Source organism: Streptomyces sp. NPDC001781 (assembly GCF_053596035.1).
Genome location: NZ_JBSFFI010000006.1, coordinates 55705 through 265339 on the forward strand (window position 1 = coordinate 55705; position 209635 = coordinate 265339).

The following is a 209635-nucleotide window of genomic DNA, read 5'->3' on the forward strand; positions in this document are numbered from 1 at the left end:
GCCGTAGGAGGACACGGCCATCCAGTCCATGGTGACGGGGGTGGACAGCGCCCGCGCCAGGTCCGCCATGACCATGACGGCGCCCTTGAGGACTCCGACGATCAGCAGGTCCTTGCCCGCGTACTCCGCGTCGATCTTCGCGGCCAGCTCGGCCAGCTTCGCGTCGATCTCTTCCTTGGTGATGAGCACCCGCTGGAGGTCGGCACCCATGTCTTTCGCGTCCACCCGCATCACTTTCGGTCGTCCCGCACTTATGGCCGCGCCGGCGGCCACCGGCAGGCCCGGCCCCGTCGGAGTCGGGCTCCGGGGGTCGGGATTTCAGCCTTGCCGAATCACCAGTCTGCCACCCTGCCGCTGGGCGACGACCTTGCCCGGCAGATTGATGGCTCCCTGGCCCCGCCAGCCGGTGATCAGCCGGTCCAGCTCCTCGATGTGCCGGGCGAAGAGCGAACCGGCCGGAGCGCCCGCCTCGATGGCGGCCCGGCGCAGCACCCGGCGGCGCACCGCGGGGGGCAGCGCGTAGAGCTTGGCGCACTCCAGCACGCCGTCGGCGTCGCGTACGGAGGACTCGGCCTGGCCGGCCCAGGCGTCCAGGGCGTCGGCGTCGTCGCGGGAGAGCTGGGCGGTACGGGCGAGCGCCTCCACGACGCCCTTGCCGAGCGCCTTCTCCAGCGCGGGCAGGCCCTCGTGGCGCAGCCGGGAGCGGGTGTAGGCCGGGTCGGTGTTGTGCGGGTCGTCCCAGACGGGCAGCGACTGGACCAGACACGCCTTGCGGGCGGTCTGCCGGTCGAGCTGGAGGAACGGGCGCCGGTAACGGCCGTCGGCCCCCGAGACCGCGGCCATGCCGGACAGGGAGCGGATGCCGGAGCCGCGGGCGAGGCCGAGCAGGACGGTCTCGGCCTGGTCGTCGCGGGTGTGGCCGAGCAGGACGGCGGCGGCGCCGTGGCGTTCGGCGGCATCGTCCAGGGCGGCGTACCGGGCGTCTCTCGCCGCCGCCTCGGGGCCGCCCTCGCGGCCCACGGTGACGGCGACGGACTCCACGGGAGCGAGGCCGAGTCCGCGCAGCCTGAGGGCGACCTCCTCGGCGCGCAGGGCGGAGCCGGGCTGGAGGCCGTGGTCGACGGTGACGCCGCCGGCGCGCAGGCCGAGGCGGGGGGCCTCGAAGGCGAGGGCGGAGGCGAGCGCCATGGAGTCGGCGCCTCCGGAGCAGGCGACGAGGACGAGCGGCGCGGTGGCGGGGGCGGGACCCCGGTGGCGCTGCGCGGTGCCCGGCCCGCCGGTTCGGTGGGCGACGGCCACGGCGCCGTGGCCGCCGTGCGCGGTGCCGCCGTGCTCGGCGGCCTGGCCGGTGGCGATGTCGTGGAGGACGCGGCGGACCGCCAGGCGTATCGCCGCGACCGCGGGATGGGGACCCATGTCCGGTTCCCTTCATGAAGTTTCGGGGACGAGCCCGAAGTCCGGTCACTCAGAGTGCGTCGATGGTGACAGAAACGGGCGGTTCCCCGAGCATTGCACGCCTACGCATGGCTGACGGTCCCTCGGACGGGTGATTGGAGGGGCATTTACCCGCCGTCCAACCGCCCTCAGGGTTCGGTCGTGCGGTGCACTCGCGCGACCCAGGCGGCCGGGTCGGAGATCTCGGCCTTGGTGGGCAGCGTGTTGGGCGAGGTCCACACCCGGTTGAAGCCGTCCATGCCGACCTCGTCGACGACCGCGCGGACGAAGCGCTCGCCGTCGCGGTACTGGCGCAGCTTGGCGTCGAGCCCGAGGAGTTTGCGCAGCGCGAGGTCGAGGCGGGAGGCGCCCTTGGCCCGGCGCTGCTGGAACTTCTCGCGGATCTCGGCGACGCTCGGCACGACCTCGGGGCCGACGCCGTCCATGACGAAGTCGGCGTGCCCCTCCAGCAGGGACATGACGGCGGTGAGGCGGCCGAGGATCTCCCGCTGGGCGGGGCTCTGCACGAGCTCCACCAGCGAGCGTCCGCCGTCCTCCCGCTCGCCCTCGGGGCGGCCACCGGCGAGCGACTGGGCGGCGTCCCGGACGCGTTCGAGGAAGGTCATCGGGTCGACGTCGGTCTCCGCGAGGAACGCCTGGATCTCGCCCTCCAGGTGGTCGCGGAGCCAGGGCACGGCGGTGAACTGGGTGCGGTGGGTCTCCTCGTGCAGGCACACCCAGAGCCGGAAGTCGTGCGGGTCCACGTCGAGTTCGCGCTCCACGTGGACGATGTTCGGCGCGACGAGCAGCAGCCGGCCGCCTCCGCCGGGCGCGGTGCCGGCGGGCAGGTCGGGGGCCGCGGGGGCGAAGGTCTCGTACTGGCCGAGGACGCGGGAGGACAGGAACGACAGCAGCATGCCGAGTTCGACACCGGTCACCTTGCCGCCGACGGCACCGAGGACGGCGTTGCCCGCGCCCGGACCGCGCCGTTCCTGCATCTTGTCGAGCAGGGGCCTCAGCAGCTCACGGAAGCCGGCGACGTTGGCCCGTACCCAGCCGGGGCGGTCGACGACCAGGACGGGGGTGTCGTGGACGTCCCCGGTCCCCATGCGGGTGAAGGCCCGTACGTGTTCCTCGGAGACCTTGGCGTGCCGGCGCAGCTCGGCCACCACCGCCCTGGCCTCGTCCCTGCTGATCTCCGGCCCCGGCCGCACGAGCCGCGTCGCGGTCGCCACCGCGAGATTCCAGTCGACCATCCCCTGAGAAGCGGTGCCACCGAAGCTCGTCATGCGTCAACGGTACGTGAGCCCCCGCCCTCCGGGCAGTGCGTCGGGCGGGGCGGGCGCTCCGGTTCGCGGCGGCTACCCGCAGCCGCAGCCGGCCAGGGTCGTCGCCGCGTGGTCCAGGGCGGACTGGGCGGACTGGGGGTCGGTGGTGCCCGAGGCGAGGAAGGCGAAGGCGAGGAGGCGGCCGTCCTTGGTGACGACCGTGCCGGCGAGAGAGTTGACACCGGTCAGGGTGCCGGTCTTGGCGCGGATGAGGCCGGCCGCGCCGCCGTCGGCGTAGCGCTGGGCGAGGGTTCCGGTGAACCCGCCGACGGGCAGGCCGGTGAGTACGGGGCGCAGGCCGGGCCGGGCGGGGTCGGCGGCGGTGGCGAGCAGCGAGGTCAGGAGGTCGGCGGTGAGCCGGTCGTCGCGGTCGAGCCCGCTGCCGTCGCGGAAGGAGGCGCCGCGCATCGGCAGTCCGAGCTTGGTCAGGCGGGCGGCGACGGCCTTGGCGCCGCCCGCGAAGCTGCCGGGCTGCCCGGAGGCGAGGGCGGTCTGCCGGAGCAGCGCCTCGGCGATGTCGTTGTCGCTGTTGGTCAGCATCCGCTCGACCACGTCGGACAGCGGCGGCGAGGAGACGGAGGCGAGGGTGGTCGCGCGGGAGGTGGCCTTGGAGGGGCCGGGCGGGGTCGTCTTGACGCCCGCCTGTTCGAGGAACCCCGCGAAGGTGCGGGCGGCCTCGGCGGCGGGGTCGGCCACGCGGCTCACCGGCCCGCTGCCGGAGTCGTCGGTGCGGCCCTCGTCGGCGGTGAGGGCGGTGACCTCGGCGAGGTTGTCGTTGACGCCGATGGGGTGCCGGGAGGGGCCGGAGTACAGGGTCGTGTCGTAGGACAGCGTGACCTTCTCGACGCCCCGCTTCCTCAGCGCGGTCGCGGTGCTCGCGGCGAGGGTGCGCAGGCTCGCCCAGCCGCCGCTCGACTTGTGCGCGGTGAGGGTCGGGTCGCCGCCGCCGACGAGGACCAGTTCGCCGGTGTCGGGGTCGAGCGCGGTGCGGGTGGTGAGCCGGTGGTCGGGGCCGAGCGCGGACAGCGCGGCCACCGCGGTGGCGATCTTGGTGGTGGAGGCGGGTGTGAACGCCTGGCCGGAGTGGGTGCCGTACAGACGGCTGCCGGTGGCGACGTCCACGACGGCCGCGGCACGGCCCTCGCCGAGGGCGGGGCCGGCCAGCAGGGGGGCCAGGGCGCCCGCGATGCCGCTCGGCGGGACCTTGCCGGACCTGGCGGGCTCCGCGGCGCCGCCGAGCGCGCGCAGTACGGGCGGGGCGCTGGGCGCGGTCTCGGGACCGCCTCCCGCGATGCCGCCGCCGTCGTGATCTGCGCCACGTACGAGCGTGAGGGCGACCGCGCGGTCCCGCTCGGCCGTACGCTGACCCGCGCCGTCGAAGGGGCCGGCCACGGCCGCTGCGCCGGCGGCCAGTGCCAGTCCGGCGGCGGCCGCCGAGGCGGTGAAGTACCAGGTCCGTGAGGGTCTGGGACCCAGCTGGCCGGCTCCGGGACGCAGGGCGGACGTCAACCGCGCGAGAGGCGGTTTCACGGCGGACGCCGTGTGCGCCAGACTCGGCCGTAGGGCGTCCGCGAGCCGCTTCACACGCGGTCCCACGGACCGCAAAGGTCCCAGCTCCGGCACGACCACCAGCCCCTTTCGCGATCACACTCCTGCGTGAGGGACACTTAACCACCAGAACTATGTGCTGATCATGGAGGAGCCACCGGTGGAGTTCGACGTCACGATCGAGATCCCGAAGGGTTCGCGGAACAAGTACGAGGTGGACCACGAGACCGGTCGGATCCGCCTGGACCGTCGCCTCTTCACCTCGACCGCCTACCCGACCGACTACGGATTCGTCGAGAACACGCTCGGCGAGGACGGCGACCCGCTGGACGCGCTCGTCATCCTGGACGAGCCCACGTTCCCGGGCTGCCTGATCCGCTGCCGCGCGATCGGCATGTTCCGCATGACCGACGAGGCGGGCGGCGACGACAAGCTGCTGTGCGTCCCGTCGACGGACCCGCGCGTGGAGCACCTGCGCGACATCCACCACGTGTCGGAGTTCGACCGCCTGGAGATCCAGCACTTCTTCGAGGTCTACAAGGACCTGGAGCCGGGCAAGTCGGTCGAGGGCGCCAACTGGGTGGGCCGCCAGGAGGCCGAGGCGGAGATCGAGCGCTCCTTCAAGCGCCTTGAGGAGCAGGGCGGTCACTGACCTACCCCTCCTGTCCGAGCGGGCCGTGTCACCCCGGTGGGGGTGGTGCGGCCCGCTCGCGCTTTCACGCGCATACTGAGGCGTAATCGGAAGGTGCCATTCAGGGAGCGGTGCGAGGTGTCGGAGGCGGAGGACCGCAAGCCCCGGTCGGACGAGGCGCGGGCCACGTTCGACCCGGAGATCACGTCCGAGTTCGCCATCCCGGAGGGACTCGCGGTCGCCAGGGGAAGCGGCGAGTCGGAGACGACGTCCGAGTTCGCCGTGCCCAAGGGGCTGGAGACGGCGCAGGCGGAGGCCGAGCCGGAGGGCTCGGCGTTCGACATGCCGCGTACGTACAGCGTCAAGGACGCGCCGGCCGCGTTCACCCCCGCGACGGGCGTCCCGATGATCACGCTGATCACGGACGCGCCCTGGCAGGACCGGATGCGCACGATGCTGCGCATGCCGGTGGCCGAGCGCCCGGCGCTGGAGCCGGTGGCGCGCTCCGAGGACGAGGGCCCGGCGGTCCCGCGCGTGCTCGACCTGACCCTGCGTATCGGCGAGTTGCTGCTCGCGGGCGGTGAGGGCGCCGAGGACGTGGAGGCCGCGATGTTCGCGGTGTGCCGGTCCTACGGACTGGACCGCTGCGAGCCGACGGTGACCTTCACGCTGCTGTCGATCACCTATCAGCCCTCCCTGGTGGAGGACCCGGTGACGGCGTCCCGGACGGTCCGCAGGCGCGGCACCGACTACACCCGGCTGGCGGCCGTCTTCCGGCTGGTGGACGACCTCACGGACGCCGAGGCGCACCCGTCCCTGGAGGAGGCGTACGGCCGCCTGGCGGAGATGCGGCGCAACCGGCACCCCTATCCCGGCTGGGCGCTGACGATGGCCAGTGGCGGGCTGGCGGGCGCGGCCTCGGTGCTGGTCGGCGGTGACGCGATCGTGTTCGTCGCGGCCGCGCTGGGGGCGATGCTCGGCGACCGGCTGGCCTGGCTGCTGGCCGGGCGCGGGCTGCCGGAGTTCTACCAGTTCACGGCGGCCGCGATGCCGCCCGCCGCGATCGGCGTGGCGTTCGCTCTGGCCGACGTGGACGTGAAGGCGTCCGCGGTGGTCACCGGTGGGCTCTTCGCGCTGCTGCCGGGGCGGGCGCTGGTGGCAGGCGTGCAGGACGGACTGACGGGCTTCTACATCACCGCGTCGGCGCGGCTGCTGGAGGTCATGTACTTCTTCGTCGCCATCGTGATCGGCGTGCTGACGGTGCTCTACTTCGGCGTGCAGGTGGGCGGCGAGCTGAACCCGGACGCGGCACTGAACATCCAGTCCCGGCCGGTGCTGCAGATCCTGGCGTCCATGGTGCTGTCGCTGACCTTCGCCGTGCTGCTCCAGCAGGAGCGCTCCACGGTGCTGTGGGTGACGCTCAACGGCGGTGTCGCCTGGTCGGTGTACGGCGCGCTGCAGTACACCGCGGACATCTCGCCGGTGGCGTCCACGGCGGTGGCGGCCGGTCTGGTGGGCCTGTTCGGGCAGTTGCTGGCGCGCTATCGCTTCGCGTCCGCGCTGCCGTTCACCACGGCCGCGATCGGCCCGCTGCTGCCCGGTTCGGCCACGTACTTCGGTCTGCTGGCCATCGCGCAGAGCGAGGTGGACAAGGGGCTGGTGTCGCTGGCCAAGGCCGTGTCACTGGCCATGGCCATCGCCATCGGGGTGAACCTGGGTGCGGAGATCTCCCGGCTCACCCTCCGGATCGGCTCCGCCGGCAAACGCCGGGCGGCCAAGCGGACCAGGGGCTTCTAGGGCCCCGCCCCTACTGGGGGCGGTGGCCGCCCTGGCCCTGTCCCTGGTCGTAACCGTAGGGGTAGGGCTGCTGGGACTGCTGCGGCTGCCGGGGGCGTCCGTAGTCGTCGTACTGCTGCTGGGGCTGCTGGCCGTAGTACGGGTCCTGCTGCCGGCCGTAGCCGCCGTGGCCCTGGCCGGGGTGGCCCTGGCCGGGGTGGCCCTGACCGCCGTGGTCCTGGCCGGGGTAGCCCTGACCGCCCTGGTCCTGGCCGGGGTGACCCTGCTGCCAGTGCTGCGGGGGATGGGGCTGCCGCTGGGGGGCCGCCTGCTGCTCGTACGGGTTCCCGTAGGGGTCCTGGTAGGGCTGGCCGGGCTCGATGCGGCGGAGCTGGGTCGTGGAAGCGTCCATGACCGGCGCCTGCGGCTGCTCGGGCCCGGGCTGCTCGGGGGCCTGCGGCTCCGCACGCTTGTTCTTGCCGCGGGCGCGCAGGAACTCGACGGCGATCGGGATCACCGAGATCAGGACGATGAGGATGAGCATCGCCTCGATGTTGTCCTTGACGATGCCGATGTTGCCGAGCCAGGAGCCGAGGAGCGTCACGCCGGCGCCCCACAGCACACCGCCGATGACGTTGAAGGTCAGGAACGAGCGGTACCGCATCCCGCTGACGCCCGCGATGATCGGCGTGAAGGTCCGGACGATGGGCACGAAGCGGGCCAGGATCAGCGACTTCGGGCCGTACTTCTCGAAGAACTCGTGCGCCTTGGTGACGTTCTCCTGCTTGAACAGGCGTGAGTCGGGCCGGTTGAACAGGGACGGTCCGACCTTCTTCCCGAACATGTAGCCCGCCTGGTCGCCCAGGACCGCCGCGGCGCAGATCAGCGCGATGGCTCCCCACAGCGGGAAGTCGAGCTCCCCGGAGGTGATCAGCAGACCCGCCGTGAACAGCAGCGAGTCGCCCGGCAGGAAGAAGCCGATGAGCAGGCCGGACTCGGCGAAGACGATGAGCAGCAGACCCCAGATGCTGTAGGTGTCCAGCAGGTAGTTGGGATCGAGCCAGCTCGGGCCGAGGGCGAGTGTCATCACGGGTCCGGGCTCCTGAGGGGGGAAGAAGGCGGCTACGGCGGCTGCGACGTCCATGTGTGGCCGCCCAAAGCTATCAACGCTTCGTGACGGGCCCAGGTTCCACCGGCCGTCCCAGGATGCACTGTGCGGCGACCGCGGCAAAGCTGTGCGCCATGGGACTCGAAGACTACGGCGGCGGCCAGGGGCCCGAGCCGGACGTGCTGGTGGTGACGGCGAACGACGTGCCCGGACGCCGGGTGGAGCGGGTGCTCGGCGAGGTCTTCGGCCTCACCGTGCGCTCGCGGCACCTGGGCAGCCAGATCGGCGCCGGGCTGAAGTCCATGATCGGCGGCGAGCTGAAGGGGCTGACCAAGACCCTGGTGCAGACCCGCAACCAGGCCATGGAGCGCCTGGTGGAGCAGGCACGCGCCCGGGGCGCCAACGCCGTGGTCGCCTTCCGCTTCGACGTCACCGAGGCCGCCGACCTGGGCACCGAGGTGTGCGCCTACGGCACGGCGGTGGTCCTGGCCCGCGAGTGAACCAGGACCAGACACAGAACCCGATGAAGCACTACCAGGCCCCGTGCCGCTCGGCGTTGGCGGCGATGGCCGCGTTCAGGTGGGCGGCGACACCGGCGCCGAGGGCTTCGTAGTAGGCGGTGAAGCGGGCGTCGCCGACGTACATCTCACCCAGACAGCGATGCGCCGGGTACGGGCATTCGTAGAACCAGCGGCCGATGTGGCGGCGGTGCTCCTCGGCGAGGTCCATCGCGGCCGGGGCGGCGGGCGGCACACCGTCGGCCACCAGGGCGGCGTAACGGGCGTTGAGGTCGTCGGACTCGGCCCGCATCCGCTGCCAGTCGGCCAGGGCGCGGCGGGCGGTGCGGCGGCGGGACTCGGCGTACGCCTCGGTGCCGCTCCAGCGGCGCTCGGTCTCCTCGGCGTACCTCTCGGGGTCGTGGTCCCCGAAGACCTCGAAGCGTTCCTCGGGGGTGAGGTCGATGCCCGTCGTGCGTGCCTCCATGGCGTGTTCCACGGCCGCCGCCATCCGGCTCAGCCTCTCGATCCGGGCGGTCAGCAGCTCGTGCTGCCTGCGCAGATGGGCGCGGGGGGTCCGCGCCCGGATCGTCGAGCAGGGCGGCGACCTCGTCGAGCGGGAAGCCGAGCTCGCGGTAGAACAGGATCCGCTGGAGCCGGTCGAGGTCGGCGTCGGCGTAGCGCCGGTGTCCGGCGTGCGTGCGCTCGCCGGGCACGAGCAGCCCGATCTCGTCGTAGTGGTGCAGGGTGCGCACCGTGATCCCGGCGAACCCCGCGACCTGCCCCACGGAGAAGCTCAACGTTCCTCGCTCCTAGTCCCGGCGGCGCGGGGTGCGCCGCCGGGGTCCACGGTGCGTCCTCACACCGGGTGAGGTGCAAGGGGGATTCCCGTTCGGGATGTTGTGATGCTTTCGTCCGCTTATGGTGATCGCGTGGCCCAGGACACCGCGCGGCAGCCGCCGACCGCTCCCACGGCCCCGGCGCGTGCGCTGCTGCCGCTGATCCTGCCCTCCGTGGCGGTGGGGATCGTGACCAGCCTCGTCTTCGTCGGGGTGAGCACGGCCGCCGAGAAGCTCCAGCACGTGCTGTGGGGACCGCTGCCGGACGCGCTCGGGGTGGGCCGGTACTCGGTGCTCTGGATGTTCGTCATGCTCTTCGCCACCGGTGTCGCGGTCGGCCTGGTGGTGTGGAAGGTCCCCGGACACGCCGGTCCCGACCCGGCCACCCTCGGCCTGGACGCCCCGGTGCTGGCGCCGAGGGTGCTGCCCGGACTGGTGCTCGCGGTGGGGCTGATGCTGGCGGGCGGCCCGAGCCTCGGCCCGGAGAACCCGATCATCGCGGTCAACGTCGGGCTCGCCGTGTGGTTCGGGCAGAAACTGGTGCCCCGGGCGCCGGGCGCGCTGTGGCCGATGCTGGCGGAGGCGGGCACCATCGGGGCGCTGTTCGGCACGCCCGTCGCGGCCGCGCTGGTGATCTCCGAGGCGCTGGCCGGGCGCCCGCTGCGGGGGCGGCTCTGGGACAACCTGTTCGCCCCGCTGACCGCCGCCGCCTGCGGCGCCGTCACCACCACCCTGATCTCCCGCCCCTCCTTCGACCTGGGCCTCGCGCCCTTCGGCCAACCCCGCTGGAACGACGTGGTGGCCGCCCTGGTGATCACACCGGCGGCCGCGCTGCTCGGCATGTGCGCGGTCTACGCCTTCCCCCGCGTCCACGCCGTCTTCGGCCGGCTGCGGCACCCGATGCTGATGCTCCCGGCGGGCGGGCTCGTGCTGGGCGCGCTGGCGGCGCTGGGCGGGCATCTGACGCTGTTCAAGGGGCTCGCCGAGGTCGGGGAGCTGGCGCGGAACCCCGATGGCTGGTCGTCCGGACAGTTCGCGCTGATGGCGGTGGTGAAGCTGGCCGCGCTGGTGGTGGCCGCCTCCTGCGGGTTCCGGGGCGGTCGGATCTTCCCGTCCGTGTTCATCGGGGCCGCGCTGGGCCTGTGCGCGCACGCACTGGTCCCTGCCGTGCAGCCCGCGGTCGCGGTGGCCACGGGTGTGCTGGGCGTGCTGCTGGCGATCACGCGGCAGGGCTGGGTCAGCCTCTTCACGGCCGCCGTCCTGGTCGCCTCCCCCTCGGTGCTCACCCTGCTGTGCATCGGTTCGCTGCCCGCCTGGCTGCTGGTGACCGGGCGGGCGCAGATGCAGTTGCACCCGGACGGGACCCCGATCCGCTGAACCTTCCCTGATTCCCTCTGATGGAGGCATGGCCCATGGCGCTGCACCGAGGTTCCAAGAAGCACGGGCACCGGCACCTGTCCGTCAACCCGTTCTACGGGGACGCCGACCCCGTGGGCGGGATGACCGAGGCACCGCCCACCCACCGGCTGCCGGAGAAGCCGCTGACCCCGGCGACCGCCTACCAGGTGGTGCACGACGAACTCATGCTGGACGGCAACGCCCGGCTGAACCTGGCCACCTTCGTCACCACCTGGATGGAGCCGCAGGCCGGGGTGCTGATGGCGGAGTGCCTGGACAAGAACATGATCGACAAGGACGAGTACCCGCGCACCGCGGAGCTGGAGCGGCGTTGCGTGGCGATCCTCGCCGACCTGTGGAACGCCCCCGACCCCTCGGGCGTGGTCGGCTGCTCCACCACCGGCTCCAGCGAGGCGTGCATGCTGGCCGGACTGGCGCTCAAGCGCCGCTGGTCCAAGCGGAACGCCGACCGGTACCCGGGGGCCCGGCCGAACCTGGTGATGGGCGTCAACGTCCAGGTCTGCTGGGACAAGTTCTGCAACTTCTGGGAGGTCGAGCCCCGGCTCGTCCCCATGGAGGGCGACCGCTTCCACCTCGACCCGCGCGCGGCGGCCGAGCTGTGCGACGAGAACACCATCGGGGTCGTCGGCATCCTCGGCTCCACCTTCGACGGCTCCTACGAGCCCATCGCCGAACTCTGCGCCGAGCTGGACGCCCTCAAGGAGCGCACGGGACTCGACGTCCCCGTGCACGTGGACGGGGCCTCGGGCGCGATGGTCGCCCCCTTCCTGGACGAAGACCTCGTCTGGGACTTCCGGCTCCCCCGCGTGGCCTCGATCAACACCTCCGGCCACAAGTACGGGCTCGTCTACCCCGGCGTCGGCTGGGCGCTGTGGCGGGACTCCGACGCACTCCCCGAGGAGCTGGTGTTCCGGGTGAACTACCTCGGCGGCGACATGCCCACCTTCGCGCTGAACTTCTCCCGCCCCGGCGCCCAGGTCGCGGCCCAGTACTACACGTTCCTGCGCCTGGGCCGCGAGGGTTACCGCGCGGTGCAGCGCTCCACCCGCGACGTGGCGACCTATCTCGCGGACGGGATCGAGGCGCTCGGCGACTTCCGCCTGCTGACGCGCGGCGACCAGCTCCCGGTCTTCGCCTTCACCACCGCCGGCCACGTCACCGCGTACGACGTGTTCGACCTCTCCCGGCGGCTGCGCGAGTACGGCTGGCTGGTGCCCGCGTACACCTTCCCACCGGACCGGGAGGACCTGTCCGTGCTGCGGGTGGTGTGCCGCAACGGGTTCTCCCGCGACCTGGCCGATCTCTTCCTCGCCGACCTCACCAACGCGCTGGACGGCCTGCGACGCCAGCAGGGGCCCACGGGTGACAGGGAGACCGCCACCGGGTTCCACCACTGACACCCCCTAGGGCGCGGACCGCTGCTGCTCCTCCAGCGCGACCAGCTCGAACGCCGTCTTCCCGTCCAGGGACTCCCGGATGATGTCGGCGTGGCCCGCGTGCCGGGCCGTCTCGCGGATCAGGTGGAGACAGAGCCAGCGCAGCGAGACCGCGCCGTCCGGCGGGAACCAGGGGTCCGGGGGCAGCGGGAAGGTGTCGTCCAGGCTGGGGGCGGAGCGGATCAGCTTCTCCGTCTCCGCGGCCACCTCCGCCCAGTACGCGAGCTGTCCCGCGACCGTCTCGCCGTCGGTGAGCTGAAAGCACTCGTGCCAGTTCGACTGGTCCCGCTCCACCGCCGGCGGCTCCTGCCGGGCGCGGGCCTGCCATGCCTGCTCGACCTCGACGACGTGCTTCAGCAGCCCGCCCAGAGTCAGTTCGCTCGCGCTGGGCCGGATGCGCGCCTGCTCCTCCGTCAGGCCCAGCAGGGCCCGGCGGATGCCGCTCCGCTGCTCCTCCACGAACGCCAGCAGTGCCCCGCGCTCGTCGCCCGGCGCCTCGGCTCCCACATGAGTGACCATGACCGTCCGCCTCTTCCTCGGCTCCCGCCGGGGCGCTTCACCCCGGCACCGACGAAGCTACGGGCCGTCGAGGTCGGATCCTGTCCTAGATGGCACGTGACGCGGAAGTTTCTCCCGGCGGCTCAGAACGGGAAGCCGCTGCGCCCGTGCTGCACCGAGATCCACTTGGTGGTGGTGAACGCCTCCAACGTCGTCTCGCCGTTCAGCCGGCCGAGGCCCGAGTGCTTCTCCCCGCCGAAGGGCACGATCGGCTCGTCGTGCACGGTGCCGTCGTTCACATGGAACATCCCGGTGTCGATCCGCCGCGCGAAGGCCACCCCACGCTCGACGTCCGCTGTGTGCACGGCGCCGCTGAGACCGTAGGGGGTGTCGTTGACGATCCGGACCGCGTCCTCCTCGTCGCCGAACGGCACGAGGAAGACGACCGGCCCGAAGACCTCCTGCCGCAGCAGCTCCGACCCCTCGGGCACGTCGGTGAGCACACTGGGCGCGACCAGATTGCCCTCGACCGAACCGCGCACCAGCGCCGTGGCCCCCTCCGCGAGCGCCTGCTCGATCACGCCCGACAGGGCGTTCGCCTGGGTGGAGTTGATGACGGGACCGATGACCGTGGACGGGTCGCGCGGGTCCCCCACCGGGAGCGAGCGCACCTTGGCGACGAACTTCGCGGTGAACTCCTCCGCCACCGAACGGTCCACCAGCACCCGGTTGGCGGCCATGCAGACCTGCCCCTGGTGCACGAACCGGCTGAAGACGGCGGCGTCCACCGCGTAGTCGAGGTCGGCGTCGTCCAGCACCACCAGGGCGCTGTTCCCGCCGAGTTCGAGCACAGCCCGTTTGAAGTTGGCGGCGCACACGGTGGCCACGTGGCGGCCCGTGGCTTCCGAGCCGGTGAAGGAGATGACCCGCGGCACCGGGTGCTCGATGAAGGCGTCCCCGATCTCCGCGATGTCGGTGACCACCACGTTGAGCAGCCCGCCGGGCAGGCCGGCGTCCTCGAAGAGCCTGCCGATCAGGGTGCCGCCCACGACCGGGGTGCTCTGGTGCGGCTTGAGGACCACGCCGTTGCCGAGCGCGAGCGCCGGGGCGACCGACTTCAGCGACAACAGGAAGGGGAAGTTGAACGGGCTGATCACCCCCACCACCCCGACCGGTACCCGGTAGAGCCGGTTCTCCTTGCCCTCCAGCGGAGAGGGCAGGATGCGGCCCTCGGGGGCCAGCGCCAGGCGCACCGACTCGCGCAGGAACTCCTTGGCGAGGTGCAGCTCGAAAGCCGCCTTCACCCGGGTGCCGCCCAGCTCCGCGACGATCAGCCCGGCGATCTCCTCCTCGCGCTCCTCCAGCAGTGCCAGGGCCCGCTCGAAGACCGCGCGACGCGCGTAGGGGCTGGTGCGCGCCCACTCCTTCTGGACCCGCTCGGCGGCCCGGTACGCCTGGTCCACCTCGTCGACCGAGGCCACGGTGATCGAGGCCAGCTTCTCGTCGTCGTACGGGTTGAAGTCGATGACGTCCCAGGAGCCGGTGCCCGGCCGCCACTCGCCGTCGATGTACTGCTGGGCGAGGTCGCTGAAAATGGCCGCCATGTGATCCCTCGATCGTGAGCGTACGGCTGAGTCGCGCCAGGTGCTGATCACGGGCCATGGTACCGGCGCGCCACGGAGAGCGAGGAGCGTACTTCTCCTCAACTCCCCTGTGGATCAGAGCTGTTCGACAAGCCTCGCGATGAGTTCACGGCTCTCCTCGGGGCCGGGGCTGTCCTGCTGGAGTTCCTTGAGGGCGTGCTCGTACTGGGCGACGTCCTCGCGCTTGTCCAGGTAGAGCGCGCTGGTGAGCTGCTCCAGGTAGACCACGTCGGAGAGGTCCGACTCGGGGAAGCTGAGCAAGGTGAAGGCACCGCTCTCCCCGGAGTGTCCGCCGAAGGCGAAGGGCATGACCTGAAGGCGCACGTTGGGCCGCTCGGAGACCTCGATCAGGTGCCGGAACTGGCCGCGCATGACGTCACGGTCGCCGTAGGGGCGGTGCAGGGCGGCCTCGTCGAGCACGATGTGGAACTCGGGCGCGTGGTCGCCGAGCAGATGCTTCTGCCGCTCCAGGCGCAGCGCCACCCGCCGCTCGACGTCCGCCGCGCTCGCGCCCCGCATGCCGCGCCGGACCACGGCGCGGGCGTAGTCCTCGGTCTGGAGCAGGCCGTGCACGAACTGCACCTCGTAGACCCGGATGAGGTGCGCGGCGCCCTCCAGCCCCACATAGGTGGGGAACCAGGTCGGCAGCACGTCGGAGTAACTGTGCCACCAGCCAGCCACGTTGGCCTCCCGCGCGAGGGAGAGCAGCGCCTCGCGCTCGGCCCCGTCGTCGATGCCGTAGAGCGTCAACAGGTCTTCGACGTCCCTGGTCTTGAAGCTCACCCGGCCCAGTTCCATCCGGCTGATCTTCGATTCGGAGGCGCGGATCGAGTAACCCGCAGCCTCGCGTGTGATCCCCCGCGCTTCCCGCAGCCGCCTGAGTTGCGAGCCGAGCAGCATCCGCCGCACCACCGATCCGGGCTCTCCCGCGCTCACGTACGTCGCCTCCCCAACCATCCGCAAGGGCCTGAGTCTGCCACTAAAACACTTCAAGCAGTACTCGCACGGTTACGGAAACGGAAAGAGCTGAACCGTTTCCGCCCGCCAGAGGTCACGACCTCTGGCGCCGATGTACGCCCCGATGGCGGAAAAAATGGCCAAGAAGCGGCACGCGCAGGGCGATTTCGGCCTCGTGCACGTGCATCTGCCCTTGCATCTGCTGTGCGCATCCGAAACCATGGGTGCCGCGCCACCGCTGCCTCGCAACGACCGCGAATCCCGGGAGTGCCTCGCATGGGGACGAATGGATCGACCATGCTCAAGCCGTTACGGCAGGGCCTTCCTCCGCTGGACCCCTCGGCCGTGTCCGACGCCGCCTCCTGTGCGCTGCCGGCCCGCTACGAGGCCGTCCGCGAGGCACGGAACTTCACCCGCTCCACTCTCGGCCCGTGGGACGTCGGCGACCGCTTCGACGACATCGCCCTGGTCGTCTCCGAACTCGTCACCAACGCGCTGCGCCATGCCCTGCCCACCGAACTCCCGGCCTGTGCAAGGCAGTCGGCGCCGGTGCGGCTGCATCTGCTGCACTGGGCGGGGCGACTGGTGTGCGCGGTGCGCGATCCGAGCGGCGAGAGCCCGGTACCCCGCGAGACCGAGGACGACTTCTCCGCCGAGTCCGGGCGCGGGCTGCTGCTGGTGGAGTCCTTCGCGGACGGCTGGGGCTGGCACCCGACCACGGGCGAGGGTGGCGGCAAGCTGGTGTGGGCGCTGTTCCGGCTCGGGAAGGACGACCTCGGTGAGGACGGCCTCGGTCAGGGCGACCCGGCCGGAGACTGAGGGTGGCCGGTTCCCCTGCCGGCGGGGGGCCGTTGACATCGTTGCCGGACCGGCTGCCGCCCGGGGCCGACGGTGGTGGGGTCAGCCGGCGATGAGGTGGTCGAACTCGCCGTCCTTGATGCCGAGCAGCATCGCCTCGATCTCCGCCCGGGTGTAGACCAGCGCGGGCCCGTCCGGGAAGCGCGAGTTGCGCACCGCGACCTCGCCGCCGGGCAGCCGCGCGAACTCCACGCAGGAGCCCTGGGAGTTGCTGTGCCGGCTCTTCTGCCAGGCCACGCCGTCCAGCTCCGCGGCAGCCATGCCGTTGTACACGTCGTACCCCCCGTACACGCCGTCAACGTAGCGGTCCACAGGTCGCTCCCCGCTGTGCACTGTCTGATGTGGCCATGGTCGATCGACCCGGATCATAACGCTGTTCATGTGCAGATGAATGGGCAGATGCACGTGCACGGCAGGTGCCGCCGCGGTTACAGCTTTGACGTCCGCTTGACCCCGGCCCCGGGGCCGGTGGTGTCGACGCGCATGCCCGAAACCGGCTCCGGGCATGCCTGAGCGGGCGCCGCGCCCGCGCTTCCGCGCCAGGCCGTCCGGATCGGAACGTCCCGCGTTCGAGGCAGACGCGCGCCGGGCGCCCACTGTTGCCCGGTGTCCCGGATCCGGCCGGGTAACGGCTGGTAACTTGCTGCGGACCTCCGGCTTCGGGGGGCCTCGCGCGCGGCCGGCGGGGCGACCGGCTACTGGTTGGGAGCTTTTGGTGACGACGGCGAAGGTACGGGCCGCTGCGGCGGCGGGACTGGTGGGCGCGCTCGCGCTGACCGTGACGGCGTGCGGCGGGGACAGCTCCCCGGACGACTCCCCCACCACTGCCAGCGCGGCCCCGGCGCCCTCCGGCCCGGACGGCTCCGGCGGCGCGGCTGCCTCGGACAAGCTCCAGGGAAGCTGGATCACCACCGGCGGCGGCAAGATCGTCGCCCTGGTCGTCACCGGCAAGCAGGCCGGCCTCTTCGTCACCGGCGGCACGGTGTGCAGCGGTACGGCGGGCGAGCAGGCGGGCCACGGCGTGATCCGGCTGACCTGCCAGGGCGGCGACGACAGCCGGGCCGAGGGGACGGTCGACTCCGTCGACGGCAAGGCCCTGAAGGTGACCTGGAAGGGCGGTGCCGGGTCGGAGTCGTACACCAGGGCGGAGGGCGGCAAGCTCCCCACCGGGCTGCCGACGAGTCTCCAGCCGTCGTAGGCGTTCCCCGTCCTGGTGAATCGGCGGGGGCGCGTGCCCGGTCTCCGCGCCGAGGCGCCATGATGCGGGGGAGACGTCACGACCTCGATGGGACCAGTACATGCGCCGCGTCATTCCGCTCACCCTCACCGCGCTCGCCGCAGCCCTCGCTCTGACCGCCTGCGACGCCGACGGCAGTGGCGGCGCGGACGGCGCCAAGAGCAAGGCAGGATCGGGCTGCGCGACCGGCGCGGTGGCCCTGGAGGTCGGCTCCGCGAGCGTCGCGCCCGCCGCCGGGGACACCGGCGAGGTGCCGGTCAGCATCACCAACCAGAGCGCCCCCTGCACCCTGGACCACTTCCCCGGTGTCACCCTGCGCCAGGGCGACCGCTCGGTGAAGCTGCCGGTCACCGAGGGCGCACAGGCGCAGACCCTGAAGCTGGCCAAGGGCGCGTCGGCGACCTTCACCGTGTCCTACACCCGGGGCGCGGACGGCGACGCCAAGGCGCTCGACGCGAGCACCATGGAGGTCACCCTGCCCGGCGGCGGCGACGCGAAGAGCTTCCCCTGGAAGTTCGGCCCGGTCGCGGCCAAGGGCACGGACTCGGTGAACGCGTCGGTGAGCGCCTTCCAGCAGGTCGGCGACTAGGGTCTGGCGCGGCTCGGCGGCACGGGGTCCGGCAGCCCGTGACGGGCCGGCGTGCCGCCTCGGCGGGCACCGGCGCCATCGCGCTCCGCTGACGGCGGCGGGTCGTCGCGCGGGCGGCGGACCGCTCGTGCCCCGTACCGCCTCGGTCACACCGGCTCACGGCAGCCTCGGGCGGGCCCTCACCTGGGCCTCGTCCGCCGCCTTGGCGCCCTCGTTCCAGCCGGCCTCGTCGTTGATGCCGCGCAGACGGGTGGTGGTCGTGCGGGGGAACATGTCCTCCAGGCGCTCGGTGACGGCCGTCTCCCGGGTGACGAGTACCGGGAGCAGATCCTGGGTGACCTGGCTTTCGGCCGCGGCTGTGAGGCGGTCGCCGACGCGGTGGGCGTAGGCGGCGAGGAACGACTGGCGGAAGCTCTTGGTCCGCTTGCGGCCCCCGGCCCGCTGGGCGGCCTCCGCCCCGGCCATCGCGTGCGTGGCTTGCACCAGCAGCGAGGTGTACAGCAGCTCGACCGCCTCCAGGTCGGCCTCGAAGCCGACGACGGTGGAGAAGGCGTACGGCTCGTTCCACACCGCGCGGCAGTGGTTGGCCCGGGCGACCGCGTCCAGCAGTACGGCCTTGGCCTGCTCGTACGGCGGCTCGACGCCTATCCGGCAGGCGCCGGGCGCGTCCGGCGCCGGGGCGGAGGCGGCGAGTAGGGCCTCGTCGACGCTGTGCCTGGCCATCAGCTCCTGCGCCTTGGCGGTGAGGGCCTCGGCCTCCTCCGGATACCCGGTGCCCTCCGCCTTGGCGAGCAGCGCGCGGATGCGGCCGAGCGTGCGGGACGTGCCGGGCCCGGCGGGCCGGCGGGGTTCCTCCAGCGGCTCCAGCGTGGGCAGGCGCAGCAGCAGCCGGTACAGCTCCAGGACGGTGGTGGCGTGTGAGAAGCGGTCGGCGGGGCGGGGACCGGCCTGGTCGGCGAGAGCGTCGAGCTGGGCCTTCCAACGGGGGCCGCGCGGGCGGTCCTTGAGCGCCTGGGCACGGATCAGTGCTGCGGCGAGGCCGAGGTGGGCGTCCTCCAGCTCCCGCCGCACCAACCGCGCCAGATCTGCGGGCTGCCACCCGCGCTGCCAGGCGGACGCCATGAACTCCTCGCCGCGCCGGGTGAGTTCGGCGTCGGCACCGGTGTCGGCGGCGAGCAGGGACGCGCCGGTGTCGAGTCCGGAGTCGGTGTCGTCGTAGAGGGCGGCCGTGAAGGCGCGTTCGACGGTGCTGGCGGTGCTGGTCACGTTCTCGATCGTGCCACGGCCGGCCCGTAGCCCGCCGAGACCGTCCACAGGCTGTGGAAAACCGGGCGGGCCCGAGGGGCGGGCGCCTGTCAACCGAAGGTTGACACCTTCCCACTGTCAACCTAGGGTTGTCACATGGCGACCAATCCGAAAGTCACGGCATCCGTACGCCTCGACGACCTCATCGAGGCCATCAGGACCGCCCACGCCGAACCCCTCGAACAGCTCCAGGACGCGGTGATCGCCGCCGACCACCTGGGCGACGTGGCGGACCACCTGATCGGGCATTTCGTGGACCAGGCCCGCCGTTCGGGCGCGTCCTGGACCGACATCGGCAGAAGCATGGGCGTGACCCGGCAGGCGGCGCAGAAGCGGTTCGTCTCCAAGGAGTCCGCCGACCTCGACCCCGCCCAGGGCTTCGGCCGCTACACCCCCCGCGCCCGCAACGTCGTCATGGCGGCGCACAACGCCGCCGTGACCGCCCGCAACGCCGAGGGCCGCCCGGAGCACCTGGTCCTCGGACTGCTGACCGAACCGGAGGGTCTCGCGGTGAAGGCCATGGAGGCCCAGGGCGTGACGGCCGACGCCGTACGCCGGGCCGCGACCGCCGCGCTCCCCCCGGCCACCGGCACGACCCCCGACCTGGTCCCCTACGGCCCCGAGGCGAAGAAGGCCCTGGAACTCACCTTCCGAGAGGCGCTCCGGCTCGGCCACAACCACATCGGCACCGAGCACATCCTGCTGGCCCTGCTGGAGCAGGAGAACGGCACCGGCGTCCTGGCCGGCCTCGGTGTCACCAAGGAGGGCACCGAGGAGTACGTGAACCGGGTGCTGGCCCTGCTCCTTGAGCAGGAGCAGGCGGCGACCCACCCGGACGACGAGCAGGAGAGCTGACCGCGCGGCGAAAGCGCAGCTCAGGACCATTGTCAGACCCCCCTGCCACACTCGGACGCATGACCGACCGGTGGGCGCTCGCACCGGCCGAGGACGGTGGCGTGGACGTCGCCCCCCTCGGCCGGGACGGGCTGCCCGCGGGTCCGGTCCGGCGCGAGAGCGATCTCGCCCAGGCGGTGCGGAGCCGCCCGGAGACCGGACGCTGGGTGTGGAGGTCGACCGCCGAGGTCTACCCGCGACTGCTCGCCACGGGGGTGCGAGTGGAGCGGTGCTACGACGTCGAGGACGCCGAGACCCTGCTCCTGGGCCACGAAGGACGGCACGGCGAACCACGCTCGGCCGCCGCCGCCCTGGCCCGTCTCCGGGGCGGCCCCGTACCGCCCGACCCGCCGCAGCGCGCCGCCGAACCGGGGGCGCAGTCCTCACTGTTCGAGCCGACCGGCAACCGGATGCCGCTGACCGACCTCCTGGAGGTCTACGCCGAGCAGCAGCGAAGACACGGACGGACCGCCCACCCCGACCGGATGCGCCTGCTGACCGGCGCGGAGTCGGCGGGGATGCTGGTGGCCGCCGAGATGAACCGCGCGGGCCTGCCCTGGCGCGCGGACGTGCACCGGGCCCTGCTCACCGAACTGCTGGGCGAGCGGTACGCGGGCGGCGGCGAACCGCGCCGGCTGGCCGAGCTGGCCGACGAGGTGTCCGCCGCCTTCGGCCACCGGGTCCGCCCCGACCTCCCGGCCGATGTGGTCAGGGCCTTCGCCCGGGCCGGTATCAAGGTCGGCTCCACCCGCCGCTGGGAGCTGCGCTCCGTGGACCACCCGGCCGTGGCCCCGCTGCTGGAGTACAAGCGGCTGTACCGCATCTGGGTCGCGCACGGCTGGTCCTGGCTGCGGGACTGGGTGCGCGAGGGCCGGTTCCGCCCGGAGTTCCACGCGGGCGGCACGGTCACCGGACGCTGGGTCACCAACGGCGGGGGCGCGCTCCAGATCCCCAAGGTGATCCGCCGCGCGGTGGTGGCCGACCCCGGCTGGCGCCTCGTGGTCGCCGACGCCGCCCAGATGGAGCCGCGGGTGCTGGCGGCGATCTCCCGCGACCCCGGCCTGATGGAGGTCGCGGCCCGCGAGGGCGACCTCTACCAGGCGGTGTCCGAACGCACCTTCTCCGGCGACCGCGACCAGGCCAAGCTGGCCGTCCTCGGCGCGGTCTACGGCCAGACCGCGGGCGACGGCCTGAAGAACCTGGCCGCGCTGCGCCGCCGCTACCCCAAGGCGGTGGCGTACGTGGACGACGCGGCCCGCGCGGGCGAGGAGGGGCGTCTGGTCCGCACCTGGCTGGGCCGCACTTGTCCGCCGGCGGCGGGGACGGGTGCGGACGCGGGAGAGGAGGCGGGCATCCCGCTGGGCGAGGAGCGCGCGGAAACGGCCACCGACCGGGGGCGGGGCCGGTTCGCCCGCAACTTCGTGGTGCAGGGCAGCGCGGCCGACTGGGCCCTGCTGCTCCTCGCGGCCCTGCGGCGCGCGTGCGCGGACCTCGCCGCCGAGCTGGTCTTCTTCCAGCACGACGAGGTGATCGTGCACTGCCCCGCCGAGGAGGCCGAGCAGGTCGCCGCGGCCATCCGCGAGGCCTCCGCCCTCGCGGCCCGTCTCACCTTCGGCGACACCCCGGTCCGCTTCCCCTTCAGCACCGCCGTGGTGGAGTGCTACGCCGACGCCAAGTGAGCACGCGCCACCTGTGCGACCATGGCCGGCAGAGCTCGAACGAGGCTCCTGGACGAGTGCGCCGTACCCAGCCCACGACAAGACGGCGCGTGGGAGTTCGACATGGGATGGATCGCGCTCGTGATCTCCGGAATGCTGGAAGCGGTCTGGGCGACGGCCCTCGGAAAGTCCCAGGGCCTCTCCCGCCTCCTGCCCTCCGTCGTCTTCGTCCTGGGGCTGCTGCTGAGCATGTCCGGTCTGGCCTTCGCCCTCCGCACGGTCCCGGTCAGCACCGGCTACGCCGTCTGGGTCGGCATCGGAGCGGCCCTCACGGCGGCCTACGCGATGGCGTTCGGCGGTGAGCCGGCCAGCACGGTCAAGATCCTGCTGCTGCTGGGGATCATCGCGTGCGTGGCGGGACTGAAGCTGACGCACTGAGCGGTTCCGCGGGCGGGCGGGGGCGTGGCTTCGGTGGTCAATCCGCGTGGCAGAAAGCGTCCTTCGTGGGCATCCTGCCCTCGACGAGGTAGCGGGTGGTGGTGTTCAACGCGCAGGAGTTCCGGCCCAGGACGTAGACGCCGTGCCCGCTGTCGTCGACGCTGACCAGCCGGGCGCGGTCGCCGAACTTCTCGCGCAGCATTCTCCCGCCCAGGTGCGGGGTGGAGGCGTCCCTGCGGTTCTGCAGAAGCAGTACGTTGCGCGGGCCCTCGGTGTCGACCTCCACGGGCGGTTCGGCGGGGGTGTACGGCCAGAAGGCGCAGGGGGTGATGTTGGCTGTGGCGGCGCCGTACAGCGGGTAGCGCTCACGGTCCTCGGCGACGCCGCGCCGGTAGGTGCTGACATCCTTGGGCCACTCGACGTCGTTGCAGGTGACGGCGAGGAACACGGTCAGGGCGTTGTCGGTCGGCGATACCGGCCCGGCTGTCCCTTCCTGCGGCGGGGGCTGCAGACCACGGACCGCGGCCTCGTCGCCTTCGAGCAGCGTCTGCCAGGTCTGCGCCAGCTTGGGGTACTGCGTCTGCTTGAACAGGTGGCCGAATGTCAGGAGCCGGAACAGGTTGCCGTCGATCCCCGCGACGGGAGCCTTGTCGAGTCGGCCTGCGATGGCGAGGTAGGACGCCCGGACCTGACTGGGTGTGCGGCCCAGGCCGTAGCTGTCGTGCCGAGTGGCGGCCCAGTTCGCGAAGTCCGGCAGGGTCTGCTCCATGCCGAGCGCGTAGCGGCGCATGCCGTCGCGGTCGAGGTGGGTGTCTCCGATGTTGCTGTCGAGCACTATTCGGTCGGAGCGCTCGGGGAACATCGAGGCGTAGGCGGCACCGAGTGCGGTGCCGTAGGAGTAGCCGAGGTAGCTGGTCTTCTCCTCGGCGAGCGCGGCCCGGATCCGGTCCAGGTCGCGGGCGGTGTTCGCGGTGGTGAGGTGACGCAGCCGGCCGCCGTCGTCGTTCTCCGCGCACTGCTTGGCTGTCTGCTCGGCGACCTTGGCCTGCGCGGTGACCGCGGCGTCGTCGGCCGCATAGGGCGGGATGTTGGAGTAGTAGGGGCTGTCCGTGGTGAAGCCGCAGCCGACCGGTGTGGAATGACCGATCCCGCGGGTGTCCATGCCGATCAGGTCGTAGCGGTCGGTGACGCTGCTGGGCAGGCCCTGGGCCACCAGCAGCGCGGAAAGCGCCAGCCCGGATCCGCCGGGACCGCCCGGGTTGAGCATGAGGACGCCGCGCCTCTTGTCCGGGTCGGAGGCAGCCAGCCGGGAGACGGTGAGGTCGATCTGTTCGCCCTCCGGGTGGGCGTAGTCCAGCGGCACGGGCACGGTGGTGCACTGCAGCACGGTCGGGGCGGCTTCCGCCACGACGTCGTCGGGGCACTGGCCCCACGTCACCCGAGGCGTTCTCGCCTCCTCGGCGCCGGCAGGCACAGTGGTCATTGACGCGCCCAGGCCGATGACCGCCAGAAGGGCCAGACTTCGGCCGACGCTGTTCTGTCGTTTCATGTCCAGTCTCCGCATACCGGTGTGTGGGGCGTGGTCGCGACCAGCCCACTCCCTGCCCCTGGGGCACGGTCAACCGGTGGCGGGGCGGAACCGAGCGGAGTTGACCCTGCCCCAGGGGCACGGTTTTCAATGGCGGTCGGGCACGATCTGGGAGAGGGGGCTCCTGGTGGCGTGGAGTACCCGTCAGCTGGCGGAACTCGCGGGGACGACGGCCAAGGCCGTCCGGCACTACCACGAGATCGGCCTGCTCGACGAGCCGGAACGGGCGTCCAACGGCTACAAGCGGTATGGCGTCGGCCATCTGGTGCGCCTGCTGCGCATCCGCAGACTGACCGACCTCGGCGTGGCCCTCGCGGATGTCCCCAAGGTCGAGAGCGGTGACGAGACGGCGCGGCGGATCCTCCGGGACCTGGACACCGAACTCGCGGCGGACATCGAACGCCGGCAGCGGATGCGGCGCGAACTGGCTGCCGTCATGGACAACCGAACCGCGCTCGACATGCCCCCTGACCTCAGAACGCTCGCCGACGACCTGCCCGAAGCCCAGCGATCCCTGCTGATGGCCTACTCCAGCATCCTCACACCCGAAGCGATGGCGGCCCTCCAGGAACAGCTTTCGGGCCCCCGCGACGACCTCGAAGCGGAGTTCGCGGCGCTCGACGAGGACGCTCCCGACGACGTACGGCAGCGGATGGCCGAGCGAATGGCACCCGAAGTACGCCGGCAGCAACGGGCCCACCCTGCTCTGGCCGACCTCGGACTGGCCTCGTACCGGGGAAGGGCTGTCGCGGAGTCGGTCGCTGTGCAGGCACTGGTCGAGTTCCACAACCGCGCCCACCTCGACGTGCTGCGGCGCGTCCACACCATCCTCGTCGAGAACGATGCCTCGGGAAGCGAGATCGACGGCCGGCAGTGAGGACGGCCCGGGCAGGCGCACGCCGCTTCCACGTCGTCCGCGCGGCGGCGTACCGCCTCACAGAAACGAGGCGCTGGGGCACTTGGACCCGACGAGCCCCGGTTCACTGGTGTCCGGGCTGTCGTGGTCGTACCAAGGACTCTGCCGCTCACCCGTCACATCATCAGCGCGCGCCGAGTCCCACCCGCCAGGTCACGAAGCGGCGTTCCGGGGGCGGTCACCGTGGGATATCCGCATCGGACAGGAGCCCGTCGAGCCGCTTCATGACATCCACCTGGGCCGGATTGTAGAGATCGCTGATGGCTTTGCCGATGGTGCGGGCGGTGTGCTGCCGGCCGCGCGGGGCGTCGGAAGCAAGGTCGCTGAGCCCGGGATGGCGGGCACGTAGACCCAGGACGTAAGGCACGAGACGCTCGGCGAGACTCTGGCGGGTCAGCTCGTCGGCATCGGCGGGAAGCTCGTTGAGTTCGCGTGCCACGGGCTGCGGCTCCTGATGGAGCAGGTCGGCATAGGCGTCCATCCCAGTGGGCCCGAGGACCGTGCCGAGGACGGTGACGAAGGAGCGGTCCGGGTCAGGAAGCTCGGCGGTCTTGTCCACAGAGGCGAAGCGGAGGGGAAGATCGCTCGCAGCGCGTCCGCGCAGGAGGGCGCCCACCTCCGCACGGGCGTGCTGCAGGCGTTCGATGGTGGCGTCCAGTTCAGCGTCGAGAGCCCGCAGGTCACGCGGATCGGGGCCCGGATCCGGGTCGTCGTCCATGTCCGCGATCTGGGAGAGGGAGAAGCCCAGAGCGGTGAGGCGCTTGATCCGAAGGAGCCGGACGAGGTGGCTGACGCCGTACTGCTTGTATCCGTTGGAGCGGCGCTCCGGCTCCTCGATCAGACCGATGTCGTGGTAGTGCCGTACGGCCCTGAGGCTGACGCCGGCCAGCTCCGCCATCTCCCGGGTGCTCCAGGCCATGATCGTGATCTCCCCCACCGTCCGGTGCTGCCGACGCGGTCACGTCGTGAGCCCCATTGAAAACCATGACGCAACGGCAGGCTTGGACAGGTCAGAGCGTACGAGGGCGCCGTTCGGGCGGCCTGCAACTCCCGCAGGGTGCGCGACGACAACTCCGGCTCCTCGTCACGTTGTCGGAGCATCCCCGTACCTCCAGCATCCGGACACTCCTTCGCCTTGCGGTACACCGCGTCCGGACATCACGCGCTTGATCCACCGAGATTTGCGGGGCAGTCCTCACGCAACCCTTTTCAGGGCGCCACCCGTGCCCGATTCCGCGCCGGCCCGGTGAACTGATTCACCGAAAAGGCATGCAGAGAAAAAGTCCACCGTTCTCAGTCGAGGCGGTCTCGGCGACGCAATCCGCGGTTCCTGACGGCGCAGGGCGAACAAGGCAGAAGGAGAACCCGCGCCTTGCCCTCGCCGCCACCCCGCTCACAGCACACCAAAGCCTGGCCGGTTCAGGGGGAGATCGCGCCGTCATCGGCGACTCCGGTCGCACCGGCGGTCTCTCCCACTGGCGCCACCTCACGTCCTGTCAGGACGACCTCAGGCGCCGGGCGGACGCTGGTTGGGCCGCTGTCCCGACGGCGGTCTCGGCGCACACCGCGCAGCAAGTCCCGAAATGTCCATTCTCCAGGGCGCGCAGAACTATGCCGTTACGTCACCAGTTTCACGGCTCCGACCCGAGGTAGGAGACCAACTGGAACGCAAAGCAGCAACGAGGGTGCAGCGGTTACTCCCTGACGGACGGGCGAACTACCAATTCGTTCCTTCTGATCCTCGGCAGGGATGAGAGGAACAGAGGGTGCGACCGATAGCGCTTTCCGCTGCGCTCATTTCACTCTCTTATCGGTGATGGAAATTCTTGCTCACTTCGGCCAACACACTGGGGAGTTACCGTGCCCACGACTCTCGCTCAGAAGCTGTACATGCTCTGCTACACCGTCAAGAAGGAGAAGTTCCAGCTCGACAACATTCAGGGACGCGGCCAGCTTCTGCGGGCAGGTGCGATGACCGAGTTGGCCCGCGAGGGTCTGCTGGACGCGACCGGGGGGAAGGTTCGGCGGCTCCCCGGAAGTCCGCCGAAGGATCCGTTCACAGCCTCGGTCTGGTACGACCTGCCCGAGGACAGGCCCAAGGGCTGGCTCAAGTTCCTGCACAACAAGGCGCACACAGCCGAGACCCCGGTCCGCGACCAGCTGCTCGCCTCCGGGGATGTCGCCATCGAACGGGAGAAGAAGCTGGGGGTCGTGTCCACCAAGAGGGTCACCGTGGTGCACCCGGACCTGGTGCACGCCCTGCAGGACCGGGTGCGCTCGACAGTGCTCGACGGCGCGCCCGCCGATGGCCTGACGGACGAGCTGGCGATGGCAGTCCTGGCGGTCGAGCTGGAGCTCACCTCGGTGTGGAGCAAGGAAGACCGCCGCACCCACAAATCCGCTCTGAAGGCGCAAGCGGCGCGTTTCGACGCGTTCGTCCCCGGGCTGCGCAAGGCGCTGCGTGACTCCTATCTCGCGAGCCGGGCCGCGGGAGGCGGCTGGAGCGCCTGAACCGCACTGACGACCGCGATGAGAAATCCCCGAGAGACGCTGCAACCGCAGCACGTGACAAGGAGTGATCGATGACCCGGCTCGAAGGCGAGCACGCCCCCTCCTCGGCTCACGAACGGGGCGGAACCAGCGCGCCGTCCCCCGCCCCGGGTCCGCCCCTGCTCGAGTCCATGGGCGGCACGGCGGGGTTCGTCTACTCGACCGTCCCGGTCGTGGTGTTCGTGATCGCACTCGCCTTGCTGTCGACGAGGGCAGCCGTGATCGCGGCGGTGGCAACCGGTGCGGTGCTCACCGTGGCCCGACTGGTGCGCGGGGAACGTCTTCTCGCCGCCTCGGGCAGCCTGACCAGCGTTCTGGTCGCGGCGGGCATCGTCGCGCTCACCGGTTCCGCCAAGGACTTCTTCCTGCTGGGCATCTGGGTGTCCTTCGCAGGCTTCCTCGCCACCTTCGGTTCGGTCCTCTTTCGTCGCCCCCTGACCGGCGTTGCGTGGAACCTCCTGCACGGGGGCGCGCACGCCTGGCGCGCGGACCGTCAGGTTCTGCGGGCACACGACATAGCCACGCTCGCAGCGGCGGGCGTCCTCGGGGCCCGGTTCGTGGTGAAGCAGTGGCTCTACGTGCACGACGCCACCGGCTGGCTCGCCTTCGCGAAGATCGCCATGGGGACCCCCCTCACCGTGGTGGCCGCGCTGGTCGTCGCATGGGCCTTCCGCACCACGTCCAAGCGCCTCGCGGACAGCCGGCCGGTCCCGGCCATCGCTCGGCAGGAGGCCGAACTCCCGCCTCGCCAGGATGCGTCCAGGTAGCGAGCAGTCACATCACCTCAGCGAGGAAAAGGCCTCATGTCGATCAGCCACACGCAAACGGAGACGGGGACAGTGAGGGAACTCGGAGCCTTCGAGCGGACCATCGATCTCTATATGCGCCGGAACCCTGTCCAGTTCTCCCTGGTCGCCGAGATCGACCGCAAGGTCGGTGAGCAGACGCTGGCGCGGGCACTGCGGAAGGTGCAGGCACGGCACCCGCTGCTCCGCGTCTCGGTCGACCGCCGGGCTTCCCAGGCCCGATACCGGTGGGCGGATGGCCCGATCAGGATCGAAACAGCCGCCGAGGGAACGCCCTGGCAGGCGGTTGCCGCCGGTGAGCAGACGCGCCCCATCGCGCATGAGCCCGGCCCTCTGATGCGGACCGTACTGATTCCCGCGGAGACCGGCAGCGTCATCGTGCTGACTTTCGCCCACCAGATCACCGACGGCACCGGCGGCATGCTCGTGGTGACGGACCTCGTCGCCGCCCTCGACGGCGACGACGAGGACGGCCGGCCGACCCCGGGGCGGGATGTGCCGCCCTCCCAGGAGGCCCTCCTGCAGGCTCTCGACACGGCGACGCCTCCCGCAGGGCCGCCCCCGGATGAGCTGATGAGCACGCCCGGCGAACTGACCCGGTTCTCGGGACGGACACCGCACCTGTCCGCTCTGGCCCTGCAACGCGGTCTGACCACACGGCTCGTGACCCGCTGCCGCGCGGAGGGCGTGTCCGTGCACGCCGCGCTGTGTGCTGCCGCCGGCACCGTCTTCCACCGTGCGGGCCGCGCCCGGGTGAGGGTGCTGAGCCCGGTCGACCTGCGGCGTGCCGCAGGTCTGCCCGACGCCGTGGCCAATCGGTTCGCGGGAGCGCGGACAGTCAGCGAGGCGTCCCAGGCCGGAGATTTCTGGAAACTGGCCCAGCACCATCACCAGGCTCTGGAACACCAGCGGACACCTGGGGTGCTCAAGGCCGGTTCGCAGGCGCTGGCCCAGCAGCCACCGACCACCCCCGAGGAGGCCGAGGCGATGATGACCGTGGCCACCGCCGCCGACATCCAGATCACCAATCTCGGGGTGGTCGAGGCGCCGGCACACGGCCGCGTCCGTCTCACCGCTCTGTGGGGACCGGCGCAGACCACCCAATTGCGCGGTGAGCACGTCCTCGGTGTCGCCACTGCCGGGGGGCGCCTGCGCATGACGGAGCTGACCCACGAACCCGTGGCCGTTCTGCTGCCCGACATGGCCACCGTCCTCGCCCAGCAGTGCACCGAGACCGACGCGGCTCTCTCCTGATGCGTTCAGGACACCGAGCACCGTTCCCGACACAGCGCTGCGGCCGCCCGGCAGTTCGGGGAGCCCTCACCGAACCGGCAGAGCGCCACCGAACCGGCCCCGCCACCGCATCCGTACCGCGCCCTCGACAGCCGCGCCCGATGAGCGACACACAGGAGTGACCATGCAGCCCCCTATTGACGCCGATTCCCACGAAGCAGCCGGCCCCGCCCTCATGGCCGAGCTGCGGTCCCGTATTCCTGCGGACCGTGTGCTCACCAGCGGACCGCAGTACACACGAGCCGTCGCGTTGTTCAACGCAGCGGTCGAAGTCCGCCCTTCGGTCGTCGTGCGGTGCGCGAGCACCGCTGACGTGCAGGCGGGAGTACGCGCTTCTCGTCACCACGGAGTGCCGCTCTCCGTGCGTGGCGGGGGTCACGACTTCTGGGGCCGGGCGTTCCGTCCCGGAGGGCTGGTCCTCGATCTGACCGACATGAGGGACGTGCAGGTCGACCCCGACCGGCGTTGCGCGACGGTGGGTGGCGGGGCTCTCTCGTCCGACGTCGTCTCGGCCGCCGAGCGGGCCGACCTGACCGCCGTCACCGGAACGGCCGGCTCCGTCGGCATGGTCGGCCTCACGCTCGGCGGCGGGTACGGTCCCCTCCTGGGGCAGTTCGGGCTCGCAGCCGACAACCTGCTCGGCGCCGAAGTCGTCCTCGCCGACGGTTCACGGGTGAACACCGACGCCGAGCATCACCCGGACCTCTTCTGGGCCCTGCGCGGCGGCGGCGGCAACTTCGGCGTCGTGACCTCCGCACGGATACGTCTCCACCCCGTGCCGACAGTGGTCTCGGGAACCATCCTGTACCCCATCGACCAGAGCGCCGGCGTCCTGGCCGACCTCGGTGCGATCCTTCAGGACAGTTCCGACGAGCTGACGGTAGACGTGGGGTTCCTTCCAGGCCAGGACGGCAAGCCGGTGGTGTACGTCGCGCCGACCTGGTCGGGGGATCCGGAGGTGGGGAACGCCGAGAACGGGCCGGTACACACACTGGCCAGACTCGGTACACCCGTGCTCGCCGAGGTCGGACCGGTCGCCCGTTCCGCGACGCTGGCAGCGACGGACGCCATGTTCCCACCCGGACGCATGGGCGCGATCCGCACACGGACCGTCCAGAGCGTCACGGGCTCCGTCGCGACCGTCCTGGACCGAGCCGCCCGGGAGTTCACCTCGCCGTTCTCCGCGATCGTGTGGCACCAGTTCCACGGTGCAGCCACCCGCCCGCCTCTCGGCTCCACGGCTTTCGGCCGACGCGAACCACACCTCATGGTCGAGCTGATCTCCATGTGGGAGAACGGCGAGAACAAGGAACACGCGGGCAGCGGCGACGGCAGGTCCTCGCACCTGCGCTGGCTGGAAGAGACTCACGCAGCCCTCGAACCGTTCTCCCTGCCGGGTGGCTACGTGAACTTCCTGGGGCCGGAGACTCCCGACCAGGTGGCGAACTCCTACGGGCCGAACACCGAACGCCTGCTCGCCGTGAAGTCCGCGGTCGACCCGGACTCCGTCTTCTCCGCCACACCGCTCCCCGCATCCACCGCAGACGCCGGAGCCCCGCGCGTGTGAGGCGAAGGAGAGATCGCCGCCCTGGTCGACGGCAGCGACTCCTCATCCCCGCCTCCTGCTGATCAACGCCGGAGCCCGCCGGAGCCCCACCCCGGGCCCCGGCACGCACACAGCGGCCGCACGCCCTTCCAGGGCTGCGCGCCGCGCAGGACCGGAGCACGACAGGGGCCGCGAGCGGAAGTTGCGGCGCAAGGGACGCCTCGCTCGACCGAGCGGGTAAGCCGTGTCCTGAGCTGGGACAGCTCGCGGCCCTGCGACCTGCGCATCAGTGGCGCAGACGGGCGGTGCCCGATTCGCACAGGATTCCGAGTTCATCCCACATGAGAAACCCCAGGTCGGAAACTCGACCTGGGGTTCAGCGGAGCCGCTTTCGGGATTCGAACCCGAGACCCACGCATTACGAGGGCCTGCAAGATCGTGACGGGTGAGGATCGGTGATCATGCTCGGTCCGGGATTGCCTGGTCAGAGACTTGTTGGCCTCGCCAACGTGACGCGCAATCCAACGGGTGCTACTCCGTCCGCTCACGCAGAGTGGTTCGGACCCAGATAGCGTCTGCCCGGACTACGCCCTACTCAAGGATGTCCAGCGGAGCCAGTCCGTCCACGATCTTCATCGTTTCCAGGCCGACCGTCACGATCCGCTTGAGAAGGTCGATGATGTAGCGCGGGCCGTCGGACCGGTAGTCGGGATCGTTGGTGAGGCGCTGAGCTTGGGCAGGCCCGCCGGCCCCGTCGAGACCAGTCCCGCCTCACCCCGCTCGGCCCACTCGCGCCGCCAGCGCTGCACCGAGCGCACATGCACCCGGAGCACCTTCGCCCCCTCAGCGTTGTCGCTGCCCGCCGCGAACATCTCGCCCGCATCCAGACGGACCTGCTCGCGAAACGCCCTCCGCTCGGCAGTCAGCCCGCCACCCTGCGCATACCTCATGACCGTGATGTACCGCGACGATCACGACCTGTCAGCACCCCACGACATCACGCATGACAAGTCACCAGTGGACATCGCCGACCGGTTGCGTCAGCAAGCAGATGAAGAAGAATGGTCCTTTTTTCTAACCCTTCGAGATGCGAAGCCAGTTGAGCGCGTCCGAACTGTCAGATGAGATTGCGAAGGCCCGGCCTCTCATGGTGAGGCGTCACCGCGTCGGTAGCAGTCCGTCGACGGGGGCGGTGCTCAACTGCTCGACGCCGCGAAGAAATCGCGTGTTCTCGACAGGGCGACATCGGCGGCACGGAACCGCAGCGACGATCCGTCGGAGGAGGCGGACAGCTGGACCGTGCCGTCGGGCGCTCTTTCGACGTGGACGTCCTTCTGTGCCGGGGCGCCCCAGCCCCGCACGCGCACATCCCGTACGTCATGGAAGCGGAGAAAGAACTCGAAGCCCTCGGTGCCGTGCACGCGGGAGAATCCGAGGGTGGCGGATCGGCCTCGTTCGTCGAAGTGGACGTAGAAGAGGTCGCTGTTGCTCAGGACGTCGTGCGTGCACAGTTCCGGGAGTTCCGGGCTGCTTTCAGCAGCACCCTCAGAGGCTTTCATAGAAGGTCTTCTCACTCGGGTCGGGAACTGTGGTGCGGAGCCTGGCGTCGAGTCTGCTGAGGAATTGGTGAGGCCCACTGTCAGCGGATTCCGGACCGGCCCGGAATCCGCTGATGTGGCCGACGAGCACATCGGTACTGCCGGTGAAGCGGAGGAATTCGGGCTCACCGTCGCGCGACACCGCGACGCGCATCCGGTGCCTGCTCCCGCTGAGCACCGCCAGTTCGAAAGCCACGAGCGGTCCGGGCTCCCAGGCGTCCATTTCCAGATCCTCCACGGCGAGGAACTGCAGCTGCCCCTGCACCGTGTCGATGCCCGCGGATGCCCATCCCTCCGGCAGCGTCAAGGGCGGAGCGGGCAGGTCCAGCCGAAGCGTCACGGTGGGGCCGTGCCAGTCGAGGTGGACGGACCGGAGTCTGACGGAGCTCAGGTCCAGGGGAGCCGGGCCGTAGAGCGAGGCGAGAACCTCGCTGTTTCGGGGGGAGAGCTCAGCGGTCATAGTAATAGTGTTCCTCACACCCGGGGACCTGACCATTCCGGGTGTTGTCGAATGGGCGCACATGGACATGTGCGGGCTGATATCCGGGCTCTCCCGGCTTCTGATGGCCGAACCAGTGGTCCTGGTAGACGATCAGGTCATCCCCATTGGGGTGTTCGTACACTTCCTCACGGTAGTAGATCGGCTGGTGGTTCTCGTCCAGCAACTGCTTTCCGCCCTGCCATTCCGGACTGGTGGCGCGGACATGCGTTCTGACTTCGAGAGGAGGAGTTCCCTCGGGAATTCCGGCGTCTCGAAGAGCATCCCGTTTCGCGCCCTCCAGGTCCCGGCCGACCGGTTTGTCCCGAAGATAGTCGTCCGGGGCCAGGCCCAGCGGGTCGCATGACGTGGTCGGGGTGGCGACATACGTCGCGGCGTTGGGCGCGGGAGCAAGGCCGAGCGGGTCCGTGCTGAGATAGCGGGCCGTCTCCGGGTCGTAGTGCCGGAAGTAGTTGTAGTGAAGTCCGGTCTCGGGGTCGAAGTACTGGCCGGGGAAGCGCAGCGGCGTGTAGGCGGTCGCGCCGGTGTTCCAGCTCGTCGTGCCCCAGAGTGTCGTTCGCGTGCGCCAGGCGATCTCACCTTGTTCGTCGATGAGTTCGCGCGGGGTGCCGACGAGGTCGGTGACCATGGCGAAGAAGCGGGAGTCGATCTCCGTCTGGGGGGCGTCGGCCGCGGTGACGCGTTCGGTCTGGGTGATGGGGTGCAGGCCGCGGTGGTCCCAGGTGAGGGTGATCGGGTTCGGTACGTCCGTCGAGGCGTGTGTCTGCTCGCACAGAGTCCGACCGTCCCAGGTGAACGTGGTGCGTTCGCCGACCGAGGTGCCGTCCGGGGCCATGCGGAGTTTGGCCGTACGGCGGCCGAGGGCGTCGTAGGTGTAGCGCCACAGGGTGCCGTCGGGGGTGGTGACCTGGGCGAGGCGGTCTTCCGCGTCCCAGGCGTAGCGCCAGGTGTCGGGCTTGTGGGAGAGGCGGGTCTTCTGGCGGAGGGTGACGCGGCCGAGGGCGTCGTGTTCGTAGCGGACGTGGCCTGCGCGGGTGATGCGAGTGCCGGTGTAGACGCGGTCGCCGGTGGCTTCGTGGCCGGGGTGGGTGGCCGGCCACGAGGCTGCTGTCTGGTTGCCTGCCGCGTCGTAGGCGTACGACTCGGACCAGTTCGTGGCGTGGACGGCGGTGACGCGGCCTGCCGGGTCGAGAGTGAAGGTGCGGGGGCCGTCGAGGTGCTCGTCGAGGGCGGTGAGGTTGCCGTCGGCTCGGTAGCTGTAGGCCCGGCGTTGGAGGATCTCGCCGTCCGTGGTCGCTGTCTGGGTGGCCAGGCGGCCCATCGGATCGTAGGTGTTGGTGAGGGCGAGGAAGTCGCCTACCCCCCGCGTGAGTTCGCGGCCCGCGTCGTCGTAGGCGATGTCGACGGGGCGGCCGGAGACGACCAGGTCCGTGCGGCGGCCCGCGGCGTCGTACGACCAGGTGGTGCGCGCGCCGGTGGGGGTGGTGCGGCCGGTGCGGCGGCCCAGTTCGTCGTGGTCGTACCTGAGGGTGCGGCCGTCGACCGTCTCCGTACGGACGCGGCCGTACTGGTCGCGGAGGACGGTCAGGCGGGTGCCGTCGGGGCCGACCGCTTCCGCGAGCTGGTCCGAAAGGTCGTACGCGAAGGTGCTCACGCGGCCTGCCGCGTCCTTGCGGAGGGTGCGGCCCAGCGCGTCGCGCTCGTACGTCGTCGTCTCGTCGAGTGCGTTCGTCCGGGAGACGAGATGGCCCGCGGGGTCGAAGACGTACGCGAGGGTGCGGCCGTCGAAGTCGGTCTCGGACCTGAGGTGTCCGGCCGGGTCGTAGGCGTAGTCCCAGGTGAGGCCCTGCGGGTTGGTGACGCGAGTGAGGCGGAGTTCGGCGTCGTGGGTGAACTCGTGCCGGACGCCGTCGGGGGTGGTGCGGGCGGCGAGGAGGTCGAAGTGGGTGTACTCGAAGCGGGTGGTGCCGCCGGCGGGGTCGGTGTGCGTGGTGCAGTTGCCTTCGCCGTCGTAGGTCCAGGTCTCGCTGGTGCCGTCGGGTGCGGTGCGGCGGGCGAGTCGGCCCTCGACGGTCCATTCGAGGCGGGTGGTGAGGCCGGTGGGGTCGGTCATGGCGACCGGGCGGCCGAACGCGTCGCGTGCGTAGCGGGTGACGGCGCCGAGCGGGTCGGTGATCTCGACCGGGAGACCCGCGCGGTCGCATCGGACCGTGGTCACCTGGCCGAGCGGATCGGTGACCGAGGTGAGGCGGCCCGCCGCGTCGTGGGTGAAGTGCGTCGTGTGGCCGGTGGGGGTGGTGCTGCCGAGGCGGTTGCCGCGGTCGTCGTAGGTGTGGCGCGTGGTGTTGCCGTCCGTGCCGCGGATACGGGTGAGGCGGTCGAAGTCGCCGTACTCCGCCGTCACTTCGCGGCCGTCGGCGCGGGTCACGGAGACGACGTTGCCCGTGTCGTCGTACCCGCACGCGGTGGTGTGCCCCAGCGGATCGGTACGTGTCAGCACCCGTCCGAACCGGTCCCGAGTGAACCGGGTGACATGCCCCAGCGGGTCCGTCTCGGCAATCACCTGGTTCGCGGCGTCGATCAGATAGCCGCGGGTATGGCCCTCGCCCGTCGTCGCCGTCGTGACGCGGTGGCCGGTCGCCGGGTCCCGTTCGCCGTACGTGAGGCGGAGCGTCATGTGGCCCGCTTCGCCGCCCTCGGCGAAGCAGCGGTCTTGGTCGTCGTACGCGTAGGTGTACGAGCGGTCGTTGGTGTCGGTCCAGGAGGTGACGCGACCGCGGTCGTCGTACGTGAACGTCAGCGGCAGGCCCGAGGAGTTGACGACCCGGGTCAGGTCGCCGTTCTCGGAATAGGCGTAGCGCTTGATCTCCTGGTCGGTGCCGTCGGGGGCGGCTCCGGCCAGGGACAGGGTGGTGACGCGGTCGGCCTCGACGGTGAGGGTGAGGCGGTGGCCACCGGAGGAGGTGACGGCGAGGGGGGTGCCTTCCGGGGTGTGCTCGAAGGTGATCCAGTTGCCGTTGCGGTCGTCGATCTGCGCCAGGAGGGACCGGTCGGCGCCCTGGTCGGTGAAGTGCCAGGTGCGGCCCGTGTGCGGGTCTGTGACCGTGTAGCCCTCGTCGACGCGGTCCAGCGGCCAGCGGCGGCTGCCGACGGTCGGGAGGGTCGGGACGCCGGGCGCGGGGTGCGGGTAAGTGAGGAGCAGGCCGTCCTCGGTGACGAAGATGACGCCCTCGGCGTCGATCTCCAGGCGCTGGTCGAGGGTCGAGGTCCAGGAAGGGCCGAACCAGTGGCCGAGCCGCGAGCCCGATTCCAGGCGGCGGGTGAAGACCAGCGGGAGCGTGCCGGGCAGCGTGACGTCGGTCTGCGGCAGGTACATCGTGCCGGTGACCAGGTCGACCGGGTCGCTGGGGTCGTTCTCGACCTTCTCGCGCGGGTGCTCCGGGTGCGGCTCCTTCGTGGCCGCCTTGCGCGCGACGTTCTCGCCCTCGCGGATCGCCGCCCGCTCGGTGCTCCGCACCCCCAGCCGGACCCCGCTGCGGGCGAGACCGGCGCCCTTCGTCCCGATCAGCTCGGGGATGAGGCGGCCGACGAACTCGGAGGGGTCCTTCTTGAAGCCGTCGACGGCAGCGGTGACAACGCGTTCCGGGTGGGCGGCGGTGGAGACGAGGCCGGAGAGCGTCATGGAGACGTTCTGCGCGTAGGCGGCGGGGTGAGTGAGGTTGTAGGGGTCGGTGGGGTTGAGGCCGCGGGCGAAGTTCACCAGGCCCGCGGTGCCCTTGAGCGCACCGCCGACCACGTGGGTGAGTTCGGTGTCGTACGCCTGGTAGCCGTCGACGATGTCGTTGCCGAGGCGGTCGAGCGGCGGGGGTTCGGCCGGGGCGTGGGCGAGGGCCGCCTTCACCTTGCCCTGGGCGTCGGCGGCGGCGGTGTTGCGCTGCTTGCGGGCCTCGACGAGCGTGTCGTACGCCTTCTTGATGTCGGCCTTGCCGGGGTCGTGGAACGGCTCGGGCCGGGGGCCGGGGTCCTCGTCAGCCTTGATCTTCGCGTTGTAGGCGTCGACCTTCTTGTTGTACGCGTCGGCCGCATCGGCCGAGGACTTCTTGCCCTTCTTGTAGAGCTCGACGGCCTCCTTGGCCTTGCCCTGCGCCCAGGTGACCGTGTCGGCGTAGGCGTCGAGGGCGCCGCTCGCCTTCTCGCAGGCGTCGGCGGCGTGGGCCCACTTCGTGGGGTGCACGCCGAACTTCTCGCGGAACGCGTCGCCGCCCTCGCCGACCCAGCCGGAGGAGTCGACCTTGCGCATGCCGGAGCTGACGTGGTCGAACGCGGTGTGGAAGTCCTTGAGGTGCTTCGCGGCCTCGCGGATCTTGTCCGGGCTGCCGTGGACGAGCTCGTCGGCTTCCTCGGTCTGGTCGAGCTGCTGCTCACCGGGGGTGGCGCCGAGGTCGGAGGCGACGTCGTCTCCCCAGTCCTCGACGGCGTCGGCGGCGCCGTGCGCGCCGACGTGATCGAGGCCGTCACCGATCTTGTCCGTGGTCCAGTCGACGCCCTCGCCGACGAGTTTCTTCCCGGCGTCGACGCCGTCCTCGAGCTTGCCCAGACCGGCGTTGGCCTTGTCCTTGAGGTCGTCCAGAAGTCCCACGGCTACTCGCCCCCGCCGTACGACGCCGACGGCACCGGGCCGCTCATCACCGCGTGGTCGTCGAGGCGTGACCTCGGTATGTTCCGCGACTGGTCCGCCGCACCCCCGTGCTCAGTCATGCGAGACATCATGGCCGCACTGCTCCGTGAACTGCAACGCGCCTACGCCACAACCCCGTTCACGAGAACCAGACCCGGGCACGCCGTCACCGACAGGTCACCCGAAACAACAAACCCCAGGTCACGGTTTAGGTGACCTGGGATTTGGTTGAGCCGCTTTCGGGATTCGAACCCGAGACCTACGCATTACGAGTGCGTTGCTCTGGCCATCTGAGCTAAAGCGGCGTGTTGGACGCACCGGGGTGCGATCGGCAACGTCGGTAAGTCTACACAGGTTCGAGGGGTGGTTCGTACCGGGCCCCGGCTCACGGGGCCCGGTACGGCCGGGGTCAGGTGCAGCGTTTGCCGGGGGCCGGCGCGGTGCCGTGGAGGAGGTAGGCGTTGATCGCGGTGTCGACGCAGGTGCTGCCGCGGCCGTAGGCGGTGTGGCCGTCGCCCTCGTAGGTCAGGAGGCGGGCCGAGGAGAGCTGGCGGGACAGGGACTGGGCCCAGCGGTAGGGGGTCGCCGGGTCGCGGGTGGTACCGACGACCACGAGGGGCGCCGCCCCCCTCGCCTCGATGCGGTGCGGTTCGCCCGTGGCCCTGACCGGCCAGTACGTGCAGTTCAGCGAGGACCAGGCGAGGTTCGGGCCGAACACCGGGGAGGCCTTCTCGAACTGCGGCAGCGCCCGCTCCACCTGCTCCGGGCTCTCGAAGGCCGGGGGCAGGTCGAGGCAGTTCACGGCAGCGTTGGCCATCATCAGGTTGCTGTAGTGGCCGCGGGCGTCACGCTCGTAGTAGCTGTCCGACAGGGCCAGCAGGCCCGCGCCGTCGTTCTCCTCCATCGCGGAGTGCAGCGCCTCGCGGAGCTGTTCCCAGGTGCTCTGGTCGTACATCGCAGCGACCACGCCGATGGTCGCCAGCGACTCGGTCAGGCGGCGGCCGTCCGCGTCGCCGGCCGGGATCGGGTGGGCGTCGAGCGCCCGGAAGAACTTCTTCAGCCGGTCGCCGACCTGCGCGGGGGTGGCGTCCTTGCTGTTCACCGGGCAGTCGGCATGCTTGACGCAGTCCGCCGAGAACGCCTGGAACGCCGTCTCGAAGCCCGCCGTCTGGTCCAGGTTGGTCTGCCGGGCGTCGAGAGAGGGGTCCATCGCGCCGTCCAGCACCAGCCGGCCGGTGCGGTGCGGGAACAGCCCGGCGTAGGTCGCGCCGAGGAACGTGCCGTAGGACGCGCCCACGTAGTTCAGCTTCCGGTCGCCGAGCAGTTCACGCAGGACGTCCATGTCGCGGGCCGCCTCGACGGTGGAGACGTGCCGCAGCAGCCTGGCGGAGTGCTCCCCGCAGGCCTCGGCGAACTTCCGGTCGGCGGCGGCCAGGGCGTCCGTCTCCCTGGCGTCGTCCGGCGTCGTGTCCGTCTGGGTGAAGGCGTCCATCTGGCGGCCGTCGAGGCACTTCACGGGCTCGCTGCGCCCCACCCCGCGCGGGTCGACGGCGACCATGTCGTAGCGGGCGCGGACCTCCGCCGGGTAGCCGATGCCCGCGAAACTCTGCAGGTAGCCGAGCGCGGAGCCGCCCGGACCGCCCGGGTTCACCAGCAGGGAGCCGAGCGGCCTGCCCTTGCCGGTGGCCTTCTTGCGGGCGACGGCCAGCTTGATGTCGCCGGAAGCAGGCCTGTCGTAGTCGAGCGGCACCTTCATCGTGGCGCACTCGAAACCGGGGGCGCCGCACTCCCGCCAGTCCAGCTTCTGCGCGTAGTACGGCGACAGCGCCGACGGGGTCGACATCGGCAGCGCGGCCAGCGCCGCCCCCACCGTGCCGTCCGCCCCCGTACCGCCCGCGCCGCAGCCGGACACGAACAGCGCGGACGCCGCGAGCAGGGCCGCCGCCACCCGGGCCGTGGCACGGGAGGCGGCCGGCGGCCGGGACGGACGGCGCGCCAGGAGCGGCCGGGCGGGCGGGGGCGACGGGAAGGGCCTGGTGTCCATCAGGCGAGCGTAACGCTGCGCGACGCTCCGCGTGCTCTGCGTGCAGGTTGTGGCGTCACCCCGCGCGCAGGGCCATCGTCATCGCCTCCACCGCCAGCAGCGGGGCCACGTTGCGGTCCAGCGCGTCGCGGCAGGCGGCGATGGCCTCGATACGGCGCAGGGTGGACTCCGGGGAGGCCGCCCCGGCGATGCGCTGGAGGGCGTCCTCCGCGTCCTCGTTGGCGATGGCCACCCGGGAGCCGAGCTGGAGCGCGAGGACGTCGCGGTAGAAGCCGGTGAGGTCCCCCAGGGCGACGTCGAGGCTGTCCCGCTGGGTGCGGGTGCGGCGCCGCTTCTGCATGTCCTCCAGGTCCTTCATCACACCGGCCGTGCCGCGCGGCAGCCGTCCGCCCTGCGCGGCACCGAGCGCGGCCTTCAGCTCGTCGGCCTCCTTGCCGTCCATCTCCTCGGCCAGCTGCTTGGCGTCCTCGGCGGCGGCGTCGACCAGTTCCTGAGCGGCCTTGAGGCAGCCGCCGACCTCCTCGATGCGCAGCGGCAGCTTCAGGACCGAGGCACGGCGACGACGGGCCTCCGGGTCGGTGGCCAGACGCCGGGCGCGGTCGACGTGCCCCTGGGTGGCGCGGGCGGCGGCCGCGGCGACGTCGGGCTCGACGCCGTCGCGGCGCACCAGCATGTCGGCGACGGCCGCGACCGGCGGGGTGCGCAGGTTCAGGTGGCGGCAGCGGGAGCGGATGGTCGGCAGCACGTCCTCGATGGAGGGCGCGCACAGCAGCCACACCGTGCGCGGGGCGGGCTCCTCGACGGCCTTGAGGACGGCGTTGGCCGACTTCTCGTTCAGCCGCTCGGCGTCCTCGACCAGGATGATCTGCCAGCGGCCGTTCGCCGGGCTGGTGTACGACTTGCGGACCGTGTCCCGCATGTCCTTGACCAGGATCTCCGCGCCGACGGCCGCGACCGGGGACACGTCCGCGTGGGTGCCGAGCAGCGCGGTGTGGCAGCCGTCGCAGAAGCCGCAGCCGGGGGTGCCGCCGAGGGCGCGGTCGGGGCTCACGCACTGGAGGGCGGCCGCGAAGGCGCGCGCCGCCTGGTTGCGGCCCGCGCCGGGCGGACCGGTGAACAGCCAGGCGTGGGTCATCTTCGACGCCTCGGGCGGCGGCTGGTCGGCCGTGGCGGCCGCGACGAGCGCGTCGGCGTCCCGCGCGGCCGCCTCCAGCGCCGCGCTCACCTTCTCCTGCCCGACGAGGTCGTCCCAGACGCTCATGGCTCACGCCGCCCTTTCCGTCACTTCATGTTCCGCCGTCCATTGTGCGGGGGGCCACCGACAGTGCCGTCCGCACGGCGAAGGGCGGCACCCTCCGCGGCGCCGAAGCGCCCGGTGGACACCGCCCCTGGTCCGTCCGGTCAGCCGCGCCGGCCCCGGCCGCGCCGGCCGCCGTCGTCGTGCCGGTCACGCTCGTCGTGCTCGTCGTATGACCCGAGGAGCTCGTCCGCGAGCGACGGCAGATCGTCCAGCGGGGTCTCCTCGGCCCAGTCGGGGCGCGGGCGCCGGGGCGTGCCGTCGGCACCGAGCTGCGGGATCTCGCGAGTGCGGTCCTCGTCCTCACGGACGGGAGGCAGGACGGCCGTCTCCTCCGCGGGACGCACCGGCGGCAGCACGGCGGTCTCGTCGGCATCCCGGTCGGAGAACTTCGGCAGCAGCGCCGTCTCTTCCGCCGCGCCCTGCGGGGCGGACGGCTGCGGCAGCTCGGCCGTCACCTCGGACTCGGAGCCGCCGTCGCGCACCCGGCGCAGCACGGCCGTGTCGTCGCCCGCGCGGGAGGCAGGGGTCTCCGGCACGGCCCGCTCACGCTCGGACGGCTTGCGGGCCGCGGTGTCGGCCGCCGCGGCGGCCTCGGCCGCACGCCTGCGGGCCTCCTCGGCACGCAGCAGTGCGTCCTCGGCCTTGCGCTGCTTCTCCAGACGCAGGGCCTCGGCCTCGGCGCGCTGCCGGGCCTCTTCCTCGGCCTCCTTGCGACGCCGCTCCTCCTCGGCCCTGCGGCGGGCCTCCTCCTCGGCGCGGGCCTTCTCCTCGGCGAGGAGCCGCTGGCGCTCCTCCTCGGCACGGCGGTGAGCCTCCTCGGCACGCTGCCGGGCCTCCTCCTCCTGCCGCTCGGCCTCGCGGCGCTGCGCCTCCTCCAGCTCGCGGCGCTTGCGCTCCTCCTCCTCGGCACGCAGCCGGGCGAGCTGCTCGGCGCGCTCGCGGGCGACCCGCTCCTCCTCGGCCTTGCGGGCGGCCTCGGCCTCGGCCTTGCGGCGGGCCTCCTCCTCGGCCTTCTTCCGTGCCTCCTCCTGAGCCTTGATCTCGGCCTCGGAGAGCGGCAGCACGGTGTCGAGCCGGTGCCGGATCACGCTGGTGACGCCCTCGGGCTCCTGGCCCGCGTCCACCACCAGGTAGCGGCCGGGGTCGGCGGCGGCGAGGGTGAGGAAACCGGCCCGCACGCGCGCGTGGAACTCGGCCGGCTCCGACTCCAGCCGGTCGGGCGCCTCGGTGAAGCGCTCCCGCGCGACCTCCGGCGGCACGTCCAGCAGGACGGTCAGGTGGGGGACGAGACCGCCGGTGGCCCAGCGGTTGATCCGGGCGATCTCGGTCGGCGACAGATCCCGGCCCGCTCCCTGGTAGGCCACGGAGGAGTCGATGTACCGGTCCGAGATGACGACCGCGCCGCGCTCCAGGGCGGGGCGTACGACGGTGTCGACGTGCTCGGCGCGGTCGGCGGCGTACAGCAGCGCCTCCGCGCGGTGCGACAGGCCGGCCTCGGACACGTCCAGCAGGATCGAGCGGAGCCGCTTGCCCACCGGGGTGGCGCCGGGCTCGCGGGTGAGGACGACCTCGTGGCCCTTGGCGCGGATCCACTCGGCCAGGGCGTCGGCCTGGGTGGACTTGCCCGCGCCGTCGCCGCCCTCCAGGGAGATGAAGAAACCGTTCCCCGCGGGGGCGGTGACCGGGTCGTCGCCGCCGAGCAGGGCGTCCTTGATGTCCTGGCGCAGCGGGATGCCGGAGCGGTCGTCGACCTTGGCGAGGACGAGCACGGCCACCGGGAGCAGCAGCGCGCCGACCAGCATCAGGGTGAAGGAGGCGCCGCCGTGCGCGAAGACGAAGCGGCCGTTCTCCAGCCGGTGGCGGCCGATGATACCGGCGACGACCGGGGCGATCAGGGCGCCGAGCGCCATGAAGACCCGGACGACGGCGTGCAGGTGCTCGGTGATCCGCGCGCGGCGGGAGTCCTCGGTCTCCTGGTCGAGCAGGGCGTGCCCGGTGTTGGCGGCGATGCCCGCGCCGACGCCGGCCAGGGTGAGGATCAGCAGGACGGAGGTGACGTCCGGGACGAGTCCGGCGGCCAGCAGGGCGATACCGGTGAGCGCGATGGCCAGGGCGAGCAGCCGGCGCCGGGACAGCGAGGGCAGCAGCGCGGGGGCGGTACGGATGCCGACGCCGACACCACCGGTCAGGCCCAGCACCAGCAGGCCGTAGAGCACCGGGCCGCCGCCCAGGTCGGCGGCGTGCAGCACGCACACCGCGACGGCGGCGGAGATGGCCCCGGCCACGGCGGCGCAGGCGACGACCAGCAGCAGTACGGCACCCGTGCGGCCCTTGTCGACGCCGGAGCCGGAACGCGGGCGGCGCAGACCCTCCAGTGGGGAGCGCGGGCGCGGGGTGCGCGTGCCGGGCAGCTTCAGGGCGCTCAGCACCGACACCGAGGCGGCGAACAGGCCGGCCGCGACATAGGCGGCGAGGGCCGCGTGGTGCTGGTCGAACCAGGCGATGCCGGTGGCCAGCAGGTTGTTGAAGAGGGAGGCGGTGACCAGGGCGGCGGCGGCGAGCGGCAGCGCCACGAAGCCGGTGCGCAGCGACAGGCGGCGCAGCGCGTCCAGGTGGTCCGGCAGCGGCCGTACCGACGCGCCCTCGGGGGGCGGGGCGGGCAGCAGCGCGGGGGCCGCGCTCTCCCGGCACACCGTCCACAGCCGCTCGGCGACGCCGGTGACGAAGGCGGTGGCCAGCAGGACGGTCAGGGCGTTGCCCGGTGTCCAGTCGATCCACAGGGGCGCCACGATCAGCAGCGCGGCCCGCACCCCGTCGGCGCCGACCATGGTCCAGCGCCGGTCGAGCGGGCCTTCCGGGGCGGTGAGCGTGGTCAGCGGGCCGAGCAGGACGGCGCCGAAGAGCACGGTGGCCAGGAGGCGGGCCCCGAAGACCGTCGCCACCGCGAACGCCGCGCCCCGGTAGCCCCCGCCGAAGGAGCCCTGGGTGACGGCCGCCTGGAGGACGAGCACCACCAGCACGAGCAGCGCGAGGGCGTCACCGACGCCGCTCACGAGCTGCGCGCTCCAGAGGCGGCGCAGGTCGGGTCGGCGCAGCAGTGAACGGACGGCGCGCTCGCGGGAATCCGCGACGAGTGCGTCGTCCGGTGCTGGATTGGGGGCCGTTGGCTGCTCGGCTCGCGTCATGCGTTCAGCCTATCCGCAGCCACCCACCCCCATGCCCCCTCGTCCCCGCCCCTTCCCCGACCCCTCACTCCTTGATTCCTCGAGGGGCGCACGCCGGAGCGCGGAACACCCCGGTACCGATGCCGGTACCGGGGTGTTCGCACATGCGGAAGCGAGGGGGGATCAGTCCTCCGGGCCGGCGCCCGTCGCCTTGGCCGCCGCGGTCTTCGTGGCGGTCGTCTTCTTCGCCGTGGTCTTCTTGGCTGCCGCCGTCGTCTTCTTGGCCGCCGTCTTCTTGGCGGCGGTCTTCTTGGCGGCGGTCTTCTTCGCCGGCGCCGTCTTCTTGGCCGTGGCCTTCTTCGCCGTCTTCTTGGCGGGCCCCTTCGCCCGCTTCTCGGCGAGCAGCTCGAAGCCGCGCTCGGGGGTGATCTCCTCCACACTGTCGCCGGAGCGCAGCGTGGCGTTGGTCTCCCCGTCGGTCACGTACGGACCGAAGCGGCCGTCCTTGACCACGACCGGCTTGCCGGAGACCGGGTCCTCGCCCAGTTCCTTCAGCGGCGGCTTGGCGGCCGCCCGGCCACGCTGCTTGGGCTGGGCGTAGATCGCCAGCGCCTCCTCCAGCGTGATCGTGAAGAGCTGCTCCTCCGCCGTGAGCGAGCGCGAGTCCGTGCCCTTCTTCAGGTACGGGCCGTAGCGTCCGTTCTGCGCGGTGATCTCCACGCCCTCGGCGTCGGTGCCGACCACGCGGGGCAGCGACATCAGCTTCAGGGCGTCCTCGAGCGTGACCGTGTCGAGCGCCATGGACTTGAAGAGGGAGGCCGTGCGCGGCTTGACCGCGTTCTTGCCGGTCTTCGGGGTGCCCTCGGGGAGCACCTCGGTGACGTAGGGGCCGTAGCGGCCGTCCTTGGCGACGATCTGGTGGCCGCTGACCGGGTCGGTGCCCAGCTCGAAGTCGCCGCTGGGCTTGGCCAGCAGTTCCTCGGCCAGCTCGACGGTGAGCTCGTCCGGCGCCAGGTCCTCGGGGACGTCGGCGCGCTGGTGCTGCTCGGTGTCCTTCTCGCCCCGCTCGATGTACGGGCCGTAGCGGCCGACGCGCAGCACGATGCCGTCGCCGACCGGGAAGGAGGAGACCTCGCGGGCGTCGATCGCGCCCAGATCGGTGACCAGTTCCTTCAGGCCGCCGAGGTGGTCGCCGTCGCCGTTGCCCGCGTCCGCCGCGGCACCGGTGTCCAGTCCCTCGCCGAAGTAGAAGCGCTTGAGCCACGGCACGGACTGGGCCTCGCCGCGCGCGATGCGGTCGAGGTCGTCCTCCATGCGTGCGGTGAAGTCGTAGTCGACGAGCCGGCCGAAGTGCTTCTCCAGCAGGTTGACCACGGCGAAGGACAGGAAGGACGGCACCAGGGCCGTGCCCTTCTTGAAGACGTAGCCGCGGTCCAGGATCGTGCCGATGATCGACGCGTAGGTCGACGGACGGCCGATCTCGCGCTCCTCCAGCTCCTTGACCAGCGATGCCTCGGTGTAGCGGGCCGGGGCCTTGGTGGCGTGGCCGTCGACCGTGATCTCGTCGGCGGCCAGCGGGTCGCCCTCGGAGACCTGGGGCAGCCGGCGCTCGCGGTCGTCCAGCTCGGCGTTCGGGTCGTCGGCGCCCTCGACGTACGCCTTCAGGAAGCCGTGGAAGGTGATCGTCTTGCCGGAGGCGCTGAACTCGACGTCCCGGCCGTCGGCGGCGGTGCCGCCGATCTTGACGGTCACGCTGTTGCCGGTCGCGTCCTTCATCTGGGAGGCGACGGTGCGCTTCCAGATCAGCTCGTACAGCTTGAACTGGTCGCCGGTCAGGCCGGTCTCGGCGGGGGTGCGGAAGCGGTCGCCGGAGGGGCGGATCGCCTCGTGCGCCTCCTGCGCGTTCTTGACCTTGCCCGCGTAGGAGCGCGGCTGCGGCGGGAGGTAGTCGGCGCCGTACAACTGCGTGACCTGGGCGCGGGCGGCACCGATGGCCGTCTCGCTCAGGGTCGTGGAGTCGGTGCGCATGTACGTGATGTAGCCGTTCTCGTACAGCTTCTGGGCGACCTGCATGGTCGCCTTCGCGCCGAAGCCCAGCTTGCGGCTGGCCTCCTGCTGGAGGGTCGTCGTACGGAACGGGGCGTACGGCGAACGGCGGTACGGCTTGGACTCCACCGAGCGCACGGAGAACCGGGTGGTCTCCAGGGCGGCGGCGAGGGCGCGGGCGCCCGGCTCGTCGAGGTGGAGGGTGTTGGCGCTCTTGAGCCGGCCCAGCGAGTCGAAGTCGCGGCCCTGGGCGATGCGCCGGCCGTCGACGCTCTGGAGGCGGGCGACCAGCGAGGACGGGTCCGAGGCGTCACCCGCGCGGCCGGTGGCGAAGGTACCGGTCAGGTCCCAGTACCCGGCGGAGCGGAAGGCGATGCGCTCGCGCTCGCGCTCGACGATCAGCCGGGTGGCGACGGACTGGACGCGGCCCGCCGACAGCTTCGGCATGACCTTCTTCCACAGGACCGGCGAGACCTCGTAGCCGTAGAGGCGGTCGAGGATGCGGCGGGTCTCCTGGGCGTCGACCAGTTTCTTGTTCAGCTCGCGGGGGTTGGCGACGGCCTCGCGGATCGCGTCCTTGGTGATCTCGTGGAAGACCATCCGCTTCACGGGGATCTTCGGCTTGAGGACCTCCTGGAGGTGCCAGGCGATGGCCTCGCCCTCGCGGTCCTCATCGGTGGCGAGGAAGAGCTCGTCGGAGTCCTTCATCAGGTCCCGGAGCTTCTTCACCTGCGCCTTCTTGTCCGCGTTGATGACATAGATCGGCGCGAAGTCGTGTTCCACGTCCACACCGAGGCGGCGGACCTCACCGGTGTACTTCTCCGGCACCTCGGCGGCGCCGCTGGGAAGGTCCCGGATGTGCCCGACGCTCGCCTCGACTACGTATCCGGGGCCGAGGTAGCCCTTGATCGTCTTCGCCTTGGCAGGCGACTCGACGATGACGAGTCGGCGGCCGCCCTGTGCGGTCTCGCTGGTCGGGGACAACTTCGCTCTTCTCTCCGGTCGGCGCTGGGGTCCTCCCCCGGGCGCTCGTCCCTGGGGTCGCGGCGTGCGGTGGCTGGTGTGACGCTGCGGAGTGTGACGGTACATCCCGCCCCCGTGTCAAACGGGAAAAGCCCACAACGGCCACTCGAACGGTAACCCGACTACCGCCATTCCTGCCGCCCGGAGTACCCGCCGAGCGCCCTCCCCACGCGCGGAGCCCCCTGCTCCGGCCGCCGCCGCGCCGAGCGGGCCGACCGGGTCAGGGACGCGTCAGGCAGTACGCGGCCAGCCCCAGCGAGACGAGCGCGACGGCACCCGCGCACACCGCCGATGCGACCCGGTTCACACCGACGGCGACCGGTTCGGCGCGCCGCACCCGCGCCCCGGTCCACACCATCAAAGCCCCTCCGAACAGCGCGAACACCGCTCCCGCGAACACCGCCGGCACGCTCTCCATGATCAGTCCGCCCCTCCCGCGCGCCCGGCGCGGTCCGCAACTCTCCAGCGCGGGGAGGCTGCCACGCCCGGTGGACGGCGGGGCGACTCCGGGATGAACGGGAGGGGCCGCCTCCCTCGTCCACCGAGCGGCACACATCACTTTCCGGCCCTTTTGCCGTTCCGCTCCGTGGCCCCGGCATACGACGATGATCCAACCGCCCGTCCACCGACCCGGCTACGGCGGGTACGACAACCGGATCAGCCGACGTGTCCCGCCGGCGCGGCTCGGCCGACCGGTTCCAGGAAGCCCTGCTCCACCAGCAGCCGGATCTGCGCGGGCGTCCGGTCGCGCAGCACCACGGGGTCCTCGCCGACGAGCTGGGCGATGGCGTCCAGGATGACGCCCGCGCTCAGCGAGCCGTCGCAGACGCCCGCGAATCCCGCGCCGATGGTGTCCACCTTCGTGGCCCGGCGCATGCCCCGGTGCTGACGGAGCACCACATGCTCGGGGTCCTCTGCGCCGGGCAGGCCGACCTGCTCCTGCACGACCTCGGCGGCGAGCTTGAAGTGCCCTTCCAGCAGGGCCGCGTCGTCGTGGGCGCGCAGATGGTCGACGCGCTCGAAGTGGTCCCGGATGGTGTCGCCGAGCGGCTGCTCGACCGGGTGCGGCCACTCCTCCACGGTGACGGAGGGCTCGGCCGCGCCGGTGCGGCGCAGGGTGATCCAGCCGAAGCCGACGGCCCTCACCTTGCGCGCCTCGAACTCGTCCAGCCACGCGTCGTAGCGCGACTGGTACTCCGCGCGGTCCTCGCGGTGGTCGCCGGCGTCCCTGAGCCACAGCTCGGCGTACTGCGTGACGTCCTGGACCTCGCGCTGCACGATCCACGCGTCGCAGCCGCGCGGCACCCAGGAGCGCACCCGGTCCTGCCAGTCCTCCCCCTCCACGTGCTGCCAGTTGGCGAGGAACTGCGCGAACCCGCCCTCGTTCAGCCTCTCCCCCGCCTGCTGGACGAGCGAGCGGCACAGATCGTCCCCGCCCATGCCGCCGTCGCGGTAGGTGAGCCGGGCACCGGGCGAGATGACGAAGGGCGGGTTGGAGACGATCAGGTCGAACGTCTCGTCGTCCTTGACCGGTTCGAACAGCGAGCCCTCGCGCAGGGACGCGGCGGGCGCGCCGGAGAGGGCCAGGGTGAGCGCGGTGATGTGCAGAGCGCGCGGGTTGAGATCGGTGGCGGTGACCCGGGTCGCGTGCTGGGCGGCGTGCAGCGCCTGGATGCCGGAGCCGGTGCCGAGGTCGAGCGCGGCGGCCACGGGGGTGCGCACGGTGATGCCGGCCAGGGTGGTGGAGGCACCGCCGACGCCGAGGACCACGTCCTCCTCACGGCTGCCGATGCCGCCCGCCCCGCCGACCGCGCAGCCGAGGTCGGACACGATGAACCAGTCCTCGCCGTCGGGTCCGCCGTACGGCCGTACGTCGACGGTGGCGGCCAGCTCGTCGCCGCCGACGGGCGCGAGCCATCCGGCGGCCACCGCGTCCTCGACCGGCAGTACGTCCGTCAGGCGGGCGCGGGGCACCGGCTGCTGGAGCAGGAACAGCCGCACCAGGGCCTCCAGCGGCGTGTCGCCGCGGGTCGCGCGCAGGGCGGGCACGGTCTCGCTGCGGGCGAGCGCCGCGTAGGCGGGGGCGCCGAGCAGGTCGAGCAGGCCGTCCGCGGTGAAGGAGGCGGACAGCAGGGCGTCGCGCAGGCGGGCGGCCGCCTCGGGCCGGTCGGCGGCGGGCAGGGGGGCGGAGCCGGAGTCAGTCACGCCCCCATTGTGGCCCGCCGCACCGTCCCCGGTCCGCCGCGCCGGTCGCGCGCGGGCGCCTTCAGCTCTTGGCGGCGGGCGGCGCCGAGGCGGAGACCTTGCAGCTCGGCTGCTCGGCGATGGCCTCCTTGACGTCCCCCTGCTCCAGGCGCTTCAGCGCCTCGGTGCCGCTGCTGCTCTGGCGGCCGATCTCCTTGGTCTGGTCGGCGACCTCGTGCAGGCCCTTGGCGAACTTGCCCTGGTCCTTGGTGTCCAGGCCGTCGACCTTCTTCTTCAGGTCGCCGTAGGAGCCGGCCAGGCTGTTGAGGTTCGTCACGGCGTCCCGCTGCCGCTTGGCCCCGCCATCGACCCCGGGGGGAGCACCGGCGCCGTCGATGGCGGTGGCGATGGCCTTGTAGCCGTCGGACATGTCCTGGAACGCCTGGGCGTACGTCTCCTTGGCCGTCTTCGGCGGGAGGTCGCTGTCGCCGGCGATCTTGGCGATCCCGGCGTTGGCCGCCTTGATCTTGGCGTACTGCGCGGGCACCGCGTCGCACACCTCCTTCGCCCAGACACCCAGCTTGGGGTCGGGGCCACCGTCGTCGCTGCCGCACCCCGTCAGCGCCGTTATCAGTACCGCGCCGCCGGACAGGGCGGCCGCGAGCTTCTTGTTCACCGGATCGGTCCCTTCCATGGCTATCGGCCACCGGAATCTACACGGCGGAACAGGACCATCCACACGATCGGTGCCCTATTAGAAGACTTTTGCGGTGCTTCGCACCATGCGAGAGAAGGCTCACGGCCGAGGGAGCGCGCCGGGCCTCCCCCGCACACACGAGCGGGCGGCGACGCGTCGCCCGCGTCGTCCGCCCGCCCGCCGGAAGGCCTCGTCTACGGAACCACCGCCGGTGGTGTGGAGTTGGGGACCTCGCCCTCGTCCTCGTCCTCGTCCTCGTCCCCCACCGCGATCCCGCGCCGCTTGGACACGTACACCGCGACGACGATCACCAGCAGGGCGAACACCGCGGCCAGGGCGCGGACGAGGATGCTGCTGCTTCCTCCGTAGGAGAACTTGATCACGGCGGGGGCGATGAGCAGCGCGACCAGGTTCATCACCTTCAGCAGCGGGTTGATCGCCGGGCCGGCGGTGTCCTTGAAGGGGTCGCCGACGGTGTCGCCGATCACCGTGGCCGCGTGGGCGTCGCTGCCCTTGCCGCCGTGGTGGCCGTCCTCCACCAGCTTCTTGGCGTTGTCCCAGGCGCCGCCGGAGTTGGCGAGGAACACCGCCATCAGCGTGCCCGCCCCGATCGCACCGGCGAGGAAGGCACCGAGGGCGCCGACGCCGAGGGTGAACCCGATGAAGATCGGCGCCAGCACGGCGAGCAGACCGGGCGTGGCCAGCTCGCGCAGGGCGTCGCGGGTGCAGATGTCGACGACCCTGCCGTACTCGGGCTTCTCCGTGTAGTCCATGATTCCCGGCCGTTCGCGGAACTGCCGCCGCACCTCGAACACCACCGAACCGGCGGACCGCGACACGGCGTTGATGGCGAGCCCGGAGAAGAGGAAGACGACCGCCGCGCCCGCGATCAGACCGACCAGGTTGTTGGGCTGGGAGATGTCCATCGACAGGGTGAGCGGCGACCCCGGCCCGCTGAGCCGCTCCCCCACGTCCCGCACTCCGGTGGTGATCGCGTCCCGGTACGAGCCGAAGAGGGCCGCGGCCGCGAGGACGGCGGTGGCGATGGCGATGCCCTTGGTGATGGCCTTGGTGGTGTTGCCGACCGCGTCCAGGTCGGTGAGCACCTGGGCGCCGGCGCCCTCTACGTCGGCGGACATCTCGGCGATGCCCTGCGCGTTGTCGCACACCGGGCCGAAGGTGTCCATGGCGACGATCACCCCGACCGTGGTCAGCAGCCCGGTCCCGGCGAGCGCGACCGCGAACAGCGCCAGCATGATCGAGGTGCCGCCGAGCAGGAAGGCGCCGTACACGCTGAGGCCGATCAGCAGCGCGGTGTAGACGGCGGACTCAAGGCCCAGCGAGATGCCGGAGAGGACGACGGTCGCGGGGCCGGTGAGCGAGGTGCGGCCGACGTCGCGGACCGGGCGGCGGGTGGTCTCGGTGAAGTAGCCGGTGAGCTGCTGGATGACGGCGGCGAGCAGGATGCCGATGGCCACGGCGACCAGCGCCAGCACCCGGGGGTCGCCGTCCTTGCCGCTGACCGCCGCGTCGGTCACCCCGGCCAGCTCGGAGTAGCGGCCCGGCAGGTAGACGTAGACGGCGACCGCGACCAGCGCGAGGGAGATCACGGCGGAGACGAAGAAGCCGCGGTTGATGGCGCTCATCCCGCTGCGGTCGGCGCGGCGCGGGGCGACCGCGAAGATGCCGATCATCGCGGTGACGACACCGATGGCCGGGACCATCAGCGGGAAGGCGAGCCCTGCGTCGCCGAAGGCGGTCTTGCCGAGGATCAGCGCGGCCACCAGGGTCACGGCGTACGACTCGAAGAGGTCGGCCGCCATGCCCGCGCAGTCCCCGACGTTGTCGCCGACGTTGTCCGCGATGGTCGCCGCGTTGCGCGGGTCGTCCTCCGGGATGCCCTGCTCGACCTTGCCCACCAGGTCGGCCCCGACGTCGGCCGCCTTGGTGAAGATGCCGCCGCCGACTCGCATGAACATGGCGATCAGGGCGGCGCCGAGGCCGAATCCCTCCAGCACCTTGGGCGCGTCGGCCGCGTAGACCAGCACCACGCAGGAGGCACCGAACAGGCCGAGGCCCACGGTGAACATGCCGACGACACCGCCGGTGCGAAATGCGATCTTCATCGCCTTGTGCGAGACGACGGTGAGATCCCTTTCCGCCTCGCCCTCTCCCGGAGTGGCCTCCCGGGCGGCCGCGGCGACGCGCACATTGCTGCGCACGGCGAGCCACATGCCGATATAGCCGGTGGCCGCCGAGAAAGCCGCGCCGATCAGGAAGAACACCGAACGTCCGGCCCGCTGAGTCCAGTCGTCGGCGGGAAGCAGCAGAAGCAGGAAGAACACCACTACGGCGAAAATGCCGAGGGTGCGCAACTGCCGCGCCAGATATGCCTTCGCACCTTCCTGGACCGCCTCCGCGATCTCCCGCATGCGTGCGGTTCCCTCGCCCGCCGACAGCACCTGGCGCACCAGGACGCCCGCGACGACCAGCGCCGCGAGGGCCACCGCCGCGATCACGGCGACCAGGGCGCGGTTGCCGTCCGTCAGGACGGCGGCCGCGAGGGACGCGGAGTGGGATGCGGAGTGACCCGCCTGACCAGGGATGAGTAGCCCCGCCATTCGTCCTCCTTGACGCTTGGACCGAGCTCAAGCTGTGGACGGACTTGTAGCTGCCCGATGGTGATCCCGATCGGCACGGTAAACAGAATTGCCCGCCTCTAACCCTTTAGCAAACGATCGGGTGGACGACCAGAGCACGAAACCCGGACGGAGTAACGCCCCTGAAGCATGTGATGTCGCAGCTTCATGGGCGCCATCTGCGGGAGTTTCCGTTCGTGAATTCCTTCACGTATCAGGGGCGGCCGGCGGCCCGGCCGAAAGTGGCCGGAACGACGCGAGGGGCCCTGCGGTGCAGGGCCCCTCGGAAGTCGTCCGGCGCGCGTGACGCGCGGTTTCAGATCAGTACGGTCGGCGGTGGGGTGGCCGGCCAGGACATGCGGATCAGTCCGCCGTTCTCGCCGGTGGTGACCTGGACGTCGTCCACGAGGCCGCTGATGACCGCGAGGCCCATCTCGTCCTCCTCGGCCTCCACGTCCGCGTCGGCGGCCGCGCCGCCCGCGACCCGCTCGGCGGGCACGGCGTGCGGGGCCTCGTCGCCGACCTCGATGGAGAAGAGCTTCTCCTCCTCGATCAGCGCCACCTTGACCGGCGCGGTGATGCCGACGCTCTGGTGGAGTCCGACCGCGCGGGAGCACGCCTCACCGACCGCGAGGCGGACCTCGTCGAGTACGGCCTCGTCCACTCCGGCCCTGCGCGCCACCGCGGCCGCCACCAGGCGGGCGGTCCGGACGTGCTCGGGCAGCGCGCTGAAGCGGAGTTCGACGGTGGCCATGCATCCCCCTCGCGTACTACGGGTGTGCGGTGCGGGACCGGGGCCGCCGAAAGCCCGCACCCCCACGATGGAACCTCCGCGCCTCGGACCGCTACGGGACCGGGCCGGAGTGGACCGGCGTCCGGACCGCCGAGACGGCCCGGACCCGGCTTACGACCCTGATCAGTCGGTGGCCGCCACCGCTTCCTCGACCGAGGTGTGGATCGGGAACACCTTGGTGAGGCCGGTGATACGGAAAATCTTCAGAATGCGCTCCTGGTTGCAGACCAGACGGAGCGAGCCCTCGTGGGCACGCACCCGCTTCAGGCCGCCGACCAGCACGCCGAGCCCGGTGGAGTCGAGGAAGTCCACGCCCTCCATGTCGACGACAAGATGGAAATTGCCGTCGTTCACCAGCTCGACCAACTGCTCGCGCAGCTTGGGCGCGGTGTACACATCGATTTCGCCACCGACCTCGACGACCGTACGATCGCCGACGGTACGGGTCGACAGGGACAGGTCCACGAATCCTCCAGCACCTTGCTATCGAGCGGTCGCCCCTCGGGACATCCCGGCTTGCGGCCCTTGGAACACCAGCCGCCATGGCATTCAATCACTTACCGGCAGGTGTGCACGACGCCTTGGCTCCATTGTCCGTCGAGCCGGTGACACACTCGGTGCCGATGGCCAAGAATCACCGACCCGATCGCCCCCAGCCGGACCCGGCGTCCCGCCCGTCCCCGGAGACGGTTCTGCACCGGCTCGCATCCGGTCCGAGCAGGTCCGCGCGCATCACTCATACGGAGCACCTGCCCCCGCGTGCGGGCCGCCATGCCCTCTGGCCGGACCGGATTCGCCCCGAGGTGATCGCGGCCGTCCGGGAGCGCGGGATCGAGCGCCCCTGGGCCCACCAGGCGCTCGCCGCCGAGCACGCCCTGGACGGCGACTCCGTGGTCGTCGCCACCGGCACCGCCTCCGGCAAGTCGCTGGCCTATCTGATGCCGGTGCTGTCCGCCCTGCTGGACGGCTCCGAGGCCCCGAACGGCCGGGGCGCCACCGCCCTGTACCTCTCCCCCACCAAGGCCCTGGCCGCCGACCAGTGCCGCGCGGTCCGGGAACTCGCCGCCCCCCTGGGCACCGCGGTGCGCCCCGCCGTCTACGACGGCGACACCCCGTTCGAGGAACGCGAGTGGGTGCGCCAGTACGCCAATTACGTCCTGACCAACCCGGACATGCTGCACCGGGGCATCCTGCCCTCCCATCCCCGCTGGTCCTCCTTCCTGAAGTCGCTCAAGTACGTCGTCATCGACGAGTGCCACACCTACCGGGGCGTCTTCGGCTCGCACGTCGCCCAGGTGCTGCGCCGGCTGCGCAGACTGTGCGCCCGCTACGGCGCCTCGCCCGTCTTCCTGCTGGCCTCCGCCACGGCCGCCGAGCCCTCGGTCGCCGCCCGCCGGCTGACCGGGCTGCCGGTGGTCGAGGTGGCCGACGACGCCTCCCCGCGCGGGGAACTCGTCTTCGCCCTCTGGGAGCCCCCGCTCACCGAGCTGCACGGCGAGAAGGGCGCCCCGGTGCGCCGCACCGCCACCGCCGAGACCGCCGACCTGCTGACCGATCTCACGGTGCAGGGCGTGCGCTCGGTCGCCTTCGTCCGCTCCCGGCGCGGGGCCGAGCTGATCTCGGTCATCGCGCAGGAACGGCTCGCCGAGGTCGACCGCTCGCTGGTCCGGCGTGTCGCCGCCTATCGCGGCGGCTACCTGCCCGAGGAACGCCGCGCCCTGGAACGCGCCCTGCACTCCGGCGAACTCCTCGGCCTCGCCGCCACTACCGCCCTGGAGCTGGGCGTGGACGTCTCCGGCCTGGACGCGGTGGTCATCGCCGGCTATCCGGGAACCCGCGCCTCCCTGTGGCAGCAGGCGGGCCGCGCCGGGCGCTCCGGGCAGGGCGCGCTGGCGGTCCTGGTGGCCCGGGACGATCCGCTGGACACCTATCTCGTCCACCACCCGGAGGCCCTGTTCGACCGCCCGGTGGAGTCCACCGTCCTCGACCCGGACAACCCCTACGTCCTCGCCCCGCACCTGTGCGCGGCGGCCGCCGAGATCCCGCTGACCGAGGCCGACCTCGATCTCTTCGGCCCCGTGAGCGCCGATGTGCTGGGCCAGCTGGAGGCCGCGAAACTGCTGCGCCGCCGCACCCGTGCCTGGCACTGGACGCGCCGGGAACGCGCCGCCGACCTGACCGACATCCGGGGCACCGGTGGCCCTCCGGTGCAGATCGTGGAGGAGGGCACCGGGCGCCTGCTCGGCACGGTCGATGCTGAGGCCGCGCACTCCGCCGTCCACGTGGGCGCGGTCCACCTCCACCAGGGCCGCACCTACCTGGTGCGCTCGCTCGACCTGAAGGACTCCGTGGCGCTGGTCGAGCAGGCCGACCCGCCCTACTCGACCGCCGCCCGCGACACCACGTCCGTCGCCGTCCTGGAGACGGAGACCGAGATCCCCTGGGGCTCCGGCCGCCTGTGCCTCGGCTCGGTCGAGGTCACCAACCAAGTGGTCTCCTTCCTGCGCAGACGCCTGATCACCGGTGAGGTGATGGGCGAGACGAAACTCGATCTCCCTCCCCGCACGCTCCGCACCCGCGCGGTGTGGTGGACGGTCACCGAGGACCAGCTCGACGAGGCCCGGATCAACCCGGAGATCCTCGGCGGCGCCCTGCACGCCGCCGAGCACGCCTCGATCGGCATGCTGCCCCTCTTCGCCACCTGCGACCGCTGGGACATCGGCGGGGTCTCGGTACCGCTGCACCCCGACACGCTGCTCCCCACGGTCTTCGTCTACGACGGCCAACCCGGCGGGGCGGGCTTCGCCGAGCGCGCCTTCCACACCGCCCGCGCCTGGCTGACGGCGACCCGCGAGGCCATCGCCTCCTGCGAGTGCGAGGCCGGCTGCCCGTCCTGCATCCAGTCCCCCAAGTGCGGCAACGGCAACGAACCGCTGCACAAGCGGGGGGCGGTACGGCTTCTGACGACGCTGGTGCGGGGGGCACCGCAGGAGGCGGAACCCGGCGGCACCGGGGTGGGCGGCGCGCGCTAAGGGCGGTCACTTTGCGGGGCCGGGCCCGGGGGCCCGGTGCCGGACGGGTCAGGGGGTCCCGCCCGGGCCCGTACCTCCGCCGCGAACGGTCCGTGGCCCGACCCCGCGCTCACGTCCGAGGTCTCACCGACGATCGCGCACCGCACCAGCCGCGCGCCCTGGGCCGACGCCACCCGGCGCCCCGCGTCGCACGCCGCGTCGGCTCCCTCGGCCCAGTGGTCCGCCGCCGCGAGCGCCGCCAGATCGGCCGCGCCGGCCGCCCGGTGCCGTACGGCGACCGCGTGCCCCAGGCCGAGCACGGCACCGAACACCGCGCACAGCAGGGCGATCACCCCGAGGCTCCAGACGGTGGCGGAACCCCGGTCGCCCTTCCGATGTCTCACGGCCCCTCCTCCCCGGCCCCCACCGCCTCCTCGGCGGCGGCCACGGCCTCCTCCCGTACCTCGAACGGCAGCCCCGTCAGCACCGGCGGTCTCGCCGCCACCGTCACGCGGACCTGTTCGCCCTCGCGGGTGACGCCGACCGTCGCCCCGCGGGGTGCCGCCTCTGTGGTGAGCCGGACCACCGCGTCGGGCGGGTCCTGGCGGGCGGCGGCGCGCGCCCCGGTGCGGGCGGCGTCCACGCACTGGATCTGGGTGGCCACGGCGAGCAGCCCCCAGACCAGCGCCATGGCGAACGCCACCAGCACCGACAGCACCACGGCCGCCTCCGCCGTCACGAACCCCCGGTCCGCGCCCCGTTCACATGCGCGCACTGAGCGCTCGCTTCACGATGCCCTGGAGTTCCGCCTTGACCTGGCCACTGGTGACGACCTCGTAGAGCAGCAAGGCGAATCCGACCGCCGCGATGATTCCCATGGCGTACTCCGAGGTCACCATTCCGGCGTCCTTGCGGCACCGTTCCCGCAGCAGCGCCCACGCCCTGCCGGTCTTTTCCCGCATCTCACGTTCCTTCCACCGAAGCTTCGTCGTCGTTGTCGTCGTTGTCGTGCGTGTCCTTGCGGTCGGTCAGGGTCCACCTCCTCCCGTCGCCCCGCCCGCGAGGCCGATCACCACGGGCAGGACGCCGGCCGCGATGAAGGCGGGCAGGAAGCAGAGCCCGACCGGCGCCGAGATCATCACGGCCGCCCTGCGCGCCCGGACCGTGGCCGCCCGTATCGACTCCGCCCGCGCGTCCGAGGCGAGCCGGGCCACGGGTCCGGCCGCGGGCAGCCCGGACCGGTCGGCCCGCTCCAGCAGGCGGGCCAGCGCCACGGCGCCGGGCAGGACCGTCAGCCGGGACCAGGCGTCCGCCGGTTCACCACCGAGCCGGGCCTCCGCCGCACCCCGCGCCAGCGCGTCGCCGACCGGCCCTCCGAGCGCCTCCCCGACCGCCTGGGCGGCGACCACGGGACCCGCTCCGGCCTCGATGCAGGCGGCCAGCAGCTCTGCGGCCAGGGGGAGTTGGCGTGCGGCGGCGACCGTGTCGAGAAGCTCCGCCGCCGGCCGCGCCGCCTCACGGTGTTCCAGCCACCGCCACAGCGCCACAGCGGCCCCGAGTCCCATCAGTGCGCCGAAGAATCCCCCGACCACCGCCCAGGCCCCACACCCGGCCCCGGCCACCGGCAGCCACTTACGGGCCGCGTCGGCGACAGCGAGGCGGTGAGCGGTCTCGGGCGGCTCCACGGCCAGCAGTCCCGCCACCCTCCGCCGTGCCAGGCGCCGTTGCCGCACCAGCTCCAGCCGCCGGGCCGCCCCGACGAGGGCGACGGCCATCCCCACGGCCGCCCCCAGGCTGTGGACGAACTCCTCCTTCATGCCGCCTCAGCTCCTCGCACGATCCGGGCCGCCCACCAGAGTCCTGCGCCCTCGAACACCGCTCCCGCCGCCAGACAGCCGAGGCCGGCGCCGGTGTGCAGCAGCACCCGGAGCGGGTCGGCGCCCATGGCCGCGCCCAGCAGCAGCCCGAACAGGGGCAGTACCGCCAGCAGCAGGGCCGTGGCGCGAGCACCGGACAACTGGGCTCGCAGATCGGCGCGTTGATCCCGTTCCGCCCGCAGCGCACCGTCCAGCCGGTCGAGGCCGGCCGCCAGCCCCGCGCCCTGGTCCACCGCCACCCGCCAGCAGGCGGCCAGCCCCAGCAGCCCCTCTGCGCCCGGCTGCCGGGCCGCCGCGGCGAGCGCACCAGGCACGTCGCCCCCGAATCGCGCCGCCGCGATCGCGGCGGCCTGCGCCTCGCCGAGGCCCCCGGAATCCCGCTCGGCCCGCAGGAGAGCCTCGCCGGGCTGCTGACCGGCACGGACCTCCCCGGCGAGCACCCCGCACAGGGCGATCACCGCGTCCGCCCGGCGTTCCCGCACCAGCCGGGCCCGCCTGGCCTTCCCCAACCGGCGCAGCACCGGCACCCCGGCGGCCCCGGCGACCACCGGAATGACCGAGGCCCCCGGAAGCGCCAGCGCCAGTCCCGCCACGAGCGACCACCACTCGGCGCCCACCCGGTCGTGCAGCCGCCGCAGCTCACCGAGACCCCGCTCCCACGGCGTCGGCCCGGGTCCCAGCCCTCCACCGCCCGCGAACAGCAGCCTCGCGCGCCGCACCCCCTGATGCCGCACGTTCAGCGCCCAGGCCACGCATCCGCCGCAGGCCAGCCCCGCGCCCAGCACCGCGTCTCCCAGCCCCACGTCAGCCATCGCCCTCGCCCCCGTCGGACAGCAGCCCCCGCAGCCGCCCCCAGCCCCGCTCCGGCACGAAGGCCCGCTCGCCCCACCGCAGCGCCGGTACCGTCCGGACCAGGCCCGAGGTGTCGCGCTCCAGGACATGGATCTCCGCGATCCGGCGCCGCCCGGCCCGGTCCCGTACCAGGTGGATCACCACCGAGAGCGCCGCCGCCAGCTGGCTGTGCAGCGCGGCCCGGTCGAGGCCGGCGGCCGTGCCCAGCGCCTCCAGGCGAGCCGGGACGTCGGCGGCCGCGTTGGCGTGCACGGTGCCGCAACCGCCCTCGTGGCCGGTGTTGAGGGCGGCCAGCAGATGCACCACCTCGGGGCCGCGCACCTCCCCCACGACCAGCCGGTCGGGCCGCATCCGCAGTGCCTGCCGGACCAGGTCCTCCAGGGTCACCAGCCCGGCGCCCTCCTGGTTCGCGGGCCGCGTCTCCAGCCGGACCACATGCGGGTGGTCGGGCCGCAGCTCGGCCGAGTCCTCGGCCAGCACGATCCGTTCACCGGGACCGACGAGCCCGAGCAACGCGCTCAGCAACGTCGTCTTGCCGGTACCGGTTCCGCCGCTGACGAGAAACGACAGCCGCGCTCCCACCAGCGCCCGCAGAAGCCCCTCCCCGCCCGGCGGCAGCGTGCCCGCGCGGGCCAGCTCGCCGAGGGTGAAGGCGCGGGGCCGGACCACACGCAGGGACAGGCAGGTGCAGCCGACCGCCACCGGGGGCAGCACCGCGTGCAACCGGGTGCCGTCGGGGAGGCGCGCGTCGGCCCAGGGCCGGGCGTCGTCCAGGCGGCGTCCGGCGACGGCGGCCAGCCGTTGCGCGAGCCGTCGGACCGCCGGGGCGTCCGGGAAGGTGACCGGGGTCAGTTCCAGGCCGCCGCCCCGGTCGACCCACACCCGGTCCGGCGCGGTGACCAGCACGTCGGTGACGTTCGGATCGGCCAGCAGCGGCTCCAGCGGGCCGGAGCCGACGAGTTCGGAGCGCAGATGCTCGGCCGCGCCCAGGACCTCGGCGTCGCCCAGCACCCGGCCCTGTTGGCGCAGCGCCTGCGCCACGCGCGCGGGGGTGGGGTCGGCACCGCTCTCGGCGAGGCTGCGCCGGACGCCGTCGAGGAGGGCCGCGCCATCGGCCCGGTCGAGTCCGGGGAGCGTCATCGGGGGCCTCCAGCCTCGGCCAGCGCCTGCTCCCAGAAGGCGGTGCAGAACCGGGACAGCGGGCCGCGTCCGCCCGCGCCGGGCGGTCTGGCGGTGCCTCGGGGCCGCAGCAGCGCGGGCTCGACGGGCACGGTGCCGATCAGCGGCAGGCCGAGCAGCCGGGCCACCTCGTCCCCGTCCAGACCCGGTCCGTACGGCCCCCTGACCGCGACCCGCACGTCCCTCACGACCATGCTCATGACGGAGGCGACCCGGCCGGCCGCGGCCAGCGCGCGCAGCTCCGCCGGGACGACGAGCACCGCCACGTCGAGCTGGGCCAGGGCTTCGGCCGCGCCGTCGTCCAGGCGGCGCGGGAGGTCGACCACCACCGTGCCGCCGCGCCGACGGGCGGCGGCGAGCACCGCGCGGACAGCCTGGGGCGGCACGGCCACGCAGTCGCCCCGGTCCCAGCTCAGCACGCGCAGCGCGTGCAGTTCGGGCAGCGATTCCTCCAGAGCGCCGCCGCCGACCCGGCCGCGCGAGGCGGCGAAGGCGGGCCAGCGCAGCCCCTTCGCGGTCTCGCCGCCGAGGAGCACGTCGAGCCCGCCGCCGAGCGGGTCGGCGTCCACGAGCAGAGTGCGCAGGCCCTGGTGGGCGGAGGTGACGGCGAGGGCGCAGGCCAGGGTGGAGGCCCCGGCGCCGCCCCGGCCGCCGATGACACCGACGGTGAGGGCGGGGCGGCCGACGCCCTCCGCCACGTCGGCGATGCGGTCAATGAGCCACTGCTCGCCGTCGGGCAGCACCAGCACATGGTCGGCGCCGATCCCGACCGCGCGTTTCCACACGTCCGGGTCGTCGTGGTCGCGGCCGACCAGGACCACTCCGCGCCGACGTGCGGCTCCGCGCACCCGGCGGGCGGCATCGTCCCCGACCAGCACGAGTGGCGCACCGTCCCATCCCCCGCCATGGTCCGGGACGCGGTGGTGGACTTCGGGTGTGGCGCCTGCCGCCGCGCACAGGCGCAGCAGATCGTCGAGGAGCGCCGCGTCCTCGGTGACGATGAGCGGTCGCCCCGGTCGTCCGGTGGTGGCCGAAGGCGGATCGTGCGCGACGGTTCCGGTCATGATGTTCCCCCTTCACTGCGACTTCCGCGCGGCTCTCTCGGCCGCGCGATTCCTGACATGTGGAGAACCGGTAAAGGTCTCCATATGAACGGCCGACGGAAACCGGCCAACCGCACTCCGCATTGCGATCCGGCCATGAACGGGCCCGGATCAGGAGCGCCGGGAATCACGATGGGGCGAACCGCGAAATCGTGTGGATCTTGGTCAAAAACTGTGTACGCCGGAGCGCCTGTGAATAATTTCGTCACTCATACCGGTGACGTCGGCACGCACCGTGTACGAGTTTCCGAGCGCAGTCCGGTGATTACTTTGAGTAATCAACTGCGGGCATGTCGAAAGGGCGGCCGCAGCCGCCCGAGGCCGGTCTCGTGCCGGCGGAAGAGGGGATGAAAACGCGTCCGGACATGCGACGACCCCCGCCGGGGGGGAGAGCGGGGGTCGTCCCCACGGCCGACTCGGGGGGGGAGGAGTCGGGCCGGGGTTAGCACGGTCGCGAACGATCCGTGACTTCCATGGTGTACCCGAGAGGCTTCTCAGGCAAACCCACGCGCCCCACCTTACGCCGAATGGTGGGCGCCTATGCTCGGGGACGTGGAAAACCACTCCTTGCCGCGCGCAGCCGCCTTCTTCGACCTGGACAAGACGGTCATTGCGAAGTCCAGCACGCTCACCTTCAGCAAGTCGTTCTACCAAGGCGGACTGATCAACCGCAGAGCGGCCTTGCGCACCGCATACGCCCAGTTCGTCTTCCTGGCCGGCGGTTTGGACCATGACCAGATGGAGCGCATGCGGGAGTACCTCTCCGCGCTCTGCCGGGGCTGGAACGTGCGCCAGGTCAAGGAGATCGTGGCCGAGACCCTGCACGACCTGATCGACCCGATCATCTACGACGAGGCCGCCTCCCTGATCGAGGAGCACCACACGGCCGGCCGGGACGTCGTGATCGTGTCCACGTCGGGCGCGGAGGTCGTGGAGCCGATCGGCGAACTCCTCGGCGCCGACCGGGTGGTGGCGACCCGCCTGGTGGTCGGCGAGGACGGCTGCTTCACCGGCGAGGTGGAGTACTACGCGTACGGTCCGACCAAGGCCGAGGCGGTCCGGGAGCTGGCCGCGTCCGAGGGGTACGACCTCGACCGCAGTTTCGCCTACAGCGACTCGGCGACCGACCTGCCGATGCTCCAGGCCGTCGGTCACCCGCATGCCGTCAACCCCGATCGCACGCTGCGCCGGGAGGCCGTCTCCCGCGGCTGGCCGGTACTGGAGTTCCGCAAGCCGGTGCGGCTCAAGCAGCGCCTGCCCTCGCTCCACGCGCCCCGCCCGGTGGTCGTCGCGGCGGCGGCACTGGGCGCGGCGGCCGCGACGGCGGGCCTGGTCTGGTACGCCAGCAGGCGCCGGAGCACGACCGTCTGACCGAAGGCCTCCCACTGCCCGTTTCGCCCGCTTCTGAACCGGAAAGTAAAGAAGTCCGGGCAGGGGTTTCGCTCCACGCGAGGTTGCAGTACAAAGGACTCACGGCCTGCGGGACCTGAGGACATCCGAGAGGATTCCCTGTCACTACGCATCTGGGCCCCACGGACCTCGCATGAACACCGGGCACCCACGCGACGTCGGACCGTCGATTACGGGCCTGCTGCACCAGGGCCGGGCAAAGACCCCGACCTGATGAGCAACATATCGAGGACGCTTGGTAACCCGGTGAACATGCCAGCGGCGGTACGAGGACCCTCGTACCGCCGCATCCATGTGTGAGGGGTCAGGCCGCTCCGCGCTGGAGGGCCTCACAGACCGCCGTCGACTCGCGTGCGCCCAGCTCGACCGCGCGCCCGCAGTGGGCGATCCAGGCCGCCATGCCGCCGGGGGTGCCGGAGACGTATCCGTCCAGCGCCGCGAGGTAGGAGGCGCGGCCCAGTTCGGCGTGGCCGACCTCGGCCGGGCACACCGACTTCGGGTCCAGGCCGCTGCCGATCAGGACGATGCGCTCGGCCGTGCGTGCCACCAGCCCGTTGTGGGAGGTGAAGGGACGCAGCGCGAGGATCTCGCCGTGCACCACGGCGGCCGTCACCAGCGCCGGCGCGGAGGACCCGGCGATGATCAGCTCCGCGAGGCCGTCCAGGCGTCCGGACACCTCCGGGGCGTCCGGCAGCGGCAGCTCGATGAGCGGCTCGTCGGCGAGTTCGCCCGCCTGGCGCGGCCGGCCCACCCCGTCGGTTTCGCTCGCGGCGGCCACCATGTGCAGCCGGGCCAGCACCCGCAGCGGAGACTGCCGCCAGATGGACAGCAGTTGCCCGGCCTCGGCGGTGAGCCGCAGGGCCGCGCCCATGACGCGCGCCTCGTCGCCGGTGCTGAAGTCGGTGCGGCGCCGCACCTCCTCCAGGGCCCAGTCCGCGCCGGACAGCGCCGCCGAGCCGCGGGCGCCGCGCAGCGCGGCCTCGGAGGTGATGGCGTTGCTGCGACGGCGCATGATCCGGTGCCCGTACACCCGGTCCACGGCCTTGCGCACGGACTCCACGGAGTCGGCCACGCCGGGCAGCGAGCCCAGGGCCGCGAGCGGATCTGCGGTCGCTCCTGTCGTACTCATGGGGTCGACCCTACGCGCCCGCGCCTCCGGGCGACCGGCGCCCCTTGTTCGGCCTTCACACCGCTCGAAGGAGTGATGTTCGCAGGCTTCCCAGCACATACAGCTACACCCTGACTACCCTTCGTGAACATGAAAATTGCTTTCGTCGGGAAGGGCGGCAGCGGCAAGACCACGCTCTCCTCCCTCTTCATCCGCCATCTCGCCGCCGCCGGAGCCCCGGTGGTCGCCATCGACGCGGACATCAACCAGCACCTCGGCCCCGCGCTCGGCCTCGACGAGGACCAGGCGGCGGCGCTGCCCGCCATGGGCGACCGGCTGCCGCTGATCAAGGACCATCTGCGCGGCACCAACCCGCGTATCACCTCGACCGAGACGATGATCAAGACCACTCCGCCCGGCACGGGTTCGCGGCTGGTCCGCTTGGGCGAGCCCGACGCGATCTACGACGCCTGCGCGTGCCCGGTGGAACTCGACGGCAGGGCCGTCCGCCTGATGGTCACCGGCCCCTTCAACGAAGCCGACCTGGGAGTCGCCTGCTACCACTCCAAGACCGGAGCGGTGGAGCTGTTCCTGAACCATCTCGTCGACGGCCCGGGCGAGTACGTGGTGGTGGACATGACCGCCGGCTCGGACTCCTTCGCCTCCGGCATGTTCACCCGGTTCGACATGACGTTCCTCGTCGCCGAACCGACCCGGAAGGGGGTCTCCGTCTACCGCCAGTACAAGGAGTACGCCCGCGACTTCGGCGTCACGCTGAAGGTCGTCGGCAACAAGGTCCAGGGCCCGGACGACGTCGACTTCCTGCGCGAGGAGGTCGGGGAGGACCTGCTGGTGACGGTCGGGCACTCGGACTGGGTGCGCGCCATGGAGAAGGGGCGTCCGCCGCGCTTCGGCCTGCTGGAGGACGGCAACGCCCGTGCGCTGCAGACGCTCCGGGCCGCCGCCGACGCGACGTACGGGTCGCGGGACTGGGAGCGGTACACCCGGCAGATGGTCCACTTCCATCTGCGCAACGCCCAGTCGTGGGGCAACGAGCGCACCGGGGCCGACCTGGCGGCGCAGATCGACCCCGGCTTCGTGCTCGGCGAGAGCGTGGCGGCTCCCGCCTGACACCCGCCGCTTCCCCGCCGCCCGACGCCTACTGCCTGGCGGCCGGCGCTCCGGGGACACCCTTCGGCGCCGGGGCCGGGCGGCCGGAGAGCAGGGACGCCCAGCCCCGCTTCGGCGCCTCGCCCACCTCCAGGGTGCGCAGCCTGGCCAGGGTCTGCGGGTCCTGGGCGTCCAGCCAGTCGGCCAGCTCGTGGAACGAGACGCAGCGGACGTCTGGCTTGTTGCACACGTTCTTGACGACGTCCTCGATGGCACGCATGTAGGTGCCGCCGTTCCAGGACTCGAAGTGGTTGCCGATGATCAGGGGCGCGCGGTTGCCGTCGTAGGCGCGGGCGAAGCCCTTGAGGAGGCCGTCGCGCATCTCGTCGCCCCACAGGGCGAACCTGTCGGGGTCGCCCTGGGTCCGGGTGCCGGACTGGTTGACCATGAAGTTGTAGTCCATGGTGAGCTGCTCGAAGGTGTGGCCGGGGAAGGGCACGAGCTGCATGGAGAGGTCCCACAGCCCTTCCCGCTTCTTCGGCCAGACCTGGTTGTTCACGCCGCTGGAGTCGTAGCGGAAGCCCATCTGGCTCGCCGCCTTGACGAAGTTCTTCTGCCCCTCCAGGCAGGGGGTGCGGGCGCCGATGAGCTCCTTGTCGTAGTCGAAGGGCAGCGGCGAGGACTTCTTCAGGCCCGAATTGGTCTTCCAGGTCTTCACGAACTCCTTGGCCTGGTTGATCTCGCTCTTCCACTCGGCCACGGACCACTGGCCGCCCCCGCCGTCGGGACCGCAGAAGTGGCCGTTGAAGTGGGTGCCGATCTCGTTGCCCTCCAGCCAGGCGAGGCGCGCCTGCTTGGCGGTGTCGGCGATGCCCTGCTCGTCGTTGAAGCCGATGTCGGAGCGGCCCGGCGAGTGCTGCGGCGGCTTGTAGAGGTCCCGCTTCTCCTCCGGCAGCATGTAGACACCGCTGAGGAAGAACGTCATGTTGGCGTGGTTGTCCTTGGCGACCTTCCGGAAGTGGGAGAACAGCTTCTGGCTGTCCTCACCCGCCCCGTCCCAGGAGAACACCACGAACTGCGGGGGCTTCTGACCGGGCTTCAGCTTCTCGGGCCTCGGCAGGTGCGGCTGCGCGCCGGTGTAAGCGGTGGAGCCGTCACCGATCAACCGGACGACGCTCTGGGGAGCCGGGGCGCCCTTCTGTGGGCCGGACGCGCCTTCCCGTGTTCCGCCGGGGTCGGCGGCGCAGCCCGCGAGGGACGCGGCACCGGCAGCGGCGACCACGGCACAGACGGCGATCCTCTGGGTGGCGGCCATGTTCCGCCCACCTTCTTCCTTCTCTCGGGCGAACGCTCAGACGAACGCCGATGAGGGCGTTTTCTGGTGATGCGCCGGATTCCTCTCAGCGGCGCCGCCAAAGTCGCATGAGACGGAGAAGGAATTAGTACGACAAGCCAAAGAAATGCTCACTTCACTCGGCAGAGTGCACATATGCGCCATTTGCTGCGGAAAGATATGCCGAGCCTTTACTTTGGATTACGGTTCGTTTACCGAGCGTTGAACCATCCCGCCGTGACCCATGGCCGCGACCGAAACCCCTGCCCCAGAGCGGGATCCCACAGACCGCGACCGCGCTGCCCCGGAGGAGACGGGAACATGTCAGCCTGCGCACCACTCCGTACCGAACACTCCCCGCCCGCCACCCCACCGCCCCGGCGCCGCCGCTTCCGCGTCGAGAGCGCCGACGTCTCCGCGTCCATCGCGGTGTTCCTCATCGCCCTGCCGCTCTCGCTGGGCATCGCCCTGGCCACCGGCGCCCCGCTCCAGGCGGGCCTGGTCGCCGCCGCGGTCGGCGGGATCGTGGCCGGCCGGATCGGCGGCTGCCCGTTGCAGGTCAGCGGGCCCGCCGCCGGTCTGACCGTGGTCACCGCCGACCTCATCCACCAGTACGGCTGGCGGGCCACCTGCGGCATCACCGTCCTCGCCGGACTCGCTCAGCTCGGCCTCGGCTGCCTCAAAGTGGCGCGCGGCGCGCTCGCCGTCAGCCCGGCGGTCGTGCACGGCATGCTCGCGGGCATCGGCATCACCATCGCCGTGGCCCAGGTGCACATCGTGCTCGGCGGCCGCCCGGACAGCTCCGTCCTCACCAACCTGCGCGCGCTCCCGGCACAGTTGGCCCGTCTCGACCCGGCCGCCCTGGTGATCAGCGCCCTGACACTGACCCTGCTGCTGGCCTGGCCCCGCATCCCCGGCCCCGTCGGCAGCCGGCTGCGCAAGGTGCCGGCCGCGCTCGTGGCCGTCGCCGGAGCCACCGGGACGGCGGCGCTGACCGGGCTCACCCTGCCCCGCGTCGACCTGCCGTCCTGGCGCAGCCACGCCCTGGCCGGACTGCCCCAGGGTCCCACGCTCGGCATCGTCGCCGCCGTGCTCACCACCACCCTGGTGTGCAGCGTGCAGTCGCTGCTCGGCGCGGTGGCCGTGGACAAGCTGGCCGCCGGACGCACCGGCCCCGCACGCGTGGGGCGCTCCGACCTCGACCGCGAACTGCTCGGCCAGGGTGCGGCCAACATCGTCTCCGGCGCGCTCGGCGGACTGCCGGTCGCGGGGGTGGCGGTACGCAGCACGGCGAACGTCAACTCCGGCGCCGTCAGCCGGAACTCCACCATGCTGCACGGCGGCCTCGTGGTGATCGCCGCCCTGCTGCTGGTCCCCCTGCTGGAGCAGATCCCGCTCGCCTCGCTCGCCTCCCTGGTGATGGCCGTCGGCATCCAGATGGTGTCCTTGAACCACATCCGCACGGTGACCCGCCACCGCGAGGTACCGGTGTACGCCGCGACCACCGTCGGCGTGGTCTGCCTCGGCGTCCTGCAGGGCGTGCTCCTCGGCATCGCCGTGGCCGTCGCCCTCGCCCTGCACCGCCTCACCCACACCCGCGTCACCCACGAGGAGAAGGAGGGAGTGCACCACGTCCGCGTGAGCGGACAGTTGACGTTCCTCGCCGTGCCCCGGCTCAGCAGAGCCCTGCACCGCGTCCCGCACGGCACCCGAGCCGTCGTCGAGCTGGACGGCTCGTTCATGGACCACGCGGCGCACGAGTCGTTCCAGGACTGGCGGAGTTCCCACATCGCGCGGGGCGGCAGCGCCGAACTGAAGGACCGCCGCACCGGGGTGAGCGCGGGCGACCCGTCCTCCACCGTCTGCCGGTGCCGGCCCTGGACCCCGTGGCGCAACCACCGGTGCGACATGCCCGCGGCAGCCGCACGGCACGCCGCCGGCACCCCGGGCGGCCCCCGTCCCGAAACCCACGAACTGGCCCGCGGTATCAGCTCGTTCCAGCGGAACACCGCACCCCTGGTCCGGGAGGAACTGGCCCGGCTGGCGAAGGAAGGACAGCGGCCCTCACAGCTCTTCCTCACCTGCGCCGACTCCCGGCTCGTCACCTCGATGATCACCGCGAGCGGTCCCGGCGACCTGTTCGTGGTGCGCAACGTCGGCAATCTGGTGCCGCCGCCCGGCCAGGAGCACGGGGACGACTCGGTGGCCGCAGCCATCGAGTACGCGGTGGACGTGCTCGGGGTCAGGTCGATCACGGTGTGCGGGCACTCCGGGTGCGGGGCGATGCAGGCCCTGCTCGCCGCCGAGCCCGGCACCGCCCCGACTCCGCTGCGCCGGTGGCTGCGGTACGGGGAGCCGAGCGTGGCCCGGTTGTCCGAGGGGAACCCGGAGCGGCCCCGGCTAGCCCCGCGCCCGGTGTCCGACCCGGTGGAGGAGCTGTCACTGGCCAACGTGGTGCAGCAGTTGACCCATCTGCGGGCGCACGAGTCGGTCGCGCGCGCCCTCGCGGCCGGTGCGCTGGAACTGCACGGCATGTACTTCCACGTCGGAGAGGCGCGGGCGTACCTGCTCGGCGGCGAGGGGGACGAGGCGGGAGGCGCTGTGTTCCACGACGTCAGAGAGGACGTCAGGGAGGACGTCAGGGAGAACGTGCGGGAGATGCCGGAGGTGGGCAGCCTGGTCTGAGCGGCCACCCGCACACGGACCGCAGAAAGGTCTAAACCAATTCTGCGGTCCACCCTTGTCATCAGCCCCGACGTCTGATGAGGTGTGGCCTGGGACACAACGGACACCCTGGGAAAGGGAGATGTCGTGAGCAACGAGAGCCTGGCCAACCTCTTGAAGGAGGAGCGACGCTTCGCGCCGCCGGCCGACCTGGCCGCGAACGCCAACGTCACGGCCGAGGCGTACGAACAGGCCGCGGCGGACCGGCTCGGCTTCTGGGCCGAGCAGGCCCGCAGGCTGAGCTGGGCCAAGGAGCCGACGAAGACGCTGGACTGGTCGAACCCGCCGTTCGCCAAGTGGTTCGAGGACGGCGAGCTGAACGTCGCCTACAACTGCGTGGACCGGCACGTGGAGGCCGGGAACGGCGACCGGGTCGCCATCCACTTCGAGGGCGAGCCGGGCGACAGCCGCTCCCTCACCTACGCCGAGCTGAAGGACGAGGTCTCCAAGGCGGCCAACGCGCTGCTGGAGCTGGGTGTCCGCAAGGGCGACCGGGTCGCCATCTACATGCCGATGATCCCCGAGACCGCCATCGCCATGCTGGCCGCGGCCCGCATCGGAGCCGCGCACTCGGTGGTCTTCGGCGGCTTCTCGGCCGACGCGCTGGCCACCCGGATCAAGGACGCGGACGCCAGGGTCGTCATCACGGCCGACGGCGGCTACCGCCGGGGCCAGCCGTCCGCGCTCAAGCCCGCCGTGGACGACGCGGTCGCCAAGGCGGACGGCACCGTCGAGCATGTGCTGGTGGTACGCCGGACCGGGCAGGACGTGGCGTTCGACGCCGAGCGGGACGTGTGGTGGGACGAGCTGGTCGGGCGCCAGTCCGCCGAGCACACCCCGGAGGCGTTCGGTGCCGAGCACCCGCTGTTCATCCTCTACACCTCCGGCACCACGGGTAAGCCCAAGGGCATCCTGCACACCTCGGGCGGCTACCTCACGCAGGCCGCCTACACCCACTGGGCCGTGTTCGACCTCAAGCCGGAGACGGACGTCTACTGGTGCACGGCCGACGTCGGCTGGGTCACCGGCCACTCGTACATCGTGTACGGCCCGCTGGCCAACGGCGCGACCCAGGTGATGTACGAGGGCACGCCGGACACCCCGCACCAGGGCCGCTTCTGGGAGATCGTCGAGAAGTACCGGGTCTCGATCCTCTACACCGCGCCCACCGCGATCCGGACGTTCATGAAGTGGGGCGACGACATCCCCGCGCAGTTCGACCTGACCTCGCTCCGGGTGCTGGGTTCGGTGGGCGAGCCCATCAACCCCGAGGCGTGGGTCTGGTACCGCAAGAACATCGGCGCCGACCGCACGCCGGTGGTGGACACCTGGTGGCAGACCGAGACCGGCGCGATGATGATCTCGCCGCTGCCGGGCGTCACCGAGACCAAGCCCGGCTCCGCGCAGCGCCCGCTGCCCGGCATCAGCGCCACCGTCGTCGACGACGAGGCGAACGAGGTGCCCGACGGCGGCGGCGGCTACCTGGTCCTCACCGAGCCCTGGCCGTCGATGCTCCGCACCATCTGGGGTGACGACCAGCGCTTCCTGGACACCTACTGGTCGCGCTTCGAGGGCAGGTACTTCGCGGGCGACGGTGCCAAGAAGGACGACGACGGGGACATCTGGCTCCTCGGCCGGGTGGACGACGTGATGCTGGTGTCGGGCCACAACATCTCCACCACCGAGGTGGAGTCGGCGCTGGTGTCGCACCCGGCGGTCGCCGAGGCGGCGGTCGTGGGCGCCGCCGACGAGACGACCGGGCAGGCCATCGTCGCCTTCGTCATCCTGCGCGGCTCGGCCGCCGAGGACGAGAAGCTGGTCGCCGAGCTGCGCGACCACGTCGGCGCCACCCTCGGTCCGATCGCCAAGCCCAAGCGCGTCCTGCCGGTCGCGGAGCTGCCCAAGACCCGCTCCGGCAAGATCATGCGCCGGCTGCTGCGGGACGTGGCGGAGAACCGCCAGCTCGGAGACGTCACCACCCTGACCGACTCCACGGTCATGACGCTCATCCAGTCCAAGCTGCCGTCCTCGGCCGGCGAGGACTGAGCCGAGGCGCTCAGCGGGTGTCCCGGCCGGCGCGCCGGGGCACCCGCTCTTAGGTAAAGTAAACAAAGTACGGCGACAGGCCGTACCTCGAGGTGCGCCGGGAAGTCTGGTCGGCAAGCGTTCTGTCATGCCCACCAGTCGGAGGTTTCCATCGTGGCCGCGCCCCGCACCGCCAACGCCGCCCGCAAGGCCCTCGCGCGCCTGTCGCTGCCGGAGCGGACCGCTGTGGCGAACGCGCTGCGCACCGAGACCGTGGGCGGTGTCCTCCTCCTCGCCGCCGCCATAGCCGCGCTGATCTGGGCCAACGTCCCCGCGTGGCGCCACGCGTACGAGGTCGTCGGCGACTTCCACCTCGGCCCCGCCGCCCTCGGCCTGGATCTCTCCGTCGCCCACTGGGCGGCCGACGGCCTGCTCGCGGTGTTCTTCTTCGTCGCCGGCGTCGAGCTGAAGCGCGAGCTGGTCGCCGGTGACCTGCGCGACCCCAAGGCGGCGGTGCTGCCCGTGGTGGCCGCGCTGTGCGGGATGGCCGTACCCGCGCTGGTGTACACCCTCACCAACCTCGCCGGCGGCGGCTCCCTGGCCGGCTGGGCGGTACCCACGGCCACCGACATCGCCTTCGCGCTCGCCGTCCTCGCGGTCATCGGCACCTCGCTGCCCAGCGCGCTGCGCGCCTTCCTGCTGACCCTCGCCGTGGTCGACGACCTGTTCGCCATCCTGATCATCGCGGTCTTCTTCACCGGCCGGATCGACTTCGCCGCGCTCGGCGGGGCCGTCGCCGCCCTCGTGCTGTTCTGGCTGCTGCTGCGCAAGGGAGTGCGCGGCTGGTACGTCTATCTGCCGCTGGCCCTGGTCATCTGGGGCCTGATGTACAACAGCGGCGTCCACGCGACCATCGCCGGAGTGGCGATGGGCCTGATGCTCCGCTGCGTCACCCGCGAGGGTGAGGAGCAGTCGCCGGGTGAACGGCTGGAGCATCTGGTACGGCCCCTGTCGGCCGGACTCGCGGTGCCGCTGTTCGCTCTGTTCAGCGCGGGTGTACCGGTGTCCGGCGGGGCGCTGGCCCAGGTGTTCACGCGCCCGGAGACGCTCGGGGTGGTGCTCGGCCTGGTCGTCGGCAAGGCGGCCGGTGTCTTCGGCGGGACCTGGCTGACGGTGCGCTTCACCCGTGCCTCGCTGAGCGAGGGGCTGGCCTGGGCCGACGTCTTCGCGGTCGCCACGCTCGCCGGGATCGGCTTCACCGTCTCCCTGCTCATCGGCGAGCTGGCCTTCACCGGTGACCTCGCGCTCACCGAGGAGGTGAAGGCGTCCGTACTCGTCGGATCGCTGATCGCGGCCGTCTGTGCGACGGTGCTGCTGAAGGTGCGCAACGCCAGGTACCGGCGGCTGTGCGAGGACGAGGAGCGCGACGAGGACCAGGACGGCATCCCGGACGTCTACGAGCAGGACGACCCGGCGTACCACCTGCGCATGGCGGAGATCCATGAGGGGAAGGCCGCCGAGCACCGGCGGATCGCGGCCGGGCTGTCCGCCGCCGCGCGCCACGCGCGTGCCGAAGTGCCGGGCGGGGCAGGCGAGGAGAACGGTCGTCCGGCATGATCTGACGAGACGGTACAAAACAAGACGGCAGCACAAGCAGAGGGAGAGAACGCGATGAGCGCACCCGACGGCAGGCCGGTCGGCGCCGAACACAGCATCGGCCAGCTGGTCGCCTCGGCGACGACCGAGATGTCGGCGCTGGTGCACGACGAGATCGCGCTGGCCAAGGCGCAGCTCAAGCGGGACGTGAAGCGCGGCGCGGCGAGCGGCGGGGCCTTCTCCGGCGCGGGCGCGGTGCTGGTGTTCTCCCTGCCGATGCTCAACTTCGCGCTCGCGTACGGCATCCGGACCTGGACTCACTGGAACCTCGCGGTGTGCTTCCTGCTGTCCTTCGCCGCCAATGTTCTGGTGGCCGGTGTGCTCGCCCTGATCGGTGTGGTGTTCGCCAAGAAGGCGAAGAAGAGCAAGGGTCCGCAGAAGGTCGCCGCGTCCGTGAAGGAGTCGGCGGGCGTCCTGCAGAACGCCAGGCCGCACCCGCGTGAGCTGCCGGTGGCGGACCAGGCGCACAAGGCTGTGGCACGCTCGTCCTCATGACGGAACCCGCCGCCGCACCGGCCGTACGCCTCGACCTGCCCTCCGGGGAGCGGGTGACGCACCGGGACGTCGCCGCCAACGGCGCGCGCTTCCACATCGCGGAGCTGGGCGACGGCCCCCTGGTGCTGCTGCTGCACGGCTTCCCGCAGTTCTGGTGGACCTGGCGGCACCAGTTGTCCGCGCTGGCGGGCGCGGGTTACCGGGCCGTGGCCATGGACCTGCGGGGCGTGGGCGGCAGCGACCGCACCCCGCGCGGGTACGACCCGGCCAACCTCGCGCTGGACGTCACCGGGGTGATCCGCTCGCTCGGCGAGCCGGACGCCGCGCTGGTCGGCCACGACCTGGGCGGCTACCTGGCGTGGACGGCGGCGGCGATGCGGCCCAAGCTGGTGCGGCGGCTCGCGGTGGCCTCGATGCCCCACCCGAGGCGCTGGCGCGCGGCGATGCTGCGGGACGCACGGCAGACGGCGGCCAGCTCCTACATCTGGGGGTTCCAGCGGCCGTGGATTCCCGAGCGGCGGCTCACCGCCGACGACGGCGCGCTGGTGGGCGAGCTGATCCGGGACTGGTCCGGGCCACGCCTGCCGGAGGACGCGGACGTGGCGGCGTACCAGCGGGCGATGTGCATCCCGTCGACGGCGCACTGCTCGATCGAGCCGTACCGCTGGCTGGTGCGGTCGCTGGCCCGGCCCGACGGCATCCAGTTCAACCGGCGGATGAAGCGGCCGGTCCGGGTGCCCACGCTGCATCTGCACGGCTCGCTGGACCCGGTCACCCGTACGCGCAGCGCGGCCGGGTCGGGGGAGTACGTGGAGGCGCCTTACCGCTGGCGGCTGTTCGACGGACTGGGGCACTTCCCGCACGAGGAGGACCCGGGGGCGTTCTCCACCGAGCTGATCAACTGGCTGAAGGACCCCGAACCCGACCGGTGACCGTTCGACCGCGCCGAGTGTCCGATTTCCCGACCGTTTCCGACTGTTTGGTCACCGAACTGCCACATGCCTGACGCATAGGCCGATCGGGGGGCTCGGAAGCGGTTACTGACCTTGGGGCGGGGGCACACGTCGGGGTATGGGCTGGACGCACGACTACGGTGACGCACCCCGCGAACGACGCTCGGTCTCCGGGACGGATTCGCCGCAACCAGGAACGCCGCAACTCGCGGAGGCGGACCCGAGGGTGGGGATTCCGCGTATCCTGCGCCGCCGGGCCCGCTGGGTCTCGGTGCGCCTGCGTCATACCGCGCGCACCTGAACCCGGGTCACCTCGACCGGGCACGGGCGCCTCACAGGGCGCAGTCGTCGGTTCCCACCTCGCTGTCGGCCGTGCGCCCCCGGGTGATGTCCGGGCGGATCTCGTCGGCGGTGAGGGCGTACCCCGTCTCTGCGTCGTCGCGCGACTTGGCGAACACCACGCCGTAGACCTTGCCCTGAGGGGTCAGCAGGGGGCCGCCCGAGTTGCCCTCGCGGACGGTGGTGAAGAGTGAGTACACGTCACGGCTGACCGTGCCCCGGCGGTAGATGTCCGAGCCGTTCGCCGTGATGCGCCCGCGCACCCGCGCCGCGCGCACGTCGTAGGCGCCGTTCTCCGGGAAGCCGGCCACGATGGCGCCGTCCCCGCTGCCGGCTTCCTTCGAGGCGAACCGCAGCACGGGCGCCTGAAGGTCGGGCACGTCCAGGACGGCGATGTCGCGCCGCCAGTCGTAGAGGACCACGCTCGCGTCGTACGTGCGGCCCTCGCCGCCGATCTGGACGGTGGGTTCGTCGACGCCGCCGACGACATGGGCGTTGGTCATCACGCGCCGGTCGCCGAAGACGAAGCCGGTGCCCTCCAGCACCTTGCCGCAACCGCGGGCGGTGCCGGTGACCTTGACGATGGAGCGCTGGGCGCGGACCGCCACGGCGCTGCTCGCCAGGGCCGGGTCCGGGGGCTGGACCTCGCGGATCTGCTCGTCCGAGAAGGGGCTGAAGACCTGCGGGAAGCCGTTCTGCGCGAGGACGGAGCCGAAGTCCCTGAACCAGGTGTCGGACTGCACGGGGAGCACCTGGTCCATCCCGACCAGCACCTTGGAGCCGCGGACCTCCCGGCCGAGCGTCGGCAGCGTGGTCTGGGCGAGGGCCGAGCCGATCAGCCAGGCGACCAGCAGCATGGCGCCCACGTTGACCAGGGCGCCGCCGGTGGCGTCCAGGGCGCGGGCCGGGGACCAGGTGATGTGGCGGCGCAGCTTGTTGCCCAGGTGGGTGGTGAGGGCCTGCCCGACGGAGGCGATCACGATGACGACGGCGACCGCGACGACGGCGGCCACCGTGCCGACCTCGGCGTCGCCGGTCACCGCGTCCCAGACCGGGGGCAGCGCCCAGACGGCGAGCAGGCCGCCGCCGAGGAAGCCGACCACCGAGAGGATGCCGACGACGAAGCCCTGGCGGTAGCCCACGACCGCGAACCAGACGGCGGCCAGCAGCAACAGGATGTCCAGCACGTTCAACGCTTCAGGCCCCGCCCGTCGACTTTCCCCCGGTGACGATCACGCACGACACCCTGTCACGACCGGCGGTCGAGCGGGACCTGCCGGGTCCGGTCCCAGGGCAGTTCCCAGCCCGCGTAGTGCAGCAGCCGGTCGATGATCCCGGCGGTGAACCCCCACACGAGCGCCGATTCGACCAGGAATGCCGGGCCCCGGAACCCGCTGGGGTGCAGGGCGGTGGCGCGGTTGGCCGGGTCCGTGAGATCCGCCACGGGGACGGTGAAGACGCGGGCGGTCTCGGCCGGGTCGACCACCGCGACCGGGCTGGGCTCCCGCCACCAGCCGAGGACGGGGGTGACGACGAACTCGCTGACCGGGATGTAGAGGGCCGGCAGCACACCGAAGAGCTGGACGCCGGCCGGATCGAGCCCGGTCTCCTCCTCGGCCTCGCGCAGGGCCGCCCGCAGCGGGCCGTCGGTCTCGGGATCGCCGTCCACGGGGTCGAGGGCGCCGCCGGGGAAGGAAGGCTGGCCCGCGTGGGAGCGCAGCGAGCCGGAACGCTCCATCAGCAGCAGCTCGGGGCCGCGCTCGCCCTCGCCGAACAGGATCAGCACCGCCGACTGGCGCCCGCCGCCGTCCTCGGGCGGCAGGAAGCGGCTGAGCTGGAGCGGCTGGACCGTCTCGGCGGCCCGCGCCACCGGCTCCAGCCAGCCCGGCAGCCCTTCCCTGCGCACCGCCACCGGGCTCTCCTGCGTGTCACGCGTGTACGTCATGCCACCCCCTGCCGCCATGTCCAACGCCCGACTGCCCCGTGATCGTTCCCGTGTCATGCGGCCCCCAGCGGCGGGGCCGGGATGCCGCCGGCGTCCAGGTAGGACCGGGGCGGGTCGAGCCGCTGGCCGGGGAAGCCGCCCTTCTCGTACTTGAGGAGTCCCCGGGCCTTGTCCGGGTCGGTCTCGCCCTCGCCGTAGGACGGGCAGAGCGGGGCGATCGGGCAGGCGCCGCAGGCGGGCTTGCGGGCGTGGCAGATGCGGCGGCCGTGCCAGATGACGTGGTGGGAGAGGTCGGTCCAGTCCTTCTTGGGGAACAGCGCCCCGACCGCGGCCTCGATCTTCTCGGGCTCGGTCTCCTCGGTCCACTTCCAGCGCCGCACCAGCCGCTGGAAGTGGGTGTCCACGGTGATGCCGGGCCGGCCGAAGGCGTTGCCGAGGACCACGAAGGCGGTCTTGCGGCCGACTCCGGGCAGCCTGACCAGGTCCTCCAGCTTGCCGGGGACCTCACCGCCGAAGTCCTCCACGAGCGCCTTGGACAGCCCTATGACCGAGCGCGTCTTGGCCCGGAAGAAGCCGCAGGGCCGCAGGATCTCCTCCACCTCGGCGGGGTCGGCCGCCGCGAGGTCCTCCGGGGCCGGGTACTCGGTGAACAGCGCCGGGGTCGTCTGGTTGACGCGCAGGTCGGTGGTCTGGGCCGACAGGACCGTGGCGACCAGGAGCTGGAACGGGTTCTTGAAGTCCAGCTCAGGGTGGGCGTACGGGTAGACCTCGGCGAGTTCGCGGTTGATCCGGCGGGCGCGGCGGACCAGCGCGGTGTGCGATTCGCCGGCTGTCCCGGCGGCCGTCCTCGCGGGGTCCTTTTTAATGGATTTCACCTTTTTGCCACTTCCGTAGGAATCCTGTTCGCCCACGGCGGAATCGCGTCGTGCAACCACCCGCGCAGCCCCCTCGGCCTGTGCTCTCACCGGCGATTTGGACACCCGGCCAGCCTAGAGCCCGGTACCGACATCCGCGCCGGACCCGGAAGATCGGCCCCCGATTGGACCCCTGCCGCTTACCCCGGGACACCTGTGCGGCATCCTTGTGACAGATCACACTGTTTGGACCGTCCGGGAAAACGGGGAACACGGTCCCCTGGCACGCTGGGGAGGAACATCCCCTGAGCAGCTCGACAAGGAGAGAACTCGTGGACGACGTTCTGCGGCGCAACCCGCTCTTCGCGGCTCTTGACGACGAGCAGTCCGCGGAGCTGCGCGCCTCCATGAGCGAGGTGACCCTCGCCCGTGGTGACTCCCTCTTCCACGAGGGTGACCCCGGCGACCGGCTCTACGTCGTCACCGAGGGCAAGGTCAAGCTGCACCGCACCTCCCCCGACGGGCGGGAGAACATGCTGGCCGTCGTCGGCCCCAGCGAGCTGATCGGTGAGCTGTCGCTGTTCGACCCGGGCCCGCGCACGGCCACCGCGACCGCGCTGACCGAGGTCAAGCTGCTCGGCCTCGGCCACGGCGACCTGCAGCCCTGGCTCAACGTCCGCCCGGAGGTCGCCGGCGCCCTGCTGCGTGCCGTCGCCCGCCGGCTGCGCAAGACCAACGACGCCATGTCCGACCTGGTCTTCTCCGACGTGCCCGGCCGTGTCGCCCGCGCCCTGCTGGACCTCTCGCGCCGCTTCGGCGTGCAGTCCGAGGAAGGCATCCACGTGGTGCACGACCTCACCCAGGAGGAGCTGGCCCAGTTGGTCGGTGCCTCCCGCGAGACGGTCAACAAGGCCCTGGCCGACTTCGCCCAGCGCGGCTGGCTCCGGCTGGAGGCCCGCGCGGTGATCCTGCTGGACGTGGAGCGCCTCGCGAAGCGGTCGCGCTGACGCCTGCCCGTGAATCGCCTGCACCGCCGCCTCCGGCGGTGCACAGTGTCCGCATGTCCGGACCGCCCGCCCCCCACGGCCTCGACGCCGAGGGGTTCATCGCCCGTGAGGGCTCCCTCGCGCGCGTGCAGGACGCGTTCCGCCCCGTGGTGGCCGCCGCGCGGGACGGGCTGGCGCAGACCTTCGGCGACCGGCTGCACAGCGGCTACCTCTACGGCTCCGTCCCGCGCGGCACCGCGCGCGTGGGGCGCAGCGACCTGGACCTCCTGGTCGCGCTGCGCGGCGAGCCCACCGAGGCCGACCGCACCGCCCTGACGGCCCTCGGTGCGGCCCTGGACCGGGAGTTCCCCGAGATCGACGGCGTGGGCCCGCTGCTGTACGGCGCGGCCCGGCTGCTGAGCGAGGGCGAGCGGTACGACATGGGGTGGTTCCTGGCCTGCCTGTGCACCCCGCTGCTCGGGGACGACCTCGCCGGGTTCCTGCCCCGTTACCGGCCCACTCCCCGGCTCGCCCGCGAGACCAACGGCGACCTCGCCGGCCGGCTCCCGCACTGGCGCGAGCGGATCGCGGAGGCCGCCGACACCGAGGAGGCCCGGCGTCCGCTGGTCCGGTTCATGTCACGGCACCTGGTGCGCACCGGTTTCACCCTGGTCATGCCCCGCTGGAACGGTTGGACGAGTGACCTGGCCGTGATGGCCGAGGTCTTCGGTGCCTACCACCCGCGCCGGGCCGCCCAGATGCGCGTGGCCGCCCGCTACGGCCGCGAGCCCGTCGGCGACGCCGCGATCCTGCGCGGCTACGTGGACGACCTGGGCCCGTGGCTGGTCGGGGAGTACGCGCGCGTGCACGGCACCGAGGGCGCGTCCTAGATGAGCCCGTGCTCACCCAGGTAGTCCAACTGCGCCCGTACCGACAGTTCGGCCGCAGGCCACAGGGAGCGGTCGACGTCGGCGTAGACGTGTGCGACGACCGCCTCGGCGGTGCGGTGGCCGTTCTCGACGGCCGTCTCGACCTGGGCCAGGCGGTGGGCGCGGTGGGCGAGGTAGAAGTCGACGGCGCCCTGGGCGTCCTCCAGGACGGGCCCGTGGCCCGGCAGGACGGTGTGCACGCCGTCGTCCACGGTCAGCGAGCGCAGCCGGCGCAGCGAGGCCAGGTACTCCCCGAGGCGTCCGTCGGGATGGGCGACCAGGGTCGTGCCGCGCCCGAGGACGGTGTCGCCGGTGAGCACGGCCCGGTCGGCCGGGAGATGGAAGCTCAGGGAGTCCGCGGTGTGGCCTGGCGTGGGGACGACCCGCAGTTCGAGCCCGCCGACCGTGACCACGTCCCCGGCGCCCAGCCCCTCGTCCCCGAGCCGCAGCGCGGGATCGAGGGCGCGCACGCGGGTGCCGGTGATCTCCGCGAACCGGGACGCGCCCTCCGCGTGGTCGGCGTGCCCGTGGGTGAGCAGGGTGAGCGCTATCCGCCGGCCGGCCCTCTCCGCGGTGTCGACGACCTGGCGCAGGTGGCCGTCGTCCAGCGGGCCCGGGTCGATCACCACGGCGAGGTCGGAACCGGGCTCCGCGACGATCCAGGTGTTGGTGCCGTCCAGCGTCATGGGCGAGGCGTTGGGCGCGAGCACGTTGACGGCGCGCTCGGTGGCCGGCCCCGAACCGACCGCGCCGCGGGGCTGGCCGGGCAGGGCGGCCGCGTCGGTCATGCCGCTCCTCCACTCGGGCCCGGAGCGGCGGGGACGTGCTTGGTGAACTCGTCGTGCCCCGGCCAGCTCAGCTCCACCCGGCCGTCCAGCAGCCGGGCCCGCGCGAGCACCGGAGTGAGATCGCGTTCCGGTGCGGCGGCGAGGGCCTCGGCCGCGGTGCCGTAGGGCAGGAGCTGGCGCAGGGTGGCGATGGTGGGCGGCATCATCAGCAGCTCGCCCCTGTCGTACCCGGCGGCGGCCTCGGCGGGCCGGGTCCACACCGTGCGGTCGGCCTCGGTGGACAGGTCGCGGGTGCGCTGCCCCCCGGGGAGGGCGGCGACGAAGAACCAGGTGTCGTAGCGCCGGGACTCGAACTCCGGGGTGATCCACCGGGTCCACGCGCCCAGCAGGTCGGAGCGCAGTACGAGGCCCCGGCGGTCCAGGAACTCCGCGAAGGACAGCTCGTGCGCGACCAGGGCGAGCCGGTCCGCCTCCCAGTCGTCGCCGCTGGTGTCGCCGACGACCGTGCCGGGGCCGGTCCCGGCGAGCAGGACCCCGGCCTCCTCGTACGTCTCGCGCACGGCCGCGCAGACGATCGCCTGGGCGCCCGCCTCGTCCACACCGAGCCGGTCGGCCCACCACGCGCGCGCGGGGCCCGCCCAGCGCACGTGGTGGTCGTCGTCGCGCGGGTCGACACCGCCGCCCGGATACGCGTACGCGCCTCCGGCGAAGGCCATGGAGGCGCGTCTGCGCAGCATGTGGACGGCCGGACCGGCCGGGGTGTCCTTGAGCAGCAGCACGGTCGCCGCCCGCCGGGGGGCGACGGGAGTGAGCGTGCCGTCCGCGAGAGCGCGGATGCGGTCGGGCCACTCCGGGGGGTACCACTGACCGTTCGCCATGGGCGGAGGCTATCCCGAACAGGGCAGATGTTCGAGAGGTACCGGAACGGAGTCCGGGCGGGCTACGGCAGCAGCTCGACCAGGATCTCGACCTCGACCGGAGCGTCCAGCGGGAGCACCGCGACGCCCACGGCACTGCGGGCGTGCACGCCCTTGTCGCCGAGGACCTCGCCCAGCAGTTCGCTGGCGCCGTTGAGGACACCGGGCTGGCCGGTGAAGTCGGCGGCGGAGGCGACGAAGCCGGTGACCTTCACCACGCGGGCGATCAGGTCCAGGTCGCCGGTGACGGACTTGACGGCGGCCAGCGCGTTCAGCGCGCAGGTCCGGGCCAGGACCTTGGCCTCCTCGGCGGTGACCTCGGCGCCGACCTTGCCGGTGACCGGGAGCCGGCCGTCCACCATCGGGAGCTGGCCCGCGGTGTGGACGTACTGCCCGGAGCGCACGGCGGGCTGGTAGGCGGCCAGCGGGGGCACGACCTCCGGCAGCGTCAGGCCGAGGTCGGCGAGCCGGGCCTCGACCGCGCTCACGCCTGCTTCTCGCGCTTCAGGTAGGCGACGAGCTGCTCGGCGTTGGGGCCGGGCACCACCTGGACGAGCTCCCAGCCGTCCTCGCCCCAGGTGTCCAGGATCTGCTTCGTGGCGTGGACGAGCAGCGGCACAGTTGAGTATTCCCACTTGGTCATAGGCCGACTGTAGTCGCTGTTATCCACAGCCTCCCGCGTGAGTGCCGCCCGGACTGGTTAGGCTCGAAGACGTGAGCAGGCTCCAGGTCGTCAGCGGCAAGGGCGGGACCGGAAAGACGACGGTCGCCGCCGCTCTAGCGCTGGCCCTCGCCGGCGAGGGGAAGCGGACGCTTCTCGTCGAGGTCGAGGGCCGGCAAGGCATCGCGCAGCTCTTCGGGACCGAGGCGCTGCCCTACGAGGAGCGGAGGATCGCCACCGCTCCCGGCGGAGGCGAGGTGTACGCGCTCGCCATCGACGCCGAACAGGCACTTCTGGACTACCTCCAGATGTTCTACAAACTCGGCGGCGCCGGGCGCGCGCTGAGAAAGATCGGCGCCATAGACTTCGCCACCACCGTCGCGCCCGGTCTGCGGGACGTCCTGCTGACCGGCAAGGCGTGCGAGGCGGTGCGCCGCAAGGACAAGAAGGGCGATTTCCTCTACGACCACGTCGTGATGGACGCTCCGCCCACCGGCCGCATCACCCGCTTCCTCAACGTGAACGACGAGATGGCCGGTCTCGCCAAGATCGGCCCGATACACACTCAGGCGCAGGCCGTGATGCGGGTGCTGAAGTCCGCCGAGACGGCCGTGCACCTCGTCACGCTGCTCGAGGAGATGCCGGTCCAGGAGACCGCCGACGGGATCGCCGAACTGCGCGCGGCGGGGCTGCCGGTGGGCCGCGTCATCGTGAACATGGTCCGCCCCGAGGTGCTGGACGCGGCCGACCTGGACCTGGTCCGTACCGTCCCGCGCACCGCCGTCGCCGACGCGCTGTCCTCGGCGGGCCTCGGCGGAGCGCGGCGTGGCGGGCACGCCCAGCGGCTGGTCGACCCGCTGCTGGCACAGGCCGCCGAGTACGCCGAGCGGCACACCCTGGAGCAGGAGCAGCGCGCGGTCCTCGGCGAGCTGGATCTGCCGGTGGACGAGCTGCCTCTGCTCGCCGAGGACATGGACCTGGCGGGCCTGTACGAGCTGGCCATCGAGTTGCGGAAGCAGGGGTTGTCATGAGCCAGGAGCCGCAGACCGCCGCCGACCCGGACGCACGCTCCGGCCGGTCCCCGGCGCCGACCCTGCACGTGGACGCGCTGCTGGACGACCCGGAGACCCGGATCGTGGTGTGCTGCGGCTCCGGCGGCGTCGGCAAGACGACCACGGCCGCCGCGCTGGCCCTGAGAGCCGCCGAGCGCGGCCGCAAGGTGGTCGTCCTCACCATCGACCCCGCCAAGCGGCTGGCGCAGTCGATGGGCATCGACTCCCTGGACAACGTGCCCCGCCGGGTCAAGGGCACCGAGGACCGCCGGGAGGGGTCCCCCGTCGAGGGCGCCGAGCCCGGCGAGCTGCACGCCATGATGCTCGACATGAAGCGCACCTTCGACGAGGTCGTGGAGGCGCACGCGGACCCCGAGCGGGCGGCCCAGATCCTGGCGAACCCCTTCTACCAGACGGTCTCCGGCGGCTTCGCGGGCACGCAGGAGTACATGGCGATGGAGAAGCTCGGCCAGCTCCGTGCCGAGGACGAGTGGGACCTGATCGTCGTCGACACCCCTCCCTCCCGGAACGCGCTGGACTTCCTGGACGCGCCCAAGCGGCTCGGTTCCTTCCTGGACGGCAGGCTGATCCGGCTGCTGACCGCGCCGGCCAAGCTGGGCGGCCGCGCGGGGATGGCGTTCCTGAACGTCGGGATGTCGATGATGACCGGCACCCTGGGCAAGATCCTGGGCGGTCAGCTCCTCAAGGACGCGCAGACCTTCATCTCCGCCATGGACACCACCTTCGGCGGCTTCCGGACCCGCGCGGACGCCACCTTCAAGCTGTTGCAGGCGCCGGGGACGGCGTTCCTGGTGGTGGCGGCGCCCGAGCGGGACGCCCTGCGCGAGGCGGCGTACTTCGTGGAGCGGCTGGCGGCCGAGGAGATGCCGCTGGTCGGCCTCGTGCTCAACCGGGTCCACGGCAGCGCCGCCACCCGGCTGTCTGCCGAGCGGGCGCTCGCCGCCGCGGAAAATCTTGTGGAGCCCGGCATTGTGGATCAGACGGACGGGAATGCTGACGCTCGTAACTCCCCAGAAACAGAAGGAAGTTCAGATTCCACCCCATCGGACTCCGCCCCGGACCCGGACCGGCCCGTGGACGAACTGACCGCGGGTCTGCTGCGGCTGCACGCCGAACGCATGCGGCTGCTCGCGCGCGAGCAGCGCACGCGGGACCGTTTCATCAGTCACCACCCCGAGGTGGCCATCGTGGAAGTACCCGCGCTCCCCGGTGACGTCCACGACCTCACGGGCCTGCGCGACATCGGCGACCGCCTCGCGGCGGGGCACACGGAACTGTCCTAGCGGCGGCCCCGGGCGCCGTACAGGCACGCTCCGGTGCGGCGCGTCCGTGCGGCCCCGTCGATGCCGCCGGCCTATGCCCGACGCAAGCCGTCAGCTCACGGCCGCGTAGTTCTCGTAGACCTCGTCGTCGTCGAGAGGCACGATTCCCGTGCCGCGCTCGTACTCCGAGCGGGCGGTCTCCAGCAGCCGCCGCCAGGAGCTCACGGTGGGCCGGCGGCGCAGCAGCGCCCGGCGCTCGCGCTCCGTCATGCCTCCCCACACGCCGAACTCGACGCGGTTGTCCAGCGCGTCGGCCAGGCACTCCGTGCGCACCGGGCATCCGGTGCACACCGCCTTGGCCCTGTTCTGCGCTGCTCCCTGCACGAACAGTTCATCCGGATCAGTAGTGCGGCAGGCGGCCTGCGCACTCCAGTCGGTAACCCAGCCCATACCGGCGCCGTCCTCTCCCGAATCGAGGCTCCCCCACGGCGGCAGCGGCATATTCACCGCGGCCAGTTGAGGACGTTACGGAAGGCGCGCACAGCGCAACACCCCCTTCGGGCCCAATCTTGAATGGCCCGAACGGACTATGGGTAAGCGGCAGATCACCCGGAGGAGTGAGCGGGCGACATGCGTGATCATCCCGGCAAAGCGGGATGGTTGTGATGCGGCACATGGGGCGCCGCGTGACACACGAGGCGGTTTCGGGCACGCCCACATCGGGAAGCCGGGGCTCACCGGAGCGATTCGGGGTCGCCGGACGTATTGCTACCCGGCCGCGCCGCTGTGACAGTTGAACGCAGCTTAGGCCAACGCCTGTGCGCGTGTCCGGCGAATGACAACGTTGGGCCCCGCGTCGCCGCCCCGTCACGCCGCCATGCCGTCGCACCACCCGACCGGACGTCACGATCCTGCACCCGAACCGCCCGGGGGCCCGTCGCTCCCCCGGAACGCTTATCACCACGGATTAGGCTGCCTCCATGCCAAAGAAGCGCTCGGGCGGTGGTCTGTCGGCCACGCAGCAGGCCGCCAAGTTCCTCGGTGTCAGTGTGCTCGCCGGGGCGGTGATGGCGGGGATCGCGCTGCCGGCCGCCGGGGCGCTGGGCCTTGCCGCGAAGGGCTCGGTGCAGGGCTTCGACGAGATCCCGGCCAACCTCAAGAGCCCCCAGCTCAGCCAGCGGACGACCATACTGGACAGCCGGGGCCACCAGATGGCCAGCGTCTACTCCCGTGACCGCACGGTGGTGGAGCTGAAGGACATCTCGCCGTACATGCAGAAGTCCATCGTCGCCATCGAGGACTCGCGCTTCTACCAGCACGGCGCGATCGACCTCAAGGGTGTGCTGCGCGCGCTGAACAAGAACGCGCAGAGCGGGGGCGTCGCCCAGGGCGCGTCCACCCTCACCCAGCAGCTGGTGAAGAACTACTTCATCGAGGAGGCCGGCGACGACCCCACCAAGGTCGCCCAGGCCACCCAGCAGACCCTCGGCCGCAAGGTCCGCGAGCTGAAGTACGCGATCCAGATCGAGGAGAAGCTCGGCAAGAAGAAGATCCTGGAGAACTACCTCAACATCACCTTCTTCGGCGAGCAGGCCTACGGCGTCGAGGCCGCGGCCCAGCGCTACTTCTCCAAGCACGCCAAGGACCTCAACCTCCAGGAGTCCGCACTGCTGGCGGGCATCGTGCAGTCCCCGAGCCGCTACGACCCGGTCAACGACGAGGCCGAGGCCACCAAGCGGCGCAACACCGTGCTCCAGCGCATGGCCGATCTGGGCGACATCTCCCAGGCCGAGGCCGACCGGGCCGGCCAGGCACCGCTGGACCTGCACGTGAGCCGTCCCAAGAACGGCTGCATCACCGCGACCCGCGACTCCGCCTTCTTCTGCAAGTACGTCGAGAACGTCTTCCTGACCGACCCGGTCTTCGGCAAGTCCCGCGAGGAGCGCGCCAAGCTCTGGAACAAGGGCGGCCTGACGATCCGTACGACGCTGGACCCGCAGGCGCAGAAGTCGGTGCAGGACTCGCTCAAGGACCACGTCTACAAGTCCGACTCGGTCGCCGCGGCCGCCACCCTGGTGCAGCCGGGGACCGGCAAGGTGCTGGCGATGGGCCAGTCGAAGCCGTTCGGCTACGGCAAGGACGAGACGGAGTACAACTTCTCGGTCGACCGGGACCTGGGCGGCTCCAACTTCGGTTTCCCGACGGGCTCGACGTTCAAGCCGTTCGTGGCCGCGGCCGCGATCGAGGGCGGCAAGCCGCCGACCCAGGCGTACTCGGCGCCGTACAAGATGGCGTACCCGAGCCCGGTGCAGCGGTGCGGCTCTACGCCGTACCGCAACACCGAGAAAGAGATGGCGGAGAACGAGAACGAGTCCGAGAAGGGCCCGTACCGCATGAAGGAGGCGATGGCCAAGTCGGTCAACACCTACTTCGTGCAGCTCATCTCCGACATCGGGCTGTGCCCGGTGGCCAAGATGGCCGACAGGCTGCACGTGGTGCAGGGCGACGGCTCGAAGCTGCCGCAGACGCCGGCCATCGCGCTCGGCGCCATCGGCCTGTCCCCGCTGACCATGGCCAACGCGTATGCCACCTTCGCCTCGCGCGGCATGTACTGCACCCCGGTCGCCATCGAGTCGATCACCGAGAAGGCCGGTGACGAGGAGAAGTCGATCCCCGTGCCGAAGTCCACCTGCACGCGGGCGATGAGCGAGAAGACGGCGGACACGGTCAACACCCTGCTCCGGGACGTGATCGACTCCGGTACCGGCCAGGAGGCGGGTCTGAACGACCGGGACAGCGCGGGCAAGACGGGTACGACGGACGAGCGGAAGAACGCCTGGTTCGTCGGCTACACCCCGAACATGTCCGGCGCGGTCTGGGTCGGCAGTGCCCGGCAGAACGTGAAGATGATCGGCATCACCATCGGCGGGACGTACCACGCCCTGGTCTTCGGTGGTGGCGTGCCGGGTCCGATCTGGCGGGACGCGATGTCCGGCGCCCTGTCGGGCAAGGACGCGCCCGACTTCCATACGATCGACATCCCCGACGACCGGGACAAGGGCGACGGCGGGGGCAACGGCAGGAGTGACGGCAGCGGCGGTCGTCCGGGAACGACCGGCGGGGGCCTGATCGGCGGCCTCTTCGGCGGACTGACCGGCGGGAACGGCGGCAACAACGGCAGCCGTCCGGGCGCCGGGCAGCCGAAGCCGACCAAGCCGGGGCTCGTGCAGGGGAACGCTAACGGCGGACGCCGGAACTGAGGCTCGTCACGACAGTGGGGCCGCACCTCGTGCAAGGTGCGGCCCCACTGTCATGTCCCGCTTAGCCCTGGAGCTGCTGCTTCACGATCGCGGCGACGCGGCCTCCGTCGGCCTGGCCGGCCACCTCGGGGTTCACGATCTTCATGACGGCACCCATGGCCCGCGGCCCCTCGGCGCCGCCCGCCTTCGCCTCCTCGACGGCCCGGGCCACGATCGTGGTCAGCTCCTCGTCGGAGAGCTGCTTGGGCAGGTAGGTGGCGAGCAGCTCGCCCTCCGCCTTCTCCCGCTCGGCCTGCTCGGGGCGACCGCCCTGGGCGAAGGCGTCGGCGGCCTCACGGCGCTTCTTCGCCTCCTTGGTGATCACCTTGAGGACCTCGTCGTCGGACAGCTCGCGCTTCTCCTTGCCCGCGACCTCCTCCTTGGTGATCGCGGCGAGGGTCAGCCGGAGCGTCGCGGAGCGCAGCTCGTCGCGCTCGCGGATCGCGGCGTTGAGGTCGTCGTGGAGCTTCGACTTGAGCGTGGTGGTCATGGACCGATTGTCGCAGGTGCGGATGGCCGAACGCCCCTTGATTACGGGGACGCCAGCTCTTGGCACCGCGGCGGGGTCTGACACGATGGGCGTATGCGCGCGCGATACGGAGTACCCCTGGGAATCATGGCGGCCGGGGCCGCCGGAGTGGCGTACGCGGCGGGCTTCGAGGTCCGCTCCTTCCGCCTCCGACGAGTGACCGTGCCGGTCCTCCCGCCGGGTATGCGCCCGCTGCGGATGCTCCAGGTCTCCGACATCCACATGGTGGGCGGGCAGCGCAAGAAGCAGCGCTGGCTCCAGTCGCTGGCCGGGCTGCGCCCCGACTTCGTGATCAACACCGGTGACAACCTCTCCGACCCCGAGGGTGTCCCCGAGACGCTGGACGCGCTGGGCCCGCTGATGGAGTTCCCGGGCGCCTACGTCTTCGGCTCCAACGACTACTACGGCCCCAAACTCCGCAACCCGGCACGGTACTTGCTGGAGAAGGCGAGCGGAAGGCACGGCCTGAACGGCAACGCCCCCGCGGTCGGTGTGGTCCACAACCCCTGGGAGGACCTCAGGGACGGCTTCGACACCGCGGGCTGGCTGGACCTGACCAACCAGCGGGGCGTGCTGAAGGTCGAGGGCGTCTCCATCGAGCTGACCGGCCTGGACGACCCGCACATCAAGCGCGACCGCTACGCCCGCGTGGCCGGCGGCCCCTCCGAGGGCCACGACTTCTCGATGGGCGTCGTGCACGCGCCGTACCTGCGCACCCTGGACGCCTTCACGGCGGACGGCTACCCGCTGGTCCTCGCCGGGCACACCCACGGCGGCCAGCTCTGCATCCCCTTCTACGGCGCGCTGGTCACCAACTGCGACCTGGACACCGACCGGGTGAAGGGGCTGTCCACCCACACGGCGGAGGGCAACACCTCCTACCTGCACGTCTCGGCCGGCTGCGGCACGAACCGCTACACCCCGATCCGCTTCGCCTGCCCCCCGGAGGCGACGCTGCTGACGCTGGTGGAGCGGACGTGACCCTGGCCGAGCGGGAGTAACCCGACCGGAGTGCCCCGAATGGTTGCTTTTCGCCGTCCTGCCTAGCGTGAGGGCATGACCGCACCGATACCGCCCGTGCCCCGGGAGATCCCGGATCTGCCCGCGATCCCCTGGGAGAGCACGCCCGCACTGCAGCCGTCGTTCGTGCCGGTGACGGCGGTCGTGGCGCCGGTCCGACGCCCCCTGGTCGCCGCGTACCGCCTCCTGACCGCCCTGCTGGCGGCGGCGGGGGTGGCTCTGGAGATCCACCTGGCCGGCCCGTCCCGCGCGCTGAGCTACTTCCAGGTGCAGAGCACGGTGCTGCTGGCGGCGGTCATGCTGGTGTCGGCCTCCCGCTCCTGGCGTCCGCGCCGCGCACTGCCCGCCGCGCTGACGGGGGCGGTGCTGCTGTACGTGGTGATCGGCGCGGTGGTGTACCACGCGCTGCTGGCCCACACGACGCCACCGTTCACCATGACGGGCGCGACGGCGCCGCCGGCACGGTGGCACGCGCAGTGGGCGGCACTCCAGGTTCTGCACACGCTGGTGCCGCTGGCGGCGGTGCTGGACTGGCTGCTGCTGACCCCCGCGTCACGGATGCAGCTGCGGCAGGCGGCGGGCTGGCTGCTGTTCCCGCTGGCGTACCTGGTCCTCCTGCTGGTCCGGGCCCGCTCCCTCTACCCGTTCCTGGACGTCCCGGCCCACGGCTACCGCCACACCCTGGCCAACGCGCTCCTCCTGGGCCTCGCGATATACGCCGCCGCGGTGGTCCTCATCGCCCTGGACCACGCCCGCCCCTCCCCGGTCCGCCGCCGCGTCTGAACTGGATTTCGCCTCCGGCCCCCGGTGGGCTAAAGTAAACGACGTCGCCGCGACAGCAGCGACATCGGGGTGTAGCGCAGCTTGGCAGCGCGCTTCGTTCGGGACGAAGAGGTCGTGGGTTCAAATCCCGCCACCCCGACAGCCAAAACAGCAGGTAGACCACCTAGGAACATTTCTAGGTGGTCTTCTTGTTTTTGCCTGCGTGTCTATCTGAGTGACTACCGCTTTTCTGCGTGCCTACGAGTACCGTTCCTGCGTGCCGAAGATGCCGTCCATGACCACGGCACCGGTCTGGATCACGGGCCGGATCTGCTTCCGGTAGACCTCCTCGGTCACGGCGGTCCCCGAGTGCCCGACGAGCCGCGAGATCTCCTCCAGCGGCACGCCCCGGTCGGAGAGCAGCGAGACAAAGCTGTGCCGCAGCTCCCGCGGCGTCCACTCGTCGGCGTTGATCCCGTCGATGCCCTTGAGCGCCTGGCGGAAGGCACGGCGGACGTTGGCGGCATCGAGCGGCTTGCCGACGGCAGACGAGAAGACGAGCCCGTTTTCCTCCCACTCCTCATCAGCGGCGAGCCGGTCCCACCCCTGATCCTCGAACTGCTGCCAGAGGGCATCCACGCAGCGCGCCGGCAGAGCGAGCGTGCGCCGGGACTTCCGGGTCTTGGTGTCCCCACTCCTCCGCACCGACCGCCAGACCGCGATGTGCGGAGGCTGCGGCGGGTCGAGGTCCGGCCGGCCCTTCAGGAAGACGTGGTCCCAGGTGAGAGCCCGCAGCTCTTCCGTACGGGCACCGGTCAGGAGCGCGACGACGATGTACGCGTACATCGAGGTTCCCTCGGCGCCCTTGAGTACGGCGTCCGCTTGGGCGAAGGTGAGCGCCTTGGACGGGCGTCCGCCCTGCCCCTGAGGCACCGAGCACAACTCGACGACATTGCGCTTCACCTTGTCCCGCGCCATGGCCCGCTTGACCGCGCGGTTGAGGCAGGAGTGAATCCCCTGAAGCGTACGGGTGCTGAGCGTCTCGGCCTTGGTGGCCAGCCAGCGATCCACGTCCTCCGCACTCAGATCGCGCAGCTTGCGTGCGCCGAGAGACGGGATGACGTGATTCCGGCTTAGGAGCGTGACGGTCTCGACGGTACTGGGGTCGAGGCCCGCCAATCCGAACTCCAGCCAGTCAGCCACGGCGTCCTTCACCGTGTAGTTGGTGGGCGCGATGGCAAGACCGTCTTCGTGGTCCCGCAGCACCTCCTTGAGCTTGTTCTTCGCCTCCGTCTTGGTCCTGCCACTCCCCCGCTTCACGATCCGCTTGCCGCTCGGGTCGAAGCCGAGGTTCGCCGTGGCGATCCACCGCTGTCTCTTCTCGTCCCAGTGCAGGCCGCCGTCACCGCGGCTCCGACGCTTGGTCATCAGGCCGCACGCTCCAACTGTCCGGCGATGAACTCGCCCACGGCGGAGGCCGGGATGCGCCGGCACCGGCCGATGGCGACAGAGGGCAGGCGGCGGGTACGGATCAGGTCGTAGACCGTCGACCGTCCGACCTTCAGGCGAGCCATGACATCGGCCACGGTCAACAGCTCGTCGTCACGCATGCGTTGGTTCTCCTTCTGTTCCGGGGGCGGGTTCGAGGGTTTCGGTGAGCCAGGCTTCGGCGTCGGTGAGGCCGGTTCCGGCGTAGACCCAGTGGGCGAGGACGAGGGTCGTGTCCGGCTCGGTAGGGGCGTCGGCGGCAGCTTGTGCGCGGCGCCATTCGGCGCGGGCGTCGCGGAGGGCGCCGAGGGTGGTGGAGTAGCGGCGGGACTTGGTGGAGAAGTGGCCGCGGAAGCCGAGCATGTGGGCCCAGGCCCTCAGGCGGAGGTCTCCCAGGTCCTTGCGGCCGCCGAGGGCCCAGGCGGTGCGGATCAGTCGGCGGGCGTGGTCGGTGATGTCGAGCTGGGCGAGTTCGGCGGCGAACTTCAGGGGCCGGTCGAGAGCTCCTGTCGCGGTCTCGGCGCCCTTGGTGGCGTACTTGGCGATGTAGGCGGCGACGGCCCGCTCGGTCAGCTCCTGGCCGCCGTCGAAGTCGGCGGAGCGGATGGTGCGCACGTCGAGCTGACGGCCGAAGGTGAAGACGTGAGCCCGGCCGTCGACGACGGGCCCGTCCACGCGAACGGCGGTGGCGGCGGCATGGATGGCGTCGGTCAGCAGCTCGGCGGTGGCCCAGGCGGGAGGCGGGGTGTCGCCGCCCTCCGGGCCGTCGATGCGGATGACGGCGTGGAAGTGGACGGCGCCGCGCTTCTGGTACTCGGCGACCTTGGCGAAGGACACCCGGGCGTGCTCGCGGAAGGCCCGTTGCGTGAGGCCGGCGCGCTTGGCGACCTCGCGGCGCAGGTAGGTCGAGAAGCGGCGCCACAGCATTCCGGCGTGCGCGTTCCAGAGGACGGCCGCGTCGTAGTCGTAGGTGTCGGGGTCGAGGGCCGTGCCGAGGGCGGGGTCGTCCTGGTCGTGGCGGGTGCCACAGCGACAGGGGCGGACTGAACCGGCCGGGCCGGTGGGGCGGTTGTGGACCGGGCCGAAGCCGGGGGCGGTGAAGGTGGCGAAGGCGCGGGGGTGTGTGGCGACGCGTTCGGGGACGCCCTTACCGCCGCGCAGACCGGAGGTGATCAGGTGGAAGGTGTCCCGGCGGTAGACCTCGGCGCAGGCCGCGCAGCGGGTGGTGCGGCGGTTGTTGCAGCGGACGAGGAGGTGTCCGGCCGGGAGAGCGGCGGAGTCGAGGTGGTGGAGGACGCTGCCGATCTCGCCGGTGCGGGTGTTCACGTCGTACTCGGTGCGGTGGCCGTTGAGGCGGATCGGGTGGGTGCAGCCGCCGAGGCCCGAGAGCTGGCGCAGGAGGGCGGGCATGGTGCCGAGGGCGGCCAGGTCTCGGAGTTCGGTCAGCGGGGGCGGGGTGGCGCGGGTGATGATGGGCTTGCTCCTTCTGGCTTGGGCTGGGAGGGGTGAGGGCCCCCGGGGCGGCGGATGCTTGGCGGTATCGAGGCCGGCCCGGGGGTCTGGTGTGTCAGCGGCGGTGCTGGTCGCGGAGCATTGAGCGCAGGACTACGGCGGCGACGGCCACGGATACGGCCGTGATGGCGACGGCGGCCAGGAGCGCGGTCAGTACGACGCCGCCGACGAGGACGGCCGCGACGGCTCCGGTGCTGACGGAGATCTGCGGGACCGGGCGCCGCGTAGGCGTCGGTTCGGCCGTGGTGTGGGTGTGCGCGGGCGGCGGGGTCGGGGTCTCGGGGTACTTGGGCAGGAACACGGCGAAGCTCTCCTTACCTACTCGTCTAGTCATGTGAGCCGTTGACGACGCCGACACCGGAGCGCGTGCCGGACTCGATGGCCGGGGCCATGAACGTGTGCGAGAGCCAGAAACCGAAGAGGGCGATCAGGACGACGATCCACGTGCGGACGCCGAGGAACTTGACCGCTCCCCAGGCGAAGAAGCCGAGGACGACGACGAGCGGGAGGCTGACGGTCACGGGAGGAGGGTCCTTTCAGCGGACGGGGCAGCGGTGGGTGCGGGCGGCCAGTTCGGCGGCGGCGCGGCTGTCGTAGTCGGCGGAGAAGCCGCAGCGCGGGGCCGTGCAGGCGGCGGTGTGCTTTTCCCGGCCGCGTCCGTCGTAGGAGGTGCCGACCTGGACGGGGCCGATGCGGGAAATGGAGCGGAAGCGGCGGTTGGCACACATGGAGGGCTCCTTTCAGAGCTGTGCGGCGATGGCGTCGGCCAGGGGCAGAGGCACGCCGAGGCGGGCGCGCAGGGTCGGGGTGTCGATGGCCGTTCCGGTGCGGTTGTGGTGCTCGGTGGCGACCTTGCGTGCGTGCTCGACCAGGGCCGCCGGGACGGGGACCGCGGGCGGAGCGGGCTTCGGCTCGATTGTCGGCGCGGCCGGGAGGGCCTCGGCCGGATCGGGCGCGTCCTCCTGGTCCTCGATGGGCTGCGGTTGCTCCGGTTCGTCAGTCGTCTCGGGGTGGTCGTCCGTCGGCGGCGGGGTCGAGTGGGCGAGGAGGGTGCCGCCGAGGAAGGCGACGGCTGGCCAGCCCGCGACGAGGATGCGGAGCCAGGCCGGTACCTGGTCGATGTCGAGCAGTCCGGCGGTGGCGACGTTCGCGCCGAGGGAGGCGGTCAGCGCGATCACGAACCAGCACCACCCAGACGCCTTGGCGTCGCCGGAGCGCAGTCGGCGCCAGGCGGCTACGAGCAGCAGGTCGACGGAGACGGGATACGCCCACGCCTTCCATCCGTCCTGACCGGCGGCCGAGGCGATGTCGTGCAGGTGGGCGAAGGACAGCGCGGCGGCGATGACCGCCTGAACGAGCACCGCGTCGACGCGGGCTAGGTGGGCGCGCATGCTGCGGCTCCTTCCGGCTTCGGGCATAGGAGGGGTAGGGACGTGGCGCGAGCGCGAGGCAGTCACGCCGACCGGAGATGAAGAGGGAAGCGCCGGGTCAGTCGGTCACAGGTCGCGGCTTCACGACCGGGGACGGGATCTCGACCGGCGGCGCAGGCACGTCGGGCCGGAAGGGCTTGAGCGCGGGAAGGTCGGGGACCATGTGGGCCCAGGCGCGGCAGGTCTCGGCGGCGTCACCCAGGGAGAGATACGGCGTGCGGATGCGGGACCAGCCGCCAGAGGTGTCACCGGCCACGGCGAGGCCAGGCCGTTCGGCAGCAATGGCGCAGGCGGCGAAGACGGCTTCCGGGGCGATGTCGCCGAGTGCCATCTTGGCGGAGGCTTCGTCGTTGACGCGGTGGCAGACGCGGCCGGTCAACTGGGCCCGCAGCATGGTCGCGCCCTTGCCCAGCTCTGCGCCGAAGCGCTGCCCGCACACCTCCAGGTAGATGCCGGCGGCCCGACCGAGCTGGGCGAGACGGATGAGCTGGGTGACCATCTCGTCCCGCCGCTCCTCGTCCTTCTTCGTGGCGACGAGGAAGAGTTCCGCCACCTCGTCGACGAACAGCACTACGGGTACAGGGCGTTCACTCTGGGGCAGGCCCCCGATGTCGGAGGTGATCTCCTCGTCCGGAGTGCCGGGGGCGATGCCCTGCCGGGCCTTGATCAGGTCGTACCGTTCCTCCATTTCCCTGATGAGCGCGGGCAGCAGTTCGGCGGCCTGCTCCGGGTTCGTGGCGAGGGCCGAGAGCCGCGCGGCGAAGGGCGCGAGTTCGACGCCCCGCTTGCAGTCGATACCGACCAGGGCGACCGGCTGCCGGGCGAGTCCGGCGACGAGGTGACGCAGGTACATGGATTTACCGGACAGGGTGGCGCCGAGGGTGAGTTGGTGCGGCACGGTGCGGTAGTCGCGCAGGAAGGGTGTGGCGTCCTCGCGCAGCGCGACCGGGACCCGGAGGAGTTCGGCCCGGGTCTTGCGCGGCATGCGCACCCGGCTGAGCACGTCGAAGCCGACGAGTCGCAGGTCGACCACGCCCGGCTTCACCGTGGTGACGTAGACGGCGTGAACTCCCCAGGCGTGCCGTAGCCGTTCGGCGGAGGCGGCCACGTCGGCCGGCTCCTGGCCGGGGGCGAGACGCAGACGGAGCCGCAGTCCGGTCGTGGTCGGTCGGATGATCCCGCGACGCGGCGGTACCGGCCGGACCTCGCGGCGGCTGGTGGCCTTGACCGCCAGGACCCGGAGCCGGGACGGGGCCACGGTGAGGCCGCAGGCTTCCATGACGGAGCCGTACGAGCCGAGCAGCCGGGCGGTCGAGAGAGGTAAGCCGACCGCGGACCAGTACACGCCGGGGTGTCGCGCTCGGGTGTAGGTGGCCCCACCGCCGAGTGCTGCGACGGGGCCACCCACCTCCAGGAGCGTTGCCAGGTCGGTCATCAGGCCGTGGCCCCCACGGCGGCCGGGAAGGCGGCCGGAGTGACAGCGGCGGCCCGGTAGGCGATGCCGTGCCTCTGCTGCCCGTTGAAGACGCTCTCCCACGGCCGGGCGGCCAGACCGGGCAGCGAGACCGGCGCACCGAGCGCGAGCCCCTCGGACACCCCGCTCTCCGGAACGGTCACCTTGATCAGGGACGACTCTCCCTCCTCGATGTACACGACGCCGATCGTCATCAGCGCCTCGCCGCTGACGGCGTCCTTCGCGATCTCGCCCGTCTGCCGGTCGCGGACCTTGGGCTCGGGTGCCTCGGTCAGCAGGATCGTCGCGGCCGAGGTCTCCACACGGATGGTGCGCAAGGCTTCTCCCCATCTACTCGTCTATACAAGAAACGATCTGAGTCCCCGTCATCGCCGGGAACGAGATCACCTTGCCACACAACTTGCCCACTCGTCTATACGAGTATGCATGTCGGTGTGTACGAGTTCCTCCGAGTGAAAACGCCAGCACCCCGCTGGCATCACCACTTGAGACGGGCCCGGTCTTCATGGATCCGAATCACGAAGTCCGTCGCAAGCTCACCGCCGTCATCCGGGGCAAGGACGAGGGCTTCTTGACGGATGCGCTCATCAGCGGTCAGAGCAGCTTGCAGGTCGTGAGCCAACCAGGCGTCACGCGAGGCGTCGAAGAGAGGTCGAATGGTGGCCCATCCAGGGCCAGGCTCGAAACGACAGTCTGTCCAGAACATATCGACCTCACCAGGCCATACCGTTCCCAAGATGTGGTCCCCCTGCATGAGCCGCCAACTCTTCGCCGACACGGATCCCCCTTGATGAGCCATGCGTTTACGTCGCCGGAAGCTGGTAGGAGAGTACGTACGCGTCCGCCGCCATCACCGTGTCACAGACCTCCACGGCCCGCCCCTCAGTGTCGAAGGCGGTGCGGACGAGGTGGATGACCGGCACACCTGCGGCCAGGCGCAGCGTCTTGACCTCGGCGGGCGAAGGCATCCGGGCGCGAATCTCCTCCTCGAAGTGGTCGAGGTGGTGACCCAGCTCTTCGAGCCGGGCGTAGATGCCGCCGGGCCCGGGGTTGGGTTCGGCGATCTGCGTACCGCGGGCGATGTCGAGCGGCAGGTAGGACGTGGCGAACTCCACCGGGCGCCCGTCGAGCAGGTACCGGCGCCGCCGGGCGAGCACGCGGCGCACGGAGCCGAGGCGCGTGGAGATGTCCTGGCTCGCCTTCTCCTCCTTGACCTCCAGGCTGTCGACCTGCGGATGACTGCCGGCTGCGTCGGCCTCCACGATGAACGCGGACTTGCCCTGCTCGCGGTGGCGGCGGGCGAAGCGGTCGGAGGCGAGCCGGCGCACGGGTGGCCGGGGCCTGACGAAGACGCCCTTGCCGTGCTCGGCGTGCACCAGGCCCTCGCCCGTGAGGATCGAGAAGGAGTTCCGGACCGTCATCCGGGACACGCCGTAGTGCTCGACCAGTTCGGCCTCGGAGGGCAGCTTCTCCCCTTCCTTGAAGCGCCCACGATCGATGGCCTCGCGCAGCTGGTCGGCGATCTGCCGGAAGACCGCACGATCACTCGTGGGGTCCAGCGCGCCGAGAACGCTCGGTAGAGAGGTCACGGATACTCCTTTAGGTATCTAGACGAGTGGGCGAGTGTTGTTGCTACGGTGGAGAGCCTAGCCAGCCGAGAGGGCCGAGGAACGTGAGCACAGAACGCCCGCACTCCGTCAGCGTCGCCGGGGTCATCGTCGACGACAACGGCCGAGCCCTCTTGATCAAGCGCCGCGACAACGGCCATTGGGAACCGCCGGGCGGAGTCCTCGAACCCGAGGAGACCATCCCCGACGGCCTTCAGCGTGAGGTCCTCGAAGAGACCGGCATCAAGATCGCCCTTCCGGCGACCCTCACCGGCGTCTACAAGAACATGACGGGCCTGATCGTCTCGCTGGTCTTCCGCTGCGAAGCGCTCGACGGCACCCCCACCACGGGGGACGAGACCCGAGCCCTTCGCTGGGCCACCCGTGATGAGGTCACCGAACTCACCGACGAGGCGTACGCGATCCGCGTCCTGGACGCACTCGACGCGACGACCCCGCCGGCCATCCGCGCCCACGACGGCGTGAAACTCGTCTAGTCCGAACCCGCTGCACATGGCGGCCTACCTGCATGAAGGAACTTGTATGCACGAGTATACGAGTAGTGCTCGGGTCTGGGGGCTGAGTTGCCCAGGATTCCCGGAAGAGGTGAGCCGGGCCCGCCGATGGACCCGCGACATCCTGCGAGGCTCCCCCTTAGCCGAGGACGCCGAACTGATCGTGAGCGAGCTGAGCGCGAACGCGATCCTGCACACGGCGAGCGGTCAGGCATACGGCAGCTTCCACCTGGCCGTCGCGGTCTCCGCTCAGGTGGTGGCGGTCTCGGTCACGGATGACGGCGGTACGGGGACGGCCCCGAAGATCGAGCACCAGGACCAGGACGCCGAGCACGGCCGGGGCCTGGGCATGGTCAGCGTCATCGCTCACCGGGTCGTCGTGCACGACAGCGACCACGGCCACACGGTCACCGCGGAGTTGTACGCGGACGCCCGGCTGGGAGGCCACCCGTGCTGATGAAGCCACCACAGCGGGGCTACTGGTGCGAGTGCTGGACCGAGAACCTGGCCGAGGAGTGGCCGCCGGCATTGCTGGCATCGTTCGACGCCTACTCCTCAGCGCAGGCGGACCGGTGGGTTGCAGTCGTGCTCCGCACGATCTCACCAGCACTGGACGCGGATGCCTCCGACGTGGCGTGGGAGTGGCTGTACGAGGGGCGCATCGAGACCCGGCGAGCTCTGCTGCGATCCGAGCCCTGCACCGTGTCAGTCACCAACGCCAGCACGCGGATCACCTGGACGATCCGCCCGGTGCTCTTCCTGCCACTCATGCACCGTCAAGGCGCAGAACTCCCCGCCTGTGCACGGACCTTCAAGCACCGTCGGACAGACTGAGTTACAACTTTCTCTACTGGTTCAAGGCGGCTCGCTCCGCTCACCGCGCGCGGCCCGGCCCCCGGCCGGGCCTGCGCTCCTGTCTCCGCCCCGCTCCAGCCCAGCCGGCGCCCGTGCCGCGCGCCCAGCAATTAGCCGCCTGATGCCAGAGAAGGGTAAGTCGTGGCTGGGGCGGTCGGCTCCGCGGCTTTACGCAGCCACTTTGGGGCGAGCCTCGAAGATCATGGCCCCAACGTCGTGCTTTACCGGGCAGGTCCACAGACTGCCCGACGCGCCGGAAGCTTACGGGGCCATGATCACTCGCCCCAAAGCAGCTCCAGCCCAAAGCCGCTCCGCCGCCCGCGAAGGGCACGTGACCCACCCTTCGGTACGGCAGACTAGTGCACGCCCTAAGCAAGTCTTGAGAGCGAGGCAGCGTGGCACGTATGAGCGAGGAAGAGGGCAACATCTTCGAGGAGAGTCCCGCAGAGCTCGAAGTGAATTCTTCCGACATCGAGCCTGATAGTGACCTGCGTGAGCGTTGGGAGCGCCACCAAAGGGACCTTATCAGTCATGCGATGGACTTCACTGTTTGGTCTGTTGTCTCTCTCGTCAGAGAAGGGAATCTGGACCTCTTCCCAGAATTCGAGCGCCGCGACAGGTGGGATATCAACAGGAAGTCACGACTAATTGAATCCTTCCTGTTGAACATTCCCATCCCTGCGGTTTTTCTCAACGAAGAAGACTATGGCCAGTATTCCGTCATTGACGGAAAACAAAGAATAACAGCCCTGGTGGAATTCATCGAAGGGCACTACGCCCTCAAGGGGCTTGGCGTATTGCAAGAGGCGGAAGGAAAGACATATCAAGACCTAGACCCAGCCATCCAACGATCTCTGATCTCCACGGGGACAATCCGTGCGGTAATCCTCAGGCGCCTTTCGGACCCCGATATGAAGTACCAGGTATTTGCCCGACTGAACACGGGTGGTGTGCCACTGAACGCTCAAGAGTTGAGAAACGCCGTGCACCCCGGACCATTCAATCGTCTAACTGTCGAACTTTCAGAAGATCTCGCATTTCAAGCAGCAATTGATAGTGGTCCTTTCAGTGCGATCTACCGGGAAATGAGAGACGTCGAGCTCGTATTGCGCTACTTCACTTTGGTCGACGACCCCTTGGCTTACCGCAGGTCGATGGCTCATGCCCTGACAGACACCCTAGCTCGGAAAAATCACTCGACGCCGCAGGAGATTGAGCGGTGCAAAAACGACTTCATGTCGTCTTTCAACAAGTGCAGAGCAGCTTTTGGAGATCTTCTATTCCGTAGATGGCAGCCGGAGAGGAACGCCCCATCAAAGCGAATCTCAGTCGCCGTCTACGAAGCACAAATGATAGCCGTGCGAGATTGGGAGATCAGTAAGCTCACACGAAACTCGTGGTTCATTCAGGAGAGAACGAAAGAGCTTTTCACGCTACCTGAATTCCAAGAATCGCTACGCTTCGGAAATCAATTGCCACATAGCCTGGTCCGGCGAGTCGAGTTTTTCAAGGAACTCCTCAACCGTGCGGCGAGGTAGCAATGGCGCTGAACAAGTTCCGGGCACAATTGGTCGACGTCGAAGGCATGCTGGACCTTGTTGAGTCAATTACACTGGGCGACCCTTCTCTGTCATACCTGCGTCACCGGCTCGACCCCAGTCCCTTACTCGCCGGCGCTGTTGTTCTGTTGTGCGCAAGGTTCGAAGAGTTTCTTAAAGAAATCATAGCCTACGCACTCGAACGTCACAGCCTCTGCGATCCTCCGATGACACTCTGGGATCTCCCGGAGAACGTTCAAGTGCACCTGATTTCAAAGAGCCTAAATGCCGCTCTCCAGGGAATTCGGCACGGCGAACCTAGAACACCATCCCAACGTATCGCTGAGGGTGTGGAAGCAGCGAAACATGTTGTAGGCGGGAACATCAAGGCGGAACATGCCATCGAAACTGGGGGCAACCCAGGTCCTAAAACAGTCGCAGAGCTAATGAAGCTTGTCGGCGTAGATAACGCCTGGAAGCGCATCACCGAACACTTCGATGCTTCCTGTACAGCGCCCACCCTTCCAACGTTAAACAGCATTGCAGTAGGTAAGCTAGAAGACCGCCTAGGACAGATCATGCGTCTACGAAACATTGTCGCCCATAGCGGCGCTAATATCCCATCTTCTCCCGCAGAGATTCGTTTCAACGTGGCCTTCCTTAGCCAGCTATCTACCTCGATTTACGAAGTCCTGAAAGACCACGTTCAGCAGTACGCCAGGTCTCTTGGCAGGCAGCCGGCGGCTTGGCAGCCTTAGATCCCCTAGACACCAGGCAGATTTACCGAAGAAGGGTGCACTCAAACTGCCTCGTTATTTCAATACGCCCCTCTGAACAGAGCAGCCCAAGCTCGCCAGGATAGGCTTCCACCGTGACACCGCAGACACCACAGACTCCATCCGACACTGAGATCCCTGCTGACTCCATCAAGCACGGCGAGGTGTACACCCAGCGTTGGGTCGTAGATATGATCCTTGACCTGATCGGCTACACCGCGGACCGGGACCTCGCCAGCTTGACAATCACGGACCCTGCGTGTGGGGGTGGGGCCTTCCTTGTCGCGATCGCCGAGCGGCTGAGCCAGTCCTGCCGCAAGTATGATCGTGAGCTCCCTTTCACGTCTGTCCAAGCTTTCGATCTTCTTGAGCGAAACGTGGCGAGTAGTCGACGAAGCATCGAAGCGACACTCGTTGATGAGGGTTGGGGGCAACAGGTAGCGCAAGATCTTGCCTCTCAGTGGGTAAAGCAGGGGGACTACCTGCTGCAAGATCAACACACCCAGACGGACCTCGTCGTGGGCAACCCACCCTATATTCGCATCGAGGACGTTCCCGCGTCACGAATGGATTTGTATCGGCGCCGGAATAGGACCATGACCGGTAGGTCAGACATCTACGTAGGCTTCTACGAGCAGGGGCTGAAAGCACTTAAGCCCGGTGGAAAACTAGGGTTCATTTGTGCTGATCGATGGATGAGGAACCAGTACGGGCGCAACCTGCGAGAGCTGATCTCTGAGAATTATGCAGTCGACTGCCTCATCGTCATGCATGACGTCGATGCTTTCGAAGACAAAGTGGCAGCCTATCCAGCAATCACGGTCATCCGCAGTGGACCCCAGCAAGCTGCAACTGTTGTCGACACCACCAAGGAACTGAGTCAGCGTCATTCCGACGAGCTTGTTTCATGGGTTGAGTCTTCAAAAACCGCGAATAGCGCACATAGCGCTTTCCGTGCCGCACGTCTTCCACACTGGTTTCAAGGCACGGAGTCTTGGCCGATGGGCAGCCCTGAACGACTCGCTCTCCTCGAAGATCTCAGCGACCGATACCCGACGCTCGAAGAAACTGGCGTAAAGGTGGGAATCGGAGTCGCAACGGGGGCAGACTCTGTTTTCGTAACTACAGACCACGATCTAGTAGAACGTGACCGGCTACTTCCGCTATCCATGGTCAGAGACGCCAAGACAGGTAATTTTATTTGGACGGGGCATTACCTAGTCAACCCGTGGACTGAAAATGGAGATCTCGTAGCCTTTGAAGGCTATCCGCGTCTGCGCTCATTCTTCGAAAAGAATCGACCAGCTCTAGAGCGTCGTCATGTAGCTAGGAAGACCCCTAACCGCTGGTATCGCACCATCGACAAGGTCGACGCGAGCTTGACTAGCCGACCTAAGCTGCTCTTTCCCGATATGAAACTCAATATCCATCCAACACTTGAGGATGGCGGGCACTATCCGCACCATAATTTGTATTACATGGTCTCGGATCGTTGGGATCTAGAAGTTCTCGGTGGCATTCTCCTATCGCGCCTGGCTCAAACTTTTGTTGAAGCCTACGCAGTGAGGATGCGCGGGGGGACGCTCAGGTTTCAAGCACAGTACCTGAGGCGGATCCGCGTGCCTAATCCAGATGTGTTGACCTCCGACCTCACACAGGCTTTGGCTGAAGCATTCAGGCGCCGCGACGTAGAGGGAGCCACTCAAGCAGCTCTAAGCGCCTACGGGATCGATAATCTTCCGGCCTATTAGAAGGTCACTCCTCGGGGTCCTGCTCGGGTACGGGAATCTCCCTGGCCTCTCTCCTCTCTCGGACTGCGACATGCATTTCGATAGGAGTCCTCGACAGAACAGCAGCTACCATATCCTCGAAAAATCTGTTGATTGACACGTCTTCGGGAACAAGCTCGGGACGCACCTTAATACCTTCTGCAGTACGCGGGGTCCAATCAGCAATGATGAGGGCCGTCGCATCATAGACGTCCAACTCGGCTTTCAGCTTTCTCATCATGTCAATCGCACGCTCATACGAACCAGGCGCTTGTGAGTGGATCGATGAGTTCAGCAGAAATACAAAGCCAATTGCGGCCAGGGGGTGTCGCCCGCGCAAGTTCTTTGCGTCACCGTAGGACTCTTCAAAGCGATTGAACATGTTGTTGCCGAACGAAGATTCCATGGTCTTTGTGGAAACCATGATCTCAGGCCCTCGGGCCCATTGCGCCACAACAACATCAACCTGCTTCACGTATGCTCTGCCAAGCACCTTTGCACTGGTCGGCGCCGTCCTCTTGTCCTTGAGTAGACGCTTGTGCAGGTCGGCGCGCATCGCTTTCGGGAGCCTATTGATGAATGTCGAAACTTCGTGTGGCAGGACTCTTGGCGCCTCTTGACGGGGCCATACCTCATCCGCATGAAATCCTGCTCGCCTCAATTCGTGAGCTATCCAGGAATCCAGAGCCTTGGCCAGCCAGCCGCTTTGTGAGGTCGCCCCTTGACCGATCGGGATACCAATCAAGTCTTCCAACAGCCCCATATCGGCGTAGTATTCGCCCCCCTTCCACGGAGAGGTGTCACCTGCGCCGGCCAGGAGAGGTTCGAACTCGACAAAGCTGTCTTCAGACATTGACTACCAATTCAGATATTTGACCTAAATGTACGCGGCGGGTGTGCGGCGCACTTGCAGCACGCTAGAGGATCTTGAGCCGTCTCGTCGCCGGAACCGTGGACTATATGCGGACCGAGGAAGCGCCGATCTTCCTCTGAACCCCACCGACCTGCGGAGATGGTAGACAAACAGTCGGCCTCCGGAGCCATGTGTGATCAAACCACTCCGCCAGGTAAGTCGGTTCGGCATACTCAGGCGCCTGGACGGCGAGCGCAGGGGGTGGGAGATGTACGGCCGGAGCGATGAGGCATGGGATCAGTTGGCCAGTGCTGGCTTAAGGTTCCTCGTTGAGCGGGCACAGCTCCGCAAGGTCACGACCTACACGGAGATGAACTCTGTGCTGGTGCGGCGGACCGGGCTTCCAGGCTTCGACTTCGAGCAGGCGGACGAACGCGCAGCGATGGGTCATCTGCTCGGGCTGATAGTTGAACGGGACTACCCGGAGAGCAGGCTCATGATCTCCGCCCTGGTCCACTACCTCGGCGCGAACGACGCCGGACCTGGTTTCTATACCCTCGCGCAGCAGCTCGGCCTACTCCCCAAGAGTTCCTCCGCAATGGCCAAACTGGAGTTCTGGATTGGGCAGGTCAACTCACTCCACGACGTTCATACCCGCTCGTAGCTACCGGGAAAAGCGGTCTGTCATGGCGCTTGTGCTGGTCCACGGCTGACGGCGTGGCTCAGGCCGGCGGGGGCACAGCGAGGCACACGCGTGCCTGCCTGGGCGGCTGACCCACCGTAGTGGCTAACTTTCGTCGGCTGAGGTTCAGTCAGGACGGGTCGAGGGTGCTGGCCGCCAGCTGAGCGCGCCGAAGCTGGGCCGTCTCTGGGCCGTCCGAGGTCGCTCAACAGCAGCCAATGACGACCAACGACGACCACCAGGCGCACGAGCCCACCGCCCCTGAGCAGCAAAAACGCAGGTCACCAAGATCCCCGACAAGACCCAGGGCAAGAAGAAGTAGTGCACCGAGCGGTAAGCGCCTGGCGTTACGATCAGGCGGTAGGACGGCGGCGAGCGCGGAGCCAGTGGACGCCCTTTGCGACGTAGACGGTGGTCATCAGCGCGAAGCCGGCGAAGGTGAGCCAGAACCAGGATTCCGCCACTGCGAGACTAAGCAGCACGCCGCCCAAGAGCAGTAGCGAGCCGATGACGTCCATCAGGTCAAGGCGCGCCTTGGAACGCACCGCCGAATCGGATCCGCGCAGTCGGCGGATGACGGGAGCCAGGCCGAGGGCCTGCAGGACGGTCAGACCAAGAGCGATCCAGACGAACCCGCCGCGTATGTCCACGGCGCGCACTGTATCGCGCCCCCCGGAACCCTTGAGTGTCTAACTGCGTGACAACGCCGACGAACAGCGGCGGACGAGCGCGGACTCCAGCGGACCATCAGCGCCGGTAGGAAGCGTGCGAGCCCAAGGCAGACCCCCTACCCAAGTTGCTTCGGGACGAAGAGGTCGTGGGTTCAAATCCCGCCACCCCGACAGCCGTAACAGCAGATCAGGCCGGTACTGGATTCAGTACCGGCCTGATCTGTCTCTGGTTGCGTGTCCTTGCGTGCGCCGAGAGGCGGAACGACGTGATTGCGGCTCAGGAGCGCGACGGACTCGACGGTACGGGGGTCGAGGCCCGCCGATCCGAACGCCAGCCAGTCGGCCACGGCGTCCTTGACCGTCTCCTGGATCCGGGAGGCCGACGCGCACCTGGTCGACGGCGGCGACGCGACCTGTCTGTGCCGCTGGATGCGGGAGTCCGGGCTGGCCGATCTGCTGCCTTCACTGCACATTTGCTGGCTCATGCGTTGCCACTCTGCGACTATCCAGGCATGCTCATGATCAACGATGACCTTGGACGTCTTTCCTACGACATGACAGGTGAAGGCTCGCCCGTCGTGCTCGTACACGCCGGTGTCGCCGATCACCACATGTGGGACGCGGTCGTGCCCGCCCTCGCGGAACGGCACACCGTGATCCGCTATGACCTGCGCGGTTTCGGTGAGTCCGCGCCGCCCAGCGGCCCGTTCCGCGAGACCGACGACCTGCTCCGCCTCCTGGACCACCTCGGCCACCAACGTGTCCGGCTCGTGGGCGCGTCCTGGGGTGGCCGCGTGGCCCTGGACTTCACGCTCACCCACCCGGACCGGGTGCACTCCTTGGTGATGCTCGCCGCACCCTGGCCGCGCTACCACTGGTCTGCGGACATGATCGCGTACGACGAGGCCGAGACTGCGGCCCTGGAAGCGGGCGACCTGGACGCCGCCGTCCAGATCAACCTGGACATGTGGCTGCGCGGCCCCCTTCGCGACTGGGGCGACGTGGCCGACGGACTGGCCGACCGGCTCCGTGGCGCGGTGCGGACATCGCTGGTGAACCAGGACATCGTCGGACAATACTCCCAGGGTCCCGCGAGCGGCGACCTGGCCGACATCTCCGTCCCCACGCTGGTGGGCGTCGGCAAGCTGGACGTGGCCGACTTCCAGGACATCGCCCGCCGCTACGCCGCCGAGATCCCCGGCTCCGAACTGGTCGAGTTCGCTGCCGCCGCGCATCTCATCGCCCTGGACACGCCCACCGAACTCAACGCTGCACTTGGCCCGTTCCTCGCCCGTTAGGGCGTGTACCGAGTCTTGATCGATCTGCGGGACCGGCCCTTGCAGGAGGGCTTGCCCACGTAGATCATCTTGGATGGCGCGCAGGCAACGCATCCACGCGCAATGGGAGTTCATCGGTCTTTTTCTTGCCGTCCTTCTGCTTGCCGCCCGCCCGGAGCCTCCCGAGCTCCCGGAGCGTTCGCCTGATGTCGGCACAGGGCACGTGTGTGCAGACCTCCGCGGTCACCGCGGTCTCGCGGTGGCGGAGGACCTGCATCCCGATCCGAAGGGTGGACGTCGAGGGCGGCGAGGAGCGAGGCACACGTGTGGCGGGTGTCGTGGACGCGGATCCGCCTGACGCCGGCACGCTCGCAGCGGCGGTCGGACGCGCGGGTGAGGTTCCGCGGCTCCACCGGGATGCCGTTGCGGGTGGGGAGGACGAGGCCCGATTCCGTCCGGAGATCCGCGGCCCGTTCCCTCGCCGCCTGCTGCTCCTTCTTACGGAGCCGAAGCGCCGCCAGGCAGATGTCCGGCTGTGGAAGCACCGCCTCGGACGCCTGGTGTCCTGGCCGTTTCGGTGGGGAGCAGGCGCCGGCGAACTCCCTGCAGCTCGTGGCGGACGTGCAGCTCCCCCGCATCGAGGTCCACGTCCGACCACTTCGGTCCCGTCACGGGCGCCGAGGACCTCGCCGTGATCCCGGCTTTCTATGGCCCACGCGGCTCATGGGGCCATGGTCGCCCGCGGCAGCTCCCGCCCGGAACGGCTCCGCCGGTGTTCGGCTGGCCGCTCGCCGGTTGAGCTCCCCGTGTGAACCGAGGCATTCGTTCGGACGCAGCTGCGGCACGTCCCTTCGTGCTCGCCCCTCCTCACGGCTTCAGTGATCCCGTCTGTTCGGATGATCCGTGGCCGATGCCCGGCCGGCCGGGCTGCTTCCCAGCGATCGGCCCCTTCAGGAGGTTCAGTGAAGTCGTCAAGGTGGTTGGCTGGCATCGTCTCGACGGTCGGCCTGTCCGGTTCCCTCGTCATGGGCGCCTCAGTCTCGTCGTCCGCGACCGCGGCTGACCACGACGGCAGGACGGCGGCCTTTCGGCAGGCCCGGCCGGACACGTCGGCACCTGCGGCAGCCGCACCGGTCCGGCCTGCTGCGCAGCCCGGCGACGGGCCGATCTGGCCGGGTGAGCCACGCGCGTGCAAGGGCCTGGTGCCCTACCCCATCCCCCCGGCCTTCCGCCCGTACTACTTCTGCGGCGACTGGCGGCTCGGCCCCAGGCGGTTGCCGACCCGCGGGCCGGTGGGAGCCATCCTCAAGGGCTACGACCGGCTCGGCGGACTCACCGCCGTGGAGTTCCTGGACCGCTGGTGGAATCCGAACGCCGACTCGGGCCAGGGCGACTGGCGCTATCCGCCGGACGACGGCTTCGCGCACAACGCCCAGGGCGGTGTCATCGCGGCGCCGCTGGTGCTGCACGCGAACCAGAAACTGATGCTCGACCGCTTCGGCGCCGAGGCGGGCCGGTTCCTCGCCCCGGCAGGCACGAAGTACGGGCTGAGGGCGCTCCCGCCGTCCAGCCTCAACACCATCGACCCTCGCTACCCCTACGACTACCACCTGTACCGGCTCGCCAAGGACGTCACCGTGTGCGCGGGCCCGCAGGCCCCGGCGTTCGAGCAACCGGGCACGGGCACCCAGTACGTGACCTCGAGCTCGTTCTGCCCGAGCATCCCCCGCACCAACGTGGCCGACCTGGTGAACAACGGCACCCTGGTACGGCTGAAGACCACGCATCCGTCCCGGTCGTGACCGTGCGGCCCGTGGTGGGAGACTGGCTCCATGGACCGGTTCGAGCTGTGCCGCGCCCTTCGGTCGGCCGGCGTCCCGGAGGCGTACTACGAGATCCAGGACTGTCCCCACGGGCCTTGCACGACTGATCGGTACTTCCTCGAGGAGCGCGGCGGCCTGTGGGCCGTGGGTGTCCATGAGCGCGGCACGCGCGAGGTGTGGGAACGGTTCACGGACGAGGACCAGGCGTGCCGCTGGCTCCACGACCGCCTGACCGACGAGGGACCTCCGCCCGTACCGCCCACTCCCGAGGAGATGGACCGGCTCCTGCACGGCGGTGAAGGCATCCAACGGCGGGCCCGCGAGGCCCTGGACCAGGCCCTGGCCGAGGCCCGCGGCCGGACCACGGAAGAGCCCCGCCCCGACGGGGGTCGTGCGCAACCCCCGCCGGCGGGATGACCCCTCGCCCGGCCTCTCCCCGGTGACGAAGACCTCGGGGGAGGCCGGGCGAGGGTGTTCACGGGTGCCGAGCGGCCGCCGGGGCGTCACATGACCGGCTCAAGGCTTCGGATCCAGTCGAGTCGGTCCTGCGCGGCACCGGCCGCGGCTTCTCGGGTTCCCGGCCTTCTCGGTGCAGGCCCGTCGCCTGTTCCGTTCGGGCCCGCAGGCCGCTCGGATCGCCCGCCCGCCGTCAGGTGACGCCGCTGGCTCACGGGCGTGCAGGCGAGTTCACGCGGCCAGGGCGCGCTTGGTTCGGACCGAGAGCTGATCGAGGATCTCGGTGTCGCCGGCCGCCAGCCGATCGAGTGCCAAGGACGCGAGATCCGTCGGCTCGTTGAGATCCTCCTCCGGGAGCGGGAAGTCGTGCTCCGCCGCGAAGGCCAGCAGCGTCGACGTGGCGATCAGTCCCGGGACGAGTGCGCTCACCAAGGTGCCCTGGCCGGCCAGCTCGGCGCGGATTCCGTTGGTCAGACCCCACTCGGCGGACTTGGCGGCCGCGTACGCGGTGTTGCCCGGCACCGTCTCCCAGGCTGCCGCCGAAAGGACGTTGAGGATCGCTCCGCCGCCGTTGCGTCCCAGGACCGGGGCGAAGGCCCGGACCATCAGGAGGGTGCCGTAGTAGTTGGTGTCCATCACCCCGCGGATCGCCGACATGTCGCCGGTGACGAGGTTGCCTCCGTCGGTCGACGCCGCGTTGTTGATGAGCAGCGTGACATCGCCGGCCCGGTCGGCGGCGGCTGCGACCGAGCGCGCGTCGGTGATGTCCAGAGCGAGCGGCTCGACCCCGTCCAGGTCCACGAGCTCGGGGCGTCGTGCGGCGGCGTGGACCGTGGCACCACGCCGTACCAGTTCCCCGGCGAAGGCTCGCCCCAGCCCTCTGTTCGCGCCGGTCACGATGGCGGTCGTCGTGCTCAGATCCATTCCTGCTCCTCGCTGCTCGTGCGTTCGGGACGCACACCGCTTCCGGGTCGCGTCGGCGGTGCCGGGAACGGGGTGGGCCGGGGAACCTCATGCTCATGAGCGCGCCCCCCTGCCTCCGGCTCCCATCTCAGCGGTCCGGGCGGGCGAGGAGCGCGTGACACCTTGTGTGGTTGTCAAGCGCTATGTAGGTTCCTGATGAATACCAACCTCACACTGGCCGGGAAGGGCGTCAATAACGCACTTTGCCCGTACCAAGTACCGGGAGGGATACCGATGACCTCGAACGCACCGCGGATAGCACCGCGCTTCGTCTCCACCTGCCCGACCCGCCCGATCCTCGATCAGGTAGCCGACAAGTGGTCGATGATGGCGCTGACCGTGCTGGAGGAACCGACGCGCTTCAACGAGCTCCGCCGTCAGCTCGAGGGGGTGACCCAGCGGGTCCTCACGCAGACGCTCCGCAGGCTGGAACGCAACGGGCTCGTCTCTCGTCGCGTCCTGGAGACCTCCCCCGTCGGCGTGGAGTACTCACTGACCCCCCTCGGCCACTCGTTCCGCGAACCGTTCACACGCCTCTACGAGTGGACCCTCGACCACAGTGACGAGATCGAGCGGGCCCAGCAGGACTTCGACCGCCGAGGAAACGGCTGAGCGGCGCCGGCGACGGCTCCGCGATCGGGGCGGACCCACCCGTCAACCAAGTGATCTCCCTGCACGAGGCGCTGCGCGGGCTCCAGGGATTCGACGACCTGCTCCGGTACGCCGCGGTCACCGCCGCTTGGAGTTCCGTGGCCGTGAGATGGGTGGGCTCGGCCAGGTCGGCGGCCACTTCGTAGTCCTCCAGGAGCAGGAAGACGTGGCAGGCTTGGGCGAAGGCGGGGGCTGGGAGCGCGCCATGACTGAACTCTCGGAGAAGGTCGAGGTGGTGGGCTGTGGCGGTGTCCGGGGGAACGTCCGCGGGGTGGGACCAGGCGTGGTGAGGGGCGTATGCGGCCGCCACCGCGCGGAGGTCCGGGTGGCGGGCCGCTTGCCTGCGGGCGTGGCGGGTGAAGCGGGCCCGGGCCGCGTCTGTGCCCTCCGGGAAGACTGCTGTCATGAAGGGCTTGGTGCCGGACAGCAGGACATGGCCGGGCGCCAGGGAGAGCAGCGCCCGCCTGGCGATCGGGGGTCCAGAGGAGGCTGGAAGGCCGGACGGAAGCCTCGGCGGGGAGTTCGCGGGCGACGACATCGGTTCCCACGCCGAGAGACGCATACCGGAGGCAGGCGGCTCCAGTCTCGTGGCACCCCGCCGTCACCCAGCGCGCCAGTGTCGCATCAAAGTCGCTCACCAACGGCGAGGGCGTCACTGATGTGCCCGTCAGCCAGGCAGGGGACAAGTTTCCGTCGGGAGCGAGTAGTACCGCGAACTCTGTACTTCCGCCATCACAGCCACTTCAAGTAACCCTGTGATCACAGAACAGGCTCGTTCAGTAACCCTCTGGCGTCAGACCTGTTCAGCTCCAATAGAGCTTCTTCTTCGTATATGTTGATGTCATCGATGTAGGCCGCTACCCCATCCCGGACAGCGCTGAAGGTGACATTCGCCGTGGCGGTGTCATCCGCCAGGCCACCTTCAGAAATGGAGATGTAGGCATGCACGGGTGTTTTGATCTGCTCGGGTAGATTCCGAAGCGCGAGGCAGGCATAGGCGAGCGAGCGCCGCAGGAGAAGTTCCTCCCTTTCTGCACCCGACACGCTCAAGTCGTAGTCCATCATTCCGCGCCCGTTCGCCTGGGCCTCAAAATACGATGTATCGTCCACACTGCTGGAGACAGACGGACCACTCGGCACATTTAGAGCAGTTAGAAGAACAGCGCCTCTATCGTCGACAATCCACCCCGCCTCAGCAATCTCCCTGAATGCAATGGGTGCCTCATCCGCCTGAACGGGCGGAATACCTCCGGTCACAAGAGACCTCATCACGGCATTCATCTTCACAGTCAGCTCTCTCCCAAAACATTGGCTGAGTCCACACCGAGCGGGGCGTACCGAAGGTGAGTAGCGCCGGTCGCGCGGCACCGACCACCACCGATCCGCCACAACCGCATCAGGCGCTCGCCAACGGCAGCGAGATCACTGGCTTTCCGCTCAGCCAGGCAGACGACAGGTTTCCGTCCGGGGTGAGCAGTACAACCAGCCCTGCATTTGCCGGTCCATCAGGGGATCCCCTCTATTCAGAGCCATCCCCGCATGGAGCGCCATATTCAGAGGTAAGCAAGGTCGGCACCCTCAGCGAAGAACTCAATAAGATCTCGCTCGCTTGACTCGGCTTCCTTCGCCGAGAAAAAATGATCACCGGCTGCCATTTCTCTTGCAACCCCGGTCGTAAGATTCTGCAGGGCAGAAAATCACGTTCCCTGAAACCGCATTCCGGTTCGAGTCACCAGGGAACAGGATATCCCCAAGGCCAAATCGCCTCCTGCGGTGAAATTGCAACCCAGTCAGGCGAATTCATGCGCAACCACCCAGTATTCATAATCCTCGACCGAAACGGCGCAAAGACGGCGCCCATCGAGCGAAATCGCTACAAATTCCGGGGAACCCGTCACACTTGCGATACGCGAAGGAAGATCAACTCCCACCCGATCTCTCACTTTGACCCAGCCGACTTTAGACCCTCCCGGCCCGGGGGGCATGATAAGGAACTCTCCATCCTCGCCATCAAACAGGAAACGGGAAGACTGGGAATGCCAATGGCGACTCAATTCACTCATCGCCCCTGGCGACGAAAAAGGAATCGAAACTACTGGCTCCGCGTCGACTCCACTTACCGCATAAATGGCGGAATTTATTGGCCGAGAATCAATAGAATCGCCCTGCATGACCTGGAGGCCGCACCTCTGCAGCACCGCCACCCAGTCCTGACTGATTTTATTCGCCATAATTCAAACTCCGGGACACGAGGAACGGAAGCCTCTCGCTCTAATTTCCCTCATAGAACAGATGGTGATCACCACCAGGCTTATTGATCTTAGCATAGCGTTCTATATTTTCCGGATATCCGACACTTCCACCTTCATGGATAGTCCGCGTATTGTCCCAGCCGAAATTAACCCCCTCCCTCGTCGGGTCCAGCTTGGGCATTCCAGCATGAAAATGCGGGCCGGCAGGGTCATGAGTATGCTCGACGACCACCCTCGAACCTTGGGAGGTTTCGAATTGGCGGAAATTACCCCAGTGTGCCGAATTGTCCGAATACACATGCCCTGGGGCGTATTTCAAGTGAAGCTGGTCGGATACGGTCCACTCTGCGTCAGGCTTCATCCCATGGGGAATTTCGGCAAGATCAAAAGCCGCCTTCTCTGCCTCAGCTCGTGTAGCGAAGGGGTTACTCCGCTCGCCCTTCGGACAAGGACTCAAGCCATAGGGATCGGACCACGCCAGAGGGTTTTGGACATATGTCGCCGGGTTAGGCGCCGGCGACAATCCCAGCGGATCCTGTGAGAGATACCGCGCCGTCTCCGGGTCGTAATGCCGGAAGTAGTTGTAATGCAACCCCGTCTCGGGGTCGAAGTACTGCCCCGGGAAGCGCAGCGGTGTGTACGCCGTGCTGTCCGCCGCCCATGCCGTCGTGCCCCACAGGGTGCTTCGGGTGCGCCAGGCCGTTTCCCCGGCCTCGTCGACCAGTTCCGTCGGGGTGCCGATCAGGTCGGTGACGATGGCGTAGAAGCGGGAGTCGATCTCGGAGTCGGGACTGGTGATGCGTTCCGTCTGGGTGACCGGGCGGAGGCCCTGGTGGTCCCAGGTGAGGGTCACCGGGTGGGGCAACTCGGCGGAGGACGTGGTCTGTTCGCAGAGGGTCGTGCCGTCCCAGGTGAACACCACCCGCTCCGCCACCGTCTCGCCCGCCATGCGGAGCTTGGCCGTGCGGCGGCCCAGGGGGTCGTAGGTGTAGCGCCAACGGGTGCCGTCCGGGGTGGTGACGGCGGTGAGGCGGTCCTCGGTGTCCCACTCGTAGCGCCAGGTGTCGGGGCGTCGGGAGAGGCGGGTCTTCTGGCGGAGGACCGTGCGGCCGAGGGCGTCGTGCTCGTAGCGCAGGCCGCCCGCCCGGGTGATGCGGGTGCCGGTGTAGGCGCGCGGGCCGGTCGCCTCGGCGCCCGGGTGGGTCGCGGGCCAGCTCGCCTCGGTCTGGTTGCCCGCCTCGTCGTACGCGTACCGCTCCGTCCAGCCGGCCGCGTGGACCGCTGTGACCCTGCCCGTGGCATCCAGGTCGAAGGTGCGGGAGGACTGGTCGTCGTCGATGCGGGTGACGTTGCCGTCCGCGCGGTACTCATAGGCGCGATGGCGGAGGAGGCCGCCGCGTGCCGTGCGTACCGACTGGGCCTTCAGGCGGCCCAGCACGTCGAAGGTGTGCTCCAGGGAGAGTGACTCGCCTATGTGGCGGCCGACTTCGCGGCCCGCCGCGTCGTAGGTGAAGTCGATGCCGCGGCCGGAGGCGACCATGCCGGTGCGGCGGCCTGCCGGGTCGTAGGACCAGGTGGTCGTGGCGCCGGTGGGGGTGGTGCGGCCGGTGCGGCGGCCGAGGGCGTCGTGCGTGTAGGTGAGCGTGCGGCCGTCGACCGTCTCCGAGACGGTGCGACCGTAGCGGTCGCGCAGGATGCGAAGGGTGGAGCCGTCCGGGCCGACCGCCTCGGCCAGTTGGTCGGTGAGGTCGAACGCGTAGGTGGTGACCGCGCCCGCCGCGTCCTTGCGGACGGTGCGGCCCAGTTCGTCCCGCTCGAAGGCGATGGTCTCGCCGAGCGCGTTGGTGCGGGCGGTGAGGCGGCTCGCGGGGTCGTAGGCGTATGTGAGGGTGCGGTCGTCGAAGTCCGTCTCCGCCGCGAGACGTCCCGCCGGGTCGTACGTGTAACTCCAGCTCAGGCCCTGCGGGTTGGTGACCTCCGTCAGCCGCAGTTCGGTGTCGTACGTGAACGCGTGCCGAACGCCGTCCGGGCCGGTGCGGGCGGCCAGGAGGTCAAAGTGGGTGTACTCGAAGCGGGACACCTGGCCGAGGGCGTCGGTGTGTGTGGTGCGGTTGCCCTCGCCGTCGTACGTCCACGACTCGGTCGTGCCGTCCGGTGCCGTACGGCGGGCCAGGTGGCCTTCCACCGTCCACTGCAGGCGGGTCACCGCGCCGGTGGGGTCGGTGATCGTGACCGGGCGGCCGAAGGCGTCGCGCTCGTAGGACGTGGTCGCGCCCAGCGGGTCGGTGACCCGCAGCGGGAGGCCGGCGCGGTCGGTGGCGATGGTGGTGGCGTGCCCGAGCGGGTCGGTGACGGAGATCAGGTGGCCGGCGTCGTCGTACGCGAGGTGCGTGGTCTGCCCGGCCGCGTCCGTGGTCGAGGTGAGGTTGCCACGGTCGTCGTAGGTCTGGCGGACCGTGGTGCCGTCGGGGCGGGTCACCTTCACCGGGAGTCCGAGCGCGTCGTACTCGGCGCGGGCCTCGCGGCCGTCGGGGCGGATCACCTTCACCGGGTGGCCGTCGGCGTCGCGGTGGAACTCCGTGCTGTGGCCCAGGGGGTCGGTCACCGACAGGAGGCGGTTGCGGCGGTCGCGCTGGTAGCGGGTGGTTGCGCCGAGCGGATCGGTCTCGGCGACGACCTGGCAGTGGCGGTTGACGCGATAGTGACTGGTGTGGCCGAGGGAGTCGGTGATGGCGGTGACCAAGTCGCCGGTGGCCGGGTCGGGGTCGCCGTAGACGAAGGTGGAGCGCAGGTGGCCCGCCGCGCCGGACTGGTGGACGCAGCGATCCCGGTCGTCGTAGCCGTACGTGAAGTGACTGTCGTTGGTGTCGGTCCAGGAGGTGATGCGGGCCGACTCGTCGTAGGCGAAGCGGGTGGGGCGGCCGGAGGAGTTGGTGACCTCTGTGAGGTGGCCGCCGCTGTGGCCGTAACGGATCAGATCCTGGTCGGCGCCCGTGAGGCGGAGGGCGGTGACGCGGCCCTCCGCCGTGGATATCCCCAGGTGGTAGCCGCCGCTGTGGACAAGCGCGCTGGGCGCGCCGTCGGCGTCGTACTCGAAGGTGATCCAGTTGCCGTTGCGGTCGTCGAGCTGCTCCAGGACCGCGAGGGTGTCGGAGCGGTCGGTGAAGTGACGGGTGTACCCCGACTCCGGGTCGGTGAGGGTGTAGCCGCCCTCCACCCGGTCCAGCGGCCATCGCGGGCCGTGCGAGGGCAGGGTCGGCACACCGGGCGCCGGGTGCGGGTAGGCCAGGACGAGGCCGTCCTCACCGACGAACACCACGCCCTCGGTGTCCGTCTCCAGCCGCTGGTCCAGCGTGGAGGACCAGGACGGCCCGAACCAGCCGCCGAGCCGGTACGACGACTCGAACTGCCGCTTTACCAGCAGCGGAAGCACGCCCGGCAGGGCCACGTCGGTCTGCGGCAGCACCATGCGGCCGGTGGCGACGTCGACGGGGTCCTTCTCGCAGATCTTCTCGCCCGGACGCCGGGCCACGTCGTCCGCGTCCTTCTCGACCACGTTCCGTGCGGTGCGGCGGACGCTCTGGCTCGCGGCCTCCTCCGCGCCCTCCTTCACGGCGAGCCGGAGCCCGCCGCGTGCCAGCCCCGCGCCCTTCGTGCCCACCAGCTCCGGTATCAGGCGTCCCACGAACTCCGACGGGTCCTTCTTGAAGCCGTCGACGGCGGCCTGGACCGTGCGTTCGGGGTGGGTGCCCGCGGAGACCAGGCCGGAGAGCGTCATGTTGACGTTCTGGAGGTACGCCGCCGGGTGGGTCAGGTTGTACGGGTCGGTCGGGTTGAGGCCGCGGGCGAAGTTGACCAGGCCGGCCGTGCCCTTGAGGGCGCCGCCGACGACGTGGGTCAGCTCGGTGTTCGCGGCCTGGTAGCCGTCGGTGAAGTCGTGGCCGAGGCGTTCCAGGGGCGGGGGTTCGGCGGGGGCGTGGGCGAGGGCGGCCTTGATCTTGCCCTGGGCTTCGGCGGCGGCGGTGTTGCGCTGCTTGCGGGCCTCGTTCAGCTTGTTAGCGGCCGCGTCGCGGTCGGCCTTGCCCGCCTGCATGTCCTGCTTCGGCACCGGTCCGGGGTCCTCGCCCGCGTCGGCCTTGGACTTGTAGGCGGCTGCCTTCCGCTCGAAGTCGTCGTAGGCGTCGTCGAAGGCCTTCGTGCCCTTCTTGTACAGCTCGACGGCCTCCGCCGCCTGCTTCTGCGCCCAGGTGACCGTGTCTGCGTACCGGTCCAGCGCGGCCGCCGCCGCACCGCAAGCCTCGGCCGCGTGGGCCCACTTGGTGGGGTGGACGCCGAACCTCTCGCGGAAGGCGTCACCGCCCTCGCCCTTCCAGCCCGCCGAGTCGATCTTCTTCAGGCCCGAGCCGACCTTGTCGAACGCCCCGTGGAAGTCCTTCAGGTGCTTCGCGCTCTCGCGGATCTTCTCCGGCTTGCCGTGGACGAGTTCGTCGGCCTGCTCGGTCTGGCCGAGCTGCTGCTCGCCCGGCATCGCGCCCAGGTCGGAGGCGATCTCGTCGCCCCAGTCCTCCACACCGTCGGCCCAGTCGTGCAGGCCGACGCGGTCCAACCCGCCGCCGAGCATGTCCGTGCCCTCGTCGACGAGTTCACCGACCTTCTTCTTGCCCTTGTCGTACAGGTCCTCGGCGCCGCCCAGCAGCGAGTTGGTGATGTCCCCCAGCCCCATCAGCCCTCACCGCCCTGCTGCTCGGCGGCCTTCGCGCGGGCCTCCGGGGACGGGCCGAAGGTGTCGTCGAGGAACTGGTCGTACTCCTTGTCGGACACGCCCAGCGCGCCGTGCATGTTCTCCGGGGTGACGGGGACCGTGCCGATCAGGGGCGCGGTCATCGCGTCCCGGCCGGCGTCCTTCCAGCCCTGCTTGCTGTTCTCCCACGCCTGCTCGAAGGACTCCTGCGAATAGTCGACCGTGCGACCGGACTTGGCGATGTCTCCCCAGCCCATCCTCTCCACGTCCTCCTCGGAGGCGTACGGGTTGCCCACCGCCGAGTTCGCGACGATCTTCACGCTGCCCTTGAGGTACTGCTCGGTCTCGTAGTACGTGCCCGCCGACAGGTTGGTCTTCTGCGCGAACGCGTTGCCCTCCGCAACCAGGGCCCGCACGCCCCACTCCCAGCGCTCGCAGAACGTCTTCAGCTCACCGGTGAGACCCTCGTGCCCCAACTCCAGCCCCGACAGGGCGATTCCGGAGAAGCCCCGGCCCGCGCCCGCCTGGCCGGCCATGCCCAGCTCGCCCAGTTCACCGAGCGCCTCCGTCAGGCCCTTGGCTATCTCCTCCAGGCCCTGCGCTTGGAGATCCATCCCGCCCTCGCCGCTCATACCGCACCCCCGTGCCGCGCCTCGTCGTCCAGATCCACCGCCGCGCCGTCCGGCACGATCCCCGCCACCGGCGGGAACACCATCCCGGCCGACCCGTCCGCACAGTCCAGCGCCACCCCGCAGGGAACGCCCGCCGCGGGCACCGCCACGTCCAGCAGACGTGCACCCAGGACGCGTTGATACGTCCACTCGCGCGCCGAATCCCCGCGCGCGGTGGCGTACCGGGCGAGCGCCTGCTCGTCGGAGAAGGCCAGGATGAAACGGACGCCGTTGAAGTCCGCGGTCAGCATCGCCTGTTCCCCGCCCGGGTCACCACCCAGCGGCACGAGAACGGGAGTACGCCGGAACTCCCCGAGCAGCCCCGCGAACTCCCGTCTGCGGGCTTCCACTTCCGCCGCCTGCGCGGGCGCGCCGCCCGCACCCGCCATCCGGTCCCCGTTCTCAGACATGCCGACATCATCATGACCACGGCGAGAGCGGACAAGTTCCTACCCGTCACACCCTTGTCACGGGGGCGGCTCCCGCGACAGGGCACGGAGCACGTGCGGAAGCCGGTGGCGATCCTCCCTCGGCGCCCGAGGTGCCGGGGGGTACGTCCGCAAGCGCCGTCCCCGGCGGTCTCCCGGCCGGATCGGCGGTCGGCCCCGGGCGCGCGGACGTCCGGTTGGCGGCACTGATCCGCGCGGCCTAGCGTGGAAGTGAGCGCCGCGCGTGAGCGAGGCAGGGGACCGCCGTGGCGCGAGCAGACGACGCTTCGCGGACCGGCCGTGGGCCCGGCGCCCGGCCGGGTGCTTCGCGATGTTCCTCACGGCCCCGAGAAGTCGATGTGCCGGCCGGAGACAGCGATGCGCGCCGGTGGAACGGAGGCCAGGCATGTCGCAGGCATCCTGGAGCGAGTACACCCCGGGGCGGTCGTTCCCCGGGGTGATCGGGCGGACGGCCGACGAGTCGACGCCCGCGTGGCCGCAGCCGGTACGGGCGGCGCCCGGTGCGCCGAACGTGCTGGTGATCGTGCTGGACGACACCGGGTACGGGCAGCTGGGCTGCTACGGGAGCCCGATCGGGACGCCCGCCATGGACGCGTTGGCGGCGGGCGGGCTGCTGTACAGCAACATGCACACCACCGCCCTCTGCTCGCCGTCGCGCTCCTGCGTGGTGACCGGCCGCAACCACCACGCCAACGGGATGGCGTCGGTCACCGAGCTGGCCACCGGGTATCCCGGCTACAACGGGCAGATCCCGTTCGAGAACGGCATGCTCTCCGAGATGCTGCTCCAGCACGGCTACAACACCTACATGGTCGGCAAGTGGCACCTGATGCCCTCGGAGCAGGAGTCGGCCGCGGGGCCGTACGACCGGTGGCCGCTGGGGCGGGGCTTCGAGCGGTTCTACGGCTTCCTGGGGGGCGACACCAGCCAGTGGTATCCGGATCTGGTGTACGACAACCACCAGGTCGAGCAGCCGGCGACGCCGGAGGAGGGCTACCACCTGACCGCGGACCTGGCCGACCGGGCGATGTCGTTCATCGCGGACGCCAAGCAGGTCGCCCCGGACAAGCCCTTCCACCTGTACTTCTGCCCGGGCGCGACGCACGCCCCGCACCACGTCCCCAAGGAGTGGGCGGACCGCTACCGGGGAAGGTTCGACGACGGCTGGGAGGCGTACCGCGAGCGCACCTTCGACCGGCAGAAGCAGCTCGGCATCGTGCCCGCGGGCTGCGAGTTGTCCCCGCACGACCCGGACGTGCCGGCCTGGGAGTCCCTGTCGCCGGACGCCCGCCGCCTCGCGGCGCGGATGATGGAGGTCTTCGCCGGGTTCCTGTCCCACACCGACCACCACATCGGCCGGCTGATGTCCTTCCTGGAGGAGATCGGCGAGTTCGACAACACGCTGGTCATGGTGGTCTCCGACAACGGCGCCAGCGCCGAGGGCGGGGCGACCGGGACGACCAACGAGATGCAGTTCTTCAACAACGCGCCCGAGTCCCTGGAGGAGAGCCTGGCGCGGATCGAGGAGATCGGCGGCCCCGAGACCTTCAACCACTACCCGTGGGGCTGGACCTCAGCCGGCAACACGCCGTTCCGGCGGTGGAAGCGGGAGACCTACCGGGGCGGTGTCAGCGACCCGTTCCTGGTGCACTGGCCGGCCGGCATCCGGGCCCGCGGCGAGATCCGCGACCAGTTCGCGCACATCATCGACATGGTGCCGACCGTCCTCGACGTGCTGGGGGTCGAGCCGCCCGCCACCATCCGGGGCGTCACCCAGTCCCCGCTGCACGGAGTCAGCTTCGCGCACACCTTCGACGACGCCACCGCGCCGACCCGGCACCGCACCCAGTACTACGAGATGTTCGGACACCGGGCCCTCGATCACGACGGCTGGCGTGCGGTCTGCCCCTGGCCCGGCCCCTCCTTCGTGGAGGCCGGCAAGCCGTTCGGCACCCCGATCACCATGACGGACCTGGACGACCTGGACGCCGGTCACTGGGAGCTGTACCGCGTCGCCGAGGACGTCGCCGAGACCCGTGACGTCGCCGCGGAACACCGCAGCAAGCTGATCGAGATGATCGCGCTGTGGTACGTCGAGGCCGGCAAGTACAACGTGCTGCCGATCGACGGCAGCGCCTTCGAGCGCCTCATGCTCGAGCGGCCGCAGATCACCGAGGCCCGGCCCAGTTACGTCTTCCACCCCGGCACGCAGGTCCTGCCGGCCGCCGTGGCCCCCCGGGTCCTCAACCGCACGCACAGCATCACCGCCGACGCGGAGGTCCCGCCCGGCGGCGCCGAGGGGGTGCTGCTCTGCCAGGGCACCAACGCCGGAGGCTGGTCCTTCTACGTCAAGGACGACCGTCTGCACTACGCCCACAACTACGTCCAGCGCACCGTGTTCCACGCGGCGTCGGACGAGACCGTCCCCGAGGGCCGTCACACGCTGCGCTTCGAGTTCGAGCCGACCGGCAGCCCGGACATCGCGGCGGGCAAGGGGTCCCCCGGCCGGGGACAGCTGTACGTAGACGACCGGCTGGTCGGCCAGCTCGACATGCCGGTCACGACCCCGGTCGCCTTCAACCCCGGAGGCGTGTGCTGCGGCGCGAACCCCGGATCGGCCGTCACCGCCGACTACCGGGCGCCGTTCCCGTTCACCGGCACCCTGCACAGCGTGACCGTCGACCTGTCCGGCGATCTGATCGTCGACGCCCCGAGCGAGATGCGCATGCACATGGCCCGGCAGTGAGGGGACGTCCGGCCAGGCCCGCCCCCGTCGCCGTGTCCGCCGCGCCCCTGTGCTCCGCCCGACCCGGCACCCCCCTCTCGTCGGGTCTCGTCGGGGCTCGTTGGGCCGACCGGGCCGGGCCGGGCGGGTCCTGCCCGGGGTTTCCGCGGAGCCGGCCGGGGGCGACGTAGGGTCGGGCTTCGTGTCTCCGCGTGACGGGACGGCGTGCCGGGGACCCGTCACGCCGTCCGTGGCGCGGCCGCCCCGGCGACGACGGATGTCCGGCGTGAGGAGTGCGGATGAACGGCTGGGCCGTCGTGGCCGCCGGGTGTGTGGTCGTCGGCTACGGGATGCTCTCGCGGCGCCTGTCGAGCACGGTGCTCTCGGGACCGCTGGTCTTCATGCTCGTGGGTGTGGCGATCGGCCCGCTGGGCCTGGATGTGCTGGACCGTGCGAAGGACCCCGAGATCACGCGGACGCTGCTGGAGAGTGCGCTGGTGCTCCTGCTGTTCGCGGACGCGGCGGGAATCCGGCTTCGGGACCTGCGCCGGGAGGAGTTCCTGCCGTTGCGGCTGCTCGCCGTCGGACTGCCCGCCACGATGGCTCTGGGATGGCTGGCGGCCTGGCCCCTGCTGCCCGGCCTCGGGGTGTGGGAGCTGGCCCTGGTCGCCGTCATCCTCGCGCCGACGGACGCCGCGCTCGGGCAGCAGGCCTTCTCCAACAAGCGGGTGCCGCCGCTGATCCGCGGCGGCCTGTCCGTGGAGTCGGGTCTGAACGACGGTCTGGCGCTTCCGTTCTTCGTGCTGGCACTGGCGGCGGCCGAGGAGGGCCACGGTCATCCGGGTGTGGCCGAGACGTTCCTGCGGGCACTGCTGCTGAGCGGCGCGGTCGGCGTCGCGGCCGGCTGGGCCGGGGCGAGTCTGCTGCGCTGGTCGCTGTCCCGGGGCTGGAGCACCTCCGGCTGGCGGCAGTTGCTGGTCCTCGCCGTTCCGGCCGTCGCCTACGCGCTGTGCCTGATGGGCGACGGAAGCGGCTTCATCGGTGCCTGGGCCGCCGGTCTGGCCTTCGGCGTCCACCTGCGGCGGACACCCGCCGGTCCGAACCTGCGGCCCGAGGACTCGGATCCCGTGCACAGCACGGAGTTCACCGAACGGCTCGGCCTTCTGCTCGCCTCACTGAGCTTCCTCGTCTTCGGCGCGGTCATCCTCGGACCGACGCTCCAGCACCTGACGTGGCGGATGGTCGTCTACGCGCTGCTCAGCCTCACCGTCCTGCGGATGCTGCCGGTCGCCCTCGCGCTGATCGGCACCGGGCTGCGCGCCACCTCGGTGGCCTACATCGGCTGGTTCGGTCCGCGCGGCCTCGCCTCCCTCGTGTTCGGCCTGCTCGCGTTCGAGGAACACCTGCCAGGGGAAACCCTGCTGAGCGGGGTCGTCACGGTGACCGTCGGACTGAGCGTCATCCTCCACGGAGCCTCGGCCCCCTTCCTCGGGAACCGCTACGGCGCCTGGTTCACCAGAACACTGCGCAGGGAGACGAACCTGCGGGAGAACGCGCTCGCCCCCGACGACGCACCACGCTGACGGGCCCGGTCGCCGGCCTGGGCGCGGCCGTACGTGAGGTCCGTCGCGAGGCGGGGCCCCGCCCACCGTCATGCCCAGATCGCCTCCGCGAGCGCCGTCCCCACGAAGGCCGCGCCCAGGCCGGCGACCACGCTCGCCACCACGTTGGCGGCCGCCAGGAAGCGGGCGCCGTCCTCCGTGAGGCGGAGGGTCTCGTAGGAGAAGGTGGAGTACGTGGTGAGGGCGCCGCAGAGGCCGGTGCCCAGGAGGAGTTGGACGTGGGAGGAGGCGGCGCCCGCCGCGACCGCGCCGGTCAGCAGACCGAGGATGAGGCAGCCGAGGACGTTGACGGTGAGGGTGCCCCAGGGGAAGACGGCGTCGTGGCGTTTCTGGACGGCGCGGTCGGTGAGGTAGCGCAGCGGGGCTCCGGCCATGCCGCCGACGATCACGAGGAGCCAGTTCACGCCTTCTTCTCCTTGCCGTGGTGACGCCGGGAGTGCCGGCCAGAGTGGCTGCCGGCGTACCGGATGACCTGGCAGTCGTCCAGGATCACCAGCCCCGACTCCACCAGTTCGTCCAGCTGCGGCAGGAACGCCCGAACGCGCTCCGGGGTGTCGACGACCACGATGGCCACCGGCAGCTCCTCGTTCAGGGAGAGCAGCCGGGCGGTGTGGATCAGGGAGGACGCGCCGAAGCCCTCGATGCCCCGGAACACGCTGGCTCCCGCGAGGCCGGCGGCGTGCGCGCGGTGCACGATCTCGCTGTAGAGCGGCTTGTGGCGGTACGTGTCGTGCTCGCCGATGAAGATCGTCACCCGGAGGGCGTCGCCGGTCAGCCGTGTCGTGGTCATCGCTGCCTCCAGGCCAGGACGCGGCGCGTGAGCGCGACCGCGAGTCCCACCGAGCCGAGGGCCGCGAGCAGGGTCGCGGCCAGATAGGCGAGGGCGGTGCGCGCCTCACCGGAGTTCACCAGCCGCTCGGTCTCGACGGCGTACGTGGAGAACGTGGTGAACCCCCCCAGCACGCCCGTACCGAAGAACGGCCGGACCAGCCGGTGCGCGGTCCACACCTCGCTGATCAGCACCATGAAGACGCCGATGACCGCGCACCCGGTCACGTTGACCAGCAGGGTCGTCCACGGGAAGCCGGGGTTCTGCATCGGCCACAGCAGCGACGCCGCGTACCGGGCCGTCGCGCCGATCGCGCCGCCGGCCGCGACCACCGCCACGACCGGGCCCTGACCACGCCACGCCTCCTGGGCGGGAGAGCGCCGGTCGACGTCGGGGTCGACGGGTTCGTTCGTCATGGGTCGTGGTGCTGTCATGGGCGTACGTCTCCTACTCGCCGGGGCCCGCGCACGCGGGCGCACTCCGTCGCAAGTAGGGACTGTCGGCGGCGTCGGTGCCGCGGTTCGGGTACGGCGAGCCCCACCGCCGCGCCGCGCGGGCGAGGCGCGGCCGGACACCAGGGTATCGCGGGGGCGGGGCGGGGTGCAGCGCGGCGATCCGGGCTACGACGGGGTCAGCGGGAGGTCGTCCGTGTACGCGTTGACCGGCTGGGCGACGGGGTGGGTCTCCTCCGCGTCCAGCGCGGCCTCGGCGGTCCTCGTGCCGAGCCGGCCCGCGGGGTGCCAGGTGCCGGTGACCGCGAGCCAGGTGTCGGCGGGCGGGGCGTCGGGGCCGTGGACGCGGACCTTGACGGTCTGGGAGTCGGCGGCGCAGCAGGTGAAGATGATCCGGGTCAGGTACCAGCCGCCGCCCGCCCCGGCCGGGGTGACGAAACCGGTGAGCCGGACCTGCCGGCCCTCGATCGCCCGCGTGGGGTCCTGCTGGACGCGCTGGGTGAAGCCGGTGAGGGTCAGGGGGAGCGGGGAGGTCGCGGGGAGAGCGGGGAAGCGTTCCTTCGGTGTGGCGACCGGTTTCCCGTTGGAGTGCGCCGCCGTGTACGCGCCGAGGGCGGGCGGGGCGTAGAGGAGGAGGCTCAGGGCGGGGAGAGCGAGGAGCCAGGCGACCTTGGGGGCGGTGGAGTGGTCGTGGCCGTGAGCGTGTCCATGGTGGGGATCGTGAGGATGCTCGCTCCGGCGCAGGTCGAGTACGGCGTTCACCCCGGCGAGGATCAACAGGACGGCGCCGGAGGCGATCAGGACGGGGCGCAGGCCCTCCTTGACATAGCGCAGGTAGAGGTCGGTGAAGGCAGCCGTGTGCAGCAGGCCCGCGCCGATGAGGGCGAGCAGAGCGGTCTGGGCGAGGCGTCTCACAGCAGCGCGCCTCCGATCAGGGCGCTGGCGGCGACGGCGACGACCGTGGTCGCGGCGGAGAACCGTACGGCGAAGGCGCGGCCGAAGGTGCCCGCCTGAAGGGCGATCAGCTTCAGGTCCACCATGGGGCCCACCACCATGAAAGCCAGCCGGGCCATGGGGGAGAAGCCTGTGAGGGAGGCCGCCACGAAGGCGTCCGCCTCCGAGCAGACAGCGAGCAGGACGGCGAGTCCGGCGAGGAAGAGCACGGAGAGCCAGGGCGAGCCGGCGAAGGTGTCGAGCACACCGCGCGGCACGGCCACGTTGAAGGTGGCCGCGGCCGTCGCGCCGAGCACCAGGAAGCCCCCCGCGTGCAGGAAGTCGTGCTGGAAGCCCTGGCGGAACTCGCCCCAGCGGCTGTGCCCGTGCCGGTGGCCGGTGTGCCGTACGGCCGGGCGCAGCCATTTCTCCTTGCCGAAGCCGAGCCACAGCCAGCCCATCACGGCGGCGGTGGCCAGTGAGGCGACCAGCCGGGCGACGACCATGGCGGGGTCGCCGGGGAAGGCGACGGCCGTGGCGGTGAGCACGATCGGGTTGATCGCGGGCGCGGACAGCAGGAAGGCGAAGGCGGCGGCCGGGGTGACACCTCGCCGGATCAGGCTGTTGGCGACGGGGACGGACGCGCACTCGCACCCCGGCAGCACCGCGCCCGCGACTCCCGCGACCGGCACGGCGAGCGCGGCCCGCCGGGGCAGTACACGGGTGAACAGGTCGGCCGGGACGAACGCGTTGATAGCGCCGGACAGCACGGTGCCGAGAATCAGGAACGGCAGCGCCTGCACGGTGATCGCCAGGCAGACCGTGCGCCACGCCTGGACGGCGGGCCGGTCGAGCACCCCGGCGCGGGCGAGCAGCAGCACCGTGATCCCCACGGCCGCGGCGGCGGTGAGGACGAGCAGGGGGCGGACGGGGCTGGGGCGGGCCGGGGGAGCGGTGGGGGTGACGGCCGTCGCCGCCCTGTCGACCACTCCCACCAGCTCATCCGTTTTTCCCATTTTCACTCCGGATGTCGGTTTTAGGCCGACGATAGGCGAGGGGCGTGCGCGGGGCGGGGCGCACACGCCGTCTCGCCTCCGGATGCCTGAGGAGGTCGCCGCCCGGTTCGGCCAGAGGCGGTTCCGGGCCGGTTCCGGGCCGGCTCAGGCGAACTGGCCGGCCTGGTAGTCGCCGGCGGGCATGCGGATCATGACGTTCATGCGGTTGTAGGCGTTGATGAGGCCGATCAGGAAGACCAGGGCCGCGAGCTGGTCCTCGTCGTAGTGCTTGGCCGCGTCCGCCCACGCCTCGTCGGTGACGGCGCCCGGGGTGTCGGCGAGGCGGGTGCCCTGCTCGGCCAGTTCGAGGGCGGCGCGCTCGGCGTCGGTGAAGACGGTGGCCTCCCGCCAGGCGGCGACCAGGTTCAGCCGGAGCTGGGTCTCGCCCGCGTGCGCGGCCTCCTTGGTGTGCATGTCGAGGCAGAAGCCGCAGCCGTTGATCTGGCTGGCGCGGATCTTCACCAGCTCCTGGGTGGCCGCGGGGAGGGTGGAGTCCGAAACCACCTTTCCGGCCGCGTTGATGTGCTTGACGACCTTGGCGGCGGCGGGGACGGCGAAGGGGTTGAGGCGGGCGTTCATGGTGCGCTCCTGGGGGCCGGTTCCGATGGATTCACGGTTACGACGGGCGGGGCGGCGGGGGTGTGACATGTGGGGGTGTGACGTGGGGCACTGAGGGGCGCGGGGCGGGGAACACGGGGGTGCGGCCACATGGCGGGCGGGCGCACCCGGTCCGCATCCAGACGGACCGGCCCCATGGCCTGCACCCACACGGCTTCCGGCCACACAGGTTCCAGCCACCTCGAATCCGCTGGGAATGTGTGCAGGAGAGCCACATGGGGCGCACACACTCTGCTGATGCTCCCGTTACGGTGGCGGGCGCTCACCCGCGCCCGTCGACCCAGGAAGACCGCGAATGGACTACTGCTCCGCCTGCCGTCGGCATCTGAACGGCGCCCTGGTATGCCCCGGCTGCGGCGTCTGCGCCTCGCCGGACCTGGCCCCGATGCCGGTCCGCAGGAGCCCGTACGCCGTCCGGCACTCCGGTGACGAGGACGCATCCGTTTCCCACCACGGCAGGCCGGTGCCCCCGCCGGCCGTTCCGCACCGCCCGGTCCGTGTGGCCTCGGGCGGTGGCCGGGCGGCCCGGCGCCGTGCGCAGTCCCGTTGGAAGAAGACGCGCCGCCGGGCCGCTCTGGTGACCGCGATGGCCCTGGTCGGCGGCGGGCTCACCCTCGCCGCGGCCCTGAACCACCAGCCCACCGACCGCACCCGCCCCACCGCGGCCCAGGGCGAGCGGCCGATGGGCGGTACGGGCCCCGAGGCCACAGCCGGCCTCCCGGTACCGGCGACGACGCCGACCGGTCGCCCCACTGCTGTCCCGAGCACTCCGCACCGCACGAACGCCAAGGCCGAGCCACCGGCAGCCCCCCGCTCCAGCACCACCCCCACCCCGGGCGAGGCCACCCCGAAGGCCACCGAGCCCTCCCCCTCGACGCATCCCCACTCCCGCTCCCTGCTCCCCCTCCCTCACGACCCGGCCCCGGTCTCCACCACCCCCGCCGCTCCCCTCGTCCCGCCGTCCCTGTCCCCCGCCCCGACGACGGACACCGCGACGGCCACCCCCTCCGAGCGTCCGGTGAGCACCGCGCCCACCGGGACCGAGACCCCGTCGGCCCCGGAGTCCCAGAGCTCCACCCCGCAGTCCCCCACCCCCACCGCATCCCCGTCGGCCTCCCCCTCCCGACTCTGCCTCCTGGTCATCTGCCTGGGCTGACCGCGCGGCGTGGCGGGAAGGCCCGGGGCGGCGCCGGAGCTCAACGGGTGGGCGCGCCCGGCCGGGCAACAACCGTCTCCGCGGCAGCGACCCGTCCCGGAACCGGTCCACTTCTTCCGAAGACGTACCCGGACAGGACCAGCCCGCCCGGGCACGGTCACGCCCCGGGCCGAGTCAGGCCCGGCGCTCCTCACTTGTTCCACGTCTCGTCGTAGGGGTCGGCCGGGGCGGCCACCGGGCGGGCGGACGTCACCCGGAGACAGGGGATCACCCCGTTGTTCACCGGGTCCCGCGTCACCCGTGGCGCGTACACCCCCGTCACCTCCAGCCACGCGTCCGGGCGGAGGACCGGCGGGAGCCGGCCGGTGAGGCCGATCTTGACCGGCTGCGCGTCGGCGGCGCAGCAGTTGAGGGCCATGCGGACGAGGTAGGGGGTGCCGTGGGCGTCGAGGGCGAGGAAGCCGGTGACGCGGACGGTGCGACCACGCAGGGAGTGGGTGTAGGCGGCGCGGGAGGCGTAGTCGACGACGCTCAGCCGGACGGGGTCCGAGGCGGGCAACGGGTCCATCCCGTAGGGGGGTTGGAGTGCCGTACCCGTGCGGACCGCGCTGTAGGAGCCGAGGGCGGGCGGGGCGACGAGGATGAGGGCGAGGACGGGCAGCACCAGGAGCCAGGCGACACGGGGCTCGGGATGGACCCCATGGCTTCCGGCCCGCTTCCGCTCGTACCAGACCGCCGCCAGCGCTGCCGCGACCAGGACCGCTCCCGCCGCCAGCACCCATGGGCGCAGGCCCGACTTGACGTAGCGGAGATACAGATCCGTCGTCCCCGCGCGCAGCAGCGTCCCGCCGAGGAGGAACATGACCGCGGCCTGCGCCTGGCGGTTCACAGCAGCACCGCCCCGGTGACCAGCGCGCCCGTGACGGCCAGCGCGAAGGTGGCCGGGGCGAAGCGGAGCGCGAAGCCGCGGCCGAAGGTGCCGGTCTGCATGGCGAACAGCTTGAGGTCGATCATCGGGCCCACCACCAGGAACACCAGCTTGGCCGTCGGGGAGAAGTCGGTCAGCGAGGCGGCGACGAACGCGTCCGCCTCCGAGCAGATGGACAGCACCACGGCGAGCACGGCGAGGGCGAGCACCGCGAGGAACGGGTCGCCCGCGGCCGTACGCAGCCACTCAGCCGGGGCGACCGCCTTCAGGGTGGCCGCCGCCATCGCGCCGACCACCAGGAAACCGCCCGCGTGCATGGTGTCGTGGCGTACGGAGTTCCAGAAGGTCTCCGCCTTCGTCTCGCCCTCGTGCGCGCCGTGCGCGGGCGGGCGCAGCCAGTCGGCGCGGCCGAGCCGCTGCCACAGCCAGCCCATCGCGCAGGCGGTCAGCAGGCTCGCGGCGAACCGGGCGAGGACCATCTCCGGGTCGTTCGGGAAGGCGACGGCCGTGGCGGTGAGCACGATCGGGTTGATGGCGGGCGCGGACAGCAGGAACGCCAGTGCGGCCGCCGGGGTCACACCCCGCCGTACCAGCGCGCCCGCCACCGGCACCGACGCGCACTCGCACCCCGGCAGCACCGCGCCGGCCAGCCCCGCGACCGGTACGGCGAGCGCGGGCCTGTCCGGCAGGGCGCGGGCGAAGAAGGCGGGCGGGACGAAGACGGCGATGCCGGCCGACAGCAGTACCCCGAGGACCAGGAAGGGCAGGGCCTGCACGGTGACGGCGACGAACACCGTGGTCCAGCTCTGCATCACCGGGGTGCCGAGCGCGCCCCGGATCGGCGCCTGGGCGAGGACGGCGAGCAGCAGCACCAGGGTGAGGACGAGGGGCGAGCTGAGCCGGGTACCGGCACCGCGGGAGGGTTCGCCGGGTGGCTCGGTACCCGGCGGGGCGTCTTCGGTGATGGCCACGGGCGGGGGACCTCCGGCTGGGTGCGGCTGCTGTGCGGTACGCGGCCGCGGGTGGTGCCGTTCAGGTGATCGCTGGAACCCGCCGCGTTCTTGGGGCAGTCTTTTCCCTCGTGGCGAACAGCGTTCCGTATCAAGGCGGTTCAGGAGGCGCGCCGGCGCCGATGGTGGTGTGCGGGGACGACGGTCTCGCGCACCGGCTGTCCGCCGAGCTGCGCGGGGTCTACGGCGAGCAGGTCGTGCTCGTGGTGCCGCCGAACGCCCGTACCGCGCGGCGTCCGGTGGTCGGCCGGCCCCGGTCGGCTTCGGCGGCGCTCTTCGACCGGGTGGTGTCCGTGGCCGTCGGCCGGGGTGGCCCGGTGCCGGGTGGTGACTCCGGCGCCGTGGCCCAGCACCGGGACGCGGAAAGGGTGCTGGAGGCCGAGTTCCTCACGGAGCAGGTGCTCGCCGAGGCGGGGGTGGAGCGGGCGGCCGCGCTGGCGCTGGTGTACGAGGACGACGAGACCAACATCCGGGCCGCGCTGACCGCCCGGCGGCTGAACCCCCGCCTGCGGCTCGTACTGCGGCTCTACAACCGCCGGCTGGGCCAGCACATCGAGGAACTCCTCGACCAGGCAGCCGTGTTGGTAGGCGAGTCCGAGGAGTCGGTACGGGACGCGGCCACTTCCGTGCTCTCCGACGCCGACACCGCCGCCCCCGCGCTCGCGGCGACCGCGGTCGCCGGTACCGGCAAGGTGATCCAGGCGGAGGGGCTGCTGCTGCGCGCGGTGGAGCGGGTCGCGTCCCCGGCCGCGAGCCCCGCGCCGGGCGGCCTGTGCACGCTCGCCCTGCTGTCCTCCGACCGGGACGACGAGGGGCCGGTGCTGCTGCCCGACGACGAGGAGGTACACCGGGCCGGCGGCCGGTCGCGGGTGGTGCTGGAGCGGTTCTCGGCGTCGGAGGGCGCGGCGGCGGGGAACGGCATCGGCGTGGGCGGCGTCCCGCCCCTCTCATCCTTGTTCTCCAAGCAGTTGAGGTGGTCGCTGGCGGTGCTGGCGGGCTGTGTGATCGCGCTCGCGGTGGCCCTGTCGATCGTGACCGACATCCATCCGGTGAAGGCCCTCTACCTGACGCTGCTGGACCTGTTCGCCATCGACGATCCCGCGCTGGGCGAGTCACTGGGCAGGAAGATCCTCCAACTCCTTTCCGGACTGGTCGGGTTGCTGCTGCTACCGGTTCTCCTGGCCGCCGTGCTGGAGGGGTTGGGCACCTTCCGTACACAGTCCGCGCTGCGCAAGCCGCCGCGTGGACTCGGCGGGCACGTGGTCCTGCTGGGACTGGGGAAGATCGGCACGCGGGTGCTGATCCGGCTGCGCGAGCTGCACGTGCCCGTGGTGTGCGTGGAGGGCAACCCGGAGGCGCGCGGCCTCGCGGTGGCCCGGCGGCTGCGGGTGCCGGTGGTGATCGGGGACGTCACGCAGGAGGGCGTGCTGGAGGCGGCCAAGATCCACCGGGCGCACGCCCTTCTCGCGGTGACCAGCGCGGACACCACCAATCTGGAGGCCGTGCTGTACGCGCGCGGGGTCCGTCCCGACCTCCGCGCGGTGCTGCGGCTGTACGACGACGACTTCGCCACCGCCGTGTACCGCACCCTGCGCGTCGCCCACCCGCTGGCCACCACCCGCAGCCGCAGCGTCTCCCACCTGTCGGCCCCCGCCTTCGCCGGAGCCATGCTGGGCCGCCGCGTCCTGGGCGCGGTCCCGGTGGAACGCCGGGTGCTCGTCTTCGCCTCGGTGGACGTGGCGAACCGCCCCCGCCTGGAGGGCCGCACCCTGGCGTCCGCCTTCGAACCGGGCGTCTGGCGCGCCCTCGCCGTCGAGGGCGCGCCAGACACGCCACCCGACCGCCTCCTCACGAAGGACGACCGGGTGGTGATCGCGGCGACGCGCCGGGGGCTGGCGGAGTTCGGCTGAGCCTTCCTGCCGCTCCGGGCCCCCTACTTCTCCGAGCCCCCCAGGTGCCGCCGGGCGAAGTCCATCTCCAGCCGGACCTGCTTGATCCGTTCGTCCACCACCAGGGAGCCGTGGCCGGCGTCGTAGCGGTAGACCTCGTGGGGGGCGCCCCGGTCGCGGAGGCGGTCGACGTAGTTGTCGATCTGGCGGATGGGGCAGCGGGGGTCGTTGACGCCCGCGGAGATGTAGACGGGGGCCTTGACCTGGTCCACGTAGGTCAGCGGGGAGGACGCGGCGAAGCGGTCCGGGACCTCCTCCGGGGTACCGCCCAGGAGGGTGCGGTCCATGGCCTTCAGCGCCTCCATCTCGTCGTGGTAGGCGGTGACGTAGTCCGCGACCGGCACCACGGCGATGCCCACCGTCCACGCCTCCGGCTGGGTGCCGATGCCGAGGAGGGTGAGGTAGCCGCCCCAGGAACCGCCGGTGAGGACGAGGCGCTCGGGGTCGGCGAGGCCGGAGGAGACGGCCCACTCGCGCACGGCGGCCACGTCCTCCAGTTCGATCAGCCCGACCCGGTGCTTGAGCGCGTCGGTCCAGGCGCGCCCGTACCCGGTGGAGCCGCGGTAGTTGACGCGGACGACCGCGTACCCCTGGTCCACCCAGGCCGCCGGGCCCGCGGCGAAGGAGTCGCTGTCGTGCCAGGTGGGACCGCCGTGCAGGTCGAACACGGTCGGGAGGGGGCCGGTGGCCCCGGCGGGCTTCTGGACGAGGGCGTGGATCCGGCCGCCGGGGCCGTCCACCCACACGTCCTGCACCGCGACCGACGGCGGGCTCTTCAGACCGGGCGGGTCGAGCACGACGTCACCGCTGGTGGAGCGGACCACCGGCGGCTCGGCGGCCGAGGACCACAGGTACTCCACGCTGCCGTCGGGCCGGGCGGTCGCCCCGGAGACGGTGCCGGGCGGGGTGGGGATGCGGTCCAGCTCGCGGGTGGCGAGGTCGTAGCGGAACAGCTCGCTGCGGGCCTCGAAGCCGTGCGCGATCAGCAGGGCGGTGCCGTCCGGGTACCACTCGGCGGCCACGTCGCCGGGCAGGTCCAGCGGGAGGTCCGTCTCCGCGCCGCTCGCCACGTCCCACACCAGCGGCTCCCAGCGGCCCCGGCGCTGGTGGCCGATGAGGAGGCGGGTGTCCCCGTCGACCGGGGCGAAGCCCAGCACCTCCAGGCCCAGCTCCTCGGTGCCGCCCCGGGTGTCGTCCAGGTCGGCGACGGCCGTGCCGTCGGGGCGCAGCACGCGCAGGGCGCTGTGCATGGCGTCACCGTGCTCGGTGTGCTCGACCGCGATCAGGGTGCCGTCGTGGGAGAGGTCGCCGACGCCCGCGGACTCGCGGTGGCGGTAGATCTCCACCGGCGTTTCACCGGCGCGGGCGAGGTGGATCGTCGTACCGTCCTCGTCGGTCGACCGGCCGACCACGGCCGTGCGCCCGTCCCGGCCGAGGGCGAGCCCGGCGGGGTAGGAGGGCGCGAGGCCCGGTACGGCCGTCTCGTCGGGGCCGCCCCCGAAGGGCTGGCGGCGCCAGACCCCGAACTCGTCCCCGTATGACGGCAAGTCTGGAACGGAGGAACCCATGCCGTCGTCGAACCACCAGATCCACTCACCGTCGGGCGAGACAGTCCCGTCCGTTGTTCCGTCAGGCCGGTCCGTGACCTGTCGCTGGTGGCCGGTCTTCCGGTCCCAGGCGTACAGCTCGTAGGTCCCGGTCGCGTTCGACACGAATAGCGAACGGTCGGGGGCGTCTTCCGCCCAGTCGGGCAGGGAGACACGCGGTGCACGGAACCGCTTCTCCCAGTCGGGCATGGCCTCTGCTTCTGCATCGCTCATGCCCCTATGTAACCCGATCGGCGCTAGGTCGTTTTACGGATCACCGGATGGTTCTACGACACCATTCACCTTCACTCCGGCTTTAGCACAGAACGAGGCAAGACCAAGGTAATGCAAACAAAAGTTCGAGTATTGGGCTGCGGCCGACAGTCGGTGACCCGCATGGAAGACGAAAACTCCCTCTCCATCAGCGCCCAGAGGCGCGACCTCCAATACTGGGCCGACACCCCCGGACACGGACGCCTCATAGTCGGGTGGGCACTCGACACCAACACATCCGGCACGACGAATCCCTTTCAGCGGGAACAGCTCCGGCCCTGGCTGACTGACCGCTTGGAGGAGTGGGATGTACTGGCGTTCCCCCGCATCGACCGCATCTCTCGCAAGGTGCGGTACTTCTCCGAACTGCTCGACTGGGTGGAGGAGAACAACAAGCACATCGTCACCGTCGACGGCAGCCTGAACACCCAGGCGGCCGGTGGAAGCGCGGTCGCGAAGGTGCTGTCCGTCCTCGCCGAGGAGGAGCACCAAAAGATCCGCAAGAACGTCGCGAGCGGCATGCGCACCCTGCGGGAACTGGGCCGCTTCACGGGGGGCCCACAGCCCTTCGGGTACCTCTCTATCGACTCGGAGGACGAGCACCGGATTCTGACGCCTGATCCCGTGTACGCGGAACTGCTCCGGGAGATCGCCAAGCGTGTCCGTGACGGCGACTCCACGTACACGATCGCCGAGGACTTCAACCGGCGCGGCATCATGACGTGGTCCGACCATCTCCGCTCGCTCGCGGGCAAGCCGGTGAAGGGCATCCTGTGGAAGCCCGCCACCATCGCGCGCGTCATCCAGAACCCCGTCTGCGTCGGCTACCAGACGTACAACGGGGAGATCTGGGAGACCGAGGAAGGGGAGCCGAGCGTCATCGCGGACGAGCCGATCCTGAAGCTCGGCCAGTGGGAGGCCGCCAACAAGGCGCTCGCCGCGCGCACCCGCCTGAAGAAGGTCCGGCGTCGTGACACCGCCTGCCTGCTCACGGGCATTGCCATCTGCGGCAGTTGCGGTAGTCGCATGGTCTGCCACCACACGACGAAGACCCTGAAGAACGGCGAAACCAAGACGTACCGCGACTACCGGTGCACCTCTCGAAATCGTTCTGTCGCCTGTTCCGCCGTGGCCACGGTCGGTGAGTCCGAACTCGAAGCCGTCTTCACCGAAGCGCTCATCGGCGCCATCGGCTACGCCCCGGAAATGGTCAAGTTGGTGGACCCAGGTGAAGACCACACGGCAGAGCTGGAACAGAAGCGCCAGCGGCTGAACAAGCTGGAGAGCGACTACGCGGAAGGGAAGTACGACACCGAGGCCAAGGAGCAGTCGTACTGGCGCACGCTGGAAAACCTCACGAAGAAGATCGCCGAACTCGAAGCGCACCCCATGCGCCCTCGCACCGTCGCCTTCCAGCCCACGGGCCGGACATGGGCCGACAAGTGGAAGGCGATGGGAACCCAGGACCGGCGCGAGTTCCTGAGCGAGCGGAACGTCAGGGTCATCGTGTGGAGGGACCCGATGCCAGCGGTGAAGCGCGGGGCCGTCGTCCACTTCGGCAACCTGAAGGAGTTCGCCATTGCCGGTGGAGTCGACGGGGCCGAACTCTCCGACTGGGGAGAGACGGGCTGGAATGTCCCGGCCCACTGGATGGACCCGATTGCCCTGATGGACGCGGAGCAGCGAGCGACCATCGCCGAGACCTACGGCACGGCCGAACTCCCCGCGACACTGCGGAAGGTGAGAGCCAAGACCGTGGAGACCTTCCCCGAGGCGGCATCGGTCTTCGTCTCCACGTTGCGCGCAGCGTGACCGCAGACGCTCACTGAACGCCCTTGCAGCCCCCGGCCTGGGACTTCCTTGGGTCGGGGGCTGTTCACGTCCCAGGGTGCCCACCGTGGTCTATGGTCTACCCTTCCCCCGAAGCGGACGGACCGGGCTTGTACGATGCGTGTTAGGTCGCCGCCGTCCCTCCGATTGCATGAGACCGAGTTCAAGGCCGGAAGCCCTGGGCGCCCACCTGTGAAGAGACCGCCAGCCCTGGCCGGTCCACCCCCGCGAAGAGAAGGAGACACATGTCCCGCCGCCCGGCGGGGGTCACGGGCGCACGCTGCGCCGCACAGGGAAGGAGCCACCAAGCGTGGCCATCAGTTTCGGCGCAGGCAGCACAGGGGGAGCTGTCTCTCAGCGCGAGTTACGACGCATGGCACGGGACCCCCGACACGTCCTTCACTACCGTGTTCACTTCGCTGCCATCGGTTGGGCCGACCGCTACGGACATGCGGGCTTCCAAGAAGTCCCACTAGAGGTGCATCTGCGTCGCCGGGAAGTAGCAGTCCCCCGTGCGATTGGCGTGCTCCAGCTTGCGGGCGATCAACTCGTCACGAACCGCCCCACTAATAGCCCCCCGTCCTTGTCATCGAACCACCAGATCCACTCACCGTCCGGCGAGAGCACGCCGTCCGTCGTGCCGTTCGGCCGGTCCGTCGCCTGCCGCTGCGCACCTGGTCCCACGCGTACAGCTCGTACGTACCGGTCGCGTTCGACACGAACAGCGAGCGGTCGGGCGCGTCCTCGGCCCAGTCCGGCAGCGAGACCCTCGGCGCACGGAATCGCTTCTCCCAGTCGGACATCTCCACAGCTTCGTCAGCTTTGTCCATGCCCCCTAGGATCACCCGTCCGACGCCCTACGGGGCACCCCTGAGCTGGGCAATGAGGTCCTGGTAAGTCGCGAAGGCGGGTTTGGGCGTGTAGTCGTCGCGGAGAAGCCCAAAGTGGTAGAAAAGGCCGGACCCGTGACTGTCGGCGTCGCGCAAGGAGAAGAACGCGTAGGCGTCAACGCGGAGTTCGTCCGCCAGGGCGGCGACCGTGCGCACGACGGTGTCCAGCGTGGCGGCTTGGCGGTCCTCGGGGCGGCCGGGGCCGGTGGGCCAGCCGTTCTCGCAGACGCGCAGCGGGACGCCGAAGGGGATGCCGACCTGGGGTAGATGGGTGTCGCGGAATGAGCGCAGTACGGCGGTGACCGCACCGGCCAGCTTCTCGGCGGGCAACGGACGGAACACGTCGGGGAAGAAGTCGACCCCGACGTAGTCGAGGCTCGCCCGGAACTCGTCGTCGGCCAGAGCCGCCAGGTCGGACCAGAAGGTGTCGGCCGGGTCGAAGGACGGCACGGCGTTGAAGCCGACCGCGACCGGATGCCCCAGCGCGCGGGCCTCCCGCTTGGCGGCGCCGACACCCTGCACGAGCGCGTCCAGGACGCCGGGCACGCTGCCGTCCAGGGTCGGCAGCCGCACATTGGGTTCCTCGCAGATCTGGACCGACGCCAGCCGGGGCCCGTACGCCCGGACCGCCTCGCGCACGAACTCCGTCCAGCCGTCGAGGGCCCCGGTCGGTTCCCGGAACTGCAGGACGAGGTCGAGCCGGCGCCCCCGCCCGAGATACCGCTCCGGGTCGGCCGGGGTTGGCGGCGGCGGGGGCACGGTGGCGGCGAAGGACCGGTAGGCGCGCACCGTGAGCGTCGGCGCGTCGCCCTGGAGCGCGTCCAGCGCGGCGGTCACGCGGTCGGGATCGTCCGGTGAGACCGGCTGGACAATCCCCTCGTCGTCCCCCAGCAGCCCGCCCGGATAGATGCCGAAGATCAGTCCCATGGCCCCTCCCACATCTTTGGCGTGGCCCTATTTTTGATGTGACCACAATTTTGGGGTGACGCTACCATGTGCCTGTGGGGCTACGAGAGACAAAGAAGCGGCAGACCCGTACGGCCATCGCCGACGCGGCGTTGGAACTGTTCCTGGAGCACGGCTTCGACCGGGTCACCGTCGCGGAGGTGGCCCGGCACGCGGGCGTCTCCACCAACACCGTGTTCAACTACTTCCCGGCCAAGGAGGACCTCTTCTTCGACCGCGAGGCCGAGGTGGAACAGCGCCTGGCCACCGTAGTGCGCGACCGCGCCGCCACAGTCTGCCCGGTCGAGACCGTCCGCGACGACCTGCTGGACGCCCTGGCCCGCGACGAGCCCACCCTCGGACTGCGCCCCGGCGCCGACCGCTTCTGGCAGGTCGTGCTGGACAGCCCCGCCTTGCGCGCCCGCGAACGGGAGATCGGTGAGCACGCCGAGACCGCCCTCGCCGCAGCCCTCGCCGACCACCCGCCCCTCACGCCGTTCGGACCCCCGCTGCCGGGCCTCCTCGCGGGCGCGCTGGCCGGTACCTATCGGGCGGTGCTGCGCGAGATCCGGGGCGGGGTGTTGGCCGGCGAGGCCCCCGCCCGCGTCCGGGACGCCGTCACCCCCGAGGCCGTCCGCGCCTTCCAGGCCCTCTGCCGGGGTCTGCACCCCGTACCGCCGGGCCCACCGTGAAGGTGACAAACGGGGCGCCGTACCTTAGGAGCGTGTACCGGTTTCTGCTGACACCCCGCTGGTGGGGCATCAACGTCTTCGTGCTGCTCGCCATCCCGTTCTGCGTGTTCATGGGGTCGTGGCAGCTCAGCCGGTTCGAAGGGCGGGTGCAGGACCATCGCACCGCCACGGAACAGGCGGCGGACTCCCGCCACGAGCAGGCGGTACCGCTCGCGCGGATGCTTCCCGTGGACAAGGCGACCTCGGGACGGCGGGTCGTGGTCAGCGGCGAGTACGGCAGGCAGCTGCTGTCGCCCGGCCGTGAGCTGGACGGCAGGACCGGCTTCTACGTCGTGACCCTGCTGCGCACCCCGGACGGCGAGTCCCTGCCGGTGGTCCGGGGCTGGCTGCCCGGCAGGGCCGATCCGGCGAAGGCTCCGAAGCCCCCGGCCGGGAAGGTCACCGTCACCGGCGCGCTCCAGGCCCCCGAGTCGCCGGGCAGCAACGGCGTCCCCGCGACCGGCGGACTGCCCGGCGGGCAGACCAACGCCATCGCCCCGGCCTCCCTGGTCAACCTGGTGCCGGACAAGCTGTACGCGGCCTGGGTCACCCTCGACCGGGGCGACGCCGGGATGAAGGCGGTGCCCGCGACCGCGCCCGTCGGCACCGGGCTAGACCTGAAGGCGTTCCAGAACCTCGGCTACACCGGCGAGTGGTTCGTCTTCGCGGGCTTCGTGGTCTTCATGTGGTTCCGCCTGCTGCGCCGGGAGGCAGAGGCCGCCCGCGACGCCGAACTGGGCCTGGTGACGGACGGCGCCGACGCCCCCGAGGACGCCGGCACCCGCACCACGGTCTAGTGCTGTGACCGGAAGGGTTTGCCGGACGCCGCGAGCCGGTGAACCTTTCCGGTCACAGCACTAGCTAGCTCTCGGACTGCATCCCCGTGTAGTACACCGTTCCCGCGCACGCGTTCGGTACCGACGCCGTCGCCGCCGTGCCGGACGCCGCGCTGTACGTCACCTGCACGCTGCCGTCGGCCGGGCCGTCGACGGCGAGGAGCTGCGGGGCCGCGCCGACCGTGCCGCCGCTGCTGTCCGCGTTCCCGGTCGCGCCCGGGTCGCCGCTGGTCGTCGGGTCGGGCGAGGGTCCGCCGGTGGCCGAGCCGCCGCCGGTGGTGCTGTCGCCGCCGCCCGGGACCGGGCAGGTCTCGGAGGGCACGAACGCGAACTTCTCCGTGTACGCCCCGCCCGGCCGCAGCGCCAGCGAGGACACCGCCAGCGACGGGTCGGGCAGCCCGCTCGCCGCGTCGCCGGACACATGGGCGGCCACGCTCAGCTTGGCCGGGTCGGCCGCGCCGACCGCCACGGCGCCGACCTGGCCCGCGCCGGTGACCGTGCAGGCGGTGCCGGAGACGTTGGCGACGCGGAAGCTGCCGTAGACCACGCCGGCGGAGTCGGGCCCGCTCGCGCTGCCCGTGACGCCCAACTGGGCCGGGGTGCAGCTCGGGGTGCCGGAGGCGAGGCTCGCCGAGGGGTCCGCGGCGCCGGGCGCGCCGGACTCGCCGCCACCCTTCTTTCCGGGCTCGTCCTTCCGCCCGCCGGCCTTGCCGGTACCGGGCGTGCCGCCCGTGCCGCCGTGGGGGCCGCCGGAGGCGTCGTCGGAGGCGCGGCCTTCGCCCTCGGTACCCCGCGTCGACTCGGACCGGCCTGCCATGGCGGTGTCGGGGCCGTCGCCGCCGGTGTCGGAGACGTGCACCAGAGCCGGGATCGCGGTGCCGAGCAGCAAGGCCGCCGCGGCCATGCCGACCGCCGCGTGCCGCTTGCGGGCCCGCCGCGCGGGAACGGCCCGCCGCAGATGCTCCAGCGAGCCGGTACGGGGCTGCACGTCCTCCACGGCGGAGTGCAGCAGCCGCCGCAGCGCCTGCTCGTCCGCCCCGAGCCCGTCGTCCAGGCCGTCGGCCTCGATGCCCCGGCCGGCCCGCCGGGAGCCCTCCGGCCCCAGCAGCCGTTCCAGGCCGTCGAGGCCGTCGAGCTTCCGTGTCTCCGCGTCGGCGGAGACGTCCGGACGGGCGGACTCCTCTCCGCGGCTGCCGTCGTTCACAGTTTCGTTCCCAGCGTGCGTCGGCTTGTCGTGTCGGTCGGCCCCCGTGGCCGGATCGTCGGCCGGATCGTCGTGCTCGCTCATGTCTTCGCTCCCATGGACACCCGCAGCGCGGCGATGCCCCGTGAGCCGTAAGCCTTCACCGAGCCCAGCGAGATGCCGAGCGTCTCGGCGACCTGAGCTTCCGTCATGTCCGCGAAGTAGCGCAGCACCAGCACCTCGCGCTGACGGCGCTGAAGGCCCTTCATGGCCTTGATGAGCGAGTCCCGTTCGAGCTGGTCATAGGCGCCCTCCTCCGCGCTCGCCATGTCCGGCATCGGCTTGGAGAGCAGCTTCAGGCCGAGGATGCGGCGGCGCAGCGCGGACCGGGACAGGTTGACGACCGTCTGGCGCAGGTACGCAAGGGTCTTCTCCTTGTCCCGGACGCGCTTGCGGGCCGAGTGGACGCGGATGAACGCCTCCTGCACGACGTCCTCGCAGGAGGCGGTGTCGTCCAGGAGCAGGGCCGCGAGACCGAGCAGGGAGCGGTAGTGCGCCCGGTAGGTCTCGGTGAGGTGGTCGACGGTCGTGCCGGCGGCCGCGTCACCCGCGGTGTCGTCGGCGCCGTCGCGCTGGCCGGGTATACGGGTGGGGCGCGCGGCGGGCATCGGCGCGATCACCGGCATGCCGCCGGGCACACGCGGCCGGAGTGCCGCACGGGGCGGCCGGAGCGCCGCCGCGCCGCGGGCTGCTGGGGAAGCGCCCGGCTCGAAGAGAGCCGTCGCGAGTTCGAGTACCTCTGCCACGCCAGTTGGACACGCGTACCCCGGACAGGGTTGTACGTGCCGGGCGTCACATTCACGACGACCGACAGTTCCTCAAGTGCCGCCATGCGCCCCGCTCTTCCCCTACGCCTAGTTGAAAGGGCGTCACCACGCCCCACCGCGACGCCCCGCGCCCGGAATCCACGTCCCGCCGCACCAGGGTGAGGGCAAAGACGCTCCCCGTGCTCGCGCGGTTGCGGAGGACCGGGAGGGAAATCCTCTGTCGTGACGAGTGCCGGGTACAAGTGGTTGGGACCATGGCTCCGGCCACATTCCCCAGGAGAATCCCATGAACGTCACAGGTTTCTCACATCATTTCAGCGGCCACCAGCTCGGCGATCTGGGCGGTGTTGAGGGCGGCGCCCTTGCGCAGGTTGTCGCCGCAGACGAAGAGTTCGAGCGCGGCCGGGTCGTCCAGCGCCCGGCGCACGCGGCCCACCCAGGTGGGATCGGTGCCCACCACGTCGGCCGGGGTGGGGTACTCCCCGGCGGCAGGGTTGTCGCAGAGGACCACACCGGGGGCGGTGGCGAGGATCTCGCGGGCACCGTCCACGGTGACCTCGTCCTGGAAGCGGGCGTGGACGGTCAGGGAGTGGGTGGTGAGGACCGGGACCCGTACGCAGGTGACGGCGACCGGCAGGGCGGGCAGGCCGAGGATCCTGCGGGTCGCGTCGCGGACCCTCATCTCCTCCGAGGACCAGCCGTCCTCGCGCAGCGACCCGGCCCAGGGCACCACGTTGAGCGCGACGGGCTCCGGGAACGGCCCGGTCAGCTCACCCACCGCACGCCGCACGTCCCCGGGCGCGGTGCCCAGGTCGGTGCCCGCGACCAGGGACAACTGGGCGCGCAGCGTCTCGATCCCGGCCCGCCCGGCCCCGCTGACCGCCTGGTACGAGGAGAGCACCAGCTCACGCAGCCCGAACTCGGCGTGCAGCGCGCCCAGAGCGACGATCATCGACAGGGTCGTGCAGTCGGGACTGGCGACGATCCCGCGCGGCCGCATCCGCGCCATGTGCGGGTTGACCTCCGGGACGACGAGCGGCACCTCCGGGTCCATCCGGAAGGCACCGGAGTTGTCGACCACGACCGCGCCGCGCGCGGCGGCCGGCGGCGCCCACCGGGCGGCGACCTCGTCGGGCACGTCGAACATGGCGACGTCGACACCGTCGAGGGCGTCCTCGGTGAGGGCGGCGACCTCGACCTCCTCCCCGCGCACGGCCAGCTTGCGGCCGGCCGAGCGCGGGGAGGCGAACAGCCTGATCTCGCCCCAGACGTCCGCCCGCTGGGACAGGATCTGGAGCATCACCGCTCCCACGGCTCCGGTCGCCCCCACGACCGCCAGTGTCGGGCGACCGGTGCGTGACATCAGCGGCCCGTGCCCCCGTAGACGACGGCCTCGTCGGTGTCGGAGTCGAGCCCGAAGGCGGTGTGCACGGCGCGGACGGCCTCGGGGACCTCGTCGGCGCGGGTGACGACCGAGATGCGGATCTCGGAGGTTGAGATCAGCTCGATGTTCACGCCCGCGTCGCTGAGCGCCTCGAAGAAGGCGGCCGTGACGCCCGGGTTGGTCTTCATGCCGGCGCCGACCAGGGAGATCTTGCCGATCTGGTCGTCGTAGCGCAGGGACTCGAAGCCGATGCCGGAGCGGTTGCGCTCCAGCGCGTCGATGGCCTTGCGGCCCTCGGTCTTCGGCAGGGTGAAGGAGATGTCGGTCAGGCCCGTGGAGGCGGCCGACACGTTTTGCACGACCATGTCGATGTTGATCTCGGCGTCAGCGATGGTCCGGAAGATGGCCGCGGCCTCGCCCGGCTTGTCCGGCACGCCGACGACGGTGATCTTGGCCTCGGAGGTGTCGTGCGCGACACCGGAGATGATGGCCTGCTCCACCTGCTGTTCCCCTTGCTCGATCGGCTCGCTGCTGACCCACGTGCCGCGCAGCCCGCTGAAGGAGGAGCGCACGTGGATCGGGATGTTGTATCGGCGGGCGTACTCCACGCAGCGGTGGAGCAGCACCTTGGAGCCGGACGCGGCCAGCTCCAGCATGTCCTCGAAGGAGATCCAGTCGATCTTCCGGGCCTTCTTCACCACGCGCGGGTCGGCGGTGAACACGCCGTCCACGTCGGTGTAGATCTCGCAGACCTCGGCGTCGAGCGCTGCGGCGAGCGCGACGGCGGTGGTGTCGGAGCCGCCGCGGCCCAGCGTGGTGATGTCCTTCTTGTCCTGGCTCACACCCTGGAAACCGGCGACGATGGCGATGTTGCCCTCGTCCAGCGCGGTGCGGATGCGGCCCGGCGTGACGTCGATGATGCGGGCTTTGTTGTGGACCGAGTCGGTGATGACACCTGCCTGGCTGCCCGTGAACGACTGGGCCTCGTGGCCCAGCTTTTTGATCGCCATCGCCAGCAGAGCCATGGAGATACGCTCTCCGGCGGTCAGCAGCATGTCGAACTCACGCCCGGCAGGCATCGGAGAAACCTGCTCGGCGAGATCGATCAGCTCGTCCGTCGTGTCGCCCATCGCGGAGACCACGACAACCACCTGGTTGCCGTTCTTCTTGGCTTCCACGATCCGCTTGGCGACGCGCTTGATGCCCTCGGCATCGGCTACGGAGGAGCCTCCGTACTTCTGCACGACAAGGCCCACGTGCGCTCCTCGCTCGGTTCGTTTGTGTCGGCTCAGTCTATCGAGTGTCCGAAATCCACCATCGCGCTCCCGCATGGTGAGACGTCGTCCGCCCGGTCCCGAACCTGCCCAGCGGTACGCGGACCACGCGGAAAGTGCCCCGCGTCACAGCGCCTGCCGCGTGGTCAGCGCACCTGCCGGATACCGAGGGGGGTGCCGATCTCCTCGGCCATGACGCGCCCGGCCTCGCGCTCCAGCGCCTCGTCGCCCAGGTCCTGGTCGGTGTCGAGGCCGTCCAGCTCCTCCAGCGGCTGGTTCAGGCGGACGTGGATGAGGACGGACTGCAGGGCGCGCAGCACGGCCGAGGCCGTGGGGCCCCAGTTGGAGAAGTAGGAGAACTGCCACCACCACAGCGCCTCGGCGGTGCGGCCGGCCCGGTAGTGGACCATGCCGTGGCTCAGGTCGGTGATGACGTCCGCGAGGTCGTCGGAGATCCGGGCGGCGACCGGCGCGGTACGGGGCGCGTACGGGTCGAACACCTCGGAGTAGACGTCGACCGGGTCCAGCAGGCGGGCCAGGTTCTCGCGCAGGCCGTCCGCGTCCGGCTCGGGGCCGGGGTCGGGCTCGTAGCGCTCGTCCGGGAGGAAGTCCTCGTGGGCGCCGAGGCGTCCGCCGGCCAGCAGGAGCTGGGAGACCTCCAGCAGCAGGAAGGGCACGGTGGAACCGGGCTCGTCGCCCTTGGCGACCTCGGTGACGGCGACCAGGAAGCTCTCGATCTGGTCGGCGATCTGGACCGCGAAGTCGTCCGGGTTCTGCGACGTGGCGTGCAGCGTGGCGTCAGACATCTAGGAGTCGTCTCCCCTCGAAGGCGCGGCCGAGGGTGACCTCGTCCGCGTATTCCAGGTCTCCGCCGACCGGGAGGCCGCTGGCCAGGCGGGTGACCTTCAGACCCATGGGCTTGATCATGCGGGCGAGGTACGTCGCCGTGGCCTCGCCTTCGAGATTGGGATCGGTGGCGAGGATCAGCTCGGTGACGGTGCCGTCGGCGAGGCGGGCCAGCAGTTCCCTGATCCGCAGGTCGTCCGGGCCGACGCCCTCGATGGGGCTGATCGCGCCGCCCAGGACGTGGTACTTGCCCCGGAACTCACGGGTGCGCTCGATGGCCACGACGTCCTTGGGCTCCTCGACCACGCAGATGACCGAGGGGTCGCGGCGAGGGTCGCGGCAGATGTTGCACAGTTCTTCCTGCGCCACGTTCCCGCAGGTCGCGCAGAAGCGGACCTTGGCCTTGACCTCCAGCAGGGCGTGCGCGAGCCGTTTGACGTCCGTCGGCTCGGCCTGGAGGACGTGGAAGGCGATCCGCTGCGCGCTCTTCGGACCGACGCCGGGGAGCCGTCCCAGCTCGTCGATGAGGTCCTGGACCACGCCTTCGTACAACGGACTGCCTTTCCTTCAAGACCTTGCGGTACGTACCGTAGTTGCCCGGGCGTCAGAAGGGCAGACCGGGGATGCCGCCGCCGCCGAGTCCCTCGGCCAGCGGGCCGAGCTTCTGCTGCTGGAGGGCCTGCGCGTTCTCGTTCGCCGCCTGCACGGCCGCGACGACGAGGTCCGCGAGGGTCTCGGTGTCCTCCGGGTCGACGGCCTTGGGGTCGATCTTCAGCGCGCGCAGGTCGCCGGAGCCGGTCACGGTCGCCTTGACCAGACCGCCGCCCGCCTGGCCCTCGACCTCCGTGTTCGCCAGTTCCTCCTGGGCCCGCGCCAGATCCTGCTGCATCTTCTGGGCCTGCTGGAGCAACTGCTGCATGTTCGGCTGGCCGCCACCGGGAATCACGGGGGTGTCTCCTGTCTGTCTTCGCCGCTTCTCTGCTGGGCACGAGCCTACGTGGTCCGGGCGGCCCTCGCGCTGCCACTCTTTCGGGTGAGATCGCCTCCGGCCCTCTACCTGATCAACCCCCTCTTCCGGGCGTACCACCCCGCGAACACGGCACCCCGCCACCCGTTGGGCGGTAGGAAGGACATCCCGCGCCGCCACCGGGTGTGACGGCCGCACGATCGGTGTTCACGTTCAGTAGGGAGTCCGGGGTGGGCCAGCCGGAACAGCAACCCGACGAGGTGCCCCCGGCCGGCCGGCGACCCGGTCCGGGCCCGCACGGCTCCGGGCCCGCCGGCCCCGCGGGGGGCGGATCTCCGGTCGGCGGGGCGGGAGCGGACCGGGTGTGGCGGGGTGAGCGGAGTGGTGGCGGTGGGGACGGGGATGCGGACGGCGGACGGCCCCGGGATCAGGACGTGAGCGCGGGCCGGCCGGGAGACCGGGGGACGGACCCGGCGGGACCGCTGCCCGGGGATCTGGTGGGGCGGGAGCTGCCGCTCGGGGACTGGGGGGAACCGGCGGAGCGGCTGGGGGAGCTGTTCCGCTGGGTCGAGGCGGGGGCGCTGCGCACGGCGGACTGGTACCTCGCGGACCGGGTGTGGCGGCGGCGGGCCGCGCGGGGGCTGCGGGGCGGCGCGGCCGCGGGCGTGGTGGCCGGGGCGGCGTTGCCGTTGCTGGACGCGACCGGGGCGGTGGCGGGGTGCGGGCCGTGGGGATACCTGGCGTTGCTGCTGGGGGCGGCGTGCGCCGGGGCGGACCGGTGTTTCGGGCTGACCTCGGGGTGGATGCGGGACCTGGCCACCGCGCAGGCGGTCCAACGGCGTCTGCAGGCGCTGCAGTTCGACTGGGCGTCGGAGAGTGCCCGTGAGGTGCTGGGTCCTGCGGACGGCACGGCGGGGGAGGCGGCGGAACGTTGCCTCGGGATTCTGCGCCGTTTCTCGGAGGACGTGACGGAGCTGGTCCGCACGGAGACGTCGGACTGGATGCGGGAGTTCCGGGGCGGGCGCCCGCCGCTCTCCTCTCCGCCCCCTCCGTCCCGGGCCGCCGACCCGCCGCCGGCCTCCCGCTACCTCACCCCGCCCCCGGGCACCCGCCCCAACATGCCCCGCCAGCGTCCGCCGGACCCCCGCTGACGGCTCCGCCGGGTCCGGGCGGGCGAGCGGACTCGCCGTCGGCGGCCGCGGGCCGCCCCGTCGGAGCGATGCCCGCGAGGGAGGCCCCGGCGGGTGAGCGCGTGGCGTGCTCGTCCACCGCCGGGCGGTCGAGGGCGCTCGTGGGCGGACACCGGGACGGGCGCACGGTTCCACGGCGGTCCCGGCTGCCGGGAGGCGCGGACGGAGCTCGCCGTCATTCGGTGACGCTTCCGCCCGCACTGACCCGGTCGTAGGTCACGGCTTGCACGCCGGACGGTCCCGTCCGCCTCAGGCGGCCGTCCGGGAAGAGGGTGAGGGTGGTGGGGGCACCCGGGGCGCAGGAGGAGAGAGGGGCACCGGAGGTCACCGTGGTGGCGGTGAGTCGTACCGGGCCCCCGGTGTCCGGCTTCCGGGCCAGGGACGCGGCGAAGACGCAGTGGTGGTCGGCCCCGTCCGCGACCAGGGTGAGGACGCGCTCGCCGACCCGCCCCTGGGTCACGCTGAGCCGGTGCGTGCCGGCCCCGTCGACACGGGCTTCCCATCCGCCGAGGTAGCGCTCCGGGACGTCCCCCTCGGCCGGGCCGGACACCGCGGTCGCCGTGTCCGACACCCCGCCGCCCCGTAACAACGTGAACAGGGTCCCCCCGGCTCCCAGGGCGACGATCAGCGCGACCAGGACGAGCAGCCACGTGGACCGCAGGTCCCGCGTTCTCCCGTCCACCTCCGGATGCCCGTACGCAGCGACCGCCCACCCCCTGCCGTCCCCCACGGCCGCGTGCTCCCGCCCCCCGCCGGCTCCCCCGGACAGAGACCCGCGCCCGCCGGCCCCCTGGCCGTCCGGACTCGCGCCGAAGACCCAGTCCTCGTCCTCCCCCGGCCCCAACTCCCGCATCCCGCAACCGCCTTCCCCCGAAGCGCGCCAACGGCCCGAGGATAGTGCGGGCATACGGGACAGCGCAGGGCCCGGTCCGGGGCCCGGCGAACACGCCCCCACTCACGACAACCTGTCGCACATCCCGCCCCCGCCCACAACAGTCCGCCGATGTCGCGCCGGGGCCCCCACCCCCTACCCTCACCCGCATGACGCCTCAGCCGAACCCGGAGCAGACCCCCACCCCCGACCCCGAGACCGGTGCCGCCGTGAAGGCCGCCGACCGGGCGCACGTGTTCCACTCCTGGTCCGCGCAGGACCTGATCGACCCCCCGGCCGTCGCGGGCGCGCAGGGCTCGTACTTCTGGGACTACGACGGCAAGCGGTACCTGGACTTCACCAGCGGCCTGGTGTTCACGAACATCGGCTACCAGCACCCGGAGGTCGTCGCCGCGATCCAGGAGCAGGCGGCGAGGATGACGACGTTCGCCCCGGCCTTCGCCGTGGAGGCACGCTCGGAGGCGGCCCGCCTGATCGCGGAACGCACCCCGGGCGACCTGGACAAGATCTTCTTCACCAACGCCGGCGCGGACGCGGTCGAGCACGCGACCCGGATGGCCCGCCTGCACACCGGCCGCCCCAAGGTGCTCTCGGCGTACCGGTCGTACCACGGCGGCACCCAGCAGGCGGTGAACCTCACGGGCGATCCCCGCCGCTGGCCCTCGGACAACGGCAGCGCGGGCGTGGTGCGCTTCTGGGCGCCGTTCCTGTACCGGTCCCGGTTCTACGCGGAGACGGAGGAGCAGGAGTGCGCCCGCGCGCTGGAGCACCTGGAGACGACGATCCGCTTCGAGGGGCCCGGCACGATCGCGGCGGTGATCCTGGAGACGATTCCGGGTACGGCCGGGATCATGGTCCCGCCCCCGGGTTACCTCGCCGGGGTCCGCGAGATCTGCGACCGCCACGGCATCGTCTTCATCCTGGACGAGGTGATGGCCGGGTTCGGGCGGACCGGTGAGTGGTTCGCGGCGGACCTCTCGGGGGTCGTCCCGGACCTGATGACCTTCGCCAAGGGCGTGAACTCGGGGTACGTGCCCCTGGGCGGCGTCGCCATCTCCGGTGCCATCGCGGAGACCTTCGCCAGGCGTCCGTACCCCGGCGGTCTCACCTACTCCGGGCATCCCCTGGCCTGCGGGGCCGCGGTCGCCACGATCAACGTCATGGCCCGCGAGGGCGTCGTGGAGAACGCAAAGCGGCTCGGCGGGACGGTCCTCGGTCCCGCCCTCGCCGCCCTCGCCGAGCGCCACCCCAGCGTGGGCGAGGTCCGCGGTACGGGCATGTTCTGGGCCCTGGAGCTCGTCAGGGACCGCGCGACCCGCGAACCCCTGGTCCCCTACAACGCGTCCGGTGAGGCCAACGCCCCCATGGCCGCCTTCGCCGCCACCGCCAAGAAGAACGGCCTCTGGCCCTTCGTCAACATGAACCGCACCCACGTGGTCCCGCCCTGCAACATCACGGAACCGGAACTGAAGGAAGGCCTGGCCGCCCTGGACGCCGCCCTGACCACGGCGGACGAGTACACGACGTCTGCCTGACCAGGCCGGAACCCGTTCCCCCGGCCCCCTGCCGGCGGAACGGGTGGCGGGCCTGCGGGGCCGGTGGTGCCGAAGGCGCGCACCACCACCCCGTCCGGCAGGGGGCGGAAGCGGCCCTCACACCGTCCCGCACACATAAAGGGCACCGGGGCTGATGCCCGGCAGGGGTGAACGCGTAAGGTGACGTGCTCGTAAGGGGTTGTGGGAATAGGCACGTGCATACGAGAGCGGCCCCATTCGTGTGAGGAGACTCCGGGACGATGCCCGGCCACGGCGCTGTGACGCGCAGTACCTTGCGGCAGCAGATCGCCGACGCCCTGCGTGACGAGGTGCTGGCCGGGCGACTGGTGCCGGGGCGGGCGTTCACCGTGAAGGAGATCGCGGACCTGTACGGGGTCTCCGCGACACCGGTGCGAGAGGCCCTGGTGGACCTCTCGGCGCAGGCCCTGCTGGAGGCCGACCACCACCGGGGCTTCCGCGTCCCCGAGTACTCCCTCGCCGACTACCGGGGCATGATCGAGGCCCGTTCCCTGGTCACCGAGGGCATGTTCCGCGTCCTCGGCCAGGGCCACCCCGCTTTCGCGGACGCGGGGAACCCCCGCACGGCGGCCGCGCTCGCGACGGTACGGCGGCGCGGCGAGGAGGCCCAGCGGGCGAACGCGGCCGGCGACCTCACCGTCCTCATCGGCTATGACCTCCGCTTCTGGCGCGAGCTGAGCGTGCTCTTCGGCAACCTCTACCTCGCCGAGTTCCTGCACCACCTGCGCGTCCGCTCCTGGGTCTGCGCGGTCCAGCACCTCCGCCGCCTCCCCGAGGTCCGCGGCCGCCTGTGGGCCGGCCACACGGACCTGGTCGACGCCCTGACGGCCCGCGACCACGACGCCGCCCGGGCCCTGGTCGCCGCGGCCAACGCCCACGCCCTGGAGATGGTCGAGGAACTCACCGGGGGATAAGGGCTGTCCGGCGGATCACTGACGGAGTTGGAGCCGGATCGCTGCGGCAGTGACAGTGCCGTGGAAGACGTAGGCCCGCTTGTCGTAACGAGCAGCGGTCGCACGAGGAGTCCTGCACCGTCTGGACGACGCCGGCCTGCTCGACCTGTCCCGGGTCGTGCTCGATTCCGCGTACGTGAGGGCTGAAAAAGGGGGCGAACTCGCAGGTCCGAGCCCTGTGGACCGGGGCAAGCCGGGTTCCGGGATGCACGTCCTTCGGACGCGAACGGACTGCCCCTCCTCGTCGGCCTCTCCGCGGCGAACGCCCACGGCAGCCTCGTTGCGCACAGGATAGATGAGTATCGGGGGCCGTCCCCCGTCGCGTGTTGGGTCCACGGCCACGACCGGCCCACGTGTGACGAGTGACGGAACGACGACCACCAGGCGTGCGGGCAGGCCGATCCGGAACCGGCTCTCGACCCGGATGATGCCATCGGCCCATCGAATTTCGGGGTGGAGCGAGTTGAAGAGCCTGGCCGCCCCATGCCGGGCGAGCACGTGGGCACATCGGTCGATCTCCGCGTCAAGGGTGGCCTTGGCGGCATCCCAGTGCGGGGCGAAGGCCAGATCCCAATAGCGCCGCAGCTCGTCCGCCGCCTGGCGGGCCATATGCGCACCACCCCGGTCCATGGCCCGCCACACACCCGCCGGCAGCTCGCAGCCGGCGAGGCCGTTCCCGGGCCGCCCGTCGTGTAAGGCCTCCAACTCGCCCAGGACGCGACGGGGTGGGGAGCGCCGGACATGTAGCAATTGCTCCTCCACCGTGGGCGAGGGCCCTGAGGGGTGCGGCCTGAGGAAGTCGGGCACGTATCCACCCTCGTCCCGCGCCAGTTCCGACAGCAGAGGCAGTCGCGCCCGACGCATTATGCGCCGGGCGTGGGTGACCCACGGGTCGGTATCAGGAGACGGTCGCGCACCGCAGGGCAGCAGCGTCAGGACCACCTCGTGCAGCGGCGAGACGGCGAAGCGGGACCGGGCGAGCCCGGCGGCGTCCACGGTGAGCTCGATCACGCCGTTTCGACCTTCCTGCTGTCCGGTTCTGCTGGCTCCGTGACCGCACATTCGATTCTGATCGAATCATGGCACGAACGGTCGCGGTAGAAGGCCTGATTACCGCAGTCTGATGGCCCGCGGTGGTGGTTCCTCGACGCTGCGGGGGAGCTGCGAAGCGAGGGATCGCGGGAGGGTCGCAGCACCCGTGTCTCTTAATGCCGAAGCACGTGCCGCGAGGAGCAGTCGGGCCGCATTGATCATCACCGATTGCGGCGCAAGAGAAACGAGACGACGACTTTGTGCAGAAGAATCGCAATTACCCTGGCGGCCGCGACGCTGATCACCGGCACCCTTGCCGCCCCGGCAGCATTTGCCGGGCCCGCCGTCGCTCAGGCATACACCTGCCGCTACACCGAATCGTCGAGCGGCAAGTGGTATGCCGGCCATTACAGCGGCGAAACAGTCATTCCGAGTTCCACCGGAGTGTCTAGTTCGGGCATCGAGGCCCAGTGCCTGCTCAAGAAGTCAGGGTGGTTCGACCCCGGCACGATCGACGGTGTCTTCGGGACCAAGTCCAAGGCCGCAGCGAGGGAATTCCAGGAGTACATCAATGACTGGGCCAACCGGCCCGTGCTGGTGGTCGACGGCACGGTCGGCCCCGCGACATGGTACTACCTGCGCTGTTGCGCACCTGGAATGTGATGCACAACCCCGTGGCCCCCGAGCAGCAGTCGCGGTGCCACGCCGGGAACTCGCTCATCGAACGGTTGCCCCGATGAATGACCCTCGGGTGGTCGTACATGACAGGAAAGCCTCCCGGCAGCTCGCTGGTGTCCCATCGACAGCGACTTGCGAGGCCGTCCTCTCAGACATCACAAGGCCGAGGCGCACATCACCAGCGGCATTCGAACGATGGTGATCACCATGTGACCGTACACGAGAGAAACGAGACGACCTTGCACAGAAAAATCACGATCGCCTTGACGGCCGCGACGCTGATCACTGGCGCCGTTGCCCCTGCAGTATTTGCAGGCCCTGCCGCCGCTCAGGCGTACACCTGTCGCTACTCGGAGTCGGGAGTGTATACGTATGCCGGCCATTACAGCGGCATGACGGTCGTTCCGAGCTCCACCGGAGTGTCGAGTTCGGGCATCGAGGCTCAGTGCCTGCTCAAGAAAGCAGGGTTCGATCCCGGCACGATCGACGGTGTCTTCGGGACAAAGTCCAAAGCCGCTGCCAGGGAATTCCAGGCCCATCTGAACGACAGGGTGGGCTACCACGTACTTGACGTGGATGGCATCGTCGGCAGCGAAACATGGCCTGAACTTCGGTACTACGTAGGCGCCCACTGGTAGATCCAGCTCGGCCGCTCCACGTACCACGAATCAAACAATCCCCTGCGTGTTTCAGGGGAGTAGCGCCGCAAGGCATCGTGCAGCGGCGTCACTCGTGCAATTCGCTTGACAGGAATGAACACCGGACCACGACACGAGAGAAGCGAGACGGCCTTGCATAGAAGCATCGCGACTGCCTTGACAGCCGCAACGCTCATCGCCAGCACCGTAGCCGCGCCTGCGGCCTTCGCCGGAACCAGTACCACTCAGGCATACGTCTGTCACTACTCCGTCTCGGGAGGCAAGGCGTATGCCGGCTACTACAGCGGCAATACGGTCATCCCGAGTTCCACCGGAGTGTCGAGTTCGGGCATCGAGGCTCAGTGCCTGCTCAAGAGGGCAAAATTCGACCCCGGCACGATCGACGGTGTCTTCGGGACCAACTCCAAAGCCGCTGCCAAGCGATTCCAGACCCTGATGAACAACGCGTTCGGCTACAACATCGCCATCGACGGCACCGTCGGCCAGGAGACATGGCCTGCGCTGCGGTGGTACGCCGAGTACAACGCCTGAACAGCCGTCATCGCCCACGGCTCAGAACTCGCTGACCAAGAAGTCCGTCCCGGCGCCGACGGCGCCGGGACGGCGGCGTACACCAAGTCGGAGGACACGGCCATAGTCCGTGACGGCGCCACGGTTCCACAGGCCCACAAGCAGGACGGTCGCTGTGAGCCGAAGTCCCTGCCGCCCGGAGCAGTCCACCAACGGCCATGCTGCCGGACCACGACATGAAGGAGACGAGACGACATGCGCAGAAGCGTCGCGGCGGCTTTGACAGTCGCCACACTGATGACCGGCATCATTGCCGCGCCTGCCGCCATCGCCGGCACCACCACCGCTCAGGCATACGGCTGCAGCTATTACGCCGCGGAGCCCTACGGGTATGCCGGCTACTACGAGGGCATGACGGTCGTTCCGAGTTCCACCGGAGTGTCGAGCTCGGGCATCGAGGCTCAGTGCCTGCTCAAGAGGGCAGGATTCGACCCCGGCACGATCGACGGTGTCTTCGGGACCAACTCCAAAGCCGCTGCCAAGCGATTCCAAACCATGATGAACGGCTCGTATGGTTACACCCTCGCGACCGACGGCATCGTCGGCAGCAAAACTTGGCCTGCGCTGCGGACCTACGTGTGTTACCGGACGTGATCATTCGCTCCCTCGTGCCCCGTCGCGTACGTGCGGCATTCGGGAGCTCGAGCGCGCCCATCCTGAAGCTCCCATCGTCAACGGCAGCCGCCGCACGATCCCCGCCCCGATACCCCGCGTTCCCCCGGTGACCAGCGCCCGCTTTCCCTTGATTTCCGGTGTTCCCGTCCTGTTTTCCGCGGCGACCATTTCAGCGCTCCCCTCTTGACAGATTAACGGCGGACTTCTCTTCGAGTCGCATCACCGTAGGCCCGGAAAAGAAGGAAGCAAAGACCGAATAGCAGCAGGGGCCATAGGGCTTTCCTATGGCCCGCGGTACGGACTACGCTTCCTGGTCCACCCGCGTGCGAGGAGAGGCCCCGCGCCGGACGATGCGAGGAGTCCTTCTTGGCCTGTGACCTGTGGCTGGTGCCGCTCGTGGACGTGCTGTGCCACACGCCGGACAACCCGTTCGCCGAGGAACTCGCGCTCTACAACAGCGCGTTGGCCGCCGCCGGGCTCCCCCCGGTCCCGGTCTACCAGTACATGCCGGGCCTCCACGGCGAGGTCGCTCCCGTCGCGGGATTCGACTACGACGCACTGCACTTCCTGCGCCGCGCCCATCTCCTGAAGCTCTGCGGCCTTCCCGTCACCCCCGTGGGGGAACTGGGCGGTGACTACGAGCAGTTGCTCGAGATGTTCGAGTCGACCGCCCAGCAGTCGCACCTGGTCTGGCACTACGACCACGCCGGCGCGTACGTCCCGCTCGACTTCGCCCAGCCGCTGTCCAACGACGAGCTCCTCGCCGTTGGCGGCCCCCTGGGCTCCTCGCACGCTCTTCTGCGGGAGCTGGAGCAGGTGGCCCCGGCCATCGGCATCGACCCGGCGAACCCGCCCGCCACCCCGGCGGCTCCCTCGGCCCCCACCGAACTGGAGGAGCCCGCCGTCCCCGCGCCCTACGACCCGAGCCCCTTCGCCCGCGAACGGCACGTCTGGCTGGGCCTGCACGCCGCCGCGACCCGTTCACTCGCCCAGGGCTCGATGATCGTCTTCAGTTGAGGTCCGGTGCTCCCCGGCCGCCATCCAGCAGCGCGGCTCGCAGCAGCAGCGTGTGCACGAACCGGTCCGGCGTGGTCGGGGGAAACCGCCAGCCCAGCGGCCAGGTCTGCCCGTCCAGCGCCGGAACCGGGATGTAACTCACCCGGTACGGGCCGCTGGTGAGCCGCGTGACCTCGGCCGGCCAGGCGTGATGCGCGGTACTCCCCGGCGCGACCAGGAAGTAGACGCACCTGCGCCCGCTCCCCGACTCCACCACCGGCCCCGGATCGCCCCCGGTCATCCGCGCCATCCGGTCCGCGATGTCGCGCCCGCGGTCGCCGTCCAGCCGTACCGCGTCGAACTGCACTCCGGCGCGGCGCAGTTGGATGCCCAGGGCGGGAACCCACTGGATGCCCGCGTGACTTTGCGTATTCATGCGATCAGTTTCGGCAGGCGAGGCTACGGTTTCTATGACTCTCCGTCGACCCGTCGGAACGGTCGGGAGTCGGGGGCAATCGTTGAAGACCGGTTGAGTTCGGTTGAGTCCAGAGGTGATCGCAATGGCGCGGGCGGCGAACAAGGCGGCGGCGAGCGGGACGGCACGCATGGTCGCCGCCTTCGCGAAAGCACGGCGTGAACAGATGGGCCTCACCCAGGATGAGTTGGGCGCCCTCATCGGCTACACCGCCTCCGCGATCAGCGCCATGGAGACGTGCGCACAGCCCGCCAGCGACAAGATGCTGACGGAACTGGAGCGGGTGCTCGGGGACGGCATGGGCATCTTCGAGATGGCCCGCAGGTTCGTCCTGCTGGACAAGTACCCGCCGCAGTTCCAGGACTTCGCCCTGATGGAGGCGGAGGCGGTCTCCCTGTCCTCCTACGAGAGCTACGTGATCGCTGGGCTGTTCCAGACGGAGAACTACGCGCGGGCGCTGATCGGAGGCGGTTCTCCCGCGCTTCCGAAGGCCGAGGTGGACGAGCTGGTCGATGCCCGTCTAGCCCGTAGGAGCCTCTTCGACCGCACAGATCCAACACCCATGATCGAGCTGGTCCTTGACGAGTCCGCGCTCCTTCGAACGATCGGCAGCAGGGACATCATGAGCGAGCAGTTGTACGCTCTCGCCGAGGATGCCGAGCGGGACAACGTCAGCCTTCAAGTGATGCGGCTGCAGCGAGGGGAGAAGGGCAGTCACGCAGGCGCACGAGGTGACATGGTGTTGGTCACTACCAGAGAACACCATCACGTGGTCTACCTGGAGATTCAGGACGAGAGCACGCTGGTGAGCGATCCCGCCAAGGTAGCGCGTCTCACGCACCGGTATGCGAAGATCCGATCACAGGCCCTGAGCCCGGACGACTCTGTGAGCCTCCTCCGGAAGTTGGCGGGAGAACTGCGAACATGACCAGCACCCTGCGGTGGTTCAAGTCGAGCTACAGCAACGACAGCGGCGGCAACTGCGTCGAAACCGCCTACACCTGGCACCAGCCCACGCGTCCCACCACCATCCACGTCCGCGACTCCAAGCAGACCGACGGCCCCCTCCTCGCCGTGACGCCCACCGCGTGGACCGCGTTCCTCACGGACGCGCGACGAGGCTGATCTCCGGCGGCCAGAGCACGCCCGAGCCCATCAGCAGGGACGGGCCGAGGTGGAGCGGGCAGACCGGCAGAGGCGACCGGTCGTGCCGCCGCACCTCGAACACCGCGGGGTCCCCGCACTCGGACACCTCGCCATAGGGACCCCCGCACATCTCCCGGTCGCTGCTCATGACCGCATTCCATCGCGCCGGACAGCGGAACGCCCGCCGAGCGCGCCCATAGGGCGGACCGGCGGGCGTACCCACGTGCAGACCGTGCGGCCTAGAGGAACGAGTTGATCTCGATCGTCTCGTCGCGGCCGGGGCCGACACCGATCGCGGAGATCGGCGCGCCGGACATCTCCTCCAGCGCCTTCACGTAGTTCTGGGCGTTCTTCGGCAGGTCGGAGAAGGACTTCGCCTTGGTGATGTCCTCGGACCAGCCCGGCAGCGTCTCGTAGATCGGCTTCGCGTGGTGGAAGTCGGTCTGCGAGTAGGGGAGTTCCTCGACCCGCTTGCCGTCGATCTCGTACGCGACGCAGACCGGGATCTCCTCCCAGCCGGTGAGCACGTCGAGCTTGGTGAGGAAGAAGTCGGTGAGGCCGTTGACGCGGGTGGCGTAACGGGCGATCACCGCGTCGAACCAGCCGCAGCGGCGGTCGCGGCCGGTGGTGACACCGCGCTCGCCGCCGATGCGGCGCAGCGCCTCGCCGTCCTCGTCGAACAGCTCGGTCGGGAACGGACCGGCACCGACACGGGTGGTGTACGCCTTGAGGATGCCGATGACGCGGCTGATCTTCGTCGGACCCACGCCCGCGCCGGTGCAGGCGCCGCCGGCGGTCGGGTTGGAGGAGGTGACGAAGGGGTACGTGCCGTGGTCGATGTCGAGCAGGGTGCCCTGACCGCCCTCGAACAGCACGACCTTGTCGTCCTCCAGGGCCTGGTTGAGCACCAGGACGGTGTCGGCGACGTACGGCTCGAGCTGCTCCGCGTAGCCCAGCAGTTCCTCGACCACCTGGTCGGCGGCGATGGCGCGGCGGTTGTAGAGCTTGGTGAGCATCTGGTTCTTGACGTCGAGCGCCGCCTCGACCTTCTGGGTGAGGATCGACTCGTCGTAGAGGTCCTGGACCCGGATGCCGACGCGGTTGATCTTGTCGGCGTAGGTCGGGCCGATGCCCCGGCCGGTGGTGCCGATCTTGCGCTTGCCGAGGAAGCGCTCGGCCACCTTGTCCATGCTGACGTGGTAAGGCGTGATGATGTGCGCGTTACCGCTGATCAGGAGCTTCGACGTGTCGACGCCGCGCTCGTTCAGACCGCTCAGCTCGGAGAGCAGTACCGACGGGTCGACGACGACACCGTTGCCGATGACCGGCGTACAGCTGGGAGAGAGGATTCCGGAAGGGAGGAGGTGGAGCGCGTACTTCTGGTCGCCCACGACGACCGTGTGGCCGGCGTTGTTGCCGCCCTGGTAGCGCACTACATAGTCCACCGAGCCACCGAGCAGGTCGGTGGCCTTCCCCTTGCCTTCGTCACCCCACTGAGCACCGAGCAGCACAAGTGCGGGCACGCGCGTACACCCCTTCCGGGCGGGGCATGTCCATGGTCGGGGTGTGGGCGTATGGTTCATCGCCGCATACCACCGCGACCGCCTTTGGCCGCACGACCGTCGGACCGGATGCCCCGGAATAGACGAAGCCCCTGGCGCAATAGCGCAAGGGGCTCTTGCACAAAGATGCTACCCGAGGAAGCGAGGCAGGACCGAGGTGGCGACTTCCGCGACGTCCGATCAGCTCCTTGTGATCATCGATCCGATGGCCCGGCACACGGACGGAGAGTCCGTACGGATAGCGAAAGACGTGCTCAGCGCGGGTGCGGCGGCGAAGGTGTGCCTGCCGGACGGCCCGGAGGAATTCGCCCGCGCGCTGGGGCGGCGCGGGTCGCGGCGGCCGGTGGTCGTCGGAGACGATCGAGCACTTGTTCGAGCCGTGGGGCTGCTGCACCGGCATCGCGAGCTGGCCGGATGCGCGCTGTCCGTGGTGCCGGTCGGATCGGCGGGGCTGGCGCGGTCGCTGGGGGTGCCCGGGGGTCCGGTCGCCTCGGCGCGAGCGGTGCTGGAGGGGGTGTCGCGGCAACTCGACCTCCTGGTCGACGACAGCGACGGCGTGGTGCTCGGCTCGCTGGGCATACCGCCCGCCTCCGTCCCCGCCGAGCCGGTCGGCGTGGGCGCCCGCCCCTGGCTCCGCACCCTGGTCCGCACACTCGCCGCCCGGCCGGCGCGGCTCCGGGTCGAGATCGACGGGGTGACGGTGATCGACCTGGACCGGCCGGTGGAGTCGGTGTCGGTGACACCCGGCGCGCGGGGCGTCGCGGAGGTCGAGATCCGTCCGGTCTCCCCGGGCGCCGAGTCCTCCCCCCTACGCTCCTGCGGCCGTACGGTCACCGTGACGGGCGAGGACTTCCACTACCGGGCCGACGCGGACACCTCCGGCCCGGTGCGCAGGCGTACCTGGCGGGTGGCTGAGCGCGCCTGGGGGCTGGTGGTGCCGGGGCCGTGAGTCAGGCACCGCCGGCGCGACGGGGGCTCCCGCCTGCCGGGAGGACCCGGGTCAGCCCCGGTCGGGCGCCTGCGCGCGGTGGCGTCGCCAGCGCTCCATGATTCCGGCCAGGTCCTCCTCGATGAACTCGAAGAACTCGAGGGTGTCGGCGAGGCGGCGGCCGGCCGGGGTCTCGGGGCCGAGGCTGGTGACGCCTTCGCGGAGGGCGTCCTCCCAGCGCTTGATGACGGCTTCGCGGCTGGTGAGGGCCTCGTACCACTGGTCGCTGTGCACGCGGTAGCGCTCGCGCCGGGAACCGGGTTCACGCTCGCGGGAGACCAGGTGGACCTGGGAGAGGTACCGCACCGCGCCGGAGACGGCCGCCGGACTGATCCGCAGCAGCCCGCCCAGCTCCGCCGAGGTCAGCGTCCCCGTGTCGGAGGACAGCAGTGCCGCGAACACCCGCGCGGGCATGCGCGGCACCCCCGCCTCCACGAGCTGCGCCGCGAACCGCTCCACGAACCGCGACACCGACTCCGGATCGCGCCGGTCCCCACTCTCCCCGCTCGACTGCGTCATGAACTCACCCTAACGCGACTTCACACGCTTCCTTAACTTCACAAACTTCTGAAGGAAGCGTACGTTCAGAACCATGACCAAGGCACTCACGGTCTCGGGGCTGCACAAGTCCTTCGGCCGTACCCCCGCCCTCACCGGCCTCGACCTGGAGGTCGAGGCCGGTGAGGTGCACGGCTTCCTCGGCCCGAACGGCGCCGGCAAGTCCACCGCCATCCGCGTCCTCCTCGGCCTGCTGCGGGCCGACTCCGGCTCCGCGCGGGTCCTCGGCCGCGACCCGTGGACCGACGCGGTCGAGGTCCACCGGCGCATCGCGTACGTCCCCGGGGACGTGACGCTGTGGCGCGGCCTCTCCGGCGGCGAGGTCATCGACCTCTACGGCCGGCTGCGCGGCGGGCTGGACGCGCGGCGCCGTGCCGAACTCCTCGCCCGCTTCGAACTGGACCCCACGAAGAAGGGCCACACCTACTCCAAGGGCAACCGGCAGAAGGTCGCCCTGGTCGCCGCCTTCGCCTCGGACGTGGACCTGCTGATCCTGGACGAACCGACCTCGGGGCTCGACCCGTTGATGGAAGAGGTGTTCCAGTCGTGCGTCCGCGAGGAGCGCGACCGGGGCCGGACCGTCCTGCTCTCCTCGCACATCCTCAGCGAGGTGGAGTCGCTGTGCGACCGGGTCAGCATCGTGCGGAAGGGGCGCACGGTGGAGAGCGGGTCGCTCGCCGAGCTGCGGCATCTGACGCGGACGAGTGTGAGCGCGGAGGTCACTTCGGCGGTGGTCGGGCTGGAGTCGCTGCCCGGTGTGCACGACGTCGACGTGCGGGGGTCGCGGGTACGCCTCCAGGTGGACACCGCCGAACTGAACGGTGTGCTGCGTGCATTGACGGACGCGGGCGTGCGCTCGCTGACCTCCGCTCCGCCGACCCTGGAGGAGCTGTTCCTGCGGCACTACGAGGCCGCGGACGAGGGTGCCGTGGAGGTGGGCGCCCGATGAGCGCGCTGGTCGGCACCGGGGTGCTGTTCCGCTTCGCCCTGCGCCGGGACCGGGTGCTGATCCCGGTGTGGATCGGGGTGAACGCCCTGATGGTGCTCTCCATGCCGGGCACCCTCAAGGGCCTGTACGCCACGGACGCCGAACGCACCGCCCTGCGCGAACAGATGGCGGGCAACGCCTCCCTGCGGGCCCTGACAGGGCCCGTGCTGGACGATTCCCTGGGGGCACTCACCGCCTGGCGGATCGGGGTCTACGCGGGGCTGCTGGCCGCCGTGATGAGCCTCCTGATCGTCATCCGGCACACGCGGGACGAGGAGGAGAGCGGACGCCTGGAGATCGTCGCCTCCGGCGCGGTGGGGCGGCGGGCTCCCCTGAGTTCCGCGCTGCTGGCGTCCTTGGCGGCGAACGGGGTGCTGGCGGTCGTGCTGGTGGCGGGGCTCGCCTCGCTGGGCCGGGCGGGCGCGCTTGCCCTGGGGCTGGCCGTCGGCCTGGTCGGGCTGGTCTTCGCCTCGGCGGCGGCGGTCGCGGCTCAGCTCACACAGAGCGCGCGACTGGCGCGTGGGCTGGCGTCCGCGCTGCTGGGGACGGCCTTCGTGCTCCGGGCGGCCGGTGACTCGGGTTCGTCCTGGCTCACGTGGGCCTCGCCGCTGGGGTGGCTGGAGAAGGTGCGGGCCTTCGCGGGAGAACGGTGGTGGGTGCTGGGGCTGCTGGCCCTCGCGTGCATGTCCCAAGGTGTGCTGGCGTACGCCCTGGCCGGCCGCCGGGACCTCGGCATGAGCTTCCTCCCCACCCGTCCGGGCCCCGCCGCGGGCCGCCTGGGCAGCGCGGGCGCCCTGGCCTGGCGACTCCAGCGGAGCGCGCTGCTGGGCTGGAGCGTCGGCTTCTTCCTGGCAGGGGTGATCTACGGCAGCCTGACGGAGGGCGCGGCGGACCTGGTCTCGGGGAACGCGGGCGCGAGGGCGGTCCTGGAGCGGATGGGGGGCCGCGCGGGGGTCACGGACACGTTCCTCTCCGCGATGATCGGCATGCTGGGCCTGGTGGCCGCGCTGTACGTGGTGCAGGCGGTGCTCCGCCTCTCCGCGGAGGAGTCCTCGGGCCGGGCCGAACCCCTGCTGGCCTGCGCGGTGAGCCGCCTCCGCTGGGCGGGGGGCCACTTGGTCATCGCGTTCGGCGGTGTCGTCGTCCTGCTGCTGCTGGCGGGGCTGGGCCTCTGGGCGGGGTACGGGGAGCGACCGGGGGCGGTGGTGGGCGCCTGCCTCCTCCAGGTGCCTGCGGCGTGGACGCTGGGGGCGGTGGCGGTGCTGCTCCACGGGTTCGCCCCCAGGGCGGCGGTGGCGGGATGGGCGGTCGCGGGGGCGGTCCTGCTGATCGGCTGGGCCGGGCCCGCGCTGGACGCTCCGGGCTGGCTCCTGGCGGTGTCCCCGTACGACCACCTCCCGAAGCTTCCGGGGGCGCGGATGCAGTGGGGCCCGGTCGCGGCACTGCTGGGGCTGGCGGCGCTGCTGACGGGCGCCGGCCTCGCGGGCCTGCGCCGCCGGGACCTGGCGGTCTGAGGCCACGTACCGGCAACGCTCCGACAGGGTGGGGCTTCCCTCATGCGGGGCGGCCGCGCAGGTCGGCGGGGACGTGGCCGGACTCACCGGTTCCCGTCATTCCGGGTGGCGGGATCAGGCCGTTGCTCCTCGGCGGCGGCCGGGGGCTGCTACTTGTGAGGGGACGGCAGAACTCGGGGGGACGTATGAAGACGAAGCTGTTCGTGGCCGGGACGGCTCTGGCGGGGCTCGCGCTCGGCGGGTGCGCCGTGCAGGACGAGTCGGCGACGGCCCGGTACGGGATCGACGCGGAGGTGACCGCGCTGAGCGTGACGACCAAGGGCGGGAACATCGACGTCGTACCTGGCGACGGTACCGGCGCCCATGTCACGGAGAAGATCAGGTACGCCGGCGACAAGCCCCGTACCGAGCACTCCGTCAGCGACGGACGCCTCACTCTGACCGCCCCTCGCTGTGACGACTGCGGCGTGGACTACACCGTCTCCGTGCCCCGCGGCACGACCCTGAGCCTGGACACCGACGGCGGGAACATCACCGTCCGCGAGGTCGACGGCGCCATGAGGGCGCGGACGGGCGGCGGAAACGTACGGGTGACGGACACCGCCCCCAGGACCCTCTCCGCCCGGACCGACGGCGGAAACATCGAGGCGTCCCTGAAGAAGCCCCCGTCCGCCCTGACCGCGCAGACGGGCGGCGGCGACGTCACGGTCACCCTCCCCCGCACCCCCTACGCCGTGGACGCCACGACCGGCGGGGGCCGCAACACCGTCTCGGTCCCCACCGACCCGTCCTCCCCGCACCACGTGACCATCCGCACGGGCGGCGGGAACATCGACGTCAGCCAGGCGACCGGCTCGTAGGAGTGAGGCTCGCGGCGGCGGGCCGGTGAGGCGAATTCCCTTGCGGTGCCGCCGCCGGGTCGCCGAGACTGTGCGGATGCTGATCCGCCGGGAAGAGCCCGCCGACGAGCACGCGGTTCGCGCGGTCACCGCCGCCGCGTTCGCCGAGCCGGAGACACCGGACCCCGTGGAGGCCGGCCTCCTCGACCGGCTGCGGACCTGCGGGGCCTGGCTGCCGGAGCTGTCGATGGTCGCGATCGGTGACCAGGGGGAGATCACCGGGCACGTCGTCTGCACGCGCGGGCACGTCGGCACCCACCCGGTCCTCGCGCTCGGCCCGCTCAGCGTGCACCCGGAGCACCAACGCCGGGGCGTCGGCCTGGCCCTCGTCCACTCCGTGCTGGGCGCCGCGGACGCGGCCGGCGAGCCCCTCGTCGCCCTGCTCGGCAGCCCCGCGTACTACAGCCGCTTCGGCTTCCGGGCGGGCACGGACCACGGCATCACCCCACCCGACCCCGCCTGGGGCGACCACTTCCAGGTCCGCACCCTGACCGCGTACGAACCGGCCCTGCGGGGCGCCTTCGCCTACCCCGAGCCGTTCAACGAGCTCTGACCGCCCGGAACTCGGCACCCGCGCCTCAGCCGACCGTCACCCTCAGCTCCTCCAGCCCCCGCATCACGAACCCCGGCTTGCGAGGCGGCTCCGCCGCCAGGGTCAGGGTCGGGGCCAGGGCGAGCAGAGCCCTCATGGAGGCCCCCAGCTCCAGCCGGGCCAGCGGGGCGCCGATGCAGTAGTGGATGCCCGCGCTGAAGGAGATGTGGGGGTTTTCCTCACGGGTCAGGTCCAGGGTGGCCGGGTCGCCGAAGACCGCCTCGTCGTGGTTGGCCGAGCCGAAGAGGAGAGCCAGTTCCGCACCGCGCGGGATCGTCGTACCGGCGAGCTCGATGTCGTCCAGCACCCAGCGCTCGAAGAGCTGGAGCGGGGTGTCGTAGCGCAGCAGCTCCTCCACCGCCGCGGGGATCAGGCTCACATCCGCGCGGAGAGCGGCCAGTTGGTCCGGGTGCTCGAACAGGGCCAGCCACCCGTTCGTCGTGGCGTTCACCGTGGCCTCGTGGCCGGCGTTCAGCAGCAGCACCGCCGTCGAGATCATCTCCTGCTCGGTGAGCCGGTCGTCCTCGTCGTGGGCCGCGATCAGGGCCGAGATCAGGTCGTCCCCGGGGTCCGCGCGGCGGGCCGCGATGAGACCCCTCAGGTACTCCGAGAACTCCACCGACGCCCGTACCGCCCGCGCGGCCACCTCCGGGGACGGGTTCAGCTCGTACATCCCGCAGATGTCCGCCGACCAGGGCCGCAAGGGTGCCCGGTCCTCCTGCGGGATGCCCAGGAGCTCCGCGATCACCGCGACGGGGAGGGGTTCCGCCACGTCCGCGAGGAGGTCGCCGCCACCCGCCGCGACCAGGCCGGCCACGAGGGAGTCCGCCAGCCGGTGCACGTACCCCCGCAGCCGTTCCACCGTGCGCGGGGTGAACGCCTTGGAGACCAGACGCCGGATACGGGTGTGGTCCGGCGGCTCCAGGTCGAGCATGCCGTGATCGTTGAGCGTGTGGAACGGCTCGTGCTCCGGCGGCGGTGCCGTACGGCCGAACTCCTCGTGCGTGAAGCGGTGCTGGTACGTCCGCCCCAGCCGCCGGTCCCGCAGCAGCGCCGACACGTCGGCGTGGTGCGGCACCAGCCACTGGTCCGTCGGCTCGTACCGGATCACCCGCCCGCGCGCCCGCAGCTCGGCGTAGGCCGGGTAGGGGTCGGCGAGGAACTCCGGCGAGAAGGGGTCGAAGGTGGTGCCCATGGGGGGACGCTAGTCCGTGCGGACCCCACCGGGGTAGACGACAGGTGTCATCCCCAGGGCGTGCCCCCGGGCACTGCCCCCAGGGGTCCCCGCGTTCCTGGACTCGTCCCATGTTCAAATCCCGCAAACCCGGACAGGACGACGCCCGGGAAGGCACCGTCAGCGACAAGTCACGCGGCATGCTCGACGGCTCGGACATGTACCACTTCGTCGAACTCCGCCTGGAGAACGGCGAGTCCACGAAGGTGCGGGTCGGGCGGCAGCTCTGGAAGTCGCTTGCCCTCGGCGACCGCCTGGTCAAGCGCCCCGGCCAGGACCCGGCCAAGGCGTTTCCCTAGAAGGCAAGTTGGGCGATCTCCTCCGCCACCACCGCGGCCGCGTCCGCCGCCGGGTCGATCAGGGGGAAGTGCCCCACGTCCTCCAGCAGGGTGACCCCCACGACCTCTCCGGCCCGGGCCGCCGCGTCCGCGAAGGACTCCGCCACCTCGAAGGGGACGACGTCGTCGGCACGACCCTGCACCAGCGTCGTGGCGATACCGGTCGGAAGGAGCAGCGCCGGGTCCGCCGAGGGGGCACGCTCCGCGAACAGGTTCTGCCCGCCCAGGAGCTGCCCCGCTGCCCCCGCGCAGACGTCCAGCTTCTCCGCCATCCCCAGATCCGCGATCGGCGCCAGCGCGACGACCCCGCGCAACGGCGCCGGCCGGCCGGTACGCCAGGGCGAGCCGGCCGGCAGGACGTGCCGCGCGGCCGCCCACAGCGCGAGGTGGCCGCCCGCCGAGTGCCCGGTGAGCACCACCCGCCGGACGTCCGCGCTCGGCAGCGCCTCGCGGGCCAGCCCCGGAAGCGCGTCCAGCGCGGCGGCGACGTCGTCGAAGGTCTCCGGCCAGCGGCCCGCGGGAGGCACGGACGCGGCCTGGCCGCCCGTGTTCTGCGCCGGGATGTCCGGCCCGCCGCGCCGGTACTCCACGTTCGCCACGGCGAACCCGCGCCGTGCCAGGAAGTCCGCGAACGGCGTGACGTGCCGCCGGTCGTACCGCGCCCGCCAGGCCCCGCCGTGCAGGACCACGACCAGCGGAGCGGACGCCACCTCCGTGCGCGGGGCATAGAAGTCGATCAGCTGGTCGGGGTGGTCCCCGTAGGGCGCGCTCGCGTCGGGCTCGACGTGCGGGTGGGAGAACGCCGACTCCTCCTCGGCGGCACGGGCTGCGCTTGCGTCCTCCGGCATGCTCCAACCTTCCAGCTGTGTAAGGGGTTTGGCGGACCAGGCCACAGTGGGGATTCGGCCGTTGGCCGGGACGGTATCAGGCCCGTGACGTGCGTGGACACGGGGATGTCACCGAGGGTGAGCCAAAAGGGGGCTGTGCGGGGTTCGTCCCTCCGCACAGCCCCCGGGCACCCGCGCGTACGGCTACGCCAGCACCTCGCCGAGCACCCGCGCCGCGCGCTCCGCGTCCGCGAAACCGACGTACAGCGGAGTGAAGCCGAAGCGCAGCACGTCCGGGTGGCGGAAGTCGCCCACCACGCCCCGGTCGATCAGCCGCTTCATCACGTCACCGGCGTCCGCGCAGCGCAGCGCGACCTGGCTGCCCCGCTCCTCGTGCCGCAGCGGCGTCACGCACTCCACCCGGCCGGGCTCCGTGTACGCGGCCACGCAGTCCAGGAAGAAGTCGGTCAGCGTCAGCGACTTCGCCCGAACCGCGTCCACCGAGACCCCGTCCCACACCTCCAGCGCCGCTTCGAGCGCCAGCATGGAGAGGATGTCCGGCGTGCCGACCCGCCCGCGCCGTGCACCCGGCACCGGGGTGTACTCGGGGTTCATCCCGAAGGGTTCGGCGTGCGAGTTCCAGCCCGGCAAGGGCGAGTCGAAACGGTCCTGGAGATCGCTGCGGACGTACAGGTAGGCGGGCGAACCGGGGCCGCCGTTCAGGTACTTGTAGGTGCAGCCGACCGCCAGGTCCACCCCGTGCGCGTCCAGCCCGACCGGCAGCGCGCCCGCGCTGTGGCACAGGTCCCAGACGACCGGTGCGCCGGCCTCGTGGACGGCCGCCGTCAGCGCGGGCAGATCGTAGAGGCGGCCGGTGCGGTAGTCGACGTGGTTCAGCAGGACGGCGGCCGTGCGCGGGCCGAGGGCGCCGGGGATCTCGGCGGGGGTGAGAGCGCGGAGGGTGCGGCCCGTCATCCGCGCCGCCGAGGCGGCGATGTAGCCGTCCGTGGGGAAGGTCGTCGCGTCGACCAGGATCTCGTCACGGCCCTCCCCCGCCATCCGGACGGCGGCCACAAGCGCCTTGTAGATGTTGACACTTGTCGAGTCGCCCACCACGACCTGCCCCGGACCGGCACCGATCAGCGGAGCGATCCGGTCGCCGATCCGCTCCGGAGCGGTCCACCAGCCCGACTCGTCCCAGGAGCGGATGCGCAACTCGCCCCACTGGCGGGCCAGTACGTCGCGCATCCGGTCGGGCACGTGGGCGGGGAGCACCCCGAGCGAGTTGCCGTCCAGGTACACGCCCTCGTCGAGGACGAACCGGTCGCGCAGTCCGGCCAGCGCGTCGGCCGCGTCCAGCTCCTTTGCGCGCAGGGCCAGTTCCGTACGGTCAGACATGGGACCTCGCCGTCCACAGCTCGGGGAACACGTTCTTCCGGGCCCGCTTCTCCAGCCACGCCACTCCTGCGGAGCCGCCGGTGCCGGCCTTGGACCCCATCGCGCGGCGGGTCGCCACCAGGTGGTCGTTGCGCCAGCGCCACACCAGTTCGGCGACGTTCGTCAGTGCTTCCCCGAGGCGGGCGAGGTCGGTGTCGGGATCACCCGAGTACACCGCCGTCCAGGCGGCCTCGACCGCCTCGACGGGCTCGTACCGCCGGGACACGTCCCGGTCCAGCACCTCGGCGGGGACGGCGTGGCCGCGGCGCGCGAGCAGGCGTACCGCCTCGTCGTACAGGCTCGGCTCGTACAGCGCCTTCTCCAGCTCGGCGTGTGTGCGGGGGGTGCCGCGGTGCGGGACGAGCATCGACGCGGACTTGTCGCCGAGCAGGAACTCCATGCGGCGGTACATCGCCGACTGGAACCCCGAGCCTTCTCCCAGCGCGGCCCGGTACGAGTTGAACTGGGCCGGGGTGAGCTGGGCCAGCGGGCGCCAGGACGCGTTCAGCGCGTCCAGCTCGCGCACCGAACGCTTCAGCGCGGCGATCGCGGTGGGCACGTCGTCCGAGCGGAGCGCCTTCGCGGCGGTCTCCCACTCATGCGTGATCACCGTGAACCACAGCTCCATGACCTGGGTGGTGACCAGGAAGACCATCTCTCCGGGGTCGTCGGAGAGGGTGTGCTGGAGATGGGTGAGCACGTCGGCCCGGACATAGTCCTCGTACGGCGTCGTACCGGCGAAGTCGAGATGCGGGGTCTCGGGCTCAGCGGCCTCTTCGGCGGCCTGGGAAGGGGGGTGAGCCTGGTGGGACATCGCTGTCTCCTGTGTGAACTCCGGGTAGCGGTCCGCCCCTGCCGATTCCGGCACGGGGGCCCCGGTCCCCACCGCGAATCCTCCGCAATCCCATGGGATACGGCAAGGCAGGGGCGGTATGGGGCGCGTCTCCCCGGGCTCGGCCCGGGCCTGTCCGCCGGATCGGGGTGCGGGGAGGCAGCGGTGCCGGTCGATCCCGGTGAGCGGGGGTCCGGTGCGTCCGGGTGCGAGGCGGGGGAGGGGGTCGGCGCGGAGCGCCGGCGAGTGACGGCAACAGCGCGGACGGGCGTGCCGGGCCCCGCGTCCGCGCCGTGATCCGCCGGACAGGCGCTGGTGGCACACTTCAGGCATGACTACGCACAAGAACCTGCTCGGCGGCCCGGGCCCGACGCACCTGCCCGAGAACGAAGCGGCGTACCGCCTGCTGGACGAGGACTCCCTGCCCCCGGCCGAGGTCGTGGCGAAGTACCCCACGTTCTCCCTGGCCTGGGCGATGCTCGCGGACGACGCCTTCGAGGCCGGCCGCGTGGTCGAGTCCTACGCCTACGCCCGCACCGGATACCACCGGGGCCTGGACGCGCTGCGCCGCGCCGGCTGGAAGGGCCACGGCCCGATCCCCTGGTCCCACCGTCCCAACCGCGGTTTCCTCCGCTGCCTCGCCGCCCTCGCCCGCGCCGCCGACGCGATCGACGAGAAGGAGGAGGCCGACCGCTGCTGGCAGTTCCTCACGGACAGCAGCGAGGAGGCGTACGCGGAGCTGCGCCGGTAGGTTCCGCCGGAGTACTCGCCTCACCCCCCGGAAGCCGGCTCCGTCTCCCCGGTCTCCAGCGGCGGAGTCGTGAGGCTGCAGTGGGTCCTGCATTCCGGGTGGGGGCACTGCGGGGTGGGGCGGTGGCGGATCAGGGTGGCGGAGAGGACGGAGGCCAGGACCAGGACCCCCGCGCAGATCGGCATCGCCTTGTCGAAGGACGAGTCGAAGGCCGCCGGGAGCCGGTACGCCTCCGGGCCCATGCCCGTCAGGAGGGGCAGGGCGGCCACCGCCATCAGGCCCGCCGCCCGCGCCGCCGCGTTGTTGATGCCGCTCGCCAGGCCCGCTCGCGCCGTGTCGACCGAAGCCAGGACCGTGGCGGTGAGGGGAGCCACCAGGGTGACCATGCCGACGCCCATGACGAGGAGCGCGGGGAGGACGTCCGTCGGGTAGTTCGCGTCCGGTCCCACCCGCAGCATCAGGAGCATCGCCGCCGCGCACAGGAGGGGGCCGACCGTCAGGGGGAGGCGGGGTCCCGTCCGGTCGGCGAGGGCGCCCGAGCGGGCGGAGAAGAGCAGCATCAGGATCGTCGGCGGAAGCAGGGCCGTGCCCGCCGCGAGGGGGGAGTAGCCCGCCACCACCTGGAGCTGCAGCGCCGTCAGGAAGAAGAAGCCGCCGAACGCCGCGTACACGCACAGCGTGACCAGGTTGACCGCCGTGAACTGGCGCGAGGCGAAGATGTCCGGCGGGAGCATCGGGTTCGTCCGGTGGCGCTCCACCTGGACGAAAGCCACCGCCGCCGCCACGCCCGCCACCGCCGTCACCCACACCGCGGCGGACGCGGAGCGGGCCTCGATCAGGGCGTACGTCAGCAGCGCCAGCGCCACCGCCCCCAGCACCGCCCCGAGCACGTCGAACCGCCCGCGCGCCGGACCCGCGTCCGACTCGGGCACGTGCCGCAGCGCCACCGGTACGCAGACCAGGGCGAGCGGCACGTTCAGCAGGAAGACCCACCGCCAGCCCGGCCCCTCCACCAGCCAGCCGCCCAGGAACGGACCGATCGCCGCCCCGACCCCGCCGAACCCGGACCACAGCCCCACCGCCCGGCTGCGGTCCTCGGGATGGAAGGACGCCTGGATCAGCGCCAGCGACCCCGGAGTGAGGAGCGCCCCGCCCACGCCCTGGAGCGCACGGGCGATGATCAGCACGTTCGGGTCGGGAGCCAGCCCGCACATCAGTGAGGCCGCCGCGAACCAGATCACCCCGATGACGAAGACCCGGCGCCGCCCGTACCGGTCCCCCAGCGAACCGCCCAGCAGGATCAGCCCCGCCAGCGTCACCATGTACGCGTTGACCGTCCACTGGAGCGCCGCGAGGCTCGCGTCGAGGTCGCGGCCGATGCGGGGCAGCGCGACGTTGACGACGGTCGAGTCCAGCAGGGCCATGCTGGAACCGAGCACGGTGGTCAGCAGGATCCACCGGCCCTTGGGGGACGCCAGCCGGACGTCGGGCATGCCCCCAGGTATACCCCGGATACCCGTAGGGGGCCCGGCCCCTGCGCGAGACAGGATGCCGGGCCCATGCGGGAGACCACGGAGGGTCACTTCATCCTGTTGCCCGCCGACCGCAGGTTGTTCGCGGCGGTCACGACACGTCCCGCCATGCCGGCCTCGGCCAGCTTGCCCCACGTGCGCGGGTCGTACTGCTTCTTGTCGCCGACCTCGCCGTCGACCTTCAGCACCCCGTCGTAGTGACGGAACATGTGGTCGGCGACCGGACGGGTGAAGGCGTACTGGGTGTCCGTGTCGATGTTCATCTTCACGACGCCGTTCTCCAGCGCGGTGCGGATCTCCTCCTCGGAGGAACCGGAACCGCCGTGGAAGACGAAGTCGAACGGCGACTGCTTGCCGAACTTCGCGGCGACCCCGTCGTTCAGCTCCTTCAGCAGCTCCGGGCGGAGCACCACGTTGCCCGGCTTGTACACGCCGTGCACGTTGCCGAAGGACGCGGCCAGCAGGTAGCGGCCCTTCTCGCCCAGGCCGAGCGCCTCGACGGTACGGATCGCGTCGTCGACCGTGGTGTAGAGGGAGTCGTTGATCTCGTGCGAGACGCCGTCCTCCTCACCGCCGGTCGGGGTGATCTCGACCTCCAGCACGATCTTCGCGCGACGGGCCTGCTCCAGCAGTTCCTGGGCGATCTCCAGGTTGTCCGCGAGGGTCTCGGCGGAGCCGTCCCACATGTGGGACTGGAACAGCGGGTTGCGGCCGGCCTTCACCCGCTCCTCGGACAGCGCGAGCAGCGGACGCACGTAGCCGTCCAGCTTGTCCTTGGGGCAGTGGTCGGTGTGCAGCGCGATGTTGACCGGGTACTTCTCGGCGAGGATGTGCGCGTACTCCGCGAGCGCCACCGCGCCGGTCACCATGTCCTTGCTGTACTGGCCGCCGAGGAACTCCGCGCCGCCGGTCGAGATCTGGACGATGCCGTCGCTCTCCGCCTCCGCGAAGCCGCGCAGCGCCGCGTTCAGGGTCTGGCTGGAGGTGACGTTGATGGCCGGGTAGGCGAACTTGCCTGCCTTCGCCCGGTCGAGCATCTCGTTGTAGACCTCGGGAGTTGCGATGGGCATCTGTCCGCTCCTCGTGTTGCGGGTTGGCGTTCTGCGGTGTACGGCCCTGACCTGGACCCTGGGGCACGACGTCGGCGTCGGCCCCATCTTTCCAGACCTGCCCTGCCGGGCGGTTCGACGGCCGGGGAGAAGTCCAGCGCCAGGCGGACCGTCAGTCCAGACCCAGTTCATCCTTCGAGAAGGCGAACCGGTAGGGAACACCCGCCCCGGCCTCGATCTTCTCCGCGGCGCCGGTCGCCCGGTCCACGATCGTGGCGACGCCGACGACCTCCGCGCCGGCCTCACGTACCGCCTCCACCGCCGTCAGCGGGGAGCCGCCGGTGGTGGAGGTGTCCTCTACGACCAGCACCCGGCGGCCCGCGATGTCCGGACCCTCGACCCGGCGCTGGAGGCCGTGCGCCTTGGCGGCCTTGCGGACCACGAACGCGTCGAGCCGCCCGCCGCGGGCGGCGGCCGCGTGCAGCATGGCGGCGGCCACCGGGTCGGCGCCCATGGTGAGACCGCCCACCGCGTCGAAGTCCAGGTCGGCGGTGAGGTCCAGCAGCACCTGGCCGACCAGCGGGGCGGCCTCGCCGTCCAGGGTGATGCGGCGCAGGTCGACGTAGTAGTCGGCCTCCAGACCCGAGGAGAGGGTCACCTTGCCGTGCACCACGGCCTTGTCCTTGATCTGCTGGAGCAGTTCGCCACGGGTGCCTGACGGCATTGCTTCGTTCACGTCCGTCGTCATACCGCCCAGCTTAGAGGCGGCGCCAGGTCCAGGTGGTGGTCGCCTCCAGCGGCTCCAGCGGGGTGACCAGGCGCTGGGCGGTGTTCAGGCCGTTGGGCGGGCCGGTCTGCGGCTCCACGCACACGGCGGCTTCCTGCTCGTCGTAGACGACCGCCCACGGTTCGCGACTGGCCACCGCGAGTTCGAGCTGTCCCGGCCAGGTCAGGCGCACGTCGACGCCGTCGGGCATCCCGAAGCAGTCGTCCCACGGACCGGGCCGGGGCTCGATGCGGTTACCGGTGGGCAGGTGGTCCTCGCCGCGCTCCTCCTGCCACGCCGGGTGGAAGTCGATCGTCACGTCCTCGCCGCCCAGGTTCCGGTTGAACCAGGGGTGCCAGCCGATCTGCGCCGGGAACGAGTCCTCGTACGTCTCCACGGACATGCTCAGCGTCAGGCTGTCCTCGGCGAGGCTCACGATCTGCGTGACCCTGCCCGAGTGCGGCCAGGGGTCGGTCAGTTCGAACGTCAGCACCGCCTCGTCCGCCGACGTGCGCGCGGTGCGCCAGGCGCCGTCGCGGGCGGTGCCGTGGATGGCGTGCGGAGGGGAGTTCAGCGGCATCTGCCGTACGACTCCGCCGTCCAGGAACTGTCCGCCCCTGATCCGCCCGCACCAGGGGACCATCGGGAAACACCCGAACCGCTCCCCCTGCCGCAGCAGCTCGGTGCCACCGACCAGCAGTCCCCCGATCCGCCCGCCGTTACCGGGCAGCACCCTTGCCTCCGCGTCACCCGCGGTCAACGTGATCTCTCCGTTACTCACGGGTCCGACCCTACTGCTCCCTCGGGGGCGCGGTGGTGCTCAGTGGCGCCTGCGCAGCGCCCGTGCGACCACGATCGCCGAGGCGACCGCCACCGCCGCCGCCGGGGCGGCCCAGCGGAGAGCCGGATTGGCACCGGCCGCCTGGGGGGCGGGTACCGGGGCGTAGCGGCCACGGGGTGGGGCGTGGTCGACCTCCTCCGCGCTGCGGCCGATCATCGTCCGGCGCGCGTGGGCGGCCTCGGCGGGGGGTTCGGCACGGACCTCCAGACCGTCGGGGACGGTGTCGGGGACGACCGCGTCCGTCCCGGGATCGAAGGCGGAGGGGGGCGGAGGGCCGGGCTTGCCGTCACCGGGCCCGGCGTCGGCCCGCCTCTCCGGCGCGGGCTCGTCGTCGCCGGCCGCCGCCTCCCGCTCCGGTCCGGCCGGCTCGTCCTCGGCACGCCGGCCGGGCCCGGTGCCCTCGGTGGCGTCCGCCAGAGTCTGCAGCGTGCGCGTCAGCAGCCGGTTCGCCGCAGTCGTCACCGCGTCCTCGGGAAGTTCCGCCAAGCGGCCGTCCGCCTTGGCCGTGCCGCCCACGGCGACCGTCGTGCCGCCCTCGGTGGGCAGCAGGGCCAGGGTGAGGGACAGCGTCACCGTGCCCGCGCCGCGCGACTCCGTGCCGTCCCCGCGTACCGCGTACGTGCCGTCCGCCCGTGCGCTCACCGCCAGCGTGCCCCGGTACGTGACCGACTGCCCGCCGACCCGCAGCCTCAGGCGGCCGGCGACGGGAGCCGCCCCGGCGTCCTGCTGAAGTCCCGGCACCGCGCGGGCCACCCTCACGGCGTCCGCGAGGGCCTCCCTGAGCCGGTCGGCCGGAACCGGAACGAAGACCTGGAGCTCCATGTTGGCCGAGCCTACCCAGTAGTCCCCGGAATGCACCTGCCCTCAGTACCGCGGATGCACCAGCGTCGACGGGGCCAGACCCGGCACCCGGGTCAGGCGGGCCGCAGCCACGTCCGCCCTCAGCCCCGCGTCCGTCAGGGTGTGCGGGCGCGGGTCCAGGTGGGGGCGGGGGGCCTTCCGGCCCGGGGCGGACAGGAGGAAACCCCAGTCGTGGGGGGTGCGGGAGGGGCCTGCCGAGCGGTCGGGGCCGGTGGCGAAGCCGGTGTCGTGGCCGAGGACCCGGTAGGGGGTGGTGGCGAAGCCCGCCGCGCGCAGGGTCGCCTCGACCGTCCAGAAGGCGCGGGGCCGCGCGGACACCGGGCCGGCGTGCACCGCCAGGCGGCCGTCCGGGGCGAGGACCCGGCGGGTGAGTCCGTAGAACTCCTGGGAGTACAGCTTGGTGCTCGCCGTGATGCCGGGGTCGGGGAGGTCCGCGAGGACCACGTCGTACGCCCCGGCCGGCGCCCGCCGCAGCCAGCTCAGCGCGTCCGCCGCAGTGACGTGCACGCGCGGGTCGTCGTACACGTGCGCGTTGAGCGCGGAGAGGCCGGGGTCGTGGTGGGCCAGGTCCACCAGTCCGGCGTCCGGTTCCACCACGTCCACCCGAGAGACCCCCCGTTGCCGCAGCACCTCCCGCGCGGCCAGCCCGTCCCCGCCGCCGAGGATCAGCACCCGCCGGTGCGGCCCGGACAGCGCGGGGTGGACCAGCGCCTCGCGGTACCGCCGCTCGTCCCGGCCGCCGATCCGCAGCCGCCCGTCGAGGAAGAGGTCGAGCGGCCTGCCGTCCGTGCCCCCGGCGAGGACCACCTCCTGCGCGTCGGTCTGCGCGGCGACCCGCACGTCGGGCCCGTACACCGCGCGCCGGGCGGCCAGCTCGAAGTCGCCGGCGAGCGCGGCGGCGGAGGCGAGCACACCGAGCACCGCCAGCCCGGCGACGAGCAGCGTCCAGCGGGCGCGCCGGGTGAGATCACGGCGGAACAGGCCGAGCACCAGCGCGCTCCCCGCGACCACGTTCACCGACCCGGTGAGCAGCGCACCGGTCAGCTGGCCCAGGAACGGCAGGAGGAGGAAGGGAAACGCCAGCCCTCCCACCAGCGCGCCCACGTAGTCGGCAGCGAACAGGTCGGCCACCGCCCCGCCCGCGTCCTGCCGCCGGATGCGCTGGATCAGCTCCATCAGCAGCGGCACCTCGGCGCCTACCAACAGCCCGATGGCGAGGGAGAATCCGACCAGCAGACAGCGCGGCCCGTCCGCCCAGATCCCGCCCCAGCCGCCGGTCCACGCGAACACCGCGTACAGCGCCATGGCGCTGCACCCGCCCACCAGCGCGAGCGCGGTCTCGATCGCACCGAACCCCACCGCCGCGTGCCAGCGCAGCCGCTTCGCGCCGAGCGAGCCGATGCCCATGGCGAACACCATCACCGACAGCACCACGGACGCCTGGGTGACCGAATCACCGATCAGGTACGAGGCGAAGGCGACGAGTTCGAGTTCGTACACCAGCCCGCAGGCGGCGCAGACGAAGACGCACGCGAGCACCAGGAACCGCCCGGTACCGGGCTCCACGGGCAGCCACCCGGGCTCGGCCCAGGGCGGGGCACCCGAGGACAGCGGGGCACCCCGGGACACGGGGGCGTGCGGATCGATCACGCTGCGACGTTACGTCACCGCGGCGGCACGCCTCGTCACCCACACGTGTGGAAACTCCCCGTCAACCTGGCCCTGTTGGTTTATCAGGCGCACTGCCCCGCCGGGACTCTCACCTCGACGCGGGTGCGGGTCGCCACCAACTGCCCGTCCTGCGGGTACGCGTGCCAGGTACGCCACCGCACCTGGCCCTCGTGCCGCTGGGCGAGCATCGCGGTGAAGGCGTGCGGGCTGCCGGGGAACACCCCGACGAGTCCGTGCGGATGCTCGGAGACCAGGGCGAGCAACTCCTGTGCCCGGCCCGCGAAGGAGCCCGGCGTGAGCATCTCCACGCGCGCCGCGAACTCGTACTCCCAGCCGCCGAGGCGCTTGGCGACGCCCAGCGGGAGCGGAGTGGAGGAGCCGGGGATGCACGCGACCGTCTCCGAGCAACTGCCCCGGTCCTCCTCCAGGAGCACCTGGTGGGAGGCGCCGAGCAGCCTCAACTGTATTTTCGCCCCCCTCAGTTCGAGGTCGAGGGTGGCCAGGGCGGGCAGCGGCTCACGGCCCAGGGCCCAGGCGAGGTCGGCGGCTCGGGTGTCGGTGTAGGACGTGTTCAGGGTCGTGAGCATGGATCGGCTCCGCTAACACACGAGGGGAGGGACGGCACACCTCGGTGGCACCGGGCGATTCGGACAGGTCGGCCCGGCTGGAGAAGCGTGTCCCTGGAACGTCCGAGGGCTCGAGGTGGTGTTTTAGAGGGAATCACGAACACTGGCCCTGCCACAGCGTTTTTACCCAAGTTCGTAGGGTTTCCATCCCTCAGAGGGCTCCACAGCTCAACTGTTCAACTACGGCGTACGCCCAGCGCGGAGCGGAGGGGCTCCGCCGGATCGCCCGCCCGGGTGGCCGTCCCCTGGGCGTTTCCGCCACACGAGGGCGGCCGAATACCGCCGCCCGCGGCCGCCCGGACGCTTCGATGTGCGCGGTCCGAGGGCTCAGTTGCCGCCTCCGCAGCCTCCGCCACCGCAGGAGGAGCCGCCACCGCAGGAGGACCCGCCGCCGCAGGACGAGTGGCCGCCGCCGCAGGAGGAATGCCCGGAGTGCCCGCCGCTGTCACCGCCGTGGTGACCGCCGTGGTGACCCCCGTGATGCCCACCGCCGGAGGAGGACCCGGAGTCCCCGCCCCAGACCCACCAGCTGGACCCGCCGTCGTACGTCCCCGACCCCGAGGACGAGGACCCCGCCGACCGGTTCCCGCCGCGCCGCGACGACCGCGCCTTCCCGGCGGAGACCCCGCACGTCCGCCGCCGCCGCGACCGCGCCGCGGCCACGACGACCAGGACCGCCACGATGAGGATGATGCCGAAGACCATGGCGTCCCCCCTCCTTCCGTTCCCCCGAAGCGACCCCCCGTGGGCCCCTCGTCCACCCCCGCGCACCGCGGGGTGACCGGGAAATGCCCGCCCGGGCAGAACCCCAAAGCCGAGTTGAGGAACTTCAGAGGGTTCTCCCACGCCAACGTCCCTTGACCTGCGAAAACAGGCAGATCAGGGGCCGCCGCTGTCTTCTGGGCCGTTCAGGGGCCGTGATCTTCCCGCGGGGCACTCCACAGGCGTCGACGCGGCCTTCCCCCCGGCACGCCTGCGCCGTCGACGCCTCACCGGACGACGTTGCGTACAACGCGCTCAAGGCCGGCTGTGAGCGGGCGGCCGAGGAGGGCTTCCCGGGGCGCACCCCGATCGTCAATCCCTGGTGCTCGACGAGGGCGGCTACCCGCGACCGAAGTACCTCCAGGGGGTCTCCGGGCCGTCCGGCGGAGCCGCGGATCACCGGCTTGCGGTTTCAGAACTCTGGCTTTTCGGGAGTGACGTGCGCGGAGCGGGGTCGAACACCTGAGTGCGGCTGGACGCGGGTCACGGCAGGATGAGCGGATGGAGCAACCACTTGACGTGCCCGAACTCGCTGCCGGTGCGGGTTTCACGCTGCGGCCGTGGCGCATGTCGGACCTCGGCCTGGTCCGTGAGGCGTCGGAGGACGATCACATCCCGTTGATCACGACGGTGCCGGCTCCGTTCTCCGAGGCGGAAGGCGTCGCGTTCGTCGAGCGGCAGTGGGGGCGGGCAACCACCAGGTCTGGCTATCCGTTCGTCATCGTCGGCCCGGACGGCGAGCCGGTCGGCAACGTGGGGCTGTGGCTCAAGGACCTGGGGCAGGGCCGCGCGTCGCTTGGTTACTGGGTCGTCAAGTCGGCGCGAGGCCAGGGTGCCGCCGGGACCGCGCTCGAGGCAGTTGTCCGCTGGGCCCGGCGGGAATTGCGCATCCCCCGGTTGGAGCTCTACGTGGAGCCGTGGAACAGCGCCTCTCAGCGAACCGCGGAGCGCGTCGGTTTCCAACGCGAGGGCCTGATGAGGAGCTGGCAGCAGGTCGGGGCCGAGCGTCGGGACATGTTCATGTACTCGCTGCTGACCGACGGGTGGTGACGCGGACGGCCTTCAGGCCGCGCTGGTCAGGGCTGTGTGCGGCGGCTGCCCCCGCGGCTGACACCAACAAGCACGAACAGCGGCGGTCGGCACCGGACCTCAGTGGGCGGTCGACCGAGGCGCAAGCTCGGTCGACCGACGTCGACGGGCCCCCGTGAATCGACCTGATCGACCTGATGAGGACGAGGCTCGAACCCGTCTCAGGCGGGGTGCCCCCTCAAGATTGTTCACGTGGTCGGTCCCTGACTTCCCCGCTTCCGCGACACCGTGCCCGATGTCCGCCTCCGATGAGGAGGCGCCGGCCGGAGGAGCAAGGCATCCTCGCCAAGGACCGCCACGGTCCGAACGATAACGACTGCCGGAGTCGGGCCACGGCTCAGGTACGGCCGGTGCTGGGCCCTCTGTGGGCCGTCCGAGGGCGGCCGACGACAACCGGTGATGACAGTCGATGACCGCCCTCGCCCTGCTCGGAGACGGTGCCTCGGGTACCGGCGCCGGCACCGACCAGCGAAGCACGGTTGAGGAACTCCGGAGCGTGGGCGGAGGATGGCCGGCATGACCTCCACCGCGCGTCCGTACCTCAACCGCCGGCTCGCCGAGTTCGGGACGACCATCTTCGCCGAGATGTCAGCGCTGGCCACGGCCACCGGCGCGATCAACCTCGGGCAGGGCTTCCCCGACACAGACGGCCCCGAGGAGATCAGGGAGGCGGCGGTGCGGGCGCTGCGGGACGGGCGGGGGAACCAGTACCCGCCGGGTCCGGGCGTGCCGGAGCTGCGGCACGCGATCGCCGCGCACCAGCGGCGCCGGTACGGTCTCGCATTCGACCCCGACACCGAGGTGCTGGTCACGGCGGGCGCAACCGAGGCCATCGCGGCGGCCCTGCTCGCCCTGATGGAGCCGGGCGACGAGGTGGTGGCGCTGGAGCCGTACTACGACTCGTACGCGGCGAGCATCGCCATGGCGGGCGGGCACCGTGTGCCGGTGACGCTGCGCCCGGCCGGGGACCGCTTCCGGCTGGATCTGGACGAGCTGCGCGCGGCCGTCACCGACCGCACCCGGCTGCTGCTGATCAACACCCCGCACAATCCGACCGGCACGGTCCTCACCCGCGAGGAGCTGGCCGCGATCGCCGGGCTGGCGGTGGAGCGGGACCTGCTGGTGGTGACGGACGAGGTGTACGAGCACCTGGTCTTCGACGACGCCGAGCACCTCCCGCTCGCGGGGTTCCCCGGCATGCGCGACCGCACGGTGACGATCGGCTCGGCGGGCAAGACGTTCTCGTTCACGGGCTGGAAGGTCGGCTGGGTTACCGGCGCCCCCGGTCTCGTCACCGCCGTCCGCTCGGCCAAGCAGTTCCTGACGTATGTCGCCTCCGGGCCCTTCCAATACGCCGTGGCCGAGGCCCTGCGCCTGCCCGACTCGTACTTCGCGGACTTCCGCGCGGACATGCTGGCCAAACGGGACCTGCTCGCGGGCGGCCTGGAGCGGGCGGGCTTCAAGGTCTTCCGCCCGGCCGGCACGTACTTCATCACCACCGACATCCGGCCCCTCGGTGAGAGCGACGGTTTCACCTTCTGCCGTGCGCTGCCGGAGCGTTGCGGGGTGGTCGCGATCCCCAACGCGGTCTTCTACGACAACCGTGAGCAGGGCGCGCCCTTTGTCCGCTTCGCGTTCTGCAAGCGGACAGGCGTGCTGGAGGAGGCGGCTTCCCGACTCAAGACGCCGGCCGCCTAACAGCCACAGACGTACCAACATATGTACCGGCCACGCGGCCTGGTTGCTCCGAGCCGCCGCGCACCCGCACTCGACTGCCGCCTGTTCGAGGTGGGACACCGGTGTTCGGCAGCCGTATCACGCGGCCCGCCTGTCGGCGGACAGGCTTCCATCAGCGAACCGGCCCCGAAGGATACGAACCCGGGCTGGACTCTGCGAAGAAGGTGATGTGCGGGCAGTGGCCCTCCTCGCCCAGCCGGGCGCCGGCCGCGCTGCCGCTCGGGATCGTCGAAAGGCCAGGCCATCCCGGCCTGCTGACCCGGCCAGGAACGACCACGTCCGGCGACGGCGGTGCCGACGGCACGGGCCTGGCGAGCGGGGAGTCCCTCGTCAGCGGGCGTCCGCCTCGGGCTCCGGGCGCGGGAGCTCATCGAGGTCAAGGGTGAACGTGCGGCCGTCGGCCAGGGGGATGGGGAGCTTGCCCGTGCCGTACCTGTGGGTGTGTGCGGCGATGTAGCCGGTGGCAGTCGGCTGGGTGTGGAGGACGACTTCCTGGGCGTAGGGGTCCACGACCAGGTAGATCGGGATTCCGTAGCGGCCGTACTTCGCGGTGCAGTCGTCGTAGTCCTTGCGTGCGGAAGAGGTCGAGACGACCTCGGAGATCAGCAGGACGTCCTCGAAGCTGTAGCGCTTGCCTTCCTTGCGTGCGTCCTCGCGCAGGATCGCGAGGTCGGGGGCGGAGTTCTCGTCGGCGGGGAAGTCGATGTAGACGTCGGAGGTGACCTTCGCGTGACGGCCGAGGGCGAGAGCGGAGTCGATCTGCATCGACCTGATGGTGCTGGAGTGCTCTTCGCTCCGCGGGGTCATGATCACCTTTCCGTCGGCCCCGAACAGGACCGTGTACCCCTTGGGGAACTCGGTGTGCACGATCGCGTCGACGCTCATGGACGGCTCCTTCCCGTGTGTGGTCAGGATACGACGGACAGTGCCGCGTCACCGAGCCCGTCGGTACGGCCGGCAGACCGGTACGGACAGGGTTGTGCGGCCCGCTCGCCGCCGGTGCCGGAGATCCGCAGCGGGGCCCGTCGCACGACATGGGAATAGGTAGGCCGACGAGGTGTCGGCTGGGTGACGGCGGCTCCCGCCCTGGTCGGCGCGGTCCGCTCGGCGAAGCAGTACCTCACCTACGTCTCCGCGGGTCCCTTCCAGTACGCCGTCGCCGAGGCCCTCGCGCTCCCCGACTCCTACTTCGACGGCTTCCGCCGCGACATGCTCGCCCGCCGCGACGTCCTCGCCGCGGGCCTCGCGGAGGCGGGCTTCGGCGTCTTCCGTCCCGCGGGCACGTACTTCATCACCACCGGCATCCGCCCCCTCGGCGAGACCGACGGCTTCGCCTTCTGCCGCGCCCTCCCCGAACGGGCCGGCGTCGTCGCCGTCCCGAACGCCGTCTTCTACGACGACCGCGCCGAGGGTGCCCCCTTCGTACGGTTCGCGTTCTGAAAGAAGCCGGAGATCCTCCAGGAGGCCACCGGACCGGCTGCGCCGCAGGGCGTGACGGCGAAACGGCCGGGGGCCGGGGCGCTTCTCGCTGCCCCGGCCCCCGGCCGTCCGCGGTTCGGGGTGGACTACTCCACGTCCCCGCCCGAGTCCTCCGCGTCGTCGATCTCCTGCTCCAGGCCGAGCTGCTCGGCGAGCCACTTGTCGAACTCGATGGCCGCGCGGACCCAGCTCACGACGGAGGAGACGAAGTGGTTGAGGTCGACGCCCGTGCCGATCAGCATCTGGGCCTCGCCGATGAGGCGGACCGTGCCGTCGTCGTGGGTGTGGGTGTAGACCTTCGGCCACAGGGTGCGCCGGTTCCAGTCGTCGACGGACTCCAGCAGCCGCGTCTTCTCCTCGATCAGGTGCGGACGGTCGTAGAAGGTCCGCACGGAGAAGACGGCCTGCTCGTCCTCGCCGCGGAACATGAAGTACGTCCGGAACTGCTCCCAGGGCGCCGCGAGGTCACCCTCCTCGTCCACGACGTACTTCAGCTCCATCTGGTCCAGGAGCTGCTTCACGAGGTCCTGGTCCGGGAGGACGGGACCCGCCGGTCCCTGCGGCTGCTGCTCGGGCTGGCCCCCGAAGTTCGGAATCGAGGACGGGTCGATGCTCACCGTGGTTCTCCTTCGTACGGAATCCCGCCATCCTCTCCCAGAGGGGGAGGTCCGTGGCAAGCCCCGGCGCGGCCTGTCAGCCACGGGCGGACACGCGGCCCGCGCGCAGGTGTCACGCGTCGCCCGGACGAGTGACACCCGGGCGCGGGGGACATCCGCGCGGGGGCTGGTCTACAGGGACTTCCCCGTCGCCGGACCCACCTTCAGCCCGTCCTCGGCGCGGTCCACGCGGACCGTGTCACCGTCCTTGATCTCGCCGGAGAGGATCTCCCTGGCGAGGCGGTCGCCGATGGCCGTCTGGACCAGGCGGCGCAGCGGGCGGGCGCCGTACGCCGGGTCGTTGCCCTCCTCCGCGAGCCAGGCCAGCGCCTCGGGCGTGACGTCGAGGCTGAGGCGCCGCTCCGCCAGCCGCCGCCCGAGCCGGTCGATCTGGAGGCGGGCGATCCGGGCCAGCTCCGCCTCGCTGAGCGCGGAGAACACCACCAGGTCGTCCAGCCGGTTCAGGAACTCCGGCTTGAAAGAGGCCCGCACGGTGTCCAGCACCCGCTGCCGCTTCTCCGCCTCGTCCAGCGCCGGGTCGACCAGGTACTGGCTGCCCAGGTTGGAGGTGAGCACCAGGATGGTGTTGCGGAAGTCGACCGTGCGGCCCTGGCCGTCCGTCAGGCGGCCGTCGTCCAGGACCTGGAGCAGGATGTCGAAGACCTCGGGGTGCGCCTTCTCCACCTCGTCCAGCAGCACCACGCTGTACGGGCGCCGCCGCACGGCCTCGGTGAGCTGGCCGCCCTCCTCGTACCCGACGTAGCCGGGAGGCGCGCCGACCAGGCGGGCGACGCTGTGCTTCTCGCCGTACTCCGACATGTCGATGCGGATCATCGCCCGCTCGTCGTCGAAGAGGAAGTCCGCCAGCGCCTTGGCCAGTTCGGTCTTGCCGACACCGGTCGGGCCGAGGAAGAGGAAGGAGCCGGTGGGCCGGTCCGGGTCGGCGACCCCGGCGCGCGAGCGGCGCACCGCGTCGGAGACCGCCTGCACGGCCTCGCCCTGGCCGATGAGCCGCTTGCCCAGCTCGTCCTCCATGCGCAGCAGCTTCTGCGTCTCGCCCTCCAGCAGACGGCCGGCCGGGATACCGGTCCAGGCGGCGACGACGTCCGCGATGTCGTCGGAGCCGACCTCCTCCTTGACCATGGTGTCCTTCGCGGCCTCCTCCTCGGCCTCGGAGGCGGCCTCCAGCTCCTTCTCCAGCTCCGGGATCTGGCCGTACAGCAGCTTGGAGGCGGTGTCGAAGTCGCCGTCGCGCTGGGCGCGCTCGGCCTGGCCGCGCAGGTCGTCCAGGCGCTCCTTCAGCTCACCGACGCGGTTGAGGGACTGCTTCTCCTTCTCCCAGCGGGCGGTGAGCCCGCGCAGCTCCTCCTCCTTGTCGGCGAGGTCGCGGCGCAGCCGCTCCAGACGCTCGCGGGAGGCGGGGTCGGTCTCCTTGCCGATGGCCAGCTCCTCCATGCGGAGCCGGTCGACGCCGCGCTGGAGTTCGTCGATCTCCACCGGGGAGGAGTCGATCTCCATGCGCAGCCGGGACGCGGCCTCGTCCACGAGGTCGATCGCCTTGTCGGGCAGGAAGCGGGAGGTGATGTACCGGTCGGACAGGGTCGCGGCCGCCACCAGCGCGCTGTCCGCGATCTGCACCTTGTGGTGCGCCTCGTACCGCCCCTTGAGACCTCGCAGGATGGCGATGGTGTCCTCGACGCTCGGCTCGGCCACCAGCACCTGCTGGAAGCGCCGCTCCAGTGCCGGGTCCTTCTCGATCCGCTCGCGGTACTCGTCCAGCGTGGTCGCGCCGACCATGCGCAGTTCGCCGCGGGCCAGCATCGGCTTGAGCATGTTGCCCGCGTCCATCGCGGAGTCGCCCCCGGCGCCCGTGCCGACGACCGTGTGCAGCTCGTCGATGAAGGTGATGACCTGCCCGTCGGAGTCCTTGATCTCCGAGAGCACCGCCTTGAGCCGCTCCTCGAACTCACCGCGGTACTTGGCGCCCGCGACCATCGCGCCGAGGTCCAGCGAGACCAGCCGCTTGTCCTTCAGGGACTCCGGCACGTCGCCCTTGACGATGCGCTGGGCCAGCCCCTCGACCACGGCGGTCTTGCCGACGCCCGGTTCACCGATGAGGACGGGGTTGTTCTTGGTGCGGCGGCTCAGCACCTGCACGACCCGGCGGATCTCCTGGTCCCGGCCGATGACCGGGTCGAGGCGGCCCTCACGGGCGGCGGCGGTGAAGTCGGTGCCGAACTTCTCCAGGGCCTTGTACTGACCCTCGGGGTCGGCAGTGGTCACGCGGCGTCCTCCTCTGGCCTTCTGAAAGGCCTCCTGCAGCTTCCTGGCGGTGGCCCCCTGCTCGCGGAGCACCTCCCCGGCGGCGCCGCCCCTGGCGGCGAGACCGGTCAGCAGGTGTTCGGTGGAGAGGTAGTCGTCCCCGAGGTCCCCGGCGCGCTCGTCGGCGTCCGCGAGGACGGCGAGCATCTCCCGGCTGGGCTGCGGGGGCGCGACGGTGGAGCCGGTCACGCTGGGCAGCGCGGCGAGCGCTCGCTCGGCCCCGGCGCGCACGGCGGCCGGGTCGGCGCCGACGGCGGCGAGCAGGTCGGTGATGTTCTCGTTGTCCTGGCCCGCGAGCAGGGCGAGCAGCAGGTGAGCGGGCGTCAGGTCGGGGTGCCCCTCCGTCACGGCCCGCTGGCTCGCGGCGTTGATCGCGTCCCGGCTCCGGTTGGTCAGCTCTGCGTCCACGTGCGTGTTCTCCCCTTCCGCCACTGCCCCACTGATGACTTAACCAGTGTACACAAACTTGAGTCAGGTGCACTCAATTAAGCCTCCGGGCTTCAGGTTGGCTAGGTTTCAGCCATGGCCTCATATTCCGTGGACCTGGACGCACCGGACGAGCCGTACGTCGCCTTCTGGCGGGAGCGGCATCTGAGCACCCTCACCACCCTGCGCCCGGACGGCAGCCCGCACGTGGTGCCGGTGTGCGTGACCTGGGACCCCGTGGCGGGCATCGCCCGCGTCATCACGAGCGGCACCAGCACCAAGGCGGCGCTGGTACGCGCGGCCGGGGACGAGGGCGCACGGGTGGCGGTGTGCCAGGTGGACGGCCGGCGCTGGGCCACCCTGGAGGGGCGGGCGCGGGTGCGCGAGGACCGCGAGGCGGTCGCGGAGGCGGAGCGGCGCTTCACCGAGCGGTACGGCCGGCAGCCGCGGGAGAACCCGCTGCGGGTCGCCCTGGAGATCCGGGTGGAACGCGCGCTCGGGCGCGGCTGAGAAATTCCGGCCACCCGGCCGGAGCGGCGAAACCCCGAAATATGCGCAGAAACTGCAGCGGCGTCACCGTGTTCAGGTCACGGTGACGCCGCTGCGGGGGGAAGTACCTGAGGCGATCTTTTACGACGGGGGAATCGCGTCAGGCACTGCGGGGGGTGGCAGTTGTGGTCCTGAGGTGGGTGACCTCGGGCTCCGCGAGACGGTGGTCCCGCTGGTCGAGATTGACGAAGATCATGCCGTATCGGACGGCACACCGCACCGGCTGCGGCGCGCCGCGTGGCTTGCGCAGGCAGCGGTACGCCCGTACGTCCTCGTCCTCGTCCCGGGTGACCACCACCGGCTCGCCGAACACCGTCACCATCAGGGAGTCGCCGCTGTGGGGGATGGCGGTGACCAGATCGATGAAGTGCCAGCCGGAGCGGTAGGCGGTGGCCATCTCACGACGGAATGAGCGGTCGTCCGGAGGGGTGGTCATGGTGATCAGTCCCACCGCGTGTCGAGCGGGGCGACGTCCCACCTCGTGTCCGCGGGTACGATGTCCCACCTGGTGTCCGCCGGCGTGGTGTCCCACCGGGTGTCCTGAACGCCCACCGCTTTCACGGCCCCCCCGTCACCCGGCGAGTGCGCGCTCGTCGCGCCGGAGAGGCCCGCCAGTGTTCCGACGGCCGCAACGGCGGAGAGAGCGGCAGCAAGCGCCGAGCGAAGCATTCTGTTACGCATGGTCGGCTTCGTCCTCACTTGAATGTCCCCTCTTCCCCCGTCGAGTTAGACGATGGCTCATTCAGGCACATCATCGCCACACGATCGGTGCATCATGTTCCTGCATGTTCAGGACCCTGGGGGGTGGAGATTTGGCAACAAACGGGACAGAGGCGACACATCCCCACGCGGTGACAGAGATGTGCGCGGAAGGAAGCCGCCTCTACGCGAGCGCGCTGCGCACCGGCCGCATCCCGCGCGCGGACGCCGAGGCGGCTCCGTGTCTGATGGAGTTCGCCCTGCTCCACCCCGACCCCGACGATCCCGGCTGGCTGCGGCCGGTGGCGCCGGCCGTCGCGCTGGCCCAGCGGCTGACCCCGATCGAGCGGGAGATCGCCGAGCGGCGGCGCCGGTCCATCGTGCTGTCCGAGATCTTCGAGCCCTTCATGACGCTGAGCGCCCGCGAGGACGCGCCGACGCACGCCATCACCGTCCTGGAGGGCCTGGACCGCATCAACGCGGCCCTGGACCTGGCCACCGACCAGTGCTGCACCGAGGTGCTCACGGTCCAGCCCGGCGGTCGCCGCAGCCCCGAGAACCGCCTCCTGGAGGCGCTGGAGCGCGACCGCCCGCTCATCGAGCGCGGGGTCCGCATCCGCACGCTCTACCAGCACACCGCCCGCTACAGCGCCGACCGTCTCGCCTACGTGGACCGCTTCACCGACGGCAAGGCGGAGTACCGCACCATCGACGAACTCGTCGAGCGCCTGATCATCTGCGACGAGACGGTGGCCTTCATCCCGGTCCGCGAGGACCGCCAGGTCGCCCTGGAGCTGCGCCACCCCGGTCTGGTGCGCTACCTGGTCAAGGTCTTCGAGTTCATGTGGAGCCGCGCGGTCCCGCTGAGCGCGGGCACTCCCTACGAGACCGCCCCGGACGGCATCACCGACGTCCAGCACGCCATCGCCAAGCTGCTGGTGGAAGGGCACGTCGACGAGGCCATCGCACGGCGCCTCGGGATGAACGTGCGCACCTGCCGCGCCCACATCGCCAAGCTGGCCACCGCGCTGGGCAGCGGCAGCCGGGCCCAGCTCGGCTACCTGATCGCCCGCTCCGGGATGCTCAACGAGGAGGACGCCTCCTAGGGGCTGTGCGCCCCGGCGGGCGCCGGCGCGGGTCCGTGCGTGGGGCCGTCCAGTCCGACCTGGGCGATACGGACGCCGAGTTGGGTGCGGCTGGTCGCTCCCAGGGTCTCCGAGAGCCGGGCGATGTGCGCACGGCAGGTGCGCACGCTGATGCCGAGCCGCTCGGCGATCACCGCGTCCTGGTGACCCTCGGCGAGCAGCGCGGCGATGGCGCGTTCGCGGTGCGAGATGCCCTCGATACCGGTGTCGGGCAGCGGGGCGGTGAGCGGGATCGCCAGCCGCCACAGCCGCTCGAAGACGGTCACCAGGTACTCCACCAGCGCCGGGTGGCGCAGTTCCAGCGCCATGGTGCGGTCGGTGTTGGCGGGGATGAAGGCGACCGTGCGGTCGAAGAGGATGAGCCGGTCGATGACCTCGTCCAGCGTGCGGGCCTCCACCGTGTCGCCCATCAGCTCAAGGTAGTTGAGCAACCCCTGGCCGTGCCGGGCGACATGGGTGTAGAGGTCGCGCATCCTGACGCCGCGGCCGCGCAGTTCGAGGGCCCGGTGCAGTCCCTCGGTCAGCTCGGCCTCGCGGCGGATGCCGCCGGGCTGCACGGTGAGCACCTCGGTCGCGCACCGCTCGGTCGCCTCGTCCATCGCGGCCTGGATACGGGTGAGACCGTCCAGCACCCGGATCGAGGAGCCTTCACCCGGCGTGCCGAGGGCGGGCAGTTGACGGCCGAGCCCGGCGTACCAGTCGAACGCGGCGACCGCCGAGCCCATCCGGCGCCGGCTCTCGTTGACCTCGTCGTAGACCCCGCGCAGCAGCCGGGTCATCACCTCCTGTGGGGAGGTGGGCACCAGCCAGTCCATGTCGTCGGGGTCGGGGTGCAGCAGGGCCAGCTCCAGCAGGCAGGGCACCGGCTCCGCGTCCGCGCGGGGCACCCGGCCCCGGCGCACGGCGCGGGAGTACACACGGTCTCCCTGCCCGCACAGCCGGTCGGCACCGTGGGGATGCTCCTCCATCGCGTGCCCGGCCATCGCCCATTCCACCCCCGGTCGCCGCCACTTCGCAGCGCAACTATGCGCGGCGCCGCCCGCCTCCGCAACACGGCTCCTCCTGCCCCGGAAACCGCGGAACACCGGTATGCCCGGATGGCCGGGGGCGGCACGGCACACGAAGAGGGAGGCGGCCCCGCCGTCAGCGGGGCCGCCTCCCTCACCTGCCTCCGGGTCGCTCCCCGGACGCGAGTCCGCGCGTCAGCGCAGGCCCACGGCGGCGCAGGCCGACTTGTAGGGGGCGGTGCAGATCTGGTCAACGGTGTAGATGCCGTCCTCGACGACCGTTTCCTTGATCTTGCTCTTGGTCAGCGCGGCCACCTGGACCAGCCTGGCCGGGATCTGCTTGTCGGTGGGGCTGCTGACGCGGTCCTGGGTGAGGGCGTCGAACTGGATGTCCTTGCCCTGCACCTTGGCGACGGCCATCTGGGCGGCGGCCTCGGCCTCGTCCGGGTAGGACTTGTACACGCTCATGTACTGCTGGTCCGCCAGGATGCGCTGCACGGCGTCCAGTTCGGCGTCCTGGCCGGTGATCGGGGGCAGGGTGGTGACGCCCGCGTTCTTCAGCGCCTTGATGATGCCGCCGGCCATGCCGTCGTTGGCGGAGTAGACGGCGGCGATGTTGTCCTTGCCGATCCGGCCTATCGCCTCGGTCATGTTCGCCTCGGCGTTCTCCGGCTTCCAGTCCTTGGTGTCGAAGCTGTCCGCGATCGTCACCTTGCCGTTCAGCTCGGAGAGCGCGCCCTCCTTGAACTGCTTGGCGTTGGGGTCGGTGGGCGAGCCGTTCATCATCACGATCTTGTCGGAGAGACCCGCGCTCGAACCCAGCCGCTCCAGCAGGGAACGGCCCTGCACCTCGCCGACCAGCTCGTTGTCGAAGGAGATGTAGGCCTGGATCGGGCCCTCGGCCAGCCGGTCGTAGGCGATGACCGGGATGCCGGCGTCCTTGGCCTTCTTCACGGTCGGCGCGATCCCGTGCGCGTCCACGGCGTCCAGCAGGATGACGTCGACCCTCTGGTCGATCATCCGCTGCATCTGCTCGGCCTGCCGGCCCGCGTTCGCGTCGGCGTTGGCGTACTGGACCGTGCCCTTCCTGTGCGTCAGTTCGGCCACCTTGCTCCTGATGATGGGGTAGTCGAACTTGTCGTAGCGGCTGTTCGCCTTCTCCGGCAGCAGCAGGCCGACGGTGACCTGGTCGCCCTTGGTCGGGCTCGCGCTCGCGTCGTCTCCCGCCGCGTTGAGGACGCCGCATCCGGCGAGCGGGAGGACCATCGTGGTGACGGCCACGGACATGGCGATACGGCGCATTCGAGGGCTCACTTCAGGTGCGTTCCGACGGGCGTGCTGCGTACGACCCGGGTGTCTGAAAAGACAACTTGGAGGCGCCCCGTGGCGTCAAGCAAAACAACTTAACGAGATGGCAACACCACGCTGCGTTCGAACGGTGAAGACCTGGCGGAACCTTGCACAACCCGCTGCAAACACCCTTCACAGGCTCCCCGCACGCAGCACGTTTCACGTTCACATGGGCGAATGAAGTCAGCCACGCTGTGAACGCCGTCGGGAACGGCCGCCGCGGAAGCACGAGGGGCCGGGAGGCGTCGTCCCTCCCGGCCCCCTTCGAGGGTGCTCGCCGGACTCGTGGAGCCGGTCCGGGTCAGTCCGCGGACGTCTGCCGCTTGGGCCGCCACACCACCAGCGCGCTGGTCTGCTGGACCTCCTGGTACGGGACCAGGTCACGCCGGTAGGAGGCGTGCACCGCGGCCTCGCGCTGACGCATCGCCGCCGCCGCGCCGTCCAGTGCCGACTCCAGCTCCGCGACGCGGGACTGGAGAGCCGCGACGTGGTTCTCCAGTTCGATGATGCGCTTGATGCCGGCCAGGTTGATGCCCTCGTCCTGCGACAACTGCTGCACCTGACGGAGCAGTTCGATGTCACGGGCCGAATAGCGCCGCCCCCGCCCCGCCGTGCGGTCCGGGGAGACCAGACCGAGGCGGTCGTACTGACGGAGAGTCTGCGGATGGAGTCCGGAGAGCTGCGCGGCGACCGAGATGACGTAGACCGGGGTCTCCTCGGTCAGCTCGTACGGGTTGCGCCGGCGACCTGGTGTGTCCATCGGGCTCATTCTCCCTTCGCGGCCTCGAACAGCTCCGCCCGCGGGTCCTCCTCCGCGGTCGCCTCGCGATACGCCTCCAGCGCGTCACGAGCCTTCCCCGAGAGGTCCTTCGGGACACTCACCTCCACGGTGATCAGCAGATCGCCGTGGCTGCCGTCCTTGCGCGCCGCGCCCTTGCCCCGCGCCCGCATGGTGCGGCCGTTGGGCGTGCCGGGCGGCAGCTTCAGGGTGACCGGGGACCCGCCGAGGGTGGGAACCCGCACCTCGCCGCCGAGGGCCGCCTCGGTGAAGGTGACCGGCACGGTGACGGTGAGGTTGTCGCCCTTGCGGCCGAACACCCTGTGCTCGCCCACGTGGACGGTGACGTACAGATCGCCGGCCGGACCGCCGCGCTCGCCGGGCGCGCCCTTGCCGCGCAGCCGGATGCGCTGCCCGTCGGTGACACCCGCCGGGATGCGGACCTGCATGGTGCGCGAGGACTTGGCCCGGCCGCTGCCGCTGCACTCGGTGCAGGGGTGCTCGGCGATCAGGCCGCGGCCCTTGCAGTCGGGGCACGGGTCGGTGAGCGAGAAGCCGCCGCCCGAGCCGCGCGCGACCTGCCCGGTGCCGACGCAGGTCGGGCACACGCGCGGCGTGCCGTTCTTGTCGCCGGTGCCCGAACACGCCTTGCAGGGCGCCTGGGAGGTCATCCTGAGCGGTACGGTCGCGCCCTCGATCGCCTCGGTGAAGCTGAGCGTCACCTCGGTGTCGACGTCCTGCCCCCGGCGCGGCTGGGTACGGGTGGTACCCGCGCCGCCCCGGTTGAACAGACCGCCGAAGACGTCGCCCAGGCCGCCGCCGCCACCGAAGCCGCCGCTCTGGCCGCCGCCCGCGCCGCCGGCGCCTCCGAAGAGGTCACCGAGGTCGAAGTTGAACTGACCGCCGCCCGCGCCCGGCCCCGGCCTGAATCCGCCGTTGCCGAACAGGGCCCGCGCGTCGTCGTACTCCTTGCGCTTCTTGGGGTCGCCGAGGACGTCGTTCGCCTCGGAGATCTCCTTGAAGCGCTCCTCGGCGCGGGTGTTGCCCTTGTTGGCGTCCGGGTGGAACTCGCGGGCGAGCTTCCGGTACGCCTTCTTGATCTCGGCCTCGGTGGCGTCCTTGGGGACGCCGAGGACCTTGTAGAAGTCCTTCTCGATGAAGTCCTTGGTACTCATCCCCGACGTCCCTCCTTCCGGACCTGCATGTCTGCCGTGACTACGTCAGCCCTCCTCCGGGCCACCGTTCTCCTTGTCGTCGGCCGCGCTCTCCTCGGCCTCCTCCGCCTTGACGGTCTGCGCGCCGGGCTGCGGCTCGGCGACGGCCACCCGCGCGGGGCGGATGGTGCGCTCACCGATGCGGTAACCGGGCTGGAGGATGGCCACGCACGTCGTCTCGGTGACGTCGGGCGCGTAGGAGTGCATCAGGGCCTCGTGGATCGTCGGGTCGAAGGGCTCGCCCTCCTTGCCGAACTGCATGAGGCCCATCTTGGCCGCCACGGTCTCCAGCGACTCGGCGACCGACTTGAAGCCGCCGAGCAGTTCGCCGTGCTCCCGCGCGCGGCCGATGTCGTCCAGCACGGGCAGCAGCTCGGTCAGGAGGTTCGCGATGGCGACCTCCTTGACCGCGACGCGGTCGCGATCGACGCGGCGGCGGTAGTTCTGGTACTCGGCCTGCAGCCGCTGGAGGTCGGCCGTGCGCTCACCGAGCGCCGTCCGCACCTGGTCCAGCTGCGCCACCAGACCGGCGTCCGCACTTGCGTCCCCCGCCGGGGCCGCCTCCTTCTCGGAGGCGGCCTTCGGCTCGGCGTCGTCGGGGTTCGCGCCGGAGGGGACGTCGGGCTTCTCCTCGAAGCCCGGGGTCTCCTCCGTCACGCGGCACCGTCCTTGCGCTCGTCGTCGACGATCTCGGCGTCCACGACGTCGTCGTCCTTGGCCTCACCGGCGTCGGCGGACGGACCGCCGGCGGCCTGGGCGCCCTGGGCGTCGGCGTACATGGCCTGGCCGAGCTTCTGCGAGACGGCCGCGACCTTCTCGGTGGCCGTGCGGATCTCGGCGCTGTCCTCGCCCTTGAGCTTCTCCTTCAGCTCGGCGACAGCCTCCTCGACCTCGGTCTTGATCTCGCCCGGGACCTTGTCCTCGTTGTCCTTGAGGAACTTCTCGGTCTGGTAGACGAGCTGCTCGCCCTGGTTGCGGGACTCGGCGGCCTCGCGGCGGGCGTGGTCCTCCTCCGCGTACTTCTCGGCCTCCTGGCGCATGCGGTCGACCTCGTCCTTCGGCAGCGAGGAGCCGCCGGTGACGGTCATCTTCTGCTCCTTGCCCGTGCCCAGGTCCTTCGCGGTCACGTGCATGATGCCGTTGGCGTCGATGTCGAAGGCGACCTCGATCTGCGGGACACCGCGCGGGGCCGGCGGCAGACCGGTCAGCTCGAACATGCCGAGCTTCTTGTTGTACGCCGCGATCTCGCGCTCGCCCTGGTAGACCTGGATCTGCACGGAGGGCTGGTTGTCCTCGGCGGTGGTGAAGATCTCGGACCGCTTGGTCGGGATCGTCGTGTTCCGCTCGATCAGCTTGGTCATGATGCCGCCCTTGGTCTCGATACCGAGGGACAGCGGGGTGACGTCGAGGAGCAGGACGTCCTTGACCTCGCCCTTGAGGACACCGGCCTGGAGGGCGGCGCCGATGGCGACGACCTCGTCCGGGTTGACGCCCTTGTTGGCCTCGTTGCCGCCGGTCAGTTCCTTGACCAGCTCGGCGACGGCCGGCATGCGGGTCGAGCCACCGACGAGGACCACGTGGTCGATCTCGCCGAGCTGGATGCCCGCGTCCTTGATGACGTTGTGGAACGGCGTCTTGCAGCGCTCCAGGAGGTCGGCGGTGAGCTGCTGGAACTGGGCGCGGGTGAGCTTCTCGTCCAGGTGCAGCGGGCCCTCGGCGGACGCCGTGATGTAGGGCAGGTTGATCGAGGTCTCCGTGGAGGAGGACAGCTCGATCTTGGCCTTCTCGGCGGCCTCGCGGAGGCGCTGGAGGGCCATCTTGTCCTTGGCGAGGTCCACGCCGTGGCCGGCCTTGAACTGCTGGACCAGGTAGTCGACGACACGCTGGTCCCAGTCGTCACCACCGAGGTGGTTGTCGCCGTTGGTGGCCTTCACCTCGACGACGCCGTCACCGATCTCCAGCAGCGACACGTCGAAGGTGCCGCCACCGAGGTCGAAGACCAGGATGGTCTGGTCGTCCTTGTCGAGGCCGTACGCGAGGGCGGCGGCGGTCGGCTCGTTGACGATGCGCAGGACGTTCAGACCCGCGATCTCACCGGCTTCCTTGGTCGCCTGGCGCTCGGAGTCGTTGAAGTACGCCGGGACGGTGATGACCGCGTCGGTCACCTTCTCGCCCAGGTAGGACTCGGCGTCGCGCTTCAGCTTCTGCAGGATGAACGCGGAGATCTGCTGCGGGTTGAAGTCCTTCCCGTCGAGCTGGATCTTCCAGTCGGTGCCCATGTGGCGCTTCACCGAGCGGATGGTCCGGTCCACGTTCGTGACCGCCTGGCGCTTGGCGACCTCGCCGACGAGCACCTCACCGTTCTTCGCGAAGGCGACGACGGACGGCGTGGTCCGGGCACCCTCGGCGTTGGTGATGACGGTGGGCTCGCCGCCCTCCAGAACGCTGACGACGGAGTTAGTCGTGCCCAGGTCGATGCCGACCGCACGTGCCATGGTTGATTCCTCCAGAGGACTTGAGTGTGACTGGCTCAAGTGTGCCACTCCGATCGCGTCGGGTCAACAGACATGAGCCGGGGGGACTCAACTCTTATATGGCGCTTATATGCAAGGCGGCTCCGGCCCGGTGCGGCGCGGGTTCCTCCGTCCCGGCGAAGGCAACCCTCAGCGACCCATCTCACCCCGCGCCGTGCTGCGTCACACAGGAGGATGGGGGTAGTCTCAGACGGACTGCATAAGTTACCGCTTAGTAATTTCGAGGCCGCCTCAGGAGCCCCTCATGCAACTCGCCGCGATCATCGTGTCGCTGGTCCTGACCGTGGTCGGCGTCGCGCTGCTCGCCCGGGCCATCGGACAGTTCGTCCGGTACTTCAAGCTGGGCCAGCCCGTCCCCGCCGGTACCCGGACCGACAACCCGTACCAGCGCAGCGTGACCCTGGTGCGGGAGTTCCTCGGCCACACCCGGATGAACAGGTGGGGCATCGTCGGCGTGGCCCACTGGTTCGTGGCCGTGGGCTTCCTGACGCTGCCGCCGACCCTGGCCCAGGCGTTCGGCCAGCTCTTCAAGGCCGACTGGACACTGCCCTTCATCGGCGACTTCCTGCCCTTCGAGCTGTACATCGAGTTCATCGGCGTGATGACCGTGCTCGGCATCGCCGTGCTCATGGTCATCCGGCTGCTGAGCCTGCCCAGCCGCCCGGGCCGCAAGTCCCGCTTCGCCGGCTCCAAGGCCGGCCAGGCGTACTTCGTCGAGTACGTCATCCTCACCATCGGCCTGGCGATCTACACCCTGCGCGGCCTCGAAGGCGCCCTGCACCACGTGGACCACTACGAGGCGGCCTACTTCGCCTCGTACCCGCTGGTCCTCGCCTTCAAGGCGCTGAGCGTCACCACGCTGCAGAACCTGGTCTACCTGGTCGCCATGATCAAGATCGGGACCTCGTTCATCTGGATGATCGTGGTCTCGCTCAACACCAACATGGGTGTGGCCTGGCACCGCTTCCTGGCGTTCCCGAACATCTGGTTCAAGCGGGACGCGGACGGCGGTGTGGCCCTCGGCGCGCTCCAGCCGATGACCTCCGGCGGCAAGCCGATCGACTTCACCGACCCCGGTGACGACGACGTCTTCGGCGTCTCCCAGGTCGAGCAGTTCTCCTGGAAGGGCCTGCTGGACTTCTCCACCTGCACCGAGTGCGGCCGCTGCCAGTCGCAGTGCCCCGCGTGGAACACCGGCAAGCCGCTCTCCCCGAAGCTGCTGATCATGTCGCTGCGGGACCACGCCCACGCCAAGGCGCCCTACCTGCTCGCGGGTGGCGGCAAGACCATGGAGGGCGACGAGAAGGCGTCCGAGGAGCAGCTCAAGGACGTTCCGGCCGCCGCCCTCGCCGAGGCCGAGCGCCCGCTCATCGGCACCGCCGAGGAGAACGGCGTCATCGACCCGGACGTCCTGTGGTCCTGCACCACCTGCGGCGCCTGTGTCGAGCAGTGCCCGGTGGACATCGAGCACGTCGACCACATCGTCGACATGCGCCGCTACCAGGTGATGATCGAGTCCGCGTTCCCGTCCGAGGCGGGCACGATGCTCAAGAACCTGGAGAAGAAGGGCAACCCCTGGGGCCTGGCCAAGAAGCAGCGCCTGGAGTGGACCAAGGAGGTCGACTTCGAGGTCCCGGTCGTCGGCAGGGACATCGAGGACCTCACCGAGGTCGAGTACCTCTACTGGGTCGGCTGCGCCGGCGCCCTGGAGGACCGCGCCAAGAAGACGACCAAGGCGTTCGCCGAGCTGCTGCACATCGCGGGCGTCAAGTTCGCCATCATGGGCGGCGACGAGAAGTGCACCGGTGACTCCGCCCGCCGCCTCGGCAACGAGCCCCTGTTCCAGGAGCTCGGCATGGAGAACGTCATGTCCCTCAACGCCGCCTTCGGCGAGGAGATGGACGACGACGGCAAGGTGGTCCCCGAGTCGGCCAAGCCCAGGTCGGCCAAGAAGATCGTCGCCACCTGCCCGCACTGCCTCAACACGCTCGGCAACGAGTACCCGCAGCTGGGCGGTGACTACGAGGTCATCCACCACACCCAGCTGCTCCAGCACCTGGTGGACGAGGGCAAGCTGATCCCCGTCACCCCGGTCGAGGGCATCATCACCTACCACGACCCCTGCTACCTGGGCCGGCACAACAAGATCTACACGCCTCCGCGCGAGATCATCGGCAAGGTCCCGGGCCTGCGGAACGAGGAGATGCACCGCCACAAGGAGCGCGGCTTCTGCTGCGGCGCCGGTGGCGCCCGGATGTGGATGGAGGAGCGGATCGGCAAGCGCATCAACAACGAGCGCGTCGACGAGGCCCTCTCCCTCAACCCGGACATCGTCTCCACCGCCTGCCCGTTCTGCCTGGTCATGCTGACCGACTCGGTCAACGGCAAGAAGAACGACGGGAAGGCCAAGGAGTCCGTCCAGGTCGTCGACGTCGCCCAGCTCCTGCTGGACTCCGTCAGGACCCCGGCGGACCCCGCGGACGACGACGAGCCCGCCACCGAGCCGGAGCCCGAGCCGGCGAAGTAGCGCACCGCTCACGCTCACGACGGCGCCCCCCGGTCCACAAGACCGGGGGGCGCCGTCGTACCCGCAGGGGTCGCGTCGGGGGCTACTTCGGGGACGCCTGCTGGACGACGTCGAAGGACCACAGGGTGGAACCGGCCGCGGCGGGCCGCTGCTTCTCGCCCTCGCCGCCGCCCGCGCCCTGGTGGGCGGCCTTCATGGGGCCCTCCATCCACGCCTGGAAGGCCGCCTCGTCGCGCCAGCGGGTGTAGACGAGGTACTGGTCGGTGCCCTCCACCGGACGCAGCAGCTCGAACCACTCGAACCCGTCCGAGCCCTCCACCGTGTGCGCCCGCGAGGCGAACCGCTTCTCGAGCACCTCCCGCTGCTCGTCCGGAACGGTCAGCACGTTGATCTTCACTACGCTCATGCCCCCATCCTGCCCCCACCGGCCGGACACCGCCCGCCCCGCAAGTCTTCCCGGAGGCCGCACAGCCGTTCCGCACCGGTGCCGGCCTGGTGATCGCCGACCGCCTCGCGGCGGCGGCGCCGACGGGGGCGGCGCCTTCGGCGGCACGCCGGGCCACCACGGCGACTTCAACGGCGACGGTGCGGCCGAGCGTTTCGTTGTCCGACGTCGACCGCGACGGCAGGGCCGACCTGGTGACCGGGGCGGCCGGGGAGGACGGCCACGGGGCCGTCACGACCCTGCGGGGCTCGGCTTCCGGCCTCACCACCGGCTCCGCCCGCTTCATCGCCGCACGCGACGTCGCCCTCACCGGCATGGGCCACTTCGCCTGGGCGATCGCCCGGTGACTGACCGGTCACCATGGCAGCCCACGCCCATGGCCGGCTCTGAACGGCTGATCGCCCCTGATCCGTCCCTGGCCCAGCCCTGACGGTCCCTTAGGGGATGTCACAGGATGGCCGCAATGCCGGTCCCGACCCCCCGGGCCCGGCACGCGGGCGGCCAGGAGCAGGTACGTTCGACGGGTGGCTGGATTCAGGATGGGACGCGGGGACCGGGACAACCGCACCGCGCAAGGACAGCAGGCGCCCGCACCCCAGGGCCCGTCGTACGGCGGCCGGGCACCGCACCAGGGGCAGCGGCAGCCCACCTACGGCTACCCGAACGGGCACCCGCAAGGGAACCAGTACGGGTACCCGGGGCCGGCGAACGAGGGCCCGGAGTACTTCGGCGACCCCGGTCACGCGGGCCACGGCGGGCACGACCCGTACGCGGCGAACCAGCCGGGCCACACCCAGGCGTTCTCCGTGGACGAGGCGTCCGCCTACACACAGGGCCAGACCTACCACGCGGGCTCGGCGCAGCCTCCCGGCCCGTCCGGACCGCCGCTGCACTGGAAGGAACTGCTGAAGGGGGTCGTGCTCAACCCGAACCCGACCTTCCTGCGCATGCGGGACTACACGATGTGGGGCCCGGCCCTGATCGTGACGTTCCTCTACGGCCTGCTCGCGGTGTTCGGCTTCGACGGCGCCCGCGCCGACGTGATCGGCGCGACCTTCACCAACGCGGTGCCGATCGTGCTGGTCTCGGCCGTGACGATGGTGCTGAGCGCGTTCGTCCTGGGCGTGGTCACCCACACCCTGGCCCGCCAGCTCGGCGGTGACGGCGCCTGGCAGCCGACGGTCGGCCTGTCGATGCTGATCATGTCGCTGACGGACGCCCCGCGCCTGGTCGTCGCCATGTTCTTCGGCGGCGACGCGAGCTTCGTCCAGGTCATCGGCTGGATCACCTGGCTCGGCGCGGGCACCCTGCTCACCCTGATGGTCTCCCGCTCCCACGACCTGCCCTGGCCGAAGGCGCTGGGCGCCTCCGCGATCCAGTTGATCGCGCTGCTGTCGATCGTGAAGCTCGGGACGTTCTGAGTCTCCGAAGCCAGAAGGGCCCCCGGGAGCTTGCCGCTCCGGGGGCCCTTCTCCGTACGGGGGTGCAGCTCAGGCGTCCAGGACCTGCCCGGCACGGCGCACCACCGGTGGCAGGACGCTCCACGGGAAGTTGATCCAGTCCTCGGTGCGCTTCCAGACGTACTCGCACTTCACGAGGGAGTGGGACTTCTCGTAGATGACGGCGGAGCGCACCTCGGCGACGGTGTCGAGGCAGAAGTCGCGCACCAGCTTGAGCGTCTTGCCGGTGTCGGCGACGTCGTCGGTGATGAGCACCTTCTTGTCGGAGAAGTCGATGCGGTCCGGGACGGGCGCCAGCATCACGGGCATGTCGAGCGTGGTGCCGACGCCGGTGTAGAACTCCACGTTGACCAGGTGGATGTTCTTGCAGTCCAGGGCGTAGGCCAGGCCGCCGGCCACGAAGACGCCGCCCCGCGCGATGCTCAGCACGACGTCGGGCTCGTAGCCGTCGTCCGCGATGGTCTGCGCCAGCTCGCGGACGGCCGTGCCGAAGCGCTCGTAGGTCAGGTTCTCCCGCGCGTCACTCATATCGTCATCGCCCTCATACCTGGGTCCGGTGGAAGTTCAGGAAGGACCGCGAGGCGGTCGGGCCGCGCTGGCCCTGGTAGCGGGAGCCGTAGCGCTCGCTGCCGTAGGGGTGCTCGGCGGGGGAGGAGAGCCGGAACATGCAGAGCTGGCCGATCTTCATACCGGGCCAGAGCTTGATCGGCAGGGTGGCGAGGTTGGACAGCTCCAGGGTGACGTGGCCGCTGAAGCCGGGGTCGATGAAGCCGGCGGTGGAGTGGGTGACCAGGCCCAGGCGGCCGAGGGAGCTCTTGCCCTCCAGGCGGGAGGCCAGGTCGTCGGGGAGCGTGATGACCTCGTACGTGCTCGCCAGCACGAACTCACCGGGGTGCAGGATGAACGGCTCGTCGCCCTCGGGTTCGACCAGCCGGGTGAGGTCCGGCTGCTCCACGGAGGGGTCGATGTGGGGGTACCGGTGGTTCTCGAACACCCGGAAGTAACGGTCCAGCCGTACGTCGATGCTCGAGGGCTGAACCATGGAATCTTCGAAGGGATCGATCCGGACCCGCCCGGCGTCGATCTCGGCCCGGATGTCCTTGTCTGAGAGAAGCACGCCCCGAGGATACGCAAGGGGCGCGGACCGCCGACAATCGTGACGAGTCCGCGCCCCTCGTGGTGCGTGCGCCTGCCGCTGCCTACCGCTTCTGCAGCGTGACCGGCACCGCGCTGCGCAGCCGCGCGCAGCGGGGACACCGGACGAGCCTGCCGGGGCCCAGCCGCTCGGCCTGCTGCATCGGGAACGTAGCGGCGCTGAAGACGTGCCCGTCCGCGCAGCGGACGACGGTGCGTTCCATCAAGTCCCTCAAGTCCCTTCCCCAGGAGCCGCGTCGGGCTCGCTCCCCCGACGCCGAACGCCACATTACGGGACCAACCGGAACCCGCTCCAGACGGCACTCCGGTACCCCGAGGCACCCACCGTACGCCCCGCTCCGGCCCGCCCATGAGGTAGAGTGAGCGAGCGTTCGGACACCGACTGCACTCCAGTCGATATGTCCGTATTGCGCGGGTGTAGTTTAATGGTAGAACATCAGCTTCCCAAGCTGAGAGCGCGAGTTCGATTCTCGTCACCCGCTCCACGCGAAGCCCCCGGGTCGGTGACCCGGGGGCTTCTTGTTCGTCGTGACCGACGTCCCCGCGGCGGGCCGTAGGTGCCGGAGCAGCCCACGAGCGGTGACTCGCCGGGTCGCGACGGGCACACCGTGCCGGGTCGGACCAGGCCCGTGGTCGCATCCCGGAAGGCGGCCGGCTCCTGCCGCGGCACCCGGCGCGAGGCGGGCTCGTCGGGGAGTCCGCCGACATCGATGGTGGTCACGGCTGCATGCTTCCACTGCAACCTTCCGCCCTCCCCGTAGGTCTTCACGCCGTACATCTGTTCAGCGCAGCGTGAAAGGCCCCCGTGCGTCAGAAGAAGCTCGTCACCGCCGTGACCGGTGGTGCAATGTCGGCCGTTGTCGTGGGCGGTTTGCTGGCGGCCGCGCCGGAGGCGGTGGCCGCCGGTGTCACCTGTCCGGACCATGTCTATACACGGGCGTTCTACAAGAACACCTCGTTCTCGGGCTCGCCGGTGAAGACCGACTGTGACAGCGCCGTCGACCAGAGCTGGTCCGGCCGGCCCCTGGCCGGGATGCCGTCCGACAACTTCGGTGTGCGCTGGTCGGTGAAGCGGGACTTCGGTTCCGGCGGCCCGTTCACGTTCAGCGTCTCCGCCACGGACGGCGTCCGCGTCTACCTGGACGGCGTGCGGAAGATCGACCTCTGGTCGGGTACGGGAGACAGCGCGCGCTCCAGGAGCGTCAACCTGACCGTCCCGGCCGGCAAGCACACCCTCCGCGTCGACAGCGTGAACTGGAGCGGCGCCGCGAAGGTCAAGTACAGCTACACGCCGCGCACTTCGGCCCAGTACGACAGGACGAAGCCGCTCGCACCCACCGGCGTCAAGACCGCCTACGACACCACCACCCGCAGGACGACCGTCTCCTGGTCCGCCAACAAGGAGATGGACCTGGCGGGTTACTCCCTCTACCGGCGGCCCGAGGGATCGAGCACCTGGACGCGGGTGACCACGACCACCGCCCGCAGCCACACCGACCCCCTGGTGAACCCCGACGACCGTACGCCGTACTTCTACGAGGTCCGGGCCAAGGACAAGGCGGGCAACACCTCGTCGGGCAGCACGGACACCGTCGTCCGGCCGCTGCCGGTCGTGCCGTCCCTCACGGGCACGTACGACAAGGCGACCGGCAAGGTCACCCTGAAGTGGCCGCAGAACACGGAACCGCAGTTCGACCACTACACGGTCCTGAGCAACGACCTGGTGGACGGCTACTACGTCTGGGTGCCGCTCGGCACCACCACGCGCAGCACCTGGACCACCGGTCCCGTCACCCCCGACGGCGAGTGGCGCCACTACCGCGTCCTGGTCACCAACCACGGCGGCACCACCACGTACGGCTCGCAGGGGCTCGACGCGAGTGCCACCAACGAGCTGTGGCTGGGGATTCCCGACGGCATCGCCCCCTACAGCGCCCCCGACCTGACCCTGAGCACTTGCGCGGGCGGCATCCGGGCGACCGCCTCGGACACCACGCCGGCCCCGATCCGCGACTTCACCGGCTTCGAGATCGAGCGCCGGGAGGCGACGGCGGGCACCTGGTCGCCCGTCCTGCATCAGGGCTACGACCCGCGTTCCGGCACCGCCACGGCCACCGTCTGCGACCCGCTGCCGGCCGGCGGGCGCACCTACGAGTACCGGGCCCGTTCCTACGACGCGGCCGGGAACTACTCGCCGTACAGCGACGTCCGGGCCGTGACCGTGCCGGCGGCCCAGCGGTCGGAGTGAGCTCGCGGCACCCGCGTCATCGAGAGGGCCCCGGTCATCGGCCGGGGCCCTTCTCGTTGTCCGGGGCGAGGGTCACGCGTCCCGGTACCAGTGCGTCCCGCCCACCAGGAACTCGTACACCGGCCGCCCCCGGCTCCCGCTCGTCCTGAACGCCTCGCCGTGGTCGTCGACGCGGACCGTGCCCTGGCGGCCGGCGCTGTTCCACTGGAGGTCCACGTACCAGTGGACGTCGTGGGTGTCGGCGTGGGCGGTGATGTAGAGGACCTCGGGGTCGGTGCGGCTGACCTTGTAGGGGAAGCCGCGCTGGCCTGCCCTGGGGGCCAGTACGGGGTGCGGGGCGTCGAGGTTCGTGTCGAACGACCTCGTCTCGACGCCTCCGCCGCAGCCCGAGGAGCCGAGGTAGGCGTTCCAGGCGGGCGGCGGGCCGGAGTCGGCCACGCCCACGTGCATGGACTCGATCACGACGGCCTCGTCGCCGGTGCCCTGGACGGTCAGCGCCACCCGCTGCCGGTCGGCCGCGACGGCCCGGTGCGCCTTCACCCAGCCCGGCACGTCCTGCCCCATCACCGGCGGGGCGACCTCGGCGGGAGGCCGGTCGACGAGGTACTTGCCCTCGCACTGGGGGTCGTCCCAGCCGTAGGTGCGGGTGCTCACGGTGAGAGGGGCGGCGGTGGCCCGGCCCGAAGCGGCGTCACGTGCCGAGGGGCCGTCCTCGCGGTCGAGCGTCAGCGCGGTGGCCACCGTCAGGACCAGGGCGACGGCCGCCGCGATCAGGGGCCAGTGCCTGCGGCGGGGGCGTCGGGACGGCTCCTCCGCGGGTGCGGGGGCAGGTCCGGGCGCGGGAGCCGGCGGGGCGCTCTCCTCCGGCGCCGGAGCGGCCGTCCGCCGCCCCCGCTCCCGCGCCGCGTCCGCCAGTACCCACCTCCGGTGCAGCTCCACCAGTTCCTCCGGAGTCGCCCCGCACAGCCTGGCCGTGCGGGAGAGGACCGCATAGTCGGCCGGTACGCCGTCGCCCCGGCAGTACCGGTGCAGGGTCGACGTGCTCATGTGCGCGCGCTTCGCCAGGGCCTCGTAACTCAGCCCCGACCGCTGCTTCAACTCCCGTAACAGCGCCGCGAACTCGCCGATCTCCTCAGCCGCCCCCACCAGTCCCCCATTCCGTCCGGCATCCCATGCCGGACGCGTTTCACCAGGTCAGAGCCGGTGCAGGCATCCCAGCGTTCCGGAAATCCCGATGGAATGGCGGGCCGGAGACGGAGTGGCACAGGCTGGGGCCATCCAAGCACGGCACCCACCGGTCACCGTGCCGGCCCAGCTTCCCCCCGCGCCTCGGGCGTTGGACCGGCGGAAGCGCAACTCACCCACAGACAGGGCAACTCACTCATGCGTATCGCCACCCGCACCGCCACCGCCTCCTCCCTGGTGGCCCTCACCGCACTCACCCTCGTCGGCGTCCAGGCCGGCGCGGCCACCGCCGCCACCACGGCGACCTGCACCACCGCGAACACCCGGCTGACCGTCACCGAGGTGTCCCGCCCCATCAACCACCTGCTGCTCAAGGCCACCAACACCGGCACCAAGGCGTGCGACGCCTACCACGCCCCCTTCCTGCGCGCCGGGGCCGGCGCCCAGGCCCCCTTGGCCTGGGTCGAGGACAGCAAGCCGCAGGCCGTGATCACGCTCAATCCGGGCGAGTCCGCGTACGCCGGCATCGCGACGTACTCCCCTGACGGCGAGGGCGGCGCCACCGAGAAGACCCTCGGCGTGCTCTTCACCGGCCGGACCGCGGGCGGCACCGGCAAGGAGAGGACGCTGAAGCTGCCGAACGGCGGGACCTTCTTCAACAGCGCGGCCGCCGTGACGTACTGGCAGGACAATGCGGCCGACGCCCTTACCTGGTAGAGGCGTTGTCCGGAAACTCCCCCGGAATCGTCCGTGATCGGTAACACACGCATCCCCCCGCTCCCGCCCTCCGTCCTGACAAGTGGTCGCGACGCGGCCGGGGTCGGACGGGCGAGAGCGGGGGCGGGCATGGCGCGGCACATCGGGACGCGGGGCTGGTACGGCAAGGTGGTCGGGGCGGCGCTCGGGGTGACCCTGCTCGCGGTCGGGGCGTCCCTGTGGACCGCGCAGGCCGACACCGCGGGCGGGCCCGCGCCGAAACCCGCGACGAGCAGCGTCGAACCCGTCGGCGTGACCATCGCGCACTCCTCCGACCGCGGCGCGCGCGGCGTCAACATCACCATCGACGACGGCCCCGACCCCACCTGGACCCCGCAGGTGCTGGCCGTGCTCGAGGAGTACGGTGTGAAGGCCACGTTCTGCATGGTCGGCACCCAGGCCCAGGCGCACCCCGACCTGGTGAAGCGGGTCGTCGCCGCCGGGCACCGGCTGTGCGACCACACGGTGTCGCACGACACCGCCATGGACAAGAAGCCCGTGTCCTACCAGTCGCGGCAGATCCTCGACGCCGAGCGCATGATCACCGAGGCGTCCGGGGGTGTGCGGCCCATGTACTACCGCGCCCCCGGCGGCGCCTTCACTCCCGCCAGCCGCAGGCTCGCCGCCTCGCGGGGGATGCGTCCGCTGGGCTGGAACGTCGACACCAAGGACTTCGAGCAGCCGGGCACGGACGCCATCGTGTCCACGGTCGAGCGCGAACTCCCCAACGGCCCGACGCTGTTGTTCCACGACGCGGGCGGCGACCGCTCGCAGACGGTCGAGGCACTGCGGCGGGTGCTGCCCGAACTCAGGCAGCGGGGTTATTCGTTCGGGTTCCCGGTGCGCTGAGGACCGTTCGACCCCTCTTCCCCTCTCCCTCCCCCACACACCTCGAAAGGTGTCTCCTGTGATGAACCGCCACCTGCGCAGGGCCGTTGCCGCCTCCGTCGCGATCACGGCCGGGCTGCTGATGACGGCGTGCCAGAGCGGATCGGACTCCGCCGCCGACGCCGGCACGAGCACCACGGCCACCGCACCGACCGCCCCGAGCGCTCCGGCCTCCCGGAACACCGGCGGGTCGGAGCGGCCAGCCGCACAGCAGGGGGCCGGCCGGGGCTCCGGCGCGGGTTCCTCCACCGGTGCGGGGTCCGGCTCCACTCCCGCCGCGCCCTCCCGCGACACCGCCGTCGAGGGTGTCGACAAGGGCGAGGGCGTCAGCGGCACCTGGTTCGGCAACGTCTCCTACCTGGCACCCGGCAAGTACACGGTCAGCGGCCAGAGGGACAGCGAGCAGGAGTTCCTCCTCGCCGAGGACACCGAGATCATCGGCTACGACGACATCTGCGGCGAACCGGGCGCGGCCGGCGGCACCAAGTGCACCGAGGCCCAGCTCGAGACGGCCGCGAAGAAGGGTGTCTCGGCCGAGGTCGTGATCAGGAACGGCATCGCCACGAGCATCCGCGACGACCACTGAGCCCGGCCGCGTGGACGCCTCACGCCGGTTCGAGCTGCGGCTCCGCGCGGGGCGTCGGCGGGGCGGGGCTCGGTTCCCAGCGGACGGTGGTGCGTATGTAGCCGTAGATCAGCGCGGCCGTGACCAGGAGGACGAAGGGGCCGACCGTCCAGGGGTGGTGGGCCATCTGGACGGGCAGGAAGCGGACCGCGAGCAGGAGGGCGGTGAAGAACACCGCCCCGCCGGCGACCTGCTGTACAGCCGCTCGGTCCCAGCCGTGGTCGAGGGCGCGCAGGCCCGTCTCGATGGTGAGCGTGAACACCACACCGGCGACGAGGTCGATTCCGTAGTGGTAGCCGAACCCCAGGGTCGCGGTGAGGGTGGCCAGCAGCCAGAACGTGCCCGCCAGGCGCATCCACCGCGGGGCCCTGCGGGTGTGGATGAAGATCGCTGTGGCCCAGGCGGTGTGCAGGCTGGGCATGCAGTTGCGGGGCGTGATCGCGTCGTAGACCACCGAGTGCGGGGACACGACCGGGGGCGGGGTGTGCGGCCAGAGTTCGGCGACCGCCCAGTGCGCGCTGCCCGTGCCGAAGGCCCCGGTGCCGTAGGCGAAGACGGGTCCGACCACGGGGTAGATCATGTAGACGGCCGGTCCGAGCAGACCGATCACCAGGAACGTGCGCACCAGGTGGTGGGCCGGGAAGCGGCGCTCGGCCGCCACGTTGCGGAGCTGGTACAGCGCCACGACGACCGCGGCCACCGCGAGCTGGCCGTAGACCGCGTGGAGGATGTGGTAACCGACCGGGCCGGTCGCCGCGACGACGCGGCCCACCACCCACGACGGGTTGCCCAGCGCGTGGTCGGCGACCGCCACGTACGGGTCGAGCACCCGGGGACGGGTCTTGGCGGTGATCAGCAGCCAGGTGTCGCCGGTCTTGCGGCCCGCCACCAGCAGCAGGCCCAGGCCGACGCCCTTCAGCAGCAGGGTGCGCTCCGGGCCGGTACGGCGGGTGAGGGCTACGACCCCGCAGCCGAGGACCACCCACAGCGCGCCGTTGCCGAACGCGCGGCCCTCGATCCCGCCGACCCCGCCGATGCCGAACACCCACCGCGTCAGCGCGAGGACGGCGTCGATACCGAGCGCCACTCCCACCGCCACGAAGCGCTGCCGCCAGGTGAGCACCACCATCGTCAGCGCCAGACCGGCGTACAGCAGGGCCCCCGACTTGGGGCGGTACACCAGCTCCGCGACCTGGGTGGTGAGCGGCCCCGGCAGACCGTGTCGACGCGCGGTCAGTTCCAGCACGACGAGGAACGCGAGCGCGGTCACACCCGCCGCGGCCCTGAGTCTCCACCGCGACCGGCCCTCGGCGATGGGCGCGGTCGTGCCGGATATTCGCGAAAGCCCCCGTGACAGCATGTGCCTCGTTCTCTGTTCGTTATGCCGGATTCTGACTGATATAGGTCCGTTTGGTCGCGGAAGCGGCGGAGCCGTACCCAACTCGTCGACACCGGAGCGGAGTCGATGTGACGGGCGCAACAACACCACACCACCCGGAAGCCAATCAAAGGTGACACGGAAAAGCGCCCCCTGGGGACACAAATCGATCACCAATCGGGCGCGGGATGTCTTTTCGGACACCCGGCGGATACGCGAACAGGCCCGGACGGGGTTCGTCCGGGCCTGTTCCACGTGGTGCGGGTGCCCTGGGGCCCTGGGTCAGACGGCGACGTTCCCGCCCTCGTTGCGACGGCGGCGGACGACGAAGACCGCGCCGAGGCCGAGCGCGACGGCCGCGCCGCCGGCCAGGGCTATCGCCGGGAGGGCCGAGCTGGAGCCGGTCTCGGCGAGGTGGCCCTGGGGGACGACCTGGGTGTCGCCGGCGGGCTTGGTGCTGGGCAGCGGCTTGCTGCCGCCCTGCGGCTTGGGGGTGGAGTCGTCGACCGGGCCGGGGGTGGTACCGGCGGCCAGGATGTCGAACTCGTAGAAGTCGTCGTCCGAGGCGTAGACGCAGTTGCCCTCGTCGTCGACGTACGAACCGATGCTGATCGCGAAGCCGGCGCCGGCGGGGGCCTTCTTGTCGACCGACAGCCGCAGGTCGATGGAGAACGACTCCTTGGCCTTCACGTCGGTGTAGCCGAGGTAGCCGGCGGACTCGTCGTCGAGGTCGACGGAGATGTCGTTCCACTTGCCCGAGGTCGGGTCCTGGTACTGGAGGGTGAGGTACTGGGTGGCGTCGGAGAGGTCGTCCTCACCCATCGCCGCGGCGAAGACACCGAGGTCGACCCGCTTGTAGGCGTGCGCGCCCGAGTTCTTCACGTTGAGCTTGAAGCCGTGGAACCCGCTGCCCGCGACGATCTTCGACGGGAGCCCGGAGAGGCTGGTGGTGAGCTCCTTGTCGAGCTTCGGGTCGGTGCCGTCGCAGTCCTGCGGACCGGTGGGCGCCGACGCCGACGCGGAGGCGGAGGCGGAGGCGGAGGCGGAGGCGCTCGGCGTGGTGGAGACGGAAGCCGAGGGCGAGGTCGTCTCCCCGGTGGGCGCGGCCGAGGTGGAGTTCTCGGCGGGCGGGGTGGAGGTGTTCTCCTCGGCCGGCGCGGAGGTGCCGGTGGCCGGGGTGGAGGTGACGCCGCCCTCGGGCTCGGTCTCGCCCGTCGTGACCGACTCGGAGGCCGAGGGAGAGGGGTTCTCCTCCGCCTGCGCCACCGAGGCCGTCATGAGCACGACCGGAGAGAGAACGGCCGTCGCAGCAGCGAGAGCCAGGGAACGACGCAGCTTCATCAAGAACCTCTGGGCAGCAGGGATCAACGTTTTCGCATGGCTGACTCACAGCCGGGAAAAAGGGTTGCCCGGAAATTCTCGAAATCCCCACGTGAACTCCCCTGGTTCCGCGCGCAGATGAGACATAGCCGATCATTCGAGGATGAGGCGGGCGGGGCTCAGGAGTTCCTGCGCCATGGCGGGCCTCGGCCTGACCGTCCTCCCCCACGCGTACGCGTCCCGCGCCCTGGAGGAGGGCCCCCTCACGCTGGTCGAGGGACCACCCCCCCGGACGCCCCGATCTGGCCCAGCACCGACGCCGCCGGCCCACCCGGGCGGTACGGGCGGTGGAGGCGGTGCTGCGGTACTTCGAGAAGGCGCGACTGCTCCCACACCGCGGACGGGAGCCGGACTCACCGAGCCGTCCCACGTGACCGGCCCCGGCCTCGCGAGCTCGGCATGGTCCGAATGAGAGGCCCTGAGAGCTGGCCCGTGATCCCCGGTGGTTCGACGCCCGCCGGGGATCACGGGACAGCCCTTAGGGTGACGGGACGTCACGGTCGGGACTCGGTCGCCGAAGGGGAGTGCGCTCCGTATGCCTACGCTCAGCGTCCTGACGCCTGTCCATGACGGCGGGCACGCCTATCTGCGGGAGCTGTACGACTCGTTGCGCGCTCAGCGGCTGCCGGCGGGGTGGGGGCTGCAGTGGGTGGTGCAGGAGGACGGGGAGACGGGGCGGCCGGCGGGGGTGCTGCCGGAGGAGACGTGGATATCCACCGGGACCGGGCGGCGGGGTGGGGCTGCTCGCGCGCGCACGCTCGGGCTGGCTCGGGTCACCGGTGCGCTGCTGCGGTGCGTCGATGCCGATGATCTGCTGCCTGATGCCGGCACACTGGCCCGCGACATCGAGGTGCTGGCCGTCCGGCCCGGCTACGGGTGGACCGTCGCCCCATGTCTCGACCTGCATCCCGACGGGCGGCTCGAACCCGGCCCCCGCGATCCCGAGCCCGGTCCGCTGCCCGCTCGGGCTCTGTTGGACGGCGCCGCGCGGGGGGCGATGCCGGTGGTCGGGACCACCCAGACCGTTCACACCGAGCTGGTCCGGCTCCTGGGCGGCTGGCCCGCGCTGCCCGCCTTCGAGGACGGGGCGCTGCTGCTGAGCTGCGAGGCGGTCAGCCCCGGCTGGATGCAGTCCGAGCCCGGGACCCTCTACCGCAAGCATCCCGCCCAGCACACCGCGTCCGAAGCCTTCCGCGACCGCGCCGAGGCCCGGCTCCGGGTCCGGATCGCCGTCCAGCGGGCGGAGGCACTGCACGCGGCGGGGTGGCGCTGGCGGCCTGCGGCCCTCAAGGGCTGACCCGATCGCCCTCGTGTTTCACGTGAAACCACCCGATCGCCCCTCATCCGCGGGTGGGCGTGCTGTTCGGCACCGGCGTGTCCGTCCGCGGTGCCGGCACCGCGGCCCGCGGGGTCCGGGGGGACTCGATGTCGGCGAGCAGGCGGTGCAGACCGGCGCGTACGGACGTGAGGCCGGAGCAGTCCGGCGTGCCCGGCGGCCAGACACAGGTGGCCAGCGTGGCGAGGGTGCGGTGGGCTCGGCGCCAGGCACGGGCGGTGTGGCCCCGGTGGTGGTCGGTGTAGGCGCGGGCGTAGCGGGCGAGGGCCGTGGCCCAGGCGTCGTCCCGTACGCCGGGGGAGGCCAGTGCCCGGCGCGCGCTGCGGCCCGCCGCACCAGGCGAGGTGCTGGCCTGCGCCACGGCCAGCGCCGCCAGACTCACGGCGGGGGCCGGGCCGCCGGGGGCGAACAGCGGAACGGTGTCGGCCGCCTGCCGGAAGCACTCCGCGGCGCTGCGGGCGTCCCCCCGCTCCCACGCCAGTACGCCCTGGACATGCGCGACCCGGCCGATCAGCGCGTCGTCGCCGGCGAGAACCGCCACCGGCCAGACCTGACCGAGCAGGGCGCGGGCGGTGGCCGGATCGCCGGTGACATGCAGCCAGGCGGCGAGCCAGCGGGCGCGGGCGGTGAGGTGGTCCTCGGCGGTCGCGCGGGGCAGCAGGCGGGCCAGAAGGGCGCGGCCCTGCTCGCCGTGGTCGTGCACCGTCCACCAGAACCACAGGTCGGCCACCGTGGCCAGCGCCGCCGTCACCTGCGCATCCGGGGCGCCGGGGCGGGACGCGTACTCCACCAGCGCCATCAGGTCGGCCGCGTTGTCCCGGACGAGCTCGGCCGCCTGCCGCTGGTCGCCCGCGTACCACAGATGCTCGGCGACCTCCGCGAGGCGGCGGTGGTGCAGTA

The 209635-nt window shown here is 71.0% G+C and carries 192 protein-coding genes, 3 tRNA genes, 7 pseudogenes and 1 riboswitch (1 of these 203 cut by a window edge); of the genes and pseudogenes, 84 read left to right on the forward strand and 118 right to left on the reverse strand.

Going from position 1 to position 209635, the window contains the following annotated elements; all coding sequences use genetic code 11:
• The 4 genes from hpt to dacB all read right to left on the reverse strand — a co-directional run.
• Positions 1-231: the start of a hypoxanthine phosphoribosyltransferase gene (gene hpt, locus ACWCV3_RS07530; RefSeq protein ID WP_031182761.1), read on the reverse strand. 330 nt of this gene lie to the left of the window's left edge; the window shows 231 of its 561 coding nt (coding positions 1-231); it begins with the start codon at positions 229-231; the stop codon falls past the left edge of the window.
• Between the two features lie 87 nt (positions 232-318).
• The gene (gene tilS, locus ACWCV3_RS07535) at positions 319-1416 is read right to left on the reverse strand and encodes a tRNA lysidine(34) synthetase TilS (protein WP_451219840.1); all 1098 of its coding nucleotides are present in this window, start codon (positions 1414-1416) and stop codon (positions 319-321) included.
• Positions 1417-1583: 167 nt separating this feature from the next.
• Entirely contained in the window at positions 1584-2690 is a 1107-nt protein-coding gene (locus ACWCV3_RS07540) for a zinc-dependent metalloprotease (RefSeq protein ID WP_451220334.1), read from the reverse strand.
• 105 nt (positions 2691-2795) lie between these two features.
• Positions 2796-4391: a D-alanyl-D-alanine carboxypeptidase/D-alanyl-D-alanine endopeptidase gene (gene dacB, locus ACWCV3_RS07545; RefSeq protein WP_451219843.1), complete on the reverse strand. Its 1596-nt coding sequence runs from the start codon at positions 4389-4391 to the stop codon at positions 2796-2798.
• Between the two features lie 79 nt (positions 4392-4470).
• Here dacB and ACWCV3_RS07550 point away from each other — a divergent pair, with 79 nt between their 5' ends.
• Together ACWCV3_RS07550 and ACWCV3_RS07555 are read left to right on the forward strand one after the other, a co-directional pair.
• Positions 4471-4962 (forward strand): inorganic diphosphatase, encoded by a 492-nt coding sequence (locus ACWCV3_RS07550; protein WP_451219846.1) that lies wholly within the window; start codon positions 4471-4473, stop codon positions 4960-4962.
• A gap of 117 nt (positions 4963-5079) precedes the next feature.
• Positions 5080-6738, forward strand: coding sequence for a threonine/serine ThrE exporter family protein (locus ACWCV3_RS07555; RefSeq protein ID WP_451219849.1), 1659 nt, complete (start codon positions 5080-5082; stop codon positions 6736-6738).
• A gap of 10 nt (positions 6739-6748) precedes the next feature.
• On the opposite strand, the gene ACWCV3_RS07560 is transcribed toward ACWCV3_RS07555, so the two are convergent.
• The gene (locus tag ACWCV3_RS07560; RefSeq protein WP_451219852.1) at positions 6749-7807 is read right to left on the reverse strand and encodes a VTT domain-containing protein; all 1059 of its coding nucleotides are present in this window, start codon (positions 7805-7807) and stop codon (positions 6749-6751) included.
• Positions 7808-7959: 152 nt separating this feature from the next.
• Between ACWCV3_RS07560 and ACWCV3_RS07565 the strand changes: the two genes are divergently transcribed.
• A complete protein-coding gene (locus tag ACWCV3_RS07565) occupies positions 7960-8325 on the forward strand; it encodes a YbjQ family protein (RefSeq protein WP_130338306.1) in 366 nt (121 codons plus the stop codon).
• Positions 8326-8356: 31 nt separating this feature from the next.
• Here ACWCV3_RS07565 and ACWCV3_RS07570 read toward each other — a convergent pair.
• A pseudogene (locus tag ACWCV3_RS07570) lies at positions 8357-9122 on the reverse strand (MerR family transcriptional regulator).
• Positions 9123-9254: 132 nt separating this feature from the next.
• Here ACWCV3_RS07570 and ACWCV3_RS07575 point away from each other — a divergent pair.
• Both ACWCV3_RS07575 and ACWCV3_RS07580 read left to right on the forward strand, forming a co-directional pair.
• Positions 9255-10538, forward strand: coding sequence for an ion channel protein (locus tag ACWCV3_RS07575; protein WP_451219856.1), 1284 nt, complete (start codon positions 9255-9257; stop codon positions 10536-10538).
• A 35-nt stretch (positions 10539-10573) separates the two neighbouring features.
• Complete coding sequence (locus ACWCV3_RS07580) at positions 10574-11977, forward strand: glutamate decarboxylase (protein WP_451219859.1); 1404 nt, start codon at positions 10574-10576, stop codon at positions 11975-11977.
• A gap of 6 nt (positions 11978-11983) precedes the next feature.
• Here ACWCV3_RS07580 and ACWCV3_RS07585 read toward each other — a convergent pair whose 3' ends face one another.
• The 3 genes from ACWCV3_RS07585 to ACWCV3_RS07595 form a co-directional block, all read right to left on the reverse strand.
• Entirely contained in the window at positions 11984-12535 is a 552-nt protein-coding gene (locus ACWCV3_RS07585; protein ID WP_451219862.1) for a DinB family protein, read from the reverse strand.
• A 122-nt stretch (positions 12536-12657) separates the two neighbouring features.
• On the reverse strand, positions 12658-14118 hold the full coding sequence (locus ACWCV3_RS07590; protein WP_451219865.1) for an aldehyde dehydrogenase family protein: 1461 nt from the start codon (positions 14116-14118) through the stop codon (positions 12658-12660).
• 114 nt (positions 14119-14232) lie between these two features.
• On the reverse strand, positions 14233-15057 hold the full coding sequence (locus tag ACWCV3_RS07595; RefSeq protein ID WP_451220337.1) for a helix-turn-helix domain-containing protein: 825 nt from the start codon (positions 15055-15057) through the stop codon (positions 14233-14235).
• 333 nt (positions 15058-15390) lie between these two features.
• Between ACWCV3_RS07595 and ACWCV3_RS07600 the strand changes: the two genes are divergently transcribed.
• Positions 15391-15933 carry an ATP-binding protein gene (locus ACWCV3_RS07600; protein WP_451219868.1) on the forward strand — a complete coding sequence of 181 codons (543 nt, stop codon included), beginning with the start codon at positions 15391-15393 and terminating at the stop codon, positions 15931-15933.
• A gap of 81 nt (positions 15934-16014) precedes the next feature.
• On the opposite strand, the gene ACWCV3_RS07605 is transcribed toward ACWCV3_RS07600, so the two are convergent.
• Positions 16015-16233 (reverse strand): DUF397 domain-containing protein, encoded by a 219-nt coding sequence (locus ACWCV3_RS07605; RefSeq protein WP_451220340.1) that lies wholly within the window; start codon positions 16231-16233, stop codon positions 16015-16017.
• A gap of 454 nt (positions 16234-16687) precedes the next feature.
• Here ACWCV3_RS07605 and ACWCV3_RS07610 point away from each other — a divergent pair, with 454 nt between their 5' ends.
• Together ACWCV3_RS07610 and ACWCV3_RS07615 are read left to right on the forward strand one after the other, a co-directional pair.
• Complete coding sequence (locus tag ACWCV3_RS07610) at positions 16688-17170, forward strand: hypothetical protein (RefSeq protein ID WP_451219871.1); 483 nt, start codon at positions 16688-16690, stop codon at positions 17168-17170.
• Between the two features lie 100 nt (positions 17171-17270).
• Positions 17271-17798, forward strand: a complete 528-nt coding sequence (locus ACWCV3_RS07615; protein ID WP_451219874.1) for a DUF4232 domain-containing protein — start codon at positions 17271-17273, stop codon at positions 17796-17798.
• Positions 17799-17954: 156 nt separating this feature from the next.
• Here ACWCV3_RS07615 and ACWCV3_RS07620 read toward each other — a convergent pair whose 3' ends face one another.
• Positions 17955-19064, reverse strand: a complete 1110-nt coding sequence (locus tag ACWCV3_RS07620; protein WP_451219877.1) for a DUF2786 domain-containing protein — start codon at positions 19062-19064, stop codon at positions 17955-17957.
• Positions 19065-19199: 135 nt separating this feature from the next.
• Here ACWCV3_RS07620 and ACWCV3_RS07625 point away from each other — a divergent pair, with 135 nt between their 5' ends.
• From ACWCV3_RS07625 to ACWCV3_RS07635, 3 genes are all read left to right on the forward strand, one after another.
• Positions 19200-19958, forward strand: a complete 759-nt coding sequence (locus ACWCV3_RS07625) for a Clp protease N-terminal domain-containing protein (protein WP_451219880.1) — start codon at positions 19200-19202, stop codon at positions 19956-19958.
• A 59-nt stretch (positions 19959-20017) separates the two neighbouring features.
• Positions 20018-21676, forward strand: a complete 1659-nt coding sequence (locus ACWCV3_RS07630) for a bifunctional 3'-5' exonuclease/DNA polymerase (protein ID WP_451219883.1) — start codon at positions 20018-20020, stop codon at positions 21674-21676.
• Between the two features lie 28 nt (positions 21677-21704).
• Positions 21705-21768: riboswitch (guanidine-III (ykkC-III) riboswitch) on the forward strand.
• 10 nt (positions 21769-21778) lie between these two features.
• Complete coding sequence (locus tag ACWCV3_RS07635) at positions 21779-22093, forward strand: DMT family transporter (RefSeq protein ID WP_451219885.1); 315 nt, start codon at positions 21779-21781, stop codon at positions 22091-22093.
• A gap of 37 nt (positions 22094-22130) precedes the next feature.
• Here ACWCV3_RS07635 and ACWCV3_RS07640 read toward each other — a convergent pair whose 3' ends face one another.
• Positions 22131-23642 carry an alpha/beta hydrolase gene (locus tag ACWCV3_RS07640; protein WP_451219888.1) on the reverse strand — a complete coding sequence of 504 codons (1512 nt, stop codon included), beginning with the start codon at positions 23640-23642 and terminating at the stop codon, positions 22131-22133.
• Positions 23643-23808: 166 nt separating this feature from the next.
• On the opposite strand from ACWCV3_RS07640, the gene ACWCV3_RS07645 reads away from it, so the two are divergent.
• Positions 23809-24558: a helix-turn-helix domain-containing protein gene (locus tag ACWCV3_RS07645; protein ID WP_451219891.1), complete on the forward strand. Its 750-nt coding sequence runs from the start codon at positions 23809-23811 to the stop codon at positions 24556-24558.
• Between the two features lie 217 nt (positions 24559-24775).
• On the opposite strand, the gene ACWCV3_RS07650 is transcribed toward ACWCV3_RS07645, so the two are convergent.
• On the reverse strand, positions 24776-25516 hold the full coding sequence (locus ACWCV3_RS07650; RefSeq protein WP_451219894.1) for a MerR family transcriptional regulator: 741 nt from the start codon (positions 25514-25516) through the stop codon (positions 24776-24778).
• A gap of 941 nt (positions 25517-26457) precedes the next feature.
• Between ACWCV3_RS07650 and ACWCV3_RS07655 the strand changes: the two genes are divergently transcribed.
• The 4 genes from ACWCV3_RS07655 to ACWCV3_RS07670 all read left to right on the forward strand — a co-directional run bounded on the left by ACWCV3_RS07655 (position 26458) and on the right by ACWCV3_RS07670 (position 30813).
• A complete protein-coding gene (locus ACWCV3_RS07655) occupies positions 26458-27108 on the forward strand; it encodes a GOLPH3/VPS74 family protein (protein ID WP_451219897.1) in 651 nt (216 codons plus the stop codon).
• A gap of 71 nt (positions 27109-27179) precedes the next feature.
• Entirely contained in the window at positions 27180-27914 is a 735-nt protein-coding gene (locus tag ACWCV3_RS07660) for a DUF3159 domain-containing protein (protein WP_451219900.1), read from the forward strand.
• Between the two features lie 72 nt (positions 27915-27986).
• The gene (locus ACWCV3_RS07665; protein ID WP_451219903.1) at positions 27987-29207 is read left to right on the forward strand and encodes a phthiocerol/phthiodiolone dimycocerosyl transferase family protein; all 1221 of its coding nucleotides are present in this window, start codon (positions 27987-27989) and stop codon (positions 29205-29207) included.
• 163 nt (positions 29208-29370) lie between these two features.
• On the forward strand, positions 29371-30813 hold the full coding sequence (locus tag ACWCV3_RS07670; protein ID WP_451219905.1) for an FAD-binding oxidoreductase: 1443 nt from the start codon (positions 29371-29373) through the stop codon (positions 30811-30813).
• Between the two features lie 704 nt (positions 30814-31517).
• Here the strand turns inward: ACWCV3_RS07670 and ACWCV3_RS07675 are convergent.
• From ACWCV3_RS07675 to bldG, 15 genes and pseudogenes are all read right to left on the reverse strand, one after another.
• Positions 31518-31742: pseudogene (locus ACWCV3_RS07675) on the reverse strand (helix-turn-helix domain-containing protein); the annotation flags it as partial.
• 246 nt (positions 31743-31988) lie between these two features.
• Entirely contained in the window at positions 31989-32351 is a 363-nt protein-coding gene (locus ACWCV3_RS07680) for an Imm50 family immunity protein (protein WP_451219908.1), read from the reverse strand.
• Positions 32338-32850 (reverse strand): Imm50 family immunity protein, encoded by a 513-nt coding sequence (locus tag ACWCV3_RS07685; protein WP_451219911.1) that lies wholly within the window; start codon positions 32848-32850, stop codon positions 32338-32340. Before ACWCV3_RS07685 ends, ACWCV3_RS07680 begins: the two co-directional genes overlap by 14 nt.
• Positions 32840-37528, reverse strand: coding sequence for a putative T7SS-secreted protein (locus tag ACWCV3_RS07690; RefSeq protein WP_451219914.1), 4689 nt, complete (start codon positions 37526-37528; stop codon positions 32840-32842). Before ACWCV3_RS07690 ends, ACWCV3_RS07685 begins: the two co-directional genes overlap by 11 nt.
• Positions 37529-37798: 270 nt before the next feature.
• A tRNA-Thr gene (locus tag ACWCV3_RS07695) sits at positions 37799-37872 on the reverse strand.
• Between the two features lie 104 nt (positions 37873-37976).
• Complete coding sequence (locus tag ACWCV3_RS07700) at positions 37977-39611, reverse strand: alpha/beta hydrolase (RefSeq protein WP_451219917.1); 1635 nt, start codon at positions 39609-39611, stop codon at positions 37977-37979.
• A 55-nt stretch (positions 39612-39666) separates the two neighbouring features.
• Positions 39667-40872, reverse strand: coding sequence for a DNA polymerase III subunit delta' (locus ACWCV3_RS07705; RefSeq protein WP_451219919.1), 1206 nt, complete (start codon positions 40870-40872; stop codon positions 39667-39669).
• A 140-nt stretch (positions 40873-41012) separates the two neighbouring features.
• Complete coding sequence (gene tmk / locus ACWCV3_RS07710) at positions 41013-44096, reverse strand: dTMP kinase (protein WP_451219922.1); 3084 nt, start codon at positions 44094-44096, stop codon at positions 41013-41015.
• Positions 44097-44258: 162 nt separating this feature from the next.
• A complete protein-coding gene (topA, locus tag ACWCV3_RS07715) occupies positions 44259-47105 on the reverse strand; it encodes a type I DNA topoisomerase (protein ID WP_451219925.1) in 2847 nt (948 codons plus the stop codon).
• Between the two features lie 259 nt (positions 47106-47364).
• A complete protein-coding gene (locus ACWCV3_RS07720) occupies positions 47365-47562 on the reverse strand; it encodes a hypothetical protein (protein WP_451219928.1) in 198 nt (65 codons plus the stop codon).
• Between the two features lie 239 nt (positions 47563-47801).
• Positions 47802-49349: a DUF7059 domain-containing protein gene (locus ACWCV3_RS07725; protein ID WP_451219931.1), complete on the reverse strand. Its 1548-nt coding sequence runs from the start codon at positions 49347-49349 to the stop codon at positions 47802-47804.
• Positions 49350-49410: 61 nt separating this feature from the next.
• Positions 49411-50022, reverse strand: coding sequence for a small secreted protein (locus ACWCV3_RS07730; RefSeq protein WP_451219934.1), 612 nt, complete (start codon positions 50020-50022; stop codon positions 49411-49413).
• A gap of 197 nt (positions 50023-50219) precedes the next feature.
• Entirely contained in the window at positions 50220-52646 is a 2427-nt protein-coding gene (locus ACWCV3_RS07735) for a sodium-translocating pyrophosphatase (protein WP_451219937.1), read from the reverse strand.
• A 334-nt stretch (positions 52647-52980) separates the two neighbouring features.
• The gene (locus tag ACWCV3_RS07740) at positions 52981-53418 is read right to left on the reverse strand and encodes an ATP-binding protein (protein WP_451219940.1); all 438 of its coding nucleotides are present in this window, start codon (positions 53416-53418) and stop codon (positions 52981-52983) included.
• Positions 53419-53580: 162 nt separating this feature from the next.
• A complete protein-coding gene (gene bldG, locus ACWCV3_RS07745) occupies positions 53581-53922 on the reverse strand; it encodes an anti-sigma factor antagonist BldG (RefSeq protein WP_010986038.1) in 342 nt (113 codons plus the stop codon).
• A gap of 77 nt (positions 53923-53999) precedes the next feature.
• On the opposite strand from bldG, the gene ACWCV3_RS07750 reads away from it, so the two are divergent.
• Positions 54000-56489 (forward strand): DEAD/DEAH box helicase, encoded by a 2490-nt coding sequence (locus ACWCV3_RS07750; RefSeq protein WP_451219943.1) that lies wholly within the window; start codon positions 54000-54002, stop codon positions 56487-56489.
• On the opposite strand, the gene ACWCV3_RS07755 is transcribed toward ACWCV3_RS07750, so the two are convergent.
• The 7 genes from ACWCV3_RS07755 to ssd form a co-directional block, all read right to left on the reverse strand.
• Positions 56486-56872: an Rv3654c family TadE-like protein gene (locus tag ACWCV3_RS07755; RefSeq protein WP_451219946.1), complete on the reverse strand. Its 387-nt coding sequence runs from the start codon at positions 56870-56872 to the stop codon at positions 56486-56488. The two genes, ACWCV3_RS07750 and ACWCV3_RS07755, sit on opposite strands and share 4 nt — an antisense overlap.
• A complete protein-coding gene (locus ACWCV3_RS07760; RefSeq protein WP_451219949.1) occupies positions 56869-57243 on the reverse strand; it encodes a TadE family type IV pilus minor pilin in 375 nt (124 codons plus the stop codon). Before ACWCV3_RS07760 ends, ACWCV3_RS07755 begins: the two co-directional genes overlap by 4 nt.
• Positions 57230-57430, reverse strand: a complete 201-nt coding sequence (locus tag ACWCV3_RS07765) for a DUF4244 domain-containing protein (RefSeq protein ID WP_451219952.1) — start codon at positions 57428-57430, stop codon at positions 57230-57232. The genes ACWCV3_RS07760 and ACWCV3_RS07765 overlap by 14 nt, the downstream gene beginning before the upstream one ends.
• A gap of 66 nt (positions 57431-57496) precedes the next feature.
• Positions 57497-58285 (reverse strand): type II secretion system F family protein, encoded by a 789-nt coding sequence (locus ACWCV3_RS07770; protein ID WP_451219955.1) that lies wholly within the window; start codon positions 58283-58285, stop codon positions 57497-57499.
• Complete coding sequence (locus ACWCV3_RS07775) at positions 58282-59157, reverse strand: type II secretion system F family protein (RefSeq protein WP_451219958.1); 876 nt, start codon at positions 59155-59157, stop codon at positions 58282-58284. The genes ACWCV3_RS07770 and ACWCV3_RS07775 overlap by 4 nt, the downstream gene beginning before the upstream one ends.
• The gene (locus tag ACWCV3_RS07780) at positions 59150-60337 is read right to left on the reverse strand and encodes a TadA family conjugal transfer-associated ATPase (protein WP_451219961.1); all 1188 of its coding nucleotides are present in this window, start codon (positions 60335-60337) and stop codon (positions 59150-59152) included. Before ACWCV3_RS07780 ends, ACWCV3_RS07775 begins: the two co-directional genes overlap by 8 nt.
• On the reverse strand, positions 60334-61440 hold the full coding sequence (ssd, locus tag ACWCV3_RS07785; protein WP_451219964.1) for a septum site-determining protein Ssd: 1107 nt from the start codon (positions 61438-61440) through the stop codon (positions 60334-60336). The genes ACWCV3_RS07780 and ssd overlap by 4 nt, the downstream gene beginning before the upstream one ends.
• 579 nt (positions 61441-62019) lie before the next feature.
• Here ssd and ACWCV3_RS07790 point away from each other — a divergent pair.
• The gene (locus ACWCV3_RS07790) at positions 62020-62850 is read left to right on the forward strand and encodes an HAD family hydrolase (protein ID WP_451219967.1); all 831 of its coding nucleotides are present in this window, start codon (positions 62020-62022) and stop codon (positions 62848-62850) included.
• Positions 62851-63193: 343 nt separating this feature from the next.
• Here the strand turns inward: ACWCV3_RS07790 and ACWCV3_RS07795 are convergent, their stop codons facing one another.
• On the reverse strand, positions 63194-64018 hold the full coding sequence (locus ACWCV3_RS07795) for an oxidoreductase (protein WP_451219970.1): 825 nt from the start codon (positions 64016-64018) through the stop codon (positions 63194-63196).
• Between the two features lie 129 nt (positions 64019-64147).
• Between ACWCV3_RS07795 and ACWCV3_RS07800 the strand changes: the two genes are divergently transcribed.
• Positions 64148-65128 (forward strand): ATP-binding protein, encoded by a 981-nt coding sequence (locus ACWCV3_RS07800; RefSeq protein WP_451219973.1) that lies wholly within the window; start codon positions 64148-64150, stop codon positions 65126-65128.
• Positions 65129-65156: 28 nt separating this feature from the next.
• Here ACWCV3_RS07800 and ACWCV3_RS07805 read toward each other — a convergent pair whose 3' ends face one another.
• On the reverse strand, positions 65157-66422 hold the full coding sequence (locus ACWCV3_RS07805; protein WP_451219976.1) for a hypothetical protein: 1266 nt from the start codon (positions 66420-66422) through the stop codon (positions 65157-65159).
• Positions 66423-66761: 339 nt separating this feature from the next.
• Between ACWCV3_RS07805 and ACWCV3_RS07810 the strand changes: the two genes are divergently transcribed.
• The 6 genes from ACWCV3_RS07810 (at position 66762) to ACWCV3_RS07835 (ending at position 74594) form a co-directional block, all read left to right on the forward strand.
• Positions 66762-69125: a SulP family inorganic anion transporter gene (locus ACWCV3_RS07810; protein ID WP_451219979.1), complete on the forward strand. Its 2364-nt coding sequence runs from the start codon at positions 66762-66764 to the stop codon at positions 69123-69125.
• A 126-nt stretch (positions 69126-69251) separates the two neighbouring features.
• The gene (gene acs, locus ACWCV3_RS07815) at positions 69252-71210 is read left to right on the forward strand and encodes an acetate--CoA ligase (RefSeq protein ID WP_451219982.1); all 1959 of its coding nucleotides are present in this window, start codon (positions 69252-69254) and stop codon (positions 71208-71210) included.
• Between the two features lie 153 nt (positions 71211-71363).
• A complete protein-coding gene (nhaA, locus tag ACWCV3_RS07820; RefSeq protein ID WP_451219985.1) occupies positions 71364-72806 on the forward strand; it encodes a Na+/H+ antiporter NhaA in 1443 nt (480 codons plus the stop codon).
• Positions 72807-72860: 54 nt separating this feature from the next.
• Positions 72861-73340 (forward strand): phage holin family protein, encoded by a 480-nt coding sequence (locus tag ACWCV3_RS07825; protein WP_451219987.1) that lies wholly within the window; start codon positions 72861-72863, stop codon positions 73338-73340.
• The gene (locus ACWCV3_RS07830) at positions 73337-74272 is read left to right on the forward strand and encodes an alpha/beta fold hydrolase (RefSeq protein ID WP_451219990.1); all 936 of its coding nucleotides are present in this window, start codon (positions 73337-73339) and stop codon (positions 74270-74272) included. Before ACWCV3_RS07825 ends, ACWCV3_RS07830 begins: the two co-directional genes overlap by 4 nt.
• Positions 74273-74411: 139 nt before the next feature.
• Entirely contained in the window at positions 74412-74594 is a 183-nt protein-coding gene (locus ACWCV3_RS07835) for a hypothetical protein (RefSeq protein WP_451219993.1), read from the forward strand.
• Positions 74595-74625: 31 nt separating this feature from the next.
• Here ACWCV3_RS07835 and ACWCV3_RS07840 read toward each other — a convergent pair whose 3' ends face one another.
• Genes ACWCV3_RS07840 through nth form a run of 3 tightly spaced genes read right to left on the reverse strand, consistent with a single transcriptional unit; the run spans position 74626 to position 77452 of the window.
• Positions 74626-75825, reverse strand: coding sequence for a MarP family serine protease (locus tag ACWCV3_RS07840; protein ID WP_451219996.1), 1200 nt, complete (start codon positions 75823-75825; stop codon positions 74626-74628).
• 56 nt (positions 75826-75881) lie between these two features.
• Positions 75882-76577: an NUDIX hydrolase gene (locus ACWCV3_RS07845; RefSeq protein ID WP_451219999.1), complete on the reverse strand. Its 696-nt coding sequence runs from the start codon at positions 76575-76577 to the stop codon at positions 75882-75884.
• Between the two features lie 53 nt (positions 76578-76630).
• Positions 76631-77452 (reverse strand): endonuclease III, encoded by an 822-nt coding sequence (gene nth, locus ACWCV3_RS07850; protein ID WP_451220002.1) that lies wholly within the window; start codon positions 77450-77452, stop codon positions 76631-76633.
• Between the two features lie 311 nt (positions 77453-77763).
• On the opposite strand from nth, the gene ACWCV3_RS07855 reads away from it, so the two are divergent.
• The gene (locus ACWCV3_RS07855) at positions 77764-78438 is read left to right on the forward strand and encodes a Crp/Fnr family transcriptional regulator (protein WP_030811441.1); all 675 of its coding nucleotides are present in this window, start codon (positions 77764-77766) and stop codon (positions 78436-78438) included.
• 53 nt (positions 78439-78491) lie between these two features.
• Entirely contained in the window at positions 78492-79307 is an 816-nt protein-coding gene (locus tag ACWCV3_RS07860; RefSeq protein WP_451220006.1) for a nucleotidyltransferase, read from the forward strand.
• Here ACWCV3_RS07860 and ACWCV3_RS07865 read toward each other — a convergent pair.
• The 4 genes from ACWCV3_RS07865 to ACWCV3_RS07880 all read right to left on the reverse strand — a co-directional run bounded on the left by ACWCV3_RS07865 (position 79304) and on the right by ACWCV3_RS07880 (position 81694).
• Positions 79304-80134 carry an MBL fold metallo-hydrolase gene (locus ACWCV3_RS07865; protein WP_451220009.1) on the reverse strand — a complete coding sequence of 277 codons (831 nt, stop codon included), beginning with the start codon at positions 80132-80134 and terminating at the stop codon, positions 79304-79306. The two genes, ACWCV3_RS07860 and ACWCV3_RS07865, sit on opposite strands and share 4 nt — an antisense overlap.
• A complete protein-coding gene (locus ACWCV3_RS07870) occupies positions 80131-81012 on the reverse strand; it encodes an NUDIX hydrolase (RefSeq protein WP_451220012.1) in 882 nt (293 codons plus the stop codon). The genes ACWCV3_RS07865 and ACWCV3_RS07870 overlap by 4 nt, the downstream gene beginning before the upstream one ends.
• Positions 81013-81074: 62 nt before the next feature.
• Positions 81075-81539, reverse strand: coding sequence for a RidA family protein (locus tag ACWCV3_RS07875; RefSeq protein ID WP_451220014.1), 465 nt, complete (start codon positions 81537-81539; stop codon positions 81075-81077).
• Positions 81536-81694, reverse strand: coding sequence for a DUF4177 domain-containing protein (locus ACWCV3_RS07880; protein ID WP_161191989.1), 159 nt, complete (start codon positions 81692-81694; stop codon positions 81536-81538). Before ACWCV3_RS07880 ends, ACWCV3_RS07875 begins: the two co-directional genes overlap by 4 nt.
• 71 nt (positions 81695-81765) lie before the next feature.
• On the opposite strand from ACWCV3_RS07880, the gene ACWCV3_RS07885 reads away from it, so the two are divergent.
• Together ACWCV3_RS07885 and ACWCV3_RS07890 are read left to right on the forward strand one after the other, a co-directional pair.
• Positions 81766-82743 carry an ArsA family ATPase gene (locus ACWCV3_RS07885; RefSeq protein ID WP_451220018.1) on the forward strand — a complete coding sequence of 326 codons (978 nt, stop codon included), beginning with the start codon at positions 81766-81768 and terminating at the stop codon, positions 82741-82743.
• Entirely contained in the window at positions 82740-84068 is a 1329-nt protein-coding gene (locus ACWCV3_RS07890; RefSeq protein ID WP_451220021.1) for an ArsA family ATPase, read from the forward strand. The genes ACWCV3_RS07885 and ACWCV3_RS07890 overlap by 4 nt, the downstream gene beginning before the upstream one ends.
• Positions 84069-84158: 90 nt before the next feature.
• On the opposite strand, the gene wblA is transcribed toward ACWCV3_RS07890, so the two are convergent.
• The gene (gene wblA / locus ACWCV3_RS07895) at positions 84159-84497 is read right to left on the reverse strand and encodes a transcriptional regulator WblA (RefSeq protein WP_030811461.1); all 339 of its coding nucleotides are present in this window, start codon (positions 84495-84497) and stop codon (positions 84159-84161) included.
• Between the two features lie 530 nt (positions 84498-85027).
• Here wblA and ACWCV3_RS07900 point away from each other — a divergent pair.
• Positions 85028-87307, forward strand: a complete 2280-nt coding sequence (locus ACWCV3_RS07900; protein WP_451220025.1) for a transglycosylase domain-containing protein — start codon at positions 85028-85030, stop codon at positions 87305-87307.
• 61 nt (positions 87308-87368) lie between these two features.
• On the opposite strand, the gene ACWCV3_RS07905 is transcribed toward ACWCV3_RS07900, so the two are convergent.
• Entirely contained in the window at positions 87369-87836 is a 468-nt protein-coding gene (locus ACWCV3_RS07905; protein WP_451220028.1) for a GatB/YqeY domain-containing protein, read from the reverse strand.
• 93 nt (positions 87837-87929) lie between these two features.
• Here ACWCV3_RS07905 and ACWCV3_RS07910 point away from each other — a divergent pair, with 93 nt between their 5' ends.
• The 3 genes from ACWCV3_RS07910 (at position 87930) to ACWCV3_RS07920 (ending at position 89817) form a co-directional block, all read left to right on the forward strand.
• Positions 87930-88856 (forward strand): metallophosphoesterase, encoded by a 927-nt coding sequence (locus ACWCV3_RS07910; RefSeq protein WP_451220031.1) that lies wholly within the window; start codon positions 87930-87932, stop codon positions 88854-88856.
• A gap of 75 nt (positions 88857-88931) precedes the next feature.
• Complete coding sequence (locus tag ACWCV3_RS07915; RefSeq protein WP_451220034.1) at positions 88932-89678, forward strand: Pr6Pr family membrane protein; 747 nt, start codon at positions 88932-88934, stop codon at positions 89676-89678.
• Between the two features lie 65 nt (positions 89679-89743).
• Positions 89744-89817 (forward strand) — tRNA-Pro (locus ACWCV3_RS07920).
• Positions 89818-89915: 98 nt separating this feature from the next.
• Here the strand turns inward: ACWCV3_RS07920 and ACWCV3_RS07925 are convergent.
• The 11 genes from ACWCV3_RS07925 to ACWCV3_RS07975 all read right to left on the reverse strand — a co-directional run bounded on the left by ACWCV3_RS07925 (position 89916) and on the right by ACWCV3_RS07975 (position 97150).
• Entirely contained in the window at positions 89916-91085 is a 1170-nt protein-coding gene (locus ACWCV3_RS07925; protein WP_451220037.1) for a site-specific integrase, read from the reverse strand.
• Positions 91085-91267 carry a helix-turn-helix domain-containing protein gene (locus ACWCV3_RS07930; protein WP_067241065.1) on the reverse strand — a complete coding sequence of 61 codons (183 nt, stop codon included), beginning with the start codon at positions 91265-91267 and terminating at the stop codon, positions 91085-91087. The genes ACWCV3_RS07925 and ACWCV3_RS07930 overlap by 1 nt, the downstream gene beginning before the upstream one ends.
• Complete coding sequence (locus tag ACWCV3_RS07935; RefSeq protein ID WP_451220040.1) at positions 91260-92555, reverse strand: replication initiator; 1296 nt, start codon at positions 92553-92555, stop codon at positions 91260-91262. Before ACWCV3_RS07935 ends, ACWCV3_RS07930 begins: the two co-directional genes overlap by 8 nt.
• A 157-nt stretch (positions 92556-92712) precedes the next feature.
• Positions 92713-92958, reverse strand: coding sequence for a SpdD protein (locus ACWCV3_RS07940; RefSeq protein ID WP_451220343.1), 246 nt, complete (start codon positions 92956-92958; stop codon positions 92713-92715).
• Between the two features lie 25 nt (positions 92959-92983).
• The gene (locus ACWCV3_RS07945) at positions 92984-93178 is read right to left on the reverse strand and encodes a hypothetical protein (protein ID WP_256032819.1); all 195 of its coding nucleotides are present in this window, start codon (positions 93176-93178) and stop codon (positions 92984-92986) included.
• A 15-nt stretch (positions 93179-93193) separates the two neighbouring features.
• The gene (locus ACWCV3_RS07950) at positions 93194-93385 is read right to left on the reverse strand and encodes a mobile element transfer protein (protein WP_451220043.1); all 192 of its coding nucleotides are present in this window, start codon (positions 93383-93385) and stop codon (positions 93194-93196) included.
• A 12-nt stretch (positions 93386-93397) separates the two neighbouring features.
• Entirely contained in the window at positions 93398-94048 is a 651-nt protein-coding gene (locus ACWCV3_RS07955; RefSeq protein ID WP_451220046.1) for a DUF2637 domain-containing protein, read from the reverse strand.
• A 97-nt stretch (positions 94049-94145) separates the two neighbouring features.
• Positions 94146-95522: an FtsK/SpoIIIE domain-containing protein gene (locus ACWCV3_RS07960; protein ID WP_451220048.1), complete on the reverse strand. Its 1377-nt coding sequence runs from the start codon at positions 95520-95522 to the stop codon at positions 94146-94148.
• Positions 95522-95878, reverse strand: coding sequence for an SCO3933 family regulatory protein (locus tag ACWCV3_RS07965; RefSeq protein ID WP_131567470.1), 357 nt, complete (start codon positions 95876-95878; stop codon positions 95522-95524). The genes ACWCV3_RS07960 and ACWCV3_RS07965 overlap by 1 nt, the downstream gene beginning before the upstream one ends.
• A gap of 161 nt (positions 95879-96039) precedes the next feature.
• Positions 96040-96339 (reverse strand): hypothetical protein, encoded by a 300-nt coding sequence (locus ACWCV3_RS07970; protein WP_451220051.1) that lies wholly within the window; start codon positions 96337-96339, stop codon positions 96040-96042.
• A gap of 25 nt (positions 96340-96364) precedes the next feature.
• Positions 96365-97150, reverse strand: coding sequence for a GntR family transcriptional regulator (locus ACWCV3_RS07975; RefSeq protein WP_400887731.1), 786 nt, complete (start codon positions 97148-97150; stop codon positions 96365-96367).
• Positions 97151-97233: 83 nt separating this feature from the next.
• Between ACWCV3_RS07975 and ACWCV3_RS07980 the strand changes: the two genes are divergently transcribed.
• From ACWCV3_RS07980 to ACWCV3_RS08005, 6 genes are all read left to right on the forward strand, one after another.
• Positions 97234-97665, forward strand: coding sequence for an NUDIX hydrolase (locus tag ACWCV3_RS07980; RefSeq protein WP_451220054.1), 432 nt, complete (start codon positions 97234-97236; stop codon positions 97663-97665).
• Positions 97666-97711: 46 nt separating this feature from the next.
• Positions 97712-98140: an ATP-binding protein gene (locus tag ACWCV3_RS07985; RefSeq protein ID WP_451220057.1), complete on the forward strand. Its 429-nt coding sequence runs from the start codon at positions 97712-97714 to the stop codon at positions 98138-98140.
• Positions 98140-98517 (forward strand): hypothetical protein, encoded by a 378-nt coding sequence (locus ACWCV3_RS07990; RefSeq protein ID WP_451220346.1) that lies wholly within the window; start codon positions 98140-98142, stop codon positions 98515-98517. Before ACWCV3_RS07985 ends, ACWCV3_RS07990 begins: the two co-directional genes overlap by 1 nt.
• A 425-nt stretch (positions 98518-98942) precedes the next feature.
• The gene (locus ACWCV3_RS07995) at positions 98943-100076 is read left to right on the forward strand and encodes a DUF262 domain-containing protein (RefSeq protein ID WP_451220060.1); all 1134 of its coding nucleotides are present in this window, start codon (positions 98943-98945) and stop codon (positions 100074-100076) included.
• A 2-nt stretch (positions 100077-100078) separates the two neighbouring features.
• A complete protein-coding gene (locus tag ACWCV3_RS08000) occupies positions 100079-100834 on the forward strand; it encodes a HEPN domain-containing protein (protein ID WP_451220062.1) in 756 nt (251 codons plus the stop codon).
• Between the two features lie 113 nt (positions 100835-100947).
• Positions 100948-102603, forward strand: coding sequence for an HsdM family class I SAM-dependent methyltransferase (locus ACWCV3_RS08005; protein WP_451220065.1), 1656 nt, complete (start codon positions 100948-100950; stop codon positions 102601-102603).
• A 4-nt stretch (positions 102604-102607) separates the two neighbouring features.
• On the opposite strand, the gene ACWCV3_RS08010 is transcribed toward ACWCV3_RS08005, so the two are convergent.
• A complete protein-coding gene (locus tag ACWCV3_RS08010; protein WP_451220068.1) occupies positions 102608-103474 on the reverse strand; it encodes a hypothetical protein in 867 nt (288 codons plus the stop codon).
• Between the two features lie 193 nt (positions 103475-103667).
• Between ACWCV3_RS08010 and ACWCV3_RS08015 the strand changes: the two genes are divergently transcribed.
• Positions 103668-104138 carry a hypothetical protein gene (locus ACWCV3_RS08015; protein ID WP_451220070.1) on the forward strand — a complete coding sequence of 157 codons (471 nt, stop codon included), beginning with the start codon at positions 103668-103670 and terminating at the stop codon, positions 104136-104138.
• Between the two features lie 371 nt (positions 104139-104509).
• On the opposite strand, the gene ACWCV3_RS08020 is transcribed toward ACWCV3_RS08015, so the two are convergent.
• Together ACWCV3_RS08020 and ACWCV3_RS08025 are read right to left on the reverse strand one after the other, a co-directional pair.
• Positions 104510-104806 carry a hypothetical protein gene (locus tag ACWCV3_RS08020; protein WP_451220073.1) on the reverse strand — a complete coding sequence of 99 codons (297 nt, stop codon included), beginning with the start codon at positions 104804-104806 and terminating at the stop codon, positions 104510-104512.
• A gap of 260 nt (positions 104807-105066) precedes the next feature.
• Positions 105067-105198 (reverse strand): annotated as a pseudogene (locus ACWCV3_RS08025) (site-specific integrase); the annotation flags it as partial.
• A gap of 207 nt (positions 105199-105405) precedes the next feature.
• Between ACWCV3_RS08025 and ACWCV3_RS08030 the strand changes: the two are divergent.
• The 3 genes from ACWCV3_RS08030 (at position 105406) to ACWCV3_RS08040 (ending at position 108344) form a co-directional block, all read left to right on the forward strand.
• On the forward strand, positions 105406-106125 hold the full coding sequence (locus tag ACWCV3_RS08030; RefSeq protein WP_451220076.1) for an alpha/beta fold hydrolase: 720 nt from the start codon (positions 105406-105408) through the stop codon (positions 106123-106125).
• A 1181-nt stretch (positions 106126-107306) separates the two neighbouring features.
• Positions 107307-107906 carry a TNT domain-containing protein gene (locus ACWCV3_RS08035; RefSeq protein ID WP_451220079.1) on the forward strand — a complete coding sequence of 200 codons (600 nt, stop codon included), beginning with the start codon at positions 107307-107309 and terminating at the stop codon, positions 107904-107906.
• Positions 107907-107936: 30 nt separating this feature from the next.
• A complete protein-coding gene (locus ACWCV3_RS08040) occupies positions 107937-108344 on the forward strand; it encodes a hypothetical protein (RefSeq protein WP_451220082.1) in 408 nt (135 codons plus the stop codon).
• Positions 108345-108614: 270 nt separating this feature from the next.
• On the opposite strand, the gene ACWCV3_RS08045 is transcribed toward ACWCV3_RS08040, so the two are convergent.
• A complete protein-coding gene (locus ACWCV3_RS08045) occupies positions 108615-109307 on the reverse strand; it encodes an SDR family NAD(P)-dependent oxidoreductase (protein ID WP_451220085.1) in 693 nt (230 codons plus the stop codon).
• 273 nt (positions 109308-109580) lie between these two features.
• Here ACWCV3_RS08045 and ACWCV3_RS08050 point away from each other — a divergent pair, with 273 nt between their 5' ends.
• Entirely contained in the window at positions 109581-109958 is a 378-nt protein-coding gene (locus ACWCV3_RS08050; protein WP_451220088.1) for a winged helix-turn-helix transcriptional regulator, read from the forward strand.
• Between the two features lie 50 nt (positions 109959-110008).
• Complete coding sequence (locus tag ACWCV3_RS08055; RefSeq protein WP_451220090.1) at positions 110009-110143, forward strand: hypothetical protein; 135 nt, start codon at positions 110009-110011, stop codon at positions 110141-110143.
• 613 nt (positions 110144-110756) lie between these two features.
• On the opposite strand, the gene ACWCV3_RS08060 is transcribed toward ACWCV3_RS08055, so the two are convergent.
• The 5 genes from ACWCV3_RS08060 to ACWCV3_RS08080 all read right to left on the reverse strand — a co-directional run bounded on the left by ACWCV3_RS08060 (position 110757) and on the right by ACWCV3_RS08080 (position 118071).
• On the reverse strand, positions 110757-111278 hold the full coding sequence (locus ACWCV3_RS08060; RefSeq protein ID WP_451220349.1) for a hypothetical protein: 522 nt from the start codon (positions 111276-111278) through the stop codon (positions 110757-110759).
• 509 nt (positions 111279-111787) lie between these two features.
• Positions 111788-112228, reverse strand: coding sequence for a hypothetical protein (locus ACWCV3_RS08065; RefSeq protein ID WP_451220093.1), 441 nt, complete (start codon positions 112226-112228; stop codon positions 111788-111790).
• A 40-nt stretch (positions 112229-112268) separates the two neighbouring features.
• Positions 112269-116972 carry a putative T7SS-secreted protein gene (locus ACWCV3_RS08070; protein ID WP_451220095.1) on the reverse strand — a complete coding sequence of 1568 codons (4704 nt, stop codon included), beginning with the start codon at positions 116970-116972 and terminating at the stop codon, positions 112269-112271.
• Complete coding sequence (locus tag ACWCV3_RS08075) at positions 116972-117604, reverse strand: hypothetical protein (protein WP_451220098.1); 633 nt, start codon at positions 117602-117604, stop codon at positions 116972-116974. Before ACWCV3_RS08075 ends, ACWCV3_RS08070 begins: the two co-directional genes overlap by 1 nt.
• A 14-nt stretch (positions 117605-117618) precedes the next feature.
• Positions 117619-118071 (reverse strand): hypothetical protein, encoded by a 453-nt coding sequence (locus tag ACWCV3_RS08080; protein ID WP_451220101.1) that lies wholly within the window; start codon positions 118069-118071, stop codon positions 117619-117621.
• A 424-nt stretch (positions 118072-118495) separates the two neighbouring features.
• Here ACWCV3_RS08080 and ACWCV3_RS08085 point away from each other — a divergent pair, with 424 nt between their 5' ends.
• Positions 118496-120856, forward strand: a complete 2361-nt coding sequence (locus ACWCV3_RS08085) for an arylsulfatase (protein ID WP_451220104.1) — start codon at positions 118496-118498, stop codon at positions 120854-120856.
• Between the two features lie 278 nt (positions 120857-121134).
• Complete coding sequence (locus tag ACWCV3_RS08090; protein ID WP_451220107.1) at positions 121135-122418, forward strand: cation:proton antiporter; 1284 nt, start codon at positions 121135-121137, stop codon at positions 122416-122418.
• Between the two features lie 68 nt (positions 122419-122486).
• Here ACWCV3_RS08090 and crcB (ACWCV3_RS08095) read toward each other — a convergent pair whose 3' ends face one another.
• From crcB (ACWCV3_RS08095) to ACWCV3_RS08120, 6 genes are all read right to left on the reverse strand, one after another.
• Positions 122487-122861, reverse strand: a complete 375-nt coding sequence (gene crcB, locus ACWCV3_RS08095) for a fluoride efflux transporter CrcB (RefSeq protein WP_451220110.1) — start codon at positions 122859-122861, stop codon at positions 122487-122489.
• The gene (locus ACWCV3_RS08100; protein WP_451220113.1) at positions 122858-123247 is read right to left on the reverse strand and encodes a DUF190 domain-containing protein; all 390 of its coding nucleotides are present in this window, start codon (positions 123245-123247) and stop codon (positions 122858-122860) included. Before ACWCV3_RS08100 ends, crcB (ACWCV3_RS08095) begins: the two co-directional genes overlap by 4 nt.
• Positions 123244-123720, reverse strand: coding sequence for a fluoride efflux transporter CrcB (gene crcB, locus ACWCV3_RS08105; protein ID WP_451220116.1), 477 nt, complete (start codon positions 123718-123720; stop codon positions 123244-123246). Before crcB (ACWCV3_RS08105) ends, ACWCV3_RS08100 begins: the two co-directional genes overlap by 4 nt.
• Before the next feature lie 186 nt (positions 123721-123906).
• Positions 123907-124653 carry a TIGR03943 family putative permease subunit gene (locus tag ACWCV3_RS08110; RefSeq protein ID WP_451220119.1) on the reverse strand — a complete coding sequence of 249 codons (747 nt, stop codon included), beginning with the start codon at positions 124651-124653 and terminating at the stop codon, positions 123907-123909.
• Positions 124650-125687, reverse strand: coding sequence for a permease (locus ACWCV3_RS08115; protein ID WP_451220121.1), 1038 nt, complete (start codon positions 125685-125687; stop codon positions 124650-124652). Before ACWCV3_RS08115 ends, ACWCV3_RS08110 begins: the two co-directional genes overlap by 4 nt.
• A gap of 144 nt (positions 125688-125831) precedes the next feature.
• Positions 125832-126305, reverse strand: coding sequence for a carboxymuconolactone decarboxylase family protein (locus ACWCV3_RS08120; protein ID WP_451220123.1), 474 nt, complete (start codon positions 126303-126305; stop codon positions 125832-125834).
• Between the two features lie 334 nt (positions 126306-126639).
• Here ACWCV3_RS08120 and ACWCV3_RS08125 point away from each other — a divergent pair, with 334 nt between their 5' ends.
• Positions 126640-127500 carry an SCO2400 family protein gene (locus ACWCV3_RS08125; RefSeq protein WP_451220125.1) on the forward strand — a complete coding sequence of 287 codons (861 nt, stop codon included), beginning with the start codon at positions 126640-126642 and terminating at the stop codon, positions 127498-127500.
• Positions 127501-127690: 190 nt separating this feature from the next.
• On the opposite strand, the gene ACWCV3_RS08130 is transcribed toward ACWCV3_RS08125, so the two are convergent.
• Together ACWCV3_RS08130 and ACWCV3_RS08135 are read right to left on the reverse strand one after the other, a co-directional pair.
• Positions 127691-128389, reverse strand: a complete 699-nt coding sequence (locus ACWCV3_RS08130; RefSeq protein WP_451220127.1) for a TIGR03943 family putative permease subunit — start codon at positions 128387-128389, stop codon at positions 127691-127693.
• The gene (locus ACWCV3_RS08135) at positions 128386-129399 is read right to left on the reverse strand and encodes a permease (protein ID WP_451220130.1); all 1014 of its coding nucleotides are present in this window, start codon (positions 129397-129399) and stop codon (positions 128386-128388) included. Before ACWCV3_RS08135 ends, ACWCV3_RS08130 begins: the two co-directional genes overlap by 4 nt.
• A gap of 161 nt (positions 129400-129560) precedes the next feature.
• Between ACWCV3_RS08135 and ACWCV3_RS08140 the strand changes: the two genes are divergently transcribed.
• Entirely contained in the window at positions 129561-131348 is a 1788-nt protein-coding gene (locus tag ACWCV3_RS08140; protein ID WP_451220132.1) for an NAD-binding protein, read from the forward strand.
• 23 nt (positions 131349-131371) lie between these two features.
• Here ACWCV3_RS08140 and ACWCV3_RS08145 read toward each other — a convergent pair whose 3' ends face one another.
• On the reverse strand, positions 131372-133207 hold the full coding sequence (locus tag ACWCV3_RS08145; protein WP_451220134.1) for a prolyl oligopeptidase family serine peptidase: 1836 nt from the start codon (positions 133205-133207) through the stop codon (positions 131372-131374).
• Between the two features lie 111 nt (positions 133208-133318).
• Between ACWCV3_RS08145 and ACWCV3_RS08150 the strand changes: the two genes are divergently transcribed.
• Positions 133319-135058 carry a recombinase family protein gene (locus ACWCV3_RS08150; protein WP_451220137.1) on the forward strand — a complete coding sequence of 580 codons (1740 nt, stop codon included), beginning with the start codon at positions 133319-133321 and terminating at the stop codon, positions 135056-135058.
• Between the two features lie 594 nt (positions 135059-135652).
• Here the strand turns inward: ACWCV3_RS08150 and ACWCV3_RS08155 are convergent.
• Both ACWCV3_RS08155 and ACWCV3_RS08160 read right to left on the reverse strand, forming a co-directional pair.
• Positions 135653-135879 (reverse strand): annotated as a pseudogene (locus ACWCV3_RS08155) (S9 family peptidase); the annotation flags it as partial.
• A 54-nt stretch (positions 135880-135933) separates the two neighbouring features.
• Positions 135934-136893, reverse strand: a complete 960-nt coding sequence (locus ACWCV3_RS08160) for a hypothetical protein (RefSeq protein WP_451220140.1) — start codon at positions 136891-136893, stop codon at positions 135934-135936.
• Positions 136894-136967: 74 nt separating this feature from the next.
• Here ACWCV3_RS08160 and ACWCV3_RS08165 point away from each other — a divergent pair, with 74 nt between their 5' ends.
• A complete protein-coding gene (locus ACWCV3_RS08165) occupies positions 136968-137603 on the forward strand; it encodes a TetR/AcrR family transcriptional regulator (RefSeq protein WP_451220142.1) in 636 nt (211 codons plus the stop codon).
• A 32-nt stretch (positions 137604-137635) separates the two neighbouring features.
• Positions 137636-138439, forward strand: coding sequence for an SURF1 family protein (locus tag ACWCV3_RS08170; protein ID WP_451220145.1), 804 nt, complete (start codon positions 137636-137638; stop codon positions 138437-138439).
• Between the two features lie 64 nt (positions 138440-138503).
• On the opposite strand, the gene ACWCV3_RS08175 is transcribed toward ACWCV3_RS08170, so the two are convergent.
• The 7 genes from ACWCV3_RS08175 to ACWCV3_RS08205 form a co-directional block, all read right to left on the reverse strand.
• Positions 138504-139766, reverse strand: coding sequence for a hypothetical protein (locus ACWCV3_RS08175; protein ID WP_451220148.1), 1263 nt, complete (start codon positions 139764-139766; stop codon positions 138504-138506).
• Positions 139763-140467 (reverse strand): SigE family RNA polymerase sigma factor, encoded by a 705-nt coding sequence (locus ACWCV3_RS08180; RefSeq protein WP_451220151.1) that lies wholly within the window; start codon positions 140465-140467, stop codon positions 139763-139765. Before ACWCV3_RS08180 ends, ACWCV3_RS08175 begins: the two co-directional genes overlap by 4 nt.
• 325 nt (positions 140468-140792) lie before the next feature.
• Positions 140793-141851, reverse strand: a complete 1059-nt coding sequence (locus tag ACWCV3_RS08185; protein WP_451220154.1) for an aspartate-semialdehyde dehydrogenase — start codon at positions 141849-141851, stop codon at positions 140793-140795.
• Positions 141851-143128 carry an aspartate kinase gene (locus ACWCV3_RS08190; protein ID WP_451220157.1) on the reverse strand — a complete coding sequence of 426 codons (1278 nt, stop codon included), beginning with the start codon at positions 143126-143128 and terminating at the stop codon, positions 141851-141853. Before ACWCV3_RS08190 ends, ACWCV3_RS08185 begins: the two co-directional genes overlap by 1 nt.
• Before the next feature lie 164 nt (positions 143129-143292).
• Complete coding sequence (locus ACWCV3_RS08195; RefSeq protein WP_451220160.1) at positions 143293-143952, reverse strand: DUF5063 domain-containing protein; 660 nt, start codon at positions 143950-143952, stop codon at positions 143293-143295.
• Positions 143945-144544 (reverse strand): recombination mediator RecR, encoded by a 600-nt coding sequence (gene recR / locus ACWCV3_RS08200; RefSeq protein WP_135787371.1) that lies wholly within the window; start codon positions 144542-144544, stop codon positions 143945-143947. The genes ACWCV3_RS08195 and recR overlap by 8 nt, the downstream gene beginning before the upstream one ends.
• A gap of 52 nt (positions 144545-144596) precedes the next feature.
• A complete protein-coding gene (locus tag ACWCV3_RS08205; RefSeq protein WP_030817248.1) occupies positions 144597-144938 on the reverse strand; it encodes a YbaB/EbfC family nucleoid-associated protein in 342 nt (113 codons plus the stop codon).
• A gap of 455 nt (positions 144939-145393) precedes the next feature.
• Here ACWCV3_RS08205 and ACWCV3_RS08210 point away from each other — a divergent pair, with 455 nt between their 5' ends.
• Complete coding sequence (locus ACWCV3_RS08210; protein WP_451220164.1) at positions 145394-146110, forward strand: SLATT domain-containing protein; 717 nt, start codon at positions 145394-145396, stop codon at positions 146108-146110.
• A gap of 214 nt (positions 146111-146324) precedes the next feature.
• On the opposite strand, the gene ACWCV3_RS08215 is transcribed toward ACWCV3_RS08210, so the two are convergent.
• Positions 146325-146831 carry a hypothetical protein gene (locus ACWCV3_RS08215; RefSeq protein WP_451220167.1) on the reverse strand — a complete coding sequence of 169 codons (507 nt, stop codon included), beginning with the start codon at positions 146829-146831 and terminating at the stop codon, positions 146325-146327.
• Between the two features lie 359 nt (positions 146832-147190).
• Between ACWCV3_RS08215 and ACWCV3_RS08220 the strand changes: the two genes are divergently transcribed.
• The 8 genes and pseudogenes from ACWCV3_RS08220 (at position 147191) to ACWCV3_RS08255 (ending at position 154139) form a co-directional block, all read left to right on the forward strand.
• Positions 147191-148576 (forward strand): aminotransferase class III-fold pyridoxal phosphate-dependent enzyme, encoded by a 1386-nt coding sequence (locus tag ACWCV3_RS08220; RefSeq protein WP_451220170.1) that lies wholly within the window; start codon positions 147191-147193, stop codon positions 148574-148576.
• Positions 148577-148836: 260 nt separating this feature from the next.
• Positions 148837-149529, forward strand: coding sequence for a GntR family transcriptional regulator (locus tag ACWCV3_RS08225; protein WP_451220173.1), 693 nt, complete (start codon positions 148837-148839; stop codon positions 149527-149529).
• Positions 149530-149638: 109 nt separating this feature from the next.
• A pseudogene (locus ACWCV3_RS08230) lies at positions 149639-149844 on the forward strand (IS5/IS1182 family transposase); the annotation flags it as partial.
• A gap of 984 nt (positions 149845-150828) precedes the next feature.
• Positions 150829-151263, forward strand: a complete 435-nt coding sequence (locus tag ACWCV3_RS08235) for a peptidoglycan-binding domain-containing protein (protein ID WP_451220176.1) — start codon at positions 150829-150831, stop codon at positions 151261-151263.
• A gap of 224 nt (positions 151264-151487) precedes the next feature.
• Entirely contained in the window at positions 151488-151916 is a 429-nt protein-coding gene (locus ACWCV3_RS08240) for a peptidoglycan-binding domain-containing protein (protein ID WP_451220179.1), read from the forward strand.
• A 177-nt stretch (positions 151917-152093) separates the two neighbouring features.
• Positions 152094-152468: a peptidoglycan-binding domain-containing protein gene (locus tag ACWCV3_RS08245; protein ID WP_451220182.1), complete on the forward strand. Its 375-nt coding sequence runs from the start codon at positions 152094-152096 to the stop codon at positions 152466-152468.
• Positions 152469-152702: 234 nt separating this feature from the next.
• A complete protein-coding gene (locus ACWCV3_RS08250) occupies positions 152703-153101 on the forward strand; it encodes a peptidoglycan-binding domain-containing protein (RefSeq protein ID WP_451220185.1) in 399 nt (132 codons plus the stop codon).
• A gap of 387 nt (positions 153102-153488) precedes the next feature.
• Positions 153489-154139 carry a hypothetical protein gene (locus ACWCV3_RS08255; RefSeq protein WP_451220188.1) on the forward strand — a complete coding sequence of 217 codons (651 nt, stop codon included), beginning with the start codon at positions 153489-153491 and terminating at the stop codon, positions 154137-154139.
• Here ACWCV3_RS08255 and ACWCV3_RS08260 read toward each other — a convergent pair.
• On the reverse strand, positions 154132-154554 hold the full coding sequence (locus ACWCV3_RS08260; protein ID WP_451220191.1) for a hypothetical protein: 423 nt from the start codon (positions 154552-154554) through the stop codon (positions 154132-154134). The two genes, ACWCV3_RS08255 and ACWCV3_RS08260, sit on opposite strands and share 8 nt — an antisense overlap.
• A gap of 124 nt (positions 154555-154678) precedes the next feature.
• On the opposite strand from ACWCV3_RS08260, the gene ACWCV3_RS08265 reads away from it, so the two are divergent.
• Both ACWCV3_RS08265 and ACWCV3_RS08270 read left to right on the forward strand, forming a co-directional pair.
• Positions 154679-155521, forward strand: a complete 843-nt coding sequence (locus ACWCV3_RS08265; protein WP_451220352.1) for a helix-turn-helix domain-containing protein — start codon at positions 154679-154681, stop codon at positions 155519-155521.
• Positions 155518-155718 (forward strand): DUF397 domain-containing protein, encoded by a 201-nt coding sequence (locus tag ACWCV3_RS08270; RefSeq protein WP_451220194.1) that lies wholly within the window; start codon positions 155518-155520, stop codon positions 155716-155718. The genes ACWCV3_RS08265 and ACWCV3_RS08270 overlap by 4 nt, the downstream gene beginning before the upstream one ends.
• Here ACWCV3_RS08270 and ACWCV3_RS08275 read toward each other — a convergent pair.
• Positions 155696-155887: a hypothetical protein gene (locus ACWCV3_RS08275; protein WP_451220197.1), complete on the reverse strand. Its 192-nt coding sequence runs from the start codon at positions 155885-155887 to the stop codon at positions 155696-155698. The two genes, ACWCV3_RS08270 and ACWCV3_RS08275, sit on opposite strands and share 23 nt — an antisense overlap.
• A gap of 91 nt (positions 155888-155978) precedes the next feature.
• A complete protein-coding gene (locus ACWCV3_RS08280; protein ID WP_451220200.1) occupies positions 155979-157262 on the reverse strand; it encodes an adenylosuccinate synthase in 1284 nt (427 codons plus the stop codon).
• Between the two features lie 196 nt (positions 157263-157458).
• On the opposite strand from ACWCV3_RS08280, the gene ACWCV3_RS08285 reads away from it, so the two are divergent.
• Positions 157459-158250, forward strand: a complete 792-nt coding sequence (locus ACWCV3_RS08285; RefSeq protein WP_451220203.1) for a diacylglycerol kinase — start codon at positions 157459-157461, stop codon at positions 158248-158250.
• 51 nt (positions 158251-158301) lie between these two features.
• Here ACWCV3_RS08285 and ACWCV3_RS08290 read toward each other — a convergent pair whose 3' ends face one another.
• Positions 158302-158808 carry a GbsR/MarR family transcriptional regulator gene (locus ACWCV3_RS08290; RefSeq protein WP_451220206.1) on the reverse strand — a complete coding sequence of 169 codons (507 nt, stop codon included), beginning with the start codon at positions 158806-158808 and terminating at the stop codon, positions 158302-158304.
• Between the two features lie 73 nt (positions 158809-158881).
• On the opposite strand from ACWCV3_RS08290, the gene ACWCV3_RS08295 reads away from it, so the two are divergent.
• The 4 genes from ACWCV3_RS08295 to ACWCV3_RS08310 all read left to right on the forward strand — a co-directional run bounded on the left by ACWCV3_RS08295 (position 158882) and on the right by ACWCV3_RS08310 (position 162801).
• Entirely contained in the window at positions 158882-159796 is a 915-nt protein-coding gene (locus ACWCV3_RS08295) for an ABC transporter ATP-binding protein (RefSeq protein ID WP_451220209.1), read from the forward strand.
• Positions 159793-161349: an ABC transporter permease gene (locus ACWCV3_RS08300; RefSeq protein ID WP_451220212.1), complete on the forward strand. Its 1557-nt coding sequence runs from the start codon at positions 159793-159795 to the stop codon at positions 161347-161349. Before ACWCV3_RS08295 ends, ACWCV3_RS08300 begins: the two co-directional genes overlap by 4 nt.
• A gap of 185 nt (positions 161350-161534) precedes the next feature.
• Positions 161535-162209 (forward strand): DUF4097 family beta strand repeat-containing protein, encoded by a 675-nt coding sequence (locus tag ACWCV3_RS08305; protein ID WP_451220215.1) that lies wholly within the window; start codon positions 161535-161537, stop codon positions 162207-162209.
• 76 nt (positions 162210-162285) lie between these two features.
• Positions 162286-162801, forward strand: coding sequence for a GNAT family N-acetyltransferase (locus ACWCV3_RS08310; RefSeq protein WP_451220218.1), 516 nt, complete (start codon positions 162286-162288; stop codon positions 162799-162801).
• A gap of 25 nt (positions 162802-162826) precedes the next feature.
• Here ACWCV3_RS08310 and ACWCV3_RS08315 read toward each other — a convergent pair whose 3' ends face one another.
• Positions 162827-164035 (reverse strand): cytochrome P450, encoded by a 1209-nt coding sequence (locus ACWCV3_RS08315; RefSeq protein WP_451220221.1) that lies wholly within the window; start codon positions 164033-164035, stop codon positions 162827-162829.
• A gap of 110 nt (positions 164036-164145) precedes the next feature.
• Here ACWCV3_RS08315 and ACWCV3_RS08320 point away from each other — a divergent pair, with 110 nt between their 5' ends.
• Positions 164146-164373 (forward strand): DUF7489 domain-containing protein, encoded by a 228-nt coding sequence (locus tag ACWCV3_RS08320; protein WP_451220224.1) that lies wholly within the window; start codon positions 164146-164148, stop codon positions 164371-164373.
• Here ACWCV3_RS08320 and ACWCV3_RS08325 read toward each other — a convergent pair.
• From ACWCV3_RS08325 to ACWCV3_RS08335, 3 genes are all read right to left on the reverse strand, one after another.
• Positions 164370-165260 carry an alpha/beta hydrolase family protein gene (locus ACWCV3_RS08325; protein ID WP_451220227.1) on the reverse strand — a complete coding sequence of 297 codons (891 nt, stop codon included), beginning with the start codon at positions 165258-165260 and terminating at the stop codon, positions 164370-164372. The genes ACWCV3_RS08320 and ACWCV3_RS08325 overlap by 4 nt on opposite strands.
• Positions 165261-165443: 183 nt before the next feature.
• Positions 165444-166637, reverse strand: a complete 1194-nt coding sequence (gene kynU, locus ACWCV3_RS08330) for a kynureninase (protein WP_451220229.1) — start codon at positions 166635-166637, stop codon at positions 165444-165446.
• A complete protein-coding gene (locus ACWCV3_RS08335; protein ID WP_451220232.1) occupies positions 166630-167490 on the reverse strand; it encodes a tryptophan 2,3-dioxygenase family protein in 861 nt (286 codons plus the stop codon). Before ACWCV3_RS08335 ends, kynU begins: the two co-directional genes overlap by 8 nt.
• A 349-nt stretch (positions 167491-167839) precedes the next feature.
• On the opposite strand from ACWCV3_RS08335, the gene ACWCV3_RS08340 reads away from it, so the two are divergent.
• Positions 167840-168259, forward strand: coding sequence for a DUF3151 domain-containing protein (locus tag ACWCV3_RS08340; protein ID WP_451220235.1), 420 nt, complete (start codon positions 167840-167842; stop codon positions 168257-168259).
• Between the two features lie 20 nt (positions 168260-168279).
• Here ACWCV3_RS08340 and ACWCV3_RS08345 read toward each other — a convergent pair whose 3' ends face one another.
• The 7 genes from ACWCV3_RS08345 to ACWCV3_RS08375 form a co-directional block, all read right to left on the reverse strand.
• On the reverse strand, positions 168280-169752 hold the full coding sequence (locus ACWCV3_RS08345; RefSeq protein ID WP_451220238.1) for an MFS transporter: 1473 nt from the start codon (positions 169750-169752) through the stop codon (positions 168280-168282).
• Positions 169753-169838: 86 nt separating this feature from the next.
• On the reverse strand, positions 169839-170861 hold the full coding sequence (gene fbaA, locus ACWCV3_RS08350; RefSeq protein ID WP_451220240.1) for a class II fructose-bisphosphate aldolase: 1023 nt from the start codon (positions 170859-170861) through the stop codon (positions 169839-169841).
• Between the two features lie 151 nt (positions 170862-171012).
• A complete protein-coding gene (pyrE, locus tag ACWCV3_RS08355; RefSeq protein ID WP_451220355.1) occupies positions 171013-171564 on the reverse strand; it encodes an orotate phosphoribosyltransferase in 552 nt (183 codons plus the stop codon).
• Positions 171565-171598: 34 nt separating this feature from the next.
• Positions 171599-172387 carry an aldose epimerase family protein gene (locus ACWCV3_RS08360; RefSeq protein ID WP_451220243.1) on the reverse strand — a complete coding sequence of 263 codons (789 nt, stop codon included), beginning with the start codon at positions 172385-172387 and terminating at the stop codon, positions 171599-171601.
• A 39-nt stretch (positions 172388-172426) separates the two neighbouring features.
• A complete protein-coding gene (locus ACWCV3_RS08365; RefSeq protein ID WP_451220246.1) occupies positions 172427-173269 on the reverse strand; it encodes an SRPBCC domain-containing protein in 843 nt (280 codons plus the stop codon).
• A gap of 42 nt (positions 173270-173311) precedes the next feature.
• Positions 173312-174958: a polyamine aminopropyltransferase gene (locus ACWCV3_RS08370; protein ID WP_451220249.1), complete on the reverse strand. Its 1647-nt coding sequence runs from the start codon at positions 174956-174958 to the stop codon at positions 173312-173314.
• Between the two features lie 83 nt (positions 174959-175041).
• A complete protein-coding gene (locus ACWCV3_RS08375; RefSeq protein WP_451220251.1) occupies positions 175042-175566 on the reverse strand; it encodes a DUF2617 family protein in 525 nt (174 codons plus the stop codon).
• 1320 nt (positions 175567-176886) lie between these two features.
• On the opposite strand from ACWCV3_RS08375, the gene ACWCV3_RS08380 reads away from it, so the two are divergent.
• Both ACWCV3_RS08380 and ACWCV3_RS08385 read left to right on the forward strand, forming a co-directional pair.
• Entirely contained in the window at positions 176887-177417 is a 531-nt protein-coding gene (locus tag ACWCV3_RS08380; protein ID WP_451220254.1) for a GNAT family N-acetyltransferase, read from the forward strand.
• A 546-nt stretch (positions 177418-177963) separates the two neighbouring features.
• Complete coding sequence (locus ACWCV3_RS08385) at positions 177964-179154, forward strand: pyridoxal phosphate-dependent aminotransferase (protein WP_451220257.1); 1191 nt, start codon at positions 177964-177966, stop codon at positions 179152-179154.
• Between the two features lie 369 nt (positions 179155-179523).
• Here ACWCV3_RS08385 and ACWCV3_RS08390 read toward each other — a convergent pair whose 3' ends face one another.
• Complete coding sequence (locus ACWCV3_RS08390) at positions 179524-180078, reverse strand: Uma2 family endonuclease (protein WP_451220260.1); 555 nt, start codon at positions 180076-180078, stop codon at positions 179524-179526.
• 174 nt (positions 180079-180252) lie between these two features.
• Here ACWCV3_RS08390 and ACWCV3_RS08395 point away from each other — a divergent pair.
• Positions 180253-180633 (forward strand): annotated as a pseudogene (locus ACWCV3_RS08395) (aminotransferase class I/II-fold pyridoxal phosphate-dependent enzyme); the annotation flags it as partial.
• A 125-nt stretch (positions 180634-180758) separates the two neighbouring features.
• Here ACWCV3_RS08395 and ACWCV3_RS08400 read toward each other — a convergent pair.
• Positions 180759-181289, reverse strand: coding sequence for a YbjN domain-containing protein (locus ACWCV3_RS08400; RefSeq protein ID WP_451220263.1), 531 nt, complete (start codon positions 181287-181289; stop codon positions 180759-180761).
• A 171-nt stretch (positions 181290-181460) separates the two neighbouring features.
• Entirely contained in the window at positions 181461-184058 is a 2598-nt protein-coding gene (gene clpB, locus ACWCV3_RS08405) for an ATP-dependent chaperone ClpB (protein ID WP_451220266.1), read from the reverse strand.
• 114 nt (positions 184059-184172) lie between these two features.
• Here clpB and ACWCV3_RS08410 point away from each other — a divergent pair, with 114 nt between their 5' ends.
• Positions 184173-184586, forward strand: a complete 414-nt coding sequence (locus ACWCV3_RS08410; RefSeq protein ID WP_451220269.1) for a pyridoxamine 5'-phosphate oxidase family protein — start codon at positions 184173-184175, stop codon at positions 184584-184586.
• Between the two features lie 139 nt (positions 184587-184725).
• Here ACWCV3_RS08410 and ACWCV3_RS08415 read toward each other — a convergent pair whose 3' ends face one another.
• Entirely contained in the window at positions 184726-185061 is a 336-nt protein-coding gene (locus ACWCV3_RS08415; protein ID WP_451220272.1) for a hypothetical protein, read from the reverse strand.
• Between the two features lie 349 nt (positions 185062-185410).
• On the opposite strand from ACWCV3_RS08415, the gene ACWCV3_RS08420 reads away from it, so the two are divergent.
• A complete protein-coding gene (locus ACWCV3_RS08420) occupies positions 185411-186430 on the forward strand; it encodes a helix-turn-helix transcriptional regulator (protein WP_451220275.1) in 1020 nt (339 codons plus the stop codon).
• Here the strand turns inward: ACWCV3_RS08420 and ACWCV3_RS08425 are convergent.
• The 6 genes from ACWCV3_RS08425 to dnaK all read right to left on the reverse strand — a co-directional run bounded on the left by ACWCV3_RS08425 (position 186427) and on the right by dnaK (position 193313).
• Positions 186427-187452, reverse strand: coding sequence for a helix-turn-helix transcriptional regulator (locus ACWCV3_RS08425; protein ID WP_451220277.1), 1026 nt, complete (start codon positions 187450-187452; stop codon positions 186427-186429). The two genes, ACWCV3_RS08420 and ACWCV3_RS08425, sit on opposite strands and share 4 nt — an antisense overlap.
• Positions 187453-187671: 219 nt before the next feature.
• On the reverse strand, positions 187672-188778 hold the full coding sequence (locus ACWCV3_RS08430; RefSeq protein ID WP_451220280.1) for a sugar ABC transporter substrate-binding protein: 1107 nt from the start codon (positions 188776-188778) through the stop codon (positions 187672-187674).
• A 349-nt stretch (positions 188779-189127) separates the two neighbouring features.
• Positions 189128-189586 carry a heat shock protein transcriptional repressor HspR gene (locus ACWCV3_RS08435; RefSeq protein WP_451220283.1) on the reverse strand — a complete coding sequence of 153 codons (459 nt, stop codon included), beginning with the start codon at positions 189584-189586 and terminating at the stop codon, positions 189128-189130.
• A gap of 5 nt (positions 189587-189591) precedes the next feature.
• Complete coding sequence (dnaJ, locus tag ACWCV3_RS08440) at positions 189592-190779, reverse strand: molecular chaperone DnaJ (protein WP_451220286.1); 1188 nt, start codon at positions 190777-190779, stop codon at positions 189592-189594.
• Between the two features lie 45 nt (positions 190780-190824).
• Positions 190825-191475 (reverse strand): nucleotide exchange factor GrpE, encoded by a 651-nt coding sequence (grpE, locus tag ACWCV3_RS08445; protein ID WP_451220289.1) that lies wholly within the window; start codon positions 191473-191475, stop codon positions 190825-190827.
• The gene (gene dnaK / locus ACWCV3_RS08450) at positions 191472-193313 is read right to left on the reverse strand and encodes a molecular chaperone DnaK (RefSeq protein ID WP_086692773.1); all 1842 of its coding nucleotides are present in this window, start codon (positions 193311-193313) and stop codon (positions 191472-191474) included. The genes grpE and dnaK overlap by 4 nt, the downstream gene beginning before the upstream one ends.
• A gap of 283 nt (positions 193314-193596) precedes the next feature.
• Here dnaK and ACWCV3_RS08455 point away from each other — a divergent pair, with 283 nt between their 5' ends.
• Positions 193597-195879 carry a (Fe-S)-binding protein gene (locus ACWCV3_RS08455; RefSeq protein ID WP_451220293.1) on the forward strand — a complete coding sequence of 761 codons (2283 nt, stop codon included), beginning with the start codon at positions 193597-193599 and terminating at the stop codon, positions 195877-195879.
• Positions 195880-195961: 82 nt separating this feature from the next.
• Here the strand turns inward: ACWCV3_RS08455 and ACWCV3_RS08460 are convergent, their stop codons facing one another.
• On the reverse strand, positions 195962-196285 hold the full coding sequence (locus tag ACWCV3_RS08460) for an antibiotic biosynthesis monooxygenase family protein (RefSeq protein WP_451220296.1): 324 nt from the start codon (positions 196283-196285) through the stop codon (positions 195962-195964).
• A gap of 197 nt (positions 196286-196482) precedes the next feature.
• Here ACWCV3_RS08460 and ACWCV3_RS08465 point away from each other — a divergent pair, with 197 nt between their 5' ends.
• On the forward strand, positions 196483-196671 hold the full coding sequence (locus ACWCV3_RS08465; protein WP_451220299.1) for a hypothetical protein: 189 nt from the start codon (positions 196483-196485) through the stop codon (positions 196669-196671).
• 177 nt (positions 196672-196848) lie between these two features.
• The gene (locus tag ACWCV3_RS08470; RefSeq protein WP_451220302.1) at positions 196849-197745 is read left to right on the forward strand and encodes a Yip1 family protein; all 897 of its coding nucleotides are present in this window, start codon (positions 196849-196851) and stop codon (positions 197743-197745) included.
• Positions 197746-197814: 69 nt separating this feature from the next.
• On the opposite strand, the gene ACWCV3_RS08475 is transcribed toward ACWCV3_RS08470, so the two are convergent.
• The 3 genes from ACWCV3_RS08475 to ACWCV3_RS08485 all read right to left on the reverse strand — a co-directional run bounded on the left by ACWCV3_RS08475 (position 197815) and on the right by ACWCV3_RS08485 (position 199142).
• Positions 197815-198312: a phosphoribosyltransferase gene (locus ACWCV3_RS08475; protein WP_451220305.1), complete on the reverse strand. Its 498-nt coding sequence runs from the start codon at positions 198310-198312 to the stop codon at positions 197815-197817.
• 13 nt (positions 198313-198325) lie between these two features.
• Positions 198326-198901 (reverse strand): dCTP deaminase, encoded by a 576-nt coding sequence (gene dcd / locus ACWCV3_RS08480; protein WP_135787309.1) that lies wholly within the window; start codon positions 198899-198901, stop codon positions 198326-198328.
• Between the two features lie 82 nt (positions 198902-198983).
• Positions 198984-199142, reverse strand: coding sequence for a hypothetical protein (locus ACWCV3_RS08485; RefSeq protein ID WP_165507348.1), 159 nt, complete (start codon positions 199140-199142; stop codon positions 198984-198986).
• A 208-nt stretch (positions 199143-199350) separates the two neighbouring features.
• Here ACWCV3_RS08485 and ACWCV3_RS08490 point away from each other — a divergent pair.
• Together ACWCV3_RS08490 and ACWCV3_RS08495 are read left to right on the forward strand one after the other, a co-directional pair.
• A tRNA-Gly gene (locus ACWCV3_RS08490) sits at positions 199351-199424 on the forward strand.
• Positions 199425-199744: 320 nt separating this feature from the next.
• A complete protein-coding gene (locus ACWCV3_RS08495) occupies positions 199745-201187 on the forward strand; it encodes a PA14 domain-containing protein (RefSeq protein WP_451220309.1) in 1443 nt (480 codons plus the stop codon).
• A 72-nt stretch (positions 201188-201259) separates the two neighbouring features.
• Here the strand turns inward: ACWCV3_RS08495 and ACWCV3_RS08500 are convergent, their stop codons facing one another.
• Entirely contained in the window at positions 201260-202333 is a 1074-nt protein-coding gene (locus ACWCV3_RS08500; RefSeq protein WP_451220312.1) for a helix-turn-helix domain-containing protein, read from the reverse strand.
• Between the two features lie 237 nt (positions 202334-202570).
• On the opposite strand from ACWCV3_RS08500, the gene ACWCV3_RS08505 reads away from it, so the two are divergent.
• The 3 genes from ACWCV3_RS08505 (at position 202571) to ACWCV3_RS08515 (ending at position 204602) form a co-directional block, all read left to right on the forward strand.
• A complete protein-coding gene (locus tag ACWCV3_RS08505; RefSeq protein ID WP_451220314.1) occupies positions 202571-203089 on the forward strand; it encodes a DUF4232 domain-containing protein in 519 nt (172 codons plus the stop codon).
• A gap of 129 nt (positions 203090-203218) precedes the next feature.
• On the forward strand, positions 203219-203977 hold the full coding sequence (locus ACWCV3_RS08510; RefSeq protein ID WP_451220317.1) for a polysaccharide deacetylase family protein: 759 nt from the start codon (positions 203219-203221) through the stop codon (positions 203975-203977).
• 61 nt (positions 203978-204038) lie between these two features.
• Positions 204039-204602, forward strand: a complete 564-nt coding sequence (locus ACWCV3_RS08515) for a hypothetical protein (protein WP_451220320.1) — start codon at positions 204039-204041, stop codon at positions 204600-204602.
• Positions 204603-204621: 19 nt separating this feature from the next.
• Here the strand turns inward: ACWCV3_RS08515 and ACWCV3_RS08520 are convergent, their stop codons facing one another.
• Positions 204622-206001 (reverse strand): phosphatase PAP2 family protein, encoded by a 1380-nt coding sequence (locus ACWCV3_RS08520; protein ID WP_451220323.1) that lies wholly within the window; start codon positions 205999-206001, stop codon positions 204622-204624.
• A gap of 300 nt (positions 206002-206301) precedes the next feature.
• Complete coding sequence (locus ACWCV3_RS08525; protein ID WP_451220326.1) at positions 206302-207297, reverse strand: LAETG motif-containing sortase-dependent surface protein; 996 nt, start codon at positions 207295-207297, stop codon at positions 206302-206304.
• A gap of 637 nt (positions 207298-207934) precedes the next feature.
• Here ACWCV3_RS08525 and ACWCV3_RS08530 point away from each other — a divergent pair.
• Positions 207935-208696 carry a GltA gene (locus tag ACWCV3_RS08530; protein WP_451220329.1) on the forward strand — a complete coding sequence of 254 codons (762 nt, stop codon included), beginning with the start codon at positions 207935-207937 and terminating at the stop codon, positions 208694-208696.
• Positions 208697-208739: 43 nt separating this feature from the next.
• On the opposite strand, the pseudogene ACWCV3_RS08535 reads toward ACWCV3_RS08530, so the two are convergent.
• Positions 208740-209635, reverse strand: a pseudogene (locus ACWCV3_RS08535) (hypothetical protein); the annotation flags it as partial.

What these genes read in the sequence shown, in the direction of transcription:
- tilS (WP_451219840.1), bottom strand. Translation starts at nt 1,416, where the DNA reads ATGGGTCCCCATCCCGCGGTCGCGGCGATACGCCTGGCGGTCCGCCGC.
- ACWCV3_RS07540 (WP_451220334.1), bottom strand. Translation starts at nt 2,690, where the DNA reads ATGGTCGACTGGAATCTCGCGGTGGCGACCGCGACGCGGCTCGTGCGG.
- ACWCV3_RS07565 (WP_130338306.1), top strand. Translation starts at nt 7,960, where the DNA reads ATGGGACTCGAAGACTACGGCGGCGGCCAGGGGCCCGAGCCGGACGTG.
- ACWCV3_RS07580 (WP_451219859.1), top strand. Translation starts at nt 10,574, where the DNA reads ATGGCGCTGCACCGAGGTTCCAAGAAGCACGGGCACCGGCACCTGTCC.
- ACWCV3_RS07585 (WP_451219862.1), bottom strand. Translation starts at nt 12,535, where the DNA reads ATGGTCACTCATGTGGGAGCCGAGGCGCCGGGCGACGAGCGCGGGGCA.
- ACWCV3_RS07590 (WP_451219865.1), bottom strand. Translation starts at nt 14,118, where the DNA reads ATGGCGGCCATTTTCAGCGACCTCGCCCAGCAGTACATCGACGGCGAG.
- ACWCV3_RS07595 (WP_451220337.1), bottom strand. Translation starts at nt 15,057, where the DNA reads ATGCTGCTCGGCTCGCAACTCAGGCGGCTGCGGGAAGCGCGGGGGATC.
- ACWCV3_RS07600 (WP_451219868.1), top strand. Translation starts at nt 15,391, where the DNA reads ATGGGGACGAATGGATCGACCATGCTCAAGCCGTTACGGCAGGGCCTT.
- ACWCV3_RS07605 (WP_451220340.1), bottom strand. Translation starts at nt 16,233, where the DNA reads ATGGCTGCCGCGGAGCTGGACGGCGTGGCCTGGCAGAAGAGCCGGCAC.
- ACWCV3_RS07615 (WP_451219874.1), top strand. Translation starts at nt 17,271, where the DNA reads ATGCGCCGCGTCATTCCGCTCACCCTCACCGCGCTCGCCGCAGCCCTC.
- ACWCV3_RS07625 (WP_451219880.1), top strand. Translation starts at nt 19,200, where the DNA reads ATGGCGACCAATCCGAAAGTCACGGCATCCGTACGCCTCGACGACCTC.
- ACWCV3_RS07630 (WP_451219883.1), top strand. Translation starts at nt 20,018, where the DNA reads ATGACCGACCGGTGGGCGCTCGCACCGGCCGAGGACGGTGGCGTGGAC.
- ACWCV3_RS07635 (WP_451219885.1), top strand. Translation starts at nt 21,779, where the DNA reads ATGGGATGGATCGCGCTCGTGATCTCCGGAATGCTGGAAGCGGTCTGG.
- ACWCV3_RS07640 (WP_451219888.1), bottom strand. Translation starts at nt 23,642, where the DNA reads ATGAAACGACAGAACAGCGTCGGCCGAAGTCTGGCCCTTCTGGCGGTC.
- ACWCV3_RS07650 (WP_451219894.1), bottom strand. Translation starts at nt 25,516, where the DNA reads ATGGCCTGGAGCACCCGGGAGATGGCGGAGCTGGCCGGCGTCAGCCTC.
- ACWCV3_RS07660 (WP_451219900.1), top strand. Translation starts at nt 27,180, where the DNA reads ATGACCCGGCTCGAAGGCGAGCACGCCCCCTCCTCGGCTCACGAACGG.
- ACWCV3_RS07670 (WP_451219905.1), top strand. Translation starts at nt 29,371, where the DNA reads ATGCAGCCCCCTATTGACGCCGATTCCCACGAAGCAGCCGGCCCCGCC.
- ACWCV3_RS07680 (WP_451219908.1), bottom strand. Translation starts at nt 32,351, where the DNA reads ATGAAAGCCTCTGAGGGTGCTGCTGAAAGCAGCCCGGAACTCCCGGAA.
- ACWCV3_RS07685 (WP_451219911.1), bottom strand. Translation starts at nt 32,850, where the DNA reads ATGACCGCTGAGCTCTCCCCCCGAAACAGCGAGGTTCTCGCCTCGCTC.
- ACWCV3_RS07700 (WP_451219917.1), bottom strand. Translation starts at nt 39,611, where the DNA reads ATGGACACCAGGCCCTTCCCGTCGCCCCCGCCCGCCCGGCCGCTCCTG.
- ACWCV3_RS07705 (WP_451219919.1), bottom strand. Translation starts at nt 40,872, where the DNA reads ATGAGCGTCTGGGACGACCTCGTCGGGCAGGAGAAGGTGAGCGCGGCG.
- tmk (WP_451219922.1), bottom strand. Translation starts at nt 44,096, where the DNA reads ATGACGCGAGCCGAGCAGCCAACGGCCCCCAATCCAGCACCGGACGAC.
- ACWCV3_RS07720 (WP_451219928.1), bottom strand. Translation starts at nt 47,562, where the DNA reads ATGGAGAGCGTGCCGGCGGTGTTCGCGGGAGCGGTGTTCGCGCTGTTC.
- ACWCV3_RS07730 (WP_451219934.1), bottom strand. Translation starts at nt 50,022, where the DNA reads ATGGAAGGGACCGATCCGGTGAACAAGAAGCTCGCGGCCGCCCTGTCC.
- ACWCV3_RS07735 (WP_451219937.1), bottom strand. Translation starts at nt 52,646, where the DNA reads ATGGCGGGGCTACTCATCCCTGGTCAGGCGGGTCACTCCGCATCCCAC.
- ACWCV3_RS07740 (WP_451219940.1), bottom strand. Translation starts at nt 53,418, where the DNA reads ATGGCCACCGTCGAACTCCGCTTCAGCGCGCTGCCCGAGCACGTCCGG.
- ACWCV3_RS07750 (WP_451219943.1), top strand. Translation starts at nt 54,000, where the DNA reads ATGGCATTCAATCACTTACCGGCAGGTGTGCACGACGCCTTGGCTCCA.
- ACWCV3_RS07765 (WP_451219952.1), bottom strand. Translation starts at nt 57,430, where the DNA reads ATGCGGGAAAAGACCGGCAGGGCGTGGGCGCTGCTGCGGGAACGGTGC.
- ACWCV3_RS07770 (WP_451219955.1), bottom strand. Translation starts at nt 58,285, where the DNA reads ATGAAGGAGGAGTTCGTCCACAGCCTGGGGGCGGCCGTGGGGATGGCC.
- ACWCV3_RS07775 (WP_451219958.1), bottom strand. Translation starts at nt 59,157, where the DNA reads ATGGCTGACGTGGGGCTGGGAGACGCGGTGCTGGGCGCGGGGCTGGCC.
- ACWCV3_RS07780 (WP_451219961.1), bottom strand. Translation starts at nt 60,337, where the DNA reads ATGACGCTCCCCGGACTCGACCGGGCCGATGGCGCGGCCCTCCTCGAC.
- ssd (WP_451219964.1), bottom strand. Translation starts at nt 61,440, where the DNA reads ATGACCGGAACCGTCGCGCACGATCCGCCTTCGGCCACCACCGGACGA.
- ACWCV3_RS07790 (WP_451219967.1), top strand. Translation starts at nt 62,020, where the DNA reads ATGCTCGGGGACGTGGAAAACCACTCCTTGCCGCGCGCAGCCGCCTTC.
- ACWCV3_RS07795 (WP_451219970.1), bottom strand. Translation starts at nt 64,018, where the DNA reads ATGAGTACGACAGGAGCGACCGCAGATCCGCTCGCGGCCCTGGGCTCG.
- ACWCV3_RS07800 (WP_451219973.1), top strand. Translation starts at nt 64,148, where the DNA reads ATGAAAATTGCTTTCGTCGGGAAGGGCGGCAGCGGCAAGACCACGCTC.
- ACWCV3_RS07805 (WP_451219976.1), bottom strand. Translation starts at nt 66,422, where the DNA reads ATGGCCGCCACCCAGAGGATCGCCGTCTGTGCCGTGGTCGCCGCTGCC.
- ACWCV3_RS07810 (WP_451219979.1), top strand. Translation starts at nt 66,762, where the DNA reads ATGTCAGCCTGCGCACCACTCCGTACCGAACACTCCCCGCCCGCCACC.
- ACWCV3_RS07825 (WP_451219987.1), top strand. Translation starts at nt 72,861, where the DNA reads ATGAGCGCACCCGACGGCAGGCCGGTCGGCGCCGAACACAGCATCGGC.
- ACWCV3_RS07830 (WP_451219990.1), top strand. Translation starts at nt 73,337, where the DNA reads ATGACGGAACCCGCCGCCGCACCGGCCGTACGCCTCGACCTGCCCTCC.
- ACWCV3_RS07835 (WP_451219993.1), top strand. Translation starts at nt 74,412, where the DNA reads ATGGGCTGGACGCACGACTACGGTGACGCACCCCGCGAACGACGCTCG.
- ACWCV3_RS07845 (WP_451219999.1), bottom strand. Translation starts at nt 76,577, where the DNA reads ATGACGTACACGCGTGACACGCAGGAGAGCCCGGTGGCGGTGCGCAGG.
- ACWCV3_RS07860 (WP_451220006.1), top strand. Translation starts at nt 78,492, where the DNA reads ATGTCCGGACCGCCCGCCCCCCACGGCCTCGACGCCGAGGGGTTCATC.
- ACWCV3_RS07865 (WP_451220009.1), bottom strand. Translation starts at nt 80,134, where the DNA reads ATGACCGACGCGGCCGCCCTGCCCGGCCAGCCCCGCGGCGCGGTCGGT.
- ACWCV3_RS07870 (WP_451220012.1), bottom strand. Translation starts at nt 81,012, where the DNA reads ATGGCGAACGGTCAGTGGTACCCCCCGGAGTGGCCCGACCGCATCCGC.
- ACWCV3_RS07880 (WP_161191989.1), bottom strand. Translation starts at nt 81,694, where the DNA reads ATGACCAAGTGGGAATACTCAACTGTGCCGCTGCTCGTCCACGCCACG.
- ACWCV3_RS07890 (WP_451220021.1), top strand. Translation starts at nt 82,740, where the DNA reads ATGAGCCAGGAGCCGCAGACCGCCGCCGACCCGGACGCACGCTCCGGC.
- wblA (WP_030811461.1), bottom strand. Translation starts at nt 84,497, where the DNA reads ATGGGCTGGGTTACCGACTGGAGTGCGCAGGCCGCCTGCCGCACTACT.
- ACWCV3_RS07900 (WP_451220025.1), top strand. Translation starts at nt 85,028, where the DNA reads ATGCCAAAGAAGCGCTCGGGCGGTGGTCTGTCGGCCACGCAGCAGGCC.
- ACWCV3_RS07905 (WP_451220028.1), bottom strand. Translation starts at nt 87,836, where the DNA reads ATGACCACCACGCTCAAGTCGAAGCTCCACGACGACCTCAACGCCGCG.
- ACWCV3_RS07910 (WP_451220031.1), top strand. Translation starts at nt 87,930, where the DNA reads ATGCGCGCGCGATACGGAGTACCCCTGGGAATCATGGCGGCCGGGGCC.
- ACWCV3_RS07915 (WP_451220034.1), top strand. Translation starts at nt 88,932, where the DNA reads ATGACCGCACCGATACCGCCCGTGCCCCGGGAGATCCCGGATCTGCCC.
- ACWCV3_RS07925 (WP_451220037.1), bottom strand. Translation starts at nt 91,085, where the DNA reads ATGACCAAGCGTCGGAGCCGCGGTGACGGCGGCCTGCACTGGGACGAG.
- ACWCV3_RS07930 (WP_067241065.1), bottom strand. Translation starts at nt 91,267, where the DNA reads ATGCGTGACGACGAGCTGTTGACCGTGGCCGATGTCATGGCTCGCCTG.
- ACWCV3_RS07935 (WP_451220040.1), bottom strand. Translation starts at nt 92,555, where the DNA reads ATGCCCGCCCTCCTGCGCCAGCTCTCGGGCCTCGGCGGCTGCACCCAC.
- ACWCV3_RS07950 (WP_451220043.1), bottom strand. Translation starts at nt 93,385, where the DNA reads ATGTGTGCCAACCGCCGCTTCCGCTCCATTTCCCGCATCGGCCCCGTC.
- ACWCV3_RS07955 (WP_451220046.1), bottom strand. Translation starts at nt 94,048, where the DNA reads ATGCGCGCCCACCTAGCCCGCGTCGACGCGGTGCTCGTTCAGGCGGTC.
- ACWCV3_RS07960 (WP_451220048.1), bottom strand. Translation starts at nt 95,522, where the DNA reads ATGACCGACCTGGCAACGCTCCTGGAGGTGGGTGGCCCCGTCGCAGCA.
- ACWCV3_RS07985 (WP_451220057.1), top strand. Translation starts at nt 97,712, where the DNA reads ATGCACGAGTATACGAGTAGTGCTCGGGTCTGGGGGCTGAGTTGCCCA.
- ACWCV3_RS07990 (WP_451220346.1), top strand. Translation starts at nt 98,140, where the DNA reads ATGAAGCCACCACAGCGGGGCTACTGGTGCGAGTGCTGGACCGAGAAC.
- ACWCV3_RS07995 (WP_451220060.1), top strand. Translation starts at nt 98,943, where the DNA reads ATGAGCGAGGAAGAGGGCAACATCTTCGAGGAGAGTCCCGCAGAGCTC.
- ACWCV3_RS08000 (WP_451220062.1), top strand. Translation starts at nt 100,079, where the DNA reads ATGGCGCTGAACAAGTTCCGGGCACAATTGGTCGACGTCGAAGGCATG.
- ACWCV3_RS08010 (WP_451220068.1), bottom strand. Translation starts at nt 103,474, where the DNA reads ATGTCTGAAGACAGCTTTGTCGAGTTCGAACCTCTCCTGGCCGGCGCA.
- ACWCV3_RS08040 (WP_451220082.1), top strand. Translation starts at nt 107,937, where the DNA reads ATGGACCGGTTCGAGCTGTGCCGCGCCCTTCGGTCGGCCGGCGTCCCG.
- ACWCV3_RS08045 (WP_451220085.1), bottom strand. Translation starts at nt 109,307, where the DNA reads ATGGATCTGAGCACGACGACCGCCATCGTGACCGGCGCGAACAGAGGG.
- ACWCV3_RS08050 (WP_451220088.1), top strand. Translation starts at nt 109,581, where the DNA reads ATGACCTCGAACGCACCGCGGATAGCACCGCGCTTCGTCTCCACCTGC.
- ACWCV3_RS08060 (WP_451220349.1), bottom strand. Translation starts at nt 111,278, where the DNA reads ATGAATGCCGTGATGAGGTCTCTTGTGACCGGAGGTATTCCGCCCGTT.
- ACWCV3_RS08065 (WP_451220093.1), bottom strand. Translation starts at nt 112,228, where the DNA reads ATGGCGAATAAAATCAGTCAGGACTGGGTGGCGGTGCTGCAGAGGTGC.
- ACWCV3_RS08070 (WP_451220095.1), bottom strand. Translation starts at nt 116,972, where the DNA reads ATGGGGCTGGGGGACATCACCAACTCGCTGCTGGGCGGCGCCGAGGAC.
- ACWCV3_RS08075 (WP_451220098.1), bottom strand. Translation starts at nt 117,604, where the DNA reads ATGGATCTCCAAGCGCAGGGCCTGGAGGAGATAGCCAAGGGCCTGACG.
- ACWCV3_RS08080 (WP_451220101.1), bottom strand. Translation starts at nt 118,071, where the DNA reads ATGTCTGAGAACGGGGACCGGATGGCGGGTGCGGGCGGCGCGCCCGCG.
- ACWCV3_RS08085 (WP_451220104.1), top strand. Translation starts at nt 118,496, where the DNA reads ATGTCGCAGGCATCCTGGAGCGAGTACACCCCGGGGCGGTCGTTCCCC.
- ACWCV3_RS08090 (WP_451220107.1), top strand. Translation starts at nt 121,135, where the DNA reads ATGAACGGCTGGGCCGTCGTGGCCGCCGGGTGTGTGGTCGTCGGCTAC.
- ACWCV3_RS08100 (WP_451220113.1), bottom strand. Translation starts at nt 123,247, where the DNA reads ATGACCACGACACGGCTGACCGGCGACGCCCTCCGGGTGACGATCTTC.
- crcB (WP_451220116.1), bottom strand. Translation starts at nt 123,720, where the DNA reads ATGACAGCACCACGACCCATGACGAACGAACCCGTCGACCCCGACGTC.
- ACWCV3_RS08115 (WP_451220121.1), bottom strand. Translation starts at nt 125,687, where the DNA reads ATGGGAAAAACGGATGAGCTGGTGGGAGTGGTCGACAGGGCGGCGACG.
- ACWCV3_RS08120 (WP_451220123.1), bottom strand. Translation starts at nt 126,305, where the DNA reads ATGAACGCCCGCCTCAACCCCTTCGCCGTCCCCGCCGCCGCCAAGGTC.
- ACWCV3_RS08125 (WP_451220125.1), top strand. Translation starts at nt 126,640, where the DNA reads ATGGACTACTGCTCCGCCTGCCGTCGGCATCTGAACGGCGCCCTGGTA.
- ACWCV3_RS08140 (WP_451220132.1), top strand. Translation starts at nt 129,561, where the DNA reads ATGGTGGTGTGCGGGGACGACGGTCTCGCGCACCGGCTGTCCGCCGAG.
- ACWCV3_RS08145 (WP_451220134.1), bottom strand. Translation starts at nt 133,207, where the DNA reads ATGAGCGATGCAGAAGCAGAGGCCATGCCCGACTGGGAGAAGCGGTTC.
- ACWCV3_RS08150 (WP_451220137.1), top strand. Translation starts at nt 133,319, where the DNA reads ATGCAAACAAAAGTTCGAGTATTGGGCTGCGGCCGACAGTCGGTGACC.
- ACWCV3_RS08160 (WP_451220140.1), bottom strand. Translation starts at nt 136,893, where the DNA reads ATGGGACTGATCTTCGGCATCTATCCGGGCGGGCTGCTGGGGGACGAC.
- ACWCV3_RS08175 (WP_451220148.1), bottom strand. Translation starts at nt 139,766, where the DNA reads ATGAGCGAGCACGACGATCCGGCCGACGATCCGGCCACGGGGGCCGAC.
- ACWCV3_RS08185 (WP_451220154.1), bottom strand. Translation starts at nt 141,851, where the DNA reads ATGTCACGCACCGGTCGCCCGACACTGGCGGTCGTGGGGGCGACCGGA.
- ACWCV3_RS08195 (WP_451220160.1), bottom strand. Translation starts at nt 143,952, where the DNA reads ATGTCTGACGCCACGCTGCACGCCACGTCGCAGAACCCGGACGACTTC.
- ACWCV3_RS08220 (WP_451220170.1), top strand. Translation starts at nt 147,191, where the DNA reads ATGACGCCTCAGCCGAACCCGGAGCAGACCCCCACCCCCGACCCCGAG.
- ACWCV3_RS08225 (WP_451220173.1), top strand. Translation starts at nt 148,837, where the DNA reads ATGCCCGGCCACGGCGCTGTGACGCGCAGTACCTTGCGGCAGCAGATC.
- ACWCV3_RS08250 (WP_451220185.1), top strand. Translation starts at nt 152,703, where the DNA reads ATGCGCAGAAGCGTCGCGGCGGCTTTGACAGTCGCCACACTGATGACC.
- ACWCV3_RS08260 (WP_451220191.1), bottom strand. Translation starts at nt 154,554, where the DNA reads ATGAATACGCAAAGTCACGCGGGCATCCAGTGGGTTCCCGCCCTGGGC.
- ACWCV3_RS08265 (WP_451220352.1), top strand. Translation starts at nt 154,679, where the DNA reads ATGGCGCGGGCGGCGAACAAGGCGGCGGCGAGCGGGACGGCACGCATG.
- ACWCV3_RS08270 (WP_451220194.1), top strand. Translation starts at nt 155,518, where the DNA reads ATGACCAGCACCCTGCGGTGGTTCAAGTCGAGCTACAGCAACGACAGC.
- ACWCV3_RS08275 (WP_451220197.1), bottom strand. Translation starts at nt 155,887, where the DNA reads ATGAGCAGCGACCGGGAGATGTGCGGGGGTCCCTATGGCGAGGTGTCC.
- ACWCV3_RS08290 (WP_451220206.1), bottom strand. Translation starts at nt 158,808, where the DNA reads ATGACGCAGTCGAGCGGGGAGAGTGGGGACCGGCGCGATCCGGAGTCG.
- ACWCV3_RS08295 (WP_451220209.1), top strand. Translation starts at nt 158,882, where the DNA reads ATGACCAAGGCACTCACGGTCTCGGGGCTGCACAAGTCCTTCGGCCGT.
- ACWCV3_RS08300 (WP_451220212.1), top strand. Translation starts at nt 159,793, where the DNA reads ATGAGCGCGCTGGTCGGCACCGGGGTGCTGTTCCGCTTCGCCCTGCGC.
- ACWCV3_RS08305 (WP_451220215.1), top strand. Translation starts at nt 161,535, where the DNA reads ATGAAGACGAAGCTGTTCGTGGCCGGGACGGCTCTGGCGGGGCTCGCG.
- ACWCV3_RS08310 (WP_451220218.1), top strand. Translation starts at nt 162,286, where the DNA reads ATGCTGATCCGCCGGGAAGAGCCCGCCGACGAGCACGCGGTTCGCGCG.
- ACWCV3_RS08315 (WP_451220221.1), bottom strand. Translation starts at nt 164,035, where the DNA reads ATGGGCACCACCTTCGACCCCTTCTCGCCGGAGTTCCTCGCCGACCCC.
- ACWCV3_RS08320 (WP_451220224.1), top strand. Translation starts at nt 164,146, where the DNA reads ATGTTCAAATCCCGCAAACCCGGACAGGACGACGCCCGGGAAGGCACC.
- ACWCV3_RS08325 (WP_451220227.1), bottom strand. Translation starts at nt 165,260, where the DNA reads ATGCCGGAGGACGCAAGCGCAGCCCGTGCCGCCGAGGAGGAGTCGGCG.
- kynU (WP_451220229.1), bottom strand. Translation starts at nt 166,637, where the DNA reads ATGTCTGACCGTACGGAACTGGCCCTGCGCGCAAAGGAGCTGGACGCG.
- ACWCV3_RS08335 (WP_451220232.1), bottom strand. Translation starts at nt 167,490, where the DNA reads ATGTCCCACCAGGCTCACCCCCCTTCCCAGGCCGCCGAAGAGGCCGCT.
- ACWCV3_RS08340 (WP_451220235.1), top strand. Translation starts at nt 167,840, where the DNA reads ATGACTACGCACAAGAACCTGCTCGGCGGCCCGGGCCCGACGCACCTG.
- ACWCV3_RS08345 (WP_451220238.1), bottom strand. Translation starts at nt 169,752, where the DNA reads ATGCCCGACGTCCGGCTGGCGTCCCCCAAGGGCCGGTGGATCCTGCTG.
- fbaA (WP_451220240.1), bottom strand. Translation starts at nt 170,861, where the DNA reads ATGCCCATCGCAACTCCCGAGGTCTACAACGAGATGCTCGACCGGGCG.
- pyrE (WP_451220355.1), bottom strand. Translation starts at nt 171,564, where the DNA reads ATGCCGTCAGGCACCCGTGGCGAACTGCTCCAGCAGATCAAGGACAAG.
- ACWCV3_RS08365 (WP_451220246.1), bottom strand. Translation starts at nt 173,269, where the DNA reads ATGGAGCTCCAGGTCTTCGTTCCGGTTCCGGCCGACCGGCTCAGGGAG.
- ACWCV3_RS08375 (WP_451220251.1), bottom strand. Translation starts at nt 175,566, where the DNA reads ATGCTCACGACCCTGAACACGTCCTACACCGACACCCGAGCCGCCGAC.
- ACWCV3_RS08385 (WP_451220257.1), top strand. Translation starts at nt 177,964, where the DNA reads ATGGCCGGCATGACCTCCACCGCGCGTCCGTACCTCAACCGCCGGCTC.
- ACWCV3_RS08390 (WP_451220260.1), bottom strand. Translation starts at nt 180,078, where the DNA reads ATGAGCGTCGACGCGATCGTGCACACCGAGTTCCCCAAGGGGTACACG.
- ACWCV3_RS08410 (WP_451220269.1), top strand. Translation starts at nt 184,173, where the DNA reads ATGGCCTCATATTCCGTGGACCTGGACGCACCGGACGAGCCGTACGTC.
- ACWCV3_RS08415 (WP_451220272.1), bottom strand. Translation starts at nt 185,061, where the DNA reads ATGACCACCCCTCCGGACGACCGCTCATTCCGTCGTGAGATGGCCACC.
- ACWCV3_RS08420 (WP_451220275.1), top strand. Translation starts at nt 185,411, where the DNA reads ATGTTCAGGACCCTGGGGGGTGGAGATTTGGCAACAAACGGGACAGAG.
- ACWCV3_RS08425 (WP_451220277.1), bottom strand. Translation starts at nt 187,452, where the DNA reads ATGGCCGGGCACGCGATGGAGGAGCATCCCCACGGTGCCGACCGGCTG.
- ACWCV3_RS08430 (WP_451220280.1), bottom strand. Translation starts at nt 188,778, where the DNA reads ATGCGCCGTATCGCCATGTCCGTGGCCGTCACCACGATGGTCCTCCCG.
- ACWCV3_RS08435 (WP_451220283.1), bottom strand. Translation starts at nt 189,586, where the DNA reads ATGGACACACCAGGTCGCCGGCGCAACCCGTACGAGCTGACCGAGGAG.
- dnaJ (WP_451220286.1), bottom strand. Translation starts at nt 190,779, where the DNA reads ATGAGTACCAAGGACTTCATCGAGAAGGACTTCTACAAGGTCCTCGGC.
- dnaK (WP_086692773.1), bottom strand. Translation starts at nt 193,313, where the DNA reads ATGGCACGTGCGGTCGGCATCGACCTGGGCACGACTAACTCCGTCGTC.
- ACWCV3_RS08455 (WP_451220293.1), top strand. Translation starts at nt 193,597, where the DNA reads ATGCAACTCGCCGCGATCATCGTGTCGCTGGTCCTGACCGTGGTCGGC.
- ACWCV3_RS08460 (WP_451220296.1), bottom strand. Translation starts at nt 196,285, where the DNA reads ATGAGCGTAGTGAAGATCAACGTGCTGACCGTTCCGGACGAGCAGCGG.
- ACWCV3_RS08475 (WP_451220305.1), bottom strand. Translation starts at nt 198,312, where the DNA reads ATGAGTGACGCGCGGGAGAACCTGACCTACGAGCGCTTCGGCACGGCC.
- ACWCV3_RS08485 (WP_165507348.1), bottom strand. Translation starts at nt 199,142, where the DNA reads ATGGAACGCACCGTCGTCCGCTGCGCGGACGGGCACGTCTTCAGCGCC.
- ACWCV3_RS08505 (WP_451220314.1), top strand. Translation starts at nt 202,571, where the DNA reads ATGCGTATCGCCACCCGCACCGCCACCGCCTCCTCCCTGGTGGCCCTC.
- ACWCV3_RS08510 (WP_451220317.1), top strand. Translation starts at nt 203,219, where the DNA reads ATGGCGCGGCACATCGGGACGCGGGGCTGGTACGGCAAGGTGGTCGGG.
- ACWCV3_RS08515 (WP_451220320.1), top strand. Translation starts at nt 204,039, where the DNA reads ATGAACCGCCACCTGCGCAGGGCCGTTGCCGCCTCCGTCGCGATCACG.
- ACWCV3_RS08520 (WP_451220323.1), bottom strand. Translation starts at nt 206,001, where the DNA reads ATGCTGTCACGGGGGCTTTCGCGAATATCCGGCACGACCGCGCCCATC.
- ACWCV3_RS08525 (WP_451220326.1), bottom strand. Translation starts at nt 207,297, where the DNA reads ATGACGGCCTCGGTGGCGCAGGCGGAGGAGAACCCCTCTCCCTCGGCC.
- ACWCV3_RS08530 (WP_451220329.1), top strand. Translation starts at nt 207,935, where the DNA reads ATGCCTACGCTCAGCGTCCTGACGCCTGTCCATGACGGCGGGCACGCC.